We start from the raw sequence: 226,766 nt of genomic DNA, 5'->3' as shown, positions 1-226,766 counted from the left end.
CTTGCAGTTTCGAGCGACATGGGCCGTTCGAGCACCGTGCCTTCGATGAGGGCAACGGCCTTCATCTGTCGAAGCAGGCTTCTCGACACTTCCCAGGCGACCGCGACCGCGTAGACATTGCCGATCCTGTGCGGCTCGGCAATCCGTTCTCCGGGGCACCCCATGCGGCGGAACATCCGCTCAAGGAAGACGTCTGTGACGGTGACGATGTGGCTGATGCCGGAGGCAAGGCCAAGTTCGCCGACGCCGCACATCAGTTCGGCGGCGGCGATCGTTACCTGATTCGAAGACCGGTCCTGGGAAATATCCGGGTCGATGCAGAAGCGGCTCGATTCCCAGACCGAAGCGCTCCGGATTTCCGGGTTGCCGCCGAGCAGCACCGGGAATGTATCATCCAGCATGTTCGGCCCCAGCGTCGGCAGGAGCCTGAGCGAGCCACGCAGCTTCCCGGTTTCCGGCGAATAGGACATCACATAGAGCGGATTGGCCTTGTCGTAGTGGTCGATTTCCCAATCGCCCTCGGTCCTGACGTCCCATTTCAAAAAGTCGTGGAAGACGCGCTTGCGCAGCCGGAACATCTCGTCGATGGCCTGCGGATGTTTTCCGCGAGCGTTTCCGTTCACTATCCTGATCATCTTTCGCTCCATCGTGTTTGCGCGATGGAGCGATGCTGTCAGGCTCGGGCGACACATGTAACTGTCGGTAGTGACAGTTTAATCCAACGATTTTTCCCACAAAATTTGTGGGGCATCCGGCGCCGGGAGCGAGCTCCGATGGTAAATTCCCCCGTCAGATGGTGGGGATCAACGCATGGCGGACTGCCTGCGCAACCGCTTGCGTGTTCGACACGACATTGAGCTTGCGGCGTGCATTGCTCATGAAGAAGCGGACCGTGCGTTCGGAAATGCCGAGGATCGTCGCGATTTCCCAATAGCTCTTGCCGGCTGCCGACCAGGTCAGGACCTCGGTTTCGCGGCTGGTCAAGCGCGGATCGCGCTCGTCGATCGTATCTGCCATCGTCCGCTCGAGCATCGAGGCATGAAAGAGATTGGCTGCCAGCTGGAAGTCACGCAGATGGCAGCGGCGATATTCGGACCATTCCGTCGGCGACATGTTGGCGCTGATCGCCAGCAGCGCCATGCGGCCGGCCGGCGAAGGCAGCGGCAGGGCGACCCCTTCCGTGGACAGGCCGAGGTCCTCTGCAGCCTCGAAGAGCGGCTCGCATTCGGGAAAGCGGCGGCGTGCGGGTGCCCATTCCACAGGCCTTACGCCTCCGAGAGCAAGCCGAAGGATAGGGTCGATCCGGTGAAGACCGCGCGACAGATAGAGCTCCTCGGCATAGGCGCCGAAGGTGTGATGCAGGCGGCAGACCTTGAGACCCTCGGCCGTCGGTTCCGCTTCCAGATAGAGAAGATGCGCAATATCGAAGGTACGACGCATCAAGGCGAAGAATTGCTGCGGTTCCGCACACCCGCCATATTCCACGATATCCAGCAGATCGAGGACAGCCTGTTGATTAGTCATGCCGTAACACCGATTCATGCCCCTAGAATAAACATGGTTTAGCCTGCCGGTTTTTGTCTAGTGCTATATTTCGTAATCGGTGCAAGTCTTTTCACTAGATCAATGCATGGTTGTTTTTCCGCGGCAAGCTGCCGCGGAATCGCCTAAAGCGCGATAGACCGGAGAGCCATTCCTCAGGCGGGATGGCTTGCCTCGACCACTGCAAGAGCCGCCATGTTGACGACGCCGCGGGAGGTGACGGAGGGGGAAAGGATGTGGGCCGGCAGCGCCGAGCCGAGTAGGATCGGCCCGACATGAAGGCTGTCCGTCATCGTCTTGACGACGCCGAGCGTGATGTTGGCGGCGTCGAGATTGGGGAAGACGAGCAGATTGGCTTCGCCCTTCAGCGTGCTGTTCGGCATCACCCGCTCGCGCAGCGTTTCGGAGATGGCTGCGTCCCCGTGCATCTCGCCGTCGACCTCGAGATCGGGCGCCAGCTCGCGGACGAGCTTGAGCGCGGCGCGCATCTTGGCGGCGCTCTCGGATTCGCGCGATCCGAAATTCGAATGGGAAACAAGGGCAGCGCGCGGCGTGATGCCAAAGCGGCGTATTTCGCCGGCGGCCATCACGGTCGTCTGGGCGATTTCCTCGGCGCTGGGGCTGAAGCTCACATAGGTGTCGGTGAAGAAGGTCGCACCGCGCTGGGAAATCAACAGGCTTAGCGCCGAGAAGTCGAGTACGCCCGGCTTCTTGCCGATGATCTGTGAAACGTCGCGCAGGTGTCGGCTGTAGCGCCCTTCGACCCCGCAGATCAATGCGTCCGCTTCACCGCGCTTGACCGCCAGCGCACCGATCACCGTCGTATTCGTGCGGACGATCGTGCGGGCGGCTTCCGGGATGACGCCGAGACGGCCGACAAGGGTGAAGTATTCTTCGACGTAGTCGCGATAGCGCGGATCTCCTTCCGGATTGACGACCTCGAAGTCGACATCGGGACGGATTCTGAGGCCATAGCGGCGGAGGCGGGTGTCGATGATCTGCGGACGGCCGATCAGGATCGGCTTGGCCGTGCCTTCTTCCAAGAGCACCTGGGCGGCGCGCAACACCCGTTCGTCTTCTCCTTCGGCGAAGATGACGCGGTTCTTGGGGGCGTTCTTGGCGGCTGCGAAGACCGGCTTCATGATGAAGCCGGAGCGGAAGACGAAGCGGTTGAGCTTGTCGAGATAGGCGTCGAAATCCTGGATCGGCCGGGTAGCGACGCCGCTCTCGGCTGCAGCCTTGGCCACCGCCGGAGCGATGCGCAGGATCAACCGCTGGTCGAAGGGCGAGGGGATGAGATAGTCGGGTCCGAAGACCGGCGTTTCCCCTGAATAGGCACGGGCCGCAACATCCGACGGCTCCTCGCGCGCCAGGCCGGCGATTGCCCGCACCGCCGCCATCTTCATCTCTTCATTGATGGTGCGCGCGCCGCAATCGAGCGCGCCGCGGAAGATATGCGGGAAGCAAAGGACGTTGTTGACCTGGTTCGGGAAGTCGGAGCGTCCGGTGCAGATCATCGCGTCCGGCCGCGCGGCGCGCGCCACTTCCGGCATGATTTCCGGTGTCGGGTTGGCGAGCGCCATGATCAGCGGCTTCTCGGCCATCTGGGCGAGCAGTTCGGGCTTGAGGACGCCTGCTGCAGAAAGTCCCAGGAAAACGTCGGCGCCGCCGATGCTGTCGGCAAGCACGCGATTGGCGCTGTCCTGCGCGTAGATGGCCTTCCATTCGTCCATCAGAACCTCGCGGCCCTTATAGACGAGACCCTCCAGGTCATGGACCCAGATGTTTTCGGGCTTGGCGCCAAGGGTGACGAGAAGGTTCAGGCAGGCAAGGGCGGCAGCGCCGGCGCCCGAGGCGACGATCTTCGCCTTGGCGATGTCCTTGCCGGCGAGTTCCAGGCCGTTCAGGACGGCGGCGGCGACAATGATCGCCGTTCCGTGCTGGTCATCATGGAAGACGGGAATGTCCATCTTCTCCCGCAAGCGGCGCTCGACCTCGAAACATTCCGGAGCCTTGATGTCTTCGAGATTGATGCCGCCGAAGGTCGGCTCGAGCGCGGAAACCACGTCGACCATGCGTTCGACGGTCGGCGCGTCGATCTCGATATCGAAGACATCGATGCCGGCGAATTTCTTGAAGAGGACGGCCTTGCCTTCCATCACCGGTTTTGAGGCCAGGGGACCGATATTGCCGAGGCCGAGCACGGCGGTGCCGTTGGAGACCACGGCGACGAGGTTAGAGCGGGCGGTGAAATCGGCGGCGCTCGCCGGGTCATCCCTGATGGCAAGGCAGGGGGCTGCGACGCCGGGCGAATAGGCGAGCGCCAGATCGCGCTGATTGCCGAGCGGTTTGGTGGGCTGGATCTCTAGCTTGCCCGGACGGGGGTAGCGGTGGAAGAAGAGTGCCTGCTGGTCGATGTCTCCGCTCGCCGGAGCCGATTGAGGTTTCGCTTTTTCGCCCGTGGTCATGCCGTCACATCCCCGTTTCTGGATCGGGGCCTTTTGGCACGAATTCCCGCCCGCGTACAGTTTCACGGCAGCGCTTTTCATCAGCCCGATCCGGTCCGCCGAATTCCGGTGTCATCTTCCTGAAACACGAGTCTGGTTTTGACGAGGCGAGACATAGCTCGAGAAGGCGAGGATCTCATGGTTGCGATATCGGGATCTCAACAGAATCCGGTGCGGAAATTGCGGACGCTGTTCATCTCCGACGTCCATCTGGGCTCGAAGGCGGCGAAGACGGACTACCTGATCGATTTCCTGCGCCACCATGAGGCCGAGACTATCATTCTCGTCGGCGACATCGTCGACGGCTGGCGGTTGAAGCGGAGCTGGTACTGGCCGCAGTCCTGCAACGACGTCGTTCAGAAGCTCCTGCGCAAGGCGCGCAAGGGTTCGCGCATTATTTACATTCCCGGCAACCACGATGAGTTCATGAGGGATTTTCCGGGCGTCCACTTCGGCGGTATCGAGGTCGCGGCGCGCCACATGCACCAGGGCGCGGACGGGCGCAACTACCTCGTGCTGCATGGCGACGAATTCGACGTCGTCGTGCGCAACGCGCGTGTGCTCGCCTATCTCGGCGACTGGGCCTACGACACGGCAATCGCTATTAATATCGGCCTTGCCGCCATTCGCCGCCGCCTCGGCATGCCGTATTGGTCGTTTTCGTCCTGGGCGAAGCTGCAGGTCAAGCACGCGGTGAATTTCATCGGCGAGTTTCAGAGGGTCGTTGCGGAGGAAGCCCGCCGGCATAACGCCCAGGGCGTGATCTGCGGGCATATCCATCACGCGGTGATCGAGGACATCGACGAGATCCGCTACATCAACACCGGTGACTGGGTCGAAAGCTGCACGGCGATCGCCGAGCATTTCGACGGCACGATGGAACTGCTCACCTGGCATAGCCTGCGCGGCGGAGTGGCGGTGGAAACCTCGGCCGATGGCTTGCCCGTGACTTTGGCCGCGCCGCGGGCAGCCTGAGGTCCTCGGTACCAGGCCTGAGCCCCACCTGTGGCTAAAACTAGCGGCTAGCGAGCTGGCGGATATTCGTGCTAGGGGTTGCGCACAGCCATCAGGTCCTCCCATGATTCCCGCATCCGCGCGCCCCGTCCTGGGGCCTCCGCCGCGTTATTTCGCGCTCCGCATCGGGTTGCTCTTCTGCGCGCCGCTGATCGTCAACGGCTTCGCCATGCCGTATTTCCCGGTCTGGCTCAACGGCTTGTCGATGAGCGATTTCGAGATCGGCGTGGTCCTCGCCGTGCCGATGTTCATCCGGGTCATCACGGCGCCATTGGCGGGTGTGCTGGCGGACAGGCTCGGTGAGCGCACGATCGTGCTGATCTGGTCGGCCTGCCTCTCGCTTGCACTCGCCTTCGTCCTCTTCTTCGCCAAGGACTTCTGGCCGGTGCTGGTGATCTATGCGCTGCAGTCGGCCGCCTATTCGCCTTACCTCCCGATCGTCGAGGCGATCGCGCTTTCGGGCGTGCGCCGCTGGGGTTTTGACTATGCGCAGATGCGCGTCTGGGGATCGATCGCCTTTATTGGTGCGACGATGCTCGGCGGCTGGATGACCGGCCTCATCGGCGGTGCAATGGTGCTGCCGGCGATGGCCGCCGGTTTCGGCCTGACCGTTGCGATGGCCTGCGCAGCTCCGCGCATCGGCCGCCCACGCAGGCCTTCGCCGATCACGGCAATCACCGAAGCGCCGCCGCAATCGCTGCGGCAGCCCGATTTGCAGCTGCTTTTGATCGGCGTCACGCTGGTCAACAGCAGCCATGCGATGCTGTTCGCGTTTTCTGCCATTTATTGGCAGCAGATCGGCTATAGCGGCACGCAGATCGGGGCGCTGTGGAGTGCCGGGGTGGCGGCGGAAGTGCTGATGTTCTTCTTTGCCAAGGCCATTACCAGGCGCTTCAGCGTCTGGACGATGATCTTCTCCGGCTGCCTGCTGGCGGTCGCGCGCTGGCTGATCTTTCCGATGGACCTCGGTTTTACCGGTTACTTCGTCCTCCAGTGCCTGCACGCCTTTACCTATGCGATCATGCACACCGGCATGCAGCACAAGCTGGTCGAGCGCGTCGCCGAGGAGCAGGAGGCCTCCGCCCAGGGCCTCTATTTTTTCTACACCGGCATCTTCACGGCGATCTTCACCTTCCTGTCGGGCTACTTTTACGCCTGGTTCGGTGTCGCCGGCTTCTATTCGATGTCGGTCGTGGCGCTATGCGGATGCTGCTTCGCCTATGCCGGCTGGTATCTTCAGCCCCACAGGCTCGGCTCGGGCGGGAAGACGAGCGAGGCCTCGTAGCGAAGCCCCGGGCTGCGGTCCTGTGCAAGCAGCAGCGGGCCGTCGAGGTCGACGAAGTCGGCTCCCTGCGCGACGAGGACGGCCGGAGCCATGGCGAGCGAACTGCCGACCATACAGCCGACCATGACCTTCAGGCCGAGCGCCCGGGCCTCTTCGCGCATGCGCAGCGCCTCGGTAAGTCCACCGGTCTTGTCGAGCTTGATGTTTACCGCGTCGTAGCGTCCGACGAGCGCCTTCAGGTCCTCGGTCGCATGCACGCTTTCGTCGGCGCAGACGGGAACCGAGTGTGCCACGGAGCCCAGCGCCTCGTCACGCCCCGCCGACAGGGGTTGCTCGATGAGGGCGATGCCGGCCTCGGCGCAGACAGCAAAATGCAAAGCGAGGTTTTCCGGCGTCCAGCCCTCGTTGGCGTCGAGGATGATGCTGCTTTTCGGTGCGCCTTTCCGCACCGCGCGGATTCGCGAGGTGTCGTCAGCGGTTCCGACCTTGACCTTCAGCAGCGCGCGATGGGCATATCTTGCGGCCTGCGCCATCATCTCTTCGGGCTCGGCGAGCGAGATCGTGTAGGCGGTCGTCAGGGCGACCGGAGCGGCGAGCCCGGCGAGCGCAGCGGCCGATCTGTTCGCCCGCTTGGCCTCGAGATCCCAGAACGCGCAATCGACGGCATTGCGGGCGGCACCGGGTTTCATCGATTGCTGCAAGTCGAGCCGCGTGATGCCAGATTCGATCGGCGCTCGAACGGTTTCGATTTGGCTCAGGACCGATTCGATCGATTCGCCGTAGCGGCCATAGGGGACGCATTCGCCCCGCCCGATGACGGCGCCGTCGCTGAGCGTGCAGGTCACGACGCTCGCCGTCGTCTTCGAGCCGCGGGAGATAGTGAAGGTGCCGGCGATCGGAAAATGGTCGACGGTAGCTGAAAGCGAGATCGGCATCGTTGTTCTCTCATGGGGTGGGGATTCGCCGTGCCCGCCATGCCCGGGCGCTCGGTCGGGCCGGCGCGCTGTGTCTTTTCGGCCGCACAAGGCCTGCCGTACGGCTTTGAAACGACGGGTGATTTTGTCCTGGGATCGAATCTGGTTTAAGAGATTACTGAATAGCAAGTGAAAGACCAAGATCACGTGACGCGAAAGCCATCCCAGAAGGCTGCCGATGTCGTCCTCGCCGAGGCCGACGGGGAGACGGGCCGACGCTATGTGTTCAGCGGCGACTGGCGGCATCAGACGGCGGAAGCCATGGCCGACAAGCTGAAGCGGCTCGGAAAGCCGGCCGGCGGCCGGAACGAGTTCGATTTTTCCGGGATCACCGGCATGGACACGGCCGGCGCCTGGATAATCCGGCGCTTCATGAACGGGCTCGGCAGCGAGGACGGGGGCGAGGTTCGCTTCGCCGGCGGCGGGGAGCGCTATGTCGAATTGGTGCGCGCTCTGCCCAAGGAATTGCGGCAGCCGGAGCGTTCGAAACGAAGGGACCCGCTTTTCCAGCGGTTGTTTGCACCGATCGGTGAGGTGACCGTATCGATTTGGACCGACACGGTCGCCGCCATGTATATCCTGGGATCCGCGGTGCGCGGGGCACAGATGAAGCTCGGGCGTCACGCCGGCGTATCGCCTGCCGCGATCGTCCACCAGATCGACCGCATGGGCGTGATGGCGACACCCATCATCACCCTGATGTCGTTCCTGATCGGCGCCATCATCGCCCAGCAGGGCGCCTTTCAGCTCCGATCTTTCGGCGCGGAAATCTTCGTCGTCGACCTCGTCGGCATTCTGCAGCTGCGCGAAATCGGCGTGCTGCTGACGGCGATCATGATCGCCGGCCGCTCGGGCAGCGCGATCACGGCCGAAATCGGCTCGATGAAAATGCGCGAGGAGGTCGACGCGCTGAAGGTCATGGGGTTGAGCCCGGTCGGCGTGCTCGTCTTTCCGCGCCTCGTGGCGCTGACGATCGTGCTGCCGCTCTTGACCATCATCGCGAATTTCGCCGCTCTGGCCGGGGCGGCGCTGGTTGCCTGGAGCTATTCGGGCATCACCATACCGACGTTCCTCGCGAGACTGCAGGAGGCCGTCGACTTCTCGTCGGTGGCGGCCGGCATGATCAAGGCGCCGTTCATGGCGCTGATCATCGGCGTCGTTGCCGCTGTCGAGGGGCTGAAGGTCGGCGGCAGCGCGGAATCGCTCGGGCGGCGTGTGACGTCGTCGGTCGTCAAGTCGATCTTCGTCGTCATCCTCATCGACGGCCTGTTCGCCATGTTCTACGCGGCGATCGATTTCTGAGGCGGGCGGAAAATGGTTCAGGCGGTCATGGAGAAGCAGTTGGAGCAGGCGGCGGAGCGCGAAAGCATCCTCTCCGTTCGCGACCTGACCGTGGGCTTCGGCGACAATATCGTCCTCGACAAGCTCAATCTCGACGTGCTGCGCGGGGAGATCCTCGGCTTCGTCGGAGCTTCCGGCACCGGCAAGTCGGTCCTGATGCGCACGGTCCTGAGGCTGCTGCCGAAGCGCTCAGGCATGATCAAGATCCTTGGCGCGGAATACGACAAGGTGAGTGAGGAGGAACGCATCGCGCTCGACATGCGGCTCGGCGTTCTCTTCCAGCATGGGGCGCTCTTTTCCGCACTCACCGTGCGGGAGAACATCCAGGTGCCGATGCGGGAATATCTCGATCTGCCGCAGGGGCTGATGGATGAACTGGCGCGCCTGAAGATCGAACTGGTCGGCCTGGCGCCGGAAGCGGCGGAAAAATATCCTTCGGAGCTTTCCGGCGGTATGATCAAGCGCGCCGCCCTCGCGCGGGCGCTGGCCCTCGATCCGGATCTCGTCTTTCTCGACGAGCCGACGTCGGGCCTCGATCCGATCGGCGCGGCGGAGTTCGACGAGTTGATCGCCAAGCTGCGGGACACGCTTGGATTGACCGTGTATATGGTGACTCACGATCTGGACAGCCTGTTCTCGGTTTGCGACCGGATCGCCGTCCTCGGCCAGAAGCGCGTCCTGGTCGAGGGAACCATCGAGGACATGCTTGCCTGCGACGAGCCGTGGGTGAAATCCTATTTCCGCGGCAAGCGGGCGAGGGCGATCGTGCGCGAGCACGACTGAGCGGTAAAAGTGATAAAATAGGCGACGCGAGGTGTGTCGCAGCAGGGTGAAGTGGCGGCGGGGCCGCAGAGGTAGTCTGAGCCGATGGAAACTAAAGCGAATTATGCCATTGTCGGCTTTTTCACGGTGTTCGTGATCGCCGCTGCCTTCGGCTTCGTCTACTGGATGTCGCAATACGGCCGAAGCGGCGAAATGGTCGAACTCGTCGTCAACATTCCGGGTTCTGCCAACGGTCTCTCGGTCGGCTCGCCGGTGCGTTTCAACGGGATCAATGTCGGCAGCGTGCGCAGTCTTGCGATCGACGCCAATGATCCGCGCTACTCGATCGCCATCACGGAGGTTTCGGCCGATGCGCCGGTGCTGACCTCGACCCGGGCGACGCTGGAAATCCAGGGCCTGACCGGGGCGGCCTATATCGAGCTCAGCGGCGGGCGAAAGGGCGACGAAAACATCCTGAAGACGGCACTCGAGAACGGGACGCAGGCGCGTATTCTTGCCGACCAGTCGAGCGTCACCAGCCTGCTCGCGACCGCCGACCAGATCCTCGATCGGGCGAACAGCGCCATCGGCGACATTCAGGGCTTCGTCACGGAAGTTCGTGGCCCGTTGACCTCGACAATCGGCAATGCGCAGCGGTTCTCCAAGGCGCTGGCGGACAATTCCGACGCGATCGATCAGTTCCTGAAGAGCGTGGAGGAGTTATCGGGGTCGGTCAGTGCGGCCTCGAAGAAGCTCGATACCATGCTTGCGAGCGCCGACAGGCTGATCAAGTCGGTCGATCCGAAGAAGATCGACACGATCGTCAGCAATGTCGAAGAGGTGAGCAACGACCTCAAGGCCGCTTCCGGCGGCGTTTCGGAGGCGATCGCCGGTTTCAAGCGGACCGTCGACACCTATGACCAGTTCGGCAAGAACGCGCAGCAGACCTTGAAGCGTGTCGACGCGTTGGTGGCTGCGGTCGACAGCCAGAAGGTGGGGCTCGTCGTCAACGACATCTCCGCGGCGAGCGCCGATGCCCGCAAGGTTGCCGCTCAGGTATCCGAGTTTGCCAACAAGATTTCCGCCCGTCAGGAAGACATCGACCAGACGATCACCGATTTTACGGAGATGTCGAACAAGCTGAATGCGGCATCAAACCGTGTCGACGGCATTCTCGCGAAGGTCGACGGCTTCCTGGGAGACGCGAATGCGCCGTCGCTTTCGGCTGAGGCGCGCGCGACGCTTGAATCGTTCCGCCGCATGGCCGACAACCTCAACGCCCAGATCGGTCCGATCACCGACAACCTGAAGCGCTTCTCGAATTCTGGCTTGCGGGACGTGGAGACGCTCGTCACGGAAACGCGGCGGACGGTGCAGAGCCTGCAGAGTACAATTTCCAATTTCGATCGAAATCCACAGCGCCTGCTATTCGGCGGCGAGACTGTTAAGCAATATGATGGCCGCACGCGGCGGTGATTCGCTGATCGGTCGCGGGCAGGTTGCGTGGGGGCGGGGAGCCGGACGGCGCCGCGTTGTTTGGGGATGATGTGCGTATGGGTTTTCCGGGTCTGGTAGCGTTGTGTGGTGCGGGAGCGGCCCGGTTTGCTGCGGTTCTTTCATTGGCGACGATCATGGCCGGCTGCGGTACGCGCCAGGCGGTCAACGATACGTTCAGCCTGGCATCGGTGCCTGTCGTCTCACGCCCGGCTGGAACGAACCGTCAGATCCTCGTGCCGGAACCGACGGCCCTGAAGACACTCGGCAGCGACCAGATCGTCGTCCGGCTGTCGAGATCGGAACTGCAATATCTCGCCGGGGCCCAATGGGGTGACAGCCTGCCGCGCCTGGTGCAGGATCGGCTTGTCCAGACTTTCGACGATACCGGCAGGGTTCGTGGCGTCGGCAAGCCGGGCCAGGGCCTTGCCATCGACTATCAGCTGGTCACCGAACTCCGCGCCTTCGAGATTTCCACCGACGGACCGGATACGGCGGTCGTCGAGATCTTCGCCAAGATTTTGGACGATCGCACCGGCACCGTGCGCAGGCAGCAGGAATTCCGTGCCGTCGCGCCGGTGCAGGGTGCCGGCAATCCGGCCTTTGTCGCAGCCCTCGACGCGGCCTTCGCCAAGGTGGCAGCCGATATCGTCGGCTGGACGCTTCGGTCTATCTAAGCTCGGCGCTAAACCGGACGTTCGCCCCTCATCTGCCTGCCGGCAGATGAGGGGCATTGTCGCAAAGGCTGAGTTTACCCGCTGCTGCTTTTCGAGAGCGCTATACGGTTGAGCACTTCGCCGACCCCTGCGACCGACATTGCCGCTTCCTCTGCGCGGAGGATTTCGTCCTTTGTGGCAACGGTGCCGCCGAGCAGGACGGTGGTGCCACTGCAGGTCACCGTGACGTCGGCCGCGTCAAGGCCCGGCGCGACGGCAAGGCAATGGGCAACCCTTCGCTCCAGCTCCGCCGGGTGGTCGGGGGTTACTCTTTCGGGCTCCTGGCCGAAGAATGTGCGCTTCTTGAATATCATGCGGCGATCACTCCGTCGTTGCGGAGAAAACGCCGGAGGCTGTGATTTGTTCGCGTCTTCGTTGAGCAATCAGGGCCAGCGAACGACCGGGGGCAGGGACGAGAGGATCGACTCGACGTTCCCACCCGTCTTGAGGCCGAAGATGGTGCCGCGGTCGTAGAGCAGGTTGAACTCCACGTAGCGGCCGCGACGCACGAGCTGCTCGTCGCGATCGGCCTCCGACCAAGGCGTGTTGAAATTCGCCCTGACGATCTTCGGAAAGACGATGGCGAAGGCCTTGCCGACATCGCGGGTGAAGGCGAAATCGGCCTGCCAGCCGCCAAGATCCTCGGGCGAGTGCAGCCAATCGTAGAAGATGCCTCCGGTGCCGCGCGGCTCGTTTCTGTGCTTGAGGAAGAAGTATTCGTCGCACCATTCTTTGAATTTCGCATGATCGGCGACCGGATGCCGGTTGCAGGTGATCTCCATCGCCCGGTGAAAGACGACGGTGTCCGGATCGGTCATGAGGCGCCGGCGGTCGAGGACGGGGGTCAGGTCCGCGCCGCCGCCGAACCAGTTGCTGGTGGTCACGACCATGCGCGTATTCATGTGCACGGCGGGCACGTTCGGATTGACCGGATGGGCGATCAGCGAAATGCCGGAGGCCCAGAAACGTGGATCTTCGCTGGCGCCGGGCATCTGGCTGCGGAATTCGGGGGAAAATTCGCCGAAAACGGTCGATGTGTGGACGCCGACCTTCTCGAAGACGCGGCCCTCCATCATCGACATGCGGCCGCCGCCGCCGGCGCCTTCCTCGCGCAGCCAGTCCTTGCCGACGAAACGGCCGGGCGGACGATCCGACAAGGGTCCTGTCAGATCATCCTCGATCGCCTCGAATGCCGCGCAGATCGAGTCGCGCAGGCTTTCGAACCAGGCCTTCGCCTCGGCTTTCTTGTCTTCGATGTCTGCAGGCAGACCCTGCGGCAATTGCGGTCTTTCCATGGGAATTCCGGTTCCAATAGGCGGGCTTTCGCAGAGAGGGAGCCCCGATTCTGTCGCCGTTCACAGTCCATATTTTGGGCCGGATGGCAACGGCGCCGCGGCCCCGCGTGACAGTCTATCGCATCGACGCGCCTCCGGCGATTTTGCTCGGGGCGATGGGTCGGAGCCGACGGGCTGGCCAAGCGGCGGTGCCGTTCCTATCTTTATCGTCAGAGGTACAGCCATGGCGAAGATACCCCCAGGACCGCCGCTCGATGGCTTGCGGCGCCAGATCGCCCGGCATCGCCGGGAGCACCCCGCGCGAGCAGACAGGCTGTTCGTGCGCGAGACCTTCCGCCTCGAACGCAGTGCCGCCCGCGCCAAGGCGCGCGAATGGTTCGAGACATGGCCGAAGGCCGCCTACTGGACGGAAGTCGAGAGCTGGCGCCAACTCGAGGGCGACGAGATCGAGTTCACGATGCGCCGGCTGCCGAGCGCCGATTGAACGACCGCATTTTCGAAGCGCGCACTCAATTCATCTCGCCAAGGCGGCGGGAGCGCGCTAAGCGTTGCTCCACTCTTCCCGACACCCTCCCGATTGCTCATACCGGCCATCACCCCATGCCCATCGTCCGCTCGGTAATCGTGCTGTCCGTCACGCAGATCGTCGCCTGGGGCGCGATGTTCATGTTCGTATCGGTCACGGCGGCGGGAATGGCCGGCGACCTCGGTCTCGAGCCGTCGATGATCTATCTCGGTCCCACCATGATGCTGGTGGCAATGGCCCTGTGCTCACCGCCGCTGGGCGCGCTTTATGAGCGCTTCGGAGCGCGGCCGGTGCTCGCGTCCGGTTCGGCGCTAGCTGCGCCCGGCTTGTGGGTGCTCGCGAGCGCGCATGGGCCGGTCACCTATTTGGCCGCCTGGGCTCTTCTCGGTATCGCCGGTGCCGCGACGCTGACGACGTCCGCCCATGTCTATCTGAGTGAAATTGCCGGCGAGGGCGCGCGCCGAGCGATCGGGGCGCAGATGCTCGCCACGGCTCTCGCCCCGAGTGTTTCCTGGCCCGTCACTGTGTTCGTTGAGGCAGCGCTCGGCTGGCGTGGTGCGCTCATCGTCTACGGCGCGGTGATGCTGCTCGTCTGCGCGCCGCTGCATTGCTTCGGTCTCCCGCAGACCAAAAGGGCAGGCCGGGCGTCCCGTGCCGCCTCAGATGGCAAGCGGGAGCAGCCCGACACGCGTCACTATTGGGCGCTTGTCGCCCTTATCGTTGCGGCAGTTGCGCTCAACGGCTTCGTTACCTGGGGTTTCCAGCTCGTTGTCATCGATATTCTCCGGAGCTACAGCGTGCCCGACTATCTGGCGGTGGGTTTCGGATCCGTGATCGGTTTCGTCCAGCTCTCGGCGCGGCTTTTCGATTTTCTCGGCGGCAACCGCTGGGACGGGCTGGCGACCGGCTTCGTCGCGGCGGCGATCATGCCGCTGGCATTGCTGACCTTGATTTTCGGCGTGGGGAGCGAGTGGTCGATCGTCCTTTTCCTCGTGCTCTACGGCCTTTCGAGCGGCGCCATGTCGGTCAGCCGGGCGACGATGCCGCTCGTGTTCTTCTCGCCGGCGCAATATGCGCTGGTCACGGCGCGCCTCGGATTGCCGCTCAACCTCGCCTTCGCCGCCGCCCCTCCGTTCTTCTCCTTCGTCCTCGGAGCAGCCGGGAACGGCTGGGCGCTTTCGATTGCACTGCTCTGCTCGGTCGGCACTTTGACGAGCATGATCCTGCTCAACCGGATGCGGCCGGCTGCGGCTCACGCCCCGGCGGTTTCCGCGTCGCCCAAGCAGTCGGACGGATCCATCAGGCGCGGCCCAGCACCCTCGGAGCCAAGCACGTCATGAGGGTTGCGCAACGGGCAATCGCGCATCGACAGGCAGCCGCAGCCGATGCAGCCGGTCAACTGGTCGCGCAGCGAGGTCAACTTGGCGATCCGATCGTCGAGTTGCTGCCGCCAGCTGTTCGATAGCCGGGCCCAATCTTCGACGGTCAGCGGCCGGTCGTCCGGAAGCACCGACAGGGCGGATTGAATCTCCGCAAGCGGAATCCCAGTGCGCTGGGCGACCTTGATGACGGCGACGCGTCGCAACACCGAGCGCGGATAGCGCCGCTGGTTGCCGCGGCTGCGGTTGCTGCGGATCAGCCCCTTCGTCTCATAGAAATGCAGCGTCGAGACGGCGATGCCGCTCCGTTCGGCGACCTCGCCGACGGTAAGCTCCCGCCTGAAATCGCTGCCCTCTTCTTTTTGCATCGGTGCTATTGACCTCAACTAAGCTTGAGGTTCTATAGCATGAGCTCCCTGTAAACGACAACTAGGAGCTGATTCCGCATGACAGAGAAAATGACCCTTGCGCTGATCTATGGCAGCGCACGGCAGGGCCGGTTCTGCGATACCGTCGCCAGCTGGCTTATCCGCGAGCTTTCGAGGTCCGACGTCTTCAGCCTGACGATCATCGATCCATTGCGGTTAAAGAACTCTCGCAGCGAGAAATCGGCCGATCCGGCCGAGTGGATGGAACGAAAGGTTGCCGAGGCGGACGCCTTCATCGTCATCACGCCGGAATATAATCACGGCTATCCCGCGGCGCTGAAGGAAATGATCGACGCCGTTTATGAGCCCTGGCATGCCAAGCCGGTGGCCTTTGTCTCCTATGGCGGCGCCTCCGGCGGTATCCGCGCGGTCGAGCAATTGCGCCAGGTCTTCGGAGAACTGCATGCGGTGACGCTCCGCGACGGGGTGGCGCTTCCGAAGGCGTGGTCGAAATTCGATGCAGCCGGCAATCTCTACAAGCCGGAAGAGCTTCGGGCGCCACTGTTCCTGATGATGGACCGGCTCACGTGGTGGGCGCGCACATTGAAATATGCGCGCAAGGCCACGCCCTATAGCGAGATTGCCGCGTGAGGGGCGGGGTATCTCCCGACGAGATAGGACGCCGCAAGGCACTCATTGACGTCTCAGAACGCGCCGGTCTGCCGCATCGCCTCGCCGACTACCATCGCGGTGGCGATGGCGATGTTGAGCGAACGCTGGCCCGGCGCCATCGGAATGAGGATGCGGGCGTCGGCACGGTCATGCACATGATCGGGCACGCCGGCGCTTTCCCGGCCGAAGAGCAGAACGTCGTCGGGCTGGAAGTCGAAACGCGTATAGGGCTCGGCGGCCTTTGTGGAAGCGAGCACCAGCCGCCGGCCGCTTTCCGCCCGCCATGTTTCAAAGTGCTCCCAGTTGACATGGCGGGTGAGCGTGACCGCCGCGATATAGTCCATGCCGGCGCGCTTGAGATTGCGGTCGGAGAGATCGAAGCCCGCCGGCTCGATGATGTCGACGGCCAGTCCGAGGCAGGCAGCGAGACGCAGGATTGTGCCGGTGTTGCCCGGAATGTCCGGCTGATAGAGGGCGATGCGGAGTTCGTTCATGGGCTTTCGTCGACGGCGTATGATCAAAGGGGCAGGCGCGAGACGTCGTATGGCATCGATTTGGTCCTTGATCCACAGCCCGGTCGGCTGCGGTGGCGTACATTCGGCGCGGATGAATTTCACCTCTCTAATTTGTGCCAAAATGGCAACAGGCCGAGCGTCGACGGAGAGACAGGCAAGAAAGTGACTGCGACAATCTGGCGCGGCAGCGCGATTGAGGGTAAAGGTCAAGTCTCTTCAACGCGAACCGACGGAGGCATGCATGACGGTATTGATGTTGACACGCCTCCATCCTGTAGCCTGGCCTTCCCAGGCCTAGCCGGTTCCGCGCCTTTTCCTTCTATCGATCGAATGACGCGCTCCGGTCCCGGAGTGGAGCTCGGCTCGAGGCGTCATCTCTGGACCGTGATTTCTCAAAAATAAAGAATGCGGGGCGACCCGCCTTCCTTCAAACTATCTGAAGGAGCTTGGATAATGTTCGGCTGGTTTGAATCCCGCCTCAATCCTTACCCGACGGAAGAGCCCAGGCTTCCGCCGAAGGGTCTCTTTGCCTTCTGCTGGCACTACACCAAGCCGGCGGCGCCGTGGCTGTTGATCATGGCGGTCTGCACCATGCTGATCGCGATCGGCGAGGTGGCGCTGTTTCAATTCCTCGGCAATGTGGTGGATTGGCTGTCCAATGCCGAGCGCGAAACCTTTCTCGCCACCGAGGGAGGCAAGCTCGCCTGGATGGGAGCCCTGATCCTCATCGGCCTCCCGGGCCTTGTGGCGCTCGATTCATTCATCATGCACCAGGTGCTGCTCGGCAATTATCCGATGATCGCCCGCTGGCAGATGCACCGCTACCTGCTTCGGCAGAGCATGACCTTCTTCGCCAACGAGTTCGCCGGGCGCGTGGCAACGAAGGTGATGCAGACGTCGCTTGCGGTTCGCGAGACGGTGATGAAGATCCTCGACGTCTTCGTCTATGTCGTGAGCTACTTCACGACGATGCTGGTCGTCGTCGCCGCAGCCGACTTACGCCTCGTCGCGCCGCTCGCCATCTGGCTCGCCGTCTATGTCGTGATCGTCAGCACCTTCGTGCCGCGCCTGCAGAAGATTTCCAAGGAGCAGGCGGATGCCCGGTCCATGATGACGGGTCGGATCGTCGACAGCTACACGAATATCAGCACGGTAAAACTCTTCTCGCATGCGGGGCGGGAGGAGACCTATGCGCGCGCCGGCATGGAGGAGTTCCTCGCCACCGTCTACCGCCAGATGCGCAAGGTGACGCTGTTCCACATCTGCGTCTACGCGAACAACTGCGTGGCGCTCTTCGCCGTCGGTGCGCTGGGCATCTATCTGTGGCTGACCAGCGCGATCTCGGTCGGCGCGATCGCCGTCGCGATTGGGCTCGCGATGCGCATCAACGGCATGTCGCAATGGATCATGTGGGAAGTCTCGGCATTGTTCGAGAATATCGGCACTGTCTATGACGGCATGGGCATGATGACCAAGGCACACGACATCGTCGATGAGCCGAATGCGGCGCCGTTGAAGGCTGAGAAGGGCGCGATCCGTTTCGAGGACGTGCGCTTCCACTACGGCAAGGCAAAGGGCGTCATCGATCGGCTGTCGCTCGAGATTCGCCCCGGCGAGAAGATCGGCCTCGTCGGCCGCTCGGGCGCCGGCAAGACGACGCTGATGAACCTGCTGCTGCGCTTCTACGACCTGGAGGACGGCGTGATCCGGATCGACGGCAAGAATATTTCCGCCGTCACCCAGGACAGCCTGCGTTCTCAGATCGGCGTCGTCACGCAGGATACGTCGCTGCTGCACCGCTCCATTCGCGACAACATCGCCTATGGACACCCGGAGGCGACGGATGCGCAGGTCATCGCCGCTGCCAAGAAGGCGAATGCCTGGGAGTTCATCCAGATGCTCGAGGACAACCTCGGCAGGCGAGGGCTGGACGCGCAGGTCGGCGAACGGGGAGTGAAGCTCTCGGGAGGCCAACGGCAGAGGATTGCCATTGCCCGGGTCTTCCTCAAGGATGCGCCGATCCTCATTCTCGATGAGGCGACATCGGCGCTCGATTCCGAGGTGGAGGCGGCGATCCAGGAGAACCTCTTCGCCCTGATGGCCGGCAAGACGGTGATCGCCATCGCCCACCGCCTGTCGACACTGACGGAAATGGACCGTCTGGTGGTTCTCGAAGCGGGACGGATCGTGGAGACCGGCTCGCATGCCGAGCTTGTCGCCAAAGGCGGCCTCTACGCCGACCTCTGGTCGCGTCAGTCCGGCGGCTTCATCGCCGACGACGCCGAAAAGGAGGAGGCGGCGGAGTAATCTGCCGCCACGTTGCGCTTTTCGCTCGGATCAAAGCTTACGCATTTGTAATCGATGGGCCGGCGGAAACCGATTGCCGTCCGTCCTCAGCCCCCTATTATCTGAACAATGCTGCGCGCCATCGTCACTATCTTCGAGAATTGGATCAAGCCCTTCGCGCCGCGCGACCGGCTGCAGCCGCCAAGGTCGCTCTGGGGCTTCGCATGGTTCTATGCAAGCCAGGCAAAGGGTCCGTTCCTTGCCATGGCAGCGCTCGGTGGGCTGGTTGCCATGCTCGAGGCGGGGCTCTTCTATTTCGTCGGCCGGCTTGTGGACGTGCTCGATACCATCCGGCCACAGGACGGATGGAGCGGACTGATCGCCTCCAACGGTCCGGAACTGCTCTTCATGCTGTTGACGGTGCTGGTGTTCCGCTTCCTGGCCGTAGCGCTCGCGGCTCTGGTCGAGGAGCAGGCGATCATCACCGGCTTCCTCAACCTTGTCCGCTGGCAGTCCTATGTCCACGTCGCCCGGCAATCGCTCACCTTCTTTCAGAACGATTTTTCCGGCCGCATCGTCACCAAGGTCTGGTCGGGCGCGCAGGCGACGAGCGACCTGATCGTCTCGCTGCTGCAGGTCATCTGGTTCATCGTCATCTACACGGCGTCGACCATGGCACTGGTCGCCCAGCTCGATTGGCGGCTGGCGGCGATGGTGGCCTTCTGGATCGCCATCTTCCTTTCGCTCGCCCGCTATTTCGTTCCGCGCGTCCGCAAGCACGCCCGCGACACCGCGGAAATGGCGTCGATGCTCAACGGCCGCATGGTCGATGCCTATTCGAATATCCAGACGCTGAAGCTCTTCGGCAGCGACGAGGAGAATGACCGCTATATCCGCGCCGGCTTTGACCGCTTTCAGGGTGCGGTAATCCCCTTTACCCGCCTGCTGACGGGTGTGCGGGCCTCCCAGGCGCTGCTTTCCGGGCTGATGATCGCGGCGATCGCCGTCTACTCGGTTCATCTATGGCTTGCGGGAATGGTGAGTTCGGGGGCGGTTGCCTTCACGCTGGCGCTCGTGCTGCGCCTCAACATGCTGCTCGGGCGGATGATGTCGCAGTTCAACGCCATCATGCGCAATATCGGCACGATCCAGAATTCGGCCGAGCTCGTCTCGCAGCCGATCGGCCTCGTCGACAGGCCCGGGGCGCTCGATCTCGAAGTCAAACGGCCGGAGATCCGGTTCGAGCGGGTGTCGTTTCACTACGGCAAGGGCGGCGGGGTGATCGATGAGTTCTCCCTGTCCGTCCGCCCCGGCGAGAAAGTCGGCATCGTCGGCCGCTCGGGCGCCGGCAAGTCGACCCTCGTCAACCTGCTGCTGCGCTTCTACGACCTCGAGGGAGGTCGGATCCTGATCGACGGGCAGGATATCGCCACGGTCCGCCAGGAATCGCTGCGCGCCCAGATCGGCATGGTCAGCCAGGACACCTCGCTTCTGCATCGGTCGATCCGCGACAATATTCTTTTCGGAAGGCCGGGCGCGACGGACGAGCAGCTGATCGAAGCGGCGCGCAAGGCGGAAGCCTATGACTTCATCGTCAATCTGCAGGACCAGCGCGGCCGCAAGGGATTCGATGCCCATGTCGGCGAGCGTGGCGTCAAGCTTTCCGGCGGCCAGCGGCAGCGGATTGCGATCGCCCGCGTGATGCTCAAGGACGCGCCGATCCTTGTTCTCGACGAAGCGACCTCGGCGCTCGATTCGGAAGTGGAGGCAGCCATCCAGTCCAATCTGGAGCGTCTGATGCAGGGCAAGACGGTGCTCGCCATCGCTCACAGATTGTCGACGATCGCAGCGCTTGACCGTCTGGTGGTGGTGGACCGCGGACGTATCGTCGAGGACGGCAGCCACGCCGAGCTGATCGCCCGCGGCGGCCTCTATGCGGAACTTTGGGCGCGCCAATCCGGCGGCTTCATCGCCCAGGAGGAAGCGGCCGAATAGGGGGCTCCGACGTGCCCTTCGACCGTGCCAAGCCCTTGTGCTCATTGGCTGCCTCTTTCCCCCGCGACAATCTGCCCACCTCCTCCTGTGAAGGCTGGACATAATTCGCGATCGAGCATAGAACGCGCCGGATTGGTGGGGATTCTGCGTGCAGGATTCTCCGGATTCTGGCATCCGTACCGAGACTTGCCGTGGCAAGCCGTGCAGGGGGCCAGCAAGAGGATAGGGTGCGCTCCGAGACCTGGGAAAAGGGACCGAAACGCGCCGGGGGCGGATGCGGTTTCCGCACATTGCGTGAGAGGATGGTTTAGCCGTGAGCGAACACGACACTTCAAGCGAGACCTTGGGCGAGCCCACTCGCCGCGATTTCCTGTATCTGGCAACGGGCATGGCCGGCGTTGTCGGCGCCGGCGCGGCGGCCTGGCCGTTCATCGATCAGATGCGCCCGGATGCATCGACGCTTGCGCTGGCTTCGATCGAGGTCGACGTTTCGAGCCTTCAGCCGGGGATGTCACTGACGGCGAAGTGGCGCGGCAAGCCGGTCTTCATCCGCAACCGCACCGACAAGGAAGTCGAGGATGCGAAGGCCGTGCCGCTCGAAGAGCTCAAGGACCCGGTCGCCCGCAACGCCAACCTCGCCACCGATGCGCAGGCGACCGATCTCGATCGCTCCGCCGGCGAGGGCAAGGAAAACTGGATCGTGATGATCGGCTCCTGCACCCATCTCGGCTGCGTGCCGCTCGGCCAGGCCGGTGATTTCGGCGGCTGGTTCTGTCCCTGCCACGGGTCGCACTACGATACGGCCGGCCGCATCCGCAAGGGCCCGGCACCGGAGAACCTCGCCGTGCCGACCTTCTCGTTCGTTTCCGACACAGTTATCAAGATCGGTTGAGGGGACTACTGATAATGAGTGCTGAACATTCAACCTACACGCCCACGACAGGCATAGAGAAGTGGGTTGATTCCCGTCTTCCGCTGCCGCGCCTCGTTCACGACTCGTTCGTCTCCTATCCGGTGCCGCGCAACCTGAACTACGCCTATACCTTCGGCGCGATGCTGTCGGTGATGCTGATCGTACAGATCCTGACGGGTATCGTGCTGGCGATGCACTATGCAGCCGAAACGAGCGTTGCGTTCAACTCGGTCGAAAAGATCATGCGCGACGTCAACCATGGCTGGCTGCTGCGCTATCTGCACGCCAACGGCGCATCCTTCTTCTTCATCGCGGTCTACCTGCACATCGCCCGTGGCCTTTATTACGGCTCTTACAAGGCGCCGCGCGAGATCCTTTGGATACTCGGCGTCGTCATCTATCTCCTGATGATGGCGACCGGCTTCATGGGCTATGTTCTGCCCTGGGGTCAGATGTCCTTCTGGGGCGCAACGGTTATCACCGGCTTCTTCTCGGCCTTCCCGCTGGTGGGTGAGTGGATTCAGCAGTTCCTGCTTGGCGGCTTTGCCGTCGACCAGCCGACGCTGAACCGCTTCTTCTCGCTGCACTACCTGCTGCCCTTCATGATCGCCGGCGTCGTCGTCCTGCACATCTGGGCCCTGCACGTCACCGGCCAGACGAACCCGACCGGCGTCGAAGTGAAGTCGAAGACCGATACCGTGGCCTTCACGCCCTATGCGACGCTCAAGGATGCACTCGGCGTTTCGATCTTCCTCATCGTCTATGCCTGGTTCGTCTTCTACATGCCGAACTATCTCGGCCATCCGGACAACTACATCCCGGCCGACGCGCTGAAGACCCCGGCTCACATCGTTCCGGAATGGTACTACCTGCCGTTCTACGCGATGCTGCGCGCCATCACCTTCAATATCGGCCCGATCGACTCCAAGCTCGGCGGCGTTCTGGTGATGTTCGGTTCGATCATCGTTCTGTTCTTCCTGCCCTGGCTCGACACGTCCAAGGTCCGTTCCGCCGTCTACCGCCCCTGGTACAAGCTGTTCTTCTGGATCTTCGTCGCCAACGCCATCATGCTCGGCTGGCTCGGTTCCCGCCCGGCAGAAGGCCTCTACGTCGTCCTGTCGCAGCTCGGCACGCTGTACTACTTCGGTTTCTTCCTCGTCATCATGCCGCTCCTCGGCCTGATCGAAACGCCGAAGCGCATTCCGAACTCCATCACCGAGGCGGTGCTGGAGAAGCAGAATGCCAAGGCGCAGCCGAAAACCGCGCACGCCTGACCGGAACAGCGATTGATAAGGAACTCACAACAATGAAAAAGCTTGTTACAGGCATTCTGTCACTCGCTGTCGTCGCCGGTCTCGGTCTGGGCGCGGCTCTGGCCCAGGGCGAGGAAGCTGGCGGCGAGCATGCGGCAGGCGCGACGCCGCACTATCCGATCCACAAGCCGGTCCAGCAGGACTGGACCTTCGGCGGCCTCTTCGGCCATTACGACAAAGGGCAGCTGCAGCGCGGTCTCAAGGTCTATGCCGAAGTCTGTTCTGCCTGCCACTCGATGAGCCTCGTGCCCTTCCGCACCCTTGAAGACCTCGGCTATTCAGAAGCTCAGGTGAAGGCCTTCGCGGCGAACTACGAGGTGCAGGACGGCCCGAACGCCGACGGCGAGATGTTCACGCGCAAGGCCGTTCCCTCCGACTACTTCCCGTCGCCGTTCCCGAACAAGGAAGCCGCAGCGGCCGCCAATAACGGTGCCGCCCCGCCGGACTTCTCGCTGATCGCCAAGGCGCGCGGCGTCGAGCGCGGGTTCCCGCAATTCGTCTTCGACATCTTCTGGCCCTACCAGGAAGGCGGTCCGGACTATATCCACGCGCTGCTGACGGGTTACCAGGATCCGCCGGAAGGCGTCCAGGTGGCCGAAGGGACGCACTACAATCCGTACTTCGTGAGCGCCTCGGCGCTGGCGATGGCGAAGCCGCTCTCCGACGATCAGGTCACCTATGACGACGGTGCGCCGCAGACGGTGGACCAGTATGCCAGGGACGTCTCGGCTTTCCTGATGTGGGCCGCAGAGCCGCATCTCGAAGACCGCAAGCGTACCGGCTTCATGGTCATGGTGTTCCTGCTGATCTTCACCGGCCTGATCTATCTGACGAAGAAGTCGGTCTACGCCAACAAGGAACATTGATCGGAGCTGGCATTGCCAGAGCGCGTCATTGAAAGGTCCCGGTGCAAACCGGGACCTTTTTGTATGGAGCCTTTCCCGCGGGGTGTCAGAGCCAGCAGCGCTGTCGGATTCGGCGGCTGCTCGTCGCCCTCATCCATGTGCTTACCATACTGATCGGGACGCTTCAGTCCTTGACCGTCCATTGCGGATTCCAGGCGATCTCCCACAAATGTCCGTCCGGATCATGGAAATAACCCGAGTAGCCGCCCCAGAAACGATCGGACGCTGGATCGGTGATGATGGCGCCGACCTCCGCAGCCTGCTTCATGATGCTGTCGACCTCTTCTTTGGAATTGACGATATGGCCGATCGACACGGCGCCGAGACGCGCCTGCGTCACGCTGATCTTCGCATCCTTTGAAAGCGAAGACGCCGGATAGAGCGCCAGGATCAGGTCGTCACCCATATGGAAGAAGACGACAGCTCCGTCTTCGAACTCCTCACCGATGATCCCCTCGGTGGGCAGGCCCAGGCCGTCGCGATAGAAGGCGAGGGACCGTTCGAGATCGTTCACGGCAAGTGTCAGGACTTTGATTCGCGGCTTCATATCCGCCTCCTGTCTGCAGGCGCCGGAATTCCAACTGTCTCTTTACACGCTACGAGCTGGCGCCAGGATGCGATGCTGACAGATTACAGAAAATGGCCGGACTGTTCACGCTCACTGTAGAGAGCATCAGACCGGTCTGCCATGCTGCTCAGCGACCGGTCTGTGGTTTTCGCAAGAAAAAGGCCCCGCCTTGCGGCGGGGCCGTGATGATCTTCGGCATTAATTTCAGTTGAGCTTCAGCTGAAGCGGCCGGCGGCATGGGCGAGCATCGTATAGACCTTGCCGGTATCGGACGTCAGGTAGGTCTGGGTGATGCGCTTGTCCGGATCGTTGCGCGCCACATCGGCAAGCAGCTTTTCGAAGTCGGCGATGTAGCGGTCCACGGCGGTGCGGAACTCCGGCTCGCGATCATACTTGCGCTTGATCTCGTCGAAGGTCTGCTGCCCCTTCAGCGTATAGAGCCTGCGGGTGAAGACATCCCGCTCGCCGCGCTGGTAGCGGCGCCACAGCTCGACCGAGGCGTCGTGGTCGATCGCCCGGGCAATATCGACCGAGAGCGAGTTCAGCGATTCCACCACGTGACGCGGATTGCGGCTGTCTCCGGTGCGGGCCACGGGCTGGCTTTCGGCCGGCCGAGGACGCGCGGGCTGCGGCTCTTCCTCGCGGGAGGCGGCGCGCAGCAGATCCCGCATCCAGCCGCCACCTTCCTCGACGCGCTCTTCGGCGGCCGACGGACGGGCGGGCTGCAAGGGACGCGTGGCCTGCTCGAGACCCAGGCTGCCACGCAGCGCAGGGCTCGGCGCGGCAGGTTGCTGGACCGCCGGCTGTTGCTGGATTGCCGGTTGTTGCTGCACCACGGGCTGCGGCGGTGCGACGGGCGCCTGAGCAACGGGGGCGGGCGCAGCCAGCGCCGGCTGCTGGCGCACCGGCTGGGCGACCTCGAGATGCGTCGAAGACTTGCCGATGATTTCGGAGAGCTCCTGCAGCGCCTTGATCTGCTCGGCGACGGCACGCCGCATCACCGCGGCATTCTCCTTGGCCTCTTCCGGCAGGTCGAAAGCGCCGCGCTTCAACTCCTCGCGGGTCATGTCGAGTTCCTTGCGGATCTCGCCGGCGGAGCGGCGGATGTCGTCGGTCGCGCCGCTGAAGCGGCTGATCGCTTCGTCGATCGCCTGGCGGACGGCCTCGCGCAACTGCGTGGCAACGCCATCCGACTTCTTGCCGCTTTCCGCCAGCATCCGCTCAACATCGGAGACCGAAGCCCCGATGCTGCCGCGCAGGCGGGCAGCCGCCTCCTTGGCGCGCTGCTCGGCACTGGAAAAGGCACCTTCGAGCGCCTGGCTCGCTTCGTCGCCGGCCTTGGCGATGGCCTGGCGCAACGCCTCGGAGGCGCTGTGAGCACGGCCTTCGACCCCGGACAGCGCCTCGTTCGCGCCGGCGATTGAGGTTTCGACGCCGGTGCGCAGCGTCTGGGCGATCTGGCGCGACCGCTCTTCGGCGCGCGCGAACACGCCCTCCACGGAGGCGGCAGCCTCGCCGCCCGCCTCGGCGAGAGTGTTGCGCATGGCCTCGGCCGCTTCCGCGGCCCGTTGCTCGGTGCTCGACAGAAGCCGGCCGACATCGGCAAAGGACGACTGGACGCCGTTGCGAAGGTTGCCGGCGACCTGACCGGAGCGCTCCTCGGCGCGCTGGAAGGCACCGTCGACGAAGCCCTCGAGCGCGCGCATGGTGCGCTCGATCTCCTCCGAACGCTGGACAAGACCGACGGAGAGCGTGCGCAGGGCGTCCTGGCGCTCCTCGAGCGTGCTGACCAGGTTCGACTGGGCTGCGGCCAGCAGATTGGACGCCTGGCCGAGCACCTTGGAGTGATCCTCGAAGCGGCCGACGATGCCGCCGATCTGCGAGAGCGTCGATGAGGCGATATCCGAGAGCTTGTCGACGCGACCTTCGATGAGGCGGGTGGAACTGGACAACATGTCGGATGCATGCCGTGTGGATTCCGAAACCTTCGCTGCGGCTGCCTCCAGGCGCTGGTCCATGTCCCCGAGGCTGCCGTTAGCCTGCTCGATGACCGATGCGATGGCGGAATTGTTGGTCGCGAGCTGGTCGATCAGCCCCATGGCCGTCGATTGGAGGCGGTTCTCGACCATCTTCATCGCCTTGGCGGTTTCTTCCGCCCGCAGCGAGATCGCCTCGAGCGTTTCGCTTGTCCGCTCCGTAATGGCGTCGACGAGGGCGGCGTTCTCCGCTCGCAGCCGGTCGGCGCTCTCCTGGGTGAGGGCGGCGATGCGCGCGGCGGCTTCCTTGCCCGTTGCCGCGTATTGCTCGATGACCGGACGCGCCTGCTCGTCGAGGAGACGGGTGAGTTCGAGCGAGCGGCCGGCGAGCATGGAATTCAGTTCGCGGGTGCTGTCGTCGAGTGTGCTGCGGATCGACTGGCCGCGTGCATCAAGCGCCTTTTCCGCGTCCGTCAGGCTCTGCTGGATGCTCGCCGTATGGCTGGCGATCTGATCCGTGGTCGAGGCGAGCTGTGCCGAGGCGGATTCGGCGGCCTCCGTGACCGACCGGGCAAGTTCGGCATGGCGTGTCGCCGTCGCCGAGGCGGTCGATTCGATTGAATTGGCGAATTCGGCGTTGCGGGCAGCCAAGGCGCTGGCGAAATCAGCACCGGCCTTGGAGAGCAGCTCTGCCGAGCGTGCAGCTTCCGCGTCGATCTCCTGGGCAGCATCGCTGACGGCGCCACGCAGGCTCGTGACGAGCGCTGCCGCCTTGCCTTCGATCGTGCGGTTGACGTTTTCGAGACCTATGGTGAGGGCACGGTCCATCGTCCCGAGGCGCTCCTCGATGCGGCCTGCACCAGCCTCCATCGCGGAGGCGATCCGGCCGGTCCCATCGTCCATGGCGGAGGTGATCCGGGCTGCCGCGGTCTCGCTGATCCGGTCGATTTCGCCGGCGCGCCCCGCAAGGCTTTCCGTGATCCGCTGTCCGGCAGCGTCGACGATGGCGTTCACGCTGCCGACGCTGTCGCGGATGCGATTTTCGAGGGAACCAAGCGTCGTTTCGATGCGGCCGCCCGTATCGCCGACAATGCTGCTGACGGTGTCGACGCTGTCGCGAATGCGATTTTCGAGGGAGCCGAGCGTCGATTCAATGCGGCCGCCCGTGTCGTCGACGACGGCGCTGACGGTGCTGACGCTGTCGCGGACACGATCTTCGAGAGAGCCGAGCGTCATATCGATGCGGCCGCCGGTGTCGTCGACAATCGCGCTGACATTGCTGACGCCGCCGCGAATGCGGTCTTCGAGCGACGCGAAGCGCGATTCGATCCTTGTGCCGGTTTCGTCGAGACGGCTGTTGATGCCGTTGAGCGAAATGTCGACGCGGTTTGTCAGAGTATCGGCCGCGAGGCTGATCTGGTCTGCTGTCTCGGCGAGGCGCTCGGCAATGTTGCCGGTCGTCGAGCGCATGCGCGCATCGAGCGCTTCGGTGCCGCGATTGATCGCGCCGGCGATCGAGTTCTGCCGCTCTTCCAGCGACATTTCGAGCATGCTGGCGCTCGTCGCCAGCGTCGTCGCGATGCCCATCGACTGGTCGGTCAGCAGCTCTTCCAACCGTTCGCGGCCCTGGCCGACGGCGAGGTTGATCCTGTCGACCTGCTCGTCGAGGGTGGAGCGCAGCTGTGCGGTCTTGCCGGAGAGCGCCTGGTCGATCTCGGCCGCCTTGCCGGCAAGCGACGCGGTCGCTTCCGACGTCCGGGCGGAGAGCGCTTCGGCGCCGCGCTCAAGCGCGGCGGCGATCGCGGCTTGCCGCTCCTCGAGCGACATTTCGAGCATGCTGGCGCTCGTCGCCAGCGTCGTCGCCATCGCCATTGACTGGTCGGACAGCAACTCTTCCAGCTGTTCGCGGCCCTGGCCGACGGCGAGGTCGATCGCCTTGATGCGACCGTCGAGCGTCGCGCGGATCTGCTCGTGCGTCGTCGTCAGCGTCTCGCGCAGATGGTCGGCCCTGCCGGAGAGCGTCTGCTCTATCTCCGCCGCCCTGCCGGCAAGCGAGGCCGTTGCTTCCGTGGTGCGGGCAGTAAGCGCCTCGGCGATCTCGGCGCTGGTTCCCGCCAGCGAGTCGGAAATCTTGCCGACGCGGCTGCTGAGATCCTCGGCGATCCGTGCACTCGTATCGGTGAGCGTATCGGCGATCTGGCTTACGCGGCCGCCAAGATTTTCCGCGACTTCGGAGACGCTCTGCGAAAGCTTGGTCTCGATCTCGCCGACCCGGTCGGTCATCGTTTCGGCGACAGCCATCGCGCGGAAGGTCAGGTTGTCGGCGACGTCTTCGGCATGGCGGCTGAGCGTGTCGGCCATCTCGGTCGCGCGTGTCGACATGGTCGTGTTGATTTGCGCGGCGCGCTCGGAGAGTACCCCGTCGAGGGCGGCCGTTTGGCTGGCGAGCGTGTCGGCGATCGCCTGGCTGCGCTCCGACAGCACCCCTTCCAGCGTTGTCGTCTGACTGGTGAGGGCTGCGGAGATCGTCTGGCCACGTTCAGAGAGAACGCGCTCCAGCCGGTCAGCGGTGCCGCCGACCGCGTCCTCGAGCGCGCTAGCGCCGGAGGTGAGCGCGGCTGAAAGCGCGGCAGTGCGCTCCGAAAGCGTGTTGTCCAGCCGATGCTGGCTCGCGGCAATCGCGCTGGTGATCTCGTCGGTGGAGCCCATGAGCGTCTGCTCGATGCGCGTATGGGCAGATTGCAGGCCGTCGATGAAGGCCGACGTCCGGGAATCAAGACCTTCCGTCAGGCGCTGCTCGCTTGTCGTCAGCGCGTTGGCGAGGGCATCGGCACGCTGGCCGAAGCCGCCTTCGATCCGCTCCTGTGCCTGCGTCAGAGCGCCCATCAGCGAACTGGTCTTATCGGAGAGCACGCCCTCGATGCGGCTGTGCGCATCGCCGATGAGGTTGCTGAGCTCCGATGTGCGGCTGCCGATCGTCTCTTCGATGAAGTCCTGCGTTGCGCCAAGTGCGGTGGCGAGCGTCAGCGACTGATCGGAAAGCGCCGAACTGATCTTCTCGACGCTGCTGTCCAGGGCAGTGCCGATCGCATCCGAGCCGCCGGACACGGTTTCGTTGATTCTGTGCAGGCTCTCCATCAACTTGCTATCGAGCAGGCCCGCCCGCTTGTCGAAGGCGCTGGCGAATTCGTGGAAGCGTTCGTCGAAGGCGGTGGCGAGGTGCCCGACGGTCGTCTGCAGCTTCTCTTCGAAGAAGCCGCCGCGGAGGTCCAGATCCATGATCGCGTCGTCGGCGCTCGTCTTGAGGCTCTGGCGGAAACTCGCGCCCTTCTCGTCGAGGGCCGCATTGAGCGACGAAAGCATGTCCTCTAGGCCGCCGGCAATCGCCTGCTGGCCGACATTCAAGCTTTCGTTGAGGTCGCGGGTCCGCGCGATCAGAGTCTCGTTGAGCTGGCGGGCGCGCTCGTTGAGGGCGTTGTTCAGCTTTTCGGTATTCGCATCCAGCGTCGACGCACGGGTTTCGAACTGGCTCAGCAATTGTTCGCCGCGCTTTGTCAGATTCTCGCTAAGCGCATCGAGGCGAACATCGAACTCCTTGCTGAGCGTCACTCCGGCATTCGTCAGGCCGGAAAGCAGCGCCTCCGTGCGGGTATCCAGCATGCTGCCGAGGCTTTGCAGTGCATGGTCAGATTTTTCGCTGAGGGCTGCGGCCCGCGTATCGATCAGCGATGCAAAGGCTTCGCCGGACAGGGCGATACGAGAGGCAATATCTTCGCTCGCGAGTTCCAGGTCGTCTTTCAGCTTGCCGTGCGCGCCGGCTATCGCGGAGCGGATCCGCTCGGAATGGCCGACAATGGCTTCGCGCTCCAGCCCCAGTTCCTGGACGAGGGTGCGAACGCGCAGTTCGTTTTCGCTGTAGCTGCGCTCGAGCGCGCTCACTTCCGAATGGACGAGCGCCTCCAGTTCGGTGGCCCGCGCAATGGTGCGCTCGATGCCCTCGTTCATCGCCGACACTTCGCGGCGGACCGCCTGGCCGACGGCCATGACGCGGTCGGCCGCCGCGGTTTCCGGTTCGGCCAGCCGCAGGGCGACCTCGGCCATCGAGCGGGCCGCATTGCGCAGCTCCTGAGCACGCGCAATCATGATCGCGAAGGAGAAGAAGAGCATGACCGGCAAGGCAATGCCGATCAGGATGCCGATCGCACCGGGCGTGGCTGCGAGATCGCCGAGAGAGCGTATCTGCCAGATCTGCGGCGCATAGAGGAGGTGGCCGATCGCTACCCCGGCAAGCGCCCACACCAGCGAGATCAGCGCCGCGACACGGATCGCCGCACGGCTGGATCGGACTTCGAGGGAGCGGAGCATTGCCGCGGGCGATCTGCGGGTATCGTCATTGGCCGGGGAAAGCGCCGGCTGTTTCGGAGCGGGCTCCGGCGCAAGATTGCGAGGCGCCTCGCTCGTCCGGGCCCTCTGTGCTTCCGGTTGGTCCTTCCCGGTGCGCTTATGTTCGGACGCGGCAGCCTTCCTGCTGGGCTCGGACACCTTTTCCTCCGGATCATCCAAGGAATTCTTGTCGTTCAAGGCCGACTTCAGGTCGTCAAAATCGATCTTCAGGGCAGCTTCCAGAGCCTGGAAGGCCTTTTCGTCGATCGACTCGTTGCTCTTCTTCGTCGCCATAGGGATACGCCTCACTACTATTGCCCGCTCATGGCCGCCTAATTTGGACCGGTTCGGACCAATAGACTCCCTCAACCAGGGCGGTGACCCGCAAGCTACGCGCAAGACATCTGCGCCATACGCCCACTGGTCACCATTGCATCGCCTCGATGGAATAACCGCAGCTCGCGTCTCAGGACACGGGGCGCGCAGCTTATCCACCAGAACAGTTGCCACTTTCGTATGCAGACCTGTTCCTAATCGTATCGTAGTGACACATTAGCCCGGTTCTTACAATTAAGCGCAATCCGCATTCGCTAGAATCCTAATGAATTGTTAACGGGCCGCCGGTGCCGCGGTGCGAAAAGTCAAGAGAATCAGCCCGTTTAGCAATCGTTAACCATGCCGACGGATTTCCGCGCCCAGCGCCATGACATTAAGCCGATGGCAGCGCAGCTGCCGGATGATCAATGTCTGAAAACGGTGCGGTCGCCCGATGCATTGTCAAATAGGACGTGATGCATCGTCAATTAAGGAAATCGGCTCATGTCGGCGCTCAAGATCGCTTTCGAAACCCCCGACAATCCGGCAAACGCGTCGCCTTGCGGAAAGCCGCCGATCGATTTTGTCCACCTGTCCGGCCAGACGATGGGGGACAAGAGCCTCGAAATCGAGGTGCTTCAGCTTTTTGCCCGCCAGGCCCGGCAGACGATGGCCGAGATCAACGACGCGGATGCCGATGCATGCGGCCAGTCGGCGCATCGACTGAAGGGGGCGGCACTCGCGGTCGGAGCAACGCGCGTGGCTCGTGCCGCCGCCGCCATAGAGCAGCGGCCCGCCGACTGGACCCTACGCGCCCCACTCGGGGCAGCCGTGCTCGAAGCCGAGCTTTTCATCCTCAAGCTGTGCCGCTGATCCGCGCCGGCCCGACAACCTTTTTCAAGGCGCGATCATTGCCGGATTTGCGGGGACGTCCGCGACCAGGCATCGGCTCATGTTGACTGGCCGGTCGATTTGTTGGAAGAAACTGCCCTGAATTCAGGCCGGCCGCGCCTGCCGCGGCGGCTGGCGCTCGCGGGCGGATCCCATCTATTCATTCCGGAAAGAGAAATGACAAAACTTACGATCGTAGCCTTTGACGGCACGCGCCACGACCTCGATGTCGAAAACGGCTCCACGGTCATGGAGAATGCGGTGCGCAATTCCGTGCCCGGCATCGAGGCCGAGTGCGGGGGCGCCTGTGCCTGCGCAACCTGTCATGTCTATGTTGACGACGCCTGGGCGGCGGCCGTCGGCGCTCCGGAAGCGATGGAAGAAGACATGCTGGATTTCGCCTATGACGTGAGGCCGACCTCTCGGCTCTCCTGTCAGATCAAGATGAGCGAGGCGCTTGACGGACTGGTCGTGCACGTGCCCGAGCGCCAGGCCTAATCCCTTCCTTCCTTCAAGAAGGCACTAAAAAAATGCCTCGCTGGTCATGGCGACGAGCGAGGCAAGGGGGGCGTATCGCATACAGATGAGGGAGGGAGCACCTGCTGCACCGAGACACGCCAGGAGAACCTGTTTTGCCTCATCGCGCAGGTCTGTCTCAGTCACCCGGCAGCAATGAAGCGAACCCTATTCAGCACTTAATCAACGATCCAAATGCGACTTTTTACTGTCGATTGGAAAATAACCCGCCATACCGACGAACGGTTGAACTTCAGTTCCGCCACTCGTTTCATGGTATTAATATAGCTGAGTCGGTTATCGTCGGCTATCGTTAGAATCCACCAATAAAATACTGTGGGTTTTCGCCCTCGCCTGCATGAGGGAGTGCGGGCAAAATCACGCTGTTCTTTGGGGGTGACTTCGTCTGGTGAACGGCGCGAAGGTGGCGGTTTGACAGAGCCGAGATCGGCTAGCGCTCTGTCTTCTTCAGCGAATCCAGCCGGTATTGCAGCAGTCGGATCATCCGGCGATCGAAGTTCGCGGCTTCCGTGCGGTCAAAGCGCGCTTGGTCCTTGTCATGGCTTGCGATTTCTTCGGCACTCACCTCGGCCACCCGAGCCTGCATACGATCGCAGTCTGCCTCCGGCTTCAGTCCGAGAAAAGTCCGTTCCATGCGACGGGCATGATTGCGGGCGATCTCGGCATGGCGCTCTTCATGGCGCTTGATGTCGGCCGCGAGCGTATCCCAGACAAGGGCGAGATCGCGGCTCGCTTGGGGGCGGTACTTCCAGCGCGGCAAGATGATGCTCGTGTTGAGCGTGACGCGCGCCGTGCCGACTGCACAGCGCCCGCCGCGGCTGACATAGGTTATCGTGCCGCCGAATTTGATTCGCGTGGCGCCGGGGTGGCGCGTGCCGGTGTTCTTCATCAGCGGGCCGCTGGCGGCGAGGGCCTTGTCGAGTTCTGCCGCCGTACGCCCGCCGATCGAGAAATAGGTGACGGTTTTGCTGATCAAGGTCTCACCCGAGGCGTGGCCAATCGGAAGGCCAACGAGAAATGCGATCAGGGCGGCTCTCAGCGGATTGCGAACTCGGAACATTGGTCGGCACTCGTGGATTGAAGTTGGCGCAAGCTTGGGGCATAGCCGGGGCCAGCGCAACATAAAATCGGCGCATTCCGAAGTCGACAAATAGCCAACCACGTGAAAGAATCGTGCTAACCCTTTGCTTTCAAAGGCGCGCGCTCTTCCGCATTGCCGACCCGGGATGGCGCTCCTCAAGCCGCGGACCGGGCAAAGACAATGACCTACGATCCATTCCAAAAATCTCGCTGGCCGTTGGCGCACGGGCGCAGCCTCGAACTGGGGCCGCGCGGTGTTCTGATGGCGATCATCAATGTGACGCCGGATTCCTTCTCCGATGGCGGCCGCTTTGCAGACGCCACCGTTGCTGTCGCCGCGGCGATGCGCGCCCTCGAGGACGGCGCGGCGATCCTCGACATCGGTGGCGAGTCGACCCGCCCCGATGCGGATCCGGTCGATGCGGGCGAGGAGCAGGCACGTATTTTGCCGGTCATCGAGGCACTGGCGGGCCGGACCGATGCAATCATCTCGGTCGACACCTATCGCGCCGAAACGGCGCGCCTGGCCATCGAAGCCGGCGCTCATATTGTCAACGACGTGCACGGTCTGCAGCGGGAACCGGCGATCGCGCAAGTGGCTGCCGAGACGGGCGCAGGGCTTTGCGTCATGCATACAGGGCGCGATCGGCAGAAGCTCGGCGACGTCATCGAGGATCAATTCCAATTTCTAAACCGTTCGCTGGAGATTGCCGCCGAGGCGGGCGTCGCACGCGACCGGATCGTCCTCGACCCCGGCTATGGCTTCGCGAAGGGAGCGGATGAAAATTTGGAGCTGATGGCGCGATTTGCGGAATTGCATCGGTTCGGCCTGCCATTCCTGGTCGGCACATCGCGCAAGCGCTTCATCGGCGCCGTTACCGGTCGCGATGCGAAAGACCGCGACGTCGGTACAGCGGCGACGACCGCGCTCCTCAGAATTGCCGGGGCGGCGATCTTTCGGGTGCATGATGTCGCAATCAACAGGGATGCACTGGCGATGGCGGATGCTATGCTCGACGCAAAGAACAGCCGACGGGACATGAAGCCATGACTGCGACCTACATCATTACCCTGAAAAACTGCGCCTTCTTTGCGCGCCATGGCGTGCTTGACGAGGAGGAGTTTCTCGGCCAGCGCTTCTTCGTGGATGCTGAACTCGAGGTTGAGCAGGGCACGGCGCTGGCCGAAGACTGCATCGACGACACCGTGCATTACGGAATCGCCTTTGCCGAGATCGAAAGGATTGTGACGGGGCGCAGGCGCTACCTGATCGAGGCTCTCGCTCTCGAAGTCGCCAAGACATTGTGTGCGCGGTTCCAGCAGATACGGCGGGCCAAAGTTTCCATTCGCAAGCCCAATGCGCCGGTCCCGGGCGTCCTGGACTACGTCGAGGTCACGGTCGAGCATGTCGCCGAATAGCAGGTGGCGGTACGCTACGCTGGGGCTGGGTGGCAATATCGGCGATCCGTGCCGCGCGATGGCCGATGCGTTGCGGGCGCTCGATGAGCGACCGGACTGCCAGGTCACGGCAGTGTCGCGGCTCTACCGGACCCCGCCCTGGGGCAAGACGGACCAGGACTGGTTCTTCAATGCTTGCGCGGCGGTAGAAACGACTCTCGATCCAGAGGCCCTGCTTGAAATTTGTCTCGAGATCGAGCGTGTGATGAAGCGGGTCCGCAAGGAGCGCTGGGGCCCGCGGACCATCGATATCGATCTCCTGACCTTTGAAGGAGCGAATTTGGCCGGTGACCGGCTGCAATTGCCGCATCCGCGCATGACGGAGCGTGGTTTCGTGTTGATGCCTCTCGCCGACTTCGCGGCCGATCTGAACGTCGCCGGCAGAACGGTCGGCGAGTGGCTGACGGATGCAGATGTGACTGGAATAGAGGTGGCCGACGAAATGGCCGACTGGTGGCGGGTCCGCGATTGACGGCGAACCGATCCGCATCCGGGGGGGGGGCGGGCGCTCTCGGCCCGCCAGTGCTCGATCCGAACGATACAGCTATTTGATCGAGCCGACGGCGATATTGTCCATCTGCCTGTTGAGGCTGACGCCGATGACCGGCACCATCGTCTCCTCGACCTTGACGGAGATGGTGATGTTCATCGTTTCTGCGTCCTGCAGGCGGGCGATCATCGCACCATTCAATTTCTTGCGGTTGATTCCAACGACGACCTTGTCGCTGGCGACGTTGCCGGAAACGACGTCCAGACCCTTGCCGTCCGCGCCGTCGAGGAACTTTCCGGTGTAGCTGCCGCCCTTTTGGGTAATCATCGCCGACATTGGCTGCTTGAAAACGCCGACGCGGCAGAAGCCGTCGAGCTTGATGCCGGCCTCTCTGCCTGCGGTCGGCTCGCCTGTCAGATCGCAGGTGAACTTGGTGCCTTTGTATTTGCCGGCGACGATCTCGCCGGGGCCTTTCCATTGGCCGGCGACCTTTTCAAAGAAGGCCTTGTCCCGGGCGCCGGAAGACGCAGGCGTCGCAATGCCGGCAGTGGCTGCAAGCGCGATGGCGGCAACGCCGCGAACAATCAAAGAAGGGCGCGAGAACATGATCGATCCTTGATGGGTCAACGTCGAAATCTGGCAACCACATTTGCGCTAAAATGGTTAATGGACGGTTTCCGTGCTGCCTCCGCAAGCATGCATCAGGCGCCGTTCGCGCCTTCGGACTTCGAAGCGCCGGGCGTCAAATCCGCCAGAAAATCGCCAATGCCGGGGCGTTTCAAAGCGCGGAACGGCATCGGCCGACACAGGTCCATGGCAGCAATGCCGATACGCGCCGTCATCAGGCCGTTGATCACGCCTTCGCCGAGCCGCGCGGAGAGTTTGGAGGCCAGACCGTGGCCCAGGATCTGCTGGATCAAACTGTCGCCGGCGGCGATGGAGCCGGTGACCGCCAGATGGGCGATCACGTCGCGCATCAGCCGGATGAGCCCGAGCGTGCCGGGCCTGCCGCCGTAGAGCTCGGCCATCGCCCGAATCATCCGCGCCGACTCGTAGAGGACGTAACCGAGATCGACGAGGGCGCGGGGGCTGACGGCGGTGACGATCGAGACGCGTTTCGAGGCGGCCAGAATGATTCGGCGGGCGTCGCGGTCGAGCGGGGCAAGGAGCTCGCGCTCGGTCAGTTCGACAAGCTGCGGCGCGTCGATGATCTCGTCCTCGGATTCCGCAAGCCGCGCTCGGCCCTTGGCGGTTCGGGGATTGGCGGCAAGCAGATGGACCAGTCGCCCGAGCGTGGCTCGTGCGGCCTTGCTGTTGCCGAGCGCCGTTGCTTCGGCGACCTCGGATTTGAGTTTCTGGATCGCCGTCAGTTGCATCAAGCCGCCAAGTTCGCGGCCGACCACGACGAGGAAGGCGAGGGTACCGACGGCCACGGCAGCGATCGCCGTATAGCCGAGCCAATCGGCGCGCGAGAACAGATCGCGCACCAGGTGGTCGATCCACAGTCCCGCGGCGAGCGACAGGACAAGGGCAAATGCCGAGGCGGCGACCTTGCCGAAGGAGAACCGATGCCGGCGCGGCCGCGCCTCGGGCGGATCGAGCGCCTCGACTGCAGCGGTCGTGGCAATGAACGGGTCCTCTGCGTCGGGCGTCAACATGACCTTGTCGCTGAAACTTGCGGGTGTGCGCGCTGGCGTCTGCGTGCGCTGCGCCGTAGGCGTTTCGGATTCGATCGGGAAAACCGCAGGTTTACGGGGGCGATGCTTGGATTCGTCGCTCATGCCAGTCGATCTCCAAGCAGGAACTGCATGGCCCGGTCGAGCCGGATATGCGGCACGGAGAGTTTCAAGCCGCCGCGCGTCTCTTCGAGGTGGGGGGGACGGAAACGCACGAAATTCAGCTCCGGCATCGCATGGTCGGATCGGGGAGAGACGGGACTGCCGCCAATTTCCTGAAAAAGAACTTCGGGATTTTCCGGTAAATCACCAGGAAATATGGCTGTTTTTCTCTCTCCATCAAAGACGTCTCCATTGATCCGCTCACCAGCAATCGGCGTGCCGACAATGACGGGCAGGGCGTGTCCGTCATGATTGACCGTCGCCTCGCGCGTCGCCCGGACGGAGGCGAGCGCCATGACCTCCAGGCCGGCGCCGCTCATGCCGATGCGGTCCGCGGCACGGCCGACGAGCCGCGCGGCGATTCGCTCGAGCCGATCATGGCTCTCATGGTGAAGGTGATCGGCCTTCGTCGCGGCGATCAGCACCCGATCTATCCGGCGCGTGAGGAAGGCGGAGAGCCAGGAATTGGTGCCCGGCCGGAAGCAGGCAAGCACGTCGGCGAGCGCCTGTTCCAAGTCCCTCAAAGCCTCCGGGCCGCGATTGATCGCCTGCAGTGCGTCGACGAGCACGATCTGGCGGTCGAGCCGGGCAAAATGCTCGCGGAAGAACGGGCTCACCACATGCGTCTTATAGGCCTCGTACCGCCGCTCCATCATCGCCCAGAGCGAACCCTTGGGCGCCCGGCCTTCAGGCAGGTTCGGGAGCGGAGAGAAGGTGAGCGCGGGAGACCCTTCGAGGTCGCCGGGCATCAGGAAACGGCCGGGCGGCAGGGTGGAGAGCGAGTGGTCGTCCTCCTTGCACGCCTTCAGATACGCAGTGAAGCTTTCGGCGAGGCGGCGGGCGCTGCCTTCGTCGGCCGCGGTTTCAGCGCCGCTCGCTGAGGCGAGTGCCAGCCATTCGCGAGACAGTGCGGCGCGCGCGCCGATTCGCGCCCGCTTGACGGTCGTCGCGCTGAACTGCCGGAAATCGAGCGCGAGCAGGGGCAGATCCAGCAGCCACTCGCCCGGATAGTCGACGATATCGATCGACAAGCGCCCGGCGGAAAACATCCGGTTCCAGCCGCTGGCGCTTTCGTAATCGAGGGTGATGCGCAATTGCGAGATGGCCCTCGTTGAGTCCGGCCAGACCCGGTCACGCACGAGAGCGGCGATATGGTCCTCGTACTGAAAGCGCGGCACCGCATCGTCCGGCTGCGGCTCGAGCCTTACCTTGGACACCCGCCCCGAACGGACCGGTTCGAATAGCGGCAGGCGCCCGCCGTTCAGCAGGTTATGCACCAGCGAGGAGATGAAGACGGTCTTGCCTGCCCGTGACAGACCGGTCACGCCGAGCCGGAGGGACGGGCTGACGAGCCCGGCCGCGCGATCGGCGAGGTTGTCCAAGGCGATCAGGGCGCCGTCTTTGAAGCTGGTCACTAAGGACGCCAAATGTTTCCGCCCCTTGGGTTCGATCTTTCCATTGCTGCTGCCGATATCCCATCGGGTTACGGGCATCCACGTGTTTGGCGATATAGGAAGTGTTTCGGTCGGCGCAATGACGCACAGCTGTTTGGAAAGCGGCGAGGTCTATCGCCTGACGACTTCCTCGGGCTTCGGAAGCAGCAATGTCGAAAGCGTTGCAGCCGAGATGCGCCCGGCACTTGAGCGTGCAGAGAAATCGATGACCGCCAGCCCTGCAGGCGGATAGCCGTTCTCCAAGGCGGTTGCGGATTGCTGCTCGCCAAGGTAGCTGCGAAAAACGTCCTCGATCATGGGATTGTGTCCGACCACCATGAGACACGTCCTGTCCGCGTGAATCTCGATAAGGTCGGTGTAGACGGCTGCAGGTCCGGCATAGAGTTGGTCGACGTAGCGGATGTCAATGTCTTCGCCAAGCGCCCGGCGGAACGGTTCGGCGGTCTGGCGGCAGCGAACCGCGGTCGAGCACAGAACAAGATCCGGGCAAAGCCCATGATCGGCCGCACCTTGCGCAATCAACTCCGCCTCGGCATAGCCAGTCTCGTCCAGCGTGCGGTCGAAATCCCGTTGCCCGGGCAGCGCCCAGCCGGAGCGGGCGTGACGCAGGAGGATGAGGCGGAATGCCGGAGCACTGTCTTGCATATATCCATCCGAATCTGATGCCGCCGAAGTGCCGCGCATTGCATCTTTCGCGGATTATCGTCGCATCGCTAACTTGTCTCGCTGTCGGCGCAAAGATCAAGCCGTTCTCCACGGATTTCGCGCGGCAAGCACGGCAGCATTGACATGCCGCACCCCGCACACCAGATGTCGCAATTGGCAACGTAGTTGAGGCGCGACGCAGACACCACTCTAGGTGACGGCGCAGGCTTGCTGCCGAGCGCCGGCGGGAATATTATGGAGAGTGTTTCATGTGTAATTTTGATGAAATATTCGCCAGTTAGCCTGGAATGCAAGCATTGTTAAAATAAGCGTAGGTGTCCTCCGCGAGGCTTGAATCAAGCCCTTCATAGGTCTATACACCGCCGCAATGAGATGTTCTTCAGGAGAATCGCGTTGAGTGAGAAGATCGATCTTAGTACCTATGTCCTCTCCGAGGACGAGGATTTCATGAATGCCAACCATCGGGCATATTTTCGTGCAAAGCTGAATGCCTGGAAAAACGATATCCTTCGCGAAGCTCGTGAGACTCTGGACCATCTGGCTGAGGAGAGCGCCAATCATCCGGATCTCGCAGATCGAGCCTCCTCAGAAACAGACCGTGCGATCGAATTGCGCGCCCGGGATCGTCAGAGGAAGCTCATCGCCAAGATCGACGCCGCCTTGCAGCGCCTCGATGAAGGCACCTACGGCTATTGCGAGGAAACGGGTGAGCCGATCGGCTTGAAGCGCCTGGATGCCAGGCCGATTGCGACGCTTTCGATCGAAGCGCAGGAGCGTCACGAACGTCGCGAGAAGGTCTACCGCGACGAGTAAGCCCGAGCTTGGAGACTTACAAAAAAAACGGCGCGACATGGTCGCGCCGTTTTTTTGTCCGGTGGGAAAACAGGTATGTCTGCGCCGCAGTTCAGGGTTTGCGGCCAGCAGAGATATCAGCCAGCATGCGGCTCATCTCCTCCTCGATCGACTCTTCCTTGCGGCCTTCTTCCAGTGGCGGGCCGAGGATCGGTTCCTGGCGGGCGGCGGCCATTGGGCGGGCCTCCGGCTTGGGCGCCACCGTGGATGAGAGCCGCTGGAGATCACCGCTAATCTCCGCGTCGAGGAACCGTTCGAAGTCCGCCGCCTTGTCGACGGCGGCCGGCCTCTCCACCGCCGTCGGACTTTCGACCGCAACGGGTTCGGCCAGCCGGGGAATGGGCGGGATCTGGACGGGCCGCGGAGACTCCCGCGTCGCCGCTATCGGCTGCGGAAATCGCTCTTCGCGCGAGGGTTGGGCCATAGGAACGATCCGCTCGCGCGCCGCCCTCAGCATGTCTTGGGGCGTTTGCGGGGCGGATACCGGGAGGATGGCAGGGGCGGGCGGCGAGGTCCTGACGACGGGTTCCGGCGGAGGCGGCGGTTCGACGGGCAGGGGACGTTGCTGCACGGTTTCTGAGGGCTTTGGCGCGGGCTCCGGCTCCCGCACGGGCACGGCCCGCGGCGGCTCATCCGACCCCGCCGGCCGCACCGGCTCTTGCTTTGCGGCTTCCGCAGGTGTCGACGCCGAAACGGGTTGAGGGGCTGGCGCCGCCTGCTCGGGCGCGACCGGGGACTTGGGGGCCGGCTGTTCCACCGTCGCGGCGACGGAAGCAGCTGCGGCCGCCCCGTCATCGGCCACGATGCGGCTCTCGATGACGATATCAGTTGGTCCGCCGATCATGATCAGATGCTCGACGTCGTCGCGGCGGACGAGCACGAGCCGGCGGCGCGTGTCGACGGCGGCGGCATCGAGCACGGCGAGCCGCGGCTGGCGGTTCTTGCCGCCCCGCACGAAGGGGGACGAGGGCCTGTTTCGCATGATCCAGAGCACCGCCACGAGGCACAGAAGGCCGACGGCGACGGCTCCGGCGGCGATGACGAATCGGCTACCGTTGTCCCCGACCAATGTTTCCATCATGGGCTGAACTCCTTTTCCGGTCGAATTGCAACATTTGACGGCTTTTTTCAGGCCGGGACAAGGTTGCGCCCGACATTCCCTGTGAATTGACCGCCGCGCTTCCGCCGAGACGCTTTCTGCTGTTATCTCTGATTGTTAAAGATGATTCCAGTTCGACGAAGCGGCTGCGGCACCCGGAGGTCGCGAGGCCTCGGCGAACGCCGGCGACTGCATAGGACCTTAAACCGGGCCGGTTTTGGGGATAAATTATGCGGCAATTCAAAGGATTACGGTAGCCCTTGAGCGTCCGCCGGATGCGCGGCACGTCAAGTCAGCGGGATACCGGTGTAGCGGCGGACGCTCCGCCAGCAGGTGAGGACCCGATGACGAAATTGCGGCAGTCAGGTGATTACCAGATGCCGGTCGTTGACCGGGGCGTCCGGCCGGGTACCGTGTTCAGGATCATCGTGCTGGCGATCGTGCTGACCGCGTCCGCTGCCGCCTTCGTCGTCTTCAAGAACCAGCTCGAGAACGAAATCGTCCTCGGCATACTCGGCGTGCTGGCGATGGTCGGGATATTCTTCCTGGTTTCGTCGGTGATCGGCTTCATCGAGGTCATGCCTCAGTCGCGGCCGGATGAGCTGGCACGCACCTTTCTCGATGCGCATGAGGACGGCACGGTGGTCACCGACCGCAAGGGACGCATCGTCTACGCGAACGCCGCTTACGGCGCCTTGACCGGTGCCAAAGGTGCTGCCGGCATCCAATCGCTGGAAACCATCCTGTCGCGCAACAGGGAGGCGACGGAGGCGGTCTATCGGCTGACCAACGGCCTGCGCGAAGGCAAGCAGGGGCACGAGGAATTCCGCCTCCTCAAACCTCTGGCGAATGGCGCAATGACCGGCTCAGGAGCGCATTGGTTTCGCCTGAAGGCGCGCGTGCTGCCGTTGGAGGATGCCAAAAGCAACCCGCTCTATCTGTGGCAGATTGCCGACATCACGGCCGAGCGCGACGACCAGGAGCGCTTTTTCAAGGAATTGCAGAACGCCATCGACTATCTCGATCACGCTCCGGCCGGCTTTTTCTCGGCCGGACGAAAGGGCGAAATCTTCTATATCAACGCCACGCTTGCCGATTGGCTCGGGATCGATCTCACCAAGTTCCAGCCGGGGGCGATCAGCATCGCCGATCTTGTCGCGGGCGAGGGGCTTACGCTCATCCAGTCGGTACAGGCCGAGCCCGGTCTCAAGAAGACCAAGGTCCTGGATCTCGACCTGCGCAAGGGGAATGGCCAAAGCCTGCCGGTAAGGCTGATCCACCGTGTTTCCTCGACGCGCGACGGTGCGCCGGGCGAGAGCCGGACGATCGTCATGTCCCGCGAGGGCGACGACAGCGATCAATCGGCATCGAACGCGGCGATGCGGTTCACGCGCTTCTTCAACAACACGCCGATGGCTATCGCTTCGGTGGACGGCGCCGGGCGGATCCTCAGAACCAACGCACCGTTCCTGAAGCTCTTCGCCGGCCTTGTCTCGCAGGACGACGTCGAGCGCGGCATAACGATCGACGCCGTCCTGAACGAAACCGAGCGAGGCCAACTCGAAGAAGCGCTCGCCGCGGCAAAGGACCGCCAGGGCGACATCGCGCCGATCGATTCGCTCCATCCGGCTGATGAAGGACGCCACTTCCGCTTCTACGTGAATGCCGTTATCGACCAGAGCGAGCAGGCGCCCGAGGAGGCGGCGATCGTCTATGCGCTGGAGATCACCGAACAGAAGGCGCTCGAGAACCAGATGGCACAGACGCAGAAGATGAATGCGGTCGGAACGCTCGCCGGCGGCATCGCGCATGATTTCAACAACGTGCTGACGGCCATATTGCTTTCTGCCGACCACCTGCTGCTCTCGGCGCGGCCGGCCGACGCGACTTTCGCCGACCTGATGGAAATCAAGCGGAACGCCAACCGCGCCGCCGTCCTGGTGCGGCAATTGCTCGCCTTCTCGCGCAAGCAGACGATGCGGCCGACCGTCCTCAACCTCACCGACGTCATCGGCGACCTGCGCATGCTGGTCGACCGCATGACGGGCACGAATGTCAAGGTCGAGGTCGATTATGGCCGCGATCTTTGGCCGGTGAGGACCGATCTCGGCCAGTTCGAGCAGGTGCTGTTGAACCTCGCCGTCAATGCGCGCGACGCCATGCCTGAAGGCGGGACCATCACGTTGCGGACTCGAAACCTGCCGGCGAGCGAAGTCGCCGCACTCGGACGCCGCGAACTGCCGGAAGATGATTTCGTCACGGTGGAAGTCTCCGACCAGGGCACCGGGATTCCGGCGGAGATCATGGACAAGATCTTCGAGCCCTTCTTCACGACGAAGGAAGTCGGCAAGGGCACGGGCCTTGGTCTGTCAATGGTCTATGGGATCGTCAAGCAGTCGGGCGGCTACATCTATCCCGAGTCGGAAGTCGGCAAGGGCACGACATTCCGCATCCTGTTGCCGCGCCATGTGGAAATCGCCGAGGCGCGCGAGGAAGCCGCTCCGGGTGAGGCGAGTGCCGCCGGCCCATCGGCAAGGGAGGCAGCCACGGCGCCGGCTGCACAAGCGGAGCCTACCGACCTCACCGGCGATTCTGCCGTCGTGCTCCTCGTCGAGGACGAGGAGGCGGTCCGTCGCGGCGGCAAGCGGATGCTCGAAACCCGCGGCTATACGGTTCATGAGGCGGGATCGGGCGTCGAGGCGCTGGAGATCATGGACGAACTCGACGGCGCCGTCGATATCGTCGTTTCGGATGTGGTAATGCCCGAGATGGACGGCCCGACGCTGTTGCGCGAGTTGCGAAAAAAATACCCGAACCTCAAGTTCATTTTCGTCTCGGGCTATGCGGAAGATGCCTTTGCCCGCAACTTGCCGGCCGATGCCAAGTTCGGCTTCCTGCCGAAGCCGTTCTCGCTGAAGCAACTGGCAGTGGCGGTCCGGGAAATGCTGGATTCCTGAGAGGATGGCCGACGCCTATGGGCGGCGGGCGCAAAGTCCTTCTACTTCTACTTCGCCCCGCCTGCCGCCAATGCGACGGCGATCTCGGCGGCGAGGCGCGCGTTGTTCTCGACGAGCGCAATATTGGTCTCGAGGCTCCGGCCCTCGGTCATATGAAAGAGATTGTCGAGCAGATAGGGTGTCACCGCCTTGCCGGTAATCTCGTCGCTCGCCGCATTGTCCAGAGCACGCGCGATGTAGATTTCCATCTCCTCCCGCGAAATCTGGCTTTCCTCCGGGACAGGATTGGCGACCAGCATGCCGCCATCGACGCCGAGCAGTTCGCGCATCCGCTGGAAATTCGCGATAGCCGCTGGGCTGTTCAGCATCAGCGGGCTCCTGATGCCGGAATCGCGCGACCAGAAGGCGGGGAAGGTTTCGCTGTCATAGGTGACGACCGGGACGCCCCTGGTTTCCAGCACTTCCAGCGTCTTCGGAATGTCGAGGATGGCCTTCGCGCCGGCGCAAACGACGATGACGCCGGTTCGGGCGAGTTCGTCCAGATCGGCGGAAATGTCGAAACTCTGTTCCGCGCCGCGATGGACGCCGCCGATGCCGCCGGTCGCAAAGACGCTGATGCCGGCCCGCGCCGCCGCGATCATCGTTGCGGCGACTGTCGTGGCGCCGGTACGGCGCTCGGCGAGGGCGAAGGCGAGGTCGGCGCGCGACAGCTTCATTGCGCCCTCGGTTTTCGCAAGAGCCTCAAGCTTCGCGTCATCGAGGCCGATATGAAGGACGCCGTGGATCACCGCGATCGTGGCAGGGATGGCTCCTTGGTCGCGGATGATCGCTTCGACGCTGCGCGCCATTTCGAGATTGCCCGGATAGGGCATGCCATGCGTGATGATCGTCGATTCCAGCGCCACGATGGGCGCGCCGCGCGCCTTGGCGGCGGCGACTTCATCGGAATACTCGATGGGCAGGAAAGGCGAGGAGGATTTTGTCATGGTCTTTCGCTTCTGATGAGGGGAGCGTCAGGCGGGCGGGAGTCGTCATGCATTTCCGCCTTCCGCCCGGAATTCGGCTGCGGACTTCATGACAGCATTTGGGGCTCCGGCACAAGGGCCAGCACCCGCGCGAGATTGTCCGCCGACATCTCCTCGGCGGCGGCTAGCGGCGAGTGGAGCGTCAGGACGGCGGCGGCGATGCCGCGCCGGAGGCAGCCGGCGAGATCGAAGCCGGCAAGCCGGGCAGCGAGAAAGCCCGATGCCAGCGCGTCGCCGGCGCCTGTCACGTCTGCAAGTGCGGGCAGGGCAGGCGGGATGGCCAGGCAGGCGCCTTCCCGGTCGAAGGCAACCGCTGCTTTGCCGCCGCGGGTGACGGCGCCGCCGGCAAGGCCTGCAGACCGCAGCAGTGACGGCCATTCCTCTACGTCGGCGGCCTCGGCGCCGGTCAGCGCCCGCGCCTCCGCCTCGTTCATGAAGAGGAAGTCGAGGCCGGTCAGGCTTTGGCGGTACCGGACCACCTTGGCCGGGGAAACGGCGATGCCGGCAAGAATGCGGTGCGGTCCCGCCGTCGCATCGACCAGCGCCGTCAGCGTCTCTTGAGGCAGGTTGGCGTCCATGAGCACGAGATCGCTCGACGCGAGGATTTCGCGCGTCGCACGCTGCTGCAGCCGGCGTGGCGAGAACGAGCCGTAGAGATCCATGTCGGCAAGGGCGATCACCAGATTGCCGTCCTTTTCGAGGATTGCCGTATAGCTCGGCGTCTTGCGATCAAGAAAGATGAATGGGCAATCGATGACGCCGGCAGCGGCGGCCGCGGCGGCCACCAGATCACCGGCCGGATCGCCGCCGCGCGGGCTGATCATCCGCACCCGGTGGCCGAGACGCGCGAGATTCCTGGCGGCGTTGAAGCCGCCGCCTCCCGCCTCCTCGAACCAGGTTCCGGGATTACTCGCTCCAGGCACCGTCGTGCCGCTGATACGGCCGCGCCGGTCGACATGGGCGCCGCCCAGAACGGTGATTTCCCGCTTCGTCATTCGAACACCTCTATCGGCGAATCGGCGCTATGGCGAGAAGCCCGTGCGAACTGCCGCGCAGCCTGTGGAAATGCGCTACAATAGCCCGTGAACAGGAATCGAACACTCACAAGATACCTATTTTGATTCAGGGACTTGAAGTGCCATTGCCAAAATAGAACAAAGCATGTACAAAATCTCCTGCGGCGGCTTCATTGCCTCGATAGCTCCAATAACCTAAAGGTGGACCCAATGGCACAAAACTCTTTGCGGCTCGTAGAGGACAAATCGGTGGACAAAAGCAAGGCACTTGAAGCGGCTCTTTCCCAGATCGAACGTTCGTTCGGCAAGGGATCGATCATGAAGCTCGGATCGAAGGACAGCGTCGTCGAGATCGAAACCGTCTCGACCGGGTCGCTCGGCCTCGATATCGCGCTCGGCATCGGCGGCCTGCCGAAAGGCCGCATCATCGAGATTTACGGACCGGAAAGCTCGGGCAAGACGACCTTGGCGCTGCAGACCGTTGCCGAGGCGCAGAAGAAGGGCGGCATCTGCGCCTTCGTCGACGCCGAACACGCGCTCGATCCGGTCTATGCGCGCAAGCTCGGCGTCGACCTCGAAAACCTCTTGATCTCGCAGCCGGACACCGGCGAGCAGGCCCTCGAAATCACCGACACGCTGGTTCGCTCCGGCGCGATCGACGTCCTTGTCGTCGACTCGGTGGCCGCGCTTGTGCCGCGTGCCGAAATCGAAGGCGAGATGGGCGACAGTCTGCCGGGCATGCAGGCCCGCCTGATGAGCCAGGCGCTGCGCAAGCTGACCGCGTCGATCTCCAAGTCCAACTGCATGGTGATCTTCATCAACCAGATCCGCATGAAGATCGGCGTGATGTTCGGCTCGCCGGAAACGACGACGGGCGGCAACGCACTGAAGTTCTACGCGTCGGTCCGCCTCGACATCCGCCGCATCGGCTCGGTCAAGGAGCGCGAGGAAGTCGTCGGCAACCAGACCCGCGTCAAGGTTGTCAAGAACAAGATGGCGCCGCCCTTCAAGCAGGTGGAGTTCGACATCATGTATGGCGAAGGCGTTTCCAAGACCGGCGAACTGATCGACCTCGGCGTCAAGGCCGGCATTGTCGAGAAGTCCGGCGCCTGGTTCTCCTACAACAGCCAGCGCCTGGGGCAGGGGCGTGAAAATGCCAAGCTGTTCCTGCGCGACAATCCCGATCTCGCTCGAGAAATCGAGATGGCCTTGCGGCAGAACGCCGGGCTGATTGCCGACCGGTTCCTGGAAAATGGCGGGCCGGAGAGCGAAGGCGACGAAGCGGCCGACATGTAAGAGCCAAACTTCAGTTTGCATGCCATCAACCGGCCGTCGATCAGATCGGCCGGTTTTTGCTGCCGTCTGGACAGCATGATATGCGGAAGATAAAAGCCTGTGGTTCCGGTGACGGCGTCATCGGCGAGGCGGCTATGCGTGGTAGACGCGGGGTTAAAGGAAAACGGCGCAAGGCGCGGAAAACGCGTGGGGTTGCAGCCGGCATGTGCACAGATAGGACGCAAGATGAGCGGCGTGAATGAAATCCGGTCGATGTTTCTCGACTATTTCCGCAAGAACGGTCACGAAATCGTGCCGTCGAGCCCTCTGGTGCCGCGCAACGACCCGACCCTGATGTTCACCAATGCCGGCATGGTGCAGTTCAAGAACGTCTTCACCGGTCTCGAGCAGCGGCCCTATTCGACCGCGGCGACGGCGCAGAAATGCGTGCGCGCCGGCGGCAAGCACAACGACCTCGACAATGTCGGCTACACGGCCCGGCACCACACTTTCTTCGAGATGCTCGGCAACTTCTCCTTCGGCGACTATTTCAAGGAACGGGCGATCGAGCTCGCCTGGAGCCTGATCACCAAGGAATACGGGCTCGACGCCAAGCGCCTGCTCGTCACTGTCTACCATACCGACGACGAGGCATTTGACCTCTGGAAGAAGATCGCCGGCCTCAGCGACGAGCGCATCATTCGCATTCCGACCAGCGACAATTTCTGGGCGATGGGCGATACCGGCCCCTGCGGTCCCTGCTCGGAAATCTTTTATGACCACGGCGAGCAGATCTGGGGCGGCCCGCCCGGCTCGGCCGAGGAAGACGGCGACCGCTTCATCGAGATCTGGAACCTCGTCTTCATGCAATACGAGCAGGTCACCAAGGAAGAGCGGGTCAACCTGCCGCGGCCGTCGATCGACACTGGCATGGGTCTCGAGCGCGTCGCCGCCGTGCTGCAGGGCCAGCACGACAATTACGACATCGATCTGTTCCGCGCCCTGATCGCAGCCTCCGAGGAGGCGACCGGCGTCAAGGCGGAGGGTGACCGCCGCGCGAGCCACCGGGTCATCGCCGACCACCTGCGTTCCTCCGCTTTCCTGATCGCCGACGGCGTGCTGCCTTCCAACGAAGGCCGTGGCTATGTGCTGCGCCGCATCATGCGCCGCGCCATGCGCCATGCGCAGCTGCTTGGCGCGCAGGAGCCGCTGATGTGGAAGCTGCTGCCGGCGCTTGTCGGCCAGATGGGCCGCGCCTATCCGGAACTGGTCCGGGCCGAGGCGCTGATTTCCGAAACGCTGAAGCTCGAAGAGAGGCGCTTCCGCAAGACGCTCGAGCGAGGCCTGAACCTTTTGGCGGATGCTTCGGCGGGCCTTTCGGAAGGCGACCGGTTCGACGGCGAAACGGCCTTCAAGCTCTACGACACCTACGGCTTCCCGCTCGACCTGACCCAGGACGCGCTGCGGGCCAAGGGCATCACCGTCGACACGGATGCGTTTTCCACCGCCATGCAGCGACAGAAGGCCGAAGCCCGCGCCAACTGGGCCGGTTCCGGCGAAGCGGCCACCGAGACGATCTGGTTCGAGCTCAAGGAAAAGCACGGCGCCACCGACTTCCTCGGCTACGACACGGAATCGGCTGAGGGTGTGATCCAGGCGATCGTCCGCGACGGTGCGGTGGTCGAGTCCGCCACCAAGGGCGAGACCGTCCAGCTGATCCTGAACCAGACGCCCTTCTACGGGGAATCCGGCGGCCAGATGGGTGACACGGGCGTCATTGCCACCGAAACGGGCAAGCTTGCGGTTACCGACACGCAGAAGCGCGGCGAAGGGCTGTTCGTCCATTACGGAACCGTCTCGGAAGGCATCATCAAAAGGGGCGAGGCAGCCGCGCTTACCGTCGACCATGCCCGCCGTTCGCGCCTGCGCGCCAACCATTCGGCAACCCACCTGCTGCATGAGGCGCTGCGCGAGGTGCTTGGCACGCACGTGGCGCAAAAGGGCTCGCTCGTCGCCCCCGAGCGGCTGCGCTTCGACGTTTCGCATCCGAAACCGATGTCGGCCGAGGAGCTGAAGGTCGTCGAGGAAATGGCCAACGAGATCATCGTTCAGAACACGCCGGTGACCACGAGGCTAATGAGCGTCGACGATGCCATCGCCGAGGGTGCCATGGCGCTCTTCGGCGAAAAATACGGGGACGAGGTCCGAGTCGTGTCGATGGGCCAGGGCATTCGCGGCTCGAAGGCCGGAAAACCCTATTCGGTCGAGCTCTGCGGCGGCACGCACGTCTCCGCAACCGGCGACATCGGCCTTGTGCGCGTTGTCTCGGAAAGTGCCGTCGGCGCCGGCGTGCGCCGTATCGAGGCGCTGACCGGCGAAGCCGCGCGAGCCTACCTCAACGAACAGGATGAGCGCGTCAAGACGCTGGCATCGGCCCTGAAGGTCCAGCCCGCGGACGTCCTCGGGCGGGTCGAGGCGCTGCTCGACGAGCGGCGCAAGCTTGAACGCGAACTCACCGAGGCGAAGAAGAAGCTCGCCCTCGTCGGTGACGGCCAGAACGGCTCGGGCGACGCGGCCCGCGAGATCGGCGGCGTCCGCTTCCTCGGCAAGGTCATTTCCGGCGTCGAGCCGAAGGATCTGAAAAGCCTTGCCGACGATGGCAAGAAGACGCTCGGTTCCGGCGTCGTCGCCTTCGTCGGCGTCTCGGGTGACGGCAAGGCGAGTGCGGTCGTGGCCGTCACCGACGACCTGACGTCCAAAGTTAGCGCCATCGATCTGGTGCGCGTCGCCTCGGCTGCGCTCGGCGGCAAGGGTGGCGGTGGGCGGCCGGACATGGCCCAGGCGGGCGGCCCGGACGGCGGACGCGCCGCCGAGGCGATCGAGGCGGTCGCCGTCGCGCTCGCCGGTTGAACGGCGCTGGTGCGGAAAGACGGAGAAAAGGGCGCTGCACGCCCTTTTTCATGCGCTCTTTTCGCCGCGGATGGTCTCGAGCGCCGCCGGGATCGAGCCGCGCATCAAGACACGCGGTGGACGCACGTGGTGTTGATAGAGGGCGCGGCGAACCTGCGTATTGGCGCCAACGATGATGAAGCGCACGCCGAGCCTCTCCGCCTTGCGCAACGTCCCTTCGATGATGTTGGCGGCGGTCGAATCCATGAAGGGGACTTCGGAGCAGTCGAGAATGAAGTTTCGGCGCTGATCGGCGATCCGATCGAGCACCGCTGCAACGGTGGCTGCCGAGCCGAAGAAGAAGATGCCTGCAATCCGATAGATCACCGTTTCCGGATCATCGCCAATGACCGGGTGCTCTTCGTCGCGATTTCCCGATTGCAGCAGCTCAAGCGGCTTCATTTCACCGACTGAGATGCCTTTCGCCATTCGATTGATGAACAGGAGGGCGCCGAGCGCCACACCGATCACTATCCCCTCTGTCAGTTCGCGAAAGACAACGATGAAAAAGGTGGCCAGCAGCACGACAGCATCACCGTAGGACGACCGCAAGAGCGCCATGAAGGCCGGCTTTTCGATCATGTTCCAGGCGACGACGGCAAGCACGCCAGCGAGGGAAGCGAGCGGGATATAGCTTGCTAGCGGTGCGGCAAGCAGCATGAAGAGAAGGAGAAAGACTGAATGCAGCATGCCGGAAACGGGGCTAGTGCCTCCGGCGCGAACATTGGTTGCGGTGCGGGCAATGGTGCCGGTGACGCAGATGCCGCCGAAGAGCGCCGAACACAGATTGGCTATCCCCTGGGCAATCAACTCCATGCTGGATCGATGTCTGCGTCCCGTCATGCCATCAGCGACAACGGCCGAAAGCAGTGACTCGATCGCGCCGAGAAGAGCCAACGAGACCGCATCCGGGAACACCGCAACGGCTTTCTCAAGGGAGAAAGGCGGCAAGGTCGGAAGCGGCAGTCCGCGCGGAATACCGCCGAAGCGAGTGCCGATCGTGTCCGTCGGCAGGTGCAGGACGGCGACGAGGACCGATGCGGCGCCGATGGCGATGAGCATTCCGGGCCAATGCGGCCGCAACCGGCGCAGCGCGAGAATGATGCCGACGGTCAGGGTGGCGGTCAGCACCGCGGCCCGATTGACCGTATCGGCGGACCGAGCGAGTGCCGCGATCTTTTCAACAATCGGCCCCGGTTCGCTGCCTGGTAACGTCAGCCCGAAAAGGTCGCGCAACTGGCTGGCAAAGATGATCACAGCAATCCCGGCCGTGAAGCCGACCGTGACGGGGTAGGGGATGAACTTGATGTACTGTCCGAGGCGCAAGTAGCCGGCCGCAACGAGCATGAGGCCGGCCATCGCAGTCGCAAGCAACAGGCCGTCGATACCATGCCGGGCGCCGGTCGCAGCGACGAGAACGATGAAGGCACCGGCCGGACCGCCAATCTGGACCCGGCTGCCGCCGAGGAGCGAAACGAGAAATCCGCCGACGATTGCGGTATAGAGCCCGCGATCGGGTGTTACGCCGGAGGCGATCGCAATGGCCATTGAAAGCGGTAGGGCGACGATGGAGACGGTCAGGCCGGCCAAAGCGTCCGCTTTCAGCCTGGCGCGGCCGTATCCCTCGGCGATCACGCTGACAGTTTTTGGGATAAGAGAATCGGGCATCGGCGAAACTTTCGAGATGCGCCACGTTTGCTGGATGGTACGTGCCGGGCATTCTCAGCCTATCTGAGTCGCCATGCCGCACAAGCTGAGCGGGCAGCATTCAGGTCAGCAGGATTCGTCAATTCGATCTGTGGTTTGAACGTGGTCGAGCGAAGCGCGAAAGGTTCGATATGGCGGGCGGTGCATGGGCGACATATGAGAGGCGGCTTCACCACGTCTCGGCCTATATCTACGGGCATCTCGATGAAGAGCTGAATCTCGACCGGCTGTCGGAGATCGCCTGTCTTTCGCCGCACCATTGGCACCGCATCTACAGGGCGGTGCATGGCGAAACCTTGGCGGCGACCGTCAAGCGATTGCGGCTGCAACGGGCAGCGGCAGAACTTGTCCAGACCGGTCTTTCAGTCGAAGCGATCGCGCGACGCTCTGGCTACCCGAATGTTCAATCCTTCAACCGCACCTTCAGGGCCGTCTATGGTCTTCCGCCGGCGCGCTACAGGAAGGAGGGGAGCCACAAGGTGTTTGAAACCGCTTCCATGGAAGGAAATGCTGTCATGTACGATGTTGACTTGAGGACCATAGAGCCTCTGACCCTGGCCGGTGTCGCCCATTCCGGTTCCTATATGGGTATCGGCGAGGCCTTCGAAACGCTTTACGCTACCCTTTTCGCGCGCGGCCTCCTTCGGTCGGAGATGGAGATGATCGGAATTTACCTGGATGACCCGGAACTGGTGGAGACCGACAAGCTCCGATCCTTCGCCTGCGTGACGATCAACGACGAGGGACCGGCCGAAGCGCCACTTACGCCGCAAAGGATCGACGGCGGGAACTATGCCGTGCTGCGGCACAGGGGGCCCTATGCCGACATGCCGAGGGCCTATCAATGGCTCTATGGGACCTGGCTGCCGAATTCCGGCCGCGAGATCCGCGACAGCGTCATGTTCGAGAAGTATCTGAACAACCCGCGCGAAGTGGCCCCGACCGAGCTGCTTACGGAAATCTATCTGCCGCTCAAGTGACGCGGTCTCGTTTTTACTTCGGCGCTTCAAACAAGAAACCCGGCACAGGCCGGGTTTCGCAGTTGTGGCTGTCGGGCTGGCCGCTTAAGCGGCCATTGCCTTCCTGAGGTTCTCGTCGATCTTGTCGAGGAAGCCGGTGGTCGAGAGCCACGGCTGGTCGGGACCGATCAGCAGCGCCAGGTCCTTGGTCATGAAGCCGGCCTCGACAGTCTCGACGCAGATGTGCTCCAGCGTCTCGGAGAACTTCGCCAGTTCGGCATTGCCGTCGAGCTTGGCGCGGTGCGCCAGACCGCGGGTCCAGGCGAAGATCGAGGCGATCGAGTTGGTCGAGGTTTCCTCGCCCTTCTGATGCTGGCGGTAGTGGCGGGTCACCGTGCCGTGCGCGGCTTCCGCTTCGACCGTCTTGCCGTCCGGGGTCATCAGCACCGAGGTCATCAGGCCGAGCGAGCCGAAGCCCTGGGCGACGATGTCCGACTGCACGTCGCCGTCATAGTTCTTGCAGGCCCAGACGTAGCCGCCGGACCACTTGAGCGCCGAGGCGACCATGTCGTCGATCAGGCGGTGTTCGTACCAGAGCTTGTCGGCCTTGAACTCTTCGGCGAATTCCTCGTCGAACACCTTCTGGAAGATGTCCTTGAAGCGGCCGTCATAGGCTTTCAGGATAGTGTTCTTGGTCGAGAGATAGACCGGCACCTTGCGCTGCAGGCCGTAGTTGAACGAGGCGCGGGCGAATTCGGTGATCGATTCGTCGAGGTTGTACATCGCCATCGCAACGCCGGCGCCGGGGGCCTCATAGACGTCGTGTTCGATCGTCTGGCCGTCGTCGCCGACGAACTTGATCGACAGCTTGCCCTTGCCCGGGAACTTGAAGTCGGTGGCGCGATACTGGTCGCCGAAGGCGTGGCGGCCGACGATGATCGGTTTGGTCCAGCCGGGGACGAGGCGCGGGACGTTCTTGCAGATGATCGGTTCGCGGAAGATGACGCCGCCGAGGATATTGCGGATCGTGCCGTTCGGCGACTTCCACATTTTCTTCAGGTTGAATTCCTCGACGCGTGCTTCATCCGGCGTGATCGTTGCGCACTTGACGCCGACGCCGTGCTTCTTGATGGCGTTCGCGGCATCGATCGTCACCTGGTCTTCGGTCGCATCGCGGTTTTCGACGCTGAGGTCGTAATATTCCAGATCGAGGTCGAGATAGGGATGGATCAGCTTGTCCTTGATGAACTGCCAGATGATGCGGGTCATCTCATCGCCGTCGAGCTCGACGACCGGATTGGCGACCTTGATCTTTGCCATGAATATGCCTCGTGCTTTCTGAGACGCCGTGGCCGACGCCCCTCCGGTGGAAAAATCCACAGCCCTATAGCACTGTGGACCGGCAAGGCAAAGCATAGTTGGCCGAAACTTTGGGTCAGCAAAGGCGTCGCCGACTTTGGTGTCCCGGCTTTAATTTCCAAGGTTTTTGTGCGAGGGAAGCGGCGAATAGAGGCAAGGTATCATAATGGCAGGCACGAACAGCGAGCGCGAACTCTTGACGGAGGGGCCGGCGATCATTCTCGCTTACCCTCAGCTGGGCGAGAACATCGGCATGGTTGCTCGCGCCATGGCGAATTTCGGGCTTTCGGAACTGCGTCTCGTCAATCCGCGCGACGGTTGGCCGAGTGAGAAGGCGCGCTCGGCGGCGAGCCGAGCCGATCATGTGATCGACGGGGCCAAACTCTATAACACGCTAGAGGAGGCAATCGCCGACCTCAACTTCGTCTACGCCACCACAGCCCGCGATCGGGATGGCTACAAGCCGGTGCGTTCGCCGATCGTTGCCGCCCGCTCGCTCCGCCAGCGCTTCAAGGTCGGGGAGGCGGTCGGCATCATCTTCGGCCGCGAGCGTACCGGACTGACCAATGAGGAGGTGGCGCTCGCAGACGAGATTGTAACCTTCCCCGTCAATCCCGCCTTCGCCTCGCTCAATCTTGCCCAGGCCGTGCTGCTGATGTCCTATGAGTGGATGAAGACCGGCATGGAGTCCGAGGAGGAGACCTCGTTCCAGGCGATCGAGCAGCGGCCGGCCACGAAGGAACATCTTCAGGGGCTGTTCGAACATCTCGAGGGGGCGCTCGAGGCGCGCAATTACTTTCGCTCCGCCGATAAAAAGCCGAAATTGGTGGAAAATCTCCGCGCTGTTCTGACGAGGCCTTCCTTCAGCGAATCCGAAATCCAGGTGCTGCGCGGCGTCATCTCATCGCTCGACCGCTTCACGCGCGAAAACCCGCGCGGCTCGGGCGCACCGGCCGGAGGCAGGAAGGGGCAAGGCGGCGGTGACGACGACTGAGCTCAAACCCATTCTCGTCTTCGACAGCGGCATCGGCGGTCTGACGGTGCTGCGCGAGGCGCGCGTGCTGATGCCGGAGCGGCACTTCATCTATGTCGCCGACGATGCCGGCTTTCCCTATGGCGGATGGGAGGAGGGGGCGCTAAAGGTGCGGGTGATCGCGCTCTTTGGCGACTTGCTCAGAGAGCACGATCCGGAAATCTGCGTCATCGCCTGCAATACCGCCTTCACACTGGTCGGAGCGGATTTGCGCGCCGCCTATCCGCAAATGACCTTCGTCGGCACGGTACCGGCGATCAAGCCGGCGGCCGAGCGGACGCGTTCGGGACTGGTCTCGGTTCTGGCAACGCCCGGAACGGTGAAGCGCGCCTATACGCGCGATCTCATCCAATCCTTCGCCTCGCAGTGCTATGTGCGCTTGGTCGGTTCGGAGAACCTGGCACGCATGTCGGAAGCCTATATCCGCGGCGACAAGCTGGAGGACGAGGCGGTGCTGGCGGAGATCGCCCCCTGCTTTGTCGAAATGGACGATCGGAAGACCGACATCGTCGTGCTCGCCTGCACGCATTATCCGTTCATGGCGAACGTCTTCCGGCGGCTGGCGCCCTGGCCGGTCGACTGGCTGGATCCGGCCGAGGCAATCGCGCGGCGGGCGCGTTCGCTCGTGCCGTTGCCGAACGGTTTCGAGCCGTTGAACGGCGAGGATCCGGCGATTTTCACCTCCGGCAGGCCCGATTTCGCCACGCGGCGGCTGATGCAGGGCTTTGGGCTCACCATGCGTTCCGCATGAGCGTCAGAACGCCGTCGGCAGGATGAAGGCGGCGGCCGCCAGCACGATCGCAATCGCAAGGCAAGGCTGATTCACGAGCGCCGCGCTTCCGCCGGCGAAATGACGCGATAGGGGGTCTTGCAGCCTCGCGCAATTGCTTGTCGAACTGAAAGTGGTTCTCGGTGTCGTATCGGGACATCAGCTTCCTTGCATCCTGTCTGGGACTATCATCAGGCGACTCCAGTGAATAGGAGGGGATCTGCCCGCTTTCAACTTTTGCGATTTTTTTCCAGGGAACCAATTTTTGCTGGGTCGCACGCGTATTCCTGTGAGTTGTCTGAATAGCGGCCCTGACCGGAGCCAAAACCGTGCTAGGTGTCGCTGGTTTTGGCGCTCCCGGCGGATCGCGAATCAATTCGTGACGAAGAGGTGGGAATGAAAGTCGGCATCGACATGGGAACGACGTCCGAAGGGACTTCGGCCTCGCTCGATATCGAAGAGCTTCTGGCGACGCGACTCCTGGTGCAGGGCAATTCAGGCTCGGGCAAGTCGCATCTGTTGCGCCGGCTGCTTGAGCAGTCCGCCCCTTGGGTGCAGCAGTGCATCATCGACCCAGAAGGCGATTTCGTGACCCTTGCCGACAAGTTCGGTCATGTGGTGATCGAGGGCGAGCGGACGGATGCGGAATTGATCGGCATCGCCACGCGCATCCGCCAGCACCGCGTCTCGTGCGTCCTTTCGCTCGAGGGACTCGACATTGAGCAGCAGATGCGCAGCGCCGGCGTGTTCCTGAACGCGATGTTCGATGCGGATCGCGACTATTGGTATCCCGTCCTGGTCGTCGTCGACGAGGCGCAGATGTTCGCGCCCTCGGTCGGTGGCGACGTTTCGGAAGAGGCGCGCAAGGTGTCGCTCGGGGCGATGACCAACCTGATGTGCCGCGGCCGTAAGCGCGGACTGGCCGGCGTGATTGCCACCCAGCGCCTGGCGAAGCTTGCCAAAAACGTCGCGGCGGAAGCGTCGAACTTCCTGATGGGGCGCACCTTCCTCGATATCGACATGCAGCGCGCCGCCGACCTGCTCGGCATGGACCGTCGCACGGCCGAAATGTTCCGCGACCTGAAGCGTGGCTCCTTCGTAGCGCTCGGCCCGGCGCTTTCCCGCCGGCCGCTGAAGGTGACGATCGGATCGGTCGAGACGTCGGCGCGCTCGACGAGCCCGAAGCTGATGCCGCTGCCGGAGGCGCCGCAGGATGTCGAGGACCTGATCTTCACGCCCGATCCGGAAGAATTGAGCCGACCCATTGTCCGACGTGCGGCGCCCCAGCCGCGGCCCGCCAGCGATATTCTCGCGGAACTGTCGCGGCCGCGGCCGGAATCTCAGACACCGGTCGAGGCGAAACCCGCCCAGCCGGAACTCTCCGCCGAGGAGCGGGAGGCGTTGATCGATGGCGTGTTCGCCGAGATTCTTGCAAACCCGGAAGCGGCGTTCCGGCCCGACGCCGAGCTGTACCAGGATTTCCTGGTTCGCTGCCGCATCCGCCGTGTGCCAGGCTCCGCACCGTCACTCGGTGTTTTTCGGCGCAAGATGGCCGTGGCGCGCTCGGGGGTGGATCCCGAAACGGCTGCGACTGAAGCCTGGGCATCGGCTCTTGGGCTCGCCGATCGGGTGACGGAGGACCTGCAGGGCGTCTTCCTGATGATGGCGCAGGCGGCCGTGCGTGGCGCTCCCTGTCCTTCTGACGCGATGATCGCGCGTGCTTACGGCACGCATTCCGCCCGGCGGGCGCGACGGTTGCTCGGCTATTTCGAAGAGCAGGGGCTGATCGTCGTGCATGCGGATTTCGCTGGCAAACGAATCGTCGCTTTCCCTGACCTCGGCAAAGAGACCCGTCCGGGTGATGCGAATGCGCCGGATGCCGGCATGTCGGAGTGCGCGGCCGCGGAGTGATTTTTCGGAACGGGGATTGGCGGAAATCCCTGCGTTTCTTGCGTAAATCCGTTTGACAATTCCCCGCCCAATGCGTAAAGACCCGCCCAACGCCGGGCAGCGATGCCCGGTGTTTCATTTGACATGTCCCGTGGTTTCTCCGGCAGCGTGATCGTGAGAAGCCTGTCAGAACTCCCAAAATGAGTTCAGAGGAGGGCGTGTTTCCTTGATCCGGCTTGGCAACAGACCGGTGTAACCGATTGAAAGGAAATGCGATGAGCAAGCGCGAATCGTCCAAGTATAAAATTGACCGTCGCATGGGCGAGAACATCTGGGGTCGCCCGAAGTCCCCGGTCAACCGCCGCGAATACGGCCCGGGCCAGCACGGTCAGCGCCGCAAGTCGAAGCTTTCCGACTTCGGCGTGCAGCTGCGCGCCAAGCAGAAGCTGAAGGGCTACTACGGCGACATCCGTGAAAAACAGTTCCGTGCGATCTTCGCCGAAGCTTCCCGCCGCAAGGGCGACACCCCGGAAAACCTGATCGGCCTGCTTGAATCGCGCCTCGACGCGATCGTCTACCGCGCCAAGTTCGTTCCGACCGTCTTTGCCGCCCGCCAGTTCGTCAACCATGGCCACGTCAAGGTCAACGGCGTTCGCGTCAACATCGGTTCCTACCGTTGCAAGCCGGGCGACGTCATCGAAGTCAAGGACAAGTCCAAGCAGCTCGTTACGGTTCTCGAATCCGTTCAGCTCGCTGAGCGCGACGTTCCGGACTATATCGAAGCCGATCACAACAAGATGGTCGCGACCTTCGTCCGCGTTCCGGCTCTGACCGACGTTCCCTATCCGGTCGTCATGGAGCCGCACCTGGTCGTCGAATTCTATTCGCGTTAATCCGGGCTCGGCCTCGTGAATTCGAAAACCGCCCGGAGACGGGCGGTTTTTTTGTAGAAAACTGCCGGAGCGACCCAAGATCGAGGAGTGCCGCATGCCGGAGCAGAAAGCGCCTCAGGATCTGCAACAGATCCTCGACGACATCTATCGCGAGCTGACGCCGCGGCTGGGCGAGGGCAAGGTTGCCGACTATATTCCCCAGCTTGCCCGCATAAATCCCCAGCATTTCGGCATGGCGATCGTCACGACGGGCGGTGATGTGCATCGGGTCGGCGATGCGGAAGTGCCGTTCTCGATCCAGAGCATTTCGAAGGTCTTCACGCTGACGCTGGCGCTCGGCAAGCATGGCGAGAATATCTGGCATCGGGTCGGCCGCGAACCCTCCGGGTCGGCCTTCAATTCGATCGTGCAACTCGAACACGAGGGTGGAAAGCCGCGCAACCCCTTCATCAATGCGGGGGCGATCACGATCAGCGACCTGATCCTCGCCGGCCACACGCCGAGGGAACTGATAGGCGAGATCGTGCGCTTCGTCCGTTACTTGGCCGACGACGAGAACATTGTCATCGACCACGAGGTTGCCCGCTCCGAGACGGCCACCGGCTTCCGCAATTTCGCGCTCGCCAGTTTCATGCGCTCCTTCGGACGGCTCGACCATCCGGTCGAGCATGTGCTCGGCGTCTATTTCCACCACTGCGCGCTCGCCATGACCTGCAGCCAGCTGGCGAAGGCGGGCCTTTTTCTGGCGGCGGGCGGCACCAATCCGTTGACCGGCCATTCCGTCGTATCGCGCCTGCGGGCCCGGCGCATCAATGCGCTGATGCTCACCTGCGGCCATTATGACGGATCCGGTGACTTTGCCTATCGCGTCGGTCTGCCCGGCAAGAGCGGCGTCGGCGGCGGCATCATGGCGGTCGCGCCCGGCAAAGCCTCGATTGCCGTGTGGTCGCCGGGCCTCAACGAGAACGGCAATTCGCTCCTGGGCTCGCTGGCGCTCGAGATGCTCGCGGCGCGTACCGGCTGGTCGGTATTTGGGCCGTGAGCGTCTGAGGGTGCCCCTCATGCCGCTGCCGTGACCTCCGCCCCGCGTGCGGGGAGAGGGCTACGGTGAGGGGCAATTTCGCTGAGGTTGAGGGCTCGATTCCTGCAATTCATTGCGCCGCCGCCCCCTTTTCCCTTGATCTTCGGTACCAGACCGGGCAAGGGTTCGGGCCTTTGGGCGGACCTATTTCGCCCTCAGAATCCGAGACTACCGCCATGGAACTCTCACTATCGCCTGAGCGCGAGATGATGGACGCTGCTCCCAATGCGGAAGACGCCGTTCTCGACACCGGTGCTCATCCGCTGTTCGCGCGGATGCCGACCTCCGTCTCCTTCAACAAGCTGAGAAAGCGCCTGCTGCGCCAAGTGCGTCAGGCTTTCGACGACTTCGGCATGCTGAAAGGGTCGAAGCGCTGGCTCGTCGGCGTTTCCGGAGGCAAGGACAGCTACAGCCTCTTGGCGCTGCTGATGGATCTGCAGTGGCGCGGGCTTCTGCCGGTCGAGCTCATTGCCTGCAATCTCGACCAGGGCCAGCCGAACTTTCCGAAACACATCCTGCCGGACTATCTCGCCTCGATCGGCGTCAGGCACCGGATCGAATATCGCGATACCTATTCGATCGTGAAGGAGAAGGTGCCGACGGGCGCCACCTATTGCTCGCTCTGTTCCAGGCTGAGGCGCGGCAACCTCTACCGTGTCGCGCGGGAGGAGGGCTGCGATGCCCTGGTGCTCGGGCACCATCGCGAGGACATTCTCGAAACCTTCTTCATGAACCTCTTACATGGCGGCCGCCTGGCGTCGATGCCGGCGAAGCTTCTCAATGACGAGGGCGACCTGACGGTCCTGCGGCCGCTTGCCTATGCGGCCGAGGACGATCTCGCGAAATTCGCCGCAGCGATGGAGTTCCCGATCATCCCGTGCGATCTCTGCGGCTCGCAGGACGGTCTCGAGCGCAATGCCATGAAGGGGATGCTTGCCGACATCGAGCGGCGCATGCCCGGCCGCAAGGACACGATGCTGCGCGCGCTCGGCCATGTGAACCCGTCGCACCTGCTCGATCCAAAACTGTTCGATTTCCAGTCCCTTTCTTCGGAGCCCACAGAATGAGCCAGTCCGTCGATATCGCCGCCCTTGCCAACCTTTTGCAGGAGGCGGCGGTGAAGGAAATCCTGCCTCGCTTCCGGAATCTGGAATCGGGCGATGTGCGGACGAAGTCCGAGGCGATCGATCTTGTGACGGAAGGCGACGAGGCTGCCGAGAGGCTGATCAAGGCGAAGATCGACGCGATCGCGCCTGGCGCAGTCTTCATCGGGGAAGAGTCGGTCGCGGCCGATCCCGCTCTCCTCGACAAGCTGGCGGATGCCGAGCTTGCCATTGTCGTCGATCCGATCGACGGGACCTTCAACTTTGCCGCCGGCCTGCCGCTCTTCGGGGTGATGGCGAGCGTCGTCGCCAAAGGCGAGACCGTTGCGGGCATCATCTACGATCCGCTCGGCAATGATTGGGTAATTGCCGAGAAAGGTTCCGGCGCTTGGATGTGCCGGCCGAACGGGTCGCAGGAGAGGCTGTCGGTCACGGCCGGCGTGCCGCTTGGCAGCATGGTCGGCGGCGCCTCGACGGCATTCTACCAGGAAGACGACCGCCGGATCGTCATGGGCAATTTGGCCAAGGTGAGGATCGCCACAAGCTACCGCTGCGCCGCGCATGAATACCGCATCTTCGCAGCCGGCCATCTGCACTTCCTGATGTACCAGAAGCTCATGCCGTGGGATCACCTTGCCGGCACGCTGATCGCCGAAGAGGCCGGCGCCTATGCGGCCCGCTTCGACGGATCGCGCTATCTGCCGGCCCACACCAATGGCGGGCTGCTTCTCGCCACCGACAAGGAAAGCTGGGAGGCGCTGCGGCGCGAGGTTTTCACCGTCTGATCAAGGACGTTACAGGCGTCACAATAGAGAAAGCCCGCCCGGATCGCCGAGCGGGCTTTGTTGTTACATATGTCCGCCACCGTGATCGGGACCGGCGATCTGGTCGCCGGGATGGGTGAAGAGCTTTCCCTTTTCCGCCCAGAGCGTAGCGGCAATGGTCAGAAGTCCGAAGAGCGCGAATCCGCCGAACAAGGGCTGCAGCGTTCCGTTGAAAAGCTGGCCGACGGCGCTGCCGATGAGGGCGCCGGCCGTCGTCGAGATGAAGCCGGTAATCGCGGTGGCCGTGCCGGCGAGATGGCCCATCGGCTCGAGGCTGATCGCCGTGAAATTGGTGGCGATCACGGCAAAGAACATCAGCAGCACCGAGAACATCACGTAGCTGACGACGAAGGCCGGCGTGCCGGCCAGCGACAGCGCGTAACCCGCGGCCGCAAGCAGCGTGAACAGGATCAGTGCGGCATGCGAGATGCGACGCATGCCGAAGCTGCGGACAAAAAAACCGTTGGCAAAGTTTGCCACAGCGATGCCGCCGGCCGTTCCGGCAAAGGCGATCGGCAGCCAGTCGGCGAGACCGTAAATTTCGCCGAAGACCTGCTGCACGCTGACGATGTAGGCGCAGATGACCGCCGTGAACAGCGTCAGGCCGATCATGTAACCGCAGGTGATGCGGTTCGTCAGGACCGTACGGAAGCCTGAAAGAATAGCGCCGAACGAGAGCGGCAGGCGCTCCTTGGCAGGGAGCGACTCCGACATGCGAGTCAGCGCCAAAAAGAAAAGAACGAGGCCGATCACGCCGATCAGAATGAAGATCCAGTGCCAATCGGCATAGACGATGACAACCTGTCCAAGCGAGGGAGCGACGATCGGCACGATCATGAAGACGATCATCACATAGGACATGACGCGTGCCATCTCGCGGCCGCCGAAACAGTCGCGGACAATCGCCATGGTGGTGATGCGCACCGCCGCGGCACCGATGCCCTGGATGAAGCGCAGCACCAGCAGCGCCTCGAAGCTCGTCGCCTGCGAGGCGGCGAAGCTCGAGATGGTGAAGAAGGCCAAGCCGCCGAGCAGCACCACGCGGCGGCCGAAGGCATCGGAAAGGCTGCCGAAGAAAATCTGCGAAAAGCCGAAACCGAGGAAGAATATGCCGATGACGAGCTGCGCGTCGTTGGCATTGGTAACGTCGAACGACTGGCCGATGCTCGAAAGCGCCGGCAGCATGCTGTCGATCGCGAGCGCCACGCTTGCCGTCATCACGGCAATCGTCACGATGAATTCGACGAGGCCCATTCCGATACGAGCCGCACCCGAAACCGAGTTGGTATCATCCGGTTGTTGTCGGGCGTTGAGGGTGTCTTCTGAGATGGAAGTCATTGAAATATCCACAATAGCAGATTTGGGAGGAACAATCCGGCCGTCGCGCCACACCGGCATCCGGCTAGCCGGCAGGATTGTGCGGTTTGAAAAGCCGGCCGCCTTCTGCAAACAGCACAAAGACGAGGGCAAGGACGCCGACGGCAAAGAAGCCGACGGCGAGCGGTGTCACAGTGCCGTCGAAGGCCTGGCCGATGACGGCGCCGATGACCCCGCCGGTGATCGTCTGGACGAAGCCGAGAACCGACGAGGCGGTACCGGCCACATGCCCGAGTGGCTCCATGGCCATGGCGTTGAAGTTGGCAAAGATCACCCCGAACTGGAACATTGCCGCGGCGTAGAGGACCACGAAAATCGGTAGTGGCAGCGGTCCCGCGAGCGATGCACACATCCAGACGAAGCTCGCCAGGGTGAAGCCGAGAAGGGCGGCATGCGAGAGTGCCCGCATGCCGAACCGCCGCACGAGACGCGAATTGGTGAAGGAGGCGACCGCCATGAGTCCGGCAAAGCCCGCGAAGACGACCGGGAACCACACGCCGAGACCATAGATGCCGACGAGGACCTGCTGTGCCGAATTGATGAAGCCGAAGAGCGCGCCGAAGATCACGGACGTCGCCAGCGTATAGAACAGCGCCATCCGGTTCGTCACGACGATACGAAAGCCCTCCAGAATCGCAGACGCTGTGAACGGGCGTCGGTTTTCAGGAGCCAAGGTCTCCCGCAGGCGAACTGCGACGGGCGCCGCGACGGCAAGCGCGTAGAACGCGATCACGACGAAGATCATGTGCCATTCCGCAAAGATCATGATCAATTGGCCGATGCTCGGGGCGATCACCGGGACGATCATGAACACCATCATGACCAGCGACATGATCTCCGCCATTTGACGGCCGCCATAGATGTCACGCACGACGGATACGGTCACGACGCGAATGGCGGCCGCGCCGACGCCCTGCACGACGCGGAAGAACAGCAGCGCGGCGAATGTCGGCACGAAGACGATCGCGATCGCGCTCAGGGCATAGAGCGCCAGCCCGCCGAGGAGCGGCGCCTTCCGCCCGAAGCGATCGGAAAGCGGTCCGAAGAAAAGCTGTGCGAAACCCATGCCGAACAGATAGGCGGACAGGATATATTGGCGGTCGTTTTCGTCGCTGACGCCGAGGCTTGCACCAATTTCCTGCAGCCCCGGCAGCATGATGTCGATCGAAATCGCATTGATGGACATCAGCATCGCCATCAGGGCGATGAACTGGGTCTTGGTGAGGCCGGAAAGCGTCGCCGCTTGATCTATCGGTTTTGTCATTTCGGGAATCCCGCTGACCGTCCGCTCGGCGTCCGGCACAGAATGCGCCGCTGATATCGAGGGCGCAGAGTTCATCAATACTTTGATCGGTCTGTGAAATTTCAGGTCGAAGTCGAGCCTGCGCCGACTTCGATGCTATGAGTATACGGGTGCGAGAGAGTGCGCGCCCCAAGGCAATGTCTGCGTCGATCGCCCCCGTGGGGCAGTCGAAAATCTGCCGATGCGCGGTCGTGGAAGACCCCTCCGGAGCCGGTGAATTTCGTCGCCTGCTCAAGGAGTGCACCGAAATTTAGCCGAACGGCATATAGTTCCGGAATCAAAAAAGGCGGTCAGGCCGCCTTCTCCGTGCGCTGTTCCCTATTGCGGATGCTACGCAGCGCCCTTTACGGAAATGCCCTGTCCCTGAAGATGCTCCTGCAACTCGCCTGCCTGGAACATCTCGCGCACGATGTCGCAACCGCCGACGAATTCGCCCTTCACATAGAGCTGCGGAATGGTCGGCCAGTTGGAGTAATCCTTGATGCCTTGGCGCAGATCCGCATCGGCGAGCACGTTGATGCCCTTGTAGTCGACGCCGATGTAATCGAGGATTTGCACCACCTGTCCGGAGAAACCACACTGCGGAAACTGCGGCGTGCCCTTCATGAAGAGAACGACGTCGTTGGTCTTGATCTCGTTGTCGATGAAATCGTGAATTCCGCTCATGTTGTCTTCCTTCCTGGCCGGCTTCAAGGACCGGATGTCGCTTTGCTGCTTAAATAGCATGCATGGGCGCGGTTTTCACCCACCCAATTCGCAAAAATGTTGATGGTCCTCAAAATGTGGCTTTCAAACCACCTCAGGCGGAGCGGCGGCGCAGCTTGCTGCGGGATGCAGCGGTGCGGCGACGGCTCACCTGCTTCTTTGCCGGCTTGCGGATCGCGGCCTGGATGATCTCGGCAAGGATGCCGCCGGCGCCTGAGGCTTGCCTGGTACGGCGCTTCGTCCGCCGCGTCGCGGTTTTCCTGGCGCCGGTCTTCTTTAGGATCTCCTTCAGCGCACTGTCGACGACACCGCTGACGAGTTCCTTGATCAAGTCCGCCATAGGGACTCACTCCGGCGCGCTGGTCTGCAGGGCGAGCGCATGAAGTATGCCGCCCATATTTCCCTTCAAGGCGTTGTAGACCATCTGGTGCTGCTGCACGCGGGTCTTGCCGCGAAACGCTTCGGCCACGACTTCGGCGGCATAGTGGTCGCCGTCACCGGCCAAATCGCGGATCGTGACCTTGGCGCCCGGGATTCCGGCCTTGATCATGTCTTCGATATCGCCTGGTGTCATGGGCATGATATGCCAACTCCCTTGTTATTTTTCTGCGGGCGCAGGGGATGCACCCCCACTCGTAGCCTCAAGGGAACCACGATTCAGGGGCGGAAAGCAAATGATGATTTGACGGTTTTCCGCCCCGTCTGCCGTCAATTGTCCGGAGCCAGATCGCTGCCCATGTAGGTGGGGAACCAGGCTTCGTGGGCGGAACGCAATTCGTCTACCGAGACCGCCTTTGCATCGCCGAGTTTAACGGCTTCGCCTTCGGTCTTGCCGATAACCGGCAGGTCAATGCCAGCGACTGCCGCCCGAGCGACGACCGCATCGAGCTTGTCGGCAGTGACCGTCACGACATAGCGACCCTGATCCTCACCGTAGAAGGCCGCAATCGGATCGTTCTCCGGAGCAGCAATCGTCGCGCCGATGCCCGAGGCGATCGCCATTTCCGCAACGGCAAGCGCAAGGCCGCCCGAAGAGCAGTCGTGCACGGCGGTAACCAGTCCGTCCGCGATCAGGCCGCGAACGAAGTCGCCGACCTTGCGTTCATGCGCCAGATCCACGTGCGGTGCCGGACCGTCGGTGCGGCCGTGAATGTCGCGCATATAGATTGACTGAGCGATGTGGCTGCCCAAGTGTTCCGGCGCGCCGGCGAGCAGGATGGTCTCATCCGCCGCGGCAAAGCGGATGCGCGCCATCTTCGACCAGTCCTTGACCAGCCCTACACCGCCAATGGTCGGGGTGGGCAGGATCGCCTGGCCGTTCGTCTCGTTGTAGAGCGATACGTTGCCCGAAACGATCGGGAAATCGAGAGCGCGGCAGGCTTCGCCGATGCCTTTGATGGCGTGTACGAACTGGCTCATGATTTCGGGGCGTTCGGGGTTGCCGAAGTTCAGATTGTCGGTGGCAGCGAGCGGCAGCGCCCCGGTTGCCGTCAGGTTGCGCCAGCATTCGGCGACAGCCTGCTTGCCGCCCTCGAACGGATCTGCCTCGACATAACGGGGCGTCACATCCGAAGAGAAGGCGAGCGCCTTCGTCTCATGGCCTTCGACGCGCACCACGCCGGCGTCGCCGCCCGGCAGCTGCAGCGAATTGCCCTGGATCAGCGTGTCGTATTGCTCGTAAACCCAGCGGCGCGAGGAATTGTTGGCGGAGCCGACCAGCTTCAGAAGCGCCTCGGCGACATCGGCCTGGGGAATGTCGTTGGTCGCGAGCGGCGAGGGGGTCTTGGCCGGTGTCCAGGGGCGGTCATATTCCGGTGCCTCGTCGCCGAGTTCCTTGATCGGCAGGTTCGCCACTTCCTCGCCCTGGTGCAGGATGCGGAAGCGCAGGTCGTCGGTCGTCTTGCCGACGATTGCGAAGTCGAGGCCCCACTTGACGAAGATCGCCTTGGCTTCCTCCTCCTTTTCCGGGCGCAGCACCATCAGCATGCGCTCCTGGCTTTCGGAAAGCATCATCTCGTAGGCAGTCATGCGCTCCTCGCGCACCGGCACCTTGTCGAGATTGAGCTCGATGCCCAGATCGCCCTTGGCGCCCATCTCGACGGCGGAACAAGTGAGGCCGGCGGCGCCCATGTCCTGGATGGCGATCACGGCGCCCGTCTGCATCAGTTCGAGGCAGGCTTCAAGCAGGCATTTTTCCGTGAAGGGATCGCCGACCTGGACGGTCGGGCGCTTCTCCTCGATCGACTCGTCGAACTCGGCCGAAGCCATGGTGGCGCCGCCGACGCCATCGCGGCCGGTCTTGGCGCCGAGATAGACGACCGGGAGCCCGACGCCCTCCGCCTTCGAATAGAAGATCGCATCGCTCTTCGCGAGGCCTGCCGCGAAGGCGTTGACGAGGATGTTGCCGTTATAGCGCGAGTCGAACTCGACCTCGCCGCCGACCGTGGGCACGCCGAAGGAGTTGCCGTAGCCACCGACGCCGGCAACGACGCCGGACACGAGGTGGCGGGTCTTCGGATGATCGGGCGAGCCGAAGCGGAGCGCGTTCATCGCGGCGATCGGGCGCGCACCCATGGTGAAGACGTCACGCAGGATGCCGCCGACGCCGGTGGCCGCGCCTTGATAGGGCTCGATATAGGAAGGATGGTTGTGGCTCTCCATCTTGAAGACGACGCAATCGCCGTCATCGATGTCGACGACGCCGGCATTCTCGCCCGGCCCCTGGATGACGCGCGGTCCCTTGGTCGGGAGCGTGCGAAGCCATTTCTTTGAGGATTTGTAGGAGCAGTGCTCGTTCCACATAGCCGAGAAGATACCGAGTTCGGTGAAGGTCGGCTCGCGCCCGATCAAGTTCAGGATGCGCTCATATTCGTCGGGCTTCAGCCCGTGCGAGGCGATGAGGTCCGGGGTGATGGGGCGGGTGTTGGAAATCGTCATCGTCGACCGTCAATCCTTCGGGCGGCGCTCACCCCTTCCGACAGGGACACGGCGCGTGCGAACCGCAACACAAACAGGGGGCGCTTTGCGGCTTCTTTAGCCTATGACGCGCCGCGGCGCGACAGAAAAATACCGCAGATCAACAGGAGCCAGCCGACGTGCTCCCGACCGGAAATTCCGTTTCTCAGCCGCTAGAATTTGTAGCCGAGCATCAGTCCCGCACGCGTCAAACCGTCGTTGGGTCCATTGCAAAGATTGGCATTGGAGGAGTGTTCCACCGTTGCCGACAGGTTCCAGTGATCGTCGAAGCGAAACCCGGCGGCGGCATATTCGCGGAACATCAGCCGACAGCCAAGCTTCGGCCCGCTCGTTCCGTCATCGTTCAGGTCGCCGTCGTGAACCGTGCCGCCGGCACCGAGCTCGACAAAGAAACGCTCGGTGATGTCGACGTCCCAACTGAACCCGCCATACACCTGGTTGACGCCGTTCGACGCGGTTGCGATCGAGGCTCCGGCATGCACCCGTGGCCGCAGGACCTTTTCAATAAAGCCGGTAGCACTGTCTGCACCGAACGGGTCGAAAAAGACGGTCACGGATGGGAAGACGCCGTCCTCCTGATTGTCGCCGTCGCCGATGGAGGTCGTCGCACCGAAACGGAGTTCGTCGAAGATCGGCTCTGCCGCGTGAACGGGTGTGGCCCCAAGAGATGCCAGGAACGCGAAGGCTCCGACGGAACCGAGCATCAGGCTCGGGCACCGAGCCAAGTTGAAGAAAGCATGCCAGATCCTTTGGAAAGGCGAATCGACTCAGGCGTTACGCGAACTATAAATCGTCGTCGCCTGTGCGAAAGTCGTCTGGCAGGGAATTAGTCGAAGCTGTCGTAGCCGGTACGGCCGCTATCGAGCAGGCGTCGCAAGATCTGGAACCCGGCCTCCACGTCGCTCCGCTTGGCCGGCGAGGAGAATCCGACGCGGATGCGGTGGAAGACGCGGTCGGACCGGGCCGCCTTGAATTCGTCCTCGTCGTCGATCAGCACGCCTTCCTGGAGGGCTGCCTGCTTGAAGGTTCCCGACAGCCAGGGCTCCGGGAGCTTCAGCCAGAGGAAGGGTACCTTCGGGTGGTCGTTGAACTCGAAGCCGGAGAAGATTTCGCGCGCCATGGCGACGCGCTTGCCGATTTCCTCGACGCCGCGGCCGCGCAGGGAGGAGGCGGCCCCTGAAAGAACAAGGCGGGCGCAAAGTTCGGCAAGGAGGAACGGAAGGCCGCCGCTGATCATCTTGTGGGCGATGCGGATGCGCTGGCTGAAATGTGGCGGGCAGGCGACCCAGCCGCCGCGCACGCCGGCGGCAACGGACTTCGACAGGCCGCCGACGAGGAAAGTCCGCTCCGGCGCTAGTTCGGCGAGAAGCGGAATGGGATCACCGGTCATCGAGCCATAGAGATTGTCCTCGACCAGCCATACACCGTATTTGCGGGCGATTTCGGCGACCGCCTGGCGCCGCTCGAGCGGCATGATCGCCACCGTAGGGTTCTGCGCGCTTGGCATCAGGAAGGCGAGCTTCGGATGCTGCTGGGCGCAAACGCGCTCGAAATCCTCCGGGATCAGGCCGAACTCATCGCTTGCGAGCAGCGCGATCCGCCGCCCGATCAGCCCGGCGCTGCGGCTTACCTGCGAATAGGTCAGGGTTTCGAAGGCGATGCGGTCGCCCGGCGAGGTGACCGCCGAAATCACGGCAATGACGGCGGCGTGCGCACCGAGCGTCGGCACGATGCATTCCGGTGTCGGTCGAAAGCTGCCGCTCGCCAGCCACTGCGCACCCGCTTCGAACCAATGATCAGGAAAATTGCGGGCATAGCTCGCAATGTCCGCATGATGCTCCCGGCTGATGTCACCGAGCAATCTTGCCAGAATGTCGCCCTGGCCGATGTCCGGCGCCGCCGTGCTGTCGAAGCGCAGCTTGCCGGGCGGCGCGACGATCGGACGGGTACCGGCTAGCGACGTGGTGAGTGGATCGGCCTGTTCGGGCGGTCTGCTCTCCGGATGGTCCAGCACATAGGTGCCGCGGCCGACCTCGCCGCTCACAAGTCCGCGCTCCCGCACGATGTTGTAGGCCCGGCCGATCGTTCCGATCGTCACCCCGATGTCGAAGGCCAGATTGCGTTGCGGCGGCAGCTTGGTGCCGACGGGCAGGGCGCCGCTGCCGATCGCCTGTTCAATCTGGTCGGCGATCCGCGCGTAAAGCGGCCCGTGCCCCTGCTGTATATCCGGTAGCCAAGTTGTCATAGTGACAATTGTCTATATTGCCTCAATTGCAGAGTCAATTATCACAGGATGGTGCGACAGTACGGCGTTGAGGTTCAGAGCAATGAATACAATTAATACAATTCAGTTGTCGCCGCGGCACACCGAGAGGCCCAGCCATCGCGGGCAAAGCGCCAACTTGAGTATTCCAGCTAGGCTGTGGCGCTTCTACTGTGCATTGGCCGCGAAGAGGCGCAGCCGTCTGGTGCTGGGCGACTTGAGCGACCACCAGTTGAAGGACATCGGCGTCAGCGAGGCTGAAGCACGGCGAGAGGCTGCCGTTCCGTTCTGGCGTTAGAGCGGGATGCGTTCAAAGATGTGGCGCCGCCGCCCGTCTGTTTGCTTGCCGCCACGACGCAGAGGCTAGGCGCGGACGATTTATCCGCGGCGCGCGAGACCGCCGAGCTCGGATCGGGAACTCGGTTGTTTGAGCTCAACTGCAGCCCTGGCCGCCGGCGGCCCAGCGCCGCACGTCCGACGCGATCCGCGTGCCCACCGGCTCGCTGAGAAGCGGACCGAAGGCCTGCAGCCGGGCAGGGTGCCCTTCGGCTTGGATGACCGCGAGGGGGCGTGACTCGGGCGATTTGCGCGGCACGAGCAAAATGCGCGGGCGCCCGGAGAAGGAATTGAGTTCCGGTGCGAGCCGATAGGCCTTGAAGGCCGGGTCGCCCGACTTGAACCAGCAGCCATTGGCGCCAAGCGCAACGCGCTCCATCGTCGGGAGCGCGGCGGAGCTCGCAGGCGCGGAGGTTGGGCGGTTGGATTGGCACCCGCCAACGAGCACAAAGCTTGCGGCGACGCAGCCGAGCGCTGCGAATTGTCTGCATTTCATGGATGGCATAGGCGGCCTCGCGCGCGTGACGATGGATACCGCCTTCTAGCAGCGATACGGTTAAGCGGCGATTACGTCGAGCGCCGAGGCGAAGATGCCGCGGCCATCCGAGCCGCCATGGGCCGCTTCGATCAGGTTTTCCGGGTGCGGCATCATGCCAAGAACATTGCCGCGGTCATTCACCACGCCGGCAATATCGTTGAGAGAGCCGTTCGGGTTGGTGCCTTCGGCATAGCGGAAGACGACCTGACCATTGCTTTCCACCGCCTTCAAGGTTTCGGCGTCGGCGAAATAGTTTCCGTCATGGTGGGCGACGGGGCTGCGGATCACCTGGCCCTTGGCGTAGGCACGGGTGAAGTCCGTCTCCGCATTGACGACTTCGAGCTTCACTTCGCGGCAGACGAATTTCAGCGAGGCATTGCGCATCAGCGCGCCCGGCAGCAGGCCCGCTTCGACGAGGATCTGGAAGCCGTTGCACACGCCAAGGACGCGCACGCCTTGCTCGGCCTTGGCCTTGATCGCCTGCATCACCGGCATGCGCGCGGCGATCGCGCCGCAGCGCAGGTAGTCGCCATAGGAAAAGCCGCCGGGAATGACAATCAGGTCGACATCCGGGATCTCCGTCTCGGTCTGCCAGACGGTCACCGGCGTCTTGCCGGAGATCTTCGTAAGCGCCGCGATCATGTCGCGATCGCGGTTAAGGCCTGGAAGCTGAACGACGGCTGACTTCATGGGCGTAGATACCTTGCCTTGGCCCCGCGGCCCTGAAGCGCGCGAGGTGAACATCAATGCTGGAAACGCCGGTGAACCGATCCGAGGGTCGCGTCCGATCGTGACGGCCGGCGCAGAAATTCCCCCGCCGTCAGGCGAGGGAAATACTGTAATTTTCGATCACCGTGTTGGCGAGCAGCTTCTCGCACATAGCCTTGAGCTCGGCTTCGGCCTTGGCCTTGTCTGCGGTCTCGAGCTGCAGGTCGAAGACCTTGCCCTGGCGGACCTGGCCGATGCCGTCGAAGCCAAGCGCCCCGAGCGCGCCTTCGATTGCCTTGCCTTGAGGGTCCAGAACGCCATTCTTCAACGTCACGGTTACGCGTGCCTTGATCACTTGCTTATCCCCGAAATTCACTTGGCCAGCATCGTTACTTGACGAGCACGGGTCCGGAACCGCGCGGCGGCTCGTTCTCGTTGATGATGCCGAGACGGCGGGCCACTTCCTGATAGGCCTCGACCAGGCCGCCCATGTCGCGGCGGAACCGATCCTTGTCCATCTTTTCCTTGGTCTCGACGTCCCACAGCCGGCAGCTGTCCGGCGAAATCTCGTCGGCCAGAACGATGCGCATCATGTCGCCTTCGTAGAGGCGGCCGCATTCGATCTTGAAGTCGACGAGTTGGATGCCGACGCCAAGGAAGAGGCCCGACAGGAAGTCGTTGATGCGGATGGCAAGCGCCATGATATCGTCGAGTTCCTGCGGGCTCGCCCAGCCGAACGCGGTGATGTGCTCTTCCGAGACCATCGGGTCGTCGAGCGCATCGGCCTTGTAGTAGAACTCGATGATCGAGCGCGGCAGCACGGTGCCTTCCTCGATGCCGAGGCGCTTTGCGAGCGAACCGGCGGCGACATTGCGCACGACGATCTCGAGCGGAATGATCTCCACTTCCTTGATCAGTTGCTCGCGCATGTTGAGGCGGCGAATGAAGTGCGTCGGAATGCCGATCTTGTTGAGATGAGTGAAGATGTACTCGGAAATGCGGTTGTTGAGTACGCCCTTGCCGTCGATGACGTCATGCTTCTTCTTGTTGAACGCGGTCGCATCATCCTTGAAGAACTGGATGAGCGTGCCCGGTTCCGGACCCTCGTAAAGGATCTTTGCCTTGCCCTCGTAGATACGGCGGCGACGATTCATGGACTTGTCTCTGTGGTTGTTGGCGCTCTTGGGTCGCGCATTTGGAATTTTCTCAGCGGGTCCATATCTGAAAAGAACGCATTTCACAATCGGCGTATCTTTCCTTCCCCCGATTTAGATCAGGGTATCATGAAAGGCGCCAAAGACGAAAACGCAGGTTGCTCTTCCGCCGGCACACTGCATTATGCGAGAATGCTGGCCGGCAACTTGAGGGAGGTCGATTGATGACGACGATGCAGGATCGCGAGAAGGCTTTCGAGGCAAAGTTCGCGATGGACGAAGAGTTGAGGTTCAAGGCCTTGGCGCGGCGCAACAGGATGCTCGGCCTCTGGGCCGCCGGCCTCCTCAACAAGGCGGACCCCGAAGCCTACGCGCGTGACGTCATCACCGCAGATATCGAGGAAGCCGGCCACGAGGACGTCGTGCGCAAGATCAAGGCCGACTTCGACGCGGCCGGGGTGGCGCAGTCGGAAGCCGACATCCGCGTGCGCATGCTGGAGTTCCTGGCACAAGCGGTCGAGCAGGTCCAGAACAGCTAGTCCCAGGAATTGAATTCGTCGATTTTGCGTGGCGGCTTCGATGCCTGGCCACGCGAAAAGATCTGCGGCACTGCCGAACGTTCTCAAATCTTTCCGACGCGGTCAGCGGCATGCCGTCAGGACTTCGGCGTGTACCAGATCGGCGACGTGTAGGCGCGCTCCGTGATGGTCGTCGCGGTGCCCGGCAAAGGCTTCACGCCAAATCGCTTGCCGTCATAGGCGGTCCAGCGCGGCGTCGGAATTTCGATCACCCGGCCGTAATAGAAGGCGGGCTGGTTGGAGTCGAATTCCGGATCCTTCCACACGGCGATGAGTTCAGGTGCGCCGACCGTGTTGGTCCAGGTGGCGTTCGCCTCGTCTACGGTATTGCCGACCGGTGGAAGCTTGCCGTCGCCCGACCAGGCGACGTCATAGACCTTCTCGTGCGGGTTTCCGTCCTTGTCCAACCAGCCCTTGACGATCTGGTAGCGGTCGAGATTGGCGCCGATCGGGTCCTTCAACGCCGCGACAAGGAAGGTCGGCGCTTTGCCGCCGGGTGCCGCGCTGAGGTCGCCACCCATCGGCACGCCCTTGCTGTAGCCGATCCGCGCCGGCAGGCGATCCTCGGCATCACGGGCCTCGAAGTCCCATCCGCCGAAGAAGCGCACGATCATGCGCGGCCCGGTCGTGGCATAGGTTTCCTTGCGTTCCATCGCGTCCCACAGGGATTCGCGCCTGTTTTCCCTGGCCCAGACCGCCGCATAGCCGGAGGCCGAGACCTCCCAGTCCATGATCTTCACGCCGGAGATCTTTCTGACCGGATGGGGCCTCGTGGGCGCCGGCCAGGCCGACCTCGACTGGGACGTCGCCGCCGCCATCGGCTATCGCTTCAGCGACACGGTGTCGGCTGTCGCCGGCTACCGCGCCCTGGGCGTCGACTACAGCAACGACGGTTTTCTGTTCGACGTCGTGCAGCAGGGTCCGATTCTCGGGCTCGTGGTGAAGTTCTAGCCTGGTGGCCGAAAGATCAAGGCTGATCCCTGGAGCAAGCGACTGATCCCGTCGCAAACCCAACGAAATGCAAAGAATGCATCTAACGAGAAAGCGGCCTCGGAGCGGAGCAATGCCGACCGCGGTTTCGAGCTCCGGAAGGTAGGAGGTTTTGCCTCGAGTAGATTCGCAAGAGCGGTATCTAATCGTCGCTGCCGGCTTGCCGTTTTTCCAGTCGGTCGAGCACGTCTTCGGGAGTCACTTCGGTCGCGAGTTCGCCGACCTCGGCGTCTACCGCTGTCCTCACGTCAAGCCGAGCGGCAATTGCCGAGACCAAGGTCAGCAGTTGGGTCGCCTCCTGTTCGGCCAGCAGTGATATTTGCAGGTTGAGATCTGCCCGCTTGTCGTCGTCCGCCGCCATTCGGTTCTGACTGATGAGAACGAAAGTGGAGATGAAGATCGCCTCCACGGAGGCGACCATGGCGAGGATTACAAAGCTCGGGTCGAAGACGGGCACACCAGGCAACCATCTCATGTTCGCCGCGATCCAGAAGACGCATGCCGCGAGATGAAGATAGATGAAGGTCATCGAGCCGGCAAAGCGCGTAATTGTATCTGCAATCTTGTCTTGAAGCGTCTTTCCAAGTTCCGCCTCCCGGCGCCGTTTCAGAATCGCATTGATGTTACGATCCAGCCTGCGCGAGCCTGCAAGCGGCCGATCCGTCGCTTCTTCATCGGGTGGCTTTCTCGAAATGGGCATGCGCTCGGCAACGTCACTGATTGATCTTGCTCGCACATCGCCTGCAACCCCGCTGCAGATACAAAGTTCCGGTCAGGAGATAATGATATGCGGCCAAGCGGGCGCGGACCCTGGACGGTCCCGGTTGTCAACTCGGTGCTGATAGGAAGATTTGGGAAGCTCAGTGGCGGAGGAGGTGGGATTCGAACCCACGGTACGCTTTCACGCACGCCGGTTTTCAAGACCGGTGCCTTAAACCGCTCGGCCACTCCTCCGGGCAGCCGCGTTATTGCCCGAAGCAAACGGGCTTTGCAAGATTTGCTGTGCTCAGCACCATGATTTTGTTGCTCCGCGTAGGGACTGGCACTGTCCATCTGGCGGCTTTCGGCCCTTCGATCTTTACGTTCTGTAAACCATAAGACGAGATTTCAATGGCGCTTTCGCCATCCAGTTCGCAATTCCGCCTTGTTGTTGTCATGATTACTTTGATTGTTCCGTTTCGGAACGCCGAATTCTGCGCGGGGGCTAGTGCGGATCATTTCGGTGCGGCATTGCGAATGATCTTGTGGGACAGATGACATCCGATAGAAAAGCGGCATACCTTGTGAGGGGAATTCGGCTCGCTGCAGTTCCGTTGCTGTGCGCAATGCTTACCGCCTGCGGATCGACGACATCCAGTGTCAAGAAGAGCAAGTCGCGAAGCAAGGAATACTTCGCCGAATCCGTCTATGGCGTCAAAGCCAGCCCGCGGGTCGCCACCGGACGCAATATTCCGAAGGGCGGCGGCCGCTATCAGGTGGGCAAGGCCTATCAGGTCAAGGGCAGGTGGTATCAGCCGAAAGAGGATTTCGGCTACAACAAGACCGGCATGGCCTCGTGGTACGGATCGGCCTTTCACGGTCGCCTGACGGCAAACGGCGAAGTCTACGACAAGTATCACCTGTCGGCGGCGCACCCGACCTTTCCTCTGCCGAGCTATGCCCGGGTCACGAACCTCGAGAACGGCACGTCGGTGATCGTCCGCGTCAACGACCGCGGTCCTTATGAATACGGCCGGCTCATCGACGTCTCCTCAAAGACGGCTGACATGCTGGACATCAAGCGCAAGGGGAGCGCCAAGGTTCGCGTTCAATATGTCGGCCGGGCTCCGCTCGAGGGCAACGACATGCCCTATCTCATGGCGTCCTACGTCAGGAAAGGCGATCGTTCTCCGGGTGTGATGCCCGAAGGCCAGATCGCGACGGGGGTCATGGTCGCCTCGAACGAACCGCTGCGCAACCAGGTGCAGGATCTCGGCACCGTCACGGTCCCGGCCAAGTCGATGCTCGGCTCAGGCGCCCCGGTGAACGCACTCGCCGCGCCCGCGCAAGCCTTCCCGACGCCGCCGGCTATGACCGAATTCGTGCTGCTGCCGGACATCGGCCCGATCCCGACCGAGCGGCCCGAATTGATCCCGCTGCCGGACGGCACCATGGCCTATGCGGCTGCCTATGTGGAAGTGCGCGTCAGCGACAAGGCCTCTCCCTTCGAAGCGATCATGGTCGATTCCAATCCGCTCACTCCCGAGTCGATCCTTGCCTATGCGAAGCGGCATCAAGGCGCCATCTGATCCGATCGATGCCGATTGAACGGGGGGCTCTGCACTGCTATGCCCGCATGAGAAACCGGAGTTTCTTATGCGCATGAAGTGGTTCGCGATCGTGGGCATCCTGGCGGCGATCGCTCAGGGGGAGGCGACAGCGCAAACGCCGGCCTTCGATACGAAGGCGAAGCAAATCTACCTCGTCGATGCGGAAACAGGCACCGTGCTCTTCGCGCGCGGCGAAGACGATCCTGTACCGCCCGCCTCGCTTGCCAAGCTGATGGCAATGGACGTGGTCTTCGAGGCGCTGGAGAAGGGCGAACTGACGCCGGAGACGACCTTTCCGGTTTCCGAACATGCCTGGCGAACAGGCGGTGCACCGTCCGGCACGGCCACGATGTTCGCCGCGATCAAATCCCAGATCCGCGTTGCAGACCTCATTCAAGGCGCGACTGTGCAACTGGCGAATGACGCCTGCATCATCCTGGCCGAGGGCATGGCCGGCAGTGAGGCGGCCTTCGCCGAACGGATGAACAAACGCGCCCGCGCGCTTGGCATGCCGGTTGCGACCTTCAAGAATGCGACGGGCCTGCCGGATCCGGGAAGCAGGATCACGATGCGTGAACTCGTCACCCTGTCACGCCATCTGCGCGACGCGCATCCGGAATTCTACCGCCTCTATGCTCAGCCTGAATTCGAGTGGAACAAGATCCTTCAGCGCAACAAGAACCCGCTGATTGCCGCCAATGTCGGAGTCGACGGGCTGGCGACCGGTTTTGCGGAAGGGTTCGGCTTCTCGCTTGCCGCCTCCATGCAGCGCGGCGACCGCCGGGTCTATCTGGCGATGGCCGGCCTTGAAACCGACAAGGAGAGGATCGAGGAAAGCCGCCGCGTGCTCGACTGGGCAATGACGAATTTCGAGAAGCGGCGCATCTTCGCTGAAGGCGAGACGATCGGCGAGGCGAGCGTTTACGGCGGGGCGGCGTCTCGCGTCTCGCTGGTCGCGGGTGACCCGGTCGACCTGCTGCTTCCGGTCAACAATCCGGAACGGTTGACGGCGAGGATCGTCTACAAATGGCCGCTGACGGCGCCGGTGGCAGCCGGCCAGCAGGTAGGCGTCGTCAAGCTCTGGAACGGCGAGAAGCTGCTGAGGGAAGTGCCGGTCAGAACGGCCGAGGCGGTTGGGCCCGGCACGCTCAGCAGCCGGGCGCTCGACGCCCTGCAGGAACTTCTGTTCTTCTGGCTGTGACAAATGCGGTGCTTGACGGTTCCTTCCGCCAGATCAATCGGCTAAACAGAACCGGTATGCACGCCGATCTGGAAGAACTTGTGTCGCTGACAAAGGGATTGTTCGTAACATTCGAGGGTGGAGAAGGGGCGGGAAAATCGACCCAGATGCGCCTTCTCGCCGATTCGCTCAGCGCCCGAGGCTTTGACGTGCTGACCACCCGTGAGCCCGGCGGCTCCATAGGGGCGGAGGCGGTCCGCCACGTCTTACTGTCGGGTGCAGCGGAACCCTTCGGTGTCCGCATGGAGGCGATTCTGTTCGCGGCGGCGCGCAGCGACCATGTCGAGGAAGTCATCCGCCCCGCCTTGCAGCACGGGAGGATCGTGCTCTGTGACCGCTTCATGGATTCCTCCCGCGTCTATCAGGGCGTCACCGGCAATCTCGAGCCCGGCTTCATCGAAACGCTCGAGCGCGTCGCCGTGAACGGCGTCATTCCCGATCGGACGATCATCTTCGATCTGCCTGCTGAGGTCGGGTTGGAACGCGCCCGGCGCCGTTCCAGCGAGGACCCGGACCGCTTCGAAAAGGAGCAGCTCGAGACGCACGAGAAGCGCCGCGAGGCTTTCCTCGACATTGCCGAGGCCGATCCCCAGCGGTGCCGGGTCGTCAATGCCACCCGTCCTCCGGAGGCGATCGCAGCGGAAGTCCTGAGGCTGGTGGAGGCGCTGCTGCCGGGCAATGGCGAACCGCAGTCGTCCGCGGTCGAAGCGGCATCATGACCATGGAACGTCCCGGCGTGCTCGAGGGGGCAGTCGCTCCCGTGGAAAACAACAAGCTCTTCGGCCATCGTGAAGCCGAAGCCTTTCTTGCCCAGAACTACAGGTCCGGCAAGGGCCACCATGCAATCCTCATCGAAGGCCCCGAGGGGATCGGCAAGGCGACGCTCGCGTTCCGGTTCGCCAATCATGTGCTCAGCCATCCCGAGCCCGCGGAGGCGCCCGAACTCCTCGACGACCCCTATCCGGCGTCGCTCGTCACGCGGCAGCTTGCCTCCGGCGCGTCGCACAATCTGTTGCATCTCACGCGCCCCGTCGACGAGAAGACGGGCAGGGCGAAGGGAGCGATCACCGTGGACGAGGTCCGCCGCGCCGGAAAATTCTTCGGGCAGACATCGGGCACGGGGAACTGGCGCATCGTCATCGTCGATCCCGCCGACGATCTCAACCGCAATGCCGCCAACGCGATTCTGAAGATCCTCGAGGAGCCGCCGCGCCGCTCACTGTTTCTCGTGCTGACGCACGCGCCCGGAAAGCTGTTGCCGACGATCCGTTCGCGCTGCCTGCCGCTGCGGATGAAGCCGCTCGAAGCGGAGCCAATGCGCCTGGCGCTCGCCCATCTGGGCTTCGATCTGGCCGGTCCGAGCGCCGATGGAATCATTGCCGCGGCGAGCGGCAGCGTTTCCGAGGCGCTGAAGCTGATCAATTATGGCGGGCTCGACATCGCAGCCGCCTTCGAGGACGTTCTCGCAGGGAAGGGCCCGGCCGTCCGCAAGCAGATGCACAAGCTCGCCGACATTCTCTCGGCGAGGGACAGCGAAACGATTTACGACTTCTTCTCGTCGCTCGTCACGGGGAGGGTGATGCGGCTGGCGCGCGAGGCGGCCATTGCCGGCGACATTCACCGAGCCGAGCGCTTCGCCAGGCTCTCCGGCAGCTTCGGCGAGCGGCTGACCGTAAGCGACGCCTATAATCTCGATCGCAAGCAGACGATCCTGTCCCTGCTCGACGATTTGAAGGACGCCCTATAGGTCCGGCCTGAATTTCCACTTCCGCTCGATCGCCGCGGCAAAGGTCGATATCGTTACTGCATGATTCCTTAAATCGGAATCGATTTGAGGAAAAAATCATTCAGCAATTCAAAGTGCTACAGCGGCCTTTGCTCGTCTATAGACGCGCGGCGCTGTAGTGTAGGCGAAGAGCAGGACATGGCCGAGAAGATCGGCCGTCTCGTCTGCAAGCGACCGTCGCAATGCGTCGATCGGCGTGCCAGCCGTTCGCCCGCGACCGCTCGCCTTGTTCCATGCCTGTGTCAGTTCGCCGAGCTCCTCCTGCAGCCTCAGAATGTACCAGTCCGGATCTCGGACGATGGCGTGTTGGTTGGCATAGGCAGCCGAAGCTTTTTCGAACTTTTCCTTGAGATCACGCAGCATCGCTTTCCCCTTTCCGTGTTTATGGTTTGTTCCCACCGGCCGCAGATGTCAACGGCCAAGCTGCCTGAAGACGCTACTGTCCCTCAGGGTTTTTCTGGGCGTAGCGGTTCCCTACCTAAAGGCGATGCGCTAATAGCAGCCATAGTTTCCGATCCGAGATAAATCGAAGCCGCCATGAGAGATACGTCCCCGTTCTACATCACCACCGCGATTTCTTACCCGAACGGCAAGCCGCATATCGGCCACGCCTATGAGCTGATCGCGACGGACGCCATGGCGCGCTATCAGAGGCTGGACGGGCGCGAGGTCTTCTTCCTGACGGGGACCGACGAACACGGCCAGAAGATGCAGCAGACGGCACGCAAAGAGGGGATCTCGCCGCAGGAGCTTGCCGACCGCAACTCGGCGGAGTTCGAAAAGATGGCCGAACTGCTCAACGCATCGAACGACGATTTCATCCGCACCACGGAGAAGCGTCATCACGAGGCGTCGCAGGCAATCTGGATCCGCATGGGCGAGGCGGGTGATCTTTACAAGGATTCCTATGCCGGCTGGTACTCTGTTCGCGACGAGGCCTATTACCAGGAAAACGAGACGGAACTGCGCGACGACGGTGTGCGCTACGGGCCGCAGGGAACGCCGGTCGAGTGGGTGGAGGAGGAGAGCTACTTCTTCCGTCTGTCGGCCTATCAGGACAAGCTCCTGAAACTTTACGAGGACAACCCCGATTTCATCGGCCCCGCCGAGCGGCGCAACGAGGTGATCTCCTTCGTCAAGTCGGGCCTGAAGGATCTGTCGGTCTCGCGCACGACCTTCGACTGGGGCATCCGGGTGCCGAACGATCCTGCCCATGTCATGTATGTCTGGGTGGACGCCTTGACGAACTATCTCACCGCGACGGGCTATTTGGCCGATCCGTCGGGACCGCGGGCAAAGTTCTGGCCGGCAAATATCCACGTCATCGGCAAAGACATCATCCGCTTCCATGCCGTCTACTGGCCGGCTTTCCTGATGTCGGCGGGCCTGCCGCTGCCGAAACGCGTCTTCGCGCATGGTTTCCTGCTCAACAAGGGCGAGAAGATGTCGAAGTCGCTCGGCAACGTGGTCGACCCGTTCAACCTCGTCGAACATTTCGGCTTGGACCAGATCCGCTATTTCTTCCTGCGGGAAGTCTCCTTCGGCCAGGACGGCAGCTACAGCGAGGAGGGAATCGCGACCCGCATCAATTCCGACCTAGCCAACGGTATCGGCAATCTCGCCAGCCGCTCTCTGTCCATGATCGTCAAGAACTGCGACGCCCAGATTCCGGTCTGCGGTCCGCTGACGGACGAGGATAAGGCGATGCTCGTTGCCGCCGATTCGCTCCTCGATACGACGCGTGAGGAAATGGGCAAGCAGCTCATCCACCGCGCGCTCGCCGCGATCATTGCCGTGGTTTCCGAGACGGACCGCTATTTCGCCGGGCAGGAACCCTGGGCGCTCAAGAAGACTGATCCGGAGCGCATGGGGACCGTGCTCTACGTGACGGCGGAGGTGGTGCGCCAGATCGCGATCCTGCTGCAGCCCTTCATGCCCGAATCGGCGGGCAAGCTCTTGGATCTGGTGGCGGTCCCCGAAGAAAGGCGCAGTTTCGCCGACCTTGGCGAGCCGGGCCGCCTGGTTCCCGGCACGCCGCTCGAGGCGCCGAAGCCGGTCTTTCCGCGCTACGTTGCACCGTAAGCGTAAGCGAGAGCGAACGGATGCTGATCGACACGCACTGCCATCTGGATTTTTCGGATTTCGACGCCGAGCGCGACGAGATCATCCAACGCGCCCGGCAGGCAGGCGTGACCCAGATGGTGACAATCTCGACCCGCGTGAAGCGCTTCGAGTCGATATTGGCGATCGCCGAGAAATACGAGAACGTCTTCTGCTCGGTCGGTACCCATCCGCACAACGCCGACCAAGAGCTGGACATCACGGCGAAGGACCTCGTGCGCCTGTCGGCCCATCCGAAGGTGGTGGCGATCGGCGAGGCGGGTCTTGACTATTTCTACGACAATGCACCGCGAGATGCGCAGGCGGAGGGTCTGCGTCGCCATATAGCGGCGGCGCGCGAAACCGGGCTGCCGCTCGTCATTCACAGCCGGTCGGCGGACGAGGATATGGCTGCGATCCTGACGGAGGAAGCGGGGAAGGGTGCCTTCCCCTTCCTTCTCCACTGCTTCTCTTCCGGAGCCGACCTGGCGCGCACCGGCGTCGATCTCGGCGGCTATGTCTCCTTTTCGGGAATCCTGACCTTCCCGAAGTCTCAGGAACTGAGGGATTTAGCCAAGACGATCCCGCGCGATCGCCTGATCGTCGAAACGGATGCGCCCTATCTGGCGCCGAAGCCTTTCCGCGGCAAGCGCAACGAGCCGGCCTATGTTGCGCACACGGCCGACGTCCTCGCCGAAACAATCGGCGTCACGAAAGAGGAAATTGCGGAGATCACGACGGAAAACGCCTTGCGAATCTTTTCCAAGATGCCGAGGCTCTAGACGTGGCGTTTCGGCGGGTCTTCACCATCCTGGGCTGCGGCTCGTCGCCCGGGGTGCCGCGCATCACCGGCGACTGGGGTGCCTGCGATCCGTCAAATCCACGCAATCGCCGCTTGCGCGCCGCGCTGCTCGTGGAGCAGTTCGCACCGGACGGCGGCAAGACGACCGTCGTCATCGACACAGGCCCCGATTTCCGCACCCAGATGGTGGCGGCCGATGTGCGCCACATCGACGCCGTGCTTTACACGCATGCGCATGCGGATCATCTGCACGGCATCGACGATCTGCGCGGCTTCGTCATCGAAAACCGCAGGCGTGTGCCGATCTGGGCGGACGCCTATACCATGGCTCGGATTCGCGACGGATTCCGCTACTGCCTGGAAGCGCCGCCCGGCAGCGGATATCCGCCGATCGTCGAACCGCATGTCATCCCAGAGGATCTTCCGCCGGTTATCGTCCACGGCGCCGGCGGACCGATAGCCTTCCAGCCTCTGATGCAGTTTCATGGAAACATCCATTCGCTCGGCTTCCGCATCGGCAATTTTGCCTACTGCAGCGACGTCAGCGACTTTCCGGCCGAGACGATCGGCAAGCTCAGTCAACTCGATCTCTTGGTCATCGACACCTTGCAGTACAAGTTTCATCCAAGCCATCTGTCGCTGGTGCAGTCGCTCGGCTGGATCGAGCGACTGCAGCCGAAGCGCGCCGTACTGACGCACATGCATGTGCCGCTCGACTACGACGTCGTGCGCGACGAGACGCCGGACCATGTCGAGCCGGCTTATGACATGATGCGGCTGGAGCTCGAAGTCGACGTGCCGACCGCCGAAGAGGCGTAAAGGCTGTCTGAGAGGATTTGCCTGCAAGCTTTTGATTCGGATTGAAATAGTGGAATTATCTCCGATGGGTTAGTTCCATAATCTATCTTATGCGATTTTTCTATTGGCCGGGGTACATTCTATTTCCAAGTGCGACATGGCAATAAAGACAATGAGTTGGCCCTTGGAATTTTTTGCATGTCGCTTTGCTATTCGCAGCTCACCCTTCCCGATCGTCGTCGTTTGCATCAGCTGATGGAACGCAAGGTTTCGCTTGCCGAGATTGCTCGGCAGCTCGGCCGTCATCGCTCGACGATCTACCGCGAGCTGAAGCGCAACACCTTTCACGATGCCGAGTCTCCGGAATACAGCGGCTACTACAGCGGCATTGCCAACGACATCTCCAAGGAGCGTCGCGACGGCTTCGCGAGCTCAGGCGTCACCCGCAATTACGTGGATCGAGCAGCGGAAGGCGCTTTGGTCGCCGGAGCAGATCGCCGGTCGCCTGCTTGCCGATGGCGTGAGCGCAGTCCGCGTCTGCAGCGAGACGATCTATCGCTTTATCTACGGCAAGGAAGACTATGCGCTGGAGCTCTATCGGCATCTGCTGCAAGGCCGCCGCAAGCGCCGCCGCGCCGCTCCCGCGAGCCGGCGATGGCTTAATCCCGTTTGATTGCAGGATCGACCAACATCCTGATTTTGATCCTAACTAGGCTATCCGCCTGCGTGGTCGTTGCCACCGTGCGCGGCGATGAACATGGCAACGGCCGACCGGCAATAGGATTCGATTTCGTTGTCGTCCTCTGCTCTCGCCTGATCGAAGCGTGCGATAATCAGGAGATCGCATCCTTTGAAAAGCGCAGCAAACAAGCGGGCGGACCGGAGGGGATCTGGCACGTTCAGAACCGCCTTCGCGTGCAACTGACGCAACAGGGCCTCGATTTGGGCGATGATATGGGCGGGGCCGGCTTCGTAATGAAGCTTGCTTAATGAGCTTTGATTGGTCTTGTCGGCCATGACCATGGCTTCGACACCGCTGACGTCCGGGCGCAACAGCGTGCGAAGCAGGGATGATCCCACCGCCATGAGCTGATCTTCGACCGAACCGTCGACGCCTTCAAAAAGGGCCTGTGGTAAAAACTGATGGCAGCGAGCCGTAAAGGCCGCCCCGAACAGCGCCTCCTTGTTCTCGAAGTGCTTGTAGATGCTGAGCTTGGATATTTTCGCTCGCTGGGCGACCTTGTCCAATGTCGTCGCGTGAAAACCCAATTCCGCAAAGAGTTCGCTCGCTGCGTCGACTATCGTTTGGCCAAGCGCCTCGTTGACGGGCCGGCCGCGCCGGCTCTGACTATTTTCGCTCACAACAATTCCAGTCCTTGACAGTATCGTTATTCTTGAATTAGGATACCATGCAGTTTCAGAAATATGCAAGCCAAAGAATGAATCGAAAAACGAGGGTGCCATGCAACGACGAACACTGCTGAAGCTGACCGCGCTTTACACCATTGGCGTCCCCCGTGCCCAGGCCACCGCACAGCCCAAACCAACCCTCTATCCGCAAAACGGAGCCCCTCACCATGGATGACGTCATCATCATCGGCGGCAGCTTTGCCGGCCTCGCCGGCGCCCTGCAGCTCGGCCGTGCCCGCCGCAAGGTCACCGTTCTCGATACCGGCCTGCCGCGCAATCGCTTCGCTGGCCACTCGCATGGCTTGCTCGGTCACGATCACAAGCCTCCGCTGGACATCCTGGCCGAGGCGCGGCAGCAGCTGGCGCGTTATCCCACGATCAGGCTGGTCAATGCCCGGGCCGACAGCGTCTCCGGCGCCATCGATGATTTCTCCGTCCTTACTGGCGATGGCGAAAGCCTTGGGGCGCGGCGCCTGATCCTGAGCTATGGCGTCGCCGACCAGATGCCTGATGTTCCTGGCTTTGCCGAAGGCTGGGGCACGTCCATCGTGCCCTGCCCCTATTGCGACGGCTTTGAAGTCGCCGGCCAGCATTGGGGCCTCGTCTGGTCCGGCCCGCAGTCGCACAATCAGGTCAGGCTGTTCCACGATTGGACCCACAGATTGACGCTCTTCGCCGATGGTCACGACATTCCGCCGGATATCCGGGCCGATCTGGCGCGTCGCAACATACCTGTCGTCGAGGGCCGGATTACCGAGATCGCCCGTCACGGGGGCCATAGCGCCACCGTCAAGCTCGATACCGGCCCCGATGTCGCGGTCGACATCCTGTTCGCGCATCCGCGCAACAAGCCGTCCGCAAACCTGCATGAATCACTGGGCCTCGCCACGCTCGATACGCCCCTCGGCATCGCCCTCAAGGTCGACGAGCGCCGCGAAACCAGCATGCCCGGCATCTACGCCGCCGGCGACCTCGCCAACCCCCTCATGCCCTCGGTCACCACGGCATCATGGCAAGGCGCGATGGCAGGTATCTTCGCCCAGCAGTCGATGCTGGTTTGAGAGCACGGATTGGAGATGAGCATGGCCGTCGAACCGGACAGCGCGGGTGTGCGCTTCCCTCCGCCCTTGGTCTATCTTGCAGCGCTGCTGTTGGGGCTGGCGGCGGAGCGGTTCGTCTCTCTGCGCTCTTTCGGCATCGACTGGCGGTTGCTGGTCGCGACGGGCGCGCTGCTATTCGTTGCCGGCGCGGCGATGATGCTTGCGGCGGCGGGGCTGCTCCGGCGGCTGGGCACCAACGTTCCGCCGTCGCAGCCAACGACCCTCATCGCAACGACCGGTCCTTATCGATGGACCCGCAATCCCATATATCTCGGCATGGCGCTTATCTATGCCGGCCTTGCGATCGGCTTCGACGGGCCGATCGCCTTCGCCTTGCTCCCGTTGGTGCTGATCGCGATCCAGACGCAGGTGATCGCCCGCGAGGAACGCTATCTCGAAGCTAAGTTCGGCGACGACTACCGCCGCTACAAGGCCGAGGTTCGCCGCTGGCTCTGACTATTCCGCCGCTGCCGCCTGCGGGGCCCTCTGCCGCGAGCTATCATATCCTGAAGGTTGCGGGCCGGTGTCGCGGAAAACCGACTGGCCGGCTGACCCCGCAGTACACCCGGCGCCTGTGAGGAGACGCACATGTCTAAACCAGAGACACCGAAGCCAGCATCAGCATCTCTCGTCCGACTGCCCACGGAGAAGCCTGACACCACATGGTGTTCGAACACGTCACCTTCGACCTGCCATCGCGAGAACTCGCTAGTCAGATGCCCGCCGCACGATCTTTGCGACGAAGTCCGATTGCCGCCGGTGTAGAATTTCCAGTCGCCGTTTGTCTCCGCTGCCAGCTTGCGCTTGAGAGCCGCGTATTCGGCAGCGTCGTCCGGATGCGTGCGGAGCCAATCTCAAAGCATGCGCTTGACATGCGTGGCGTTCTCCGGGCCGCAGAGGTACAGCCGCGTTCCATGGGAGCCGCGTCCTGAGGTGAAGGTCCACATGCCATCACTGTAGGGATCGCCATGGAAGATAAATTTTTCCAGCAATCTTTGATTCTCAGTTGCAGAATTTGCCTGTCGGGGAATGGCGGAGCACCTAGCTATTCCGCCGGCGGTGTCTCGATAAGCTCGCCCTCCCTTCAAAGTCACCGGCTATGGAAGTTCGATTTCGCCGTCCACGACGTGGTTGAGACTGGTGCCTTCCGCCGTCAGCGTCATGCGGACCTTCAGCTTCTTGCCGCCGGTCTGCCCGTCACGCACGATCTCCTCGATCTTTCGCTGCGAGGTAATGCCGACCTCTTTCAGGAATTTGCGGATCGACATGTTGAAGGCGTCTTCACTCATCACGGAACTCCTCTGTGTCCAGCTAGGATTGTAAGAGAAGGCGGGCGGTCAAGGAAGCCGGGCGGTGCCTGGCGAGGCCCCTCAGTGAGCGGTGTAGGCGCCGTCCACGAGATGGTAGCTGCCGGTGATGAAACTTGCCTGGTCGGACAGGAGAAAGCAGACAAGAGCTGCCACCTCTTCGGGCGTGCCGCGCCGGCCCATCGGCTGCAGCGCTTCCAGCCTCCGGGTCTTCGCGAGCTCCGCATATTCCGACAGAAGCGGCGTTTCGATCCAGCCGGGACCGACCGCGTTGATGCGGATCCCCATGCGCGCATACTCGATCGCTGCCGTCTTTGTCAGCCCGACGACCCCATGCTTGGCCGCGGTATAGGCCGCTGCGGTGGGCAAGGCGACGGAAGCGAGAATCGACGTCACATTGACGATTGCGCCGCCTCCCCGTCCCAGCATGGCCGCGATCTCGTATTTCATGCAATGGAAGGTGCCGTTCAGATTGACGTCGATGACGCGCTGCCAGTTGTCGAGCGGGTAATCCCCCGTCGGTTTTCGGACTCCTTCAACGCCGGCATTGTTGACGGCGAGGTTCAGGCCTCCGCATTCCCTGAGAGTGAAGTCCACCAGTTGCTCGACGGCGCCGGCGTCGGCCACATCGACTGTGAAAGGGCGGGCTCGACCCCCGTTCGCACGGATCCCGTCGACAATCTGCTGGGCAGCCTCAGGATTGAGATCGGCAACGACGACTTCTGCCCCATCGCCGCATAATTGCCGCGAGATGGCCGCGCCGATTCCCGAACCGCCGCCGGTTACGATGGCAATCTTGCCCTCGAAGCCCAGTTTCATGCTCTTAATCCTTCTTACCTCTTCCCACTCGCAGTCGAGCAGACACGGCTGGTTGCCGCAAGGGTTTAATCTATCCGCCAAGCTGGCCGCCCGATCGCTCGAACACGTCAGCCGGTCGTCGTTCGCGAGTCGGATCTGCGGCCGCAGGATTGGCGCAATCGAGAGGGGATAACGACAGCGAATCGGGCCGTCTGCCCCTTCGTACTGTCCCAAATCGAACATGCAATCCCCTGATTTAAAAGGCTTAATTCACCTCCTTGTGCCCGCCTGAGATGCGAGGCTTGGCCAGCACGCGCAGCAGTGTTAAACACGCAGTCTGGGGACTCACGTATTTTCTTAGCAGGTGAAGATGGACAAGAACCATGTTACGCGTCGCATGCTCGTATTGGGTAGTCTGGCTTTGCTGGCCACGGGATGCAGTTCGATCGTCCGACCAATCGAGAGCCCAATCGCTTCCAGGACGCGTATCGAGCCGCGCTACCGCAGGCAGGAAGTAGCCTATGACGGAGGCGAGGCACCGGGAACGATCGTCGTCAACACCGAGGAACGTTATCTCTACTACGTCGTGGGCGGCGGCACGGCGATTCGCTACGGCATCGGCGTCGGAGAGGAAGGCCGCACCCTCAAGGGCAGGGCCAGAATCGGCCGAAAGGCGGAGTGGCCCTCCTGGACCCCCACCGAAAACATGATGCGCCGAAAACCCCACCTGCGTCAGTATGCGGGGGGCGTCTCCGGCGGCTTACACAATCCGCTCGGCGCATCCGCCCTCTACCTCTATCGTGGCGGGCAGGACACGATGTTCCGCTTGCACGGCACGAACGAACCGTGGACGATCGGACAGGCAGTGTCGAGCGGTTGCATCCGCTTGACGAACGAAGACATCGTCGATCTTTACAGCCGGACCCCCGTCGGGACCACCGTATTGATCATCTGATGGTGTTTGCGCGCGTATTTGGTATAAATAATTAAGCCAGGTGTTTTGAAGTGACCGTTAAACAGTTCCGCACCGACAAAGCTGATGCCAACTGTGTCCTTCTTGCACTAGGCCTAGGCGCCGATCGCCACTATTACTTGGAGTGTTGCCTTCGATAAACCATTCCGACTATTGAGGAAAGGACTACTTGATGAGCAGAATTCTAATCGTGATGATTGCGTTGCTTTCTGTCGCCGGCCTGACCGCTTGCGACACGATCGGCAAGGGCAAAGGGAAGGCTCCGCCGCCTGTGGCAGCAGAGCCGGCAGTAGAGCCTGCTCCCGTTTACAAGTAACGCCTGAATTTGCTCCGTGGGAGACTCCAAGAGCCTCCCACGGAGCGCCTTTAGACCGAATCAGCCCAAGGCAGACGGTCGAAAACGCCACTGGTTGATACAAGCCGGCGCAAATTTTGCTAAAATAAAGTTCGGCGACAGAGCGAAGTGACGTGATGACATTTGCATCAAGCCGTTTTCTCCCTGTGATTCTGGTCGCATTCGCTGCAACGGCGTGCCAGACACAAGACAAGAAGCCACAACCCGCTTACGTGTCGACCAGCCAGGCCGGCGGGTCAGCCAAGCTCCTCTCTCAAACCCGAGAACAAGGGTATTTCATCGAATTCCGCTCACGCTATGCGCTGAGCTACGGCCATACCTACGCGGTCTTCGGCCGAACGAATGCCTCGGGAGCAATGATCAACCCCGAGGTGGCAGGTCTTGCTCCGGCGACGAACGACGCGGCGCCCTATGTTCTGGGACATTTTTTCCCCGTGCCGGCGGAGACCGGAGCGAGCGACGGCGACCTCGAAGAGGAATACAGGTCGGCAAGCTGGCGTATCATGCTGAGCGAGGCGGAATACAACAAGGTGGTCGCCTTCATACGAAAGCTGAAGGAAAAGTCGCGTGTCTGGCACGCGTCGGTTTATAACTGCAATGCCTTCGTGGCGGAGATTGCGCGGTCCATGGGGTATCAGACCCCGGGCATCTGGCTAAGGCCGCAAGAATTCATTACAAGGCTCCGTGAAATGAATGGCGGCTGACGCGGTCGGCTTGAGCCCTCCCCGCTCGCCATTGGCACAATTGAAAATCGCAAGAGCCTTGTAAGCTAGGGTGAGCATGTCGATCGCTACCATCGGCCAGACTATTTGGGTGCTTGGCATTGTCGCTTGGTACTTTATTCGCCGTCCCTACGAGCGCCGCGCGAAGCGCGTGGAGGTCGTCAGCAATCGTCGCTCCGGCTCGGAGACGATCGGGCTGTCTGCGGCGCTGCTCGGCCTCGGAATCCTTCCAGGGATCTATGTGGTGACGGGCATCCCCGAGGCGGCCGACTATCCGGCGAGCGCTTGGGCCGTGGCCGTTGGGACCATCGTCTTCGCCCTCGCCATGTGGGTATTTCGCAGGACGCACAAGGAACTCGGCCGCAACTGGTCCATCACACTGGAGATTCGCGACCGGCATGAGCTGATCAGCGGGGGGCCCTACGCGCTCGTGCGCCATCCGATGTACACTTCCTTCATGCTCATGGGCGTTGGACAGGCCTTTCTGCTGGCGAACTGGGTCATGGGTGTTGCCGGGTTAGTCGGCTTCGCGATCCTATTTATTCTGAGGGTGGACGAGGAGGAGCGCATGATGCTGGAGACATTCGGCCCGCAATACCGCGCCTATATGGAAAAGACCAAGCGAATCATCCCCTATCTCTACTAGAGGTGCCCTAATGCGAGGCCGAGCTCTCAAGCTTTCGGCGCCGCGGCGCCTCGTCGGCGATTTGATGCGCTTTTCGATTCGTGTGCCGAGGGTCACCGTGCAGCGGCAGATGAATCTCGGTCCGCTGTTGAAAGCCCGGACGGCACAGCAAAGCAGGCCTTCCTGGACGGTGCTGTTCCTAAAAGGATACGCGCTTCTCTCGCTTGAAACCCCCGAGCTGCGACGGGCTTATGTTAAGCTGCCGAGACCACAGCTCTACGAATATCCTGGTAGCATCGCGTCGGTCGCCCACGAGCGCGAGCTCGATGGCGAGCGGGCCGTGCTTCTCAGCCTGATCAAGAACCCGGAGCGTCGGCCGATCAGCGAAATCGCCGCCCTGATCGAGGCGGCACGGACACGTCCGGTCAGGGACGTCAAGGAGTTCCGGCGAGCCCTGAAGATCGCCAAGCTGCCGGCGCCGATTCGCTGGCTTCTCATGTGGTTGGGGCTCAATCTCGGCCGCCCCCGAGGCCGTCATTTCGGAACCTTCCAGTTGTCCGTCTATTCGGGGCTCGGGGCCGAGTCGCTCAATCCGCTGACGCCGCTCACGACGATTTTCAACTACGGCCAGATCGACGATCAGGGCATGGTGACCGTCCGCATCCACTACGATCACCGAGTCATGGATGGCGCCAATGTGGCGCGGGCGTTGGAGCGATTCGAAAAAATCCTGAATGGCGAAATCGCCGCCGAGCTGTCCGGTCAATCGGAATCCGCCGCCGTCGCGCGCGCTGCCGCCTCGGGTGCGGCATGACAGAGCAGATGGAGCTGCGACCGGCCGTCGTCGTGGTGGGCGGCTCGCGCGGAATTGGCAAGGCAATGGCAGGCGCTGCCGCGAGCGACGGCGCAACCGTCGTGCTGGTGGCGCGGTCGCCGGACGATCTGACGGCGGCGGTTGCCGACATCAAGAGCGGCGGCGAGGTGTTCACCGTCTCGTTGGATCTTTCGGGAAAGGACGCGGCGCACGAGCTTGAATCATTTCTCTCGGCCAATGGCCTCTACTGCGACGTCCTGGTCAACAGCGCCGGCTATGGCCTCCGCGGCAGCGCGACGGTGTTGCCCGCCGGTGATCAGCTCGGCATCGTCGATCTCAACATACGCGCGCTGACCGATCTTACCCTTCGCTTCCTGCCTGGCATGATGTCGCGCGGCCGCGGCGGCGTCATCAATCTCGGCTCGGTCGCGAGCTTCACGCCTGGCCCCTACATGGCTCTTTACTATGCCAGCAAGGGCTTCGTGCGGTCGTTCTCGGAGGCTCTTCACCAGGAACTGCGTCGCACAGGGGTCACGGTAACCTGCGTCGCGCCCGGACCGGTGTCGACCGAGTTCCTCGAGCGATCGGGCGCCAACCGTGCGGCACTATTCAAGGTCTTGCCCAAGGTCGATTCGCAATATGTCGCCGCCTGCGCCTGGCGCGGTTTCAGGTCCGGCCGTCGCCTCGTGATACCGGGTATCTCGGCGAAGCTCGCCATTCTGACCGCCGCGCTTCTTCCCTCCGGGCTATTGCTGCCCCTGATCAGCCGCCTGCAGCGCCGGAGCAATGATCCCTGCCCTTGCGGGTCCGGCAAGAAATACACCGCATGTCACGGCGCCCGTCACCGCAGCGCAGACCGGATAGCCGTCAAGCGGGATAAGGCCAGCGCGTCGCGCGCCGAGGCAGTACCCAGATCACGAAATAGTGACTTTCTCCCAAGCGAGTCGAAGTCTTCTAAATAACTGTTTGTAGAATCAGTATTTTCTGCCGATCTCTATTGGCCGAAACCACGCCCTCCGCCGAAGGTGGTTGCTTACAACAGAACCGCCGAGCATATGCTGTCAATGACGAAAGCCTAATGGAGGCTCCATGATGCGAGCAATCTCCGTCGCTCTCTGTCTGGTGCTCGCGCTCGGTGTGGGACGCACGTTGGCAGACCCTGTAGATAGAGCAAAATCGGTCATCCGCGCGCAGATCCAAGCTTTCATCGAGGACGACGCGGAAGCTGCCTATTCCTTTGCCTCCCCCGGAATCCGCGCGAAATTTCCGGATCAGGCGGTCTTTTTCGAGATGGTCAAGAAAAGCTATCAGCACCTCTATCGCCCGGGCAATTTCGCCTTCGGACGGTCGAAGCGTGTCGGCGACGAAGTGATCCAGGAAGTGCTTATCTCCGGAGCCGACGGCAAGGACTGGACGGCAATTTACGAGCTCGTGCCGCAACCGGACGGTAGTTACAAGATCAACGGTGTGATGATGGTGCAGACAGCGCCGGGTCCTGCGCTCTGAGCCTTCGGCGTCCCGAGGTCATACCGGCGGAAGGTCGCCGCGCTGCCAGCCTTCCTGGGTCTCTGCCATGAAATCAGCGTAACGCCCCTCCTCGATCGCCTTGCGGATCCCGGCCATCAGCTCCTGGTAATAGGCGAGATTGTTCCAGCTCAGAAGCATGCCGCCGAGCGATTCGTTCGAACGGATCAGATGGTGCAGGTAGGCGCGCGAATAGTCCCGCGTCGCCGGGCACGAGGATTGTTCATCGAGCGGCCGCAGGTCTTCGGCATGGCGCGCATTTCGCAGATTGATACGGCCGTAGCGCGTGAAGGCCAGTCCATGGCGTCCGGAGCGCGTCGGCATGACGCAGTCGAACATGTCGATCCCGTGCGCCACCGACTTCAGAATATCGTCCGGCGTTCCGACGCCCATCAGGTAGCGCGGTTTCTCCGCCGGCAGGATGGGACAAGTGACATCGAGCATCTCGAGCATCACCTCCTGCGGCTCGCCGACGGCAAGACCGCCGACCGCATAGCCCTTGAGATCAAGTCCCTTGAGCGCAAGGGCGGAACGTTCACGCAGTTTCGGAATGTCGCCGCCCTGCACGATTGCGAACATCGCCTTGCCCGGCTGGTCGCCAAAGGCGACTTTGCAGCGCTCCGCCCAGCGAATCGACATTTCCATGGCGCGCTCGATTTCGTCGGGCTCGGCCGGCAGCGCTACGCATTCGTCGAGCTGCATCTGTATGTCGCTGTCGAGCAGGCCCTGGATCTCGATCGAGCGTTCCGGCGACATGTGGTAAAGCGCGCCGTCGACATGGCTCTTGAAGGTGACGCCCTGCTCGTTGAGCTTGCGCAGGCTCGAGAGTGACATGACCTGGAAGCCGCCGCTATCCGTCAGGATCGGCCGTTCCCAGCGGATGAAATTGTGCAGGCCGCCGAGCCGCGCGACGCGTTCGGCGCCAGGACGCAGCATCAGATGATAGGTGTTGCCGAGGATGATGTCGGCGCCAAGTTCGCGCACCTGATCGAGATACATGGCCTTGACCGTGCCGACGGTTCCGACCGGCATGAAGGCCGGCGTGCGGATCGTGCCGCGCGGCATCGAAACCTCGCCTCGGCGCGCCTTGCCGTCAGTCGCAAGCAGTTTGAATTGAAACGTCTCGGTCATTGATCTTTCCGGAAGAGCAGGCTGGCATCGCCGTAGGAGTAGAAGCGGTAGCCGGCTGCGATCGCATGGACATAGGCGGCCCGCATCGTGTCCAAGCCGGCAAAGGCGGACACGAGCATGAACAAGGTCGATTTCGGCAGGTGGAAATTGGTCATCAGCATGTCGGCGGCGCGGAAGCGATAGCCCGGGGTGATGAAGATGCCCGTCGGCCCCGACCAGGGACGGATCTGTCCTTCCTCCGTGGCGGCGCTTTCGATCAGCCGGAGCGACGTCGTTCCGACGCAGACGATGCGTCCGCCGCGGGCCCGAACCGCATTAAGCCTTTCTGCGGTCGCAGCGGCCACATGGCCGATCTCCTCGTGCATCACATGATCGTCGGTGTCGCCGGCCTTGACCGGAAGGAAGGTTCCCGCCCCCACATGAAGGGTGACGAAGTGGCGCTCGATTCCTGCCTCGTCGAGCCTGGCAAACAGCCGATCGGTGAAGTGCAGGCCCGCCGTCGGCGCCGCGACGGCTCCTTCCTCACGGGCATAGACCGTCTGATAATCGGCACGGTCGCGTGCATCCTCGGGCCGCTTGGAAGCGATATAGGGCGGCAGCGGAATGTGCCCTACCGACATGATCGCCTCATCGAGCACCGGTCCGGAAAGGTCGAAACGAAGCGTGACCTCGCCCGCCTCGCCCTTTTCTTCAACCGTTGCATCGAGCGAGCCGAGCAGGCAGGCAGTGCCGCCGTGGCCGAAACCGATCCGGTCACCCGGCTTCAGCCGTCGCGCCGGCCGGGCAAAGGCCTTCCAGCGGTCGGGCCCGACGCGCATGTGCAACGTCAACGAGACCTGCGTGGCGACGTCCTCGCCGCGTTGGCGAATGCCCTCGAGCTGTGCCGGGATAACCTTCGTATCGTTGAAGACGAGCGCATCGCCGGGCCGCAGGAACGCGGGGAGATCGAGCACGCCGTGGTCGGAGAGAACCGGCTCCGCTTCGGGCCGCACGACAAGCATGCGCGCGCTGTCGCGCGGGCTTGCTGGCCTCAGCGCAATGGAAGTCTCCGGCAGGTCGAAATCGAACAGGTCTACGCGCATCTGAGTGTCGAACAAAAGCAAACCCGCCCCGGCGGGCTCGCGGCCAGACCGGGGCGGGTTCGTGCATTAGCGCAAATCAGGCGTCGGCGGCAACCCGCATCGAGACGATCGAGTCGGGATCGCGCACCGGCTCGCCCCGCTTGATCTGGTCGATGTTTTCCATGCCTTCGATCACCTGGCCCCAGACGGAATACTGCTTGTTGAGCCAGGGAGCATCGGTAAAGCAGATGAAGAACTGGGAGTTTGCCGAATTCGGCATCTGGCTGCGGGCCATCGAGCAAGTGCCGCGCACATGCGAGATATCGGAGAACTCGGCCTTGAGGTCCGGCTTGGAGGAGCCGCCCATGCCGGCGCGGGCCGGATTGAAGTGCTCGCCGCCGGTCTTGCCGTACTGGACGTCGCCGGTCTGCGCCATGAAGTCCTCGATCACGCGATGGAAGACGACGCCGTCATAGGCGCCCTCGCGCGATAATTCCTTAATGCGGGCGACATGGCCCGGAGCGACGTCCGGCAGAAGCTCGATCACCACCCTGCCCTTGGTGGTTTCCATGATGATCGTGTTTTCCGGATCCTTGATCTCGGCCATGGTCTTTCTCCTTCTGTCTGATCTTATTTGCCGACCTTGACGCTGATCATGCGGTCAGGGTCCGTGACGGCGCCGTTGTTGGCGTCGTCGCCAAGCTTGATCTTGTCGACATTCTCCATGCCTTCGACGACCTTGCCGACGACCGTGTACTGTCCGTTGAGGAAGTCGCCAGGAGCGAACATGATGAAGAACTGCGAGTTGGCGCTGTTCGGGTCCTGCGAGCGTGCCATGCCGACGGTACCACGCTCGAAGGGAACATCCGAGAACTCTGCTGGCAGGTCAGGCTTCGAAGAGCCACCGGTGCCGGCAAGCTGAGGCTGAAAGCCGTCTTTCATATCGCCATACTGCACGTCGCCGGTCTGGGCCATGAAACCCTTGATCACCCGGTGGAAGGCAACATTGTCATACTCGCCGGCGGCGGCCAGGTCCTTGATCTGCTGCACGTGCTTCGGCGCGATGTCCGGGCGCAGCTCGATGACGACCGGGCCGTCTTTGAGCTCGATCGTCACGATATTGTCGCTCGACTGCGCCTGGGCGCCTCCCGTGAAGGTGGCGAGCGCCAGAGCGCCTGCAAAAGCGAGTTGAAGGATTTTCATGCGTTCTCCTTGCGTGGTGAAAGCTCAGGCCTTGTGCTTCGCCTGCAGCGCCTGAAAGACCGCCCTGGGCACAAAGGCGCTGACGTCGCCACCCATGGCTGCGATCTGGCGGACCAATGTGGCCGTAATGGGCCGGGATGCGGTCCCTGCAGGCAGAAACAGGGTCTGAATATCCGGCGCCATTTGCCGATTCATCCCGGCCATCTGCATCTCATAGTCGAGATCGGTGCCGTCCCGCAATCCGCGCACAAGAAGGCTTGCCCCATGCTGGCGGGCCGCATCCACGACCAGATTGTCGAAGGAAACGACGGCGATGTCCCCTGCCCTTTCGGGGAGGAACTCGCTTAGCGACCGGCGGATCAAATCCGCACGCTCCTCGAACGAAAAGAGCGGCGCCTTCCCGGGATGAATGCCGATCGCGACGATCACTTTCGACGATACGTTGAGCGCTTGAACGAGCACGTCAAGATGACCGTTCGTCATCGGATCGAAGGAGCCGGGATAGAAAGCCGTGGTCATCGCGCCTGTTTCCGTTGGTGAAGCCTTTTGTCACGGACGGCGCCTGATCGCAAGGGCGGCGCGATCCGTCTCTCCCTGTTCCGCCGGAAACAGCGGCTATCGGAGAATGAATGCTAGATGAATGCGACGTTCAAGCAGGTTTCACACCGGAAGTTGTAGCGTGAAACAACAAGTGAACGGAACTTTTCAATAGGGCGCGCCGTTTAGCAGACGAAAGGAGACGGCCATGGGACTTGCACTGTTTTCGATGGCGATGTTTTTCGCGATGATTTTTGCGACGATCAATGCGCTTCGCAGCGAGGCCCGTGACCGCGTGACGGTATTGTCGGTAGCAACGGATGGGCTGAGGAGAAAATGACGGCGGCTGCATCGCAGATTGCGTCGCCGTCGCATTGAAATGAAATGCCTCCAGGAAACTTCTGCCAGGAAGTTTCACACCAAGCGGTCTTGTTTCTTCCCCTGATGAGGCCGCTCATTCCCAGCCGGACGGCATCCCCTGCCCGTCCGGCTATTCTTTTGCCGATCTCCATAGCGCCCGAGCAACTCAAGCTGCAGTTCGGGCGCGCAGCGACTGGATAAGGCGGAAGAAGCGCCAGTTGAGCAGCAAGGCGGCAGCCGCCAGCCCCAGCACGAAGCCGAACCACACCCCGACGCCGCCGAAGTTCAGCGGAAAGGCGAAAGCCCAGGCGCAGACGAAGCCGATCGGCCAATAGGAAATCATCGCCATGATCATCGGCACCGTCGTGTCCTTGAGGCCGCGCAGCATCCCGGCGGCGATCGCCTGGAGCCCGTCCACCAACTGGAAAGCCCCGGCGATGACGATCAGCGGACCGGCGAAGGCCAGCACCTCGGCGGCATCCGGCCGGCCGGTGTCGAGATAGAGCGTCGCAAGCTGATAGGGAAGCAGCGCGAAGATTGTGCTGCCGATGGCCGCGAACCCGGAGCCGAGGGCGAGCACGGCGACGGCGGCGCGCCGGACGCCGACAAGATCGCCGCTGCCATAGGCGAGGCCGACGCGCACGGTGCCCGCCTGGGCGAGGCCAAGCGGAATCATGAAGGCGATCGAGGCGAACTGAAGGGCGATGCCGTGCGCGGCAAGCTCGATGGTGCCGATCGTTCCCATGAGCAGAGAAGCGACGGTGAAGAGGCTCACTTCCGCAAGGATCGTCACCGAAATCGGAACGCCGAGATAGATGACTTCGCGGAAAGCCGGCCAGTCCGGTCTCCAGAAGCGCACGAACAGCTCGTAGCGATTGAGTTCAGGCTGCCCGCCTATGTAGCCGATCGTCAGCGCTGCTCCAAGCAGCGCCACGCCCAGCGCTGCAACCGCGGCACCAAAAATGCCGAGCGCCGGAAAGCCGAAATGGCCATAGATCAGCACATAACAGAGCACGGCGTTGAGAACCAAGGTCGCAAGCGTCACGTAAAGAATGATGCCGGCCCGCTCCAGCCCGGCGAGGAACGCCCGCAGCACCATGAAGATCAGGCTTGGAAAGATCGCCCATTGCGCGATGTGGAGATACTCCGCAGCGAGAGCCGAAACCTCCGGCTTCTGGCCGGCAAGAAGCAGGATCGGCTCGGCCATCCAGAGGATCGGCGCGGTGATGAGACCGTAGAGCAGGACCACCCATATGCCCATGCGCACGGAGCGGCGAACCGAGGTACGATCTCCCCGGCCCTGGGCCTGTGCGACCATCGGCACCACGGCATTTGCGAAGCCGCTGCCGAAGATGAAGACGGTGAAGAAGAACTGCGTCGCAAGGATGATCGCGGCCAGCTGAACCGCCCCGAGCCTGCCGACCATCAGCACGTCCGTGGTATTGATGGCAAGCTGCGCAAGCTGGGCACCGATGAAGGGAACGCCGAGGTAGATGCTGGCGCGAAAGTGGGTGCCCCATGAATTGTCGGTTTGCGCAGGCACAAATTCTCGGGTCGCGGTCAGCATGGACTAATCCTCGCTCTGCGGCGCAATGGAAAGGATCAAACTCTAGGAATAAGCCGAATTACAGCACCACCGGGACGCGCGCCAGCGACAAGGGCGTCGCTGCTTAATTTTTCATCGTTCTATCAAGAAAATTGATCAATCCGCAGGCGCTTCGGATCTCCTGGCGAACTGCCCCTGCGGAGTGTCTGTCGGACCCCGCGCTGCATTCTCGAACGCATCGCTCGGGACGGGCCGCACCCTCAACAGGAAGACGGACAGGCTTGCGACGATGAGGCATGCCGCCACCGCATAGGGCGCGCCGGAGAACGAATAGACCGTTTCCGGCCTGGTGAAGAGCGAGAATATCTGCGTGAAGAGAAGCGGACCGAGGATCGTAGTCATGCTCGATATGCTGGTGAGAGCGCCTTGCAGCTCGCCCTGCGCCGAGGGCGGCACATGGACGGAAGCGATGCTACGCAACGGCGGGTCGGCCAAACTCTCGAGCGCTGTCGCGACGATCACGGCATAGACCATCCAGCCCTGCCAGGCGGCCGCGTAGCCCGCCATGCCAAGCGCCGTAAAGGTGAGGCCGAGCGTTGCCGTCCTCCGCTCGCCTAGTTTCGCCACGACCGGCGGCAGGACGAGGGCCATGACGAGCGCTCCGCCGACGCCGAAAATGCCGAGCGATAGCCCGATCTGACCCTCGCTCCAGCCGTAGCGGTAGGACGAAACGAAGGACCAGACGGCCGGATAGACGGCATGGGCGAGCCAGTAGAGAAAGAAGACGAGACCTACCCAGCCAATTCCCGGATAGTTGCGCATCTGCTTCAGCGCGCCGAGCGGGTTGGCCCGGTGCCACTCGAAACGGCGCCGATTTGCCGGGTCGAGTGTTTCGGGAAGCAGGAACACGCCCACGGCGAAATTGACGAAGGACAACGCTGCCGCGCCATAAAAGGGAACGCGCGGGCCAAGTTCCCCGAGAAAGCCGCCGATGACCGGCCCGAGGGCGAAGCCGGTGCCGAAGGCGATACCGATCAGCCCGAAGTTCCTGGCGCGATTGGAATCGTCGCTGACGTCGGCGATGAAGGCGGAAGCGGTTCCGAAGCTCGCGCCGCTTATCCCGGCGAGGATTCGCCCGACGAAGAGCATCCAGTAGCTCGTTGCCACGGCGCAGATCAGGTTGTCGATCGCAAAGGTCAACACTGAGGCAAGCAGGACCGGCCGGCGTCCAAATCGATCGCTCAAATTGCCGATCAAGGGCGCGAAGAGGAACTGCATGCCGGAATAGACGAGCAGCAGCCAGCCGCCCTCGATGGCCGCCTCGCCGACGCTCGCCCCGGTCAGTTCCTGGAGATAGCTGGGCAGCACCGGCACGATGATGGCGATGCCCATGATGTCCAAAAGCAGGATCAGAAAGACGAGGAACAAGCCGCGTCGAACAAATATCTTGTCGAGCATCAAGCTCCTCCCCGCTGTCCGCCGAAACGGAGACAGAACATGAACGATCTCACCAAATAAGGTTTATCGCATCGCTTGCAGCGAAACAATCCAAGAACATTTCAAAGCTTCTTATCGGAATGATCACAGGAATGAATGGTAGTTCGTGTGTCGCGTGTATTCATTGCGACGGCTGCCGCTGCCGTGCTTTCAGAAAATCGACAAAGGCGCGTAGCGGCGCCGGCAAGTGCCGCCGGCCCGCGTAATAGAGGTATGGTCCGGGGAAGCTGGTCACCCAGTCTTCGAGGATCGGCACCAGCCGGCCAGTTCTCATTTCGGGCATCACCAACTCTTCGAAGGTCCGGATAATGCCGTGCCCGGCAACAGCGGCACTGATCTCGAGATCGATCGAATTGGCGAGGACGGTTGCCGGCGGTGACACGGTGATTGCCGCCTCATCCTCCCCGAACTCCCACGCCAGTGCAATGCCGTTTTGGAAACGGTGACGGATCGTGGCGTGGTCGAGAAGATCGCGCGGATGCTGCGGCACGCCATGCCGGGCCAGATAGGCCGGAGCGGCGGCCGTGACGTAGCGCTGCACACGCGGTCCGATCGGGATCGCGATCATGTCCTTCTCGAGACGTTCCTCGTAACGCACGCCCGCATCGAAACCAGCGGCCAGAACGTCGATGAAACCATCCTCGGCGGTCACCTCCAAGGCGATCGCCGGATGCGCCGCGAGAAAAGGACCGACAATCGGCGGCAGAATTTCGCGTGCAACGATCGTCGGCACATTGAGGCGTAGGGTCCCGGCCGGGTTGTCGCGTTCGCTCGCCACCTGTTCGAGCGCCCCGGCGATCTCGCCGAGCGCCGGCGCCAGCCGCTCCAAGAGGCGCCTACCCGCTTCGGTCACGGTGACACTGCGCGTGGTGCGGTTGAGCAGCCTGACGCCCAGCCTCGATTCGAGCCGCCGCAGGGCTTCGCTCAGAGCCGACGCCGATACGCCGCGCTTCTTCGCCGCAGTCCGAAAACTGCGTGCGTGCGCGACGGCCGCGAAGGCGTCGAGATCTGCTAAAGGAAGCTCATTCATTGTGCGAAAATCCGTACAAGCTGTGTTGTGAATGCTGGATTATCGCACAGAGCGATCCCGAGTAAACCTTGCAGCCGAAGGAAACAACCGCAAGGTTTCACCAAGGAGAAGTCAGATGCATATGGTTTCGCTAGGCAGGTCCGGACCCGACGTTTCGGCGATTGGTCTCGGATGCATGGGAATGTCTGGAATGTACGGTCCGACGGATCGCGCGGAAAGCATCGCGACAATTCATGCCGCTCTCGATGCCGGGGTCACCCTGCTCGACACCGGCGATTTCTACGGCATGGGCCATAACGAGATGCTGATCCGCGAGGCGCTCGCCGGCCGGGATCGCGATCAGGTGCAGCTGAGCGTCAAATTCGGCGCGCTGCGCGATGCGGCGGGCGGCTGGTCCGGCTATGACGGACGGCCGAAGGCGGTGCGGAATTTCCTGGCTTACAGCCTTCAGCGGCTGGGGGTCGATTATATCGATATCTACCGCCCCTCCCGCCTCGACCCGGAGGTTCCGATCGAAGAGACGATCGGTGCGATCGCGGATATGGTGAAGGCGGGCTATGTTCGACACATCGGCCTATCCGAAGTCGGAGCGGAGACGATCCGCCGCGCCGCCGCCGTCCACCCGATCAGCGATCTGCAGATCGAATATTCACTGATCTCCAGAGGGATCGAGGACCAGATTCTCCCAACCTGCCGCGACCTCGGCATCGGCATCACCGCCTATGGGGTGCTTTCGCGCGGCCTCATCAGCGGTCACTGGCGGAAGGATGCGGCCAGAACCGGCGACTTTCGGGCGATGAGCCCGCGGTTTCAGGACGGCAATGTCGATCAGAACCTAGCCTTGGTCGAAGCGCTGAGGCGCGTGGCGGCGGCCAAGGGAGCGTCTGTGGCGCAGATCGCCATCGCTTGGGTTGCCGCTCAGGGCGGCGATATCGTGCCGCTGGTCGGCGCCCGGCGGCGCGATCGCCTTTCCGAAGCGCTTGGCGCGCAGTCGGTTCCATTGAACGCCGACGATCTCGCCGCGATCGAGCGTGCAGTTCCGAGGGGCGCCGCCGCCGGCGCACGCTATCCCGAGGCGCAGCTCGTCCATATGGACAGCGAACGATGAGGGATCGCGGGAACCGGGCTTTGTCCGGATCCGAAGCGATCAAACCGAACCGGAGAAGGTATCGCAGTCGGACATCCTGCCGCTGTCGAAGCCGCGTCTGAACCACTTCATCCGCTGCTCCGAGGTTCCGTGGTTGAAACTCTCCGGCACGACATAGCCTTGCGTGCGTTTCTGCAGCGTGTCGTCACCGATCTGGGTCGCGGCGTTGAGAGCCTCTTCGAGGTCGCCGCGCTCCAGCATGCCTTTCTGTTCGGTGTACTTGCCCCAGATTCCGGCAAAGCAATCCGCCTGCAGTTCGACGCGGATCGACATCTGGTTCGCCTCGGCCTCGCTCATGCGCTGACGCATCTGATTGAATTTCGGAAGGACGCCGAGCAGGTTCTGGACGTGATGGCCGACCTCGTGCGCCAGCACGTAGGCTTGCGCGAAGTCGCCGGCTGCATCGAACTTCTGCGCCAGTTCCTCGAAGAAGGTCATGTCCAGATAGACCTTGCGGTCCCCGGGGCAATAGAATGGCCCCGAGGCAGCGGAGGCAAAACCGCAGGCCGACTGGACGGCGCCGCTGAAAAGCACCAGCTTCGGCTCCTCGTATTGTTCGCCGCCAGCCTGGAAGATGCCGTTCCAGGTGTCCTCCGTCTCCGCCAACACCGTCGCCATGAAGGCCTTCATCTCCTCTTCTTCCGCCGAGCCGCGCGGCGCCTGAGAACCATCGCTCTGCTCGAAGCCCGGCATGTTCACCGGGCCGCCTTCGATGACCTGGAGCATGTCGATGCCCATGGCTTTGAGGACGAAATAGAGAATGACCAGGAAGATGATCGTTCCGAAGCTCAGGCCGCCGCCGGCGCGGCGCATGCCGCCGCCCGTCGGAATGCGAAACCCGCCGCCGCGGCCGAAGGGGCCGCCTCCAAGGCCGCCGGGGCCCGCGCCCCGCTGATCCTCGACGTTGCTGGACTGGCGGCGGCCCTTCCATTCCATGATCTTTCCTCCGGAGACGTCGCCACTTGGCGCGTTGAACATTTATATGCCTGCGCTGCAATTCCTGTAAAACGCAATCGCTGCAGGGCGGTTTCATCCGCCGGTCTTTTTCTCTGCAACTTGCGGGTTCGATTTTCCGGCAGATTGACGACCTGGCGCTTTCGCGTTCCTATGGTGCGGTGGTCGGAGGAGCATGCATGAAAGCGGTGCGTCTGGAAGCGATCGGCAAAATCTCCGTTCGGCACGTCGAGGTGCCCGAACCCGGGCCTGACGATCTGCTCGTCAAAGTGGAAGCCTGCGGCATTTGCGGGACCGACCGGCATCTCCTTCATGGGGAGTTTCCGTCGACGCCTCCGGTCACCCTCGGTCACGAATTCTGCGGCATCGTCGTGAGGGCCGGAACTCCGTTTACGGGATCAAACCGGGAGCGAGAATCACCGGCGACCCCAATATTTCCTGCGGCCGCTGCCCACAATGCCAAGCTGGCAGAGTAAATCTCTGCCTCAATCTGCGCGCCATCGGCATTCACCGCGATGGCGGTTTCGCCGAGTACGTGCTGGTCCCGCAGAAACAGGCCTTCGAAATTCCGCTTAGCCTCGATGCGGTGCACGGAGCGTTCTGTGAACCCCTCGCCTGCTGTCTGCACGGCATAGACAACGCCGGTATCCGTGCCGGGTCCTCGGTGGCGGTTCTCGGGGGCGGCGTTATTGGTCTATTGACCGTTCAACTTGCAAGGCTGGCGGGTGCGACGACGGTCATTCTCTCGACGCGGCAGGCATCGAAGCGCGGCTTGGCGGAGGAGGTCGGGGCGACGGCAACGGTCGATCCCACCGCCGGCGACGTGATCGAGGCGATCTCTGGGCCGCACGGACTCGTTCCTGGAGGAGTCGATGTCGTGATCGAATGCGCCGGCGTGGCAGAAACCGTGATGCAGTCGACACGCCTGGCGAAGGCGGGCGGGACGGTCGTCATTCTCGGCGTGCTGCCGCGGGGCGAGAAGGTGGAGATCGAGCCTTTCGACATTCTCTTCCGCGAGCTGCGCCTGCAAGGGTCCTTCATCAATCCCTTTGTGCACCGCCGGGCAGCCGACCTCGTGGCCACGGGCGCAATTGACGTCGACCGGCTGATTTCCCGGCGCGTGACCCTCGACGAGGCCCCCGTCATCATTGCTAACAAAGCGCTCCCAGGAGAAGTAAAAGTGCTGGTGATCCCGTCTTCTGAATAGGCTGCGGATGTCGGCGAAACTGGGATGGTAAATGGGGGCATTGGTTGAGCGCGCAAATATCTGCGCCTAATTGTCGATTCCGGAATTTTCGGGGTTCCGCTGGCAGGGACATTTGCCTATAAGCCGCTTCTAGCCTGAAAAGACCATTCATTGCGCACCCGGCCGGTGATCTCCCACCTCGGCCGGTTTTTCGCGCAACCAGAAAGCGGATGAGAACCATGCCGAAGCGCCAAGATATCAAATCGATCCTCATCATCGGCGCGGGGCCGATCGTGATCGGCCAGGCATGCGAATTCGATTATTCCGGCACCCAGGCTTGCAAGGCCCTCAAGGAGGAAGGCTACCGCGTCATTCTCGTCAATTCCAACCCGGCGACGATCATGACCGATCCGGGGCTGGCCGATGCGACCTATGTCGAGCCGATCACCCCTGAGGTGGTCGCGAAGATCATCGCCAAGGAGCGCCCGGACGCGCTGTTGCCGACCATGGGCGGCCAGACGGCCTTGAACACGGCGCTTTCCCTCCGCCGGATGGGCGTCCTCGACCGCTACAATGTCGAGATGATCGGCGCCAAGCCCGAGGCGATCGACAAAGCCGAGGATCGCGCCCTGTTCCGCGAGGCGATGGCCAAGATCGGGCTCGAGACGCCGAAGTCGCGGCTGGCGAATGCCACCGACATCAAGGACCAGGATCGCAAGGCGCATGAGGCGGAACGTGCCGCGCTCAAGGCGAAGTTTTCCGGTGGCGAACTCGACACCGCCCTCGATGAACTCGAGAACCAGTGGAACCTCGGCGAAGGCGATCGCAAGGCGCGCTACGTCAACCACGCCATGGCGATCGCCGCTCAAGCGCTTGACGACGTCGGACTTCCGGCGATCATCCGGCCTTCCTTCACTCTTGGCGGCACGGGTGGCGGCATTGCCTACAACCGCTCGGAATTCTTCGAGATCGTCGGCAGCGGCCTCGATGCGTCGCCGACGACGGAAGTCCTGATCGAGGAGTCGGTCCTCGGCTGGAAGGAATATGAAATGGAAGTCGTCCGCGACAAGGCGGACAATTGCATCATCATCTGCTCGATCGAGAACATCGACCCGATGGGCGTCCACACGGGCGATTCGATCACCGTCGCGCCGGCGCTGACGCTGACCGACAAGGAGTACCAGATCATGCGCAACGCCTCTATCGCGGTGCTGCGCGAGATCGGCGTCGAGACCGGCGGGTCGAACGTCCAGTTCGCGGTAAACCCGCAAAACGGCCGTCTGGTCGTCATCGAGATGAACCCGCGCGTTTCGCGTTCCTCGGCCCTCGCCTCCAAGGCGACAGGCTTCCCGATCGCAAAGATCGCCGCGAAGCTTGCCATCGGCTATACGCTCGACGAGCTGGAGAACGACATCACCGGCGGAGCCACGCCGGCATCCTTCGAACCTTCGATCGACTACGTCGTCACCAAGATCCCGCGCTTCGCCTTCGAAAAGTTCCCCGGTGCCGAACCGACGCTGACCACCGCGATGAAATCGGTCGGCGAAGTCATGGCGATCGGCCGCACCTTCGCGGAATCGCTGCAGAAGGCGCTTCGCGGGCTTGAAACCGGGCTCACCGGTCTCGACGAAATCGAAGTTCCCGATTTCGACGCCGACGGCGATGGCCGCAACGCCATCCGTGCGGCGCTCGGCACGCCGACCCCCGACCGCCTGCGCATGGTGGCCCAGGCGCTGCGCCTCGGCATGACCGAGGCGGAAGTGCACGAGGCCTGCAAGATCGATCCGTGGTTTATCGCTCAGTTCAAGGCGATCGTCGACATGGAGGCCCGTATCCGCGAGCACGGGCTGCCGCAGGATGCCGAAAACCTCAGAATGCTGAAGGCCATGGGTTTTTCCGATGCGCGTCTCGCGACGCTGACCGGCAAGCGCCCGAAGGAAGTCGCGGAACTGCGCAACGCGTTGAATGTCCGCCCGGTCTACAAGCGCATCGACACCTGCGCGGCGGAATTCGCTTCGCCGACCGCTTACATGTATTCCACCTATGAAACGCCGTTCGTCGGCGCCGCGCGCTCGGAGGCACAGGTTTCCGATCGCAAGAAGGTGGTCATCCTGGGTGGGGGCCCGAACCGGATCGGCCAGGGGATCGAGTTCGACTATTGCTGCTGTCACGCGGCCTTCGCGTTGAAGGACGCCGACTATGAGGCGATCATGGTCAACTGCAACCCGGAAACGGTTTCGACCGACTACGACACCTCCGACAGGCTCTATTTCGAGCCGCTGACCGCGGAAGACGTCATCGAGATCATGCGCGCCGAGCAGGAAAACGGCACGCTGCACGGCGTCATCGTTCAGTTCGGCGGCCAGACGCCATTGAAGCTTGCGGAGGCGCTGGAGAAGAACGGCATTCCGATCCTCGGGACGGCACCCGACGCGATCGATCTGGCCGAAGACCGCGACCGGTTCCAGAAGCTTCTGATGAAGCTCGACCTCAACCAGCCGCGCAACGGCATCGCCTACTCCGTCGAGCAGGCACGCCTCGTCGCCGCCGAAATCGGCTTTCCGCTGGTCGTGCGTCCGTCCTATGTTCTCGGCGGCCGCGCGATGCAGATCATCCATTCGGAAAGCATGCTGCAGACCTACCTGCTCGACACGGTTCCCGGCCTCGTGCCGGAGGACATCAAGCAGCGCTATCCGAACGACAAGACGGGCCAGATCAACACGCTGCTCGGCAAGAACCCGCTGCTCTTCGACAGCTACCTGACCAATGCGATCGAAGTCGACGTCGATTGCCTGTGCGACGGCAAGGATGTGTTCGTATCCGGTATCATGGAGCATATTGAGGAAGCGGGCATTCACTCCGGCGACTCGGCCTGCTCGCTGCCGGTGCACTCGCTCGACAAGAACCTCGTCGACGAGCTCGAGCGGCAGACGGCGGCGCTTGCAAAGGCACTCAATGTCGGCGGGCTGATGAATGTGCAGTTCGCCATCAAGGACGGCACGATCTACGTGCTCGAAGTCAATCCGCGCGCCTCCCGCACGGTCCCCTTCGTCGCGAAGACGATCGGCGCGCCGATCGCGAAGATCGCCGCGCGAGTGATGGCTGGAGAAAACTTGGATGATGCGATCGCTGCCTATGGCAAGAAGCCGGATCCTCGCAATCTGAAGCACATTGCCGTCAAGGAAGCCGTGTTCCCCTTCGCCCGCTTCCCGGGCGTGGACACCCTGCTCGGCCCGGAAATGCGCTCGACCGGCGAAGTGATTGGCCTCGACACCGACTATGCGCTTGCCTTCGCCAAGTCCCAGCTCGGCGCCGGCGTCGATCTGCCGCGTGACGGAACGGTGTTCGTCTCGGTTCGCGATGAGGACAAGGCACGGGTTCTGCCGGCCATCCGCGTTCTCGCGGACATCGGTTTCAAGGTGATGGCGACCGGCGGTACGGCCCGGTTCCTGGGCGAAAACGGCATTACCGCCACCAAGGTCAACAAGGTGCTCGAGGGACGGCCGCATGTCGAGGACGCCATCCGCAACCGCCAGATCCAGCTTGTCATCAACACCACTGACGGCAACAAGGCGATCTCCGACTCGAAGTCGCTGCGCCGCGCGACGCTGATGCAGAAGGTCCCCTACTACACGACCATGGCCGGAGCCGAAGCCGCGGCGCACGCCATCAAGGCGCTGAAGGCAGGCAACCTGGAAGTGCGTCCGCTACAGAGCTACTTCGACGCTTGACGGATGCCCCCGGCGCGCCCCTATCGGGTGCGCCAAGGCTCGGTAATGGATAGACGCTTCCAGGAGAGTTGCGCTACCACGCGGCGCCCTGCCGCGTCAGGCGCAGCGTCCTGAAGGCGAAGAAAACCGATGCGACCGCGATGACGCAAGCCAGCGCAAATACGGCAAGCAGCGACATCGCCAGCACATAGTCGCTGGCACCTTCATCGAAGCCGAAAGCGTTGGCGGTTACGCCGAAAAGGGCGGCGCCGATCGCATAGCCCGCCGATTGCAGCGTCGGCAGCAGCGCCGAGGTCTTGTCGCGCTCCTCCTTGCTCGAGATGTCCATCAGGAATTGGCTGAGCGTTCCCCAACTGATGCCGAAACCGGCGCCGATAGCCGCCTGTCCGATGAACACAAGCCGGTGCTCGTCGCTCCAGACGGCGAGTGTCAGCCCGACGAGGCCAAGGCCGAGGATCAGCGGCCCCGTCCACATCAGCCGAACGCGAATCGCGTGCGATGGCAGGCTGGCGACCAGAATTGCCGTTACGCTCCAGGACATCGCCATCAAAGCGCTCGAAAAGCCGGCGGCCGTCGGTCGGAAATCCCAAAGCTGCTGCAGCGAATAGACGAGATAGACCGAGCCGGACGCCTGGGCGAGCGGCATCAACAGGATAATCCAGAGACCGCTGCCAAGCGCGCTTCGGTTCGCGAAAGCGCAGGACGGCAGAATGGAGTTCGGCGATCTGCGGTCGGATCGGATCGCGGTGATGAAGACGGCGAGTGCGATCACCAGCAAAGCCGCCGTCACATAGGCACTGCTTGCCGTACTCGAGAGCGAGATCAACAAAATGCCGAGCCCGAATGCGAAGAGTCGCAGCAAAGGCACGGCGCCGACATCGCCGCCACCTCGCTTCGGCTGGCCGACGATCGCAATGACGAGCGCTATGAAGACGGCGACGGCCGGTATGTTGACGAAGAAGGCGGCCCGCCACGACCAATATTCCGTGAGCAGTCCGGAGATCAGCGGACCGGCAAAGGCGGCCGACGCCCAGACGATCGCTTCTGCCCCGAAAACCTTGGGAACGAGGCGCGGCGGGAAAAGCTCGGGGATGAGTGCATAGCAAACCCCGGCAATGATTCCTTCGCCGAGCCCCTGCAGCAACCTGCCGGCGAGCACTTGAGGCATGCCGGTCGCGACGGTCGCGATCACCGTGCCGGCGGCGAAGACCAGCGCGGCAGCGATCAGCGTGCTGCGCGCGCCGAACCTGGCTTTCAGATTGGCCGCCAGGGCGCCGCCGATGATGGCGAAAACCAGATAGAGCGTGAAGGCCCAGGACAGCAAGGCCGCCCCGCCGAATTCCTCGACCGCCGTAGGCAAGGCCGTCGAAATAAAGAACTCGTTGAAGGCAAAGAGCGCGACGCCAAGGCACAGGGTCACGGTTGCAGCAAGATGATCTCTCTTCAGCAACTCGCTCCAGCGTCCCTCGCCTGGCCTGTGCTTCGTCACGCTGGAGGTCCTTGGCTTCTCTTCGAGTAGACTCATGGTTGGTTCCGATCGCTTGTTCATGGAACCTGGACTGATACAACCTGAAGTGCTGTTGAGGTAAAGCGGCTTTTTGTACTGAAGGCTATTTTTTGAAGATCTCGAGGTTGGACACAGCCTTCGCCCCGGCGCGGAGCGTCTCGAAAAATCTGGCTTTCGCGCTTCCGTTTCTGTTATAAGAACGGTTCGGATGTTTCGGACGGTTCCGGTGCTTCGGCTCCGGGGACCGTTTTCTTTTGCGTCGGCGCCGCCGGGAGGCGGCGCCGCGCGCTTGATAAAGGACGATGAAATGGTCGACAAAGTTCCGATGACCCAGGGTGGATTCGCGAATCTGCAGGAGGAGCTGCGCTGGCGCCAGCAGGAAGAACGCCCGCGAATCATCGAGGCGATCGCCGAAGCGCGCGCCCATGGGGACTTGTCGGAAAATGCCGAATACCATGCCGCCAAGGAGGCCCAGAGCCACAATGAGGGCCGTGTCTCCGAGCTCGAGGACCTGATCGCCAGGGCGGAGGTCATCGACCTTTCGAAAATGTCCGGCTCGAAAATCAAGTTCGGCGCGCGGGTGAAGCTCGTCGACGAGGACACCGAGGAAGAAAAGACCTATCAGATCGTTGGCGACCAGGAAGCCGACGTCAAGGCCGGCCGCATTTCTATCTCTTCTCCGATCGCCCGCGCATTGATTGGCAAGGAGGTTGGCGATTCGATCGAAGTGAACGCCCCCGGTGGTTCCAAGGCCTACGAAATCCTCGCCGTTCAGTGGGGCTGATCGCCCGAATCCAGCAGCCGAACACGGAAAGGCGGCGGGGCATGACCAGGGCCTCACCCACTCCGCACGGCGCGCGGCATTCGTTCGGCCCCTCTTCCCCCGACACCTGATTGCAAGCGGCGCAAGGAGAGCGCTTACGTGGCCGATATCCGGGACATCGAGGTTATTGCGCCCAACTTCAAGCGCCGTCTCTCCGGCGTCACTTCGACGATCATCCAGCTCGTTCCCGTCCAGCGCAAGCTTGGGCAAAAGATCGCGGTCCTTGGTCCCGGGCTCCCCAAGAGTTTGCCGTCGGTCCGGTATCGCGACCTGATCCATCTCTGGCAGAAGCCGCCGGGCCGCCGCTGCCGCGTCTGGCATGCGCGCCGCAACGTCGAGATGCTGCCGGCAATCCTCCTGCGCGACCTGCTGCGGATGAAGCTCCGCATCGTCTTCACCTCTGCCTCGCAGCGGCGGCATACCGGATGGAGCAAGTTCCTGATCCGCCGGATGGACGCGGTAATCTCCACAAGCTCGAAAACCGCCGCTTATCTGGAGGTTCCGAGCACGGTCATCCTGCACGGGATCGACACGAACCGCTTCCACCCGCCGGTCGACAAGGCGGCTACGAAAAAAACGCTCAATCTCGACCCCTCCCGGAAATATGCCGGCTGCTTCGGCCGTGTCCGCCACCAGAAGGGAACCGACCTTTTCGTTGACAGCATGATCGCGCTTCTGCCCGGCCGACCGGAATGGGGCGCGATCGTTGCCGGGCGCGCCACAGGCCCTCACCTCGCCTTCGAGGTCGAATTGAAGGAGCGCGTTGCCAAGGCGGGGCTCGCCGACCGCATTCTATTCGTCGGCGAGCACACCAATATTCCCGATTGGTACCGTGCGCTTGACCTCTTCGTCGCACCGCAGCGCTGGGAAGGCTTCGGCCTGACGCCGCTGGAGGCGATGGCGAGCGGCGTGCCGGTCGTGGCTAGCGACGTCGGCGCCTTTTCCGAATTGATCGCGGAAGGACCGGACGAGACCGGGCTGATCATCCCAGCCGCAAATCTCGAAGCGATGGTCGATGGAGCCGCCGCCTTCATGGACGACCCGGCGCGGCTTGCGGCTGCCGGTGCAAACGGCCTGGCGCGGAGTTCCAGGGATTTCGCCATCGAGGGCGAAGCTCGGGCGATCGGTGCAGTCTACGACGGGTTGATGCGCTGAAGCTTACTGCTTCGAAGCGAACAGCCTCAGATAGGCGTCGGTGATCGCTTCCCTGGAGAACTGGCCGACCAGCGTCTCGTGTCCTCGTTCGGCGAGCGCAGTACCCAGGCTGCGGTCGTTGGCAATCCGCTCGATCGCGCGCGCGAAGCCGTCGGCATCGCCGATATCGACCATCAGACCGTTTCCGCCGTCGCGCATGAACCATTGCGGCCCCTCCGATCGGCTGGAGACGACCGGCGTTCCCTGGGCCCAGGCCTCCAGGATGACGTTGCCGAGCGGCTCGTGGCTGGAAGCCATGACGAAGATGTCGGCAGCTGCGAGGAACGGTCTCGTGTCCTTCTGCCAGCCGGCGAAGCGGACCCTCTGGACGACGTCGAGATCGGTGGCAAGTCTCCGAAGGTTGTCCCCTTCCTCGCCGTCGCCGAGCAGCCAGAGGTAAACGCCGGGCACTTTGGCGACCGCTTCGATCAGCGTATGAAAGCCCTTGCGTTCCACAAAGCGGCCCATCGACATGATGACGGGCGCGTCCTCCGGCGTGTCGAGCACCGCCCGGCTGACACGCTGCACCCGTTCGGTGCTGGTGAAGTTCGAGATGATCTCGACATCGCGCTTCCAGCCGAGCGAGCGGACATGCTCGGCAATTCCCGGCGTATTGCAGACGAGGCAGTCCGTGTTGCGGAAGTAATCGAGGCGTGGCGGATAGTCGCCCAGCCGGGAAATCTTGATGCAGCCCCTGTAGGCCGGCATCAGCTGGCTGGCGCGCGGAGCCCAGGCCATCAGAGCGTCCGGCCTGTCGCGCGTCGCCATCCGCATCACCTTGCGCGGCAGCGCCAGCCGATCGAGCGACAGGTTGCGGAAATGGCTTTCCGTTATCCTCGCCGCGCCCTCGATTTCAGGACGCCACAGGCGCTGGGGCCGGATGACCGCTGTCTGCTCGACGCCGCGTTCGGCCAGGGCGTTAACGAGGTGGACAAAAAAACGCTCGGCTCCGCCATCCTTGCCGAAGTGAAAGTGCATGACCTTCATCGCTGCGCTGCACCTCTTGCGAAGAGCTCGAGATAGGCGTCGGTGATCGCCCTCTCGGAAAAGCGCGACTGCAGCGTGTCGCGGCCGCCGGCACTCAGCCTTTCGCGAAGCACCGTATCGTCGCGTAGCCTGCGGATCGCGTTGGCAAGACCCTCGTCATCGCCGCAATCGACCATCAAGGCATCGCGCTCATGCGTCATCACCCAGGAAGGCCCTTCGGCCCGTGCGGCAATGGTCGGCTTGCCGGCGCCCCAACCCTCGAAGCACACATTGCCGAGAGGCTCATGCGAGGAATTGATCGCGAAGACGTCACCCGCGGCAAGGTAACCATAGGCATTGGTCTGCCAGCCGGGAAAGCGCACACGATCGCCTATGCCGAGCGCGTCGGTCAACCGCTCCAGCTCGTTCCGTTCGGGCCCGTCTCCGAGCAGCCAAAGATGGACGCCCTCGACCTTCTGGACGGCGCGTAGCAGCCCGTCGAAGCCCTTGCGCTTGACGAAACGTCCCATGCCGACGACGACAAAGGCGTCGGCGGGCGTCCGCATCTCAGACCGGGATATCGGTGCAACGGGCGTTGCCCGCGTGAAATTAGCGATCACTTCGATATCGCGGCGCCATCCGAATTCGCGAACCTTGGTGGCAATGTCCGGGGTGATGCAAACCAATGTCTCGACATTGGTGTAGTAGCCGAGATGCTCCGGATAGTCACCCAGACGAGAAATGCGGAAGGCTTTCTTGTAAGAAGGCATGAAGCGGCTGGCGCGCAGCTGCCAGGCCATGATGACATCCGGCCGGAACTCCCTGAGGATGCGCGACATCCGCCACTGCAGGAAAAACCGCGACAACGAAATCCGGCGGAAGACGCCTTCGTAGATCTTGGCGCTGCCTTCGATTTCGCCGCGCCAGCTACGTTCGGGGCGGATCAGCACGCGTTGCTCGACGCCACGGTCATGCAGGGCGTTGACGAGATTGACGAAGAACCGTTCCGCGCCGCCTTCCTTGCCGAAATGAATATGCATGACTTTCATGGGTCACCTGTCCGGGGGCCTTAGCGGGAAAGCGCGTCGTCGACATTGGGCCGGACTTTCAGCGCATGCCGCTGATAAATCTTGGCCGCGGTCAGGAACGCGTAGACCGCCCCGGTCATCGCTTCGATGAAGCCTGGAAAGCCGCAGCGCCATAGGCCGTTGCGAAAATAGAGCCGGTAGAAGTACAGCGGCGGGCCGAACAGCATCTTGTAGGGCCGCATCACCCTGCCCTCGGCGAACTGCTGATCCGCCTTGAGCGTCGAATACTTGTTCTCCTTGAGGATCTGTTCGTCGAGGATCAGCGGCCGATAATGCAGCAGGCTGCCGGAGCGGGCGGCGCCCACCTGGCCGTCCGGGACGATCCCTTCATGCACCTTCTGGTCCAGGTCGTAGCGGCCGCGGCCGCGGCGGACCAGACGAAGATTGCGCCGTTCGTGCACCTTTTCCGGGGGGTAGCCGTAGCCGATCAGATAGGGGCGCCGCGCCACGCGCCAGCCGACGATGTCGTCGGGAGCGTTCAGGAGCGACGGCAACAGAGCCTTCAACGCTTCGTCGAACCGCTCGTCCGCATCGATGTTGAAGCACCAGGGCTGACGGCACTGCTCCAGGGCGAATTGCTTCTGCCCGGCATAGCCCCGCCATTCTTCGTACATGAAGCGGATGGGCCAGCCCCTGTCGATATAGGATTGCACCAGCGCCGCCGTTTCGTCGGTCGAGCCTGAATCGACGATGACGATCTCGGCGCATTGCTCGAGGCTCTCGATGCAATTGCCGAGATAGGCCTCCTCGTTCAAGCAGATGATGAAAGCGGAGAGCGGAAGCTTTGACGTCATGGAAATCTTCTGACCGGCCGGCTGCGTGGCGCGAAAGGCTCATGTATCAGGGTTCTGCTGCCCAGCTCGCCCTGACGAATTGGCTGCGGCGACGCTTCGCTAGATCTCCACCTGGCAGGCGTCCTTCACCTGGCGGATCGTCAGCATCGTACGCACCGTATCGACATTGTCGGTTGCGGTGAGTTCCTCAATAACGAAATCCTGAAAGGCCGCAAGGTTCTCGGCCACGCATTGAAGCAGAAAGTCCGATTCACCCGAGACCATCCAGGCCTCGCGGACGAGCGGCCACGAGGCGGTGCGGGCGGCAAAGGCCTTGAGATTGGCGTCCGACTGGTGCTTCAGCCCGACCATGCAAAAGGCGACGAGATCGTAACCGAGGGCGGAGGCATTCAGCAGCGCCCGGTAGCCGCGGATGACGCCTGCCTCTTCGAGTTTGCGAACGCGGCGCAGGCATGGCGGCGCCGAGATGCCCACGCGTTCGGCCAATTCCACATTCGTCATGCGGCCATTACCCTGCAGTTCGCGCAGGATTTTCATGTCGATTGCATCGAGGTCGACGCGTAGGACCATTTGCCAACATCCCCGTTTCCATGGACCCCGGTGCACGAGGTCTTTCTCGTCCGCCGTAGCCGGTCTCGCCGAGGCGATTTTATCTTAACCCTGTGGGTAGCACGTAACCGCGTCTCTGAACGAGAGTGCTGCGCCCGGCGTGCACAAAAACCTTTCTGCCGTCGAAGGTGCCCTGCATGATCTCGCCGGGTTGCAGGTACGGGATTACCTGCTTTCCGGCAAAAGCGATGCAAAAATGCCCGATCTGGTGTCAAATTCATGGTGCGGACGCAAGCACTTGTGTGTATCAGCAGCAGTGCTCTTGAAAGAGCGCGCTGTGAATACCTAAACTAAGGCGATATTTTCCAGCATCGAACTCGAGCCTGACTTCGACCAGCCGTCCGTCCGGCAAATTAAGGACCAAAGCATGACCGCCCGCCACACCAAAGTGCTGATCATCGGCTCCGGCCCTGCAGGCTACACCGCAGCGATCTATACGGCCCGCGCCATGCTTTCGCCAGTTCTCATCGCCGGCATGGAGCAAGGTGGTCAGCTGATGATCACGACGGATGTGGAGAACTATCCGGGCTATGCCGATCCGGTCCAGGGCCCGTGGGTGATGGAACAGATGCTGAAGCAGGCGATGCATGTCGGCGCGGAGATCGTCAGCGACATCGTCACCGATGTCGACCTTTCCGTGCGGCCGTTCCGCATCAAGACGGACAGCGGTACCGAATGGACGACCGATGCCCTGATCATCGCGACCGGCGCCAAGGCCAAGTGGCTCGGCATCGAGAGCGAACCGACTTTCATGGGCTTCGGCGTTTCTGCCTGCGCCACCTGCGACGGCTTTTTCTATCGCAACAAGGACGTGATCGTCGTTGGCGGCGGCAACTCCGCCGTCGAAGAGGCGCTTTACCTCTCGAACCTGGCCAAGACGGTCACCGTCGTGCATCGCCGGGATGCCTTCCGGGCCGAAAAGATTCTGCAGGAACGCCTGTTCGCCAAGCCGAACGTCAAGATCGTCTGGGACCATGAGGTGGTCGAGTATCTCGGCACGCCGGCAAAGCCGCCTATGCCTGCCTCGGTCAACGGCGTGAAGCTCCGCAATACCAAGACAGGGGCAATTTCGGATATGGGAACGGATGGCGTCTTCGTGGCCATTGGTCATGCGCCGGCCGTCGAACTCTTCAAGGGCAAGCTGCGCCAGAAGCCGAACGGCTATCTCTGGACGGCGCCGGACTCGACCGCGACCGATGTCGCCGGGGTCTTTGCTGCCGGGGACGTGACCGACGACATCTATCGTCAGGCCGTCACCGCCGCCGGCATGGGCTGCATGGCGGCACTCGAGGCCGAGAAATATCTGGCGGGTCATATGCCCGTCGCAATTGCAGCCGAATAGAAGCTGCAAAACGGGGCTAGTGTCGGGAGGCCGGCCCCGTGTGGGAACAGACGCATCGGTGACGCGCGGAGGACTCTACCCTGTTCCTCCGAACGGTCCTTTATGGGGGATTTCATGTCGCTAGACTGGGACAAATTGCGCATATTTCATGCGGCGGCAGAGGCCGGCTCGTTCACGCATGCGGCAGATAAACTCCACCTCTCGCAATCCGCCATCAGCCGGCAGGTCAGCGCGCTCGAACAGGATGTCGGCATCAAGCTGTTTCACCGCCACGCGCGCGGACTGATTCTGACCGAACAGGGCGATATGCTCTACCGGACGGCGCACGAAGTGCTGATGAAGCTCGAGAGCGTCAAGGCGCAGCTCAGCGAAACGACCGACAAGCCTAGCGGCAAGCTGCGCATCACCACGACCGTCGGCCTCGGCCAGGGCTGGCTGACCGACAAGGTCCAGGAGTTCATGGCCCTCTACCCCGACGTCCAGGTCCAGCTCATCCTCGATAATGAAGAGCTCGACGTGAACATGCGGCATGCCGACTGCGCCATCCGTTTGCGCCAGCCGCAGCAATCGGACCTGATCCAGCGCAAGCTGTTCACGGTGCACATGCACATCTATGCCGCGCCCTCCTATATCAACAAAAACGGCGAGCCGCAGTCGATCCAGGATCTCGACAACCACCGCATCATCACCTTCGGCGAACCGGCACCAAACTATCTGCTGGACGTGAACTGGCTGGAGATTGCCGGGCGGGATCCGGACAATCCGCGCGTCTCGCACCTGCAGATCAACAGTCAAACTTCGATCAAGCGTGCCTGCCTGCTTGGAATCGGCATTGCCATGCTCCCCGACTACATCGTCGGCCGGGATCCCGGTTTGATCCAGCTGCCGATCAGCGCGGCGATCCCCTCATTCGATACCTATTTCTGCTATCCGGACGAAATGAAGAACGCTGCGAAGCTCAAGGTCTTTCGCGACTTTATTGTCGCCAAGGCGCGAAACTGGAACTTTTGAGCTGCAGAGCGATTGCCCGCTTTGTGGGCAGTCGCCCCATACCCGCATCAACCGTTTGTTTTCTTTAATAGTTTTCCCCTACCATCTAAAACCATATCGCATCGCAACGAAACTGTGCGACGCAAAAATAGGCAGGGATGCGCAGGCGGCATGGCTGTCATGCATATTAAATGATTGCCCCTCGCTCAAAAAAGCAGCATACCAAATCCAGCTGATGCATCTTTGGTGGCTTCTCCTCCCAGTGCCACCGCAGCAGCTGTTCCCCTCTGGAGGTTCTAATTACCTTCACAACTACAAGGGCCCAAGTTTTCTTGTGGCCCTCTTTTTTTGCCCGCAAATAGGCACAGCCATCAGTTGCGAAAATCTGCGGCGAAGCCATTGAACGCGCGCGACGCGCTCCCCATATAGCTTTCAGTTGGTGCATCTGGCGGCTTCCTCCTCCCCGGCCGCCGCATCAGCTGTTCCCCTCTGGAGGTTATGAAACCTTCACAACTGACAGGGCCCAAGTTCGCTTGCGGCCCTTTTTTTTGCCCGCCGCCATGAGAAGATTATCCTCGGTCGTCTGCCGCGTCTGCGCAGTTTCTTGCCTCCGGCGAAAATGCTATTGATGTTCACTCGTTCATCGCCGAGGAGCCATATGGTCATACCGAGCAGAGCGGGCCGATGCCACATCTGGGGTAACCGAATGGGACGTCTGGCGCGTGCTGCCGGGGCCGGCTTGGCGCTGTACCTGTCCGCAGCCGCCTTGGCCGATGTGACCGAGGCTCGGACCGACGCGCCGGTCACCGCGCGAAAGTGCCTTTACTCCGGTGTCTCTACGGCAAATCCATCAATCCCCCTCTGCATCACCCGTGAGAACTTCGCGCGGGACGTCTGCAGCATCATCGAGCATTATGCGGATGCGAACGACCTGCCGGCGCCGTTTTTTGCTCGGCTGATCTGGCGCGAAAGCTTGTTCCAGCCGGACGCTGTCAGCCCGAAAGGCGCCGAGGGCATTGCGCAGTTCATGCCGGGAACGGCGAAGCTGCGCGGTCTCACAAACAGTTTCGACGCCGTGGCGGCGCTCGCCAAATCCGCCGAATATTTGAGTGAACTCAAGCTCCGCTACGGCAATCTGGGTTTTGCGGCGGCCGCCTATAATGCTGGAGAGGCCGGCCTCGAACGGTTTCTCGAGGTTGACTGGCTGCCCTATGAGACGCGCGAATACGTTCTGGCGATCACCGCCCACCCGGTGGAGGACTGGCGCGACAACCCGCCGAAATCGCTCGATCTCGCGCTCGACAAGGCCAAGAGCTTCCTGGACGGCTGTGTCGCGCTCGCCAACAGCCGGCGGCTGCGCGAAATCGTCGTTGTGGACGAGGCGCCATGGGCGCCCTGGGGCGTTCAATTGGCGGCCCACCAGAGGAAAACCATCGCGCACCGCCTGTTCCTGAACGCCGTGAAAAGACTGCCGGCGCCGATCAACGGCGAAAAGGCGCTCGTTGTGCGCGAGCGCAACGGCAGCTTCGGCGGCAGAACGCGTTATGCAGCCCGCATCGGCCGCCAGACGCGAAGCGAGGCGGACAAGCTCTGCACGACGATTCGCCGCAGCGGCGGCGCCTGCATCGTCTTCAAGAACTGACCGGCGAGCGCTGTCATTCCGGCCGTGCCTCACCGACAAAAAAGCCCGCCATAGGCGGGCTTTTTCCTGTGTGGCGAGTTGCTCACTCGTCGGCGTCGGCCGGCGGTTCGGCAACGATGGCCTCGCCGGCCGTGACGATCTCCTCGATCTCATCGTCGCCTTCCGGCTCGCTGATCCGCTCGACGGAGACGACCTTCTCGTCCTTGGCGGTCGAAAAGATCGTAACGCCCTTGGTCGCCCGGCTTGCCAGGCGGATGCCGTCGACAGGTACGCGGATGAGCTGGCCACCGTCCGAGACCAGCATGATCTGGTCGTTGTGCTGGACCGGGAAGGCCGCGACGAGTTCGCCGATTTCCGCAGTTTTCGATGTATCGGTGGCACGGATGCCCTTGCCGCCACGGCCGGAAGTGCGGAAGTCGTAGGACGAGGAGCGCTTGCCGAAGCCCCTTTCGGAGACCGTCAACACGAATTGCTCGCGCGCCTTCAGTTCCTCGTAGCGCTCGTTGGAGAGTTCGCCGCCATTGGTGACCTCCTCGCCGACAAGCACGATCTCTTCTTCCTCGCCGGTTGCGGCGCGGCGTTCGGCTGCCGACCGCTTCAGATAGGCCGCCCGCTCCCACGGCTCGGCTTCGACGTGAGCGAGGATCGCCATCGAGATGATCCGATCGCCGTCGGCGAGCGAAATGCCGCGAACGCCGATCGAGTTGCGGCCAGCGAAGACACGGACATCAGAGACCGGGAAACGGATGCATTGCCCGCAGGCCGTCGTCAGCACCACGTCGTCGAATTCCGTGCAGGTATCGACGGAGAGGATCTCATCGCCCTCCTCCTCGAGCTTCATCGCGATCTTGCCGTTGCGGTTGACCTGGACGAAGTCGGAAAGCTTGTTGCGGCGAACGGTGCCCCGCGTCGTCGAGAACATCACGTCCAGGTTCTCCCAGGTCGTCTCGTCCTCTGGCAGCGGCATGATCGTCGTGATTCGTTCGCCGGGTTCGAGCGGCAGCATGTTGATCAGCGCCTTGCCGCGGGACTGGGGCGTGCCGATCGGCAAGCGCCAGACCTTCTCCTTGTAGACGATGCCGCGCGACGAGAAGAACAGCACCGGCGTGTGGGTGTTGGCGACGAATAGCCGGATAACGAAATCCTCGTCACGCGTGGCCATGCCGGAGCGACCCTTGCCGCCGCGGCGCTGCGCCCGATAGGTCGTCAGCGGCACGCGCTTGATGTAGCCGAGGTGGGAGACGGTAACGACCATGTCCTCCCGGGCGATCAGATCCTCGTCGTCCATATCCGGACCGCCATCGGCGATCTCGGTGCGGCGCGGCGTGCCGAACTCGTCGCGGACGGCCGCGAGCTCGTCCTTGACGATCTGCATGATGCGCAGCCGCGAGGAGAGGATTTCCAGATAGTCGCGGATCTCCTCGCCTATCTTGTTGAGTTCGTCGCCGATTTCGTCGCGACCGAGCGCGGTGAGGCGCTGCAGGCGTAGATCGAGGATGGCGCGGGCCTGCTCTTCCGAGAGGTTGTAGGTGCCGTCGTCGTTGATGCGGTGGCGGGGATCGTCGATCAGCCGGATCAGCGCGTCGACGTCATGGGCCGGCCAGCGGCGCTCCATCAATTGTTCGCGGGCGGTCTGCGGATCCGGCGCATGACGGATGAGCTTGATCACCTCGTCGATATTTGCGACGGCAATGGCAAGGCCGACCAAGACATGGGCGCGCTCGCGGGCCTTGCGCAGCAGGAATTTCGTTCTCCGGCTAACGACTTCCTCGCGGAAGGAGACGAACGCGCGCAGCATGTCGAGCAGCGTCAGCTGCTCGGGCTTGCCGCCGTTCAGCGCCACCATGTTGCAGCCGAAGGAGGTCTGCAGCGGCGTATAGCGATAGAGCTGGTTGAGGATGACCTCGGCATTGGCATCGCGCTTCAGCTCGATGACGACGCGGTAACCCTGGCGGTCGGACTCGTCGCGCAGGTCGGAAATGCCTTCGATACGCTTGTCGCGCACCAGTTCGGCCATCTTCTCGATCATCGTCGCCTTATTCACCTGATAGGGAATTTCGGTGATGATGATCTGCTCGCGATCGCCGCGCATCGGCTCGACATGGGCGCGGCCGCGCATGATCACCGAACCGCGGCCCGTCTCATAGGCCTGGCGAATGCCGGCGCGACCGAGGATCAGCGCCCCGGTCGGAAAGTCGGGGCCCGGAATGATCTGCATCAGCTCCGGCAGTTCGAGTGCCGGATCATCGATCAGCGCAATGCAGCCATTGATGACTTCGCTCAGATTGTGCGGCGGGATGTTGGTCGCCATGCCGACGGCGATGCCGCCCGCGCCGTTGACGAGCAAGTTCGGAAATTTCGCCGGAACGACGACCGGCTCCTGCAAGGTGCCGTCGTAATTGTCGCGGAAATCGACCGTTTCCTTGTCGAGGTCATCGAGCAGCGAATGGGCCGCCTTCTGCAGCCGGCACTCGGTATAGCGTTCGGCCGCCGGCGGATCGCCGTCGACCGAACCGAAATTGCCCTGGCCGTCGATCAGCGGCAGCCTGAGCGACCAATCCTGCGCCATGCGCGCCAGTGCGTCGTAGATCGCCATGTTGCCGTGCGGATGGTATTTACCCATCACGTCACCGGTGACGCGGGCACATTTGACGTATTTCTTGTTCCAATCGATGCCGAGTTCGCTCATCCCGTAAAGGATACGTCGGTGAACCGGTTTCAGACCGTCGCGCACATCGGGAAGGGCGCGGGAAACGATCACGCTCATGGCGTAATCGAGATAGGACCGCTGCATTTCCTCGATGATGGAAATCGGCTCGATGCCTGGCGGAGTCTTTCCGCCGCCGGGAGTGCTTTGCTCAGTCAATGTCGATCACGATCTTTGTTCAGAATCAGTCAGTTCTTATAGCCGAATGCAGCATCAAGCGCCAATTTTGGCCGATGGTTTTGAACAGTCTTTTGCCGCCGGAACGGGCTTTTCTAGGGCAAGAATCCACAAATCGGAAGAGCTTCTCCGTATGTCTCGGACGGATGCGGCGTTCCTTGGCGTGAAGCCGGTTTAGGCTATCGCGCAACGCTTGGCTAGCCGGCCCTTCCCAAGCGCGCATCGGTTGCCTAAGAATGCAGCGCCGCTACCGGAGAAAGACCCGGACAGCGATCCGGAGGGGGAACGGATGTTCAATGTCGATCTGCTGATCAATGCGTTGACGACGCTGCTCGTAACACTCGACCCGCCGGGTCTTGCGCCCATTTTCCTGAGCCTCACGGTCGGTCTGAGCCGGCAGGAGCGTTTCCAGGTCGCGACCCGCGGCTCGCTGATCGCCTTTTTCATCCTCGCCGCCTTTGCCCTTTTCGGCGACGGCATTCTCGGCCTGCTCGGCATCTCGATCGGCGCCTTCCGCATCGCGGGCGGCCTGCTGCTCTTCTGGATTTCCTTCGAGATGATCTTCGAACGACGCCAGGAGAGAAAGGAAAAGACCGGAGAAACGGCGGTGACCAAGGACCACATCCACAATATCGCCGTCTTCCCCCTCGCCCTGCCGCTGATCGCCGGGCCGGGGGCGATTTCGGCAACGATCCTGCTCGGCAGTTCCTTTCCCTCGGTCCTCGAGCGCGTCCAACTCCTCGTCGTCATCGCCGCCTCGATGGCATCGCTCTTCCTGGCGCTGGTGATCGCCGACCGGATCGACCGTTTCCTCGGGGTTACCGGTCGGGCGATCCTCACCCGCCTCCTCGGCGTGATCCTGGCGGCGCTCGCCGTTCAGTTCGTCGTCGACGGCGTGCGTTCTGCTTTTCAAATCCCAGTTCAGAGCCTCGGCTGAAAACGCAACGGCCCGCAACTGCATGTGTCCTTAAATCGACTTCGATTTCAGGACAAAGACATGCAGCAATTCAAAGTGCTACAGCGACCTTTGCGCGTCTGAAAAGACGCGCGGCACTGTAGAGGCGGGCCGAATATGTTCCGAGCGATTGACGCTGACCGATCAGAACGGAATGTCGTCGTCGAGATCGCGGGAGAAATTGCCGCCGCCCTGGTTTGGTTGGCCGCCGGAGCGGCCGCCGCCCGGAGATTGCCGCGGCTGGTCGTAATCCTCGTAACCGCCGCCGCCGCCGCCGTAGTCGCTGCCGCCACTTCTGGCGCCGCCGCCTTCGCCGCGGCCGTCGAGCATCGTCAGCGTCGAGTTGAAGCCCTGCAGCACGACCTCGGTGGTGTAACGGTCATTGCCGTTCTGGTCCTGCCATTTGCGGGTCTGCAGCTGGCCTTCGATATAGAGCTTGGCGCCCTTCTTCACATATTGCTCGACGACCTTGCACAGGCCTTCGTTGAAGACGACCACATTGTGCCACTCCGTCTTTTCGCGCCGTTCCCCGCTGTTGCGGTCGCGCCAGGTCTCCGACGTGGCGATCCGGAGATTGGCGATCGGCCGGCCGTCCTGCGTGCGCCGGATTTCCGGGTCGGCCCCGACATTTCCGATCAAGATCACCTTGTTGACGCTACCAGCCATATCGCTTTTCCCGTGTTTTCACCGAACCGCCGGCCCGGCTTTCAAATGTCTCAAGAGGGCGCATCTTAGCGGTGAGCCGCCGCCGATACGCCCCGCATCCTACACAATCCACAGCTCATTTGGCAGGCCGCGGCTTATGTTTGTTCTTTTTTTGTTCTAATATTGCCTTATTATCTTGTCAACCGAATCGCAATTGAGCCGCCTCTTTGCCGATTGCGCCTCGACATGGGCGTTGTCGTCATTACATAGGAGGCTTTCAACCGACATGCAAAACTGGCTTCCGATGAGCGAACTCAAGACCCTCTCCATTCGCGGCGCGCGCGAGCATAACCTCAAGGGCATCGACCTTGACCTGCCGCGCAACAAGCTGATCGTGATGACCGGCCTTTCGGGCTCCGGAAAATCCTCGCTCGCCTTCGATACGATTTATGCCGAGGGCCAGCGCCGCTATGTCGAGAGCCTGTCGGCCTATGCCCGGCAGTTCCTGGAGATGATGCAGAAGCCGGATGTCGACCAGATCGACGGGCTGTCGCCGGCAATCTCGATCGAACAGAAGACGACTTCGCGCAATCCGCGTTCGACGGTCGGCACGGTCACCGAGATCTATGACTATCTGCGCCTGCTCTTCGCACGCGTCGGCGTGCCCTACTCGCCGGCGACGGGCCTGCCGATCGAGAGCCAGACGGTCAGCCAGATGGTCGATCGCGTATTGGAATTCGGCGAAGGCACGCGGCTCTATATCCTTGCCCCGCTCGTGCGCGGCCGCAAGGGCGAGTACAAGAGGGAACTCGCCGAGCTGATGAAGAAGGGCTTTCAGCGCGTCAAGGTCGACGGCCAATTCTACGAGATCGCCGACGTGCCGGCGCTCGACAAGAAATACAAGCATGACATTGACGTCGTCGTCGACCGCGTCGTCGTGCGTCCCGACCTCGGCACCCGACTGGCCGACAGCCTCGAAACCTGCCTGACGCTCGCAGACGGGCTGGCGATCGCCGAATTCGCCGACAGGCCGCTGCCGCCGGAAGAGACGGCCGCCGGCGGTTCTGCCAACAAGTCGCTCAACGAGACGCATGAGCGCGTGCTGTTCTCGGAAAAGTTCGCCTGCCCGGTCTCCGGCTTCACCATTCCGGAAATCGAGCCGCGGCTTTTCTCCTTCAACAATCCGTTCGGCGCCTGCACGACCTGCGACGGTCTCGGCAGCCAGCAGAAGATCGACGAGGCGCTGATCGTTCCCGAGCCGAACCGGACCTTGCGGGACGGCGCCATCGCGCCCTGGGCGAAATCGACATCGCCCTATTACAACCAGACGCTCGAGGCGCTCGGCAAGGTCTTCGACTTCAAACTCGGCAGTCGCTGGAGCGAGCTCTCCGAGGAAGCGCAGCGGGCGATCCTGCACGGCACGGACGAGAAGATCACCTTCCACTACCAGGACGGCGCCCGCTCCTACAATACGACGAAGACATTCGAAGGTATCGTGCCCAATCTCGAGCGGCGCTGGAAGGAGACCGACAGCGCCTGGGCGCGCGAGGAGATCGAGCGCTTCATGTCGGCGGCACCCTGCCCCGCTTGCGCCGGCTACCGGTTGAAACCGGAGGCGCTGGCGGTCAAGATCGACAGGCTGCATATCGGCGAACTCACCGAGATGTCGATCCGCGCTGCCCGCGACTGGTTCGAAACGCTTCCCGAGCGGCTCAGCACCAAGCAGAACGAAATTGCCGTGCGCATCCTCAAGGAGATTCGCGAGCGGCTGCGCTTCCTGAACGATGTCGGCCTTGAATACCTCAGTCTCTCGCGCAATTCCGGCACGCTTTCGGGCGGCGAGAGCCAGCGTATTCGGCTGGCCTCACAGATCGGCTCCGGGCTGACCGGAGTGCTCTACGTGCTCGACGAGCCGTCGATCGGCCTTCACCAGCGCGACAATGCCCGTCTGCTCGAGACGCTGCGGCATCTGCGCGACATCGGCAACACGGTCATCGTCGTCGAGCATGACGAGGACGCGATCCTGACGGCGGATCATGTGGTCGACATCGGCCCGGCCGCCGGCATTCACGGCGGCGAGATCGTCGCCGAAGGTGCGCCCGCCGATATCATGGCCAACCCGAAGTCGCTGACCGGCAAATATCTCTCCGGCGAACTCTGCGTCGCGGTTCCCAGCGAACGGCGGAAGCCGAAAAAGAAGAGGGAAATCACGGTTGTAGGGGCACGGGCGAACAATCTGAAGAATGTGACCGCGTCGATCCCGCTCGGCGTCTTCACAGCCGTCACCGGCGTTTCGGGGGGCGGCAAGTCGACCTTCCTGATCGAGACGCTCTACAAGGCGGCCGCCCGCCGGGTCATGGGGGCGCGCGAAAACCCCGCCGATCACGACCGGATCGATGGCTTCGAGCATATCGACAAGGTGATCGACATCGACCAATCGCCGATCGGCCGGACACCGCGCTCGAACCCGGCGACCTATACGGGCGCCTTCACGCCGATTCGCGACTGGTTCGCCGGCCTGCCGGAGGCAAAGGCGCGCGGCTATCAGCCCGGCCGCTTCTCCTTCAACGTCAAGGGCGGACGCTGCGAGGCCTGCCAGGGCGACGGCGTCATCAAGATCGAGATGCACTTCCTGCCGGATGTCTACGTCACCTGCGACGTCTGCCACGGCAAGCGCTACAACCGCGAAACGCTCGACGTGCATTTCAAGAGCAAGTCGATCGCCGACGTGCTCGACATGACGGTGGAAGAAGGCGTCGAATTCTTCGCGGCCGTTCCGGCCGTGCGTGACAAGCTGGTGACGCTCAACCAGGTAGGGCTCGGCTATATCAAGATCGGCCAGCAGGCGAACACGCTGTCGGGCGGCGAAGCGCAGCGCGTCAAGCTTGCCAAGGAACTGTCGAAGCGCTCGACCGGGCGCACGCTCTACATCCTTGACGAGCCGACGACAGGCTTGCATTTCCATGATGTCGCCAAGCTTCTTGAAGTTCTGCATGAACTCGTCAACCAGGGCAATTCGGTTGTCGTGATCGAGCACAATCTCGAGGTCATCAAGACCGCCGATTGGGTGATCGATTTCGGCCCGGAGGGCGGCGACGGCGGCGGCGAGGTCATCGCTAAGGGAACGCCGGAAGACGTGGTGAAGGAACCACGCTCCTATACCGGCCAGTTCCTGAAGGAGCTTCTGGAACGCCGGCCGGTGAGGAAGGTCGTAGCGGCCGAGTGATCAACGACGCTTGCGCGGAGAAACGGGTGGCGGATGATCTTCGCATCCGCCAGCGCTTATGTGTCGGATGATCGGTCCAGAACGGACCGGCGAATGCGATGAGCAGCACGAGTGTTCTGGGTATCGAGGAGGAGATGATGGCAGAAACCGGGAAGATCCGCGTCGGCATCGGTGGCTGGAATTTCGAACCCTGGGAGACGAGCTTCTTTCCGGCCGGTCTTCCGAAGAAGCGGCAGCTCGAATTCGCCGGCAAGGAGCTGCGGACAATCGAGGTCAACGGCACCTATTACAGCTCGCAGAAGCCGGAGACCTTCGCCAAATGGGCATCGGAGGTTCCGGACGGTTTCATCTTCTCGCTAAAGGCCAGCCGCTTCGTGACGAATCGCAAGGTGTTGGCGGAGGCCGGCGAATCGATGGAGCGGTTCCTGACGCAGGGTTTGACGGAGCTCGGCGACCGGCTCGGCCCCATACTGTGGCAGTTCGCGCCGACCAAGAAGTTCGATCCGGATGACTTCGAGGGCTTTCTGAAGCTGCTCCCGGAAAAGCAGGACGGCCTGAAGCTCCGCCACGTTGTGGAAGTCCGCCACCCCACTTTTCAGGTGCCGGAGTTCGTCGAGCTTCTGCACAAATACAAGACGGCGGCGGTTCTCGCCGAACACGAGGACTATCCGATGATCGCGGACGTCACCGCGGATTTCGTCTACGCGCGGCTGCAGAAAGGCAGCGACGACGTGAAAACCTGCTATCCCCCGGCGAGTCTCGATCTCTGGGCCGAAAGGCTCAAGACCTTTGCCGCCGGCGGCGAGCCGGACGGACTGGAGAAGAGCGCGCCGGATCGCAAGGCCGACAAGGCGGCGCGCGACGTCTTTGCCTTCTTCATCAGCTCCGGCAAGGTGAATGCGCCAAATGGGGCGCGGGAACTGCAGAAGCGGGTGGACTGACGCGCCCGCAAGAGTGCCGGTGTCGCGCCCGCAGTGCCGCATTCAAGGGGTCGTACCGGACTTCGGATGCCAATACGCGGCCACACCATGTAGTGAGCCGAATCACCAGGCGTGCGCTTCACATTCCGCCACGCTGCGCAATCGCTAGTAGCGCTGCGGAACGCCGGGTACCTGTTTTTTTACCCGTGAAAATTCTGATTTTCCGTCCGCGGCTGCCGCCTGTTGCAAGCCGGCCACCCGAAGTCCCTGATTTTCAACGGATTGGTTGATGTCCCCGTTTTCCACAGTCGATCCACACAAGATATAGCGCTCAAAATTCCGTCACAAACCACCCCTTGACGCCCAAAGGCGATTCACGATTAATGGATTGTACGTTGAGACGGCGGCGAACCGGGAAGTTGAGAGGCCGGTTCATCCCCCAAATCGTCGGTTCTGACATGTGGCCGAGGCGGATGGTTCCGCGCGGCCGCAGCGGTGGAATTTTGCGCGAATTGAGGGCTGTCGAAGCAATTTCAGTCTGGCGTAAAGAACCTGTTAATACTATATTTAGTGTTTGCAGCCAGCCTCACCACAAGATACTGGATACCCGGGTTTGGGTTTCCTCTAGAGATACGGAAGCTGAAGCTGGCTGCGGGACCTCTCGCGGCCGGACGGACAATTGCGCCGAGGCGCATGGCAACAAAGGACGGGACAATGAAGATCGAACGTCGTTTCACCAAGGCAGGGCAGTCCGCCTATGCCGAGATAGAATTCCGCAAGGCGACGAGCGAGATCAAGAATCCGGACGGCTCGATCGTCTTCCGTCTCGCCGATATCGACGTGCCGGCGCAATTCTCCCAAGTGGCCGCCGATATTCTCGCGCAGAAATATTTCCGCAAGGCGGGCGTGCCGGCCAAGCTGAAGCGCGTCGAGGAGAACGACGTCCCCTCCTTCCTGTGGCGCTCGGTTCCCGACACCGAGGCGCTGAAGGCGCTGCCGAAGGACGAGCAATACGGTTCCGAAACGGATGCCCGGCAGGTTTTCGATCGCCTCGCCGGCACCTGGGCCTATTGGGGCTGGAAGGGCGGCTATTTCGAAACCGAAGAAGACGCCAGCGCCTTCCGTGACGAGCTCGCCTATATGCTCGCCACCCAGCGCGTCGCGCCGAATTCGCCGCAATGGTTCAATACCGGCCTGCACTGGGCCTATGGCATCGATGGTCCCGGGCAGGGCCATTTCTATGTCGACCCGTTCACCGGCAAGCTGACGAAATCGAAGTCGGCCTATGAGCACCCGCAGCCGCATGCCTGCTTCATCCAGTCGGTCGGCGACGACCTCGTCAACGAGGGCGGCATCATGGACCTCTGGGTCCGCGAGGCGCGTCTCTTCAAATACGGCTCGGGCACCGGCTCCAACTTCTCGCATCTGCGCGCCGAGGGCGAGAAGCTATCGGGCGGTGGCAAGTCGTCGGGCCTGATGAGCTTCCTGAAGATTGGTGACCGCGCCGCCGGCGCCATCAAGTCGGGCGGCACGACGCGCCGCGCCGCCAAGATGGTGGTCGTCGACATCGACCATCCGGATATCGAGGAATATATCAACTGGAAGGTCAAGGAAGAGCAGAAGGTCGCAGCCCTCGTCACCGGCTCCAAGATCGTCGCCAAGCACCTGAAGGCGATCATGAAGGCCTGCGTCAATTGCGACGGCAGCGATGACGCCTGCTTCGATCCGAAGCAGAACCCGGCGCTGAAGCGCGAGATCCGCGCCGCCAAGCAGGCGCTGGTGCCGGAAAACTATGTCAAGCGCGTCATCCAGTTCGCGCGCCAGGGCTACAAGGACATTCAGTTTAAGACCTATGACACCGATTGGGATTCGGAAGCCTATCTGACGGTCTCGGGCCAGAACTCCAACAATTCCGTTTCGATCAAGGACGACTTCCTGCGCGCCGTCGAAGCGGACGACGATTGGCAGCTGACAGCCCGCAAGGACGGCCGGGTGATGAAGACGCTGAAGGCCCGCGACCTCTGGGAGTCGATCTCCTATGCTGCCTGGGCATCGGCCGATCCGGGCCTGCACTTCAACACGACGATGAACGACTGGCACACCTGCCCGGCGGCCGGCCCGATCCGCGCCTCCAACCCGTGCTCGGAATACATGTTCCTCGACGACACGGCATGCAACCTCGCATCGCTCAACCTGATGCAGTTCAAGGATGCCGCCAGCAAGCGGATCAACATCGCCGACTACGAGCATGCCGTCCGCCTGTGGACGGTCGTTCTCGAAGTCTCGGTGATGATGGCGCAGTTCCCGTCGCGCGAAATTGCCGAGCTCTCCTATGAGTACCGGACGCTCGGCCTCGGCTATGCCAATATCGGCGGCCTCCTGATGTCCTCCGGCATCCCCTATGATTCGGCCGAAGGCCGCGCCATCGCCGGCGCGCTGACCGCCATCATGACTGGTGTCGCCTATGCGACCTCAGCGGAAATCTCGGCCAAGCTCGGCCCCTTCCCCGGCTTTGCGCCGAACCGCGACAACATGCTGCGCGTCATGCGCAACCACCGCCGCGCAGCCCATGGCGAGACCACGGGCTATGAAGGCCTGTCGGTCAACCCGGTCGCACTCATCCACACCGATTGCCCGGATCAGGAGCTGATCGCCCACGCCAAGAGCGCCTGGGACAAGGCCGTTGAACTCGGCGAAAAGCATGGCTACCGCAATGCCCAGGCGACCGTTATCGCGCCGACCGGCACGATCGGCCTCGTCATGGATTGCGACACCACCGGCATCGAGCCCGATTTCGCGCTGGTGAAGTTCAAGAAGCTCGCCGGCGGCGGCTATTTCAAGATCATCAACCGTGCCGTTCCGGAGGCGCTCAGGACGCTCGGCTATTCGGAAAGCCAGATCGCCGAGATCGAGGCCTATGCTGTTGGCCACGGCAATCTCAACCAGGCACCCGCCATCAACCCGACGACGCTGAAGGCCAAGGGCTTCACCGACGAAAAGGTCGATGCCGTCAATGGGGCGCTGAAGTCGGCTTTCGACATCAAGTTCGTCTTCAACCAGTGGACGCTCGGCGCCGATTTCCTCAAGGGCACGCTGAAGGTCACCGACGAGCAGCTTGCCTCGATGGACTTCAATCTCCTCGAGCATCTCGGCTTCTCGAGGAAGGATATCGAATCCGCCAACATCCACGTCTGCGGCGCGATGACGCTCGAGGGCGCGCCCTTCCTCAAGGCCGAGCACCTGCCGGTCTTCGATTGCGCCAACCCCTGCGGCAAAATCGGTAAGCGCTATCTTTCGGTTGAAAGCCACATCCGCATGATGGCGGCCGCCCAGCCCTTCATCTCCGGTGCGATCTCCAAGACGATCAACATGCCGAACGAGGCGACCGTCGAGGATTGCAAGAACGCCTATATGCTCTCCTGGAAGCTGGCGCTGAAGGCCAACGCGCTCTACCGCGACGGCTCGAAGCTGTCCCAGCCGCTGAACGCCTCGCTGATCGAAGACGAGGAAGACGAGGAAGCGATCGAGGAGCTGCTGCACGCGCCGGCTGCCGCGCAGGCGGTCGCCGTGACGGAAAAGATCGTCGAACGCGTCATCGAAAAGGTCATCCGCGCCCGCGAAAAACTGCCGAACCGCCGCCAGGGCTATACCCAGAAGGCGATCGTCGGCGGCCACAAGGTGTATCTGCGCACCGGCGAGTTCGGCGACGGCCGCCTCGGCGAGATCTTCATCGACATGCACAAGGAAGGTGCCGCCTTCCGCGCGATGATGAACAACTTTGCCATCGCCATCTCGCTCGGCCTGCAATACGGCGTGCCGCTCGAGGAATATGTGGAGGCCTTCACCTTCACCAAGTTCGAGCCGGCCGGCATGGTCCAGGGCAACGACGCGATCAAGAACGCCACGTCGATCCTCGACTACGTGTTCCGCGAACTCGCCGTTTCCTATCTCGGCCGCCACGACCTGGCGCACGTCGACACTTCCGACTTCAGCAACACGGCGCTCGGCCGGGGCATCCAGGAAGGCAAGACCAACCTCGTCTCGACCGGCTGGACCCGCGGCTACAAGCCGACGATCGTCGGCGGCTCCGGCGACCGCTCGGAGCCGAGGGGTGCCTCGACCGGCGCCCCGACCCGTGCCTCGGGCGGCGCCACGGTCACCTCGATCACCGGCAATGCCGTCCGCAAGCTCGAGCCGACAACGGCAACAGCCACCTCGGAAGTCGTCGCCTTCAAGCGCGACTATGAGGAGCGCGCCGCAGAGCTTGCCGAGGAGATCGCCGAAGAAGTCGAGCAGGAAGTGACCGCCCTCTTCTCCGACAAGGCCGCGGCAGAAGCTGCTTCCGCCAAGTCGGAAGCCAAGAAGGTCGAAGCCGAACGCCGGGCCCGCTCGATCATGCAGGGCTACACCGGCAACATGTGCTCCGAGTGCCAGAACTTCACGATGGTGCGGAACGGCACGTGCGAGAAGTGCGATACGTGCGGTGCTACAAGCGGGTGCAGCTAATAGCGGTTAGTTGCTGCTACCTGTAACGCGCACATAAACCCGGTCTAAAACGAAAGGAAAAGGGACAATTCGCATCTACTGATTGCACAGGCGCACAAAGTTCGCGGCACCTGCAACTGGTAACGGCTCAGCGAAACCATCTCTTCCTTTGGAACGAGGCTTACGAAAACAGTTCCAGGCGCGCATGCGGCTGGAGCTTCGAACTGAGATGCGAGTACTGATCGAGCGGCGTATTAACCCATGCCGCCGCTTGATCCGTGATACGAGGGCGCAGTGAACAAAGTTGCTCGCCCTTTCAGACTTAGATTGCCGCGACGCATCAATGGAAGATCGTAGGGCACTGAAATTTAACAGTTTTTTAGGGATTCCCCTTCCCTTTTTTGGCTCAATATCGTAGCCTCAAGGGTGCGAATCAGTAGAGAGAAAGGAGGCTTTTTCGCTGAGAAAACGGAGGCCTATCTCCGCAATACCGCAACCGAGCTCCTACACCCGGCTGCGGCATATCTTGCGAATATCCAATGCGACATTCGCATGGCATGGAGACCGAAATCCCCTGCGTTTTGCAAAAGCACTATAGGAGGATTCGGGTCTCTCTGTCGAGTTGGTGTCGTTTGTTTATCCACGATCCTGGAAAGGAATACGGAAAATGAGTGCACGTAAGACATTCGACGTTGGACGCGACTCTCGTTCGGGTCAGTTCATCACTGTGAAGCAAGCCGAGGCTCGTCCCAACACGACGACCGTCGCGCGCATCCCGAAAGCCGGCTATGGCGACACCAAGGGTGAGCCCAGCCGTCGCAAGTAAGCGTTCGAGGCGCCTCGAGCAGGCGCCTCCTTCGCATGCTCAAAAACCTATAGTGAGGTGACGCATGTCCGACAATGAAGACGTCGGCCTGAAGGCCGCGTTGCGCAATTTTGGTGACCTCGTCCGGCACAAACGCCAGGCTTGCCGATGGACGTTCCATGGACTTTCCGAGAAGACCGGGATCGAAATCACGGCACTTAGCGACGTGGAAGCTGGGCTCAATCCCCTGACGGAAATCGAACGGGAGACGCTTTGCGACTTCCTTGGCATCGATATCGATGCTTTCTCGAAGATGCTCCGTAAAGAACGCAACAAGGAGTCGACGAAAAACGTCGACACAGCCGGGCAGCTTCGTGCAGCCCCCGTCGTCGATCTAAAAAGGTATCGTGAAACATGGCAAAGGACTACTTCACATCCCGAGGATTGAGCACTCCGAAGATGATGAAGGAGGCTTTGAAGTACCGGAACGAGTTCGACATGCAGCATGTCGAACTCGTCGACATCGTCGATATCATAGAGTTCAAGCTGGTCTCGAGGTTTCCGGACTTTCGGCTGGTGATTGCTCGCGATACCGAAATGAAGGAAGACGCGCTCGCCGAGCCGCTGAAGGGCCGGATTACGGTCCGACAGTCGGTCTACGTCGCAGCGTGCGACGGAGACGTCGAAGCGAGGCTCGTTCTCGCGCACGAACTTGGTCATTTCCTCCTGCACCGGGAGAAGGACGTCTCCATGCACAAGGATCCGCGCGGCGCCGTCCAGCCGATCCGTGACATGAAGGCAACTGAAAGCATCGAGGACCAGGCCGACATGTTTGCACGGCACTTCCTGGCGCCTCCTCACCTTTCTTACCTATACCGACACGAGCCGCATAAGCTGGCGATGCTGACAGGCACTCCGCTGAGAGTCTGTCTGGGCAACATCACGATGTCGAAGTGGCCGGAGGTGTACGCGATCAGAACAACGTGAGGGACTGCCCACCGCAAAAGCGGGCTGCGAGATCTCATCTGCCGTGCAATCCAATCCTGCGGTTGCCAACATCTTTGATGACCGACCGCGACTGTTGAAAAGGTCTTAGCATGTCAGTTCCGAAAATAGGCTTCTCCGCCTATCTGAAGATTATAAACAGCAACCCCCGCCCCCAACGGACGATCGTTCGGCAGCGGTGCCGCCCCAGTTCGGGCGGCTATGACTTCCATAAGAGCTTTCGCTATCGTGTCCAGCAGGTCTCATTTGAAGGGCTGTCGCTGGCAGCAGCGCTCACCTCTACGCAGCAGATCTCCCGTGAGCCAGAAAGGAATTCGGCTCGCCGAGCGTTGGAGCAGTTCTTCGAGTGGAAGGACGGGCATCCGGGCGCAATGCTTTCGTCTCCACCCGTAACTTTCGTGAGTCCTGCGGGATTGTTCAAGGTGGAGTTTATCCCGGACTTCTGTTTGGAGATCGGAGGACGAATGACGGCAGTGCACCTGTGGAACACGCAGCATGATCTCAGCGGACATCTGGTGCGGGCGGCATTGAGCTCCGTCGCCGCCCGGCATCCTATGGAGAGCCGGCCTGACGATTTCGCGGTGCTCTCGCTCCGTGACCGGATGCTCTACCGGTGGTCCGAGGCCGACCGTGAAACGAGAGCACTGGGCGAACGGCTCCTCGAGCTTCTCGACGTGCAATTCACGGCGGCTCGTACTGAACTTGGCATTCCCGCTTCGCCAGAACTGGGCGAACCCCGCACTGGGGCGTGACGTAGACGGCGGCATCACCCGGCCAGGGTGGTGTCGCTCTTCAAGTATGAAACAACCTCTGGAGTAATGAATGGCAAGTGTCTTCTTCTCATATTCCCATGTCGACGAAGCACTTCGGGATCAACTTGAGAAGCAGTTGTCGATCCTGAAACGCCAGGGCGTCGTAGAGACTTGGCATGATCGACGGATCGGCGCTGGCGAGGAGATCGACTCCGCCATCAGCAGGAACTTGACGACGGCCGACATCATCCTCCTCCTTGTAAGTCCCGATTTCATCAACTCCGACTACTGCTATGATCGGGAGATGACAGTGGCGATGGAGCGTCACGAGGCAGGCAGCGCGGTCGTCATTCCCGTGATACTTCGGGCCTGCGACTGGCACGGCGCGCCGTTCGGAAAGCTGAACGCCAGCCCTCCAGACGGACGTCCGATCACGCAGGCTACGGATCGGGACCAGGCTTTCCTGGAGGTTGCGAAAGCAGTTCGAGCGGCGGTGGAACGTGTCGGCAAGCGCAGTGCCGGAGCTGCTCCCTCGGCAACGTCGGCTGATCGCGCTTTCAAGACTTCTGCAGTCGAGCAACTTCTCTCCGAAGCTCCGCGCTCCAGCAACCTGCGAATGACGAAGACCTTCACCGACCGCGACCGTGATCGATACAAACGGGAAAGCTTCGAGTTCTTGGCAAAGTACTTCGAAAATTCCTTGAAGGAGCTTCAATCGCGCAACGCCGGCGTCGAAAGTGACTTTCGTCGTATCGACGGCGATCGGTTCACCGCGTCGGCCTATCGGAATGGAAAGGCCCTGAGCCGATGTACCGTGTTCGTGGGCGGTGGTCGCGGCTTCGTCGACGGCATCGCCTACTCCGATGGCGAAACGTCTGCGAGCAATTCGTTCAACGAGATGCTCAGGGTCCAGAACGACGACCAATCCCTCTTCCTAAAGAGTTCCGGAATGAGGTTCGGAGGCACGTCCGATACAAACCTTTCATCTGAAGGCGGCGCAGAGCTGCTCTGGTCGATCTTCATGGAGCCTCTACAACGGCAGCGATAGGAGAAATGATTGATGCTTTCGATCTCTGAATTCGCAGTTGGGGACGTAGCCGAAGCGGCCGTCTGCAGCCTCATTCTGCCCCGTTCGGAACGGCAGCGCCCTGGCCTCGTCGGCATGGTGGACGACACTCCCTTCTTCGTCTTCCTCAGCCATGAGCACAACTATGGTGCGTGCAAGAAGTCTGTGCGGCTCCGTAACCCTGGCATCGTCGTGCCAAACGTTCAGATCGAAGTCGATGAGCGGTCGATCGGCGAATACGACCCGTGGCAGACAAGGGCGGGTGCGTTCGTCATCGATGATGGGAAGGCGGGCGTGCTGGCGGGAGACCCACAGACGCCGGGCCTCGCCCGGTTCGTCGTCAATGTCCTCGACGTCGCCAAGAGCGAAATCACCGCGGCCTTCTCCAGATGGCAGATCGTGGTCGGTTCTGCTCAGGATCGCCGGGTTCTGCTGACGATTGACACGACCGCCTCAGTCTAGCACGCTTTAGTCCTCACCGGACATGTACGGCGTTGAAGCGTGAGTCCTAGGACTCCCGCAAACATTCGAGTAGGAAAAAATATCGAGCGATTCGGCGCCCTAACACTTTAGACGCCGCGGGGCCTTACGTCTCCTTCCTGCCGGTCGAACACGGCTGAATCCTTCAGGAGACTAAAGTGAAATTTCTTGTAACTGCATGCCTTCTCAGCGAGCGGCTGAAGCCTCGCCCCAAGCCTGGAATCCAGGAGTTCTTCGAGCGGTCGGTAATTGCCATACCATTCGCCACCTATTTGACGATCGAGCGCGGCCTCGACATTCTCGCGCGAAACAAGGCCGAGAAGGAAGCTCAGCTTCGGGGGGACATCATGACGATGCTGGCCGGCTGCGAATTTGTTCAGGGCTACGATGCTGAAATAGCCCGCGCAATGGCTCGAATCCTCGGGCACGGTTCGTTGCGCCATACGTGGCTTTACGAGATGGGGGCGACAGCGGCCGCCGACATCACCGAAATGGACCTCCCGGGCTACGGAGAGACAGGTTTGCGGAGCGGCGGCTTACGATGGACCCATGGTCTCGCTTTTCGAGCTGGCAGGCCAGGCGGAACAACCTCTCCTCGTCGGCAAAGCGTCCCACGAAATGCATGCCGATCGGCAGGTCGTTGTCCGACCAGCAGAGTGGCACCGACATTGCCGGCTGGCCCGTGACATTGAAAACGGGAGTCCAAGGGATGAAGCTGAATGTCTCGGCGGCGAGGCGCTTCGCGATGCCTATCCTTTTTAGGAGCCAGCCCGCCTTCACCCGACCCACAGCGCGAATAATTTTCTTCTCGGCAGCAGACGGCTGAAGCGATCCTATCGGCGGCGGAACCCGCGCCAGCACCGGCGTCATCAGGATGTCGTACGTTTCGAAGAATTGCGAAACGCCTCTCGCCGCGAGCTTTAGATAGCGTAGCGCAGCCGCAAGTTCGCCTGCCGAAAGTGTCTCTCCAAGCAGACCCATCCCGAGTGTCGAGGGATCGAAGTCCTGAACACGTACCGGAACACCGGCCGCCCTCGTCGCCTCTTCGATGTCGACTTGCAGTTCCGCGGCGATGACGCTCAGAAACGAAAGGGAGAACGCCTCGGCATCGATAGACGGTGCTGCCTCAACAATGTCGTGACCAAGTTCTTCCAGCAGTTTTGCAGTGGCGGAAAAAGCTTGCAGGATCTCCGGTTCTACTTTCCCGCCAAGCATCGGAGCCGCCGATACGGCAATTTTCAGTTTCCCCGGCGGACGTCCCGCCGCTTCGAGAAAGGACCCTGGCGGTGAGGGCAGGTAATGGGGCGCACCGACATCCGGTCCTTGGACAAGGTCGAGAAGGGTGGCCGAATCCCGCACCGAGCGCGTCAGAACATGTTCCACGGCGAAGCCCGCGCAAGGTTCCCCCGTGAACGGTCCGGCAGGCGTCCGGCCGCGGGTCGGCTTCAGGCCGAACAGCCCGCAGGCAGAAGCCGGGATGCGGATAGAGCCACCACCGTCGCCGCCCGAGGCAAGCGGCACCATGCGTGCCGCGACCGCTGCCGCCGAACCACCGCTCGAACCCCCAGGGGTCCGATCCGGATCCCAAGGATTCCGAGCCGGCCCGAAGGCGTCTGGTTCTGTATAGGGTGTGAGGCCGAACTCCGGAGTGTTTGTTTTCCCCAGGACGATCAGTCCCGCCTTCTTCCATCGAGTGACCAGTTCGGAGTCGCCGGTCGCCGGCAACTTCGCGAGCAGGCGGTTGCCTTGCGAGGTCGGGATTCCTTCCACTGTTGCGAGCAGATCCTTGAGAAGGAATGGGACGCCTACAAAGGCGGCGCCCGCGTCAACTTCGTCTACCGCTTTCCGCGCTTCCTCGAACATGGTCAGGATGACAGCGTTGAGGGGCGGATTTCGCGAGACGATCCTGTCTATGGCCGTTTCGACGAGTTCCAATGCCGATACCGCGCCTCGCTTCACCAGGTCGGCGAGGCCAAGGCCATCGAGTTCGTCGTATTCAGCGATCAATGCACCATCTCCAACTTGAAATCCGACCATTGCAGGGCGGAACACCTGTCAGCCGATGTGAATCCGATGGACTGGCACGTGAGGATACCCCAAGTTGTCCCCGCTCAACGAATCAGAATCGGAGATTCCATGCCCCTCAAACGTCTGATTGCCGCGGCATTGGCAGCCTTGGCCCTGTCGGGTTGCGCAAGCACCGGCGGTACCGGCAACACGACCTACGCCCAATGGTACGGACCGAACCCCGTTCCCGACTTTAGCGCTGCGACACCCGGCGGCGTGCGCATGGCCTACTGACCAGCCGCGCTTGTCATCGGACACCCGAGGGGTGTCCGTGATCGCCGGACCAGCCGCCCTCCAGCGAGTCGAGATTGAATCGCCTTGTCCGCTCCCATTCCTCGACATCGTTCCCGACAATCCCGACCCGGCCGACATTCGCGCCATCGTTGCGACGCTCGACGCCTATAACATTGCCAATAGCGGCATGGCCGAGCTGCCGGGCTTTGCCGTTATCCTTCGCGATCCGCAAACGCGCGCCGCCACCGGCGGGCTCTATGCGATCGACGGATACGGATGGGCGTTCGTCAGATATCTTGCAATTCCGGACGAGTATCGCGGCCAGGGCCTCGGGCGGCGGCTGATGGAGGAGGCGAAAAGAATTGCCCGGGCGCGCGGCTATATCGGCCTGCGGCTGGATACGTTCGAATTTCAGGCCCCTCCCTTCTATGAGAAGCTCGGCTTCGAGCTCTTCGGCGAGCTGGAAGGCGCACTGGGCGCAATCCCCGCTATTTCCTGAAGAAATGCTTTTGAGGGCCCGCTGCCTCGCCGAGATGATCCCTTGAATTCCAACGGATCGGCCCCATCTATCGGTCACCACCCGTATAGAGAGGACCGTGCGCCGACTTTCTGGTTGGGCGCCTTCGCGGCTTCCGGGTTTGAAGGGCGCTCCCCGGAAGGGTCGAGCGCCCTTCTACTTTCCCGCGCGGTCGTTCATTCACACCTGCAGTTGCTCCCGCGATCAGCGCGGCGGAACGATGCCCTGGTAATACTCGCCTTCACCGCCGACATGGACGGTTTGCGAGCAGGCCGTGAGCGTTGCAAGCGCGAGCAACAATAGGATTTTGCGCATCAATCTCGGTCCCTTTCTAAAGGATTGATGGCCATTGATATTCCGGCCTTCGCCAAGGATCAATTGCCTTCTCGGCGCTCCCAACCCGCTAGTATCGGCGACAGGAGTTTTGCCTCAGAAGAGCCGCCGGCTGTCCGTGGCGTCTAAAACTGCGTCGGCGGCACGATGCCCGTGTAATAGTCCCCCGATCCGGGCGTGTATGAGTTGTAAACGGTGGTTCTTCCCGTTTGAGAGCACGCCGCCAGAGTGAAAAGTGCCATGAGCAACAGCAAAGCACGCATGTCTCGTCCTTCCTGACCAGAGGTCCCCGATGCTCTTTCACAGCGCCGGTTTGCGCCATTCTCTTGATCAAGCTGTGATTGTACATCCCGGTCAACCGTCGAGATAGACCGACGAAAGGGGACGGTCTTCTCGCCGGGGCCGCCTGCCCCTTCCACCTCTTCGGCCGGTTCTTCGTGCCACTTGGCCGGATTCCGGCGCCTCAAACGCTCGCATTCAAATAAAATCCGACCGCGCGGCTTCACCTGCCCGCAAACGGAGTCTGGCAAAAGGAAAGGAGGAGCGTATTTCAAGGCGAGCAAAGTGACACAGGTCATTACCATTTCCGCGACGACGGCGGCTTACGCGGCCGAGGCCGTCAAGCCTTCCGCGCGCGTGCGTGGCGACGCTCCGGCCGATGAAGCCATCACCTTGCTCGCGGCACGGCCGCCGGATCGAGCCGCTCTTGCGCCGGCATCCCTCAAGACGAAAGGTGCCCTGCCCCTGGCGCTGATGCTGATCAGCGCCGGAATGCGTCCGCCCCAGGAGAGCGAGGCGGAGACATTGCGTCGCTACCTCGAATTCATGGAGGAGGAAAACGCCGATCGCGGGGAAGACTGGGAAGACGAACCGGCCACCGATGATGAGGAAAAGGGCGACGAAATCGCCGTCATGCTCGACCAGTTCATACAAGGGGCCTGACGGTGGAGCGGGTTTTCCAACCCGCTCCGAAGTCTCAAACCGAAAGGCTTACTTATGCTTGTGGCCGGCCGCTCCACCGCCGGCAGCCCCAACCGGGAGGATATAGTCGACCGTTCCGGCCTTCTCGAAGGTCAGCGTGACGGGCACGGTCTCGCCCTCAGCGAAGGGTTTTGGCACTTCCATGAACATCAGGTGCAGACCTCCGCTCTTCAATTCCACGGTCTTGCCTGCCGGAATGACGATGCCGTCTTCGAGCTTGCGCATCTTCATGACGTCGTTTTCCATCGCCATCTCGTGCAGTTCGACGCGTCCGGCCGCCGGGCTTTCGACAGCGACCAGCCGGTCGTCGGCATTCCCCGTATTCTTAACGACAAAGCCGCCGCCGCCGACCTTGGCGCCCGGCAGCATCGCCTTGACCGCACCGCCCGAGATTTCGAGAGCGCCGACTTCGACGGGAGCGGCTTCGGCCTGCTGAGCGCCGTGCCCGGCATGGGCCTGCTCTTCGCCTGCAGCCGTCACGGCTATGGTTGGTGCCGGATGTTCGAGCGCGTGAGCGTCCTCGCCCGCCGCCGGCACCTCATCCCAGACGACCTTTGCTTCAGAGCCGCAAAGCTGCGTCGTCGGGAAGGCAAGCACCGTTTCCTCGTCGAAGCCCGAGACCTTTCCGCGGATGACGAAGGTGTCATAGTGCTCGTCAGGCAGATTGCCGCCCTTCCAGCGGATTTCGACCGGACCGGAGGAGGCCTTGGTTCCGTGATTGTCGTAGGTCTTCTGATAGTCGCCTTGGATGATTTCAAGCTCCCAGCCGGGTTTCGGCTGCGGCTTGGCGAAGACGAAGCCTTCCGGCAGCTTCACCTGCACCTCGGTCGTCGGCTTGCCGTCGCAGCCGTGCGGCACCTGCAGGATCGCCTTGAACGTCTTTTCGCTGGGCGTGCTGTCCACCTCGAAGGTCGCATGCGCGTGAGCCATGCCGGCGGCTGCGAGCGTGAGGCCTGCCGTGAGGAGGGTCATTCTGATCTTGGTCATGTCGTAGTCTCCGAACCACGTGCCCTGAAACACGGGCTTCGTGGTGAATGCCGCCAAGCGGCGTGATGAAAGTTCAATTCTCGGAAGAGCGTTACGACAGGATTGGCGGCCCGCGCGGGGGCGGCAAAAGCCGCAATGGCGTCAGCGCGATCTGAATTTCGGTGACAGGCGAATCGGCGAGCCAATTGCCTTTGTCGGCTGACACGCTTGCCTGCGGCGGCTCGGGCAGAAGCACCGAGGCGGCGAGCCTGCATGCCTCGCAAATCGGAGCGATCGGCGGCGCTTTGCCGTCTTCGTGCTCGACACCCTCGGTGCCGAAGCAGATCTCCGCAAAGGAGCCGTCGGGCAGACGATATTCGGCCGCGAGCGCCGCGTTCGTTCCGATGACGAGAGAGGGTTTGTGGGCGAATGACAGGAAAACGAGCGCGAAGGCGGCAAGCAGCCGCACCGCAATTCGCCATCTGTCCCCTTGCCCGATCATGATCGCCTCTGTCTCGTCTCTTCGTTATTCACAATCCGCTTCAAATGCAAAGGCCGATTTGCCGCAGGCGCGCCCAAGAGCGACGATGAAGCCATGGCGACAAAAATATGTTTCATCGCGACATTCGCCCTTGCCAAAATCCGGCCTTCGCCGTTATCTGGAGATGATCTTGTTGGGAGAAACCGGTTCAATCCGGTGCCGAAGGAGCAACCGCCCCGGAAACTCTCAGGCCAAAGGACCAGCAAGGTACCGGTAGGACTCTGGAGAGAAGCGGTTACGCTCGCCGAAGGGATAACAATCTCAGGCAAACGGACAGAGGGGGCTCGAAGTTGTCGGCGTTTGACGCCGGTAGTGTGAGCCGGCGCGCCCAGCGCCAGACCTGGAGGCCGGATTTGGAACCTATGTCCCGCTTGAATCATACGCCTTTGCACGCCCTGCATCTGTCGCTCGGCGCGCGCATGGTGCCATTCGCCGGCTATGAGATGCCGGTGCAATATCCCGAAGGCGTGCTCAAGGAACACCTGCACACGCGTTCTGCCGCCGGCCTCTTCGATGTGTCGCATATGGGCCAGGTCATCATCCGCCCGAAGTCCGGCCGGGTGGCCGATGCGGCCTTGGCGCTCGAAAGGCTGGTGCCGGTCGATGTGCTTGGGCTTGCCGAAGGTCGCCAGCGCTACGGGCTCTTCACCAATCCGGAAGGCGGAATTCTCGACGACCTGATGATTGCCAACCGCGGCGACCATCTCTTCCTTGTCGTCAACGCCGCCTGCAAGGAGGCCGACTTCGCGCATTTGAAAGATGGGCTTGGCGATAGTTGCGACGTCACTCTGCTCGACGACCGCGCCCTCGTCGCGCTTCAGGGCCCTCGTGCGGAGGCGGTGCTTTGCGAGCTATGGGCGGATGTCGCCTCCATGCGCTTCATGGACGTGGCGGAGGCGGATCTCCACGACGTCACGTGCATCATTTCCCGCTCCGGCTATACGGGCGAGGACGGTTTCGAGATCTCCATTCCCGCCACCTCGGCGGTGGACGTGACGCAGCGCCTGCTCGAGCATCCGGACGTGCTGGCCATCGGCCTCGGCGCGCGTGATTCGCTCCGCCTCGAAGCCGGCCTTTGTCTCTATGGCAACGATATCGACACCGGCACGACACCGGTCGAGGCGGCCCTTGAATGGGCTATCCAGAAGAGCCGCCGCGCCGGCGGTGAGAGGGCCGGCGGCTTTCCCGGCGCCGACCGGATCCTTGCGGAACTTGCCGGCGGAACCCGCCGGCGCCGCGTCGGCCTGAAGCCCGAGGGGCGCGCGCCGGTCCGCGGCGGCGCGAAGCTCTTCGCTGATGCGAACGGCGCGGTGCCTGTCGGCTCGGTGACCTCCGGCGGCTTCGGACCGAGCGTCGATTGCCCGATCGCCATGGGCTACGTCGATGCCGCCCATGCCGAGAACGGCACACAGATTTTTGCAGAGGTGCGGGGCAAGTACCTGCCGGTCACGGTTTCCGCCCTGCCCTTCGTCAAACAGACCTACAAACGCTGATCAGGAGAGAGCGCGTATGCTGAAATTTACCGAAGAACACGAGTGGCTGAAGGTCGAGGACGGCGTTGCGACCGTCGGCATCACCGAACACGCCGCCGGCCAGCTTGGCGATCTCGTCTTCGTGGAACTGCCGGAAGCCGGCGCGACCTTCGCCAAGGGCGATTCGGCTGCGACCGTCGAATCGGTGAAGGCCGCCTCCGACGTCTATTGTCCACTCGACGGCGAAATCATCGAGGTAAATCAGGCGATCGTCGACGATCCGTCGCTCGTCAACAGCGATCCCCAGGGGGCAGCCTGGTTCTTCAAGCTGAAGCTTGCCGATCCGCGCTCTGCCGATGGTCTGCTCGACGAAGCAGCCTACAAGGAGCTTGTCGGCTGATGAGCATGCCCAAGGATTTTACCTTTACCGACTACAAGCCTTACGATTTCGCCAATCGACGCCATATCGGCCCTTCGCCCTCCGAGATGGAGGAGATGCTGAAGGTGGTCGGCTATCCGAGCCTCGATGCGCTGATCGACGACACCGTTCCGGCCTCCATCCGCCAGAGGACGCCGCTGTCTTGGGGTGCGCCGATGACCGAGCGGGAAGCGCTCGACAAGCTGCGCGAGACAGCCAATCGCAACGACAAGCTCGTTTCGCTGATCGGCCAAGGCTACTATGGCACGATCACGCCGCCGGTGATCCAGCGCAACATCCTGGAAAACCCGGCCTGGTACACGGCCTATACGCCCTATCAGCCGGAGATCAGCCAGGGCCGGCTCGAGGCGCTGCTCAATTATCAGACGATGGTCTGCGACCTGACCGGCCTCGATGTCGCCAACGCCTCGCTGCTTGACGAAGCGACGGCCGCGGCCGAAGCCATGGCCATGGCCGAGCGCCTCGCCAAGTCCAAGGCGAAGGCCTTCTTCGTCGACGAGAACTGCCATCCGCAGACGATCGCGCTCCTGCAGACCCGTGCCGAGCCGCTCGGCTGGCAGCTTGTCATCGGCGACCCTTTCTCGGATCTCGTTGCCGCCGGCGTCTTCGGGGCGATCTTCCAGTATCCCGGCACCTACGGTCATGTCCGCGATTTCTCCGAGCTGATCGCCAGGCTGCACGAACAGGGCGCCATCGCCGCCGTCGCCGCCGATCCGCTGGCGCTTGCCCTGTTGAAATCGCCGGGAGAAATGGGCGCCGACATCGCCATCGGTTCGACGCAGCGTTTCGGGGTTCCGGTCGGCTATGGCGGACCGCATGCCGCCTATATGGCCGTCAAGGATGCCCACAAAAGGTCGATGCCCGGCCGTTTGGTCGGCGTTTCGGTGGACGCACGCGGTAACCGGGCCTACCGGCTTTCCCTGCAGACGCGCGAGCAGCATATCCGCCGCGAAAAGGCCACCTCAAATATCTGCACCGCCCAGGTGCTGCTCGCCGTGATGGCGTCGATGTACGCGGTCTTCCACGGTCCGAAGGGCATCAAGGCGATTGCCCAGAGTGTCCATCAGAAGACGGTGCGTTTGGCGATGGGCCTCGAGAAGCTTGGCTACACGGTCGAGCCGGACGTCTTCTTCGACACGATTACGGTCGAGGTCGGCAAGCTGCAGGGCATCATCCTGAAGACCGCGGTCGCGGAAGAGGTGAACCTTCGTAAGATCGGTGCGACCAAGATCGGCATCAGCCTCGACGAGCGTTCGCGGCCGGTGACACTCGAGGCGGTCTGGCGGGCCTTCGGCGGCGACTTCAAGGTCGAGCAGTTCGAGCCGGACTACCGGCTGCCGAAAGAGCTCTTGCGCACCAGCGATTACCTCACCCATCCGATCTTCCACATGAACCGCGCCGAAAGCGAGATGACGCGCTACATCCGTCGCCTCGCCGACCGCGACCTGGCGCTCGACCGGGCGATGATCCCGCTCGGGTCCTGCACGATGAAGCTCAACGCGACGGCGGAAATGCTGCCGATCACCTGGCCGGAATTTTCGGAAATCCATCCGTTCGTCCCGGCCGATCAGGCGCGCGGCTACCAGCACCTGATCGAAGACCTGTCCGACAAGCTCTGCGCCATCACCGGCTATGACGCGATCTCGATGCAGCCGAATTCAGGCGCGCAGGGCGAATATGCCGGGCTCTTGGTGATCCGCGCCTATCACATCGCCAATGGCAACGGTCATCGCGACGTCTGCCTGATCCCGACATCGGCACACGGCACCAACCCGGCCTCGGCGCACATGGCAGGGATGAAGGTCGTGGTCGTCAAGGTGAGCGACATCGGCGAGATCGACATGGACGATTTCCGCGCCAAGGCGGAGCAATATGCCGACACCCTCTCCTGCTGCATGATCACCTATCCCTCGACTCATGGGGTGTTCGAGGAGAACGTGCGCGAGGTGTGCGAGATCGTCCACAAGCATGGCGGCCAGGTCTACCTGGACGGCGCCAACATGAACGCCATGGTCGGCCTCTCGCGTCCCGGCGACATCGGCTCGGACGTCAGCCACCTGAACCTGCACAAGACCTTCTGCATCCCGCATGGCGGCGGCGGCCCCGGCATGGGGCCGATCGGCGTCAAGGCGCATCTCGCGCCGTTCCTGCCGGGCCACCCGGAAACGGACCAGAATGAGGGCGCAGTCTCCGCTGCTCCCTTCGGCTCGGCTTCGATCCTGCCGATCTCCTGGAGCTATTGCCTGATGATGGGCGGCGAAGGCCTAACCCAGGCGACCAAGGTGGCGATCCTCAACGCCAACTATGTCGCCGCGCGGCTGAAGGGTGCCTATGACGTGCTCTACAAATCGGCCAAGGGACGGGTCGCGCATGAGTGCATCGTTGATACGCGGCCGCTCGCCGAAAGCGCCGGCGTTACGGTCGACGACATCGCCAAGCGGTTGATCGACTGCGGCTTCCACGCGCCGACGATGAGCTGGCCGGTGGCCGGTACATTGATGATCGAGCCGACGGAATCGGAGACCAAGGCGGAGCTCGACCGCTTCTGCGATGCGATGCTGGCGATCCGCGAGGAAGCCCGCGCCATTGAGGAAGGCCGGATGGACAAGGTCAACAATCCGCTGAAGAACGCGCCGCACACTGTTGAAGACCTCGTCGGCGACTGGGACCGGCCCTATACGCGTGAACAGGCCTGCTTCCCGCCCGGCGCCTTCCGCGTCGACAAGTATTGGTCGCCGGTGAACCGCGTCGACAATGTCTATGGCGACCGCAACCTCATCTGCACCTGCCCGCCGATCGAGGCCTACGCGGAAGCGGCGGAGTGAACTGACACAAGGGACAAAGCAAAAGGCCCGGCGAAAACCGGGCCTTTTGCTTTTATCTGCAGCCGTGTGCGAGATGCGTCAGTTGGCACGCACCACCGGGTTGCCTTCTGCAGCAAGCGCGGCCAAATCCGCCGGCTTCAGCTCGACCGATTCGCCGCAGCCGCAGGCGGACGTCTGGTTTGGGTTCCTGAAAGTGAAGCCGGAGCGCAGGGCGGTCACCTCGAAGTCCATTTGCGTGCCGAGCAGGTAGAGCACCGCCTCCGGCGCGACCCAGACCTTGGCACCTTGATGTTCGATGAGATCATCCCTGGCATTCGCCTCGGTGACGAGGTCCACGGCATATTCCATGCCGGCGCAGCCGCCTTTCTTGATGCTCACGCGGATGCCCTTGGCGTCGCCGCCGGCATTCTCGACGATCGACCGGACGCGGCCGGCGGCGGCATCGGTCAGGCTCATTACGGCAAAGCCCATAGGCTCCATCTCCTTCACATCACCGGGTTAAAGGCCCGGTGCTTTCCAGAATCAAATGTAGTGCCCGTATGTTAACGGATCAATATGGGAGTTCGGGCGTGAATCATGCAGCGGGATGCGAGTGGAAAACCGCGAACACTTCTCCTCATCCCGCTCTAATACCAGCCGAGCGCCACCTGCGCCTCTTCCGACATGCGGTCCGGCGTCCATGGCGGATCGAAGGTCATGGTCACCTCAACGCCGGAAACACCCTCTACGGCGCCGACCGCGTTCTCGACCCAGCCCGGCATCTCGCCGGCGACGGGGCAGCCCGGAGCCGTGAGCGTCATGTCGATCTTCACCATCCGGTCGTCCTCGATGTCGATCTTGTAGATAAGACCGAGTTCGAAGATATCGGCCGGGATTTCCGGGTCATAGACCGTCTTCAGCGCGGCGATGATGTCGTCGCTGAGGCGCGCCAATTCCTCGGCTGGAATGGCCGAATGTACGATGCCTTCGCGGACATCGACCTTTCCCTGCGCTTCCCCGAGACTCATGTCTGCCTCCTTAGGCAAAGAACTTGCGCGCATGTTCCAGCGCTTCCGCCAGAGCGTCGACCTCGGCCCGCGTATTGTAGAGGCCGAAGGACGCACGGCATGTGGAGGTGACGCCGAAACGTTTCAAGAGCGGCTGCGCACAATGGGTGCCCGCCCTAACGGCGATGCCGGCCCGGTCGATCACCATCGAGACGTCATGGGCATGAATGCCGGCGATCTCGAAGGCGAAGATGCTGCCCTTGCCCGGCGCATCGCCGAAGACGCGCAGCGAATTCACCGAGGACAGGCGCTCGCGGGCATAGGCGGTAAGGTCCGCCTCATGCGCCCTGATTGCCGCGCGGCCGACCTTTTCCATGTAGTCCAGCGCGTAGCCCAGCCCGATCGCCTGGACGATCGGCGGCGTGCCGGCTTCGAACCGGTGCGGCGGATCGTTATAGGTGACGCGGTCCTCCGTCACTTCCTCGATCATCTCGCCGCCGCCCATGAAGGGCCGCATCTCCTTGAGCCGTTCGGCCTTGCCGTAAAGCACGCCGACACCGGACGGGCCGTAGAGCTTGTGGCCGGTCATCACATACCAGTCGCAGTCGATGTCCTGCACGTCAACCGGCATGTGCACCGCGCCCTGGCTGCCATCGACAAGAACCGGAATGCCGCGCTCGCGAGCGATACGGCAGATTTCCTTGACAGGAACGACCGTGCCCAGCGCATTCGACATATGCGTGATGGCAATGAGCTTCGTCCGCTCGGTCAGGCAGTTGACGAAATCCTCTATATGGAATGCGCCATCATCATCGACCGGCGCCCAGACGAGCTTGGCCCCCTGCCGCTCACGGATGAAGTGCCATGGTACGATGTTGGAGTGGTGCTCCATGATCGAGACGACGATCTCGTCGCCCTCGCCGAGATGCGGCATCCCGTAGCCATAGGCGACCGTATTGATCGCCTCCGTCGACGACTTGGTGAAGACGATATTGTCGACGGACGGTGCGTTCAGGAAGCGGCGCACCTTTTCACGCGCGCCCTCATAGGCGTCCGTCGCGGCATTCGAGAGGAAATGCAGACCGCGGTGTACGTTGGCGTATTCATTGGCGTAGGCATGGGCAACCGCGTCGATGACGAGTTGCGGCTTCTGCGCCGATGCACCGTTGTCGAGATAAACAAGCGGCTTGCCATAGACCGTCCGCGAAAGGATCGGGAAATCATTTCTTACGGCCTCTACGTCATAGGCCGGCACCGGCACAGTATGTTCCATGGTCCTGTCCAATCAGGCGTGTTTTTCGAGCCAGTCCGAGATCACGCCTTCTAGTGCCTCGACCAGTGCCTCGTCATCTTCCAGTTCCTCGACGATCTCGGCAACGAAGGCGTTGACGAGCATGGCGCGGGCCTTGTTCTCCGGAATACCGCGAGAGAGCAGGTAGAAGAGCTGCGTATGATCGATATCGATGACCGTCGCACCGTGACCGCACTGAACGTCGTCGGCGAAGATTTCGAGCTCGGGCTTCGCCGAGAAGTCCGCGTCGTCCGACAAGAGCAAGGTATTGCACGACATCTTCGCGTCGGTCTTCTGGGCGTCCTGGGCGACCAGGATCTTGCCCTGGAACACGCCCTTGGCACGATCGAAGACAACGTTGCGGATGATCTCGCTCGAGGTCGTGTGCGGTACGTCGTGGCTCAGCGTGAAGGTCACGTCCGTGTGGCTCTCGCCGCCCAGCAGGTTGATGCCGCGCAGGGTCAAGTCGGATCCCTCGCCGCTCGCCCTACCGTGCAGTTCCTGGCGCACCAGCTTGCCGCCGGCATTGATGACGAACACGTGCAGCTTCGCGTCCTTCGCGAGGTCGAAACGGATCTGTCCGAGATGGGTGTCGGCCGGGCCCTGCTGCTGCAGGATGATCCAGATGACGTCGGCGCCTTCGCCAAGCGTCACGTCGCTCACCGAGGAGACGAAGCTCGCATCCCCGTTGGTCGACAGATGCCGCTCGAGCACGGTTGCCTTGGATCCGGCGCCGAAAGACACCGGGAAACGGGTGTGGGCCTGGCCATGGCTTTGCGCGACCTGGATCTCCAGCGGCGTTTCCAGCTCGGCACCTGCCGCAACGGCGATCTCCAGACCGCCGCGGACCAGGCCGCCATTGATGCGGCCGATGGCGTCGTCGGAGCCGAGGACCGCAAGCCCGGCGGCAGCCGAGCCGTCGATCAGGCTCTCCGTATAGGAGCGTGCCGTTACGCCTTCGGGAAGGCTCTTGAGATCGGCCTCGCCATTGCGCACCGAAAGCACGGTCGCGCCAGCGACAATCGGCTCGACCCGATCGGCAAAGGCGGACGGATCGGCGGAGGGCACTGCGCGCAGCAGGGTCCTCAGGTCCGTATAATGCCAGGACTCGACGCGCCGCGTCGGGAGACCGGCCGTCTTCAGCTCGTGAACCAGCGTGTCGCGCAGCGACAGCACCGCTCCGTCACCTGGCAGATCGCCGATCTGGGCGGTATAGGCGTCAACGAGCGCCGTTTCGGCTGCCGTCATATTGATGGCCTGTTGCATATTCATTCGAACACTCCTTCAACAGGCGTCAGGCTGCCGCCTCGATGATGTCGGAATAGCCGTTGGCTTCGAGCTCATGCGCCAGCGTCTTGTCGCCCGACTTGACGACCTGCCCCTTGTAGAGAACGTGGACCGTATCCGGGACGATGTAGTCGAGCAGGCGCTGGTAGTGGGTGATGACGACAACGGCGCGATCCGGCGAACGTAGTGCGTTGACGCCGTCGGCGACGATCTTCAGCGCGTCGATGTCGAGGCCCGAGTCGGTCTCGTCGAGCACGCAGAGCTTCGGCTGAAGCAGCGCCATCTGCAGGATTTCCGCACGCTTCTTTTCACCGCCCGAGAAGCCGACATTCAGCGGCCGACGCAGCATCTCCGGAGCGATCTTCAGCTCGGCGGCGGCTTCCTTGACGCGGCGCATGAATTCCGGCGTGGTCAGCTCGTCTTCGCCGCGATACTTGCGCTGCTCGTTCATCGCCACCTTGAGGAACTGCATGGTGGCAACGCCCGGGATCTCGACCGGATACTGGAAGGCAAGAAAGATGCCCTTGGCCGCGCGCTCCGAAGCATCGAGTTCGAGGATGCTTTCGCCGTTGTAGAGAATGTCGCCCTCGGTGACTTCGTAATCTTCGCGCCCCGAAAGGATGTAGGAGAGCGTCGACTTGCCGGAGCCGTTCGGTCCCATGATGGCAGCGACCTCGCCGGCCTTCACGGTCAGGTCCAGGCCGCGGATGATCTCGGTGCCGTCTTCGGCGATGCGGGCGTGCAGGTTCTTGATTTCAAGCATTTCAAATCGTCCTCTTGGGAAACGAATAGTTTTCGCGCGCAGGTCCAGCGCGCCGGTTCAATTGTCAGTCCCAGGCCTCAGCCCACCGAGCCTTCCAGCGAGATGCCGATAAGCTTCTGCGCCTCGACGGCGAATTCCATCGGCAGTTCCTGGATCACTTCCTTGACGAAGCCGTTGACGATCAGTGCGATCGCCGCTTCTTCCGGAATGCCGCGCTGCAGGCAGTAGAACAGCTGATCCTCGGAAATCTTCGAGGTCGTCGCCTCGTGCTCGAACTGTGCGGTCGAGTTCTTCGCCTCGATATAGGGAACCGTATGGGCGCCGCACTTGTCGCCGATCAAGAGCGAGTCGCACTGCGTGAAGTTGCGGGCGTTCTCCGCCTTGCGATGCGCCGAGACCTGACCGCGATAGGTGTTGTCCGAAACACCGGCAGCGATGCCCTTGGAGATGATGCGGCTCGACGTGTTCTTGCCGAGATGGATCATCTTGGTGCCGGAATCCACCTGCTGGTGACCGTTCGACACGGCGATCGAGTAGAACTCGCCGCGCGAACCGTCGCCGCGCAGAATGCAGGACGGGTATTTCCAGGTGATCGCCGAACCGGTCTCGACCTGCGTCCAGGAGATCTTCGAGTTCTTGCCGCGGCAATCGCCGCGCTTGGTCACGAAATTGTAGATTCCGCCCTTGCCGTGCTTGTCGCCCGGATACCAGTTCTGCACCGTCGAATACTTGATCTCGGCGTCATCGAGCGCGATCAGTTCGACGACTGCGGCGTGAAGCTGGTTCTCGTCGCGCTGCGGCGCCGTGCAGCCTTCGAGGTAGGAGACATAGGCGCCCTCGTCGGCAATGATCAGCGTCCGCTCGAACTGGCCGGTGTTTCGCTCGTTGATGCGGAAATAGGTCGAAAGCTCCATCGGGCAACGAACGCCCTTCGGCACATAGACGAAGGAACCATCGGTGAAGACCGCGGAGTTCAGGGTCGCGTAGAAGTTGTCCGACTGCGGCACCACGGTACCCAGATACTTCCGCACGAGATCGGGGTGCTCCCGCATCGCCTCCGAGATCGACATGAAAATCACGCCGGCCTTCTTCAACTCTTCCTTGAAGGTGGTGACGACGGAGACGGAATCGAACACCGCATCGACGGCGATCTTCGTCTTCTCGACGCCGGCGAGGATCTCTTGCTCTTTCAGCGGAATGCCGAGCTTCTCATAGACCTTCAGCAGCTCCGGATCGACCTCGTCGAGCGACTTCGGCCCGGTCGTGCCCTTCGGCGCGGCATAATAGTGGATCTCGTTGAAGTCGATCTTCGGATACTTGACACGCGCCCAGCTCGGCTCGTCCATAGTGAGCCAACGCTGATAGGCCTCAAGGCGCCATTCGAGCATCCATTCCGGTTCGTTCTTCTTCTCGGAGATCAGGCGGATGATATCCTCGGACAGGCCCTTCGGCGCCTTGTCCATCTCTATCTTTGTCTCGAAGCCGTATTTGTATTGGTCCACGTCGATCTGGCGGACCTGATCAATGGTCTCCTGCACGGCAGGCATGTCGCTCTCCAATCTCGCCGGATCCAAGGTCCGGCGGCTTGTCAACGCGGTGCAATATGTGCGCACCGCTTATGTAATGGCTAAAAGGCGGTTTTCACCCCGTTTGCCAAGCGGAAAATTGCTTTTCCGCAATTTCGTTCAAGGCATTCCGCATTCACGCGGCCTGCCCGGTCGAGCGGCGCCGCGACGCCACTTTCGCGAAAACTGCCGCACAGCGTTCGATCTCCGCTTGCGTCGTGGACGCACCGATCGAAAGACGCAGGGCGCCCTGTCGCGGATCATAGCCCATCGCCGTCAGCACATGACTCTGTCCAACCTTGCCGGAAGAGCATGCAGAACCTGCCGAGAGGGCCACGCCTTCCAAATCGAAGGCAATCTGGCCAGTCTCCGCCTTCAGTCCGGGAAGCGTGAAGAAGGACGTGTTGGCGATCCGCGGCGCGTTGCGGCCGTGGATCACCACATCCGGCGCGCTTTCCAGCATCTCTGCCTCGAGCCGATCGCGCAGAACGGCGATTGCGGTCGTGCGCGCCTCGAGGTTATCGGTAGCCACCCGCGCAGCCGCCCCGAAACCGACGAGCGCCGGAGCGTTCTCGGTGCCGGAGCGATGGCCCTTTTCCTGGCCGCCGCCGCGGATCAAGGGTGCCGGCATCATCACCTCGCCGCGGGCGACGAGGGCACCGGCCCCCTTCGGCCCACCGATCTTGTGCGACGAGACGATGAGGAAATCGGCGCCCAGGTTCTCGATCGACAGCGGCAGGCGGCCGGCGGCCTGCACGGCATCGACCACCAACAGCCCGCCATGGGCACGCACGATCGCGGAAACTTCGGCGAGCGGCTGGACAATACCCGTCTCGTTGTTGGCGAGCATGACGGCGACCATGGGCAGGCCGCGCTGGCGGTCATGCGCCGAGAGTAACGTCTCGAGCGCGACGCAGTCGACGACGCCGCCGCTCGTGACCCGCACTTCGCAAATATCTTCCCGGGCAAAACGTCCGCCCTCGCGAACCGCCGGATGCTCGATCGCAGAAACATAGAGCTTGCCGAGTTTCAGCGGCGTGCGTCCCATCCGGAATTCCGGCGTCAGGACCATGTTGGCCGCTTCCGTGGCGCCGCTGGTGAATATCACCGAGGCGGGCTGCGCACCGCAAAGCGCGCCAACGTCCCGCCGCGCGCTCTCGATCATGCCGCGAACCACCCGACCCTCGCCGTGAACGGATGAGGGATTGCCAACCGCATCGAGCGCAGACAGGAATGCTTCTCGCGCTTCGGGCAGAAGCGGCGCTGTCGCATTCCAGTCCATATATATGCGCGGTCCGGTCATTGCTTCCTTCGCTAGAGCAGACGGTTCAGTCCGTGCAATCGATGCCGTTGCATTTTTCTTGAATTTTCCGCGCCGCTTGTCCTATGAGACGGACGAACGCGGCGGAGTGCCCGCATCGAAGTTTTGAACGGTTCTAAAGTGCGTTCTAGAAAAGCTGACTGCTTTCGTCAAGACAGATTGGCATCGAGAACGACGATTTGAACCAGAAACGTTCCCGGAGAACCAATGCCCGAAATCATCTTCAACGGACCGGCCGGCCGCCTCGAAGGTCGCTATCAGCCTTCGAAGCAGAAGAGCGCACCGATCGCGATCATCCTGCATCCGCATCCGCAGTTCGGCGGGACGATGAACAACCAGATCGTCTACCAGCTCTTCTACATGTTCCAGAAGCGCGGCTTCACGACCTTACGGTTCAATTTCCGCGGCATCGGCCGCAGCCAGGGCGAGTTCGATCACGGTGCGGGCGAGCTCTCCGATGCGGCCTCGGCGCTCGACTGGGTGCAGAGCCTGCATCCCGACTCGAAGAGCTGCTGGGTGGCCGGCTATTCGTTCGGCGCCTGGATCGGCATGCAGCTTCTGATGCGCCGCCCGGAAATCGAAGGTTTCATGGCGGTTGCGCCCCAGCCGAACATCTATGATTTCTCGTTCCTGGCGCCCTGCCCGTCGTCGGGTCTCATCATCAATGGCGACTCCGACAAGGTCGCGCCGGAGAAGGACGTGAACAGCCTCGTCGAAAAGCTGAAGGCGCAGAAGGGTATCCTGATCACCCACAGGACCGTTACCGGAGCAAACCATTTCTTCAATGGCCAGATCGAGACGCTGATGACGGAATGCGAGGACTATCTCGACCGTCGCCTCAACGGAGAGCTGGTGCCGGAGCCCGCTGCCAAGCGCATCCGCTGAGCCGCGCCACATCATCCTTCACTCGGCCCGGAGATCGCAATCGGTTTCCGGCCGTTTTATATCTACCGTTATTGTCGCCCCACGCGAAGGGAGCCGACCGGCTCGCCGGTTGCCGGCTGTTCGGCGCATTCCACCCGATTCCGGCCGCCGGCCTTGGCGACGTAGAGCGCCTTGTCGGCGCGCTGCATGGCCGCTTCCAGTGACTCCCCAAGAACAAGGGCGGCAACGCCGAAGCTCGCTGTTATCGTGACGCTTTCAGGCAATCCGTCGATCCGGGTCGATGCGAGCGCCGCGCGCATCCCATGCGCGAGCACGCGGGCTTCCGCCAGGCCGAGGCGCGGAAGAAACACGGCAAATTCCTCGCCACCCAACCGCGCCGCTACCGCCCGGCTCGGCATGAGCTCCACGAGCACCCGTGAAAACTGTCCGATGACCCCGTCGCCGGCATGATGTCCATAGGTATCGTTGACCAGCTTGAAACGGTCGAGGTCGGCAAGGATGAGGGTACCCGGACCGTCGGCGCCAGCGGTTTCGAGAACGGACGTCAGGCGATCGACAAAGCCGCGGCGGTTGTAGAGGCCCGAAAGAGCATCGAGCTCCGAACTGGCGCGGGCCTCGTCGATGATTTCCTTGACCATCACCCCGAGCATGGCGATGCCGGTCGCAACGATCAGCATCGCCCCGAGTGCCTGCGAAATCAGCGCGAAAGGGGTGCCGAGATAGTCGGACGCCGTGGCGCCCGCCCCGGCGGCAATAGCGGCGTAGATTTTCACCAAATAGTAGACCGAGGTCAGAACCAGAAGGCCGCCTAGGATCCAGTCGGCCGGGAACCTGCGCTTCGACCTGACGATCGTCGAAGCGGACCACATCTGGATGACGAAGAACGGCAGCTGATAGAAGAAGGCGTGCTTAATCGTTCCGCGCGGCAGGTCGTAGATCAGCAGATCGAGGATCACCGAAGCGAGAAAGAAGCCGGCCAAGAGCGGCAGGCGCGTCGGCACGCGGTAGAAAAACCCGAGTGCGATGCGGATCAGAATGAAGCCGGCGAGCACGCTCGCAAAGGCGCCGACAGCAAAAAGCTTCGGTACGACCGAGAAGGGCAAGGCGGTCTCGAACACGGCCGAGAGCGAGGCGACAGTGAAGCCGGCGGCGCACCAGATCGCCGGTTTTTTTTCACGGCTCTTCGCCGCGATGATGAGAAAGGCCACGACGAAGATCTGGGCGATGATGAAATTCACCGCCAGCAGGGAAATCGCTCCACCCATCAATAAGATCCGAACAACATCAGGAGCCGACCATGTGCTCCGCAATTAAACCAATCAGAAATGCGCGCAGATTAGCGGCCTCGCACGAAGAAATCATTAAACCGCCCCGGCGTTTGTGCCCGTCGACGCGGGCGCCGGCCTCGCCAACGTTCCGCCGCTTACCGGCCGGATGACGCCCGTAGTCGCGGGATAGCTCAACGGCAGCCCGCGCAACGATCTTACGGCCAGGTAGGCCCAGGCTTCGGCTTCCATCGAATCGCCGTTCAGACCCAGCGCCTCGGCCGCAAGCACGCGTCCGCCTGCTGCTTCTGCAAGTAAGGCCAGGTCCTGCATGATCACAGGATTGAGGCGGCCGCCGCCGCAGACAATGTAAGTCGCCGGCATTTGCGGAAGATGAGCTGCCGACCGGACTATGGCGGCCGCTGTCACATGCGCCAAGGTGCGGGCCCCGTCTTCAAGGCTCGCCTCTGCAGCGATCGGCGGCGAAAAGTCGTTGCGGTCGAGCGAGCGGCGCTTTTCCAACGAGAAGAAGGGATGAGCGAGGTAGCGCTCGGCAAGCTCCGGCAGCACCGACCCTTCGGCTGCAACCATGCCGCCCTGGTCATAGGGAATTCCGGCATGCGCCTCCATCCACTGGTCGATCAACGTGTTTCCCGGTCCGCTGTCATAGGCAATGATAGCCTCGCCTGCACCGATGTAGGTGATGTTGGAAATGCCGCCAATATTGACGAAGGCGACGGGCGCGTCGATGTCCGAGCTCTGCGACATGCTTTCCGCCAACGCGGCATGATAGGCCGGTATCAGCGGCGCCCCCTGGCCGCCATGCGCCATGTCGTTCGCCCGCATGTCGTAGACCACGTCGGTCAGCGTTTCCCGCGCCAGCAGCTCTCCATCCCCGACCTGCACGGTCAGGGCTTCGTCGGGACGGTGGAGGACCGTCTGTCCATGGAAACCTATTACATCAACATTGCCGGACAATAGATTGTTTTCCTTGAGGAATGCCTTGACCGCCTGTGCGTGCAGCAACGTCATGTCCCGCTCGAGGTCCGCCAGCGTCCCCGGTCGCTCGTCCCTTTTGCGGATCGACCTGGCATCCTCGAGCCCCTGCTTCAGCCGGTCCCGGAAGCGCGGCTCATAGGCATATCCCGCTGACGGTCCCCTTCGAACGATCGTTTCGCCGTCGGTCTCGAGGAGAGCAACGTCGATACCATCCATGCTCGTGCCGCTCATGAGGCCGATCGCCGTCAACACCTTGCCCATGGACGTCCTCCACGCTTTCCGTTGCCACCGGTCATAGCAAAACGCTGCCCCAGCAAAAACGTGCACTTTCGACAAAACAGTGATAAACGCCCGCCGCAGACGTCCAAACAAGCCGAAAGAGACAGCTTATGTCCGAGTTCAAGTCCGATTTCCTACACACGCTTCACGAACGCGGTTTCATCCACACCACATCGGATGATGCCGGCCTCGATGAGCTGTTCCGAAAGGAAACCGTGACCGCGTATATCGGCTTCGACCCGACGGCCCCGAGCCTGCATGCGGGCGGACTTATCCAGATCATGATGCTGCACTGGCTTCAAGCGACGGGTCATCGCCCGATCTCGCTCATGGGCGGCGGCACCGGCATGGTCGGCGACCCGTCCTTCAAGGACGAGGCACGGCAGTTGATGACCCCGGAAACCATCGCTGCCAATATCGCGAGTATCAAGACCGTCTTCTCCAACTATCTTCGCTATGGCGACGGCCCGACTGACGGATTGATGATCAACAACGCCGATTGGCTGCTGGGTATCAACTACCTCGAGTTCTTGCGAGACGTTGGCCGCCACTTCTCGGTTAACCGCATGCTTTCCTTCGACAGTGTCAAAACGCGCCTCGATCGCGAGCAGTCGCTGTCGTTCCTCGAGTTCAACTACATGATCCTGCAGGCCTACGATTTCGTGGAGCTATACAAGCGGACCGGCTGCCGCCTCCAGATGGGCGGCTCGGACCAATGGGGCAATATTATCAACGGCATCGATCTCGGCCATCGCATGGGTACGCCGCAGCTCTATGCGCTGACTTCACCGCTGCTGACGACTGCCTCGGGCGCCAAGATGGGCAAGTCGGTCAATGGCGCCATCTGGCTCAATCCCGACATGCTCGGCTCCTATGATTTCTGGCAATACTGGCGCAATACAGAGGACGCCGACGTCACGCGCTTCCTGAAGCTCTACACGACGTTGCCGATGTCGGAAATCGAGCGACTGTCCAAGCTCGGCGGCTCCGAAATCAATGAGGTGAAAAAGATCCTGGCGACCGAAATCACCGCCATGCTGCATGGTCGGGCAGCCGCGGAGCAGGCAGCCGAAACGGCCCGCAAGACCTTCGAGGAAGGCGCGCTTGCGGAAAACCTGCCGTCGATCGAGGTCCCCGCTCCTGAGCTCGAATCGGGTCTCGGCCTGCTGACGCTGGTGGTGCGCGCCGGCCTTGCGGCATCGAACGGCGAGGCTCGCCGTCACGTGCAGGGTGGCGCCGTCCGCGTCAACGACGAGCAGATCAATGACGAGCGCCGCGTCGTCGGAAGCGGCGACGTCACCGGCGACGGTGTCGTCAAGCTGTCGCTCGGCAAGAAGAAACACATTCTGGTGCGGCCCGTCTGAACGGCCCCCCCCCCGCGTCAATCGATGAAGGCCGGCCGCTGCGCCGGCCTTTTTCATTGAAACTCGAAAATGCTGCGGAACACGCCCGGGGCGATGAGCGACAGCGGATTGATCGTCAGATTCGGCTGGTTGAAGGGTCCGGTCAGTTTGAAGGTGATGCCGAGAAGGCCGCGGTCGCGACCGTTACCGAGCAGGACGCCGATCAGCGGCAACTCGCCGAACAACCGGTTGATGCCATAGGCCGGCATGAAGGTGCCGGTCATGTCCATGCGGCCGTTTCTGTCGCGGACCGTGCCCTGGAAGGTGGCACCGACATCGAGCCCGCGCAGCACGCCGCTGTCGACCCGGATGACGCCGCGATCGAGGAGGAGCTGGGCGAAGCCTCGCTCGAAACGGGCCGTGCTCACGTCGATATCCCTGCGCACCGCCTGATTTAGGCTGCGGCCATCCTGGCCGGCCGGCGTCGAGACCATCGACTGCAGCTTCTGTTCGCCAACGAGCGAAAATTTCCGCAGATCGACAGTGCCGCGCCAAGATCTGGCGCCGCGGTCCCGGAGCCGCAGGTTCAACAGGCCGCCGCGCATGTTTCGATAGATATCGGTGAAGCGCCCGAGAGCGCCGGCGTCGGTCGTCGTCAGCTCCAACGTGTTGTCCGGCCCCTCTTTCACCAGTCTGGCGACCACCGCCTGCCCGCTTGCGGTTAGCGCCGACAGATCGATATCGTCGATTTCTTGACCGCGGGCAGAATGGGAGAATCTCACATTGAAAAAGACCTCACCATTGAAGCCGACGACGCGGTCGAGCCGGGCGCTGATCCTTACATTGCCATCGTCTCCGGAGCCGGATTCGCTCTTCGCCCGCGCCAGGGGCAATCTGATATCCGCGGAAGAACCGGTGAGGGCGACCACATAACCGCCTTTGGCCCGTTCGACCGTCACGGCGAAATCGTCTCCTGCCGCCAGGCGCACGTCATGCAATCGGGCCGATGCGAGGCCGCCGTCGTCGACGCGGAGATTGCCACCCGCACCAAATCCGTCACCCTTTATGCTGAAATCACTTATCTCCGTGAGCGCTTCGCTTTTCCTCACCGTGAATTCCGCATTGGCCGCAATGCCGGCGCCTTTGCTCCAGCCGATCCACGGCAGCGACAGAGCCGCCTTTCCGAGATCGGCTTTCACAGACTGGCTGCCGTCATCCGAAAGCGACACTTCCACGCTGACCGGCCCGCTGACGATGCCGGACAAGGCAGGGGCGATCTTGCGCCGCGCCGCGTCGTCGAGGGTTCCGGAGATCTCCCGTGTCCGCGTCACATTCGCCTTTGTATCTACTGGTTCGGTCAGCGCAATGCGCATTTCTGCGCCATCGATCAGGGCATCGGCATCGAGAACCGCTCGGGTGTTGTCGATCCGCATGGTTCCGGACAGATCGGCGATTTCGCGGCCGGAAATCGGCCGGTTTATCGTCACCTTCTGCAATTGCATTTCCGCCTGCCACAAGGGCGGCGGCGGGTTCTGATTTGAAATCAGTCCGAAGCGGGCTCCGACCAATGCCGTCATCGGTCCGGTGAAATCCTCGGGCAGGAAGGGCGTCTTCTGTAACGCCCGGATCGGCTTGTAGCTGACAAGCTCGGCAATGGAGTCGGCCTCGCCGCCCACCTCGATCTTCATTTCCGCCATCAGCGGTTTGCTGTAGACATCCGGAATCACGAAGTCGCCGCCGTTCAGCGCCACGGACCGGCCGGAGGGGAAAAAGGCGGCCCCGCGGCCAACCTGGACCGTCATTCGCTCGCCACGCAATTCGAAGTGCCCGGAGGTGTCGCGCAGCGGCGGAATTTCGCCGGCGATGTTGATTCGCGTGTTGTCGATCGAGAAGTTGATATTGAGCTCGTTTTCATTGAGCTTCAATTCGCCATCGCTGCCGGCAATTCTGCCCTCCGGGATGGAGACCTCTATCTGCGCATCCGACACCGTCCCGCCGAAGAGATTGCCGATCGCCCATCGCCGCGCACCCTTGGCCACCCACCAGGGCCATAATTGCTTGACCGCCGTCGGCTGCATCCGATCGCTCACCGCGGCGAAGTTGATCTGGGGCGAGGTGTCGCCGAAGGCGACCGCGAGCGAACCCGCCATGGACCCCAGCGGACTGGAGATTGCCAGCTCATCGAAGATCAGCCGATGGCTACCGGTCTCGAATCGGCCATTCGCCTTGGCGTCGAAGGAGAGCGGCCGTTCCTGCATGTCTTCCGGGGCGGAGCTCGCGTCTTTCAACAGCAGGTCGACGGCAAAGCCCGGCTGGCTTCCTTCGGAAACCTTGTCGAGGTCGATCAAGGCGCCGGTAAAGGGAAAAACCGAGCGTCCGATCTTGACCGCTGACGGAAGGATCTCGACCGAAGAGCGGTCGAAGTCGTAAGAGGCGTTCAGTTCCGACGGCCTGAGCGCCGAGACTAGTCCTCCGGCATGAAACGCCCCTTCAGACGTTCTGATGCCGACCGTCAAAGCCGGAGTGGCGCCCACCGCTGCACGGGTTGCCTTCAAGCTGACCTCGGCCGAAGCATCAATTCCGAAGGCTTCTTCGCTGCCGGACTTGCCGTGATAGAGAAAGGGCGAGAGCGGCAGGGAGGTGAAAACCGCCTCGATGCCGGCGATGCTGTCGCCCTGGCCGTAGGCCCTCGCCTCGAGCTGCGCCTCCTTGCCGTCTATGGCAACGGAGCCGTCGACGCGGATGGAGCCGTCGTCATTGCGCGCGAAGGCCAGCGTCCTGACATCGATCGGAACGATCCGGCCGCGGGTCCCCGCCATCGACAGGCTCAGATTCGAAAGCTGAACGGTCCTCGTCGAACTTCGCGCGGTCAGCCGCGACATGGCGTCGATATGGGTGAACAGCTTTTCGAGAGCCGTGCCGGTGTCGGCAATGCGAATCGCCGTGAGGTCTATGGGCTCGCCGCGCGGCAAGAGGCCGGTATCGAGCTCGCCGCCCTCCGCCTCCAGCCGCGACACGGCGATGCGGCCGGTCATCAGCGCAAGGGGATCGAGCGCGATCGAGACTGCCGCCAGCTTGGCGACCGGGCGCCCGGAGGCATTGTCGTTCAACGTGACGCCGCGCGCCTTCAGCGCCAGCGCCCCGCGACCGGTGAGACGGACAACCGTGCTTTCGACATCCGCCTTGTAGTTGGCGCCAAGGGCGGTGTTGAGCGCCGTGCGCGCGCGGGCATTCAGAGGACCGTCGACTAGGCCGCTCTCGATCACCGCGACGAGCGAGGCAACTGCGACGAAGACGACAAGCAAACAGCAGAGCAGAAGCTTGGCGAAGAGACGCAGCATGCCACCCGAGACGTGGGTGTGCACGAGGACCGGGTCGTGGGCCTGGGCCGAGGGAAGCGCGTCCAGTGCGACGATGTCTTCCTTGCGAAAGCAAACCCTTTCGCCGCGGATGTCACTCATCGGCGCGGGTTTCCTCCACCTGCTTGCTGCATTGCATTCTTCCTATCCGGACAGACATCGTGTACGCCCGGGGTCGTTCCTATCCTGTAGATCACAAATCGCCGGACCAAGTCACCACGCTTCGCTGTGGTTGCTTGTGGAAAGCGCGCGACGGCCATCCCTGGCATCCGAAGATGCTCGATCCAGGCGCGGCCTTTGTCTTGCGACATGGCATTCATTATGGCTCGTAGCCACAAGAGCCGTCGGACAGCTGTCAAAGCAGCCGCAAACGCACTGGACGGACCCCGACGAACTTGGGTATCCCCTATGTGCGAAATGTCGATAAAACTTGGCGTAAGAAAGGCTTAAACATGGCACCTTTGCGGCCCGGCGATCCTGCTCCGGATTTCGAGCTCGCCCGCGACGGCGGCGGCTCGATTTCATTGTCCGCGCTTCGCGGCAAGCCGGTGGTGTTGTTCTTCTATCCCAAGGACGACACCAAGACCTGCACCGTCGAAGCGATATCGTTTTCCGGTCTCTCTAAGGAATTCACCGCGGCCCGTGTCGCGCTGATCGGCATCTCGCCCGACTCGGTCAAGAGCCATGACCGCTTTGCCAAGAAGCACGACCTCGCTGTCGCGCTCGCGGCGGACGAAGACAAGGCCGTCGTCAACGCCTACGGTGTGTGGGCGGAAAAAAGCATGTATGGCCGGAAGTATATGGGTGTCGAACGGACAACCTATCTGATCGATGCAGCCGGCATCATCAGCCGCGTCTGGGAAAAGGTTAAAGTTGCGGGACACGCCGAGGAAGTTCTCGCCGCGGCGAAAACTCTCCGCACTGCCTGAACTGATGGCTGTGCTGCCGCAATTTACCAGCCTGCGCGGTGCCGCTGTGGAAGCGATCCGTGCAAGCGACCTGACCGTCAAAACGGAACTCGCGCAGGAGGCCGCACGCCGCTGGCAGGCGCGAACGCTCTCCCTGCGCTCGCCGCTCGATCGGCCGGTGCCCGCAAGGCCTGGGCGGCCGGAAAGGCCCATCCTCACGCCGCCGACGCAGGTCAAGCGGCGTTCCCTCGGCTCATTGAAGGGCCGAATCGCCCTCCTTCACGCCATTGCCCATATCGAACTGAATGCCGTCGATCTCGCGCTCGATATCGTCGCGCGCTTCGCCACTGAGCCCGTGCCGCAATCCTTTTTCGATGGATGGATGCAGGTCGCGTTCGAGGAGGCCAAGCATTTTCGCCTGGTGCGGCAGAGGCTCAACGATCTGGACGCGGACTATGGCGACCTGCCCGCCCACGACGGACTGTGGCAGGCGGCCCACGACACGCGCAACGATCTGACCGCCCGGCTGGCCGTCGTGCCGCTCATCCTCGAGGCGCGCGGCTTGGACGTCACTCCGGCGCTGCAGGCGAAGATGCGCGAGACCGGCGATCATCAAAGCGCTGCCGTTCTCGACGTCATCTATGAGGACGAGAAGGGCCACGTCGCGGTCGGCGCGAAATGGTTCCGCTTCCTCTGCGCGAGGCAGAAGAAGGACCCGGCCGCCACGTTCCAGGCACTGGTGCGTGCGAATTTCCGCGGGCCGCTGAAGGCGCCCTTCAACGACGTGGCGCGCGCCGAGGCCGGCCTGACGCCGTCGTTCTACCGATCGATGACGGCCTCCACCAACATCTGACGAAAAACACCAACACTTTATTAACCCTAATAAAGTGTAATCACCCTTGGGGCAAAACGCGAGTTTGGGTCGCATCTGGCGGGGGTGACGGGGTGTCTATTCGTCCGGAAAACCGGGGGTTCGGCAAACGCAGGGAAAGTCACGTTCTGATTCTCGCGAGCGGAGACAGGGTTCGTCACATGACGATCCGGCCCTGGATGGCCGCCGGCGTCACGTCGCTCATCGGCATCTTCGGCATCGGCTATCTCGCCGCGACCACCTATCTCGTGCTGCGCGACGATCTGATCGGCGGCACGATCGCGCGCCAGGCGCGCATGCAGCATGAATACGAGGACCGAATCACGGCGCTTCGCGCGCAGGTCGATCGTGTGACGAGCCGGCAGTTGCTGGACCAGCAGATCGTCGAAGAAAAGGTCGACAAGCTCCTGCAGCAGCAATTGGAGCTTGCCTCTCGCAGCGGCAGGCTCGGCACATTGGCAGAGAACGCCGAACCGCCGACGGGCGGAGACGCGGCAGCACTGCCGGAGGCCGAGCCCCTCGCCTACGGGGATCGCGCCGAGGCGCCAGGCGGGATCAAGGCGATCGAAGAGATCATGGGCATCGCGGCAAAGAAGGCCGTGGTACCGGCACGGGCCTTGGCACTGGGCTATGCGCCGCAAGCGCAGTCGAACGGCCAAGGGGGAACGATCTCGGATCGAACGGATCGCATCTTTTCAAAGGTGACCCTCTCGCTGAAAGACGTCGAACGCGACCAGATGGCCCATGTGCTGCAATTGACGAGCAAGGCACAGACAACCTCCGAAGCGATCCGGACGATCGTCGAGCGTACAGGCGTCGTTCTTCCGGCTCCGAAGGCCGTCGCCAGTTCCACCGCTGCGGCTTCGCCCGATGGAACGGCGGTCGGCGGCCCCTATATCGAGCCGCAGAGCCACGACGACTTCGAGCGGTCGCTCGCCACGCTCGACAGCGCCCTTGTCGGTCTGGAGGAGACCCGCAACGCTGCGCGAAAGCTCCCTCTCGAAAGCCCCGCGCCGGCCAGCGACGTCACCAGCAGTTTCGGAAATCGTCTGGATCCGTTTCTCGGACGATTGGCGCTCCACGCCGGAATCGACTTCCGCGCCGCGACCGGCACACGCATTCGCTCGACCGCAGCGGGAACCGTGACGACCGCCGGGCACGCGGGCGGCTACGGCAACATGATCGAGATCGACCATGGAAACGGCGTCTCGACGCGTTATGCGCACCTCGCCAGTATCCTCGTGCATGTCGGAGATCGGGTCGAAACCGATCAGGTTATCGCCCAATCAGGCAGCACGGGACGGTCGACGGGTCCGCACCTGCACTACGAGGTCCGGCTGAACGGCCTGGCCGTCGATCCGATGCGCTTCCTACGCGCCGGTACAAGGCTCGCCGGCTATCTGAACTAACGCATAAATCGCCGTCGACGCGGTCGGCCGTTGACAAGAAAAGCAAAAGATTCGCATCCATTTACGGTGCGAAGGGTCAACGTGCTGGATTTCTTGACTTTCGGCGCCTTTCGTCTTAAGAGCGCCGCCACAGGATGGTGATTTTCCATCGATCGATCAGTGTTCTATTGAACCGGAACGGAAACAGATTCCCCTTTGACCAATTTTGCTGACCTTGGCCTGAGCCAAAAAGTTCTCTCCGCTGTTACTGACGCGGGCTACACAACGCCGACACCGATCCAAGTAGGCGCCATTCCGCCGGCCCTTCAGCGTCGCGACATCCTCGGCATCGCGCAGACCGGCACGGGCAAGACGGCGTCCTTCGTGCTGCCGATGTTGACGCTCCTGGAAAAGGGCCGCGCGCGTGCACGCATGCCGCGCACCTTGATCCTGGAGCCTACCCGTGAGCTTGCGGCGCAGGTTGCAGAGAACTTCGACAAGTACGGCAAGAATCACAAGCTCAATATTGCGCTCTTGATCGGCGGCGTCTCCTTCGACGAGCAGGACCGCAAGCTCGAGCGCGGCGCCGACGTTCTGATCTGCACGCCCGGCCGCCTGCTCGATCATGTCGAGCGCGGCAAGCTGCTGATGACCGGCGTGGAAATCCTCGTTATCGACGAGGCCGATCGCATGCTCGACATGGGATTCATCCCGGATATCGAGCGGATCGCGAAGCTTATTCCCTTCACCCGGCAGACGCTGTTCTTCTCAGCAACCATGCCGCCGGAAATCCAGAAGCTTGCCGACCGGTTCCTGCAGAACCCTGAGCGGGTGGAAGTCGCCCGCCCTGCCTCGGCGGCAATCACCGTGACGCAGCGCTTCGTCGCCGCGCACGGAAAGGATTACGAAAAGCGCGCCGTGCTGCGGGATCTCATACGCGCTCAGGGCGAACTCAAGAACGCGATCATCTTCTGCAACCGCAAGAAGGACGTCGCCGAGCTCTTCCGCTCGCTCGACCGCCATGGCTTCTCGGTTGGTGCACTGCACGGCGACATGGACCAGCGCTCTCGCATGGCGATGCTGGCCAGCTTCAAGGACGGCAATATCCAGTTGCTCGTTGCTTCGGACGTCGCGGCGCGCGGGCTCGACATTCCGGACGTCAGCCACGTGTTCAATTTCGATGTGCCGATCCACGCGGAAGACTATGTGCACCGCATCGGCCGTACCGGCCGGGCGGGACGCTCCGGCGCCTCCTTCACGATCGTGACGAAACGCGACACGAAGTTCTCCGACGCCATCGAGAAACTGATCGGCCAGAAGGTCGAGTGGATGAACGGAGACCTTTCCGAACTGCCCGAGCCGATGGAAAGCCATGACAGCCGGCGCGAGCGCGGCCGCGACGGCCGCAGGGATCGCAAAAAAGATGTGGAACGCGCTGGCCGGGCGCGCGGCGATCATAAATCCGATACGGCCCGTGTCGATAATGTGACCGAATTCGAACCAGTCGCGGAAAGGGCGGAAGCGGTGAAACCGGAACGTAGTGCCGACAACAGGCAGAGCCATGCGAGCCGCAACGATCGTCCGGGCCGAGCGCAGAACGCCGCCAATGACGACAATCGCGATCGTCGTAACCGCAACCGCCGCGATCATGACGATGGCCCGACGCCTGTCGGCTTCGGCGACGAGATTCCAGCCTTCATGCTGATCGCCGGCAAGGCGTGACAGTCGCTCCATGGCATTCCCCGGCATCGATTTTCCGGGCCTCGGCTGCGGGCTCGCGATTTTGCGGGACGGCAAGATCCTTCTCTGCCGGCGCCTGAAGGCACCGGAGGCCGGCCACTGGAGCATCGTCGGCGGCAAGGTCGACCACATGGAGCGCGCGGAGGATGCCGCACGCCGGGAAGCGGAAGAGGAAAGCGGCCTCTCGATCCGTTCGACGCGGTTTCTCTGCATCAGCGAGCAGATGATCGAGGCCGACCGGCAGCACTGGATCTCGCTGATCTATGCGACGGATGATTTTTCCGGCGAGCCGCGCCTCACCGAACCGGACAAGCTTTCCCACATAGGCTGGTTCGATCTTACCGCCCTGCCCCAGCCACTATCCCGCTTCGCGGCGGATGCCGTGCGCGCGCTTGGGTAAGGCTTGTTCCGCGCACTCACTTCTTCGCCCTGAGCGCGGCTGAATAGGCCAGCTTCACCCAGCGGGCCATCTCGTCCGGATCGTCATAGGCCGAATCAGGAATGCTCCAATAGGGCATTTTCACCGGCTTGCCCTTGCCGTCATAGGCCCATTGCCGGGCGCCGGCCTCCTCCAGCTGCAGAGCCGTTTCGGCGTCACCCTTCAGAAGGATCTCCCCGTCGACCTCGACGGCGAGAATGACGCCATCGCAATAGATGCCCTTGCCGCCGAACATGCGGCGAATGCTGATCGGACCCAATGTCTGAAACATCTCCTCGATCGCGGGATTGTCCATCGCTCACTCCTTCAATGTGCCGCCGGCGGCCAGGACTGCTTCGGGCGTATCGACATCGAGGCGCGCGGCGGCGCCCAGTTCAACATCGATCACCGGAAGACCACAGCTTTCGATTATATCCCTCGCCCCCACATCGCCTACGAGGTGCCGTACCGCCGCGAAGGTGGATCGCGGCAGGATGACCGGATTTCCGCGCTGTCCCTCGGAAACCGCTCGCACGACGGCACTGCCCGATTCACCGTCGAAAGCCGCAATCATCGTTGCGAGATGCTCCGACGTGACACCCGGCATGTCTGCCAGCATCACCAGCATGCCGCCCGCTTCCGCTCCCGCGGCCGACAGACCTGCAATGAGCGACGACGCCATGCCGCTCTCGTAGTCGGGGTTCGAGGCAAACGTCACCGGCAGGCCGGATAGTGCAGCCCGGATCTCGCCCTCGCGGTAGCCGGTGACCACCACGACCTTGCCTTTGCCGCCGGCCAGTGCCATCTCGACTGAGCGGCGAACGAGCGGCACGCCATCGAATTCGGCAAGAAGTTTGTGCCGCCCTGCGGGTCCCATCCGGCTTGCCCGGCCGGCAGCCAGCACGACGATCGCGACCGGACCGGGCTGCGGCCTGACTGCTGCTTCCCGCGGCTGCGGCCGCGCCGGGATCTCCTTCAGCAAACCACCGACGCCGAGTCCGGTAATGTCGGCCGGGCTCGGCCACTCGCCGGCGAGCAGCCGGTCGAGGATCCAGTCGAAGCCATTTTCCTTCGGGCTGCGGGCGCAGCCGGGTGCACCGATGACGGGGATTTCGCCCAGGCGGCCAAGAACGAGCAGATTGCCCGGGTCGACGGGCATGCCGACGTGCTCGACGGTCCCGCCGGCGCGCCGGATCGCGGCCGGCACCACATCTTCAGGGTCGGCGACGGCCGAAGCGCCGAAGACGATCAGCAGGTCGTGTGAAGCCTTAAGTTCGGCAATCGCCCCGGCGACGGCCGTCTCGGTGTGAGGGAGACGACGCTCCGTGTCCAAGCTGCTGCCGGATTGAGCGAGCCGCGCCGCCAGCACAGCACGCGTCTTGTCCATTACCTGGCGCTTCAGCGACGGCAATTCGGTTGCGATCAAGGCGGCGCGTCGCGGCACAAAGGGTTTTACTTCAAAGGCGGGGCCGGCGCGAAGCACGGCAACTGCTTGCTCGACGAAATGTCCCGCCACCGCCAGTGGAATGATCTTGATCGTCGCCACCATGTCACCCGCACTGACGGGGACATGGTCGGCAAGACAGGCAAGCGTGATCGCCGGATCAATGCGGTTCACTTGATCGACAATGGTATCATTTGCGACGAAAAGGCCCGGCGCTGTCGCATACACATTGACGCGGCCGGTCGCGGCTGGCGAGAAACGCAGATGGTCCGGGGCGATGGCGGCGGCGATCCGAGTCGCGGCCTCATCTTCCGTGAGATCGTCGAAATCCAGTCGGGCAACGATGACTTCCCGGATATTGGCGTCGTCAAGCATGGCGAGATCATCCGGGCTCAGGCGATGGCCTTTCGCCAGCTTGCCTGCCTCTGTTTTGACGGAGTGCGCCAGAATTGCGCCTTCCGCTTGCGCAAGCGGCACAGGACCAAACCTCATGTTGCGTGCCCCTGTTCTTCGGGATCGCGATGGCGGAGGGCGCCGATGATTTGCGCAAGGACGGCGACGGCGATTTCGGCGGGGCTCGCCGCGCCGATATCAAGGCCGATCGGCGCCCTGATGCGGCCGATTTCCTCTTGCGAGACGCCCGCCGACCGCAATCTCTCGACGCGCGCCGCATGGGTCTTGCGGCTGCCGAGCGCGCCGACATAGAAGCAGCCCGCCTCGAGGGCGGCCCGGATCGGATAGTCGTCGATCTTCGGGTCGTGGGTGACGGCGGCCAGGGCCGTATAGCGGTCGAGCGGTCGCGTCGGCAGAACATCTTCCGGCCAATCCGCCAGAAGCTCGATGTCCTGGAAGCGCTCCGCCGTCGCGAAGGCGGTGCGCGGGTCTATGATGGTCATGTCGAAGCCGGCGACCGGCGCCAGCCGCGCAAGCGCCTGGGAGATATGGACGGCGCCGATGACAACCAAGCGCGGCGGCGGCAGGTAGACGTTGATGAAGGCGGGTTGGTCGTCGAGCGTCGCAAGTTTGGGACGACCCGACCGAAGCGTTTCAGAGATGGCGGCCTCCCATTCGGCCGGGAATGCTTCGCCCTCGATGAAGGCCTGCGCGCGGCCGCTCGAAATATCATTGACGACCACGGCGGGCCGCCGTGCCGACCGCGCCTCGTTCAGCTTCTCAAGAGTGGACAGTTGCATGGTCTCAGCCGTCTATTCGCTCAACATAGACCCGGATCCGGCCGCCGCAGGATAGGCCGACCCGCCATGCCGTTTCGTCGGCGACGCCGAATTCGAGAACCTTCGAGACGCCTGACGCGATCACGTCGGCCGCTTCGCTGACGACGGCGCCTTCGACGCAACCGCCGGACACAGAGCCTTCGAAATTGCCCCCGCCGTCAATGACCAGATGGCTGCCGACTGCGCGGGGCGCGGAGCCCCAGGTCTCGATGACCGTCGCCAATGCCACGGCCCGGCCTTTCCTGTGCCATGCCTCGGCAATCTCCAACGGGTCGAGCATCTTCGCTTCGTTCGTCATATTGTTGGTACTCCCGCTGGTCCCCTCTTAGATCATGATGATCTAAGCGCAGTTCAACCCATCTCATCGCTTCAAGTCGCAGGCCGGAGCGCGGCTCGCCATGGATCAAGGAAGCGCCGTGGGTCGGCGTCGCGCCTCCGCTCGCCGGACAGGGACTTTACCAGTTCTTCGACGGATTCCAGATTGTGCACGGTCCGAAATTCATCGACATGCGGCAGCATTGCCCTGACACCGCGGGCCCGCGCCTCGAAGCCCTCGAAGCGGAGCAGCGGATTGAGCCAGATCAGTCGGCGGCAGGAGCGATGCAGGCGATCCATCTCGATCTCAAGTTGCACCGTGTCGTCACGCTCGAGGCCGTCGGTCATCAAGAGGACGATAGCGCCCTGTCCCAGGACACGCCGAGACCAACGACGGTTGAACTCCTGCAGCGTTTCGCCGATGCGGGTACCGCCCGACCAGTCCTTGACCGCAGCGACGCATTCGTCGAGCGCCTCGTCGGGATCACGATTGCGCATTTGGCGGGTGACGTTCGTCAGCCGCGTGCCGAAGAGAAAAGTCTCAACGCGGTGGCGCTCTTCTGTCAGTGCATGCAGGAAATGCAGGAACACCCGCGTATACTGCGTCATCGAGCCCGAAATATCCGCAAGCACGACGAGCGGCGGATGCCTGAGACGCGGCTCCCGGAAGCGAGGCTGGATGAACTCGCCGCCGAGCCGCATGGCATCGCGCATGGTCGCGCGCGGATCGATCCGGGCCGGCCGATGGGACGGGCGGAAGCGCCGTGTCTTGACCCGATCGAAGGGCAGGAGCAGCGACGACATCGCCCTACGCGCCTCGGCGATTTCTGCGGCCGTCATCTGCGCAAAATCCGCCTTGCGAAAGAGCTCCCGGCCTGAGGCGGTGAAGCGCGCGTCGATCTCGATCTGCTCCTCCTCCTGAGCCTGTCGAGTGTCGTCCCGGCCGCTCAGGAGCGCTTCGCTAAGGCGTGCCTCGCCGGCTCGCCGCCGCCGATCATCTCTTACGCGTGCAGGGGCGACGGGCGACAATAGCGCGATCATCTTGCGGACGAGATCGCGCTTGCGCCAGAACAGGCGGAACGCTTCATCAAAGAGCGGCTGGTCCTCGTGCCTCTTCACCAGCGTGCATTGCAGCGCGGCGTAGAACTCCGGGCGCGATCCGATGCCGATTGCGCCGACCGCTTCGATGGCGTCCGCAATCGCGCCCGGACCGATCCGCATGCCTGCCCGTCGCAGCGCCCGGGCGAAGAAGACAATGTTGTCGGCAAACTGCCCGCGGTCCGGGCGATGGCTTACTCCCGCGGCATCCGGCGCGCCCGTCATGGTGTCAGCCCTCAGCCGAAAGTTCGCGCTTGACCTCTTCGAGCAACCTGCGCCCTTCAGCGCCCTCTATCCGGGAGATGTCATCCTGATACTTGAGCAGCGTTCCAAGCGTATCGGCGAGGGTCTCCGGATCGAGCGCCAGCGCATCGAGCTCGGTCAGCGCCGTCGCCCAGTCGATCGTCTCCGCGACGCCGGGATTCTTGAAGAGATCGACCGTCCGGAGCTTCTGGACATAAGCGACGATCTCCCGGGAGAGCGTCGCATTGCAGCCCGGCACCTTGCGCCGGATGATCTCCAGCTCCTGTGACGCGCGGGGATAGTCGACCCAATGATAGAGGCAGCGGCGCTTCAAGGCGTCGTGGATTTCGCGCGTCCGGTTGGTGGTGATGATGACGATCGGCGGCTCCTCGGCGCGGATCGTTCCAAGCTCGGGAATGGTCACCTGGAAGTCCGAAAGAACCTCGAGGAGGAAAGCCTCGAAGGCCTCGTCGGTGCGGTCGAGCTCGTCGATCAGAAACACCGGCGCGCGGCCGGCATTCGCCGAGATCGCCTGAAGCACCGGACGCCGGATGAGGAAGCGTTCCGAGAAAATGTCGCTTTCCACCCTTTGCCGGTCGACCATGCCTGCGGCCTCCGAAAGGCGGATTTCCAGCATTTGCGCCGGGTAGTTCCATTCATAGACGGCGGAGGCGACGTCGAGTCCTTCATAGCATTGCAGCCGGATCAGCGGTCGATCGAGCGAGCGGGAGAGCACCTTGGCGATTTCGGTCTTGCCGACCCCGGCTTCTCCTTCGAGAAAGAGCGGGCGCTTCATTCTGAGTGCCAGGAAAAGAACGGTGGCGAGAGCGGTTCCGGCGAGATAGTTCTCCGATTCCAGCAGCGCCATCGTCTCGTCGATGGACTGGGGCGTTCTGCCTGTCTCGTGTCTCGCCATGTTCGCTCCTCTGCCGAGGAAAATTATAGCGTGCGGTATCCCCGGTCCACATAAATGAGCGGTGGTGTCTTTTCGCCGATCCGTACGTCGACCACCTCGCCGAAGAGTATCGCGTGGGTAGCCATGATTTTCACTTCGATCAGACGGCAATCGAAGGCGGCGATGGCGTCGGCGAGAATTGGCGCCCCGGTCGCAAGCTGCGTCCAGCGGCCGAGGGCAAATCGGCGCTCCATCTCGAGTTGATCGCGTCCGGAAAAAGCATGGGCCAAGGCGAGATGCTGCCTGCCCAGGACGTTCAGTGCAAAACTGTCGTTGCGGAAAAAGATATCGTTGCGGGGATTTGCCGCATTGAGGCAGGCAAGGATCGTCGGAGGTTCGTCCGATACCGAACAGGAGGCAGTGATGGTAACGCCGCGCCGCTCGTCACTATCCGCTGCGGTGATCAACTGCACGTGATGAGACAGGCGGCTCATCGTATCGCGGTAGCTTATCGGGTCCAGCCGGGTCTTCTCCAACACATCACGCTCCGGATCGGTATCTCGCACATACATAGACTGTCGCAAGGAATATGAAACTAGGCCGACCGAGAATCTTGCCGATCAGCGCATACGCATGACGCAGATCGGGCGATCCCCCGTTCCTACCAGCATCTTTTCCTTTGACGAGTTGAGCCACTTCCTTAAAACAGGACGTGCGATAGCGGGAAAAAACATGCTGAAATCAATTGGTACGACCCTTTTCGTCGCCGCGCTGACGCTGACTTCTCCCGCGCTTGCCGCCGGCCTGAAGATTGCCGTCGTCGCTCCCGCCGACGGACCGTTTGCGGCGCTCGGCAAGCAGATAACCGATGGCGCCGCCTTCCAGGCAGGCGACCGGGGAAGCGAGATCGTTCCCATCGCAGAAAGCTGCGATCCGGCAGGCGGCGAGGCGTTGACGAAGGCGCTGCTGGCCAGCGGTGCCGAGGCGGCGATCGGCTTTCTCTGCACCGAGAGCCTGGAAGCAGCTCTGCCGGCGCTGGCCGTGGCCGGGATACCCGCCATCACGCTTAGCGTGCGCTCGGACATTCTCATCGAGGACGCCCTCAAGAAGAAATGGCCGCTCTTCCGCCTGGCACCGAGCGGCAAGGCCGAGGCCGCGGCGATCACCGATGCGATCGTGACGAACTGGAGGGACAAGCCGCTGGCCCTCATCGACGACGGAACGATTCACAGCCGCGAACTTGTCGAAAGCGTCCGTAACGCCCTTGCGGAGATCGGTATCACCCCTGTCTTCACCGACACCTACCGGCCGGCGCAGGAACAGCAGGTGAGTCTCGTTCGGCGCCTGGCGAAAAGCGGCGCGACGCATGTGTTCACCGGCGGCGACCGCAACGACACGGCCGTCATCGCCCGCGACGCGAAGGCGGAGTATGTTTCGATAACCTTGCTTGGCGGCGATACGCTGAACGCCGCGGATCTGGACGTGCCGCTGGAAAATGGCGTGCTGGCCGTTACCATTCCGGATCCCGCCCGGTCGAGCGAAGCAGCACCGGTCGTCACGGCAATGCGCGCCGCCAGGATTGAACCAGATGGTTACGTTCTCCCCGCCTTTGCAGCCGTGTCGCTTCTCGAGCAGGCGAAGGATCAAGCGGAGAAGGATGACAAGGCTGTTCTGGACGCTCTTTCGAAGGGCCCCTACGCGACCGTCCTCGGGCCGATCGGCTTCAACGGCAGCCATGAACGGGCCGAAAGCCCCTACCGGCTGATGCAATGGCGGGACGGCCGCTTCGTGGACGCGCCCGATGCAGGCAAGGCCGAGTGATGCGGAAGGGACCGACCAATCTGATCACCGACGTCGCGGGGATCCTGGTCGGCAACGCCGAGGATCACCGGCTGAAATCCGGCGTCACGGCCGTACTTTGCGACCCGCCGGCCACCGCCGCGGTTCAGGTCCTGGGCGGCGCACCGGGAACGCGTGAGACCGATCTCCTCGCCCCGCACAATACGGTCCAGGCGGTCGACGCAATCGTACTTTCCGGCGGCTCAGCCTTCGGGCTGGACGCGGCCTCGGGCGCTCAGGCTGCATTGCGGCAAATGGGACGCGGCTTTCCCGTCGGCCCGCACCGGATCCCGATCGTTCCGGCGGCAATCCTCTTCGACCTGATGAATGGCGGAGATAAGGATTGGGGGCAATTCTCACCCTATCGCGACCTCGGCTATGACGCGGCACGCGCCGCGGCCGAGACCTTCGCGACCGGCAGTGCCGGCGCCGGAACGGGAGCACTCACGGCCACTTTCAAGGGCGGCCTCGGCTCCGCCTCGACCGTCCTCGCAAATGGCATCACCGTCGGTGCCCTTGTCGCCGTCAACGCGCTCGGCTCGGCAACCATCGGCGACACCCGCCATTTCTGGGCTGCCCCATTTGAACTGGATGGCGAATTCGGTGGGCTCGGTATGCCGTCTCCCTGGCCGCAGGATGCGGCGCAGCCGCGGCTCAAGTTCCGGGAGCGAGAGGCAGTAGCCGCCAACACAACGATTGCCGTCATCGCCACGGATGCGGTCCTCTCGAAGGCCGAGGCGAAACGCCTGGCGATTGCCGCCCATGACGGCTTCTCCCGAGCGCTGTGGCCGTCCCATACACCGCTTGACGGCGACCTCGTTTTCGCGCTCTCGACGGGCGCCACCGGCAAGACGCTGCTTCTGGAGGATTTCATCGACCTCGGCGCCGCCGCGGCGGCGACAATGGCCCGGGCGATCGCGCGGGGCGTCCACGATGCCATACCGGCCGCGAGCGATATCAAACCGGCCTGGTCGGCATTGGCCCTATGACGAAGGCCTGCCTTCGCATGTTGTTCGGCCGGTCGCGGAATGCTATGGGCGCGGGAAAGACCGGAGGCTGTTCATGACCCACCCCATTCGCATTGCCCCATCGATCCTGGCGGCCAACTTCTCCAAACTGGGCCAGGAGGTCCGCGACGTCGTCGATGCCGGCGCCGATTGGATCCACCTCGACGTCATGGACGGGCATTTCGTGCCGAACATCACCTTCGGACCCGACGTCATCAAGTCGCTGCGCCCCTACACGGACGCGACCTTCGATTGCCATCTGATGATCGCGCCGGCCGATCCATTTCTCGAAGCGTTTGCCAAGGCCGGATGCGATATCCTGACTGTCCATGCCGAGGCAGGCCCGCATCTGCATCGTTCCCTGCAGATGGTGAAGGCACTCGGCAAGAAGGCCGGGGTCTCGCTCAACCCCGCGACTCCCGAAAGCGCCCTCGAATACGTCCTCGATACTGTCGATCTCATCCTGGTGATGACGGTCAATCCGGGCTTCGGCGGTCAGAAGTTCATCGCCGCGATGGAAGAGAAGATCCGCCGCATCAAGAAAATGGTCGGCAATCGGCCGATCGAAATCGAGGTGGATGGCGGCATCACGCCCGAGACCGCCGGCATCGTCACAGGGGCCGGCGCCAACGTGCTGGTCGCCGGCTCGGCGATCTTCAAGGGCGACTCCGTCGACGCCTACCGCGCCGCCATCGAGGCGATCCGCACGCCGGCCGAGAAGGGTCGGCGATGAGCTTGCGGGCAGCGATCGCGGCTGCAGTTCTGATTGCTGAGGTGATTGCCGCTCCGCCCGCGATCGCCGGCGACTATGCCAGCCTTCAGCCAATCGGCTTCTCTTCGGACGGCAAGGTCTTCGGCTTCGAGGAATATGGCATACAGGACGGCTCCGGCTTTCCCTATTCGTCTATCTCGTTCCTGCCCGGCGCGCCCGTACGCGCCCGTGTGGAGGAGGATAACGGAGCCCTTCCCCGCGCTCGCCGAGACGCGCACCGGCGCGCGGCGCCGCTGATCGACGCCTACCGCCTTCTCGACACGCCCGGACTACTCGCCGCCTACAATCCAGTGACGGAGCCGGACACGGCGGACCACAGGCTACGCTACGATGCATTCCCAGCCGATCCGCCGTTCCGCAAGACCTACGAGTTGCAGCTTGAAGAAAAGAGCTTGGCAGCCGAGGGCATCTGCAAGGACCTCCTGAAAGACGTCAAAGGCTTCCGCCTCGTCATGACGGAGAAAGCCGGAAAGCCCGTATCCGAGGTGCTGCAGGATGATAGCCGCATTCCGGAAAGCCGCCGCTGCCCGACCGGCTACCGGATCGGCGGGGTGGTGACTCACGTCGATGACGACGGCGTGCAGGCGCATGTCGTCATGGTCCTCGTCAAATCCCTTGGCTTCGAAGGCACGACCGATGGGCGCTGGATCGCGGTGCCGTTCTGGCCCGGGCGATGAACGAGCAGCCGGCCGCCGGGGGGAATGTCGCCGGTCCTGGCAGCCGCTCGAAACGTGGGCGCATCCGTCGTGCCATCCCGCCCTGGCGAGAAACCTTCCTCGGTGCTCCCGCCTGGGCTCTGGCGATGGCATTTTCCGCCTGGTACGCGCTTTGGCTGCGCGAGCATGACGCGACGTTCCACCTCGAAAGCATTCTGCTGCTCTACGCTTTCGGCGGCCTCATCGCCTGGCCGCTTTCGCTTTTCGGTGGCCGCTGCATGGCAGAGGGCCGCGGCATCGAAACGCGCTTTGCTGCCTATCTCCTGAGCCTGATCGCCGGAACCGTCGGACTGACGGGGCTGCTCTTCGCCCTGGATTACCGGCTCTTCTATGCGCAGTGGCATGCGACGACTGGATCCCGCATCTGGTTCTATCAGGCGCTGTTCACGTCGGCCTCAGCGTTCTACCAATTTCTGGTGCTGGGGATCAGGCTATACCTGCCCTTCGGGGCGCTCGCCCTCCTGCTGGCGAGCCTCGGACTTGCTCGGCGGCAATAGCGTTGAGCTTCTGTCCCATCTTTGATAGAGGCACAGCCATCCTCCACTGACGTTGAAAGCATAGAGCCCATGATCCCCCGTTACTCCCGGCCGGAAATGGTGGCCATCTGGTCGCCGGAAACGAAGTTCCGCATCTGGTTCGAGATCGAGGCGCATGCCTGCGACGCTCTCGCCGAAATCGGCGTGATCCCGAAGGAAGCGGCCAAGACCATCTGGGAAAAGGGCGGCGCGGCCGAGTTCGATGTGGCGCGCATCGATGAAATTGAAGCCGTCACCAAGCACGACGTAATCGCCTTCCTTACGCATCTTGCCGAATTCGTCGGTCCGGACAGCCGCTTCGTCCACCAGGGAATGACTTCGTCGGACGTGCTCGACACCTGCTTCAACGTGCAGCTCGTCCGTGCCACGGACCTCCTGCTCGCCGACCTCGACAGGCTGCTCGAGGCGCTGAAGCGCCGCGCCTTCGAACACAAGGATACGGTGACGATCGGCCGCTCGCATGGCATTCATGCGGAGCCGACGACCTTCGGCGTCAAGCTGGCGCTTGCCTATGCGGAATTCGACCGCTGCAAGGAGCGCCTGCTCGCCGCCCGTGAAGAGATTGCCACCTGCGCCATCTCCGGTGCCGTCGGCACCTTCGCGAATATTGATCCGCGCGTCGAGGAACATGTCGCAGAGGCGCTCGGCCTGAGGCCCGAGCCGGTCTCCACCCAGGTGATCCCGCGCGACCGCCACGCCATGTACTTCGCTACGCTTGGCGTCATCGCCTCGTCGATCGAGCGGCTTGCAACGGAAATCCGCCACTTGCAGCGCACCGAGGTGCTGGAGGCGGAGGAATATTTCTCGCCCGGCCAGAAGGGCTCCTCGGCTATGCCGCACAAGCGCAATCCGGTGCTGACGGAGAATCTGACCGGCCTTGCCCGCATGGTCCGCGCCTTTGTCGTTCCGGCCATGGAAAACGTGGCGCTCTGGCATGAGCGCGATATCTCGCATTCCTCGGTCGAACGGATGATCGGGCCGGACGCGACGGTGACGCTCGATTTCGCGCTGGCGCGGTTGACCGGGGTTATCGACAAGCTGCTCGTCTACCCGGACAACATGTTGAAGAACATGAACAAGTTCCGCGGACTTGTTCATTCGCAGCGGGTACTTCTCGCCCTTACCCAGGCCGGCGTCTCTCGCGAGGACGCCTATCGGCTCGTCCAGCGGAACGCCATGAAGGTCTGGGAGGAAGGCAAAGACTTCCTGGAGGAACTCTTGGCGGACCAGGAAGTCCGTGCGGCGCTCTCAGAAGAGGACATTCGCGAGAAGTTCGATCTCGGCTATCACACCAAGCATGTCGACACGATTTTCCGCCGGGTTTTCGGGACGGTCTGAACCGCGTCCCACTCAAGAATGCCTCGGATCGGCCCGCATTTGAGCGCTTGCTTCAAATGCGGCCGATTTTATTAGCCCGTCCTTTAGCGCTCTCGTGGAATCTGAACCTCAAACAATGAGGTTCGAGGAAGCCATGGCGTTTAGGGAGAGCGTTCAGCGCGCATCCACGCGCAACGAGACGAAGATTACCGGCACGGTCACCTGCAAGACCGGCTCGAGCAACGGTGTCGTGAAGGATCTTTCCGACGAAGGTATCTGTTTTCAGCTGCTGTTCGATATCGGAGCCCGAATGGGCCAGGAAGTAACAATCCGCAGCGAGGAGCTCGGCTTCCTCACCGGGATCGTGCGCTGGTCGCGCGGCGACAGGATCGGCATCAAGCTCAAACTGTCATCGAATACGGCTGCGCAGATTTCGTCTTATTACAAATTTTTCCGGTAGCAGACGGCCGGCCAAACGGCCGACCGCCCGCTTTGCGGTCTAACGGATCGGCTGGGCCGGCTCCACCATTTTTCGATAGAGATGCCAAGTGGCGTGCCCAAAGATCGGCATGATCACCGCCAGGCCGACGAAAACCGGGATCGACCCGATCACCAGGCCCGTGGCAATGATCAACCCCCACAGGGCGACCGGCACCGGATTGGCGAGTGTAGCTCGGACTGAGGTCTCGATTGCCGTAAAGGCGCCGACATCCCTGTCGAGCAGCAGCGGGAAGGTGATGACGCTGATCGACAGCACAATCACCGCGAAGACGAAGCCGACCGCGTTGCCGACGAGGATCAGGTTCCAGCCCTGCTCCGTACCGATAACGCCGTTCCAGAATTCGGCGATGGAGTTCGGCGGGGCTGCGCCGAACATCGTTACGTAGAGCCCCTGGGCGACCAGGAGCCAGACGACGAAAATGACGAACAGCAGGGCCGCCACCGCCAGGATCGACGGAATTGCCGGATTGCGGTGCAGCCGCAGCGCATGCGGCCATGACGCGTCCATGCCGAGTTCGCGGCGCCGGCTGATCTCGTAGAGACCGATGGCCGCGACAGGCCCGATGAGGGCAAAGCCGGATGCGAGCGGATAGAGCAACGGCAGCATGTTCGCCCCCGCGCTCCAGGTCATCAGCACGACGCCGGCAACAGGATAAATGAGACACAGAAAAACATAATGCGACGGCTTTTCGCGGAAATCGTCAAATCCGCGACGCAGCGCATCGAACACATCTGCAATGCCAATCTTTCGTATCTCGGGATGAACGGCGCTTTCGTTCGCCCCCGAGAGGACATGGAAGGTTGTCATGGCTCACACTCCTCAACGAACCAGAGCAGCCATGGATTCGCAGCGGCGGCGAAAAATGGCCGTTGCGAACCGCGACCGCCATCTCGGATTATACAGAAAATGCAACCCTTGTCGCCTCCGCCTTGACTTCGGCTCTTTTCGTCGCCAAATCGCGGCGATCATGAAGGTTTCAGAAGCACATATCCTGATCGTTCCGGGCTATACCAACTCCGGTCCGGACCATTGGCAAAGCCGCTGGGAGCGCAAGCTGTCAACGGCGCGCCGCGTCGTGCAGGCGGAGTGGTCGAAACCTGTGCGCGAGGATTGGGTGGCGCGGATGATCGAAGAGGTCAATGCCGCGACCAAGCCGGTGGTGATTGTCGCCCATTCGCTCGGCATCGCCACCGCCGTTCATGCAATTCCGCATTGCAAGAAGAAGATCGCGGGCGGCTTTCTAGTCGCCCCGCCCGACGTCGCAAACCCGAATGTCCGTCCGAAGCATCTGATGACCTTCGGGCCCTATCCGCGCGACCCGCTGCCGTTTCCATCGCTGGTGATCGCCAGCCGCAACGATCCGTTCGGCTCCTACGAGCAGGCGGGCGACATTGCCAATGCCTGGGGATCGCTGCTCATCGATGCCGGCGAGGCCGGCCACATCAACGCCGAGTCCGGCCACGGGCCCTGGCCGGAAGGTACGATGGTCTTCGCCCAATTTTTGACGCGCCTTCAGGCTTGACCAAGCCGGACGACCGAACCTTTCATGCAGCCGCGGCTGACGCATTCCTGACCGCGATCCGCACCTGGAAATGAGGCGGACTGCCGTCAGCGGGCGCAAGCAGGAATTCACCTTCGACCTCAAAGGCCTTTTCGACCAAACCGCTTCGCGCAAGTGCGACGGCATCGCCGCTGTAGCGAATTTCGCCGCCGGTCATGAGCACGATCCGGTCGGCGATCGCCATCGCGTGGTTGAGATCGTGAATGGAGAGGACGACCGCCACCTTGCGTTCCCGCGCGAGCCGGCAAAGCAGTTCGAGAATCTCGACCTGGTGACCGATGTCGAGGAAGGAAGTCGGCTCATCGAGAAGGAGTATCCGCGCTTCCTGGGCCAGCGCCGCCGCGATCCAGGCACGCTGCCGTTCGCCGCCGGATAGCGCGTCAAGGCGCCGTTCGGCAAGCTCGCCCAACCCCGTCTGCTTCAGTGCCCACGAAACCGCCTGCTGATCTCGCGAGGAGAAGCCGGCGAAGAGGCCGAGATGGGCAAAGCGTCCCTGGCGCGCGAGTTGTTCCACGGTCATGTTCTCGGGTGCCAGCGGCGCCTGCGGCAGGAAGGACAATCTTTTCGCCAGTTCCCGTCTCGTCCACCGGTCTACGGTACGCCCCTCGATCATCGTGCTTCCCGATGAGGGCCGGTTTAGGCCGGCAAGGGCATGGAGCGCCGTGCTCTTGCCGGAACCGTTCGGGCCGATGAGCGCGATGATCTCGCCGGGAGCGACATCGATGGAAAAGTCGCTGAGCACGGTCAGTTCGCCATATCGAACCGAGATCTTTCTTGCGGACAGGAGCATCGGAGTCCTCACTGGTGGCGTCGCAACAGGATAAGGAGAATGGGGGCACCGGCGAAGGCGGTGACGACGCCGATCGGAATTTCCTCCGGGCCACCGATCAGGCGCCCGGCAAGGTCGGCGGCCGTTACCAACGCCGCACCGATAAGGGCGGCGAGCGGCAGGACGAGATGGAAATGCCGGCCCGCAACGAAGCGCGCCAGGTGCGGCACCACGAGCCCGACGAAGATCAGCGGGCCGACCGCGCCGACGGCACTTGCCGCCAGCATGCTGGAGATCGCCAATACGAGGCTGAACCACAGGCGGTAAGAGAGGCCGAAGGAGCGGGCGGCATCCTCCTCGAACCGTAACATTGCCAGGGGTCGGACTACGAATGGGAGCGCCAGGAATCCGGCGATCGTGAATGGCAGGAGAAACAATACATGCTCCCAGCCCCGGGCATAGAGACTGCCCGCAAGCCATTGCATGACGATCTCGATCCGGGCGCTGCCCCATCCAACGACGATCCCCATGGCGATCGCATGCAGGAAGGCTCCGATCGCAATGCCGCATAGCGTCAGCCGCAAAGCGCTCAAGCCCTTGCCGAGCGCCAGGACATAGATCAGCGCGCCGCCGAAGAGCCCGCCTCCGCATCCCACAAGTGGCAGCCAGCCGACAGGCAAAGCATAAAGCGTGTTGGAATCCGAGTTCAGACGGTAAACGGCGAAGAACAGGAAGACCGTCACGGCGAGGGTCGCACCCTGTGAGATTCCCATGATCGTCGGGTCTGCAAGCGGGTTGCGGGTGATCGATTGCAGCAACACGCCGGCAACGGCGAAATGCATGCCCGCGAGTATCCCGGTTGCGATCCTCGGTATGCGGATCGTTGCGATGATGAGGTTGCCCTGGTCAGATCCATGGCCGGTCAGTACCGCCATGATCTCCGCCGCGGGCAGGTCCACGACACCAAAGAAGACCGAAAGAAGGATGAGGCCGATTGCTCCGAGGGTCAGGCCGGCGACCTGCTGGCGGGTGAAAGGCCTTGCAGCGGAGGCGGTAGCAAGGGTCATGCGAGCGCTCCCCTGCCCATGAAGATCTCACGGCGCTGCGCCAAATAGATGAAAATCGGACCGCCGATCATCGCAGTGAATATGCTGACCGGGATCTCACGCGGGGCCGCGACCGAGCGTGCCAGCACATCGGCCGTCAGGAGCAAGCCGCCGCCAATCGCAAGGTTGAGCATGAGCGACCAGAAGCTATCCCTTGGACGCAGGAGCCTCACGAGGTGCGGCGCCGCCAGCCCGACAAAGGCGACAGGTCCCGCAACCGGGGTGACCCCGGCCACAAGGCCGATCGCTGCGAGCAACAGGAGTGGCTTCCAGACGGAGAGATTGACGCCCATGCCTGCGGCGACCTCGTCTCCGAGCGCCAACACGCCAATCACCCGGTGACTGGCGACCACCACCGCCAGGCCGGAAACTATCCAGGGCAGCATGTACATGATCTGCGGCCAGGACCTGCCCTGGAAACCTCCCGACAACCAGAACAGCACGGAGGGCGATTGCGGACCGCCCCTGAGGAGCACGTAGGTCGTGATCGCGTTGAGGAACAAGGCGACCGTAATGCCGCCGAGCGCGGTGTGGAGGGCCGAGGCCCGACCGCCGCGCGCAACCCAGATCGTCATGGAGGCTGCCGCTAGCCCGCCGGCCATGCCGATCCCGGGGTAATAGAACGACGATATGGCCGGGAAGAAGACGAAGGTGCTGACGATCGCCGCTACGGCGCCGGACGAAACACCGGTCAGGTCGGGTGCAGCCAACGGGTTCCTGGTGAGCGACTGCAGAAGAAACCCGGAAACCGCCAGCGCGCCGCCGGCGAGAAAGGCGGCAATGCTGCGCGGCATGCGGAGGGTCCAGACGATGATGCCATCAGTTCCCTGGTTGGGAGAGGCGAGTGCCGTCAAAGCCTCTGCCAGCGTCATCGGCTTTGCGCCGATCACCAGGCCAGCCACCGCGACAGCAAAGGCAGTTGCCGAGATGATCATAGTCAAGAAGGCTGAGCGGGAAGAGAGGCTCATCGCGCCGGCTCCGCAACAGCAGCAGGAGCGGCGCCCCGTTCGAACAGCAGCACCATGCCCGTGGCTGCCGCGGCCAGTCCCGCACCCATGCCGATCCAGACGCCGAGCACGCCCGGGTAGAGGTGGAAGCCCACCAGCCATGCAGTCGGGGCTCCAACGATCCAGTAGCTACCGATCGTGATCCAGAACCCCTGCCCGGCGCGGCCGATGCCCCGCACCGCGCCGATGCCGATGTTCTGCAGGAAATCGAAGATCTGAAAAAGCGCCGCTGCGAAAAGAAGCCCGGTTGCGATTTCATGCAGACCAGCGTCCCCGTCCGGCTTTATGGAAAAAAGAGCCAATACCTCGGATGGGAAAAGCATCAACAGGGCCGAAAAGGCCGAAACTACCGCAAGTCCAAGACAGAGGCCGCTGCGGCCAGCTCCGAGCGCGCCCGCGCCGTCGCGCGCACCGATCGCCTCACTGACGCCGACGGATGTGGCGTGCGAAAGGCCGATCGACAGCATGAATACGACATAGATGATCTGGTTGACGGCCGCATGCGCCGCGAGCGCGGCCGCCCCGTAGGTTCCTGCCATGAGGGCGATCAGCGTGGTGAATCCCGCCTCGAAGGCATAGGAGCCCGCGGTTGGCACGCCGATCTTCAAAGTGCGCCTCAAGGCCGATCCGATCTCCACTGCGGATTTTTCCCGGATGAAACGCGTCGTACCGTGGGTGACCGACGCGATCGCGACGAACTGCAACAGATAGGAAATCGAGCTCGACGCGGCGACACCAGCAACACCGAGCGCGGGCAAGCCGAATGCTCCGAACAGGAAGCCGTAGTCAAACACGGCGTTCACTACAACCGTGCCGAGGGTGATCAGAAGCAGCAGATTGGCGCGCCGTCCGCCGACGACGACGCCACGGTAAGCGTAGAACCAGAACAAGGGGAACAGCCCCGGCGCAGCGAAGAGAAGATAGCGCGCCGCAAATTCCGAAACGTCCTCGTCCTGCCCGAACCAGGGAAGAAGAAGAAAGCCGCCGAAAGCCAGAACCAACGCACCTATGGCGGCGGCACCCGTCGCGATGGCAAGCCCCGCGAGAAGATGTGCTCGGAAGATACCAGCGCGGCTGTTCTCCGCGACAAGGTTGGACGTGCCGACGACGAGGCCGAAGCCCATCGTTCGCAGCAAATTGAACAGAGTGAAGCCGAGCGCGCCGGCCGCCAGCGCCGTGCCGCCCACCCAGCCCAGCATGATCATGTCCGTGGTGGAAATGGCGACCTGCGCCAGCTGCACGGCGGACAATGGCATGGCGAGCGCGCCGATGCGGCGCGCCTGGGCGAATGTGGGATAAGAAAGCGACACGGCAGGCATATCCGGTTTGGCGGCCGCTTTTCGCGGCCGCCGACTGATCAGTTGACGGTCGCCGGGATCATCTTGCGAGCCTCGGCCTTGACGTCGATGGCCGGGAAGACATCCGGGTAAAGAAGATTCGCTGCCTCGCGCAGGACCATCTCGCGGGCAATCGGCCCATGCGCCTCGACCCAGTGATCGCCGACATAGTGGACCCGCCCGTTCTTGACGGCCGAGAGCTGCTGCCAGATCGGATTGTTTTCATGCGGACGATCCGGACCGTAGTCATAGACGAAAATGACTTCCGGATCCTTTTCCAGCATGGTTTCGAGGCTCATCTCCATGCCCCAATTGTCCGGGACCGACGGGGTCGGGTTCTGCCCGGCAATGTTCTCTGCGCCGAGGGCGACGAGTATCGCGGCCGTCATGTTTTCTGAACGGAAGACCCATGGCGTGTCGCCGCCCCACATCACGACGAAGCGCGGGTGCTTGTCCTTCGGCGCCTTTTCAGCGAAGGCCGCCAGATCTGCCTTGAATTGAGCGTTCAATTCCTGCCCGCGCTTGGTTTCGCCAAGAACGGTCGCGAGCTGGCCGATGGTCCGGTCGCTATCGGCAAAAAGCTCGAGGCTGTAGGCAAGGTAGGGGGCGATCTTCTGATACTGGTCGGCATTGCCTTCCGTATAGCGCCGGATCGCGACGGTTACGTCCGGCTTTGCCTCGGCAAGCAGTTCGAGATTGGGCGTCGCGCGTTGACCGATCTGTTTCACCCCATCGAGAAGGCCGCCGAGGAAATCGGGGCTTCGGCCTTCGACCATGTAGGTGGCGGCGACCGGCTTGAGGCCCAGTGCAAGCGCCACGTCCGCGGCAAAATAAGAGACGGACGCGATCCGCTTCGGCTTCGCCGGAACCGAGACGGCAACGCCGCGGTCGTCAATGACGTTGAAGGTCGCATCTTCGGCACGCGATTGACTTGCGATACATGCCGACAGCGCAAGGCTTGCGGCAAGAAACCGACCGAGAACGGCGCGATTCTCGATTTTGGCGGGGCTCGGGAACATGAACGGTCACTCCGGATGGGAATTCTTGAAATCAGTAGATTGCTCGGTCTGACGGGCCGCGCTTGCGTGACGTGCAATCGCCCCCGCGGCTCGCACGCGGCGGTCGCGGGAACAGGCGATGTCCTGTACGGGCTTCAAAGCAGGCGAGTTCCAGTTATCAGTTGCTGTCTGGCTGGAATCTGGATAGTCATGGTCAACTTATTTGCAAGCGAAAGATTTTCAGGCCGGCATGAGAATTACTCAAACGCAGCGTTTCAAATTGCCTCCGCTTTCGACCCTGCCGGCTTTCGCGAGCGCCGCGCGCACCGGCAGCCTGACGCTCACAGCCCGCGAGATGAACCTCACGCCCGGCGCAATCAGCAGACAGATCAAGTCGCTGGAGGATGCACTTGGCGTCTCGCTCTTTCATCGAAGCCACAATGCGATCTCGCTGACGGACGCGGGGCGGCAATATCTGGCGCATGTCAGCGCCGCTCTCGCGACGATCGAAAACGGTACACGTGCGCTGCAGCCTGACCGGGCAACCCTGGTCATACAGGCGCCGATAACGTTGGCGCGGCGCTGGCTCATTCCGCGTCTCGGTTCGTACCGTCAAGACAACCCGAATGTCGATCTCAGCATCCAGTCGCTGGCGCTCGGGGCGACCGGCGTGCCCGATGTCGTCATCACTTATAGGCGCGGCACGACGGAAGCCGACTTCCCGGTCGCCTTCCTGCTCGACAGGTCGATCGCCGTCTGCTCTCCCTTGCTCTCCGGTGGCTCGGGGCCGCATGTCCAGCCGCAGGATCTCCTCGATCTGCCGCTCCTGCTCGACACAGCGGATGCCTGGTCGTGGCAGCGCTGGTGCGGCGCGGCGCAGATGGCATTCAAACCGCGCGGCGGCAGCATCGCCTTCGACACCGACGAGGCGTCGATCGACGCCTGCATCTCGGGGCTCGGCATCGGCCAGGCGAGTCCCTCGCTGATCGAGCGGGAATTGCGGGAAGGTCAGTTGATCGCCTTGTGCCCGGCGATCAATCCTATCGTCGGGGCCTATGAAATTTCCATTTCGACGGGAACGCCGTCTGCACTTGCCTTCAACGACTGGCTGTCCGCCTGGAGGGAGACCGGCGGCGAACAGTGAACGGACGGCGGCCGGAGCGACCTGCCCGTCCGCCGTCAAATCTCGATGAGACGATGTGCTGGCAGGCGTCAGCCGGCGCGAACCGTCGCATTGCCCTCCTCGACCAGACGCGTCGCCGCATCGGCGACCGAAATGCGTTCGAAGGCCAGTTCGTCGGCGATCGGGCGCAGCACCCGCTGATCGAACTCCGTCGATCCGAGCGGCGCGGGAGCCGGGTAGCTGCCCACCTGGTCCTTGAGCGCATTGATGTATTTCACCGTTTCCGCCTCAGTCGGATTGAGCGACGGCAGGATCGCCTCGCGCACTTTGGGCGACATCGGCACGCCTCGCTCGACACCGAGGATCTTGCCGGCTTCCGCGTCGTTGACGAAGAAATTGATGAACTTCGCGGCCTGTTCGCCATGCTTGGTGGTCGCGCCGATGCTCCAGATCAATGCCGGCCGGTAATAGTGCCCGGAGGGGCCGCCCTTCTCCGCGCGCGGCAGCATGCCGATGCCGAGCTTGCTCTTCATGATCAGCTGATAGCCGACCATCTGGTTCGAATAGGCCATGCCCATGGCCGAATAGCCGAGCGAAAGGCAGTTCGTATCGATCGTGTTCTGATCGAGCGTCTGGATATCGGCGCCGACGGTGCCGCCACGCTTGCGCAGTTCCTCCCAATAGGCATACCACTCCTTCGCTTCCTCGACGCCGAAACCGAGGCCGCTCTCGGTATAGAGGCTGCTGCCGCGCTGCCTCAGCCACGCATCGAAGACATATGCGTAGCGGGCCCCGTATGGCCCGCCCCAGACGTTCTTCTTGCCGGCGGCCTTGGTCATCTCGGTCGCGATGTCGGCATATTCCTTCCAGGTGGTGTCGACTCCCGGAGGTGTAATGCCTGCTTTCGCAAAGGCGTCGGCGTCATAGAACAGTGCGAAGGAATTCAGGCCGAGCCCGACGCCCCAGAGTTTCCCATCCACAGTCGTCAGCTTCAGCACATCCTTGCCGAACGAATCCACGTCCAACGTCGATGGAATGAACGGATCAAGAGCAAGGCAGGCGCCGCGCTTGGAGTAATCGGAAATCGTGCTCGGCTCGAGCTGGAAGACGTCCGCGATAGCACGGCCGGCCATCTGGGTCGCAAGCTTCGTCCAGTATCCGTCGCCGCTCAGGCTCTCGCCAACGATCGCAATGTCCGGATTTTTCTCCTGGAAGAGCTTGGCGACGCTCAAGGTCCGCTTCGAGCGATCGTTGGATCCCCACCACATGGCGCGGAGCTGCACGTTTTCGGCAGCGAAAGCCGAGGTCGCGCCGAGTGCAAGACCAGCGGCCGTGCCGGCCGAGCCGAGCAGGAATGTACGTCGATTGAGTAGCATGCCGTTCCTCCTGTCGTTGTCTGCCTCGCGCTCTCCTCCAGCGCCAGGCGAAGCCATTCTGCGAAAGCTTATGCAAGAAAATTGATTTTGCAAGATTTTGTTCGCGACTTGCAAATTTGCACAAATTGCGCGATCTTTGCGCCATGACAGACATTTCTTCCAAACGACTGCGGCAGGCCGACATCGCTACTCGGGCCGGCGTCTCCGTTTCCACCGTCTCGCGTGTCCTTGCGAACGAGCCGGGCATCAGCGACGACGTCCGCCGGCAGATCCTCCAGGTCGCCTCCGAGATCGGCTATCCGATCAAAGCCCCGCCAGCGACAAGCCCCGGCGCCTTGGCCCTGATCGCAAGCCATGGCGTGACGGGCGGCCTCAGTGTCTTTTACGAGGGGATTGTCGAGGGTCTGCGGTCCGAGGCAGCCAAGTTGGGCATGCCTTTCGATATCCGCCTTGCCAGAGAGGCGAAGGCGACACCTGAAGCGGTCCGGGAACACCTGGGATCCGTCGAAGCGGAAGGGCTCTTCCTGGTCGGGATCGACCCCGCTGACGCACTTTGCAAATGGCTCGAGGAAAGTCGCACGCCGGTCATCCTGGTCAATGGCACCGACCCGCAAATGCGTTTCGACGGCATCTCGCCCGCAAACTTCCACGGCGCCTATGCGGCGACCCGGCGATTGCTTGAGGCAGGCCATCGCCGCATCCTTCACCTGACCGGATCGCATCGGCATACGATCCGTGAACGTGTTCGCGGCTTCGAGGCGGCAATCGCTTCGGCGGACGGCGGCGAAGGGCGCGTCATCCGCCTGCCCTTCGAGGGCAATTCCAGCGTCGAGGCGCATGCGGCGACGCTCGCCGCCCTTGCCGAGGACGGCGGCTTCACGGCTGCGTTCTGCATGAACGACTTTCTCGCCGTCGGCGTGCTCGAAGCGGTCACCGAGCTCGGCCGGCGCGTTCCCGAGGATTTCGCCATCGTCGGCTTCGACGATCTGCCCTGCGCCGAAATGGCAAATCCACGGCTCGCGACGATGCGTGTCAACCGCGTGGCCCTCGGCCGCGACGCGATCGGTATGATGCACTTCCGTCTCCATCATCGCGATAGGCCCGCCCGGCACGTGTCGCACGCGGTGTTCCCCGTCGCCGGCGGAAGCTTGGAGGCGAGACGGCACCCATGACCTATGATCCCGCCAGTTCCAACCCGCTCGTCGGCAATCCGCTGGAAACACGCAGCGACATGCAGCACGCCCTGCTGGGCCTCTTCGATCCGCTGTTGCCGTATTTTTCAAAAGGGAACGCGCGCGTCCGCCTCGATGCCGCCGCCGCCCACTTCGACCGGGCCGCAGCCGATCTCGAGGGCTTCGCGCGGCCGCTTTGGGGGCTTGCACCGTTTGCCGCCGCCGGCGGCGATTTCCCCCATTGGCGCCGCTATGTCGAGGGCATCGCAAACGGCACCGACCCGAACCATCCGGAGTTCTGGGGCAATGTCGGCAACCGCGACCAGCGCATGGTCGAACTCGCCGCCCTCGGCTTCACCCTTGCCCTGATCCCGGAGAAACTGTGGGACCCGCTAAGCGGCCGGGCAAGAGACAACCTCGTCACCTATCTGCTCCGGGCGCGAGAGTTCGATTATGCCGAAAACAATTGGAAGTTCTTCCGTATCCTCGTCGACATCGCACTCGATCGGCTCGGTATCGACTACGACCGCAGCCTGACCGATGCCTATCTCTCGGAACTCGACGGATTTTACATAGCGGACGGATGGTATCGGGACGGCAATGTGCGGCGTGTCGACCATTACATCCCGTTTGCGATGCACTTCTACGGCCTCATCTATTCGCGCCTCGTCGAGGATGACTATGCCAGGCGCTATCGCGAGCGTGCGCTGGCCTTTGCCCAGGATTTTCGCCACTGGTTCGCCGAGGACGGAGCGACCGTCCCCTTCGGCCGCAGCCTCACCTATCGCTTCGCCTGCGCCAGCTTCTGGTCGGCGCTCGCCTTTGCCGATCTCGAGGCGCTGCCCTGGGGCGAGATCAAGGGCCTTTGCCTTCGCCACCTCAGATGGTGGGCGGACAAACCGATCACCCATCGGGACGGCGTGCTGTCGGTCGGTTACGGCTATCCGAACCTGTTGATGTCGGAAAACTACAATTCAGCGGGCTCTCCCTACTGGGCGTTCAAGGCCTTCCTGCCGCTCGCTGTTTCCAAGAACCATCCGTTCTGGACTTCCCAGGAAACGGCCCCGAGCCCGTCGCCCAACCCGGTGGCGCTCCCCCATCCTGGCATGGTGATGATGCCCGCCAAGGGCGACGTCGTGGCGCTTTCCTCCGGGCAGGAGAACCGGCAAATGCGGTTCGGCTCGGAAAAATACGCGAAATTCGCCTACTCGACGCGTTACGGCTTCAGCGTCGAGAGCGACGAGCGGGCCTTCAGCGGAGGCTCCTTCGATTCGATGCTGGCCTTCAGCGACGACGGCATTCACTACCGTGTGCGCGAGGCGAACGAGGAAGCACGGCTTGCCGGTAACGTGCTCTTTGCGAGGTGGTCGCCCTGGCCGGACGTCTCCGTCGAGACCTGGCTGCTGCCGGCCACGCCCTGGCATGTCCGGGTGCACAGGATCACGACGCCGCGGCCGCTTGAAACTGCCGAGGGCGGCTTTGCCATTGCCAGACGGGACTTCGAAGCCGATACACTTTCCGCACAGGCGGGTTGGGCCTATGCCATCGGCAAAGAGGACTTCAGCGGAATCCACGACCTCGGCTCGACAGTCACGCGCCAAGGTCTGGCACAGAAGGCGGCGCCCAATACCAATCTCATCGCCGCAAAGACCCTGGTGCCGCAATTGCGCGGCACGATCCCCGCCGGTGAGACTATTCTCCGCTGCGCCGTGCTGGCCGTTCGCGACATCTCGGCCGTGTCGGGCGATTGGGAAGGTCCGCCCGCTGTCCCCAAGATCGCCGAACTGCGCACCGTCGCCGAAGAGGGCGTAAGGGTCAGCGCCATGCAAGCGCCGGGACGCATGTCATGACCCCCCCGGCGATTGCCTTCGCGATGCAGCCCGAAAGGACGGAACACGTACTCACACCGGAACTTTTCGCACGCATAGACCGTCTCGCTCGCATACTCGATCGGCAACCCATGACCGTTTTCGGCGACGGCCGGGGAAGCCGCTTGCTCGCCGAAGCGGAGATCCTGGTGACCGGCTGGGGCGCCCCGAGCTTCGATGCGAACGCCCTTCGATCGGCCCCTCGCCTTCGGCTCATCGTCCATGCGGCAGGAACGGTCAAGGACCTGATCGATTTGTCCGTGTTCGATGCAGGAATCACCGTCAGCCATGCGGCCGAAGCCAACGCCGTGCCGGTCGCGGAGTTCACGCTGGCGGCAATCATTTTTTCGGGCAAGCACGTTTTTCGCTTCCGCGACCTTTATGCCGCCGACAGAGGGCGTCAGCGCATCCAGCTGCTGCAGGGGCAGGCTATTGGAAACTACCGCCGCACCATCGGCATCGTTGGCGCCTCGCGGATCGGAAGGCGGGTGATCGACCTGCTTCGCCCCTTCGATTATCGGGTGCTGCTCTACGATCCCTTGGTCGGGGAAGAAAGCGCTTCGGCTATCGGTGTCGAAAAAGCCGATCTCGAGACGCTGATGGCGCATTCGGATATAGTCTCGCTGCATGCGCCTTCTCTGCCCGAGACCCAGCACATGATCGACGGGCGGCGGCTGTCCCTGATGAAGAACGGTGCGACACTGATCAATACGGCGCGGGGTGCGCTCGTGGACGAGGCCGCACTGATAGACCGGCTGAAGACGGGCGCAATCAATGCCGTCATCGACGTGACGGATCCCGAGGTGCCGGAAGGAACGTCGCCTTTCTATGATTTGCCGAACGTCTTCCTAACGCCGCACATTGCCGGCGCCATCGGACTTGAGAGGACGCGGCTCGGCGAAATGGCCGTCGACGAAATCGAGCGCTTTCTGGAAGGCCGGCAGCTGCTGTTCGAAGTCCGCAAGCACGACCTGGAGCGCATTGCATGAGCGATTTCGAACCGGGGCTCTGCACCGTCACCTTCAGGAGCTTGCCTCCGGAAAAAATCGTCGGCTTAGCCCGGAGCGCCGGTCTTGCGGCGATCGAATGGGCAGGCGACGCTCATATTGCTCCAGGCGACACGTCCAACGCCCGGATCGTCGGGCTCCTCAGCGCAAGGGCCGAACTGACGACATCCTACGGATCCTATGTCGCGCCACCGACTGACGACCTCATCGAATTCAGGCGTGCGCTCGAGAGCGCGATTGCACTCGGTGCCTCGAATATCCGCATCTGGCCAGGCACCCGCCGGCGCGATTCAAAGGACTACAGCGCAGGCGAAAGACGTGATGCCGCAAAGGCGATCCGCGACATGGGCGCCGAAGCCGCGCGCCACCGCGTGACCGTCTCGCTGGAATATCACCCGCGATCGCTGACGGACACGACCGACTCGGCAAGCCGCCTGATCGACGCGATCGCCCACGACAATGTTTATCTCTATTGGCAGCCGCGGCCCGGGCTGGAGCTCGGCGAGGCGCTCGCAGAGGTCGCCCGCATCGGTCAGCATGTATCTCATGTCCACGTCTTCGCCTGGGATCGAAATCGCAACCGTTTTCCCCTGGCATCGGCATCCGACTATTGGCGAAGCGTCCTCACGGCCCTCCCCGCATCGCGCTGGACCGGGCGACGCTTTGCAATGCTGGAATTCGTCGCCAATGACGATCCCGCCGCCTTCATCGAGGACGCCGCGACGCTCAAGCAAATTCTCCTCGAGTGACATCCACGACGGCCCCGATCCTCCCCACGCGAGACGCCGGGAGGGACTGGCGCGGGCGCTCAAATCCGCCTATATAGGTGAACGGCTGGGGTCGTAGCTCAGTTGGGAGAGCGCCGCAATCGCACTGCGGAGGTCGAGGGTTCGACTCCCTTCGACTCCACCAAACGACCTTTGTCCGACCCGGAGACATAGGTAACAGAACATCGCTAAGACATCAGCGACATCTCTGTAGCGGGCCGATCCGACGTGGCTCGTCACCCTCGGACGACCACCACTTCAGACTGTGTTCGCAGCAGACCCATTGCGAACGCGAATTCCGTTAAGAAGCGAGCGACCCGAAGTCAGAGGGAGCGGTGTTTTCCACCCGATGTGCCGTCTTCCCGCCTTGCCCCTCGCTTGCCAAAGAGCCTGATTTGAGAGAGACTTAGCACCTGGCATCATTGCATATCGGCAACTCCCGCAAGTGGGGACTACCATGCCTCTCAAATCTCTGATCGCCGCCGCCTTAATCGCTCTTCTCACACTTTCAGGATGCGCCACGACAGGCGCTACGGGCAACACGACCTACACCCAGTGGTACGGCCCCTACCCTGAACCCGACTTCGACGTTCTTAGCCCCGGCGGGCTGCGCCTCGCCTACTAGGACGGCTTGTCAAGACGATGCACAGCGTCGTCAAAGGTGAGCAAACGCTCGCCTATGTGTGACGCTTGCCGCACGCAAGTCTTCACCACCATCGAAACCCGCAAACCGTCCGTGCCGCCCTGATAGCGGACGCGCCTCGACGCATGAGTTCACGGAATATTAAGTGCTTGCGGAACACATATGGAACGGATAGTTTCTGTTCTTGATTTGTTTCGCGAATCTGGAGTGACGCGCATGCTGACCCGCAAGCAACAGGAATTGCTTCTGTTCATTCATGAACGGATGAAGGAATCCGGGGTCCCGCCCTCCTTCGACGAGATGAAAGATGCGCTCGATCTTGCGTCGAAATCGGGCATCCACCGGCTGATCACTGCGCTGGAAGAACGCGGTTTCATTCGCCGGCTACCCAATCGGGCCCGAGCGCTCGAGGTCATCAAGCTGCCGGAAGCCTATTCGAGCCCAGCCCAGCCGCGGCGCGGCTTCTCGCCGAGCGTCATCGAGGGCAGCCTCGGCAAGCCCCCGGCACCGAAGCCGGCGCCAACGCCGCCGGTCGAGAGCGCGTCTATAACAGTGCCGGTCATGGGCCGGATCGCCGCCGGCGTGCCGATTTCGGCCATTCAGAACAATACGCACGAGATTTCCGTGCCGGTCGAGATGATCGGCAGCGGCGAGCACTACGCCCTCGAAATCAAGGGCGATTCGATGATCGAGGCGGGCATTCTCGATGGCGACACGGTGATCATCCGCAACGCCAGCACCGCCAGCCCGGGCGACATCGTCGTCGCCCTGATCGACGACGAGGAGGCAACCTTGAAGCGATTCCGCCGCAAGGGCGCATCGATCGCACTGGAAGCGGCGAATCCGGCTTACGAAACGCGCATCTTCGGACCCGACCGCGTGAAAATTCAGGGCAAACTCGTCGGTCTGATCCGGCGCTATCACTAGGCCGATTTGGGTTCCTGTGCCGATCCTGTGTGCGGTCGTTTCGCGCGGTCGCGACGACAGAACTGTTCTCTTTGCCTTCCGTGATCTCGCTTACTGCGGCCGGCGTTTATTGGTCTCGGCGTCCGCCATGCCACCGGCAAGAAGCGCTCTCGTATTCCGGCCTGTTCAAAGCTGTTTGTGGGCGTCTTTTTTGAACGTCTCCCTCTTGCGCTCCACATGGATTCGTTTTAAACGCCCGCCATCGCTCGATTTTACGAGCACGAGAGGCCTCGTGGCGGAGTGGTGACGCAGAGGACTGCAAATCCCCTCCACTTCCAATAAAATCAATGTCGTTTCTGAAAAACAGGTCCAAAAGCGCCTCGTTTTTTGCCGTTTTTGCACCATTGATTTTTCAGAGGAATCTCGACTTTTCAGAAACGGAAAACCGAGGATAATTGCTCATCGGCGCGTGCGGGCGCCCTTCACGACATGCGGGATTCGACAACCTCAAACGAGGAGCATCGCGCATGCCTGAACGTCTACGAACACTCGCCGAATTCACCCTCCCCCAGATGGTTCTGACCTGTTCGCAGTGCGGGCGAAAGGGCCGCTACAACGTCGCTCGGCTGATCGAAAAGCACGGCGCCGACATGCCTATCCGCGACTTTATAAACCTGATCGGCCAGAGCTGTGAGCGCAGGACGCAGCTGAGAGAGCACCAGAGATGCGGGCTCGGATGCGACGACCTGATCTACATGTTCACGCCAAGGCCGGCCGCTGAAGGATATGCCGATCAAGTGGAGCAGCAACACAGCGAGCGTCCCTGAGCGCCTCCGGCGGAGCCAGCGGCTGTTGACTCTGAGACAAAGATCGCTTCAATCAGCCGTCTAACGAATGGTTGTGCGCATATTGCAACGCTCGTGAACATCACGAAGGGTTGATGATTTCAAAAATTAATAATTTGTTGACGGGGATGTGTTGACATATATGTCAATAAGCGAGGTAATAAAAACACACTGCGAGAACCCCGATGAGACGCTGCGCTTACTTGTTCCCGCCCGTCCGTCCTATTTGGTCCAGAGGCACATTTTTCTTGGAAAAGAAGTGCAGCAATTCGTGGACGGAGATGGTGTCGACGGCCGGTTCGCCAGGCTTTCCGGTAGGACATTATCTGTCTTGGAGCGCATCTCAAACGGGTCCTATGTGACGTTTGGCATGGACCCGCACGACAAAGACGCCAGTTGCACAATAGCAAGGGTGGACCCCGTACTTCTGGGGATCGTCGACGTTCGGATCCGAGACCCGCAGCCCGCCATCCGAGTTTTTGGCGGATTTGCCGAGCCAGACATCTTGGTGTTGCTCAAATGGATGCCGCGAGCAGGCTTGGACTTTCGAGCGGCAGCACAACTATGCAGGCAAGAATGGGATTCCCTATTTCCGGGGCATCCCCCTATTTATGGTGAAAAGGTGGAAGATTATGTCTCCAAGCACTTCAATATTGGCTGAACCGCAAGGCGACCAGCGCATATCGGAGAGAACGCTTGGCTATGTGGCAGAGAACGCTCGCGAGGACATGTATGACCTCGTCGTGCGTAACTGCGTGGAGTCAGGTATCTCTAACGCTACTTTGGCAAGGCGGCTTGGGAAGGATCCGGCCCAGGTCTCAAGGCTCTTAGGCGCGCCCGGCAACTGGACGATCGATACTGCTGCTCGAATCTTATTCGCGATCGACGGTCGCGTTATGAAGGTGGACTCGTGCTGGCCCCTGAAAGAACCAGTCGCAAACATGCGCCATGCCACGTGCTTTCATCACCCGGAGCAAGTAAACAACCTAGTGGTGCTTTCCACATCAGCGCACCAGAAAATGCCGCGCGCGGCCAGGATAAGCCATGCGATTAGGTGGTCTCGATGATCGAGGTCCGTTCAATCTTCTGTGATGATGTTCGGATAGAGGTCAACGGCAAGTCCATTTTGATTGGAGTATACCCAGGTGTGCTGTTCGCTTCAGCCGGAGATGTCGTGAAACTTTCCAACTGGATCGAGGCGCGCGGACTGGAGCGCGGAAAGCATACTGCCACAATTTCTGCATTCTTTGACAATGGCCACGAGGAGATCTCTGTCGCTGACGTCGCTGTGGACTTTACCGTGGCCGACGAGAGATTTCCTGCTATTTTCACGCCTACCGATCTTCATTTTGTTCCGGACGGACCCGGGACGCTTGCCGTGCGCTTGTCTTTTGACGGCTCCGCCGATCTCGACGCAGGAAAAATTCCAGTCATAATTCCGGAGCCGGAAGATGATGAGTTGGTGAACGATGAATCGGCTTTTCCTGACTCGGTCGATTTTGATTAAGGATTGAGCAGGCTTTCACCGCCGCCGAGATGCCGATACGCGACTGATCGGCCAGACGTGCCTGATATGGGTGCGGCCGGACAAACATCGGTGGTGCGGCCTCGGCTGCGACGACCTGATTTACATGTTATGCCGAAGCCGGCCGCCGACGGTTATGCCGAGCAGATACAGCCGCTATCGGTCCAGCGAGTTGCCCGAGGAAGCGAGTAGCCTGGCGATCTCCCGCTCCAGCCGCTGCTGGTTTTCCTTGAGATCGAGGATGATGTCGCGCTGACTGTAGACGCTCCCCTGCGCCTGTTTCACCTCGTCTATCTGCCGTTGATGGTCAGCAAAGCGCTGATCGTAGCTCGTCCAGACGCGATCGAGCTCCTGACGTGGCACCTGGGCATCGCGCAGGTCTTTCAGCATGGACTGCTGCTGCAACCTGTCTTCGGCGCCGCGCGCCGACCGCCACTCCATTTCCTTCTGCGTCACCATCTTTTCGTTCAGGATGGAAACCGAGGCCTTCAGGTCGCTCGTCGCGGCGTTGATTGGCCAATAGGCGAGAGCGCCGAGAATCGTGCAGAAGCTCAATGCAACGCCGAGGGCCTGCCACTGTGGACGGTTTCGCTCCGCGAGTGTCGACGACAGAGCGGCCACGGAATTGCGCATCTCGGCCGCAAGCGCGCCGACCGCAGATTCCATTTGCTTGAAGCCGGTTCTCATCTCCGCCTCAAGGTCTGTCTGCCGCCGTCCGAGGTTCGTCACCCGTTCCCCGAGCTGTGCCGTCACTGCATCTGTATAGGTGCGGTGTGGATCATTCCCGTTCATATCATCATCCGCCATTATGTCCCCGATGCCCCATGCTTATGCGATCCAAAGAAATCGGCCGCCGCGGGGATGCGGCGGCCGTATGATGTCATTCGCCGATCGGCTTGCGAGCGCGGAACCGCCCGTAAATTGCCAGCAACCCGCCTACGGCAGAACCAGCGGCGGCGAGTGCGGCAGCGATGTTCGCCTGCTCATCAGCGCTGATGGTGACGGTCTCACCGATCACCCACGACAGCAGCGGAGCGGCGATGGGGGCGGCAATCGCAACGATCGACCCCCACATGACGCGGGACTGCCACCACGGCTCATTATTCGTCGCCGCGATGATCTCCGGCGCGATCTTCTTTGTAACCGCCTCGGCGATGGGAGACACAGCTCCTGGCTGGGCCGGAACGGCAGGATTGCCAACTGCGCTTACGACCGCACCGATGATCTTGTTCTCTAGTTTCTGTCTCGCATCCATCATCGTCACTCCGCTGCCTTGGCTTCGCGGAGCGCGGCCACCATCACGGCATAGCTTTCGGCCGCTTTGACCAGCGCGGTTGCCGCCGTAACCGAGCTCGGGTCTTTGCAGATGACGTCCAGCGCAGCCCAGGCAGCCGCCTCGCGCGCAACGGTGCGCTGTTTGATGTCGCCGGTGCTGGCGACGATGACGAAGGCGGAGTGAGCCGTAGCTGCCGCCGAGCAAACCTGGGGAAGGTTCTTCTGGATGGCGCTGTCGATCGAGGACGTGGTTTGGCAAGCGGACAGCGTAAAGGCCGCCGCTGCCACGAAGAGCAGAGACTTGATCATTTCAGATTTTCCTTTTGAGGGTTAGGCCGTAGCCTTGGCTTCGAAGAGGAGGCGGAGTTTGCTGACCGTCGGGGCGTCGAAGTCGCCGCTTTCGGGCAGGTTTGAGGCGAGTTGGAAGGCGCGGATGGCGGCACGGGTTTTCCTGCCGACGATGCCGTCGATCGGGCCGAGGGCATAGCCGTCCCGGACGAGCAGCCGCTGCAGGTAAGCAGTGCGAGTGTCTGGCCCCTCGATCACCGGTTTGTTTTCGATGACGATCGGCTTCCAGTTGCCCCGGATATCGGCGACCGGGAGACCCTTCGCCGCGGCCCAGGGGATGACGTCAAAGCACGGGCATGCCTTGATGTGCTCGAACGGCTCGATCACGCCATTGCCGTTCTTGTCCGGTGACAGATCCCGGTGGCCGCACCACTTGATGTCGGGAAATTCCTCCAACAGCTCGCGCATCCGCCTTTCCAGCGTGGCGAACTGCGCATTCTTGAGCGTGTTCACGTCCGGCCGGCCGGAGGCGTCTACCCCGCCGACCATCGCCAAGCCGTAGGAGATCGAGTTGAAGCCGGCGACATGGGCGCCGATCGCCATCTTGCCGCGGCCGATCTCGGCACGACCGTCCGCATTGATGATCTCGTTATAGCCGATGTCGGACCAGCCCTGAGCCTTATGAATTGCTCGGATGCCGGCGACGCCCTTGTCCCAGCCTGGCGGCGTGGCAGTAACGTGCACGACCCCAAGCGTCGTGCGCTTGCGATTTGCCATTGTTCACCTGATCGTTGGAGGATGATGTGTCTGCCCTATTGGCAATAAAAAACCCCGCCTAAGCGGGGCTTCAAGGACGAGGGGCTTTCAGTCCTTTTTCTTAATCCGGTATTGCTCTCGACTGCCACCGGCCTCTTCCAGTTCCCTGATCCAGATCGGAGTTGTCCCCTGACCTGTCCACGTGTTGCCTTTGTCATCCCGAAATTTTGGGGGCATGCGAACCGGCATCCGCTTTGGAAGGCCACCGAGCCTCTGTAGTTCTTCCAAGAGTTCGGCGCGACGCGCTTCAACCTTGATCTTTCTGAGCTTCGGCAGCTCTTCTAGAGCGGCATCGATTTCTTCGATGGTGAGGGAAGAGAAGTCTATGTTGCTCATTCGCGGCCTCGAACTTTAAAACCGCCGGAGTCCATAGGCCATTCTCAGTGTTGACTCAACCGATCAGCGTCACTTGTCGCCTTCTCTCATCAACTTCGCCTTGAGAGCCGCTATGCACAGCGCCATGGCTGGCGTCGGAGCGTGACAATAGGGGCCCGACCCGATGATGGCGGTTCCGGTTCCGTCTGCCATGCTAACACCCCACACATCAGCGGGGGCAATTGCCTTCATAAGGTCGACCGCGGCATCAAGCGACGACGTAAAAAACGGAACTGTGCCAGGATCGTCGCTCGAAGGCACAATCCAAAATACCCGCTTGGTCGGTTCTCCGTTCGCATCGTTCTTGATGTAATCGACCTGGCGGCGCCAGCCAAGCAGCGCCCCAATCTCGCCGTCAAAGATCCGCTCGACCTTCTCCGCGCGCTCGAGCCGCTTGATCAATTCCGAAAGTGTCATGCCATTTCTCCCCTTTCGCGAAGGGAGTCATATGCTATGAGGCACCCCGTGCAAAGCGAGGGAGGAGAATTTTGAACCGAGACGATCTTCTAGCCTGCGGGGCGGCAGTTGCGAGCGCCAAGGGCATTGGCGCTCCCCTCACATTCGAAAGCCCCGTCAACCTCATGTCGCCAGTATCCGAGCCGACGACGATCGGGGCCTATTCCTACATCGGACCTTCAGGCGAGATCTGCGGCGCTGAGATCGGACGCTTCTGTTCGATCGCGCCACGCGTCATCATAGGTCCGTTCGATCACCCGACAGACTGGATAAGCAATCACCCGTTCCAGTTTGGCCGATCCCGAAAATTTAACTTCTGGCCCGAGGCTTCGGAATTTCGTTTCCAGAAACTCGAAACCAAACCACGACCGGTCATCGGCCATGACGTCTGGATTGGCGATGGCGCCGTGATCACGCGCGGCGTTCGAATTGGCAATGGAGCGGTCGTCGCAGCTAACGCGGTAGTGACGAGGGATGTCCCGCCCTATGCCGTCGTCGGTGGTGTACCTGCCAAGGTGATTAGATTCAGATTTGACGAAACTACCATTGCACGGCTACAAGCCGCCCGGTGGTGGGAGTTCAAAATCTGGAGTTCCAGGCCCGACTATCGCAAAGTTCATTCAATTTTAGACCGAATTGAGTCGGGCGAGATTCCTCCCTTCAAGCCCGACGTATGGAAACTAACCAGCGAGAATGGCTCTCTCTCGCTCTCCAAGGAGATCACTCCAGGTGTCCTTCCCCAAGAACAGCCTCTCAGTTCCGCACGAAATTGACCGTATCCAGCGCCATTTCGAGGGGCGCCTGCATCAGGATTGCTACATCGTCGGCAACGGACCCTCATCCGCCGAGGTTCGCCTCAGTGACGAGCAGGCCGAGAATTCTGTCATCTTCCGCGCCAATTGGTTCTTCCTCGAACAGGAAAAATTCTACGGCGATCGGGTAGACGGCTTCTTCTGGTCCGTGGACAACGCTGGACTGCGCGACAATCTGAAGGAAGTCCAGAAGCTCGACCAGTACAAGATCGACGCGTTTTTCCAGCCGTTCCAAGCGTCAGACCTGCGCGAGAAGGTCGTGACGGCCTCGGCCGCCCACTTGATGCCGAACTTTGACCACTGGGCGGTGATCGCGTCCAATCCGACGCTAGCTCGCTTCATGATGGGTAGGCCGCTGCCCACCCAGGGAATGCAGATGATCGCCGTGGCCGCGATCCTCGGGTTCAAGAGGATCCACATCTCGGGTATCGACCTCTATGCGGACATGTCGCAGCGATACGCGTGGGATGTTCCGGACACTGTCCGGCAGCATCTGCAGGAGAAGGATGTCGCCGCCGGCTACGAAAAGAAGCACAGCCTGGACCTCGACCTTCATTTCCTGCGCGCAATTCGGGATCAATACGAGTTCGAGTTGGTCGGCCTATCCCGCATGGAGATCATGGCGCCGTTCCTCAACCGCACGGAAGTCCGCAGTGCCGAAGCGAAAACTATCCAAGCGGGCAACAAGGGCAACGTCTATGTCACCATGGCAGACGGCCGCTATGCGATAGGGGCTATGGCGTTAGCCAGATCGCTGGCGACCGTGTCCGACGTGCCATTGCTGGTTATGCATACGGACCCTTATACCCCGCGGCTTTTGAGGCACCTGCCCAATGTGTCGACTTTGAAGGTCGACCCGATCGACAACCCGCATAATCACGGTCAATCGAGATTCGCTGGCACGTTTACAAAGCTCCGCGTCTTCGAATTGCTCGACTACGACCGCATTACCTTCGTCGATGCCGATTGCGTCATGCTTAAGAACATCGACGACTTGTTCGGTCTCGATGGCTTCCTTGCCGCACCTGACTGGGGATCGGAACTGCACATCGCTTTCAACAGCGGCGTTTTCAGCTTCACCCCCTCGGAAAGCCTCCGGAACCGCGTCTTCTCGGCAATTCCCCACAGCCATAGCTCAGACGGCGGTGACCAAGGCTTTCTGAACGTGGTGTTCGCCGCGGACGTCAAGTGGCTCCCTGTCGAATACAATACGCTCAAGCGGCTGCCCGTACATCACCCAAATCTCGTCAACATCAGCGATGTGAAGGTGCTCCACTTCGTAGGCGAAAACCCGTGGGACACCTTCCAGAGCAAGCCTGAGTTTACGCATCTCGAAGCTATCTGGTCGTCTTTCATGGAGAAAGAGGACTGGCGGCATGCCTTCTGGATGAACAAGTCTTTCATCTCGAAACGATGGGGCAAGAACGGCAAGCCAGCCAAAACAGCCGAAGAGAAGAAGATCAGTTTCGAAAAGCGTCTCAATGGCTATGGCCCCATCCGCAGAACCGTGGTCAGATGGGGTGACATTCTGTTGCCCGATGCGGTTTCGAAGCCGCTGGATCGAACGCTAAAGAGGATCGGTATTCTTTGATTTCCCGCTTCATCACGCCACTCGATGCATCGATATTCACGGGCCTGTGTGGGGTGGCGATGGTTCTTACCGGCCGCGAGATCGGCGGGGCTATATGCCTCGCCGGATCGACCCTTACATTCGCCTTCCTCCACTGGCTTTCGTCCGACGATCAGCTGGCAATCGTTGAACAGGCCCCGGCCGAAGATGATGAACCGGACTTCAACAAAATGGCCGAAGAATCCGAGGAATTCGCGAGGCGTCTGAAGGAAGAGGACGATAAGAGGTGGGGCTACCAGCCGGACTGATCACGTCCAGCTCGTCCTCGTCCAGTCCTCAAGCATGATTACCCCGACCACGAATGCGCTGTCCGTTGGCGTGGCGTTATTGTAGCCGAAGGTTTTCACGTTAAAGCTGCCCGCAGCAAGCGACAAAACCTCATGCCGACGGGCGCCAGAGCCAACCGGCTGAACGAACGGGAAATAGAGCGTCGTCGCTTTTGGGTTCGTTATCGTGACGGTGTAGTCACCCGTTCCAACTTTCGTGCAAGTGACCCCGAATCCTCCCCTGTTGGATGTAATCGTGCCATCGGAGTTGATCAGCGCCACAGCCTGGAAGGTCGACGACCCGACCACCCGCTCCGCATAAAGCTTATCGTACGTCGCCAGGGCAGGCACGCCTCCGGAAATCGAGCGTCCGACAAGCTTCTGATACCCATGATCCTCGATCACCTCGTCCTCAAGGCGAATTCTGACCATCTCAATGTCTGGGATACCAGTTCCAAGGCCAGGGTCTTCGTTGTCCGTCGAGTGCGCCAGGATCAGGTTGCCATTAAAGACAACCATCGATCCAACGCCGACCACATTCAGGCCAGCATAGTCCGAGTATTTGTAGGCTGTCCCGATTTCGATCATCTGCAGCGCCGCCCAGTAGTTGGTCCGAAACGCCGACTTTGACCCGCGGAAGAGATAGAGAGGAACCTCCGTCTTCACGTAGTTGCCGCTGACGTCGTCCGTGCCTGCCCTGTTCGCCGAGCCGTAGGCGTAGATCGTGTCGCCGACGATCTTGCAAGGGAACGGGGAATACTGCAGCGCGCCGACGGGACCGCCGATGTTGGTGTTGAAGGTGTCGCCGCCATCGCTCGACCACCAGGCAAGCGGCGACTGGTCAGTAAATTGTGTCCGCCCGAAACCATACAGGTAGCCGTCCGCCTCATCGTAGTCGAGAGTTGCTTCGACTCTATTAGCCGTAGTGATCTTGTTATATTTTGCAAGCGTCGGGGAGTTGCTGAGCAGGTCTGTAATCATGATCAAAGTCGGGCCCGCCGTTGCCGCTCCGCCATGAACGCAGGTGTAGAAATCGCCGCCGCTCGCCGGAACCCCCGCGAAGGAGTGAAACATCGTCGGCTGGCCGGTTTGATCCGCACTTGTGTTCACCAAATGCGTGCCGAGCGCAACACCAGTCCAGTTGATTTCCGTCCAGCCGCTCTCGACGAACTCAATGACATAGTCGCCTGCGATCGTCTGAGCGGAGGATGACGAAGGCCCGGTAAAGACGATGCGCGTCGCACTGCCGCTACTAACGGTGTACTCGGTGCCAGCAACGATCGTGGTGCCGCCAATCGATACGTTAGCGTTGAACTTGATTTTATTGCCAGACCGGCAGCCGTGCCTGGAAAAGATCAGCTCCCATCCTGCCGTGCCGCTGGCCGGCGAGGACAGCGTCGCCGTAATCTTCTTCTTTTGCCCCACGCGACGGCAGTAAAGACGGTGCTCCGTGGCTGTCTCACTCTCTCGAACGATAACGACCTGCTGGCCGTCGACAATACCAGCGGCCCAGGAGGTGACGCCGCCCGTCAGTCCCGTCTTCTGGAACAGGCGCTCAAAATCGATGAACGTGCGGCCGCCATCGTAGGAGCGCGCCATGCACACATGCAGGTCGTCAGAAGAGTGCGTTGAGCCCTGGTTCCAGACAGCGAATATGACACCGTCGTATTCGTGCCACTTGTCCTGTGGCCAGCCGTCGTGGCGGCGGCTGCTGGTGAGCTTGTAACTCTCAGCGACAAACGTTCCTTCCATCGGATAGAGAACGTCTTTCGGGTTGGTCGCCTCGCCGTTGGACTTAGCGAAAAAACCATGCCGATAGTTGTTTCCGGTCGGGATGGCCGTGACTTTGAAGACCAGTCCCTTACAATCGATCTCGCGACCGGTCATGACGGCCTCGAGCGCGGCAAAGTTCGCCGTGTCGTCGGTCGTGCCGTTGGCATTGAAGTTCTTGAGCGGATCGAGCCAGTTACGAATGGCGGCTTCGTTGCTGAGGCGATCGACGCCTACATCCTCGGCGCGATACCAAGTGCGAGCACTGGGTGCCACAGTTGTGAAAGTGTCGGAACTGCCGTTGTTCGTGTCGATGTACTGGCCGCCTTGGCCATCGCCGACAGACGTGCCGCCAAGCAGATTAATGACGTGGATATCGGCTGGCACGGATGCGGCCTGAGCAAGGGCTTTAGTGCCGAATGACCAGCCGCCGGTTTCCAGCCTCCCTCCCCATTCACGGATCTCGTCCTTCGGCGGCTGATACGGATCGCTGGACGGACCATCTGCCCAAATTTCACTTGCGGTCTTGGCCATATTTTCCTCATGCGCGTAGCGCTCCGGCGCGCGGCCAGAGCAAAGAAAGGAAGGACGGGTGTCTTGTTGTTAGGTGACGACGGTCGTTACCGACGCCTGCGAAGCTGATGGCACGCCGGAGATGTTCTCGGCGCCGCACCAGTATTTGTAGGTTCCCGCCCCAGGGGTATCGTTGAACGAGATCGTCTGGTTAGCGGTGACCGAATAGGTTCCGATCGTCGTTGCAGCGGCGAAGCTCTGCGCTGTCGTGCCGCGCTTGAAGATGAGGAACCTGGTGTTGTCGTTTGCCGCTTTCGCGCTGACCGGCACCGTGGTGACTGAGTTCGGCGCCGTCAGGTTCGTCGGCGTTCCCGGCGCGACGGAATCAACAGTCGATGTGATGTTCGCCGTGACCGACCAATCGGAATAGCGGCCGTTCGACGCGATAAACGCGGCTTGCACGTCGAGCAGCTTGTCGGCTGGCACGACCGCCGTAGCGAGGTCGACATACCCGCCGGCAGGCGCCGCATCTTCATTCTTCTGCTCCACCCATGCGCCTGGATTTCCGAGGCCGTCAGCATCGGCCACGCGATACCGTACGGTTGGCGTCAGACTGTCGTCGTCTGGATCGACGATCACCACCCGGATATACACGCTTCCGGAATTGGCCTTCGCCTGAACCAGATTTATGACCGGTGTCACCAGCCCCGCTGGGTTCGGCGCCGGAGGAACCGGCGGCTGCTGCCCTTCATCGGTTGCCGGCGTCCACGCGTCGATGTTGTCGGGATGCTCGACGATATCCATCGTAAAGCCGCCACGAGTGACCGAAAGCAGTGCGCGGCGGTTCTCAATGATCTTGCCATCAAGCCGCGGCAGCCGCTTCGGCGTTTCCAGCAAATTCCAGCGGTTGTAGACCGAGTTGATGCCAGAGAGCCGGACATCGATGGAGCCGCGCGTCTTCTGCTGGATGCGGAGCCACTCGCGCTTCCCCAGCCGGCGGGCTTGCCGCCACTGGTGAACCCAGGTGTATTCGGCCTCCTGGGCGAGCACCCGGCCGGCCGACAATTGAGCGTCGGTATCCTCGAAATAGTCCGTGTCTGCCGTCGCGTAGTCGATCGCCGGATAGGTGAACTTGGGGATGAGGCGGTTGATCTCGTCCTCGAAGAGCACGTCATATTGGATGTTGTGCCCGACGATATCCGCATCGGTCAGGACGCCGCAGCGGCTCTCCCTGAACTTGCCGACAGTAAGGATGCGCGCCCCGTCGCCCCGGGCCACTAAATGCCCGTCACAGGCGGCCAGGATAGCGTTTGTCGCGGCCTTGGGCCCATTCTCCGTCGTGTCATAACCGTTGCACTGGTAGCGCTTCTCCGTGCCGCCGCCGGCCAGCGGGACGTCTTCATCGCAGATGTCGGCTTCCTCGATCCAGAGATTGAGCACCGGCAAGATAGCCTTGGTGTAATCCAGCCTTTCCCCGAACTCGTTAAAGCAGAGATGCCAGGCGAGGATGACGGCGCAATTCTGCGTCCAGGTCCATGTCGACGGATCTTCCGGGTCCTGATCCTCGTCGCGGAAATCCCAGCAGTAGGCGAGGTCCGCTTCAACCGAGACGGACGGCGCATTGTAGGGGAACCGCTGGCTGAAATCCTTCTGCCCGGGTGTTGCCGCAATCATGGCCACCGAGGCTTGGCCGTCGCCGCGATGGTTGTTGGTCCACGATTCCGGAATGCCGGCGACGATCGTTGAATACGGTGTCTCAGGGGTTTCACCCAAACGACTGTAGAGGCGGACTTTGTTGCCACCATAGCGTCCATCGGCCAATCCGTTCACGTAGTTCCCGGCGCCGATCGTCACTTCGTCGTCATGAAGATAATAGCGGTTGATCGCCTTGATGCGATGCCCGACCAGCGCCTGCACCGCATAGAGCTTGTTGCCCTTCGCCTCCCAAAGCATGTAGGCGCCGGCAACGCGGGTACGGCCGACGCCCCACCAGCGGTAAGGGATGGACTGCGTCTTCGGAACCTTGCCGTCCTCGGGCTTCGGCGTCTTGACGCTTGGAGCGAGGAGCAATTGCAAGCCGACCGTTAAAGCCGTGGTTGCAATGGCAGATGCAGCGCCGACGGCAAAGGTCGTCAGCGCGGTACCGGCACCGAAGATCGGCGTGAACAGTGCCGTGAAGATCGGCGTGAAGATCGGATCGAAAAGAACCGTGCTGTAGAGCGATGTCGTGCAGCCCAGCCCGTAGCGCTGCAGCATCATGCGATGATGGAAGCTCAATCCTGATCTCCCCGGCTCCAAGCCGCCACGAAGTCGTATCGTTTCGCCCTGACGCCGCCAGGCGCCAGAACCGCCCAGAGAGGCCCGAAGCGGATCGCCCCGATCTCCTTGACGTTGCCGTCGGTGTCGGACGGTACGAGCACTACGCCGATATCGCCCGTGACCGGGCTATCGGTCCGCGCGTAGCCGAGCGGCATCACGCCGTTATCGATCATCGGGATCAGCCCGCCGGAGCGCTCGACGAACGCAAGCGCTCCCTCTTCATCCCGATAGGTCCCCCTCACCTTTTCTGCCGGATCGACGCCCGTCTGATCAGCGACCCACGAGGCGCAAAACATGATGCAGTCATCGCCGCCGAGGCCGCCCCATCGGAACCGATGCGGCAGCTTCAAGAAGTCATGAATGTTCATGGTGGCCTCAGGTGTAGTGCGGCCAGACCGGCTGGACGCCGCGCGACAGGCGCGCCGTGCCATCGCAGAAGAGGTCCGTCGGCGAAATCGCCTTCTGGTGCGGCGCCGACCAGAGCGATCGCGAAGCACGCGAACGGGTCGTCTCGCCCGACACGACGGATAGAGCCAGCGTCAGGCTCGGGCTTTCATTTGCCGTGACCATCGGGCTCGACTCCGAGACGTGCGATGCCGTCCCGGTCCAGATCGGAATGATCTTGCTCATCGGCTGGTAGTATTGATCGAGCGTCGTCAGGCCGAGCTGGACCGCGGCGCCGCGCAGTGGCGGCAGGCTGTCGAGCATCTTGCCGCCGGTGGCCGGATCGATACCAGAGACCGTGAACTCGACACTGTCAGCCGTGCCGTTGACCAGGACCTCGAGCGTCGGGACACCCTGAAGCACCCCGCCGCCGAGATAGACGGTGCCATCCGGGTCGATGCTGTCGAAACCAGTTTGGATGTCGTGGACGCCGAACCACATGTGCAGCGCCGGGTCGGTGTCCACGCGAAGGAAGATGCCGAGTTGATGGCTGCCGCGCATCTCCTCGATAACATCGTCAGGAATCCAGCCCATCAGAAAGCCTCGACAAATTGCAGGGTCGGCCGGCTCTGATACCAGGCCTCATAGTCCCACGGCAGGCTGTAACCCTGCGGGAACTTCATGACGCAGAGCGGCCGTGCCAACTCGACGCGCGTGTTGATCGCCGCCGCCTCGCGGAGCGCCGGACTGATGCCGAGCTGATAGTCGACATAGTCGAAAGCGACACCGCCGACGGTCTCCACGCCTTCCGCCGTCTTCTGGCTCTCCCAGTAGCGATAGGCGCGCCAGCCTTTCGTCGGGTGGTAGATGGAGAACCAGTCCGACCAGCGTAGCGGCCTTGCAGCCTCGTACACGCGGATGGAGATCTGCCCTGCCCCGACGACAGCCGCGGCGGTCAATTTCGCCCAGACGGTCGCCTGCGAGTATCCGGACAAGTCCGAGAACAGCGCCCCGTCCGAATGCGGTATCCCGCTGATGATCGGCCGGCGCTTGCCGTTGATGACAGGGAACGGCCCGATGCCATCATTGATGATCGGTACGTTGAAGAACCGGAAGCTTCCGTTTCCTCGAGCGCCCATCCAGTTGATGACCTCGTGGCGCTCCATGTCGTCGCCCTGCAAGACGCAGCGCTCGTATGTCGCGGTAACCCGGCCGCCGCCACTCATCTCGATCGAGATGGATTCGCCGTTTCCGTTGACCCCGCCGTCGATGCCAGAGCCGACATTGTCGAAACTCGCCCGGGTGGGCCGCAAATACTGGATCGGAACCGTGGGCTGATTGATGTATGACCTGGCCATCCTCAGCCCTTCTGAGAAGTATAGCGCGTCTGGATCTGGCCGAAGCCGCCGCGGCGCTGCTGCTCGTTGTATTCGCGCAGAGCCTCGCCGACGCCTTGCTGAACGAGCATCCGGACATGCTCATCGCCATTGGCGCCGATCACGTTGACGTTCATGGTGCCCGCGCTGTTTGTACCGCGATTGCTGTTGGCGGCCATCGACTTCAGCTTGTGATTGCTGGTGACCTGCGCGCCCTGGGGAAGGTTGACGAGCTCCGGACCGCGCTCTCCGACGATCGAGAGACCGCCCGGCGCATAGTTCGTGCCGTTGGCGAATAGACCGATGCCCCCGCTGAGCATCGCCGAGGCGAATTGGCCAGAGCGCGAGAACACGCTCATGCCGAAGGACGACAGACTGCTCAGCAGGCCAGTACCTCCGCCGCCGGCGCTTGAGGCGAGGACCTGGCCGAACTGGCTAAGGCCGCCCCCGAACTGACCGAGGCTGCCGCTGGCCTTCTCCAGCGCGCTGTTGAACTTTGCGACGTAGGCGTTGCCGGTCGTGCCAAGAATGTCCGCACCCATGCCGCCCTTGCCGACAGAGCCCGGTCCGCCGAACCATGCCTGCGCGGCTCCCGCGGGGCCGTACTTGTTCACATAGCCGCCGAAGCGATGGTTGAAGATGGCGTCCTGCGCAGCCGGGTCCTTCAGAAACTCCGATGTCGACAGGCGGCGACCCAGCGCGGCCTCGGACCAAGGGCCGATGTTCGCTCCCATGACCTGATAGCCACCATAGGCGCGGTCTCCCGATCGAGTGATCGGACCGATGGCGCTGTAGTTGCCACTGCTCTCGATCGACCGGATAGCCGCTGCATAGGCCGACATTCCCGACGCTGGACTGATATTGTCGTTTGCCGCCTTGCCACCGTAGCCGAGCAGTGCGCTCAGCGTCGTGGTTGCAGCGCCGCCGCCAGATGCCGTCGACGAGGTGCCGCCGCCGAAGAACATGTTCACAAGTGAATTCGTCAGCCGCTCGATCGCCTGGTCGCCTGCCTTGGCCAGAGCATTGAGCAGAGCGTTCTTGATCGCGTCGCCCATCGCCTTGCCGATATCGCCACTGTTTTCCAGCAGGCCGTCCCGGAAGTCGGTCAGGAAGCTGCCTACCAGTTCCCGGTTCTGCTCGCGCTGAAGCTGCGACCGGATGGCGTTGGCCTCGGGCGAGTTCAGATCCTCGTTCATGCCATAGCGGCTGAGCGTGCTGGCGACCTGTCGATCGATGGCGCTGCGCTCGGCCTGGCGCTCCTGAAACGAGACGTCGAGCCAGAAATCCGCCTTCGCTTCGGCCGCCTGCCGGTACGCTTTCGTGACGTCGTCGACCTTCTCCTTTTGCTCCTCGAGCTCGAAGAAGTTCGGCTTCTGGCCCGGGACCGGAACGTTCGTCAGCCGGCCGTCGGGGTTGAGGATGGTGGTGGCATCCGGATCGCCGCTCAGTTCAATGTTCGGGCGCCGCGACGGAACGGCCGGATTGAGCGGCACGAAATCCGCCGTGCGCATCGTCCGGCCGTTGTCGGTGAAGAACGATCCGGAGATGATGTCCTGCACGTTGGTGCCGCCGGCGATGGCCGCGATCCATTCCGCCCTCGCCTGCTTTGCAGCCTCGATGCTGTCGCGGATCGATTTGGTGATGAGATCGAAGGCATCGCGGAAGCCGAGAACGGACTTGATGCCGTAACGGTCGACAGCCTCGGACAGGAGGCGCTGAGCGTTGTTGATGTCGGCGATCGATGCAGTGCCATCGTCGAGACGTTCGCGCAGATCGCCGAAGGCCTGCGAGAAGTCCCGGACGAATGCAGGATCCGCATCTATCCCGCGGAGTCCGCGCACGGCTTCGGAGAACTGTTGACCGATGCCCTGCAGTTGCTCGCCGAGGCCTTCAAGCTCGCGGCCGGCGAGGATCTCGGAAGCCTCTCGGCCCTGCGTGATCTTGTCGGCGCGGTCGAGCTCGTCGACATAGGCCTTCAGCTGCGGCGCGGCATCGCCCCAGAGAGCGGCCGCGCGCCGGATCAGATCGTTCTGCTCCTCAAAAAGCGCGTTCGTCTTGCCGGTGCCATCTTCGGCCGTCGTGAAATACTGGATCAGCGCAGCGGTCCCGGCGGTCAAGCCGATGGTGACCAGAGACACCGGGTTGATGAGCGATGCAAAGGCTGCGGCGAGGCCAGCAACAGGCCTCTCCATCGACCCTACGACGGATGCAAGCTGAGTGCCCTGCTGCAGACCGATCATCAGCGGGTTCATGCCCATGGCCGCGGTGACGGCGATGTCCTGAAACTGGAACGCGGCGTTGGCGGAGTTGAAGCTCTGCGCACCGCCTCTGTTGCTGTTGGCCGCCTTGACAGCGGCGCCGGCGGCCGTCGCTGACGTTTTCAGCCGCTCATAGGCCTGGCGCTCGCGATCGAGTGCGGCGGTCATCTCCTGGGCGGTGATGGCGCCGAGCTTGTGCGCGCGCTGGATCTCGCCAACCGACGCTTCATAGTCGCGCGTCGCCTTTGCCAACGGCTGATACTTGAGCGTCAACCTTTCAACTTCCATCCGGAAGGCGCGGACGTGCTCGTCCTGCGAACCGAAGGAACGGCCGAGATCGTCGATCGGCGGCTTGAGCTTGCCAGCGCCCTGACCTGCCTTCCCAAGCGCGTCGCCCAGCTGCTCGACCTCGTTTTCGAGCTTGCCAACGGCCTGCTGAGTGCGGCCGGCGGATGCAGTCAGCTGATCGAGGTCAGCCGCACCCCGAACGGCCGGCGAGCTATCGATCTTGAAACCAAGTGTCGCTTCGGTCACGGGCTACTTTCTCTTTCCGGGGAAGAGCGCATCGAACAGGCGCGCTGTGAGAGGACGCTCTGAAACCGGCGCATTTTCTGGTTCTTGCGCTTCTTTCTTCGAGGCGATGACTTCCCGGCGCTTCAAATCCATTGCTAGGATGGCATCCAGTTGCCACTGCTTGAGGACGAGGCCGCGAAGCCTCGCCCATTCCGCGATTGCGACAAAGCCGAGGGCATTGGGCCCGTAGCCGTTGCCGGTGCGCTGCGCATCGAGCTCCTGGAACCAAAACCAGACTTGCTGGCCGGCGGCCGGGACGATGAGCTTCCGCCCCTCCTGCTGATCGACGATAAGCTGACAGAGCCTGTCGATCAGCCCTTTGTAAAAGATGCGCGGCGCGCGGCCTTCGCCTCCACCTGATCACGGATGATCTTGAACTTGGTGTAGAGGTTCCGGACGTTCTCTTCGGAGAAGGGAATGACCTGGCCGGCGATCTTCGGGTTTGGCGCCCAATGGGTGGTTGCCTTCGCCAGGATGGCGATCAGACGGGCGTCTGCTTCATCCGCCAGCTGCTCGCCGAGGCTCTCGCGCTCGGCCGCCTTCTTCGCAAACTCCGCGGCGACGTCCCGCATCGCCTTCTGCATGCGGTCGCTGTCTGGGCCAACGACGCCAATCTTGAGACCGAGCGGATTGCCCTGCTCATTTACGATGGTGATTTCGATGCCCTCTTCCTGAGACTGGACGAGGGCTTCGAGGCCGGAAAGGTCAACGAACTCTTCAGACATCAATCACCTCAACCGATCGGAGCGATCGTCAGGATCGGCGAGTTGATCTCGACGTTGCCCTGCAGCAGGCGGGCGGTGTTGGCGCCGCCGCCGTTCTCCTGGGCGGTCATGACGATCCCATAGAAGTATTTGATCGTCCCGACCGGAACAGTCGTGGCAGTGTGCGTTCCCGACTGCGTGCCGGTGGTGTTGATCGCCGCGCCGCCCGGGGTTGCCGCTACGCTGAAGGCGTCTGTGGTGGGGCTGACCACATAGTAGGTTGTGCCGGCTACGAGACCGGTCGGCAGAGCGCCGGTCGTGCTGAATTTGATCGGCGTGCCGGCAGCAAGGCCATGAGCGGTCCACGAGATGACGCCAGGGGATGCGATAGTCATCGTTACGGTCGACGTCTTCGCCGGCGGGGCGTCGTCGAACGCCAGCTTGAAGGGATAGTTGTAGTCGGTCTTCTCGGCGGCAATCAGCGCGATCTGGCCGGCGTCGGTCGGCAGAATGATGAAATTGTTCTGCATCGAGCCGGCATTACGCGTGCCCTTGGCCTTGAGATCGCGGCCGGAAGAGATGACGGCTTCTGTAATCAGCGTGGCAGCGTCGCCGATCGCGCCCATGGTCTGCCAGCCCTTGACCTCGGTGAAGCTCACCGAAGTGAACAGGGATTCGATGACGTCCGCATCGTCGGGAACAGAGTTGACGGCCGGCCCGATATAAATCTTGGCGCCTGCCACAGGATAAAGCTGGGGCATTGAGTTTTCCTCTCATGTCTGATTGCGCTTGCCGAAGGCGCGGAACGGCAGGCCAATCAGGCCGGAACTTGCGGATAGCAGCGCCACCTGGTGGTGACGGGGATGTTGTGGTGCGTGTCGCCGGTGACGAGGACGCCGATCTCCGGATCCTCGTCGATGCGAACCTGTGTGTCGGTCCGGAAGAGCTTGGTGCCGCGGCGGACGTGCTGGCGCAGCTGGCCGGCCACGTCGTAGCCGTCGACGATGGCGGAACCCTTCGGCCACATGACGTTGGTGCGCATGAAGCCTTGCCGGATCGGGTCCAGGACGAGCGACAGGTCGGTTTCGACCGAGCGGTTGAAATGCACCTCGACCGAGACGAACTTGCTTTGTGCCGTCGGCGTGAATGCCTGGCCTGGCATGACGATGGTTACGCCTGCCGGTGGAACGAAGGCCTGCATTTGGATGAGCAGCGCCTGATAGATTTTCTTTTCAACGGTGTCAGCCATCTGCTACCTCTAGGCCCATGGCCGATAATCACCCGCTCAGCGACGAAGAGGTTTACGACCTCATCCATCAAGCTCTCGCGTTGCTGCTCAACCGCACCGTTCGCACGAAGCACGCTCAAGACGTGATCTCCATGGCGATCCGAGATCTGTCGATTATCCAGGCTGCTTTTCTGAGCATTTCCGAAGGTGTCAGCCTCTCTCGAACCGACCGCGAACCTTCTCCTCCGCCCGCTTGACCGTCTGAGGCCAGTCCTGCGCCTCGGCATCGACGAATCCATATCCCGCCTGGTTATAGAGCCGCCCAAGACTGTCTTCGCCGACGAAGCCGTAATTCATGCGGCGTCCATAGGCGGCCTGAAACCCGAGATAGAGCGTGCCGCCGACTTCGAGGTTCGAGATGATGAGCTCGATCTCGCCGCTGCTGTCCGGATAGGCCTTCTCGCCCTGGTCGACCGTCGGCATGGCCGAGGTGGACGCCATCAGCGAGTTCTTCAGATTACCCGTCTCGACAGGCATCCGGCCGCCGGCAGCCACCGACGTCCGAACATTGTTCGCGACCATCTGAGCGGCCTCGCGCAACACAGCCTCTTGGCGCGCTTTCTCTTGCGTTACCCACTCGGATACCTGAGCGGCGAAGCTATTCTCAGCCATCAGTGTCCCCGCGAGCGCGCGTATTCTTCCGCGAAGTCGAAGTTGTATTCCACGTGGCAGCGGCAGCCGATGATCTCGGCCGCGCCGGCGCCGAGGCTCGTATCGCCCGGGAAGCGCAGCAGGGCGCCAGACGGCGACTGAAACGGCAGATCCATGCCCGCGAGCTCGTCGCCATTTAGGGCTTGGTGCGTGTGGCGTACACGACCGTCGCCGACGGAACGCCAGCGCCGGGTAACCAGAGCGGCATCGCGCCCGGCGCGGTCCAGCCCCTGCTGATACGCCTCGTGCTTGGCCGCATGGACCGATGACTGCGTTTCCGTCCGCGCAATCGTCTGGCTCCGGAACTGGACATATCGGTCCGCAAGCCTGCCGGTGATCTTCTGCACGGCGTCGGCCGGGAGCGGCTTGCCTTCGCGGATGGCCTTGGCCACCTGCCGATCAAACCGCTTATCTCGGCGCGTCAGCGTCAGGTAGTGCTTCATGCCCTCGATATCGCCCGAGAGCAGCGCTGTGCGCGCTTTCTCGACCGTTCGGGCCAACTGCGACGTCATGCCGAGCAAGCCGCCCTCGCGGCGTCCGGTGACCTTGTTCACCCGTCCGGCGATGTCCAGAGCGATCGTGTTCGGCCCCTGCCTTTTGGCATAACCGGCTTCGATCCGCTCCCGTGCCATCTGCTTGGTGTCTTCGGTCACATGCGTGATCATCGTCGACGAGGTCTCACGGATGATCTGCTCGGCGCGCTGGTTTTGAACGTCCCAGCGGAAGACGACACGTCCTCCCATCGGGTCGGCCAGGCGCGGCATGTTCTTGGCGACGAGGAGACCGCCTGCATTGAAGGCATTCCGGATCGCTTCGGAGAGCGGCCGGAAGGCAGCCGGGTCGATATGCAGCGCCGCAATGGCGCCCTCGATGTCCCGCCGCTCGAGCCGCTCGACAACTTCGCGAAGCACGATCTCGGATTTGATGTCCTCGATCGCCTCGCGGAAGGCCTTCTCCATAGCAGGGGAAAGCTCATCGATGAGTGCATCGAGCTGCTGACGGAGCGATGCCATTATTCGGCGGTCTTCTCGCCCTTCTTGGCGACCTTCTCCTCGGGCATCCTCTCAGCGATGCCGAGATGGATCAGGCCTTGGGCGAGACCGCCCGAGAGGTCGGACGCATCTGCGACGTCGCCGACCGAGAAATGGGTATAGTCTTTGATGAAACGTATCTTCATGCTTTTGTCCTTCCGCGGAGAGAGTGAACGGGCTTCTGCGAGAAATGCGGCTCGACTTTCGCAAGACTCGCGATATGAGTTCATTGGTGACGGAGGCGCGAATGAACTACTCGATATCTCGAAAACTTGCGGGCCTACTCGCGCTATTGTCCTTGACGACCGCGGCAAAGGCCGAGCCATACCAAAAGCATGGCGTCGTAAATTGTGCGCTCCCGGGGACTACGATCAACTTCGCCCTTAATGGCTCTGGGGGCGCCGATGTGACGACAGTTTCCTCGAACTACGCGCCTTTTCGACGCGCAGCACGCGTGAAGACGTGGTCTGCCAACATCGTCACAAAAGACGGGCTCAGGTTGCTTGTCTTGGATAACCTCAAGGCCACACGCATCATGATCAGATTACCCGATGGACAAGGTATGGCATTCTCTGGGTCCGACGGCGTGTCGGACATCCTCTGCCAAGTTCTTGTTCAGGCGGATTGATCAGTCAGCAATCCTTCCTTGGACGATGAAGACGACGTTGGTTAGGCCGTCGTAGTTATTCGGGTCCGCCTTGATGACACGGAATGTCTTGCCGCTAGCCGCGACCAGATCGCCCGGCTTCGGCCCGATCACCAGACCGACGGACGAAATGTAAATCTGAATGTCGCCGGACTGGATCTCTGTCCCGTCGATCTCCCGGGCGCTGTAGGCCATCGCCACCAGCGTGGCCGCGTAGACGGTTTCGACCGGATCGCCGCCCAAGACAGGGTCCGGAGGCGTGATGCGCGTAATGGTGCTCGCTTGGCCGAATTTGGCGATGAGCCGCTGCGCCGTAGCCTGCAGGCGCGCGAAGAGAGGGTTTGCCATCAGACCACCAGAGCCCCGGGCAGGATCGGCACAAGGAACGGCCAGAGCAGCCCTTCGATCAGCGTCACGACTGGCGTGGCAAGGGCGACAATCTGATCGATATCGGTTGAAGTAGAAGTTGAATATTCGACTTCAAGCTGTCCCACCTTCTCGCGTTTTACCGTTGACGTCCCGGTGACGACAGGTGAAAGGCTGCCGGGGTTCGTCAGCTCGAGGTAGGCCGCCTCATAGGAGGCATTGACGATCGCGACCGGGACCGTGTCCGACGGAAGCGCCTCTCCGTAATAGGTCGTGACACCAGTGCGCGGCCATGCGCGCTCCTGGGTGTATCCGCCAGTGCGACGGCCGCTAAATCGTGGCTCATACCGATCGATCACCAGAGAGCCGCGCTGACGTGCTGCGGTTTTCTGTCCATCGCTCGTTCCATCGGGAAAGACATAGCCGGCCGCCGCAGCGTAAGCCGTGAAGCCTGCATTGTCGCCGTATCCAGCCATGTCGATCTCCGATGCAAGAATGACCCGGCAGCAAAGCCGCCGGGCTGATTGTCAGGGCTTGGTGGCCAAGTCTTCGAGAGCGGCGATGATCTCGTCCTTCTTGGCCGGCGTCTTGTCGCCGAGCAGCTTCGAAGCCGCCGCCTTGAAGGACATGAACTGCACGTTCGGGTCCTTCGCCATGTCGAGGACCTCGGCGGCCGTCTTGGGCGGCTCTTGCTGCTGGTCCGCCTTGAGCTTCGCCAGTTCGGCGTCGCGCTCGGCAAGCTGGGCGCGGAGGCTTTCGAGCTCGGAATTGACGTTCTCAGCGGCTTCCTTGAGCACCGGCGCCGCGGTGACGCTCGGGTTATCGGTGTAGTCGCCGTCGACATCGAACCACTTCGAAGCCTCGATGTGCGCCTTCTCGCGTGCGAAGACTTCCACTTCGATGGTCTCGCCCGGTTCAATGAGAACCGGGCCGTTGACCGTGTTGATGCCGCGCGGGCCTGCCTGGTTGTTGGTGACCTTCATCGTCGCCTCCCCTTAGATGCCGTCGAGGTAACGGACAGCCTTCGGCCGGCGGATGTCGACGCCACCGACGCGGAAGATGCCCGGGACGTCGAACTTCATCGGGCCGGTCTGCCAAGCCGGCAGGAACCGGAACGGCATCGGGATGTGCATCTTCAGCACCTCGGGCGAGCGGCGGTAAGCAACCATTCGCTTGGTGCTGCCGGCGCCTGCCGTGTCGAGGTAGCCGAACACACCGCGGATGGTGAGCGGCTGCCCGGTGGTCCGGGTGTAGATGTTGTTCCGCTCGATCCATTCCAGGATGGTGGTCTGGTTGACCGCATCGATCCGGCGCGTCGAGAGATCGAGCAGCACCGAATACGGCAGGAGCAGCGTGTCCGCGATCTCGGCGCCAAGCGTGCCGGTGAAGATGCCGGTCAGCTGGCCGTTGATGTCGCGGAGTATCTGATCCGGCGTCTTGCTGGCGAAGGTCGTCGCCGAGCCGGTACCGTCGGCCGGCGCCGTCGTGGCGGTCGGGGTCGAAGCATTGACCAGACCGGTGTAGCCCTTGCCGGTATCGCCGACGAAGGCAACCGTGTCGATCTTCTCTTCGGCGACGCGGCGGGCAGCGGAGGCCTTGTCCGGGTTCAGGTTCATGCCGAGCAGCTGGGCGGTGCCGAGCTCCTCGAGCGTGTACCCGTAGCCGATCGCCGCCATGCTGACCGTCGTCTCGAACTTCTCGCGAGTCAGTTCGACCTTCGGCACATCGTGCGCAAGGCCGCTGAACCACTGGGCCTGTCCGACCGAATCCATGGAGAAGTACGTGACCGACTGAATCCATTCCGGCGCCGAGGTGTCGACGGGGATCAGCTGGGCGTACTGGATCTCCTGGTATTTGATCGCATAGACCGTCGGCTCGATCAGCGAGGCCTGACGGATAAGGAAGCTCATCGCGACCTGCTGAGCGTCCTGGGTGATAATTGCGTTCATCGAGATCGCTCCTGGTTAGCCGAGGCGAAGGGCTGCGAGACCGGCACCAGAGGTGCTGGTATCCCAGGTCGCATTCGGGATGAGGGTGTTCGACGTCGCCGTCTTCGACAGAACGCCAGTCGCCGGGGTGTAATAGACGGGGTCGCCGACGGCGACGGCCTCGGAGGCCTGCACGACGATGACGCCCTTCTTCATCACGGCGACGTTCTCGTACTGCTCGTACTTGCCGGTGGGCCGGGTCGTGTCGAGCACGGCGATGCCGACGAACTTCGCCGTTGCTTCGGAGTCTACGACTTGGTTATCGGCGGTGCCCTGAACGCACACCTTGCCGAAGCCGATGCCTTCTACGTCCTCAGCGAGGCGCGTGACGACGACGGACGGCTCCATGTTGAGGTTCATGCCCTCGACCCAGCGAGCGTGCTGGGCGCTGTAAGTGGTCTGAACTGCAGGCATCACTTAGCTCCCTTCGTCTGCCAGGCCGATTCGAGATCGGTGACCATGGCCTTGTGAGCGGTTGCGGAGGCGCTGGCGTCAGAGACCTGAGAGAGGCCCTGCTGCACAGCGACGCGGAAAGGATCGGAGCCACCGCCCTTGCTGGCGTCTTCGACCAGCATGTCGAAGCGGGCGTCGATGTAGGCTTCCGACTTGTCGGCTACGGCCGCGTCACCGAGCTTGGCGACGACGACAGCCTTGCGGATAGCCGCATCGGAAAGGCCTTCGGTCTTGACGTCCTTGGCGAGAACGCTCGCCTTGGCGACGAGGTCGGCGCGAGCCTGAACGCGCTTGTCGAGGTCGGCGTCCGAAAGGATCTTGCCTTTCAGCGCATCGATCTCGGCATCCTTCTTCGCGAGCTCGGCATCCTTGGCGGCCAGAGCCGTTTGATGTGCCTTCTCGGCATCCGCGATCTTGGTATTGGCGTCGGCGAGCCGCTGCTGGAGCGTGCCGATCACCGTGGCACCCTGATCGGTTACTTCAACCGGGATGCCATCGACGGTAACCGTCTTCAGGGTCATGATCTTGTCCTCTTTCGGTTTCTGATCACTGGTGAATGGGGCAGCGCCCCACGACCTCACACCGTCGCCGATGCGAGCTTCTGATCCGGCGCGGCCGCGCTGCACGATGGCGACGTGGTTGATCCGGATATCCTTCTGAATGGCGTCGTACTTTTCGCCCTCGGGCGTGGTGCCAGGCTCCCAGGCGAGGTCGCAGGTGTAGCCGGCAGAGAGCTCCCGCTTGCCGCCCTCGATCTCGCTGATGACAGTTGCATCCATGACGATGAGGGGGACACGGACGAATTCACCGTCGCGCGCAACCTCATCTCCGATCGAGCCGACGGCGAGCGCCTTCCAATTGTCGGCGGTGACCGCCTCCGCAGGATGGTCGTTCGTCACCGGCTTGTGCGCGTAGCTGCCGAGGCTGGCGGTGTCGAAAACCTGCTCCTCAGGGCGATAGACCTTCACGACCTGAATGTCGGGCTTCCCCACCTCGCGGCCGGTGTATAGCTGGATGCCAGTGCGGGCCGTACGAACGTCCGCAACAAGATAGCCGTCGGCCGTCCGCCGCGTACCCGCGATCGGTGCAAGGTCTTTGAATTTCATGGGATTGCCCTTCGACCGGACTCGACTCCTGATTGATCAGAGGCTTGAATGCACCCGCATCGGAATGGAGTTGAAGATGGCGCTTTACGTAGACGGAACTCATGTGAAAACGGCGAAGCCCAGCGACGCTTTCACAAAGGAATGGAAACCGGGACAGACCCCAGATCACGCGGGGATTTATAGATGCAAGGGTTGCGGTGATGAGATTGCCTCGAACAAAGGCGTCCAGCTGCCCTCTCAGAACCACAAGCAGCACACGACAAGCCAAGGGGCGATCCGTTGGCAGCTGCTGGTGTATGCTCAACAGGGCTGATGCTAAGCCGTGAAGGTTTGTTCCTTCACGGCAGCCTTCCACGCCTCGTTGACTTCCTCGAAGACCTCCGGCCCGAGCTCGATTTTGCCGCGGTATGGCTCGACCTTCGATAGGTCCAATCCCTTCGGCAGTTGCCACGAGATGGTGACGTGCGGCTGGTATTCCGGATAATCGGTCTCCGCGCCCATCCGCTTGATGTCCTCATGTCGCCACGTCAGGCGCGAGGATGCGAACTGCAGCACGATTGCGTCACCGAAGCGCTCCATCAGACGCGGACCGCCTTCGGCGACGGTCATCTTGCCGCTATCTCCCCAATAATCCTCGCCCACCTTGATCCAGTCCATCGGCGTGCGAGTGTGGATGATGGTGACGTGCAGGCCTTCTTGCACGGTATCGAAGCCCTGAGCCTTGGCCCACTTCCTGATCTCGCCGGCATTGAGCACATCCCTGCGGATGTAGAGCGTGCGTGGTGCGGCGTCGTTTGCCGCCTGCTTATTGCCTGGCGGCTTTGCGTTCGCTGCCTGCGCGGCTGCTGCGGCGAGTTCCTCTTCAGATGGCTCTTGTTCGGAGAGCTTGCCGTATTCTTCGATCGCAGCATCGAGCCCGGGCAATGATCCGTCTTCGATGAATGTGTTGACCAGCGCATCGGACACCGCATCACGCGGGATGATCTCCTGCCCTGGCGTAGTACCAACCAGCTGGCGGGCGGCGTCGGCCTTCGTCTTGAAGACGTCTGCCTTTTCCTTTTCCGACATGCCCCAGAGCGGCGCCCACTCGTAGTAGATGTCCGGGTCACGGGAGCCGAGGGCGCTGCGGATGATGCACTCATCCAGCCGCGCCATGGCCGGCGTCATCTCGACTTCCTGCATGGCCTGCAGGCGGTCATAATAGTTACGCAGGTCGCTTTCGCCCGTGGCGTTCATGCCGGCCGGGGACTGGCCGAGAAGCCGCGTAGCCGGAATGTCGGCCGCACCCGAGACGATCTGCAGGAACGACATCAGCACTTCGGGCAGGGTCGCGAAGCTCGCCTGCTTCTGCTCGTATTCCTCCTCCTTGTCGAGGAGGAGGTCGCCGTTGATGCCCTTGGCCGTGGCTGCGAGCGTGTAGCGCTCGAGGATCTTGGCCCGGTACCGCTCGTCGCCGAGGTTCTGCATGAAATCCGGGATGCGGATGACGTTGACCTTGGCCTCGAACACGAGGCTGGCGATGTTGGCGGCCGTGCCGTCGGCCTGCTTGATCGCATCGACGACGGACAGAAGCACGCTGTCGCCCCAGCCGGCATAGGTCGTCGTGACGATCTCATCATCCGGCGGCGGGTTGCCGTTGAAGACGACCAGGCGCGAGGGGTGAATGTCGATCTGCATGCCTTCTGCTGATCGGATCTGGTAGAGCTTCGGCTTTCCGAACCACTCCGAGGCCGGATCTCGATCGATCTCGCCGGCCGTCAGTTGGCGGCGCGTCATGACCGTGAGGTATTTCAGGCCGCCTTTGCCGATGCGCTCTACCTCGAGCGGCTGCGTCAGGTCCTGGTCGCCGGTACCGATCACCATCGCAGCACCGCCCCAGAGCCGCGCCTTGATGCGCGTTTCGAGCAGCTTGCCCTTGAGGTTCAGGCGCTTCTCTTCCGCCTCGATCGCCTCGATCTGCGGCTTCTTCGCCTGCCAGTCTCGCCATGCGCGCATGCTGTCAAAGGCCGGGATGTCGACAATCTTCCGCGGCAGCCACGCGCCACGGTAGGCGTTGAGCAGATCCTCATCAGCAAGGATCGGCATCGAGTAGAACGAAGCCGCCGCCTTGTCCCGGCTTGTCCCGAGATTGGCGACCATGTTTGTCAGGCTGTCGCGGACGAACGCGATGATGTTGGCCATGTCCGCTCCTGAGATTGTTCTTGCACGCGCTGCTTGCAGCTGGGCAGGGCTTAACGTATGCATGCGTGCCGGCAATGAGCACAGGGGGTGGTGAATGCGGCGCTATAGAGCAGCCTACATACTGGTAGTTCTCGTCGTCGGTCTCGGGAATATCATTGCGAATTTCGTTTTCCCCCAAAACGAGCTTCTTTTAATGGCGATAAGTCACTGGACGCTCGCCGCACTGACATTTCCTCTCGGGATCTTTGCATCAGCGATCGGCTTTGTTCTGTTGTACAAGGGTCTTTCGACGCCTGCAGAGACTACGCTCGTAATAACGCCGATCTTTGCTGTGCTGGGGTATACGCAATGGTATCGACTGATCCCCGCGTTCTATCGAAGGCAAGGCGAGCGCGACCTCATGCAATAGCCGATGACGGTCACACGTTCGCCAGCGTGAACGTGCTTGCGCTGAGAAGCGCGTTGAAGGCTCGGCTCGTGCTGTCGGCGTCGTCATCGTGCACCGCTTCCGGAAAGCCCTCGAGCGAAGAAAACCAAGTCTCGTTCCATGGACCGCGAAGCACCAACACGTTGCCGGCTTCGGCCTGCGCCGAGAACGGACTGAACCGCGTGATCTTGTCGCCGGACTCGGGCGTTGCCCGAACGGTGAAGCCTGCCAGCAGCTTCGTCAGGTTGGTGACCTGCGATTTACCCGCCTGCCCCGGATCCTGCGGCAGGGATATCTGCACTTCCTTGCCATCGCCCTCGGCTGTGTTCTTGATCAACCGCTCGACACCGGAGGGCGACAGCCGATCGCGGCAGTGATGGGCGACGATGTACCGGCCATCCGGCAGCTTTCCGATCTTGGTACCGGCCGTCCAGTCCGGATCGTTGCTCTCCGTCTTCGGTGTCGCGCCCAAGTCCCAGCCGCGCATCCAGCGCGCGCCGGCCGGGATCGCATCGACGACCTCGCACCAGCCGCGGCGGAACAGAAGGCCAGCCGCCGGCCGAATCTTCCAGTTACCGCCGAGCAGGCGCTCGCGCTCGACCGTCGGAAGTGCCATTAGGTTGGCGAGGTAGCCGGGATCGGCCGCCATCAGCGCCTTGTTGTCGGTCAGCTTGGCCGGGACGAATGTCACCGACTTCGGCTCGATTGGCTTCGGGTTGCCGTTCTCGTCTGGCGCCGTGTAATCGGCGAGCTCCGACGGATGATCAGCCCAGATGATCGCGTCACCGATGCGGACGAAATACCGAAGCACGCCGGCCCGCTCAGGTATTGGCAGACCGGTATCCTCGTTGATCCACCACGAAATGAACTCTGCAACCCAGCTATCTGCATCAGGGTTGCAGGTCGCCCTGACATACGGCCGGACGCCGCACATCGATCGGTTACGTGACAGCAGGTACCAGAACTGCTTCGCACTGAAATGGGTGAGCTCGTCGAAGCAGATCAGCGGTATCTGCGAGCCCTGCCAGTTCGACACCGTCTTGTCGTGCTCGAGGTGCGCGAAGCTGACGGACGCCCCAGACGGGAACGTCCACGACAGATCCGGTGCCACCCTCGGCTTCGCCATCAGGCTGGGGTAGAGCTTCTCGCTCTCGTCCCACAAGCCGCCCTCGTTTCGGACTTGCACCAGCGTGCGCCGGAAGAACACGGCGCCGAACTGCGGGTTCGCGACATGGCGCAGCGGCTCCATGAGCAGCGCCCAGGTCTTGCCGCCGCCAGCCGAGCCGCCATAGATCGCGATATCAGCCGGGGAAGCGAGAAAGGTCGTCTGCGGGCCAGCCTGCGGCCGGATGATTGTCTGGGCGCCCTGCCCTTGCTCAACCTCTGCCATTGTCGGGCAACTGGAAGATCGTCACCGGGGAGACCGGCGTCGGCAGGTCCTTGCCATCCTTGCCGGTGATCTCGCGCCGGTTCGTGTAAGCTCCGCCGACTTCTTCCGCCGCCTGCTTCAGCAATGACGATGCCAGCACCATGTTGCCCTGGGTCTCTGCCTTGTCGGCCATGCGCTGGAGAGCGCGGAGGCGAACGGCGCGATGGCTGATCGCGATGGAGGCTGTATCCTCGAGAAAGGTCTTTCGCGTCTCCTCAAACAGGACGCGCCATTTGGGCGCCAATCCTGAAGCCGCCTTCTTGTTCGGGTCGTGGCTCTCGACAAGTTGCCGGCTCACATCGAGACCGAAATCCTTCTTGACTGCCGCGGACACAACCGACGGGCTGTCAAAGCAAGCCAGGGCTTGAACGATGAAGGTCTTCACCTCATCTGAGAGTTTCGCTTTCGCCATCGTGGTGTCAAAGCCCGGTCAAATGGAGGATAACCTTGGCCATCAACTCCGTAAGGTTCACTGTGATGAAGAATTTCCAGAAAGATGGACACGACATTGATTTGGGCGACTACGCCGGGCAGCAGATAACGCGCCCAGACATGAATTCTCCAGGTGGCGTGAAGACATCCTACCTTCTCCACGCCGTGGTGCCGGTTCGTGAAGGTGATGCTGTGCTTAGCACCGGGGTTAACCTTGATGTCACCGATCTCGTCGCCGCTGGCGATATTAAGGTGAACTAAGCCACTCGCAGTTTGCAGGTTCCGCACGCATGGCCGATGCTCGCCCGAGAAATTTCGGGTGGCCGGTTGGCTGCATCGACCATGGCGCGGACGCCGGCAGCATCTGCCCCATAACGACGAACGACGCCGACGAACTCTTCAACGTCGTGTCCACGAATGACGAACACTGGCCTGCCTGTGCTCTTGCTGAACTTCGGCGCCCCGAATGCGTCGACGTCCTGGGCGGCGTGATAGAGCTCGTGCTCGACTAGCGCCATGAACTCGGCGTCGCCGCACTCCCGGCAGTATTCAGCGTCCAACGTGATGATGAAATCCGGGACGT

At 62.3% G+C, this 226,766-nt stretch carries 213 protein-coding genes, 2 tRNA genes, 8 pseudogenes and 1 riboswitch (2 of these 224 only partly in view); of the genes and pseudogenes, 107 read left to right on the top strand and 116 right to left on the bottom strand.

All coding sequences use genetic code 11. The annotated features are described in order from the left end of the window. The 3 genes from NXT3_RS10430 to NXT3_RS10420 form a co-directional block, all read right to left on the bottom strand. Positions 1-635, bottom strand: the 5' portion of a protein-coding gene (locus tag NXT3_RS10430) for an acyl-homoserine-lactone synthase (RefSeq protein ID WP_104839981.1). Its footprint begins 10 nt before the window's first position; 635 of the gene's 645 nt are visible here — the first part of the coding sequence; the start codon lies at positions 633-635; its stop codon lies off the left edge, out of view. Positions 636-789: 154 nt separating this feature from the next. After that, a complete protein-coding gene (locus tag NXT3_RS10425; protein WP_037424319.1) occupies positions 790-1,524 on the bottom strand; it encodes a helix-turn-helix transcriptional regulator in 735 nt (244 codons plus the stop codon). Positions 1,525-1,697: 173 nt separating this feature from the next. Next, positions 1,698-4,010, bottom strand: coding sequence for an NADP-dependent malic enzyme (locus tag NXT3_RS10420; protein WP_097525056.1), 2,313 nt, complete (start codon positions 4,008-4,010; stop codon positions 1,698-1,700). 177 nt (positions 4,011-4,187) lie between these two features. Between NXT3_RS10420 and NXT3_RS10415 the strand changes: the two genes are divergently transcribed. Both NXT3_RS10415 and NXT3_RS10410 read left to right on the top strand, forming a co-directional pair. Further along, entirely contained in the window at positions 4,188-5,024 is an 837-nt protein-coding gene (locus NXT3_RS10415) for a UDP-2,3-diacylglucosamine diphosphatase (RefSeq protein ID WP_037424295.1), read from the top strand. A gap of 103 nt (positions 5,025-5,127) precedes the next feature. After that, positions 5,128-6,348 carry an MFS transporter gene (locus tag NXT3_RS10410; RefSeq protein ID WP_104839298.1) on the top strand — a complete coding sequence of 407 codons (1,221 nt, stop codon included), beginning with the start codon at positions 5,128-5,130 and terminating at the stop codon, positions 6,346-6,348. Here the strand turns inward: NXT3_RS10410 and dgcA are convergent. Beyond that, positions 6,300-7,283 (bottom strand): N-acetyl-D-Glu racemase DgcA, encoded by a 984-nt coding sequence (gene dgcA, locus NXT3_RS10405; RefSeq protein ID WP_104839297.1) that lies wholly within the window; start codon positions 7,281-7,283, stop codon positions 6,300-6,302. The two genes, NXT3_RS10410 and dgcA, sit on opposite strands and share 49 nt — an antisense overlap. 186 nt (positions 7,284-7,469) lie before the next feature. On the opposite strand from dgcA, the gene NXT3_RS10400 reads away from it, so the two are divergent. From NXT3_RS10400 to NXT3_RS10385, 4 genes are all read left to right on the top strand, one after another. Next, on the top strand, positions 7,470-8,624 hold the full coding sequence (locus NXT3_RS10400; RefSeq protein ID WP_097524876.1) for an ABC transporter permease: 1,155 nt from the start codon (positions 7,470-7,472) through the stop codon (positions 8,622-8,624). A gap of 12 nt (positions 8,625-8,636) precedes the next feature. Then, positions 8,637-9,446, top strand: a complete 810-nt coding sequence (locus tag NXT3_RS10395; protein ID WP_097524875.1) for an ABC transporter ATP-binding protein — start codon at positions 8,637-8,639, stop codon at positions 9,444-9,446. An 84-nt stretch (positions 9,447-9,530) separates the two neighbouring features. Next, entirely contained in the window at positions 9,531-10,901 is a 1,371-nt protein-coding gene (locus NXT3_RS10390) for an MlaD family protein (RefSeq protein WP_104839296.1), read from the top strand. Between the two features lie 77 nt (positions 10,902-10,978). Beyond that, the gene (locus NXT3_RS10385) at positions 10,979-11,596 is read left to right on the top strand and encodes an ABC-type transport auxiliary lipoprotein family protein (protein ID WP_097524873.1); all 618 of its coding nucleotides are present in this window, start codon (positions 10,979-10,981) and stop codon (positions 11,594-11,596) included. A 74-nt stretch (positions 11,597-11,670) separates the two neighbouring features. Here NXT3_RS10385 and NXT3_RS10380 read toward each other — a convergent pair whose 3' ends face one another. Together NXT3_RS10380 and hemF are read right to left on the bottom strand one after the other, a co-directional pair. Next, a complete protein-coding gene (locus tag NXT3_RS10380; protein WP_097524872.1) occupies positions 11,671-11,949 on the bottom strand; it encodes a BON domain-containing protein in 279 nt (92 codons plus the stop codon). Between the two features lie 69 nt (positions 11,950-12,018). Further along, positions 12,019-12,930, bottom strand: coding sequence for an oxygen-dependent coproporphyrinogen oxidase (gene hemF, locus NXT3_RS10375; RefSeq protein ID WP_104839295.1), 912 nt, complete (start codon positions 12,928-12,930; stop codon positions 12,019-12,021). A 223-nt stretch (positions 12,931-13,153) separates the two neighbouring features. Here hemF and NXT3_RS10370 point away from each other — a divergent pair, with 223 nt between their 5' ends. Together NXT3_RS10370 and NXT3_RS10365 are read left to right on the top strand one after the other, a co-directional pair. Further along, positions 13,154-13,414: a hypothetical protein gene (locus NXT3_RS10370; protein WP_037424341.1), complete on the top strand. Its 261-nt coding sequence runs from the start codon at positions 13,154-13,156 to the stop codon at positions 13,412-13,414. 116 nt (positions 13,415-13,530) lie between these two features. Beyond that, on the top strand, positions 13,531-14,796 hold the full coding sequence (locus tag NXT3_RS10365) for an MFS transporter (RefSeq protein ID WP_104839294.1): 1,266 nt from the start codon (positions 13,531-13,533) through the stop codon (positions 14,794-14,796). Here the strand turns inward: NXT3_RS10365 and soxR are convergent. After that, complete coding sequence (gene soxR, locus NXT3_RS10360) at positions 14,709-15,203, bottom strand: redox-sensitive transcriptional activator SoxR (protein WP_104839293.1); 495 nt, start codon at positions 15,201-15,203, stop codon at positions 14,709-14,711. The two genes, NXT3_RS10365 and soxR, sit on opposite strands and share 88 nt — an antisense overlap. 78 nt (positions 15,204-15,281) lie before the next feature. On the opposite strand from soxR, the gene NXT3_RS10355 reads away from it, so the two are divergent. Beyond that, positions 15,282-15,854 (top strand): NADPH-dependent FMN reductase, encoded by a 573-nt coding sequence (locus NXT3_RS10355; protein ID WP_104839292.1) that lies wholly within the window; start codon positions 15,282-15,284, stop codon positions 15,852-15,854. A gap of 53 nt (positions 15,855-15,907) precedes the next feature. Here the strand turns inward: NXT3_RS10355 and NXT3_RS10350 are convergent, their stop codons facing one another. Next, the gene (locus tag NXT3_RS10350; protein WP_097524868.1) at positions 15,908-16,369 is read right to left on the bottom strand and encodes a tRNA (cytidine(34)-2'-O)-methyltransferase; all 462 of its coding nucleotides are present in this window, start codon (positions 16,367-16,369) and stop codon (positions 15,908-15,910) included. Positions 16,370-16,843: 474 nt separating this feature from the next. Between NXT3_RS10350 and NXT3_RS10345 the strand changes: the two genes are divergently transcribed. From NXT3_RS10345 to NXT3_RS10325, 5 genes are all read left to right on the top strand, one after another. Further along, positions 16,844-18,697, top strand: a complete 1,854-nt coding sequence (locus NXT3_RS10345) for an ABC transporter ATP-binding protein (RefSeq protein WP_097524867.1) — start codon at positions 16,844-16,846, stop codon at positions 18,695-18,697. Positions 18,698-18,805: 108 nt separating this feature from the next. After that, positions 18,806-20,671, top strand: coding sequence for an ABC transporter ATP-binding protein (locus NXT3_RS10340; protein ID WP_037424365.1), 1,866 nt, complete (start codon positions 18,806-18,808; stop codon positions 20,669-20,671). Positions 20,672-20,984: 313 nt separating this feature from the next. Beyond that, entirely contained in the window at positions 20,985-21,563 is a 579-nt protein-coding gene (petA, locus tag NXT3_RS10335; RefSeq protein ID WP_037424367.1) for a ubiquinol-cytochrome c reductase iron-sulfur subunit, read from the top strand. A 14-nt stretch (positions 21,564-21,577) separates the two neighbouring features. Further along, the gene (locus NXT3_RS10330; RefSeq protein ID WP_037386053.1) at positions 21,578-22,858 is read left to right on the top strand and encodes a cytochrome b; all 1,281 of its coding nucleotides are present in this window, start codon (positions 21,578-21,580) and stop codon (positions 22,856-22,858) included. 32 nt (positions 22,859-22,890) lie between these two features. Continuing rightward, positions 22,891-23,763: a cytochrome c1 gene (locus NXT3_RS10325; RefSeq protein WP_037424369.1), complete on the top strand. Its 873-nt coding sequence runs from the start codon at positions 22,891-22,893 to the stop codon at positions 23,761-23,763. 163 nt (positions 23,764-23,926) lie between these two features. Here NXT3_RS10325 and NXT3_RS10320 read toward each other — a convergent pair whose 3' ends face one another. Together NXT3_RS10320 and NXT3_RS10315 are read right to left on the bottom strand one after the other, a co-directional pair. After that, positions 23,927-24,349 carry a VOC family protein gene (locus tag NXT3_RS10320; RefSeq protein ID WP_104839291.1) on the bottom strand — a complete coding sequence of 141 codons (423 nt, stop codon included), beginning with the start codon at positions 24,347-24,349 and terminating at the stop codon, positions 23,927-23,929. A gap of 236 nt (positions 24,350-24,585) precedes the next feature. Next, positions 24,586-31,023 carry an apolipoprotein A-IV repeat region-like domain-containing protein gene (locus NXT3_RS10315; protein WP_104839290.1) on the bottom strand — a complete coding sequence of 2,146 codons (6,438 nt, stop codon included), beginning with the start codon at positions 31,021-31,023 and terminating at the stop codon, positions 24,586-24,588. A gap of 525 nt (positions 31,024-31,548) precedes the next feature. Here NXT3_RS10315 and NXT3_RS10310 point away from each other — a divergent pair. After that, positions 31,549-31,917: an Hpt domain-containing protein gene (locus tag NXT3_RS10310; RefSeq protein WP_097524864.1), complete on the top strand. Its 369-nt coding sequence runs from the start codon at positions 31,549-31,551 to the stop codon at positions 31,915-31,917. A 195-nt stretch (positions 31,918-32,112) separates the two neighbouring features. Beyond that, positions 32,113-32,433: a 2Fe-2S iron-sulfur cluster-binding protein gene (locus NXT3_RS10305; RefSeq protein ID WP_037424381.1), complete on the top strand. Its 321-nt coding sequence runs from the start codon at positions 32,113-32,115 to the stop codon at positions 32,431-32,433. Between the two features lie 469 nt (positions 32,434-32,902). On the opposite strand, the gene NXT3_RS10300 is transcribed toward NXT3_RS10305, so the two are convergent. After that, positions 32,903-33,532, bottom strand: coding sequence for a DUF922 domain-containing Zn-dependent protease (locus tag NXT3_RS10300; protein WP_037424383.1), 630 nt, complete (start codon positions 33,530-33,532; stop codon positions 32,903-32,905). A gap of 201 nt (positions 33,533-33,733) precedes the next feature. On the opposite strand from NXT3_RS10300, the gene folP reads away from it, so the two are divergent. From folP to folK, 3 genes are read left to right on the top strand one after another with little or no spacing between them, the layout of a single operon-like run. Further along, positions 33,734-34,603, top strand: coding sequence for a dihydropteroate synthase (gene folP / locus NXT3_RS10295; protein WP_037424386.1), 870 nt, complete (start codon positions 33,734-33,736; stop codon positions 34,601-34,603). Continuing rightward, positions 34,600-34,971, top strand: coding sequence for a dihydroneopterin aldolase (gene folB / locus NXT3_RS10290; protein ID WP_037424388.1), 372 nt, complete (start codon positions 34,600-34,602; stop codon positions 34,969-34,971). The genes folP and folB overlap by 4 nt, the downstream gene beginning before the upstream one ends. Next, positions 34,958-35,482, top strand: coding sequence for a 2-amino-4-hydroxy-6-hydroxymethyldihydropteridine diphosphokinase (gene folK, locus NXT3_RS10285; protein ID WP_037424391.1), 525 nt, complete (start codon positions 34,958-34,960; stop codon positions 35,480-35,482). Before folB ends, folK begins: the two co-directional genes overlap by 14 nt. Before the next feature lie 72 nt (positions 35,483-35,554). Here the strand turns inward: folK and NXT3_RS10280 are convergent, their stop codons facing one another. The 4 genes from NXT3_RS10280 to NXT3_RS10265 form a co-directional block, all read right to left on the bottom strand. Beyond that, positions 35,555-36,106, bottom strand: a complete 552-nt coding sequence (locus NXT3_RS10280) for a hypothetical protein (protein WP_037424393.1) — start codon at positions 36,104-36,106, stop codon at positions 35,555-35,557. Between the two features lie 95 nt (positions 36,107-36,201). Continuing rightward, positions 36,202-37,281 (bottom strand): YcjF family protein, encoded by a 1,080-nt coding sequence (locus tag NXT3_RS10275; RefSeq protein WP_037424396.1) that lies wholly within the window; start codon positions 37,279-37,281, stop codon positions 36,202-36,204. After that, the gene (locus tag NXT3_RS10270; RefSeq protein WP_097525055.1) at positions 37,278-38,765 is read right to left on the bottom strand and encodes a YcjX family GTP-binding protein; all 1,488 of its coding nucleotides are present in this window, start codon (positions 38,763-38,765) and stop codon (positions 37,278-37,280) included. Before NXT3_RS10270 ends, NXT3_RS10275 begins: the two co-directional genes overlap by 4 nt. Before the next feature lie 138 nt (positions 38,766-38,903). Then, complete coding sequence (locus tag NXT3_RS10265; RefSeq protein WP_104839980.1) at positions 38,904-39,437, bottom strand: SixA phosphatase family protein; 534 nt, start codon at positions 39,435-39,437, stop codon at positions 38,904-38,906. Between the two features lie 414 nt (positions 39,438-39,851). On the opposite strand from NXT3_RS10265, the gene dksA reads away from it, so the two are divergent. Next, entirely contained in the window at positions 39,852-40,271 is a 420-nt protein-coding gene (dksA, locus tag NXT3_RS10260; RefSeq protein WP_012708186.1) for an RNA polymerase-binding protein DksA, read from the top strand. 91 nt (positions 40,272-40,362) lie between these two features. On the opposite strand, the gene NXT3_RS10255 is transcribed toward dksA, so the two are convergent. Further along, entirely contained in the window at positions 40,363-41,391 is a 1,029-nt protein-coding gene (locus tag NXT3_RS10255) for a flagellar biosynthetic protein FliO (protein WP_104839289.1), read from the bottom strand. A 362-nt stretch (positions 41,392-41,753) separates the two neighbouring features. Here NXT3_RS10255 and cckA point away from each other — a divergent pair, with 362 nt between their 5' ends. Then, a complete protein-coding gene (cckA, locus tag NXT3_RS10250; protein WP_104839288.1) occupies positions 41,754-44,366 on the top strand; it encodes a cell cycle histidine kinase CckA in 2,613 nt (870 codons plus the stop codon). A 47-nt stretch (positions 44,367-44,413) separates the two neighbouring features. Here the strand turns inward: cckA and NXT3_RS10245 are convergent, their stop codons facing one another. Both NXT3_RS10245 and NXT3_RS10240 read right to left on the bottom strand, forming a co-directional pair. Next, a complete protein-coding gene (locus NXT3_RS10245) occupies positions 44,414-45,352 on the bottom strand; it encodes a pseudouridine-5'-phosphate glycosidase (RefSeq protein WP_104839287.1) in 939 nt (312 codons plus the stop codon). Between the two features lie 86 nt (positions 45,353-45,438). Next, positions 45,439-46,386 carry a carbohydrate kinase family protein gene (locus tag NXT3_RS10240; RefSeq protein WP_097524859.1) on the bottom strand — a complete coding sequence of 316 codons (948 nt, stop codon included), beginning with the start codon at positions 46,384-46,386 and terminating at the stop codon, positions 45,439-45,441. 231 nt (positions 46,387-46,617) lie between these two features. Here NXT3_RS10240 and recA point away from each other — a divergent pair, with 231 nt between their 5' ends. Both recA and alaS read left to right on the top strand, forming a co-directional pair. Continuing rightward, positions 46,618-47,703, top strand: a complete 1,086-nt coding sequence (gene recA / locus NXT3_RS10235) for a recombinase RecA (protein ID WP_037424417.1) — start codon at positions 46,618-46,620, stop codon at positions 47,701-47,703. Positions 47,704-47,928: 225 nt separating this feature from the next. Then, the gene (gene alaS, locus NXT3_RS10230; RefSeq protein ID WP_104839979.1) at positions 47,929-50,592 is read left to right on the top strand and encodes an alanine--tRNA ligase; all 2,664 of its coding nucleotides are present in this window, start codon (positions 47,929-47,931) and stop codon (positions 50,590-50,592) included. A 48-nt stretch (positions 50,593-50,640) separates the two neighbouring features. Here alaS and NXT3_RS10225 read toward each other — a convergent pair whose 3' ends face one another. Continuing rightward, entirely contained in the window at positions 50,641-52,299 is a 1,659-nt protein-coding gene (locus NXT3_RS10225; RefSeq protein WP_104839286.1) for a SulP family inorganic anion transporter, read from the bottom strand. Between the two features lie 170 nt (positions 52,300-52,469). Here NXT3_RS10225 and NXT3_RS10220 point away from each other — a divergent pair, with 170 nt between their 5' ends. After that, the gene (locus NXT3_RS10220; protein ID WP_104839285.1) at positions 52,470-53,318 is read left to right on the top strand and encodes an AraC family transcriptional regulator; all 849 of its coding nucleotides are present in this window, start codon (positions 52,470-52,472) and stop codon (positions 53,316-53,318) included. An 84-nt stretch (positions 53,319-53,402) separates the two neighbouring features. Here NXT3_RS10220 and NXT3_RS10215 read toward each other — a convergent pair whose 3' ends face one another. Further along, entirely contained in the window at positions 53,403-54,617 is a 1,215-nt protein-coding gene (locus NXT3_RS10215; RefSeq protein ID WP_104839284.1) for an NADP-dependent isocitrate dehydrogenase, read from the bottom strand. A 205-nt stretch (positions 54,618-54,822) separates the two neighbouring features. On the opposite strand from NXT3_RS10215, the gene NXT3_RS10210 reads away from it, so the two are divergent. The 7 genes from NXT3_RS10210 (at position 54,823) to NXT3_RS10180 (ending at position 62,210) form a co-directional block, all read left to right on the top strand. Continuing rightward, the gene (locus NXT3_RS10210; protein WP_037424428.1) at positions 54,823-55,650 is read left to right on the top strand and encodes an RNA methyltransferase; all 828 of its coding nucleotides are present in this window, start codon (positions 54,823-54,825) and stop codon (positions 55,648-55,650) included. After that, positions 55,637-56,440, top strand: a complete 804-nt coding sequence (gene murI / locus NXT3_RS10205; RefSeq protein ID WP_104839283.1) for a glutamate racemase — start codon at positions 55,637-55,639, stop codon at positions 56,438-56,440. Before NXT3_RS10210 ends, murI begins: the two co-directional genes overlap by 14 nt. Before the next feature lie 414 nt (positions 56,441-56,854). Beyond that, positions 56,855-58,369: a helicase HerA domain-containing protein gene (locus NXT3_RS10200; RefSeq protein ID WP_104839282.1), complete on the top strand. Its 1,515-nt coding sequence runs from the start codon at positions 56,855-56,857 to the stop codon at positions 58,367-58,369. A gap of 254 nt (positions 58,370-58,623) precedes the next feature. Further along, positions 58,624-59,241 carry a 30S ribosomal protein S4 gene (rpsD, locus tag NXT3_RS10195; RefSeq protein WP_018239866.1) on the top strand — a complete coding sequence of 206 codons (618 nt, stop codon included), beginning with the start codon at positions 58,624-58,626 and terminating at the stop codon, positions 59,239-59,241. Between the two features lie 94 nt (positions 59,242-59,335). Continuing rightward, the gene (locus NXT3_RS10190; RefSeq protein WP_104839281.1) at positions 59,336-60,283 is read left to right on the top strand and encodes a glutaminase; all 948 of its coding nucleotides are present in this window, start codon (positions 59,336-59,338) and stop codon (positions 60,281-60,283) included. A 215-nt stretch (positions 60,284-60,498) separates the two neighbouring features. Continuing rightward, a complete protein-coding gene (gene ttcA / locus NXT3_RS10185) occupies positions 60,499-61,389 on the top strand; it encodes a tRNA 2-thiocytidine(32) synthetase TtcA (RefSeq protein WP_104839280.1) in 891 nt (296 codons plus the stop codon). Next, positions 61,386-62,210 carry an inositol monophosphatase family protein gene (locus NXT3_RS10180; protein WP_097538291.1) on the top strand — a complete coding sequence of 275 codons (825 nt, stop codon included), beginning with the start codon at positions 61,386-61,388 and terminating at the stop codon, positions 62,208-62,210. The genes ttcA and NXT3_RS10180 overlap by 4 nt, the downstream gene beginning before the upstream one ends. A gap of 63 nt (positions 62,211-62,273) precedes the next feature. Here NXT3_RS10180 and NXT3_RS10175 read toward each other — a convergent pair whose 3' ends face one another. The 8 genes from NXT3_RS10175 to NXT3_RS10140 form a co-directional block, all read right to left on the bottom strand. Further along, on the bottom strand, positions 62,274-63,503 hold the full coding sequence (locus tag NXT3_RS10175; protein ID WP_050988346.1) for a multidrug effflux MFS transporter: 1,230 nt from the start codon (positions 63,501-63,503) through the stop codon (positions 62,274-62,276). A gap of 148 nt (positions 63,504-63,651) precedes the next feature. Next, positions 63,652-64,890 (bottom strand): multidrug effflux MFS transporter, encoded by a 1,239-nt coding sequence (locus NXT3_RS10170; protein WP_104839978.1) that lies wholly within the window; start codon positions 64,888-64,890, stop codon positions 63,652-63,654. Between the two features lie 369 nt (positions 64,891-65,259). Further along, positions 65,260-65,595: a Grx4 family monothiol glutaredoxin gene (gene grxD / locus NXT3_RS10165; protein WP_037385944.1), complete on the bottom strand. Its 336-nt coding sequence runs from the start codon at positions 65,593-65,595 to the stop codon at positions 65,260-65,262. 133 nt (positions 65,596-65,728) lie between these two features. Then, entirely contained in the window at positions 65,729-65,974 is a 246-nt protein-coding gene (locus NXT3_RS10160; protein ID WP_097538293.1) for a hypothetical protein, read from the bottom strand. Between the two features lie 6 nt (positions 65,975-65,980). Further along, on the bottom strand, positions 65,981-66,214 hold the full coding sequence (locus NXT3_RS10155; protein WP_014328481.1) for a BolA/IbaG family iron-sulfur metabolism protein: 234 nt from the start codon (positions 66,212-66,214) through the stop codon (positions 65,981-65,983). Between the two features lie 128 nt (positions 66,215-66,342). Beyond that, positions 66,343-68,571, bottom strand: a complete 2,229-nt coding sequence (gene purL / locus NXT3_RS10150; protein WP_104839279.1) for a phosphoribosylformylglycinamidine synthase subunit PurL — start codon at positions 68,569-68,571, stop codon at positions 66,343-66,345. A 191-nt stretch (positions 68,572-68,762) separates the two neighbouring features. After that, positions 68,763-69,314, bottom strand: a complete 552-nt coding sequence (locus NXT3_RS10145) for an acyloxyacyl hydrolase (protein WP_104839278.1) — start codon at positions 69,312-69,314, stop codon at positions 68,763-68,765. 122 nt (positions 69,315-69,436) lie between these two features. Continuing rightward, positions 69,437-70,855, bottom strand: a complete 1,419-nt coding sequence (locus NXT3_RS10140; protein ID WP_097524848.1) for an aminotransferase-like domain-containing protein — start codon at positions 70,853-70,855, stop codon at positions 69,437-69,439. Positions 70,856-70,937: 82 nt separating this feature from the next. Here NXT3_RS10140 and NXT3_RS32930 point away from each other — a divergent pair, with 82 nt between their 5' ends. Beyond that, complete coding sequence (locus NXT3_RS32930; protein WP_083854262.1) at positions 70,938-71,171, top strand: DUF1127 domain-containing protein; 234 nt, start codon at positions 70,938-70,940, stop codon at positions 71,169-71,171. A 135-nt stretch (positions 71,172-71,306) separates the two neighbouring features. On the opposite strand, the gene NXT3_RS10130 is transcribed toward NXT3_RS32930, so the two are convergent. The 4 genes from NXT3_RS10130 to purC all read right to left on the bottom strand — a co-directional run bounded on the left by NXT3_RS10130 (position 71,307) and on the right by purC (position 73,609). After that, positions 71,307-71,714 carry a hypothetical protein gene (locus tag NXT3_RS10130; protein WP_097524847.1) on the bottom strand — a complete coding sequence of 136 codons (408 nt, stop codon included), beginning with the start codon at positions 71,712-71,714 and terminating at the stop codon, positions 71,307-71,309. A 51-nt stretch (positions 71,715-71,765) separates the two neighbouring features. Next, entirely contained in the window at positions 71,766-72,437 is a 672-nt protein-coding gene (gene purQ, locus NXT3_RS10125; RefSeq protein ID WP_037424453.1) for a phosphoribosylformylglycinamidine synthase subunit PurQ, read from the bottom strand. 130 nt (positions 72,438-72,567) lie between these two features. Continuing rightward, positions 72,568-72,810, bottom strand: a complete 243-nt coding sequence (purS, locus tag NXT3_RS10120) for a phosphoribosylformylglycinamidine synthase subunit PurS (RefSeq protein WP_012708154.1) — start codon at positions 72,808-72,810, stop codon at positions 72,568-72,570. Between the two features lie 34 nt (positions 72,811-72,844). Then, positions 72,845-73,609 (bottom strand): phosphoribosylaminoimidazolesuccinocarboxamide synthase, encoded by a 765-nt coding sequence (gene purC / locus NXT3_RS10115; RefSeq protein WP_018239850.1) that lies wholly within the window; start codon positions 73,607-73,609, stop codon positions 72,845-72,847. Between the two features lie 224 nt (positions 73,610-73,833). Between purC and NXT3_RS10110 the strand changes: the two genes are divergently transcribed. After that, positions 73,834-74,148 carry a DUF1476 domain-containing protein gene (locus NXT3_RS10110; protein ID WP_037424455.1) on the top strand — a complete coding sequence of 105 codons (315 nt, stop codon included), beginning with the start codon at positions 73,834-73,836 and terminating at the stop codon, positions 74,146-74,148. Between the two features lie 116 nt (positions 74,149-74,264). Here NXT3_RS10110 and NXT3_RS10105 read toward each other — a convergent pair. Beyond that, a pseudogene (locus NXT3_RS10105) lies at positions 74,265-74,939 on the bottom strand (DUF3604 domain-containing protein); the annotation flags it as partial. Between NXT3_RS10105 and NXT3_RS10100 the strand changes: the two are divergent. Then, positions 74,923-75,138, top strand: a pseudogene (locus NXT3_RS10100) (hypothetical protein); the annotation flags it as partial. The pseudogenes NXT3_RS10105 and NXT3_RS10100 overlap by 17 nt on opposite strands. A gap of 181 nt (positions 75,139-75,319) precedes the next feature. Here the strand turns inward: NXT3_RS10100 and NXT3_RS10095 are convergent. Both NXT3_RS10095 and NXT3_RS10090 read right to left on the bottom strand, forming a co-directional pair. Further along, positions 75,320-75,877, bottom strand: coding sequence for a DUF1003 domain-containing protein (locus tag NXT3_RS10095; RefSeq protein ID WP_050988348.1), 558 nt, complete (start codon positions 75,875-75,877; stop codon positions 75,320-75,322). A 164-nt stretch (positions 75,878-76,041) separates the two neighbouring features. Beyond that, positions 76,042-76,131: transfer RNA gene (locus NXT3_RS10090), tRNA-Ser, on the bottom strand. Positions 76,132-76,430: 299 nt separating this feature from the next. Between NXT3_RS10090 and NXT3_RS10085 the strand changes: the two genes are divergently transcribed. From NXT3_RS10085 to NXT3_RS10070, 4 genes are all read left to right on the top strand, one after another. After that, positions 76,431-77,465: a septal ring lytic transglycosylase RlpA family protein gene (locus NXT3_RS10085; protein ID WP_097524846.1), complete on the top strand. Its 1,035-nt coding sequence runs from the start codon at positions 76,431-76,433 to the stop codon at positions 77,463-77,465. Between the two features lie 67 nt (positions 77,466-77,532). Beyond that, positions 77,533-78,687 (top strand): D-alanyl-D-alanine carboxypeptidase family protein, encoded by a 1,155-nt coding sequence (locus NXT3_RS10080; protein WP_097524845.1) that lies wholly within the window; start codon positions 77,533-77,535, stop codon positions 78,685-78,687. Between the two features lie 56 nt (positions 78,688-78,743). Then, positions 78,744-79,445 carry a dTMP kinase gene (tmk, locus tag NXT3_RS10075; RefSeq protein WP_097525052.1) on the top strand — a complete coding sequence of 234 codons (702 nt, stop codon included), beginning with the start codon at positions 78,744-78,746 and terminating at the stop codon, positions 79,443-79,445. Further along, entirely contained in the window at positions 79,442-80,473 is a 1,032-nt protein-coding gene (locus NXT3_RS10070; RefSeq protein ID WP_097524844.1) for a DNA polymerase III subunit delta', read from the top strand. Before tmk ends, NXT3_RS10070 begins: the two co-directional genes overlap by 4 nt. Before the next feature lie 108 nt (positions 80,474-80,581). Here the strand turns inward: NXT3_RS10070 and NXT3_RS10065 are convergent, their stop codons facing one another. Continuing rightward, the gene (locus tag NXT3_RS10065; RefSeq protein ID WP_104839277.1) at positions 80,582-80,875 is read right to left on the bottom strand and encodes a nucleoside triphosphate pyrophosphohydrolase family protein; all 294 of its coding nucleotides are present in this window, start codon (positions 80,873-80,875) and stop codon (positions 80,582-80,584) included. A gap of 174 nt (positions 80,876-81,049) precedes the next feature. On the opposite strand from NXT3_RS10065, the gene metG reads away from it, so the two are divergent. The 4 genes and pseudogenes from metG to NXT3_RS10045 form a co-directional block, all read left to right on the top strand. Then, positions 81,050-82,594: a methionine--tRNA ligase gene (metG, locus tag NXT3_RS10060; protein ID WP_104839276.1), complete on the top strand. Its 1,545-nt coding sequence runs from the start codon at positions 81,050-81,052 to the stop codon at positions 82,592-82,594. Positions 82,595-82,614: 20 nt separating this feature from the next. Then, positions 82,615-83,394 (top strand): TatD family hydrolase, encoded by a 780-nt coding sequence (locus NXT3_RS10055; RefSeq protein ID WP_104839275.1) that lies wholly within the window; start codon positions 82,615-82,617, stop codon positions 83,392-83,394. 2 nt (positions 83,395-83,396) lie between these two features. Further along, the gene (locus tag NXT3_RS10050) at positions 83,397-84,233 is read left to right on the top strand and encodes an MBL fold metallo-hydrolase (RefSeq protein WP_104839274.1); all 837 of its coding nucleotides are present in this window, start codon (positions 83,397-83,399) and stop codon (positions 84,231-84,233) included. A 177-nt stretch (positions 84,234-84,410) separates the two neighbouring features. Then, positions 84,411-84,913, top strand: a pseudogene (locus tag NXT3_RS10045) (transposase); the annotation flags it as partial. 13 nt (positions 84,914-84,926) lie between these two features. On the opposite strand, the gene NXT3_RS10040 reads toward NXT3_RS10045, so the two are convergent. Then, positions 84,927-85,574, bottom strand: coding sequence for a TetR/AcrR family transcriptional regulator (locus NXT3_RS10040; RefSeq protein WP_097524841.1), 648 nt, complete (start codon positions 85,572-85,574; stop codon positions 84,927-84,929). A gap of 215 nt (positions 85,575-85,789) precedes the next feature. On the opposite strand from NXT3_RS10040, the gene NXT3_RS10035 reads away from it, so the two are divergent. Then, on the top strand, positions 85,790-86,683 hold the full coding sequence (locus NXT3_RS10035; RefSeq protein ID WP_097538300.1) for an NAD(P)/FAD-dependent oxidoreductase: 894 nt from the start codon (positions 85,790-85,792) through the stop codon (positions 86,681-86,683). 21 nt (positions 86,684-86,704) lie between these two features. Further along, a complete protein-coding gene (locus NXT3_RS10030) occupies positions 86,705-87,178 on the top strand; it encodes a methyltransferase family protein (RefSeq protein ID WP_037425193.1) in 474 nt (157 codons plus the stop codon). Here NXT3_RS10030 and NXT3_RS33070 read toward each other — a convergent pair. The 3 genes and pseudogenes from NXT3_RS33070 to NXT3_RS10015 form a co-directional block, all read right to left on the bottom strand. Further along, a pseudogene (locus tag NXT3_RS33070) lies at positions 87,148-87,531 on the bottom strand (hypothetical protein); the annotation flags it as partial. The gene NXT3_RS10030 and the pseudogene NXT3_RS33070 sit on opposite strands and share 31 nt — an antisense overlap. A 288-nt stretch (positions 87,532-87,819) precedes the next feature. Continuing rightward, positions 87,820-88,011 (bottom strand): DUF6494 family protein, encoded by a 192-nt coding sequence (locus NXT3_RS10020; protein ID WP_037425191.1) that lies wholly within the window; start codon positions 88,009-88,011, stop codon positions 87,820-87,822. An 81-nt stretch (positions 88,012-88,092) separates the two neighbouring features. Beyond that, complete coding sequence (locus tag NXT3_RS10015) at positions 88,093-88,848, bottom strand: SDR family NAD(P)-dependent oxidoreductase (RefSeq protein ID WP_037425189.1); 756 nt, start codon at positions 88,846-88,848, stop codon at positions 88,093-88,095. Between the two features lie 349 nt (positions 88,849-89,197). Between NXT3_RS10015 and NXT3_RS10010 the strand changes: the two genes are divergently transcribed. From NXT3_RS10010 to NXT3_RS09980, 7 genes and pseudogenes are all read left to right on the top strand, one after another. Further along, entirely contained in the window at positions 89,198-89,782 is a 585-nt protein-coding gene (locus NXT3_RS10010; RefSeq protein ID WP_097524838.1) for a L,D-transpeptidase, read from the top strand. A gap of 190 nt (positions 89,783-89,972) precedes the next feature. Continuing rightward, positions 89,973-90,116, top strand: coding sequence for a hypothetical protein (locus tag NXT3_RS10005; protein ID WP_037383394.1), 144 nt, complete (start codon positions 89,973-89,975; stop codon positions 90,114-90,116). 155 nt (positions 90,117-90,271) lie between these two features. Beyond that, a complete protein-coding gene (locus tag NXT3_RS10000) occupies positions 90,272-90,859 on the top strand; it encodes a hypothetical protein (RefSeq protein ID WP_097524837.1) in 588 nt (195 codons plus the stop codon). A gap of 76 nt (positions 90,860-90,935) precedes the next feature. Further along, entirely contained in the window at positions 90,936-91,523 is a 588-nt protein-coding gene (locus NXT3_RS09995; RefSeq protein ID WP_037425181.1) for a protein-S-isoprenylcysteine O-methyltransferase, read from the top strand. A 10-nt stretch (positions 91,524-91,533) separates the two neighbouring features. Continuing rightward, positions 91,534-92,316, top strand: coding sequence for a 2-oxo acid dehydrogenase subunit E2 (locus NXT3_RS09990; protein ID WP_037425178.1), 783 nt, complete (start codon positions 91,534-91,536; stop codon positions 92,314-92,316). Then, a pseudogene (locus NXT3_RS09985) lies at positions 92,313-93,167 on the top strand (SDR family NAD(P)-dependent oxidoreductase); the annotation flags it as partial. The gene NXT3_RS09990 and the pseudogene NXT3_RS09985, both read left to right, overlap by 4 nt. 241 nt (positions 93,168-93,408) lie before the next feature. Further along, a complete protein-coding gene (locus tag NXT3_RS09980) occupies positions 93,409-93,822 on the top strand; it encodes a DUF4864 domain-containing protein (RefSeq protein ID WP_097525051.1) in 414 nt (137 codons plus the stop codon). 18 nt (positions 93,823-93,840) lie between these two features. Here NXT3_RS09980 and tgt read toward each other — a convergent pair whose 3' ends face one another. The 5 genes from tgt to coaD form a co-directional block, all read right to left on the bottom strand. Then, on the bottom strand, positions 93,841-94,971 hold the full coding sequence (tgt, locus tag NXT3_RS09975) for a tRNA guanosine(34) transglycosylase Tgt (RefSeq protein WP_097538305.1): 1,131 nt from the start codon (positions 94,969-94,971) through the stop codon (positions 93,841-93,843). Next, positions 94,968-96,053, bottom strand: a complete 1,086-nt coding sequence (gene queA / locus NXT3_RS09970) for a tRNA preQ1(34) S-adenosylmethionine ribosyltransferase-isomerase QueA (RefSeq protein ID WP_104839977.1) — start codon at positions 96,051-96,053, stop codon at positions 94,968-94,970. The genes tgt and queA overlap by 4 nt, the downstream gene beginning before the upstream one ends. Positions 96,054-96,129: 76 nt before the next feature. Continuing rightward, on the bottom strand, positions 96,130-96,639 hold the full coding sequence (locus NXT3_RS09965; protein WP_097524836.1) for a peptidylprolyl isomerase: 510 nt from the start codon (positions 96,637-96,639) through the stop codon (positions 96,130-96,132). Positions 96,640-96,662: 23 nt separating this feature from the next. Further along, positions 96,663-97,235 carry a peptidylprolyl isomerase gene (locus NXT3_RS09960; RefSeq protein ID WP_097524835.1) on the bottom strand — a complete coding sequence of 191 codons (573 nt, stop codon included), beginning with the start codon at positions 97,233-97,235 and terminating at the stop codon, positions 96,663-96,665. 24 nt (positions 97,236-97,259) lie between these two features. After that, entirely contained in the window at positions 97,260-97,754 is a 495-nt protein-coding gene (gene coaD / locus NXT3_RS09955; RefSeq protein ID WP_097538307.1) for a pantetheine-phosphate adenylyltransferase, read from the bottom strand. 226 nt (positions 97,755-97,980) lie between these two features. Here coaD and NXT3_RS32925 point away from each other — a divergent pair, with 226 nt between their 5' ends. Continuing rightward, complete coding sequence (locus NXT3_RS32925; protein WP_037425134.1) at positions 97,981-98,112, top strand: hypothetical protein; 132 nt, start codon at positions 97,981-97,983, stop codon at positions 98,110-98,112. Between the two features lie 186 nt (positions 98,113-98,298). Here the strand turns inward: NXT3_RS32925 and NXT3_RS09950 are convergent, their stop codons facing one another. The 3 genes from NXT3_RS09950 to NXT3_RS09940 all read right to left on the bottom strand — a co-directional run bounded on the left by NXT3_RS09950 (position 98,299) and on the right by NXT3_RS09940 (position 102,205). Further along, a complete protein-coding gene (locus NXT3_RS09950) occupies positions 98,299-99,699 on the bottom strand; it encodes an MATE family efflux transporter (protein WP_097524833.1) in 1,401 nt (466 codons plus the stop codon). A 135-nt stretch (positions 99,700-99,834) separates the two neighbouring features. Continuing rightward, on the bottom strand, positions 99,835-101,136 hold the full coding sequence (locus NXT3_RS09945) for a TCR/Tet family MFS transporter (RefSeq protein WP_097524832.1): 1,302 nt from the start codon (positions 101,134-101,136) through the stop codon (positions 99,835-99,837). 160 nt (positions 101,137-101,296) lie between these two features. Then, a complete protein-coding gene (locus NXT3_RS09940; protein WP_097524831.1) occupies positions 101,297-102,205 on the bottom strand; it encodes a LysR family transcriptional regulator in 909 nt (302 codons plus the stop codon). A 115-nt stretch (positions 102,206-102,320) separates the two neighbouring features. On the opposite strand from NXT3_RS09940, the gene NXT3_RS09935 reads away from it, so the two are divergent. Continuing rightward, complete coding sequence (locus tag NXT3_RS09935) at positions 102,321-103,313, top strand: aldo/keto reductase (protein WP_104839272.1); 993 nt, start codon at positions 102,321-102,323, stop codon at positions 103,311-103,313. 39 nt (positions 103,314-103,352) lie between these two features. Here the strand turns inward: NXT3_RS09935 and ypfJ are convergent, their stop codons facing one another. Then, on the bottom strand, positions 103,353-104,288 hold the full coding sequence (ypfJ, locus tag NXT3_RS09930) for a KPN_02809 family neutral zinc metallopeptidase (RefSeq protein WP_097524829.1): 936 nt from the start codon (positions 104,286-104,288) through the stop codon (positions 103,353-103,355). Between the two features lie 197 nt (positions 104,289-104,485). Between ypfJ and NXT3_RS09925 the strand changes: the two are divergent. Both NXT3_RS09925 and carB read left to right on the top strand, forming a co-directional pair. Continuing rightward, positions 104,486-105,513, top strand: a pseudogene (locus tag NXT3_RS09925) (zinc-dependent alcohol dehydrogenase family protein). 218 nt (positions 105,514-105,731) lie between these two features. Then, positions 105,732-109,223: a carbamoyl-phosphate synthase large subunit gene (gene carB, locus NXT3_RS09920; RefSeq protein WP_037425114.1), complete on the top strand. Its 3,492-nt coding sequence runs from the start codon at positions 105,732-105,734 to the stop codon at positions 109,221-109,223. Between the two features lie 73 nt (positions 109,224-109,296). Here carB and NXT3_RS09915 read toward each other — a convergent pair whose 3' ends face one another. Beyond that, the gene (locus NXT3_RS09915; RefSeq protein WP_104839271.1) at positions 109,297-110,748 is read right to left on the bottom strand and encodes an MFS transporter; all 1,452 of its coding nucleotides are present in this window, start codon (positions 110,746-110,748) and stop codon (positions 109,297-109,299) included. A gap of 289 nt (positions 110,749-111,037) precedes the next feature. On the opposite strand from NXT3_RS09915, the gene greA reads away from it, so the two are divergent. Further along, positions 111,038-111,514, top strand: coding sequence for a transcription elongation factor GreA (gene greA / locus NXT3_RS09910; protein WP_014764680.1), 477 nt, complete (start codon positions 111,038-111,040; stop codon positions 111,512-111,514). A gap of 138 nt (positions 111,515-111,652) precedes the next feature. Further along, on the top strand, positions 111,653-112,708 hold the full coding sequence (locus NXT3_RS09905; protein ID WP_104839270.1) for a glycosyltransferase family 4 protein: 1,056 nt from the start codon (positions 111,653-111,655) through the stop codon (positions 112,706-112,708). 3 nt (positions 112,709-112,711) lie between these two features. Here the strand turns inward: NXT3_RS09905 and NXT3_RS09900 are convergent, their stop codons facing one another. The 4 genes from NXT3_RS09900 to NXT3_RS09885 form a co-directional block, all read right to left on the bottom strand. Then, on the bottom strand, positions 112,712-113,734 hold the full coding sequence (locus tag NXT3_RS09900; RefSeq protein WP_104839269.1) for a glycosyltransferase: 1,023 nt from the start codon (positions 113,732-113,734) through the stop codon (positions 112,712-112,714). Then, a complete protein-coding gene (locus NXT3_RS09895; RefSeq protein WP_104839268.1) occupies positions 113,731-114,762 on the bottom strand; it encodes a glycosyltransferase in 1,032 nt (343 codons plus the stop codon). The genes NXT3_RS09900 and NXT3_RS09895 overlap by 4 nt, the downstream gene beginning before the upstream one ends. A 20-nt stretch (positions 114,763-114,782) precedes the next feature. After that, positions 114,783-115,595 carry a glycosyltransferase family 2 protein gene (locus NXT3_RS09890; RefSeq protein ID WP_097538315.1) on the bottom strand — a complete coding sequence of 271 codons (813 nt, stop codon included), beginning with the start codon at positions 115,593-115,595 and terminating at the stop codon, positions 114,783-114,785. Between the two features lie 99 nt (positions 115,596-115,694). Further along, positions 115,695-116,165 carry an Lrp/AsnC family transcriptional regulator gene (locus NXT3_RS09885; RefSeq protein ID WP_012708105.1) on the bottom strand — a complete coding sequence of 157 codons (471 nt, stop codon included), beginning with the start codon at positions 116,163-116,165 and terminating at the stop codon, positions 115,695-115,697. Positions 116,166-116,571: 406 nt separating this feature from the next. Between NXT3_RS09885 and trxB the strand changes: the two genes are divergently transcribed. From trxB to NXT3_RS09870, 3 genes are all read left to right on the top strand, one after another. Then, positions 116,572-117,546: a thioredoxin-disulfide reductase gene (trxB, locus tag NXT3_RS09880; RefSeq protein WP_104839267.1), complete on the top strand. Its 975-nt coding sequence runs from the start codon at positions 116,572-116,574 to the stop codon at positions 117,544-117,546. Between the two features lie 114 nt (positions 117,547-117,660). Beyond that, positions 117,661-118,557 carry a LysR family transcriptional regulator VtlR gene (locus NXT3_RS09875; protein WP_037425154.1) on the top strand — a complete coding sequence of 299 codons (897 nt, stop codon included), beginning with the start codon at positions 117,661-117,663 and terminating at the stop codon, positions 118,555-118,557. 685 nt (positions 118,558-119,242) lie between these two features. Then, positions 119,243-120,178: a transglycosylase SLT domain-containing protein gene (locus NXT3_RS09870; protein WP_097524821.1), complete on the top strand. Its 936-nt coding sequence runs from the start codon at positions 119,243-119,245 to the stop codon at positions 120,176-120,178. A gap of 82 nt (positions 120,179-120,260) precedes the next feature. Here the strand turns inward: NXT3_RS09870 and gyrA are convergent, their stop codons facing one another. Next, positions 120,261-123,044 carry a DNA gyrase subunit A gene (gene gyrA / locus NXT3_RS09865; protein WP_097538318.1) on the bottom strand — a complete coding sequence of 928 codons (2,784 nt, stop codon included), beginning with the start codon at positions 123,042-123,044 and terminating at the stop codon, positions 120,261-120,263. Positions 123,045-123,351: 307 nt separating this feature from the next. On the opposite strand from gyrA, the gene NXT3_RS09860 reads away from it, so the two are divergent. Further along, positions 123,352-123,999 (top strand): MarC family protein, encoded by a 648-nt coding sequence (locus NXT3_RS09860; RefSeq protein WP_104839266.1) that lies wholly within the window; start codon positions 123,352-123,354, stop codon positions 123,997-123,999. 162 nt (positions 124,000-124,161) lie between these two features. Here the strand turns inward: NXT3_RS09860 and NXT3_RS09855 are convergent, their stop codons facing one another. Next, a complete protein-coding gene (locus tag NXT3_RS09855; protein ID WP_104839265.1) occupies positions 124,162-124,683 on the bottom strand; it encodes a single-stranded DNA-binding protein in 522 nt (173 codons plus the stop codon). Between the two features lie 283 nt (positions 124,684-124,966). Between NXT3_RS09855 and uvrA the strand changes: the two genes are divergently transcribed. The 9 genes from uvrA to NXT3_RS09815 all read left to right on the top strand — a co-directional run bounded on the left by uvrA (position 124,967) and on the right by NXT3_RS09815 (position 137,383). After that, positions 124,967-127,888 (top strand): excinuclease ABC subunit UvrA, encoded by a 2,922-nt coding sequence (gene uvrA / locus NXT3_RS09850; protein ID WP_104839976.1) that lies wholly within the window; start codon positions 124,967-124,969, stop codon positions 127,886-127,888. Between the two features lie 137 nt (positions 127,889-128,025). After that, the gene (locus NXT3_RS09845) at positions 128,026-128,829 is read left to right on the top strand and encodes a DUF72 domain-containing protein (protein ID WP_104839975.1); all 804 of its coding nucleotides are present in this window, start codon (positions 128,026-128,028) and stop codon (positions 128,827-128,829) included. Positions 128,830-129,522: 693 nt separating this feature from the next. Beyond that, positions 129,523-133,314: a vitamin B12-dependent ribonucleotide reductase gene (locus NXT3_RS09840; RefSeq protein ID WP_104839264.1), complete on the top strand. Its 3,792-nt coding sequence runs from the start codon at positions 129,523-129,525 to the stop codon at positions 133,312-133,314. 646 nt (positions 133,315-133,960) lie between these two features. Next, the gene (locus NXT3_RS31625; RefSeq protein WP_158665336.1) at positions 133,961-134,119 is read left to right on the top strand and encodes a hypothetical protein; all 159 of its coding nucleotides are present in this window, start codon (positions 133,961-133,963) and stop codon (positions 134,117-134,119) included. 64 nt (positions 134,120-134,183) lie between these two features. Then, complete coding sequence (locus tag NXT3_RS09835; RefSeq protein WP_104839263.1) at positions 134,184-134,546, top strand: helix-turn-helix domain-containing protein; 363 nt, start codon at positions 134,184-134,186, stop codon at positions 134,544-134,546. Next, complete coding sequence (locus tag NXT3_RS09830; RefSeq protein WP_104839262.1) at positions 134,513-135,085, top strand: ImmA/IrrE family metallo-endopeptidase; 573 nt, start codon at positions 134,513-134,515, stop codon at positions 135,083-135,085. The genes NXT3_RS09835 and NXT3_RS09830 overlap by 34 nt, the downstream gene beginning before the upstream one ends. Positions 135,086-135,195: 110 nt before the next feature. Further along, positions 135,196-135,855, top strand: coding sequence for a hypothetical protein (locus tag NXT3_RS09825; RefSeq protein ID WP_104839261.1), 660 nt, complete (start codon positions 135,196-135,198; stop codon positions 135,853-135,855). Between the two features lie 70 nt (positions 135,856-135,925). After that, the gene (locus tag NXT3_RS09820; protein ID WP_104839260.1) at positions 135,926-136,903 is read left to right on the top strand and encodes a toll/interleukin-1 receptor domain-containing protein; all 978 of its coding nucleotides are present in this window, start codon (positions 135,926-135,928) and stop codon (positions 136,901-136,903) included. A 12-nt stretch (positions 136,904-136,915) separates the two neighbouring features. After that, positions 136,916-137,383, top strand: coding sequence for a hypothetical protein (locus NXT3_RS09815; RefSeq protein WP_104839259.1), 468 nt, complete (start codon positions 136,916-136,918; stop codon positions 137,381-137,383). 107 nt (positions 137,384-137,490) lie between these two features. Here the strand turns inward: NXT3_RS09815 and NXT3_RS09810 are convergent, their stop codons facing one another. Then, positions 137,491-137,844: a hypothetical protein gene (locus NXT3_RS09810; protein WP_104839258.1), complete on the bottom strand. Its 354-nt coding sequence runs from the start codon at positions 137,842-137,844 to the stop codon at positions 137,491-137,493. Positions 137,845-137,884: 40 nt separating this feature from the next. Beyond that, positions 137,885-139,438: an amidase gene (locus NXT3_RS09805; protein ID WP_234828105.1), complete on the bottom strand. Its 1,554-nt coding sequence runs from the start codon at positions 139,436-139,438 to the stop codon at positions 137,885-137,887. Between the two features lie 99 nt (positions 139,439-139,537). Between NXT3_RS09805 and NXT3_RS09800 the strand changes: the two genes are divergently transcribed. The 3 genes from NXT3_RS09800 (at position 139,538) to NXT3_RS09790 (ending at position 141,494) form a co-directional block, all read left to right on the top strand. Beyond that, positions 139,538-139,702 (top strand): hypothetical protein, encoded by a 165-nt coding sequence (locus NXT3_RS09800; protein ID WP_086022771.1) that lies wholly within the window; start codon positions 139,538-139,540, stop codon positions 139,700-139,702. Between the two features lie 37 nt (positions 139,703-139,739). After that, positions 139,740-140,201: a GNAT family N-acetyltransferase gene (locus NXT3_RS09795; RefSeq protein ID WP_234828104.1), complete on the top strand. Its 462-nt coding sequence runs from the start codon at positions 139,740-139,742 to the stop codon at positions 140,199-140,201. A 915-nt stretch (positions 140,202-141,116) separates the two neighbouring features. Continuing rightward, positions 141,117-141,494: a hypothetical protein gene (locus NXT3_RS09790; RefSeq protein ID WP_104839257.1), complete on the top strand. Its 378-nt coding sequence runs from the start codon at positions 141,117-141,119 to the stop codon at positions 141,492-141,494. A 48-nt stretch (positions 141,495-141,542) separates the two neighbouring features. Here NXT3_RS09790 and NXT3_RS09785 read toward each other — a convergent pair whose 3' ends face one another. Both NXT3_RS09785 and NXT3_RS09780 read right to left on the bottom strand, forming a co-directional pair. After that, entirely contained in the window at positions 141,543-142,520 is a 978-nt protein-coding gene (locus NXT3_RS09785) for a DUF1775 domain-containing protein (RefSeq protein ID WP_104839974.1), read from the bottom strand. Between the two features lie 91 nt (positions 142,521-142,611). Beyond that, positions 142,612-143,001: a hypothetical protein gene (locus NXT3_RS09780; protein ID WP_104839256.1), complete on the bottom strand. Its 390-nt coding sequence runs from the start codon at positions 142,999-143,001 to the stop codon at positions 142,612-142,614. Positions 143,002-143,164: 163 nt separating this feature from the next. Further along, positions 143,165-143,252, top strand: a riboswitch (glycine riboswitch). Between the two features lie 141 nt (positions 143,253-143,393). Here NXT3_RS09780 and gcvT point away from each other — a divergent pair. From gcvT to gcvP, 3 genes are read left to right on the top strand one after another with little or no spacing between them, the layout of a single operon-like run. Next, positions 143,394-144,533 carry a glycine cleavage system aminomethyltransferase GcvT gene (gcvT, locus tag NXT3_RS09775; protein WP_104839255.1) on the top strand — a complete coding sequence of 380 codons (1,140 nt, stop codon included), beginning with the start codon at positions 143,394-143,396 and terminating at the stop codon, positions 144,531-144,533. A 16-nt stretch (positions 144,534-144,549) separates the two neighbouring features. Beyond that, positions 144,550-144,912, top strand: a complete 363-nt coding sequence (gene gcvH / locus NXT3_RS09770) for a glycine cleavage system protein GcvH (RefSeq protein ID WP_037383475.1) — start codon at positions 144,550-144,552, stop codon at positions 144,910-144,912. Continuing rightward, complete coding sequence (gene gcvP, locus NXT3_RS09765; RefSeq protein ID WP_097524814.1) at positions 144,912-147,776, top strand: aminomethyl-transferring glycine dehydrogenase; 2,865 nt, start codon at positions 144,912-144,914, stop codon at positions 147,774-147,776. The genes gcvH and gcvP overlap by 1 nt, the downstream gene beginning before the upstream one ends. Before the next feature lie 78 nt (positions 147,777-147,854). Here the strand turns inward: gcvP and sufA are convergent, their stop codons facing one another. From sufA to NXT3_RS09730, 7 genes are all read right to left on the bottom strand, one after another. Continuing rightward, on the bottom strand, positions 147,855-148,247 hold the full coding sequence (gene sufA / locus NXT3_RS09760) for a Fe-S cluster assembly scaffold SufA (RefSeq protein WP_037422130.1): 393 nt from the start codon (positions 148,245-148,247) through the stop codon (positions 147,855-147,857). A gap of 155 nt (positions 148,248-148,402) precedes the next feature. Next, on the bottom strand, positions 148,403-148,783 hold the full coding sequence (locus NXT3_RS09755) for an SUF system Fe-S cluster assembly protein (protein WP_097524813.1): 381 nt from the start codon (positions 148,781-148,783) through the stop codon (positions 148,403-148,405). 10 nt (positions 148,784-148,793) lie between these two features. After that, entirely contained in the window at positions 148,794-150,035 is a 1,242-nt protein-coding gene (locus tag NXT3_RS09750; protein WP_104839254.1) for a cysteine desulfurase, read from the bottom strand. A gap of 12 nt (positions 150,036-150,047) precedes the next feature. Continuing rightward, positions 150,048-151,325, bottom strand: a complete 1,278-nt coding sequence (gene sufD / locus NXT3_RS09745; RefSeq protein ID WP_104839253.1) for a Fe-S cluster assembly protein SufD — start codon at positions 151,323-151,325, stop codon at positions 150,048-150,050. 22 nt (positions 151,326-151,347) lie between these two features. Next, entirely contained in the window at positions 151,348-152,103 is a 756-nt protein-coding gene (gene sufC, locus NXT3_RS09740) for a Fe-S cluster assembly ATPase SufC (protein WP_097538328.1), read from the bottom strand. Positions 152,104-152,180: 77 nt separating this feature from the next. Continuing rightward, entirely contained in the window at positions 152,181-153,650 is a 1,470-nt protein-coding gene (gene sufB, locus NXT3_RS09735) for a Fe-S cluster assembly protein SufB (protein ID WP_097524810.1), read from the bottom strand. Positions 153,651-153,804: 154 nt separating this feature from the next. Further along, positions 153,805-154,971: a cysteine desulfurase family protein gene (locus NXT3_RS09730; protein WP_104839252.1), complete on the bottom strand. Its 1,167-nt coding sequence runs from the start codon at positions 154,969-154,971 to the stop codon at positions 153,805-153,807. Between the two features lie 225 nt (positions 154,972-155,196). On the opposite strand from NXT3_RS09730, the gene NXT3_RS09725 reads away from it, so the two are divergent. Beyond that, positions 155,197-155,874 carry an alpha/beta hydrolase gene (locus tag NXT3_RS09725; RefSeq protein ID WP_037422116.1) on the top strand — a complete coding sequence of 226 codons (678 nt, stop codon included), beginning with the start codon at positions 155,197-155,199 and terminating at the stop codon, positions 155,872-155,874. A 68-nt stretch (positions 155,875-155,942) separates the two neighbouring features. On the opposite strand, the gene NXT3_RS09720 is transcribed toward NXT3_RS09725, so the two are convergent. After that, a complete protein-coding gene (locus tag NXT3_RS09720) occupies positions 155,943-157,139 on the bottom strand; it encodes a GGDEF domain-containing protein (protein ID WP_104839251.1) in 1,197 nt (398 codons plus the stop codon). Between the two features lie 96 nt (positions 157,140-157,235). After that, positions 157,236-158,399: an anhydro-N-acetylmuramic acid kinase gene (locus NXT3_RS09715; protein ID WP_097524807.1), complete on the bottom strand. Its 1,164-nt coding sequence runs from the start codon at positions 158,397-158,399 to the stop codon at positions 157,236-157,238. A 128-nt stretch (positions 158,400-158,527) separates the two neighbouring features. Here NXT3_RS09715 and tyrS point away from each other — a divergent pair, with 128 nt between their 5' ends. After that, positions 158,528-159,781: a tyrosine--tRNA ligase gene (gene tyrS, locus NXT3_RS09710; protein WP_097524806.1), complete on the top strand. Its 1,254-nt coding sequence runs from the start codon at positions 158,528-158,530 to the stop codon at positions 159,779-159,781. Positions 159,782-159,834: 53 nt separating this feature from the next. Here the strand turns inward: tyrS and NXT3_RS09705 are convergent, their stop codons facing one another. Continuing rightward, on the bottom strand, positions 159,835-163,221 hold the full coding sequence (locus tag NXT3_RS09705; protein ID WP_097524805.1) for a YhdP family protein: 3,387 nt from the start codon (positions 163,219-163,221) through the stop codon (positions 159,835-159,837). 350 nt (positions 163,222-163,571) lie between these two features. On the opposite strand from NXT3_RS09705, the gene NXT3_RS09700 reads away from it, so the two are divergent. The 5 genes from NXT3_RS09700 to NXT3_RS09680 all read left to right on the top strand — a co-directional run bounded on the left by NXT3_RS09700 (position 163,572) and on the right by NXT3_RS09680 (position 168,426). Beyond that, positions 163,572-164,048 carry a peroxiredoxin gene (locus tag NXT3_RS09700; RefSeq protein WP_097524804.1) on the top strand — a complete coding sequence of 159 codons (477 nt, stop codon included), beginning with the start codon at positions 163,572-163,574 and terminating at the stop codon, positions 164,046-164,048. Between the two features lie 4 nt (positions 164,049-164,052). After that, positions 164,053-164,880: a ferritin-like domain-containing protein gene (locus tag NXT3_RS09695; protein ID WP_037422101.1), complete on the top strand. Its 828-nt coding sequence runs from the start codon at positions 164,053-164,055 to the stop codon at positions 164,878-164,880. Positions 164,881-164,972: 92 nt separating this feature from the next. Then, positions 164,973-166,307: a M23 family metallopeptidase gene (locus NXT3_RS09690; protein WP_104839250.1), complete on the top strand. Its 1,335-nt coding sequence runs from the start codon at positions 164,973-164,975 to the stop codon at positions 166,305-166,307. A gap of 195 nt (positions 166,308-166,502) precedes the next feature. Further along, positions 166,503-168,008 (top strand): DEAD/DEAH box helicase, encoded by a 1,506-nt coding sequence (locus NXT3_RS09685; RefSeq protein ID WP_037422097.1) that lies wholly within the window; start codon positions 166,503-166,505, stop codon positions 168,006-168,008. Between the two features lie 10 nt (positions 168,009-168,018). Further along, entirely contained in the window at positions 168,019-168,426 is a 408-nt protein-coding gene (locus tag NXT3_RS09680; protein ID WP_037422094.1) for an NUDIX hydrolase, read from the top strand. Between the two features lie 16 nt (positions 168,427-168,442). Here NXT3_RS09680 and NXT3_RS09675 read toward each other — a convergent pair whose 3' ends face one another. The 7 genes from NXT3_RS09675 to NXT3_RS09645 form a co-directional block, all read right to left on the bottom strand. Next, positions 168,443-168,760 (bottom strand): TfoX/Sxy family protein, encoded by a 318-nt coding sequence (locus NXT3_RS09675; RefSeq protein ID WP_037422091.1) that lies wholly within the window; start codon positions 168,758-168,760, stop codon positions 168,443-168,445. A gap of 3 nt (positions 168,761-168,763) precedes the next feature. Beyond that, positions 168,764-170,380 (bottom strand): NTP transferase domain-containing protein, encoded by a 1,617-nt coding sequence (locus NXT3_RS09670; protein ID WP_104839249.1) that lies wholly within the window; start codon positions 170,378-170,380, stop codon positions 168,764-168,766. Next, positions 170,377-171,081 (bottom strand): XdhC family protein, encoded by a 705-nt coding sequence (locus NXT3_RS09665; RefSeq protein WP_097524800.1) that lies wholly within the window; start codon positions 171,079-171,081, stop codon positions 170,377-170,379. The genes NXT3_RS09670 and NXT3_RS09665 overlap by 4 nt, the downstream gene beginning before the upstream one ends. 4 nt (positions 171,082-171,085) lie before the next feature. After that, positions 171,086-171,418: an XdhC family protein gene (locus NXT3_RS09660; RefSeq protein WP_104839248.1), complete on the bottom strand. Its 333-nt coding sequence runs from the start codon at positions 171,416-171,418 to the stop codon at positions 171,086-171,088. A 71-nt stretch (positions 171,419-171,489) separates the two neighbouring features. Next, a complete protein-coding gene (locus NXT3_RS09655) occupies positions 171,490-172,758 on the bottom strand; it encodes a vWA domain-containing protein (RefSeq protein ID WP_097524798.1) in 1,269 nt (422 codons plus the stop codon). A 4-nt stretch (positions 172,759-172,762) separates the two neighbouring features. Beyond that, complete coding sequence (locus NXT3_RS09650; RefSeq protein WP_097524797.1) at positions 172,763-173,692, bottom strand: AAA family ATPase; 930 nt, start codon at positions 173,690-173,692, stop codon at positions 172,763-172,765. A gap of 23 nt (positions 173,693-173,715) precedes the next feature. Continuing rightward, positions 173,716-174,243, bottom strand: a complete 528-nt coding sequence (locus NXT3_RS09645; protein WP_037422072.1) for a flavin reductase family protein — start codon at positions 174,241-174,243, stop codon at positions 173,716-173,718. 160 nt (positions 174,244-174,403) lie between these two features. On the opposite strand from NXT3_RS09645, the gene NXT3_RS09640 reads away from it, so the two are divergent. From NXT3_RS09640 to NXT3_RS09610, 7 genes are all read left to right on the top strand, one after another. Beyond that, positions 174,404-175,492 carry a branched-chain amino acid ABC transporter substrate-binding protein gene (locus NXT3_RS09640; RefSeq protein WP_097524796.1) on the top strand — a complete coding sequence of 363 codons (1,089 nt, stop codon included), beginning with the start codon at positions 174,404-174,406 and terminating at the stop codon, positions 175,490-175,492. Next, on the top strand, positions 175,489-176,499 hold the full coding sequence (locus NXT3_RS09635) for a P1 family peptidase (RefSeq protein WP_179864691.1): 1,011 nt from the start codon (positions 175,489-175,491) through the stop codon (positions 176,497-176,499). Before NXT3_RS09640 ends, NXT3_RS09635 begins: the two co-directional genes overlap by 4 nt. 73 nt (positions 176,500-176,572) lie before the next feature. Next, entirely contained in the window at positions 176,573-177,250 is a 678-nt protein-coding gene (gene rpe / locus NXT3_RS09630; protein ID WP_097524794.1) for a ribulose-phosphate 3-epimerase, read from the top strand. After that, on the top strand, positions 177,247-177,966 hold the full coding sequence (locus tag NXT3_RS09625; RefSeq protein ID WP_104839247.1) for a DUF2259 domain-containing protein: 720 nt from the start codon (positions 177,247-177,249) through the stop codon (positions 177,964-177,966). Before rpe ends, NXT3_RS09625 begins: the two co-directional genes overlap by 4 nt. Continuing rightward, positions 177,963-178,502 carry a hypothetical protein gene (locus tag NXT3_RS09620; protein WP_179864690.1) on the top strand — a complete coding sequence of 180 codons (540 nt, stop codon included), beginning with the start codon at positions 177,963-177,965 and terminating at the stop codon, positions 178,500-178,502. The genes NXT3_RS09625 and NXT3_RS09620 overlap by 4 nt, the downstream gene beginning before the upstream one ends. 69 nt (positions 178,503-178,571) lie before the next feature. After that, positions 178,572-179,879: an adenylosuccinate lyase gene (purB, locus tag NXT3_RS09615; protein ID WP_097524791.1), complete on the top strand. Its 1,308-nt coding sequence runs from the start codon at positions 178,572-178,574 to the stop codon at positions 179,877-179,879. Positions 179,880-180,012: 133 nt separating this feature from the next. After that, positions 180,013-180,318: a PilZ domain-containing protein gene (locus NXT3_RS09610; protein WP_097525045.1), complete on the top strand. Its 306-nt coding sequence runs from the start codon at positions 180,013-180,015 to the stop codon at positions 180,316-180,318. A gap of 39 nt (positions 180,319-180,357) precedes the next feature. On the opposite strand, the gene NXT3_RS09605 is transcribed toward NXT3_RS09610, so the two are convergent. Beyond that, positions 180,358-181,167, bottom strand: a complete 810-nt coding sequence (locus NXT3_RS09605) for a DUF2189 domain-containing protein (RefSeq protein ID WP_097524790.1) — start codon at positions 181,165-181,167, stop codon at positions 180,358-180,360. 160 nt (positions 181,168-181,327) lie between these two features. Here NXT3_RS09605 and NXT3_RS09600 point away from each other — a divergent pair, with 160 nt between their 5' ends. Continuing rightward, positions 181,328-181,882, top strand: a complete 555-nt coding sequence (locus NXT3_RS09600) for an RBBP9/YdeN family alpha/beta hydrolase (protein WP_037422273.1) — start codon at positions 181,328-181,330, stop codon at positions 181,880-181,882. A 22-nt stretch (positions 181,883-181,904) separates the two neighbouring features. Here the strand turns inward: NXT3_RS09600 and NXT3_RS09595 are convergent, their stop codons facing one another. The 5 genes from NXT3_RS09595 to NXT3_RS09575 are packed head-to-tail and all read right to left on the bottom strand — an operon-like array spanning position 181,905 to position 187,159. Beyond that, positions 181,905-182,711 (bottom strand): ABC transporter ATP-binding protein, encoded by an 807-nt coding sequence (locus NXT3_RS09595; RefSeq protein ID WP_097524789.1) that lies wholly within the window; start codon positions 182,709-182,711, stop codon positions 181,905-181,907. Positions 182,712-182,719: 8 nt separating this feature from the next. After that, the gene (locus NXT3_RS09590; protein ID WP_097524788.1) at positions 182,720-183,757 is read right to left on the bottom strand and encodes a FecCD family ABC transporter permease; all 1,038 of its coding nucleotides are present in this window, start codon (positions 183,755-183,757) and stop codon (positions 182,720-182,722) included. Beyond that, positions 183,754-184,764: a FecCD family ABC transporter permease gene (locus NXT3_RS09585; protein WP_037422048.1), complete on the bottom strand. Its 1,011-nt coding sequence runs from the start codon at positions 184,762-184,764 to the stop codon at positions 183,754-183,756. Before NXT3_RS09585 ends, NXT3_RS09590 begins: the two co-directional genes overlap by 4 nt. Continuing rightward, positions 184,761-186,122: an MATE family efflux transporter gene (locus tag NXT3_RS09580; RefSeq protein ID WP_104839246.1), complete on the bottom strand. Its 1,362-nt coding sequence runs from the start codon at positions 186,120-186,122 to the stop codon at positions 184,761-184,763. The genes NXT3_RS09585 and NXT3_RS09580 overlap by 4 nt, the downstream gene beginning before the upstream one ends. A gap of 38 nt (positions 186,123-186,160) precedes the next feature. Continuing rightward, positions 186,161-187,159 carry an ABC transporter substrate-binding protein gene (locus NXT3_RS09575; protein ID WP_050988304.1) on the bottom strand — a complete coding sequence of 333 codons (999 nt, stop codon included), beginning with the start codon at positions 187,157-187,159 and terminating at the stop codon, positions 186,161-186,163. A 229-nt stretch (positions 187,160-187,388) separates the two neighbouring features. On the opposite strand from NXT3_RS09575, the gene NXT3_RS09570 reads away from it, so the two are divergent. Continuing rightward, positions 187,389-188,282: a LysR substrate-binding domain-containing protein gene (locus tag NXT3_RS09570; protein WP_037422042.1), complete on the top strand. Its 894-nt coding sequence runs from the start codon at positions 187,389-187,391 to the stop codon at positions 188,280-188,282. A 68-nt stretch (positions 188,283-188,350) separates the two neighbouring features. Here NXT3_RS09570 and NXT3_RS09565 read toward each other — a convergent pair whose 3' ends face one another. Then, complete coding sequence (locus NXT3_RS09565) at positions 188,351-189,637, bottom strand: ABC transporter substrate-binding protein (protein ID WP_097524786.1); 1,287 nt, start codon at positions 189,635-189,637, stop codon at positions 188,351-188,353. A gap of 143 nt (positions 189,638-189,780) precedes the next feature. On the opposite strand from NXT3_RS09565, the gene NXT3_RS09560 reads away from it, so the two are divergent. The 10 genes from NXT3_RS09560 to NXT3_RS09515 all read left to right on the top strand — a co-directional run bounded on the left by NXT3_RS09560 (position 189,781) and on the right by NXT3_RS09515 (position 198,352). Further along, positions 189,781-190,809, top strand: coding sequence for a LacI family DNA-binding transcriptional regulator (locus tag NXT3_RS09560; RefSeq protein WP_097524785.1), 1,029 nt, complete (start codon positions 189,781-189,783; stop codon positions 190,807-190,809). Next, the gene (locus NXT3_RS09555) at positions 190,806-192,659 is read left to right on the top strand and encodes a DUF2264 domain-containing protein (protein WP_104839245.1); all 1,854 of its coding nucleotides are present in this window, start codon (positions 190,806-190,808) and stop codon (positions 192,657-192,659) included. The genes NXT3_RS09560 and NXT3_RS09555 overlap by 4 nt, the downstream gene beginning before the upstream one ends. Continuing rightward, a complete protein-coding gene (locus NXT3_RS09550) occupies positions 192,656-193,666 on the top strand; it encodes a hydroxyacid dehydrogenase (protein WP_097524783.1) in 1,011 nt (336 codons plus the stop codon). The genes NXT3_RS09555 and NXT3_RS09550 overlap by 4 nt, the downstream gene beginning before the upstream one ends. Further along, complete coding sequence (locus NXT3_RS09545) at positions 193,663-194,433, top strand: sugar phosphate isomerase/epimerase family protein (protein ID WP_104839244.1); 771 nt, start codon at positions 193,663-193,665, stop codon at positions 194,431-194,433. The genes NXT3_RS09550 and NXT3_RS09545 overlap by 4 nt, the downstream gene beginning before the upstream one ends. Before the next feature lie 87 nt (positions 194,434-194,520). Further along, a tRNA-Ala gene (locus NXT3_RS09540) sits at positions 194,521-194,596 on the top strand. A 312-nt stretch (positions 194,597-194,908) separates the two neighbouring features. Then, positions 194,909-195,076 carry a hypothetical protein gene (locus NXT3_RS31945; protein WP_086022770.1) on the top strand — a complete coding sequence of 56 codons (168 nt, stop codon included), beginning with the start codon at positions 194,909-194,911 and terminating at the stop codon, positions 195,074-195,076. A gap of 234 nt (positions 195,077-195,310) precedes the next feature. Continuing rightward, entirely contained in the window at positions 195,311-196,021 is a 711-nt protein-coding gene (lexA, locus tag NXT3_RS09535; protein WP_097525044.1) for a transcriptional repressor LexA, read from the top strand. Positions 196,022-196,527: 506 nt separating this feature from the next. Next, positions 196,528-196,827, top strand: coding sequence for a hypothetical protein (locus NXT3_RS09530; RefSeq protein ID WP_104839243.1), 300 nt, complete (start codon positions 196,528-196,530; stop codon positions 196,825-196,827). 160 nt (positions 196,828-196,987) lie between these two features. Beyond that, positions 196,988-197,506 carry a hypothetical protein gene (locus NXT3_RS09525; RefSeq protein ID WP_158665335.1) on the top strand — a complete coding sequence of 173 codons (519 nt, stop codon included), beginning with the start codon at positions 196,988-196,990 and terminating at the stop codon, positions 197,504-197,506. Between the two features lie 402 nt (positions 197,507-197,908). Further along, complete coding sequence (locus NXT3_RS09515) at positions 197,909-198,352, top strand: hypothetical protein (RefSeq protein ID WP_104839240.1); 444 nt, start codon at positions 197,909-197,911, stop codon at positions 198,350-198,352. Positions 198,353-198,526: 174 nt separating this feature from the next. On the opposite strand, the gene NXT3_RS09505 is transcribed toward NXT3_RS09515, so the two are convergent. The 6 genes from NXT3_RS09505 to NXT3_RS09480 form a co-directional block, all read right to left on the bottom strand. Beyond that, positions 198,527-199,162: a hypothetical protein gene (locus NXT3_RS09505; protein WP_234828102.1), complete on the bottom strand. Its 636-nt coding sequence runs from the start codon at positions 199,160-199,162 to the stop codon at positions 198,527-198,529. An 88-nt stretch (positions 199,163-199,250) separates the two neighbouring features. Continuing rightward, positions 199,251-199,628 (bottom strand): hypothetical protein, encoded by a 378-nt coding sequence (locus NXT3_RS09500; RefSeq protein ID WP_104839237.1) that lies wholly within the window; start codon positions 199,626-199,628, stop codon positions 199,251-199,253. Positions 199,629-199,630: 2 nt separating this feature from the next. Beyond that, positions 199,631-199,954, bottom strand: coding sequence for a cell wall anchor protein (locus NXT3_RS09495; RefSeq protein ID WP_104839236.1), 324 nt, complete (start codon positions 199,952-199,954; stop codon positions 199,631-199,633). 21 nt (positions 199,955-199,975) lie between these two features. Further along, a complete protein-coding gene (locus tag NXT3_RS32345; protein ID WP_158665334.1) occupies positions 199,976-200,710 on the bottom strand; it encodes a peptidoglycan recognition protein family protein in 735 nt (244 codons plus the stop codon). Between the two features lie 87 nt (positions 200,711-200,797). Further along, complete coding sequence (locus NXT3_RS09485; protein WP_104839235.1) at positions 200,798-201,085, bottom strand: H-NS histone family protein; 288 nt, start codon at positions 201,083-201,085, stop codon at positions 200,798-200,800. A 69-nt stretch (positions 201,086-201,154) separates the two neighbouring features. Beyond that, on the bottom strand, positions 201,155-201,541 hold the full coding sequence (locus NXT3_RS09480; protein ID WP_104839234.1) for a hypothetical protein: 387 nt from the start codon (positions 201,539-201,541) through the stop codon (positions 201,155-201,157). Between the two features lie 71 nt (positions 201,542-201,612). Between NXT3_RS09480 and NXT3_RS32920 the strand changes: the two genes are divergently transcribed. After that, positions 201,613-202,353, top strand: a complete 741-nt coding sequence (locus NXT3_RS32920; protein ID WP_104839233.1) for a CatB-related O-acetyltransferase — start codon at positions 201,613-201,615, stop codon at positions 202,351-202,353. 64 nt (positions 202,354-202,417) lie between these two features. Here NXT3_RS32920 and NXT3_RS32335 read toward each other — a convergent pair whose 3' ends face one another. Beyond that, positions 202,418-202,627, bottom strand: coding sequence for a hypothetical protein (locus NXT3_RS32335; RefSeq protein WP_234828101.1), 210 nt, complete (start codon positions 202,625-202,627; stop codon positions 202,418-202,420). A gap of 24 nt (positions 202,628-202,651) precedes the next feature. Here NXT3_RS32335 and NXT3_RS09470 point away from each other — a divergent pair, with 24 nt between their 5' ends. After that, positions 202,652-203,983: an alpha-2,3-sialyltransferase gene (locus NXT3_RS09470; protein ID WP_234828100.1), complete on the top strand. Its 1,332-nt coding sequence runs from the start codon at positions 202,652-202,654 to the stop codon at positions 203,981-203,983. After that, the gene (locus tag NXT3_RS09465) at positions 203,980-204,270 is read left to right on the top strand and encodes a hypothetical protein (protein WP_104839231.1); all 291 of its coding nucleotides are present in this window, start codon (positions 203,980-203,982) and stop codon (positions 204,268-204,270) included. The genes NXT3_RS09470 and NXT3_RS09465 overlap by 4 nt, the downstream gene beginning before the upstream one ends. Here NXT3_RS09465 and NXT3_RS09460 read toward each other — a convergent pair whose 3' ends face one another. The 22 genes and pseudogenes from NXT3_RS09460 to NXT3_RS09355 form a co-directional block, all read right to left on the bottom strand. Continuing rightward, a complete protein-coding gene (locus NXT3_RS09460; RefSeq protein ID WP_104839230.1) occupies positions 204,271-206,592 on the bottom strand; it encodes an endosialidase catalytic beta-propeller domain-containing protein in 2,322 nt (773 codons plus the stop codon). It lies immediately after the preceding gene. A 69-nt stretch (positions 206,593-206,661) separates the two neighbouring features. Continuing rightward, positions 206,662-208,848, bottom strand: a complete 2,187-nt coding sequence (locus tag NXT3_RS09455; RefSeq protein WP_104839229.1) for a phage tail protein — start codon at positions 208,846-208,848, stop codon at positions 206,662-206,664. Then, positions 208,845-209,258, bottom strand: coding sequence for a DUF6950 family protein (locus NXT3_RS09450; protein WP_104839228.1), 414 nt, complete (start codon positions 209,256-209,258; stop codon positions 208,845-208,847). Before NXT3_RS09450 ends, NXT3_RS09455 begins: the two co-directional genes overlap by 4 nt. Positions 209,259-209,265: 7 nt before the next feature. Continuing rightward, the gene (locus NXT3_RS09445; protein ID WP_104839227.1) at positions 209,266-209,868 is read right to left on the bottom strand and encodes a hypothetical protein; all 603 of its coding nucleotides are present in this window, start codon (positions 209,866-209,868) and stop codon (positions 209,266-209,268) included. Continuing rightward, positions 209,868-210,632 carry a hypothetical protein gene (locus NXT3_RS09440; protein ID WP_104839226.1) on the bottom strand — a complete coding sequence of 255 codons (765 nt, stop codon included), beginning with the start codon at positions 210,630-210,632 and terminating at the stop codon, positions 209,868-209,870. Before NXT3_RS09440 ends, NXT3_RS09445 begins: the two co-directional genes overlap by 1 nt. Before the next feature lie 2 nt (positions 210,633-210,634). After that, a complete protein-coding gene (locus NXT3_RS09435; RefSeq protein ID WP_104839225.1) occupies positions 210,635-213,442 on the bottom strand; it encodes a phage tail length tape measure family protein in 2,808 nt (935 codons plus the stop codon). Between the two features lie 3 nt (positions 213,443-213,445). Beyond that, positions 213,446-213,574 carry a hypothetical protein gene (locus tag NXT3_RS32915; protein ID WP_272939860.1) on the bottom strand — a complete coding sequence of 43 codons (129 nt, stop codon included), beginning with the start codon at positions 213,572-213,574 and terminating at the stop codon, positions 213,446-213,448. A 54-nt stretch (positions 213,575-213,628) separates the two neighbouring features. Continuing rightward, a pseudogene (locus tag NXT3_RS33230) lies at positions 213,629-213,742 on the bottom strand (hypothetical protein); the annotation flags it as partial. A 50-nt stretch (positions 213,743-213,792) separates the two neighbouring features. After that, entirely contained in the window at positions 213,793-214,206 is a 414-nt protein-coding gene (locus NXT3_RS09425; protein ID WP_104839223.1) for a hypothetical protein, read from the bottom strand. An 8-nt stretch (positions 214,207-214,214) separates the two neighbouring features. Then, positions 214,215-214,946 carry a hypothetical protein gene (locus tag NXT3_RS09420; RefSeq protein ID WP_104839222.1) on the bottom strand — a complete coding sequence of 244 codons (732 nt, stop codon included), beginning with the start codon at positions 214,944-214,946 and terminating at the stop codon, positions 214,215-214,217. A 56-nt stretch (positions 214,947-215,002) separates the two neighbouring features. Continuing rightward, positions 215,003-215,434 (bottom strand): phage tail terminator-like protein, encoded by a 432-nt coding sequence (locus NXT3_RS09415; RefSeq protein WP_104839221.1) that lies wholly within the window; start codon positions 215,432-215,434, stop codon positions 215,003-215,005. Positions 215,435-215,623: 189 nt separating this feature from the next. Beyond that, positions 215,624-216,085 (bottom strand): hypothetical protein, encoded by a 462-nt coding sequence (locus NXT3_RS09405; protein ID WP_104839219.1) that lies wholly within the window; start codon positions 216,083-216,085, stop codon positions 215,624-215,626. After that, a complete protein-coding gene (locus tag NXT3_RS09400; protein ID WP_104839218.1) occupies positions 216,085-217,137 on the bottom strand; it encodes a phage minor head protein in 1,053 nt (350 codons plus the stop codon). The genes NXT3_RS09405 and NXT3_RS09400 overlap by 1 nt, the downstream gene beginning before the upstream one ends. After that, on the bottom strand, positions 217,137-217,301 hold the full coding sequence (locus NXT3_RS31935) for a hypothetical protein (RefSeq protein WP_199773336.1): 165 nt from the start codon (positions 217,299-217,301) through the stop codon (positions 217,137-217,139). The genes NXT3_RS09400 and NXT3_RS31935 overlap by 1 nt, the downstream gene beginning before the upstream one ends. Positions 217,302-217,783: 482 nt before the next feature. Continuing rightward, on the bottom strand, positions 217,784-218,149 hold the full coding sequence (locus tag NXT3_RS09390) for a hypothetical protein (protein ID WP_104839217.1): 366 nt from the start codon (positions 218,147-218,149) through the stop codon (positions 217,784-217,786). Next, the gene (locus NXT3_RS09385; RefSeq protein ID WP_104839216.1) at positions 218,149-218,643 is read right to left on the bottom strand and encodes a DnaT-like ssDNA-binding protein; all 495 of its coding nucleotides are present in this window, start codon (positions 218,641-218,643) and stop codon (positions 218,149-218,151) included. Before NXT3_RS09385 ends, NXT3_RS09390 begins: the two co-directional genes overlap by 1 nt. A 51-nt stretch (positions 218,644-218,694) precedes the next feature. Further along, entirely contained in the window at positions 218,695-219,150 is a 456-nt protein-coding gene (locus NXT3_RS09380; protein WP_104839215.1) for a hypothetical protein, read from the bottom strand. Between the two features lie 12 nt (positions 219,151-219,162). Then, complete coding sequence (locus NXT3_RS09375) at positions 219,163-220,116, bottom strand: DUF2184 domain-containing protein (protein WP_104839214.1); 954 nt, start codon at positions 220,114-220,116, stop codon at positions 219,163-219,165. A gap of 15 nt (positions 220,117-220,131) precedes the next feature. After that, the gene (locus NXT3_RS09370; RefSeq protein WP_104839213.1) at positions 220,132-220,569 is read right to left on the bottom strand and encodes a DUF2190 family protein; all 438 of its coding nucleotides are present in this window, start codon (positions 220,567-220,569) and stop codon (positions 220,132-220,134) included. Beyond that, on the bottom strand, positions 220,569-221,714 hold the full coding sequence (locus tag NXT3_RS09365) for a DUF2213 domain-containing protein (protein WP_104839212.1): 1,146 nt from the start codon (positions 221,712-221,714) through the stop codon (positions 220,569-220,571). The genes NXT3_RS09370 and NXT3_RS09365 overlap by 1 nt, the downstream gene beginning before the upstream one ends. A gap of 315 nt (positions 221,715-222,029) precedes the next feature. Next, positions 222,030-222,470 (bottom strand): hypothetical protein, encoded by a 441-nt coding sequence (locus NXT3_RS33225; protein ID WP_423827995.1) that lies wholly within the window; start codon positions 222,468-222,470, stop codon positions 222,030-222,032. 81 nt (positions 222,471-222,551) lie between these two features. Continuing rightward, positions 222,552-223,895, bottom strand: a pseudogene (locus tag NXT3_RS09355) (DUF1073 domain-containing protein); the annotation flags it as partial. Positions 223,896-223,989: 94 nt separating this feature from the next. On the opposite strand from NXT3_RS09355, the gene NXT3_RS09350 reads away from it, so the two are divergent. Then, entirely contained in the window at positions 223,990-224,304 is a 315-nt protein-coding gene (locus tag NXT3_RS09350) for a hypothetical protein (protein ID WP_104839210.1), read from the top strand. Positions 224,305-224,314: 10 nt separating this feature from the next. On the opposite strand, the gene terL is transcribed toward NXT3_RS09350, so the two are convergent. Continuing rightward, positions 224,315-225,712: a phage terminase large subunit gene (gene terL, locus NXT3_RS09345; protein WP_104839209.1), complete on the bottom strand. Its 1,398-nt coding sequence runs from the start codon at positions 225,710-225,712 to the stop codon at positions 224,315-224,317. After that, the gene (locus tag NXT3_RS09340; protein WP_104839208.1) at positions 225,699-226,163 is read right to left on the bottom strand and encodes a DUF2280 domain-containing protein; all 465 of its coding nucleotides are present in this window, start codon (positions 226,161-226,163) and stop codon (positions 225,699-225,701) included. Before NXT3_RS09340 ends, terL begins: the two co-directional genes overlap by 14 nt. A gap of 35 nt (positions 226,164-226,198) precedes the next feature. On the opposite strand from NXT3_RS09340, the gene NXT3_RS09335 reads away from it, so the two are divergent. Then, positions 226,199-226,444, top strand: a complete 246-nt coding sequence (locus NXT3_RS09335) for a hypothetical protein (protein WP_104839207.1) — start codon at positions 226,199-226,201, stop codon at positions 226,442-226,444. On the opposite strand, the gene NXT3_RS09330 is transcribed toward NXT3_RS09335, so the two are convergent. Continuing rightward, positions 226,441-226,766, bottom strand: the 3' portion of a protein-coding gene (locus tag NXT3_RS09330) for a putative metallopeptidase (RefSeq protein WP_104839971.1). Its footprint extends 295 nt past the window's final position; only the last 326 of its 621 coding nucleotides appear in the window; its start codon lies beyond the right edge, outside the window; its stop codon occupies positions 226,441-226,443. The two genes, NXT3_RS09335 and NXT3_RS09330, sit on opposite strands and share 4 nt — an antisense overlap.

This window comes from Sinorhizobium fredii (genome assembly GCF_002944405.1).
Taxonomy (GTDB): domain Bacteria; phylum Pseudomonadota; class Alphaproteobacteria; order Rhizobiales; family Rhizobiaceae; genus Sinorhizobium; species Sinorhizobium fredii_C.
Note: the sequence above shows the minus strand (reverse complement) of the source record. Positions and strands in the feature narration are given on the sequence as shown.

Bases quoted from the DNA above. Each gene is read 5' to 3' on its own strand.
- NXT3_RS09620 (WP_179864690.1), top strand. From the start codon at position 177,963: ATGAACGAGCAGCCGGCCGCCGGGGGGAATGTCGCCGGTCCTGGCAGC.
- NXT3_RS09810 (WP_104839258.1), bottom strand. From the start codon at position 137,844: ATGGCGCAACGAACCGTGCCCGAGGATTCGAGCCATTGCGCGGGCTAT.
- NXT3_RS09370 (WP_104839213.1), bottom strand. From the start codon at position 220,569: ATGCCTGCAGTTCAGACCACTTACAGCGCCCAGCACGCTCGCTGGGTC.
- NXT3_RS09995 (WP_037425181.1), top strand. From the start codon at position 90,936: ATGTCGATCGCTACCATCGGCCAGACTATTTGGGTGCTTGGCATTGTC.
- NXT3_RS10425 (WP_037424319.1), bottom strand. From the start codon at position 1,524: ATGACTAATCAACAGGCTGTCCTCGATCTGCTGGATATCGTGGAATAT.
- gcvH (WP_037383475.1), top strand. From the start codon at position 144,550: ATGCTGAAATTTACCGAAGAACACGAGTGGCTGAAGGTCGAGGACGGC.
- gcvP (WP_097524814.1), top strand. From the start codon at position 144,912: ATGAGCATGCCCAAGGATTTTACCTTTACCGACTACAAGCCTTACGAT.
- NXT3_RS09750 (WP_104839254.1), bottom strand. From the start codon at position 150,035: ATGGAACATACTGTGCCGGTGCCGGCCTATGACGTAGAGGCCGTAAGA.
- tyrS (WP_097524806.1), top strand. From the start codon at position 158,528: ATGTCCGAGTTCAAGTCCGATTTCCTACACACGCTTCACGAACGCGGT.
- NXT3_RS10220 (WP_104839285.1), top strand. From the start codon at position 52,470: ATGGCGGGCGGTGCATGGGCGACATATGAGAGGCGGCTTCACCACGTC.
- NXT3_RS10310 (WP_097524864.1), top strand. From the start codon at position 31,549: ATGTCGGCGCTCAAGATCGCTTTCGAAACCCCCGACAATCCGGCAAAC.
- NXT3_RS32930 (WP_083854262.1), top strand. From the start codon at position 70,938: ATGAATACAATTAATACAATTCAGTTGTCGCCGCGGCACACCGAGAGG.
- tgt (WP_097538305.1), bottom strand. From the start codon at position 94,971: ATGACCGAGACGTTTCAATTCAAACTGCTTGCGACTGACGGCAAGGCG.
- NXT3_RS09400 (WP_104839218.1), bottom strand. From the start codon at position 217,137: ATGGCATCGCTCCGTCAGCAGCTCGATGCACTCATCGATGAGCTTTCC.
- NXT3_RS10085 (WP_097524846.1), top strand. From the start codon at position 76,431: ATGACATCCGATAGAAAAGCGGCATACCTTGTGAGGGGAATTCGGCTC.
- NXT3_RS09560 (WP_097524785.1), top strand. From the start codon at position 189,781: ATGACAGACATTTCTTCCAAACGACTGCGGCAGGCCGACATCGCTACT.
- NXT3_RS10340 (WP_037424365.1), top strand. From the start codon at position 18,806: ATGCTGCGCGCCATCGTCACTATCTTCGAGAATTGGATCAAGCCCTTC.
- NXT3_RS09815 (WP_104839259.1), top strand. From the start codon at position 136,916: ATGCTTTCGATCTCTGAATTCGCAGTTGGGGACGTAGCCGAAGCGGCC.
- NXT3_RS31935 (WP_199773336.1), bottom strand. From the start codon at position 217,301: ATGAAGATACGTTTCATCAAAGACTATACCCATTTCTCGGTCGGCGAC.
- NXT3_RS10145 (WP_104839278.1), bottom strand. From the start codon at position 69,314: ATGCTCGGTTCCGTCGGAGCCTTCGCGTTCCTGGCATCTCTTGGGGCC.
- folB (WP_037424388.1), top strand. From the start codon at position 34,600: ATGACTGCGACCTACATCATTACCCTGAAAAACTGCGCCTTCTTTGCG.
- NXT3_RS10245 (WP_104839287.1), bottom strand. From the start codon at position 45,352: ATGACAAAATCCTCCTCGCCTTTCCTGCCCATCGAGTATTCCGATGAA.
- tmk (WP_097525052.1), top strand. From the start codon at position 78,744: ATGCACGCCGATCTGGAAGAACTTGTGTCGCTGACAAAGGGATTGTTC.
- NXT3_RS10200 (WP_104839282.1), top strand. From the start codon at position 56,855: ATGAAAGTCGGCATCGACATGGGAACGACGTCCGAAGGGACTTCGGCC.
- NXT3_RS10350 (WP_097524868.1), bottom strand. From the start codon at position 16,369: ATGAACGAACTCCGCATCGCCCTCTATCAGCCGGACATTCCGGGCAAC.
- NXT3_RS32345 (WP_158665334.1), bottom strand. From the start codon at position 200,710: ATGGCAAATCGCAAGCGCACGACGCTTGGGGTCGTGCACGTTACTGCC.
- NXT3_RS10140 (WP_097524848.1), bottom strand. From the start codon at position 70,855: ATGACAACTTGGCTACCGGATATACAGCAGGGGCACGGGCCGCTTTAC.
- NXT3_RS09340 (WP_104839208.1), bottom strand. From the start codon at position 226,163: ATGGCGAAAGCGAAACTCTCAGATGAGGTGAAGACCTTCATCGTTCAA.
- NXT3_RS10330 (WP_037386053.1), top strand. From the start codon at position 21,578: ATGAGTGCTGAACATTCAACCTACACGCCCACGACAGGCATAGAGAAG.
- NXT3_RS09485 (WP_104839235.1), bottom strand. From the start codon at position 201,085: ATGAGCAACATAGACTTCTCTTCCCTCACCATCGAAGAAATCGATGCC.
- NXT3_RS09595 (WP_097524789.1), bottom strand. From the start codon at position 182,711: ATGCTCCTGTCCGCAAGAAAGATCTCGGTTCGATATGGCGAACTGACC.
- carB (WP_037425114.1), top strand. From the start codon at position 105,732: ATGCCGAAGCGCCAAGATATCAAATCGATCCTCATCATCGGCGCGGGG.
- NXT3_RS09935 (WP_104839272.1), top strand. From the start codon at position 102,321: ATGCATATGGTTTCGCTAGGCAGGTCCGGACCCGACGTTTCGGCGATT.
- purL (WP_104839279.1), bottom strand. From the start codon at position 68,571: ATGACGATTTCCAACACCCGCCCCATCACCCCGGACCTCATCGCCTCG.
- NXT3_RS09890 (WP_097538315.1), bottom strand. From the start codon at position 115,595: ATGACGTCAAAGCTTCCGCTCTCCGCTTTCATCATCTGCTTGAACGAG.
- NXT3_RS10005 (WP_037383394.1), top strand. From the start codon at position 89,973: ATGAGCAGAATTCTAATCGTGATGATTGCGTTGCTTTCTGTCGCCGGC.
- cckA (WP_104839288.1), top strand. From the start codon at position 41,754: ATGACGAAATTGCGGCAGTCAGGTGATTACCAGATGCCGGTCGTTGAC.
- NXT3_RS10395 (WP_097524875.1), top strand. From the start codon at position 8,637: ATGGTTCAGGCGGTCATGGAGAAGCAGTTGGAGCAGGCGGCGGAGCGC.
- NXT3_RS10175 (WP_050988346.1), bottom strand. From the start codon at position 63,503: ATGGGCCTCGTCGAATTCATCGTGACGATTGCCGTGATGACGGCAAGC.
- NXT3_RS09875 (WP_037425154.1), top strand. From the start codon at position 117,661: ATGTCGCTAGACTGGGACAAATTGCGCATATTTCATGCGGCGGCAGAG.
- NXT3_RS09480 (WP_104839234.1), bottom strand. From the start codon at position 201,541: ATGACACTTTCGGAATTGATCAAGCGGCTCGAGCGCGCGGAGAAGGTC.
- NXT3_RS09460 (WP_104839230.1), bottom strand. From the start codon at position 206,592: ATGGCCAAGACCGCAAGTGAAATTTGGGCAGATGGTCCGTCCAGCGAT.
- NXT3_RS32925 (WP_037425134.1), top strand. From the start codon at position 97,981: ATGGGACTTGCACTGTTTTCGATGGCGATGTTTTTCGCGATGATTTTT.
- NXT3_RS09525 (WP_158665335.1), top strand. From the start codon at position 196,988: ATGTCAATAAGCGAGGTAATAAAAACACACTGCGAGAACCCCGATGAG.
- NXT3_RS10265 (WP_104839980.1), bottom strand. From the start codon at position 39,437: ATGCAAGACAGTGCTCCGGCATTCCGCCTCATCCTCCTGCGTCACGCC.
- NXT3_RS10370 (WP_037424341.1), top strand. From the start codon at position 13,154: ATGGCGAAGATACCCCCAGGACCGCCGCTCGATGGCTTGCGGCGCCAG.
- metG (WP_104839276.1), top strand. From the start codon at position 81,050: ATGAGAGATACGTCCCCGTTCTACATCACCACCGCGATTTCTTACCCG.
- NXT3_RS09645 (WP_037422072.1), bottom strand. From the start codon at position 174,243: ATGTATGTGCGAGATACCGATCCGGAGCGTGATGTGTTGGAGAAGACC.
- lexA (WP_097525044.1), top strand. From the start codon at position 195,311: ATGCTGACCCGCAAGCAACAGGAATTGCTTCTGTTCATTCATGAACGG.
- coaD (WP_097538307.1), bottom strand. From the start codon at position 97,754: ATGACCACGGCTTTCTATCCCGGCTCCTTCGATCCGATGACGAACGGT.
- NXT3_RS10240 (WP_097524859.1), bottom strand. From the start codon at position 46,386: ATGACGAAGCGGGAAATCACCGTTCTGGGCGGCGCCCATGTCGACCGG.
- NXT3_RS09590 (WP_097524788.1), bottom strand. From the start codon at position 183,757: ATGACCCTTGCTACCGCCTCCGCTGCAAGGCCTTTCACCCGCCAGCAG.
- NXT3_RS09500 (WP_104839237.1), bottom strand. From the start codon at position 199,628: ATGATGGATGCGAGACAGAAACTAGAGAACAAGATCATCGGTGCGGTC.
- NXT3_RS09565 (WP_097524786.1), bottom strand. From the start codon at position 189,637: ATGCTACTCAATCGACGTACATTCCTGCTCGGCTCGGCCGGCACGGCC.
- NXT3_RS10130 (WP_097524847.1), bottom strand. From the start codon at position 71,714: ATGCCATCCATGAAATGCAGACAATTCGCAGCGCTCGGCTGCGTCGCC.
- uvrA (WP_104839976.1), top strand. From the start codon at position 124,967: ATGAGCGAACTCAAGACCCTCTCCATTCGCGGCGCGCGCGAGCATAAC.
- NXT3_RS10275 (WP_037424396.1), bottom strand. From the start codon at position 37,281: ATGAGCGACGAATCCAAGCATCGCCCCCGTAAACCTGCGGTTTTCCCG.
- trxB (WP_104839267.1), top strand. From the start codon at position 116,572: ATGACCGCCCGCCACACCAAAGTGCTGATCATCGGCTCCGGCCCTGCA.
- NXT3_RS09980 (WP_097525051.1), top strand. From the start codon at position 93,409: ATGCGAGCAATCTCCGTCGCTCTCTGTCTGGTGCTCGCGCTCGGTGTG.
- rpsD (WP_018239866.1), top strand. From the start codon at position 58,624: ATGAGCAAGCGCGAATCGTCCAAGTATAAAATTGACCGTCGCATGGGC.
- NXT3_RS09730 (WP_104839252.1), bottom strand. From the start codon at position 154,971: ATGACCGGACCGCGCATATATATGGACTGGAATGCGACAGCGCCGCTT.
- sufA (WP_037422130.1), bottom strand. From the start codon at position 148,247: ATGGGCTTTGCCGTAATGAGCCTGACCGATGCCGCCGCCGGCCGCGTC.
- NXT3_RS09650 (WP_097524797.1), bottom strand. From the start codon at position 173,692: ATGGCGAGACACGAGACAGGCAGAACGCCCCAGTCCATCGACGAGACG.
- NXT3_RS09785 (WP_104839974.1), bottom strand. From the start codon at position 142,520: ATGACCAAGATCAGAATGACCCTCCTCACGGCAGGCCTCACGCTCGCA.
- sufB (WP_097524810.1), bottom strand. From the start codon at position 153,650: ATGCCTGCCGTGCAGGAGACCATTGATCAGGTCCGCCAGATCGACGTG.
- NXT3_RS09440 (WP_104839226.1), bottom strand. From the start codon at position 210,632: ATGGCCAGGTCATACATCAATCAGCCCACGGTTCCGATCCAGTATTTG.
- NXT3_RS09945 (WP_097524832.1), bottom strand. From the start codon at position 101,136: ATGCTCGACAAGATATTTGTTCGACGCGGCTTGTTCCTCGTCTTTCTG.
- NXT3_RS09375 (WP_104839214.1), bottom strand. From the start codon at position 220,116: ATGAACGCAATTATCACCCAGGACGCTCAGCAGGTCGCGATGAGCTTC.
- NXT3_RS10390 (WP_104839296.1), top strand. From the start codon at position 9,531: ATGGAAACTAAAGCGAATTATGCCATTGTCGGCTTTTTCACGGTGTTC.
- NXT3_RS10065 (WP_104839277.1), bottom strand. From the start codon at position 80,875: ATGCTGCGTGATCTCAAGGAAAAGTTCGAAAAAGCTTCGGCTGCCTAT.
- NXT3_RS09515 (WP_104839240.1), top strand. From the start codon at position 197,909: ATGATCGAGGTCCGTTCAATCTTCTGTGATGATGTTCGGATAGAGGTC.
- NXT3_RS09835 (WP_104839263.1), top strand. From the start codon at position 134,184: ATGTCCGACAATGAAGACGTCGGCCTGAAGGCCGCGTTGCGCAATTTT.
- purQ (WP_037424453.1), bottom strand. From the start codon at position 72,437: ATGAAGTCAGCCGTCGTTCAGCTTCCAGGCCTTAACCGCGATCGCGAC.
- NXT3_RS09885 (WP_012708105.1), bottom strand. From the start codon at position 116,165: ATGGTCCTACGCGTCGACCTCGATGCAATCGACATGAAAATCCTGCGC.
- NXT3_RS09755 (WP_097524813.1), bottom strand. From the start codon at position 148,783: ATGAGTCTCGGGGAAGCGCAGGGAAAGGTCGATGTCCGCGAAGGCATC.
- NXT3_RS09405 (WP_104839219.1), bottom strand. From the start codon at position 216,085: ATGGCTGAGAATAGCTTCGCCGCTCAGGTATCCGAGTGGGTAACGCAA.
- queA (WP_104839977.1), bottom strand. From the start codon at position 96,053: ATGCGCGTAGACCTGTTCGATTTCGACCTGCCGGAGACTTCCATTGCG.
- NXT3_RS10010 (WP_097524838.1), top strand. From the start codon at position 89,198: ATGGACAAGAACCATGTTACGCGTCGCATGCTCGTATTGGGTAGTCTG.
- NXT3_RS09570 (WP_037422042.1), top strand. From the start codon at position 187,389: ATGAGAATTACTCAAACGCAGCGTTTCAAATTGCCTCCGCTTTCGACC.
- NXT3_RS09555 (WP_104839245.1), top strand. From the start codon at position 190,806: ATGACCTATGATCCCGCCAGTTCCAACCCGCTCGTCGGCAATCCGCTG.
- NXT3_RS09670 (WP_104839249.1), bottom strand. From the start codon at position 170,380: ATGAGGTTTGGTCCTGTGCCGCTTGCGCAAGCGGAAGGCGCAATTCTG.
- NXT3_RS10280 (WP_037424393.1), bottom strand. From the start codon at position 36,106: ATGTTCTCGCGCCCTTCTTTGATTGTTCGCGGCGTTGCCGCCATCGCG.
- NXT3_RS10325 (WP_037424369.1), top strand. From the start codon at position 22,891: ATGAAAAAGCTTGTTACAGGCATTCTGTCACTCGCTGTCGTCGCCGGT.
- NXT3_RS09545 (WP_104839244.1), top strand. From the start codon at position 193,663: ATGAGCGATTTCGAACCGGGGCTCTGCACCGTCACCTTCAGGAGCTTG.
- NXT3_RS10365 (WP_104839294.1), top strand. From the start codon at position 13,531: ATGCCCATCGTCCGCTCGGTAATCGTGCTGTCCGTCACGCAGATCGTC.
- NXT3_RS10110 (WP_037424455.1), top strand. From the start codon at position 73,834: ATGACGACGATGCAGGATCGCGAGAAGGCTTTCGAGGCAAAGTTCGCG.
- NXT3_RS10315 (WP_104839290.1), bottom strand. From the start codon at position 31,023: ATGGCGACGAAGAAGAGCAACGAGTCGATCGACGAAAAGGCCTTCCAG.
- NXT3_RS09990 (WP_037425178.1), top strand. From the start codon at position 91,534: ATGCGAGGCCGAGCTCTCAAGCTTTCGGCGCCGCGGCGCCTCGTCGGC.
- NXT3_RS09950 (WP_097524833.1), bottom strand. From the start codon at position 99,699: ATGCTGACCGCGACCCGAGAATTTGTGCCTGCGCAAACCGACAATTCA.
- hemF (WP_104839295.1), bottom strand. From the start codon at position 12,930: ATGGAAAGACCGCAATTGCCGCAGGGTCTGCCTGCAGACATCGAAGAC.
- NXT3_RS09915 (WP_104839271.1), bottom strand. From the start codon at position 110,748: ATGAGTCTACTCGAAGAGAAGCCAAGGACCTCCAGCGTGACGAAGCAC.
- NXT3_RS09585 (WP_037422048.1), bottom strand. From the start codon at position 184,764: ATGAGCCTCTCTTCCCGCTCAGCCTTCTTGACTATGATCATCTCGGCA.
- sufD (WP_104839253.1), bottom strand. From the start codon at position 151,325: ATGAATATGCAACAGGCCATCAATATGACGGCAGCCGAAACGGCGCTC.
- NXT3_RS31945 (WP_086022770.1), top strand. From the start codon at position 194,909: ATGCCTCTCAAATCTCTGATCGCCGCCGCCTTAATCGCTCTTCTCACA.
- NXT3_RS09895 (WP_104839268.1), bottom strand. From the start codon at position 114,762: ATGAAAGTCATGCATATTCATTTCGGCAAGGAAGGCGGCGCGGAACGG.
- NXT3_RS10055 (WP_104839275.1), top strand. From the start codon at position 82,615: ATGCTGATCGACACGCACTGCCATCTGGATTTTTCGGATTTCGACGCC.
- NXT3_RS09625 (WP_104839247.1), top strand. From the start codon at position 177,247: ATGAGCTTGCGGGCAGCGATCGCGGCTGCAGTTCTGATTGCTGAGGTG.
- NXT3_RS10210 (WP_037424428.1), top strand. From the start codon at position 54,823: ATGGCAGGCACGAACAGCGAGCGCGAACTCTTGACGGAGGGGCCGGCG.
- NXT3_RS09660 (WP_104839248.1), bottom strand. From the start codon at position 171,418: ATGACGAACGAAGCGAAGATGCTCGACCCGTTGGAGATTGCCGAGGCA.
- NXT3_RS10080 (WP_097524845.1), top strand. From the start codon at position 77,533: ATGCGCATGAAGTGGTTCGCGATCGTGGGCATCCTGGCGGCGATCGCT.
- NXT3_RS09580 (WP_104839246.1), bottom strand. From the start codon at position 186,122: ATGCCTGCCGTGTCGCTTTCTTATCCCACATTCGCCCAGGCGCGCCGC.
- NXT3_RS09720 (WP_104839251.1), bottom strand. From the start codon at position 157,139: ATGGGTGGAGCGATTTCCCTGCTGGCGGTGAATTTCATCATCGCCCAG.
- NXT3_RS09780 (WP_104839256.1), bottom strand. From the start codon at position 143,001: ATGATCGGGCAAGGGGACAGATGGCGAATTGCGGTGCGGCTGCTTGCC.
- NXT3_RS09965 (WP_097524836.1), bottom strand. From the start codon at position 96,639: ATGGCCGAGATCAAGGATCCGGAAAACACGATCATCATGGAAACCACC.
- ypfJ (WP_097524829.1), bottom strand. From the start codon at position 104,288: ATGGAATGGAAGGGCCGCCGCCAGTCCAGCAACGTCGAGGATCAGCGG.
- NXT3_RS09695 (WP_037422101.1), top strand. From the start codon at position 164,053: ATGGCTGTGCTGCCGCAATTTACCAGCCTGCGCGGTGCCGCTGTGGAA.
- dgcA (WP_104839297.1), bottom strand. From the start codon at position 7,283: ATGCCGATCTCGCTTTCAGCTACCGTCGACCATTTTCCGATCGCCGGC.
- NXT3_RS09800 (WP_086022771.1), top strand. From the start codon at position 139,538: ATGCCCCTCAAACGTCTGATTGCCGCGGCATTGGCAGCCTTGGCCCTG.
- NXT3_RS09715 (WP_097524807.1), bottom strand. From the start codon at position 158,399: ATGGGCAAGGTGTTGACGGCGATCGGCCTCATGAGCGGCACGAGCATG.
- purB (WP_097524791.1), top strand. From the start codon at position 178,572: ATGATCCCCCGTTACTCCCGGCCGGAAATGGTGGCCATCTGGTCGCCG.
- NXT3_RS10020 (WP_037425191.1), bottom strand. From the start codon at position 88,011: ATGAGTGAAGACGCCTTCAACATGTCGATCCGCAAATTCCTGAAAGAG.
- NXT3_RS10355 (WP_104839292.1), top strand. From the start codon at position 15,282: ATGACAGAGAAAATGACCCTTGCGCTGATCTATGGCAGCGCACGGCAG.
- NXT3_RS31625 (WP_158665336.1), top strand. From the start codon at position 133,961: ATGAGTGCACGTAAGACATTCGACGTTGGACGCGACTCTCGTTCGGGT.
- NXT3_RS10410 (WP_104839298.1), top strand. From the start codon at position 5,128: ATGATTCCCGCATCCGCGCGCCCCGTCCTGGGGCCTCCGCCGCGTTAT.
- NXT3_RS09425 (WP_104839223.1), bottom strand. From the start codon at position 214,206: ATGTCTGAAGAGTTCGTTGACCTTTCCGGCCTCGAAGCCCTCGTCCAG.
- rpe (WP_097524794.1), top strand. From the start codon at position 176,573: ATGACCCACCCCATTCGCATTGCCCCATCGATCCTGGCGGCCAACTTC.
- NXT3_RS09830 (WP_104839262.1), top strand. From the start codon at position 134,513: ATGGCAAAGGACTACTTCACATCCCGAGGATTGAGCACTCCGAAGATG.
- NXT3_RS09725 (WP_037422116.1), top strand. From the start codon at position 155,197: ATGCCCGAAATCATCTTCAACGGACCGGCCGGCCGCCTCGAAGGTCGC.
- NXT3_RS32915 (WP_272939860.1), bottom strand. From the start codon at position 213,574: ATGGATTTGAAGCGCCGGGAAGTCATCGCCTCGAAGAAAGAAGCGCAA.
- NXT3_RS09940 (WP_097524831.1), bottom strand. From the start codon at position 102,205: ATGAATGAGCTTCCTTTAGCAGATCTCGACGCCTTCGCGGCCGTCGCG.
- NXT3_RS10000 (WP_097524837.1), top strand. From the start codon at position 90,272: ATGACATTTGCATCAAGCCGTTTTCTCCCTGTGATTCTGGTCGCATTC.
- NXT3_RS09530 (WP_104839243.1), top strand. From the start codon at position 196,528: ATGCCTGAACGTCTACGAACACTCGCCGAATTCACCCTCCCCCAGATG.
- soxR (WP_104839293.1), bottom strand. From the start codon at position 15,203: ATGCAAAAAGAAGAGGGCAGCGATTTCAGGCGGGAGCTTACCGTCGGC.
- NXT3_RS10300 (WP_037424383.1), bottom strand. From the start codon at position 33,532: ATGTTCCGAGTTCGCAATCCGCTGAGAGCCGCCCTGATCGCATTTCTC.
- NXT3_RS10380 (WP_097524872.1), bottom strand. From the start codon at position 11,949: ATGATATTCAAGAAGCGCACATTCTTCGGCCAGGAGCCCGAAAGAGTA.
- NXT3_RS09550 (WP_097524783.1), top strand. From the start codon at position 192,656: ATGACCCCCCCGGCGATTGCCTTCGCGATGCAGCCCGAAAGGACGGAA.
- recA (WP_037424417.1), top strand. From the start codon at position 46,618: ATGGCACAAAACTCTTTGCGGCTCGTAGAGGACAAATCGGTGGACAAA.
- NXT3_RS09825 (WP_104839261.1), top strand. From the start codon at position 135,196: ATGTCAGTTCCGAAAATAGGCTTCTCCGCCTATCTGAAGATTATAAAC.
- NXT3_RS09675 (WP_037422091.1), bottom strand. From the start codon at position 168,760: ATGGACAATCCCGCGATCGAGGAGATGTTTCAGACATTGGGTCCGATC.
- NXT3_RS09680 (WP_037422094.1), top strand. From the start codon at position 168,019: ATGGCATTCCCCGGCATCGATTTTCCGGGCCTCGGCTGCGGGCTCGCG.
- NXT3_RS09860 (WP_104839266.1), top strand. From the start codon at position 123,352: ATGTTCAATGTCGATCTGCTGATCAATGCGTTGACGACGCTGCTCGTA.
- NXT3_RS09960 (WP_097524835.1), bottom strand. From the start codon at position 97,235: ATGAAAATCCTTCAACTCGCTTTTGCAGGCGCTCTGGCGCTCGCCACC.
- NXT3_RS10415 (WP_037424295.1), top strand. From the start codon at position 4,188: ATGGTTGCGATATCGGGATCTCAACAGAATCCGGTGCGGAAATTGCGG.
- terL (WP_104839209.1), bottom strand. From the start codon at position 225,712: ATGGCAGAGGTTGAGCAAGGGCAGGGCGCCCAGACAATCATCCGGCCG.
- NXT3_RS09870 (WP_097524821.1), top strand. From the start codon at position 119,243: ATGGGACGTCTGGCGCGTGCTGCCGGGGCCGGCTTGGCGCTGTACCTG.
- NXT3_RS09805 (WP_234828105.1), bottom strand. From the start codon at position 139,438: ATGGTCGGATTTCAAGTTGGAGATGGTGCATTGATCGCTGAATACGAC.
- NXT3_RS09655 (WP_097524798.1), bottom strand. From the start codon at position 172,758: ATGACGGGCGCGCCGGATGCCGCGGGAGTAAGCCATCGCCCGGACCGC.
- NXT3_RS10015 (WP_037425189.1), bottom strand. From the start codon at position 88,848: ATGAAACTGGGCTTCGAGGGCAAGATTGCCATCGTAACCGGCGGCGGT.
- NXT3_RS09600 (WP_037422273.1), top strand. From the start codon at position 181,328: ATGAAGGTTTCAGAAGCACATATCCTGATCGTTCCGGGCTATACCAAC.
- NXT3_RS09605 (WP_097524790.1), bottom strand. From the start codon at position 181,167: ATGACAACCTTCCATGTCCTCTCGGGGGCGAACGAAAGCGCCGTTCAT.
- NXT3_RS10095 (WP_050988348.1), bottom strand. From the start codon at position 75,877: ATGCCCATTTCGAGAAAGCCACCCGATGAAGAAGCGACGGATCGGCCG.
- NXT3_RS10170 (WP_104839978.1), bottom strand. From the start codon at position 64,890: ATGACAAAACCGATAGATCAAGCGGCGACGCTTTCCGGCCTCACCAAG.
- NXT3_RS10255 (WP_104839289.1), bottom strand. From the start codon at position 41,391: ATGATGGAAACATTGGTCGGGGACAACGGTAGCCGATTCGTCATCGCC.
- NXT3_RS10320 (WP_104839291.1), bottom strand. From the start codon at position 24,349: ATGAAGCCGCGAATCAAAGTCCTGACACTTGCCGTGAACGATCTCGAA.
- NXT3_RS09840 (WP_104839264.1), top strand. From the start codon at position 129,523: ATGAAGATCGAACGTCGTTTCACCAAGGCAGGGCAGTCCGCCTATGCC.
- NXT3_RS09495 (WP_104839236.1), bottom strand. From the start codon at position 199,954: ATGATCAAGTCTCTGCTCTTCGTGGCAGCGGCGGCCTTTACGCTGTCC.
- NXT3_RS09385 (WP_104839216.1), bottom strand. From the start codon at position 218,643: ATGGCTGGATACGGCGACAATGCAGGCTTCACGGCTTACGCTGCGGCG.
- NXT3_RS09855 (WP_104839265.1), bottom strand. From the start codon at position 124,683: ATGGCTGGTAGCGTCAACAAGGTGATCTTGATCGGAAATGTCGGGGCC.
- NXT3_RS10385 (WP_097524873.1), top strand. From the start codon at position 10,979: ATGGGTTTTCCGGGTCTGGTAGCGTTGTGTGGTGCGGGAGCGGCCCGG.
- NXT3_RS10305 (WP_037424381.1), top strand. From the start codon at position 32,113: ATGACAAAACTTACGATCGTAGCCTTTGACGGCACGCGCCACGACCTC.
- NXT3_RS10180 (WP_097538291.1), top strand. From the start codon at position 61,386: ATGAGCCAGTCCGTCGATATCGCCGCCCTTGCCAACCTTTTGCAGGAG.
- folP (WP_037424386.1), top strand. From the start codon at position 33,734: ATGACCTACGATCCATTCCAAAAATCTCGCTGGCCGTTGGCGCACGGG.
- NXT3_RS09445 (WP_104839227.1), bottom strand. From the start codon at position 209,868: ATGGGCTGGATTCCTGACGATGTTATCGAGGAGATGCGCGGCAGCCAT.
- NXT3_RS09420 (WP_104839222.1), bottom strand. From the start codon at position 214,946: ATGCCCCAGCTTTATCCTGTGGCAGGCGCCAAGATTTATATCGGGCCG.
- NXT3_RS09450 (WP_104839228.1), bottom strand. From the start codon at position 209,258: ATGAACATTCATGACTTCTTGAAGCTGCCGCATCGGTTCCGATGGGGC.
- NXT3_RS10190 (WP_104839281.1), top strand. From the start codon at position 59,336: ATGCCGGAGCAGAAAGCGCCTCAGGATCTGCAACAGATCCTCGACGAC.
- NXT3_RS09505 (WP_234828102.1), bottom strand. From the start codon at position 199,162: ATGAACGGGAATGATCCACACCGCACCTATACAGATGCAGTGACGGCA.
- NXT3_RS09575 (WP_050988304.1), bottom strand. From the start codon at position 187,159: ATGTTCCCGAGCCCCGCCAAAATCGAGAATCGCGCCGTTCTCGGTCGG.
- NXT3_RS09365 (WP_104839212.1), bottom strand. From the start codon at position 221,714: ATGAAATTCAAAGACCTTGCACCGATCGCGGGTACGCGGCGGACGGCC.
- grxD (WP_037385944.1), bottom strand. From the start codon at position 65,595: ATGAGCGGAATTCACGATTTCATCGACAACGAGATCAAGACCAACGAC.
- NXT3_RS09700 (WP_097524804.1), top strand. From the start codon at position 163,572: ATGGCACCTTTGCGGCCCGGCGATCCTGCTCCGGATTTCGAGCTCGCC.
- NXT3_RS10215 (WP_104839284.1), bottom strand. From the start codon at position 54,617: ATGGCAAAGATCAAGGTCGCCAATCCGGTCGTCGAGCTCGACGGCGAT.
- greA (WP_014764680.1), top strand. From the start codon at position 111,038: ATGGTCGACAAAGTTCCGATGACCCAGGGTGGATTCGCGAATCTGCAG.
- NXT3_RS09415 (WP_104839221.1), bottom strand. From the start codon at position 215,434: ATGGCTGACACCGTTGAAAAGAAAATCTATCAGGCGCTGCTCATCCAA.
- NXT3_RS09820 (WP_104839260.1), top strand. From the start codon at position 135,926: ATGGCAAGTGTCTTCTTCTCATATTCCCATGTCGACGAAGCACTTCGG.
- NXT3_RS10160 (WP_097538293.1), bottom strand. From the start codon at position 65,974: ATGGCGGACTTGATCAAGGAACTCGTCAGCGGTGTCGTCGACAGTGCG.
- alaS (WP_104839979.1), top strand. From the start codon at position 47,929: ATGAGCGGCGTGAATGAAATCCGGTCGATGTTTCTCGACTATTTCCGC.
- NXT3_RS10155 (WP_014328481.1), bottom strand. From the start codon at position 66,214: ATGCCCATGACACCAGGCGATATCGAAGACATGATCAAGGCCGGAATC.
- NXT3_RS10345 (WP_097524867.1), top strand. From the start codon at position 16,844: ATGTTCGGCTGGTTTGAATCCCGCCTCAATCCTTACCCGACGGAAGAG.
- NXT3_RS09705 (WP_097524805.1), bottom strand. From the start codon at position 163,221: ATGAGTGACATCCGCGGCGAAAGGGTTTGCTTTCGCAAGGAAGACATC.
- NXT3_RS09390 (WP_104839217.1), bottom strand. From the start codon at position 218,149: ATGGCAAACCCTCTCTTCGCGCGCCTGCAGGCTACGGCGCAGCGGCTC.
- NXT3_RS10030 (WP_037425193.1), top strand. From the start codon at position 86,705: ATGGCCGTCGAACCGGACAGCGCGGGTGTGCGCTTCCCTCCGCCCTTG.
- NXT3_RS09640 (WP_097524796.1), top strand. From the start codon at position 174,404: ATGCTGAAATCAATTGGTACGACCCTTTTCGTCGCCGCGCTGACGCTG.
- NXT3_RS09900 (WP_104839269.1), bottom strand. From the start codon at position 113,734: ATGAAGGTCATGCACTTTCACTTCGGCAAGGATGGCGGAGCCGAGCGT.
- NXT3_RS10070 (WP_097524844.1), top strand. From the start codon at position 79,442: ATGACCATGGAACGTCCCGGCGTGCTCGAGGGGGCAGTCGCTCCCGTG.
- NXT3_RS09350 (WP_104839210.1), top strand. From the start codon at position 223,990: ATGCGGCGCTATAGAGCAGCCTACATACTGGTAGTTCTCGTCGTCGGT.
- sufC (WP_097538328.1), bottom strand. From the start codon at position 152,103: ATGCTTGAAATCAAGAACCTGCACGCCCGCATCGCCGAAGACGGCACC.
- NXT3_RS09610 (WP_097525045.1), top strand. From the start codon at position 180,013: ATGGCGTTTAGGGAGAGCGTTCAGCGCGCATCCACGCGCAACGAGACG.
- NXT3_RS10225 (WP_104839286.1), bottom strand. From the start codon at position 52,299: ATGCCCGATTCTCTTATCCCAAAAACTGTCAGCGTGATCGCCGAGGGA.
- NXT3_RS09665 (WP_097524800.1), bottom strand. From the start codon at position 171,081: ATGCAACTGTCCACTCTTGAGAAGCTGAACGAGGCGCGGTCGGCACGG.
- NXT3_RS09845 (WP_104839975.1), top strand. From the start codon at position 128,026: ATGGCAGAAACCGGGAAGATCCGCGTCGGCATCGGTGGCTGGAATTTC.
- ttcA (WP_104839280.1), top strand. From the start codon at position 60,499: ATGGAACTCTCACTATCGCCTGAGCGCGAGATGATGGACGCTGCTCCC.
- NXT3_RS10420 (WP_097525056.1), bottom strand. From the start codon at position 4,010: ATGACCACGGGCGAAAAAGCGAAACCTCAATCGGCTCCGGCGAGCGGA.
- folK (WP_037424391.1), top strand. From the start codon at position 34,958: ATGTCGCCGAATAGCAGGTGGCGGTACGCTACGCTGGGGCTGGGTGGC.
- NXT3_RS10035 (WP_097538300.1), top strand. From the start codon at position 85,790: ATGGATGACGTCATCATCATCGGCGGCAGCTTTGCCGGCCTCGCCGGC.
- purC (WP_018239850.1), bottom strand. From the start codon at position 73,609: ATGAATCGTCGCCGCCGTATCTACGAGGGCAAGGCAAAGATCCTTTAC.
- NXT3_RS09380 (WP_104839215.1), bottom strand. From the start codon at position 219,150: ATGAAGGTCACCAACAACCAGGCAGGCCCGCGCGGCATCAACACGGTC.